The organism is Curtobacterium sp. GC_Cur_3, assembly GCF_026544205.1.
Lineage (GTDB): Bacteria > Actinomycetota > Actinomycetes > Actinomycetales > Microbacteriaceae > Curtobacterium.
Genome location: NZ_JALNUI010000002.1, coordinates 1 through 192,156, shown reverse-complemented (window position 1 = coordinate 192,156; position 192,156 = coordinate 1). Strand labels below are relative to the sequence as shown.

Genomic DNA, 192,156 nt, shown 5'->3' with positions numbered 1-192,156 from the left:
GCCGCGATCGCCCTCGCGCTGACGGCGCCGACGCGACGAGCTCCTCGACGGTGCGCCGCGGGTCGAACGACGAGAGCGGGTCCTGCGACACGGTGGCGATCCGGGGACGGTCCGGCCGCCGGGACCGTTCCGGCAGGTCGGACCACGGCCGGCCCTCGAACAGCACCCGCCCGGACGTCGGCGCCGTCAGCGCGAGGGCGATCGCGGCCGTCGTGGACTTGCCGGACCCGGACTCCCCCACGATCCCGAGGGTCTCCCCGGTCCGCAGCTCGAAGGACACGTCGTCCACGACGGTGCGGACGACCCGATCGGGTCCTCGGTAGCGCTTGCTGACGTGCGACACCGCGAGGACGACGGACCCCGGCGACGGCACGGGTCGCGAGGCAGGACGGGGTGCCAGCGGCGCGGGCGGCGCGTCGGACAGCCGGGCACCGGGTGCGTGCGCCGAGGGGATCGCCGCGAGCAGCCGCTTCGTGTACGCGTGCTGCGGGTCCCCGAGGACGGCCGCGACGGGGCCCTGCTCGACGACGACGCCGTGCTGCATCACCAGGACCTCGTCGGCGAGCTGTTCGACGACGCCGAGGTCGTGGCTGATGAGCACGAGCCCGGTGCCGCCGGCTCGGAGTTCGTCGAGCAGCGCCAGGATCTGCGCCTGCACGGTGGTGTCGAGCGCGGTGGTCGGTTCGTCGGCGATGAGCACCGCGGGGTCGAGGGCGATCGCGGCGGCGATGAGCGCGCGCTGCCGGAGTCCGCCGGACAACTCCGACGGCAGCTGGCGGGCGCGGAGCTCCGGGGACGGGATCCCGACCCGGGACAGCAGCGTGAGCACCTGCCGTTCCCGCTCGGCGCGCGGCCCGATGCCGTGGGCGCGGAGCGCGTCGGCCACGGACGCACCGACCCGCCGCAGCGGGTCGAGCGAGACGAGGGCGTCCTGCAGGACGTACCCGACCTCCTTGCCGCGGACCCGCCGCCAGGCACCGTCGGACAGGTCGCGCAGGTCGCGGCCGTCGAGCGACAGCCTGGAGGCCGTGGTCACCGACGCGGGCCCGTTCAGTCCGAGCAGCGACCGGGCGGTCACGCTCTTGCCCGAGCCGGACTCGCCGACGATGGCGACGCAGCGGCCGGCCTCGAGCGTGAACGAGACGTCGCGCACGACGGTCCGGTCGCCGAAGGCGACGGAGAGGCCCTGGACGTCGACGACCGGACCGGCGGGTCCGACGCGATCGGGGCCCTGGACGGTGGTCGCGTCGGCGGCGACGGGGGTGACGGAGCTCATCGGGGGCCTCCCGGCTGGGTGGTGGTCTGGACGGCGCGACCGACGGCCGTCAGGGACAGGGCGAGCAGCACGATGACCACGCCGGGCCAGAAGTCGAGCCACCAGGCCTGCTGCAGGTAGTTGCGGCCGGCGTTGAGCATCGCGCCCCACTCCGGTGCCGGCGGCTGGACGCCCATGCCGAGGAAGCCGAGCGCGGAGGCCCAGACGATCGCCTGCCCGATGCCGAGCGTGACGAGCACGGTCAGCGGTCGGAACGCGTTCGGCAGCAGTGTGCGGACCAGCACGTGTCCGGCCGAGTGGCCGAGGGCGCGCTCGGCCTGCACGTACGGTGCGTCGCGCACCGCGAGGACCTGTCCGCGCACCATCCGGGCGTACCCGGGGACGGTCGCGATGCCGACGGCGAGGATCTGCGTGCCCGCGCTGTTGCCGAACACGGCGATCAGGATGAGCGCCAGGAGGATGCCGGGGAAGGCGTACAGGACCTCGATCACGCGGGTCACGACGGCGTCGACGGCCCGGCCGCCGAGTCCGCCGAGGACCCCGAGCACGACGGCTCCGGCCAGTCCCAGCGCGGTCGCACCGACGCCGATGAGCACCGACTGGCCGGCACCGTGCACGACGCGCGAGTACACGTCCCGCCCGGACTGGTCGGTGCCGAAGACGTGCTGGGCACTCGGGGCGTCGAAGCTCTTCCCGAGGTCGATCGCGAGGGGGTCCTGGGTCGCCAGCAGCGACGGCCAGAGCGCCGCCACCGCGACGAGCGCGATGAACGTCGCGGCCACCCAGAAGGAGACGCGGCGGAACGGGTGGGAGGCTCGGCGCACCCGGCGTGGGCCGGCTGCGGCCGGGACCGGGGCCGGGCCCAGGGCCGTCGGTTCGGCAGGTGCGATGGTCGCGGTGGTCATGCTGCGGCTCCGGTCGTGTGGCGCAGCCGTGGGTCGACCACGACGTACGCGATGTCGGTGAGGATGTTCGCCACGACGTAGACGAGTGCCACGACGAACGTGATGCCGATGACGAGCGGCAGGTCCTGCGCGCTCACGGCGGTGACGAGCACCTGGCCGATGCCCTGGCGGGCGAAGACGACCTCGGCGATGACGGCGCCGGAGACGAGCGACCCGAGGCCCCAGCCCGAGAGCGTGACGCCGGGGAGCGCCGCGTGCCGGAGCACGTCCCTCGCGCGGATCGTGGCCTCGGACGTGCCACGGCTGCGGGCGGAGAGCACGAACGGCTGCTGCTGCTTGTCCTCGAACTCGTCGCGGGTGACCTGTCCGAGGAACCCGGCGAGCGGGATCGCGAGGGTCAGGGCCGGCAGGACGATGCCGAGCGGACCCGAGCCGATCACCGGGAACCAGTGCAGCTGCACGGCGAACACCAGGAGCAGCACGAGGCCGAGCCAGAACTGCGGCAGGCCCGCGGCGACGGTCTCGAGCACCGAGCCGACCCGCCCGCGCAGACCGGAACGGCCCGCGGTGAGGAGCGTCGACGTGATGGAGAGCAGCCACGCCAGCACGAGTGCCGTCACCGTGAGGGCGAGGGTCGGTCCGATCTGACCGGCGACCACGCTCGTGACGGACTGCTTCAGCGTGTACGACTCCCCGAAGTCGAGGCGGACCAGGCCCGCGAGGAAGTCGCCGTACTGCGCGAGGAGCGGTCGGTCGAAGCCGTACTGCGCGGTGACCGCGGCCACCGCCTCCTTCGTGGGGTGCGACGCGGCGCCGCCGAGGATGGCGACCGCCGGGTCCCCGGGGACCGCGTGCTCGAGGAAGAACACGATGGTGCCGACGGCGAGGAGCAGGACCACCGCCTCGACGACGCGTCGGGTGACTCGGACCAGCATCAGTTGCCTCCGTCGATCAGGTACGCGTCGCTGAGGACGGGTTCGCCCTCGCTGGGTTCGATCCACACGCCGGCGACGCGGTCAGCGATGCCGAGCCGGGTCTGGATCGGGTAGAGCGGCAGGTTCCAGGCCTTCGCGGTGATGCGCGCCTGCGCCCGGCTGTAGAGGTCGGCCTGCTGCGCCGGGTCCGTCGTCGCCGTGCCCGCGACGAGCAGCCGGTCGAGTTCGTCGTCGTACGCGTAGGCCGAGTTCTGCCCGTTGTCGACGTCGTAGGTCGCCTTCGAGTACTTGATGTACATCACGTGCGGGGTGGGGCTGTTCCAGTAGTTCCCGAGCAGGTCGTACGCCGTCGGGTCGCCCCACACCGCGTTCATCGACGAGGAGTCGAGCGCGCGCAGCACGACCTTGATCCCGACGCGCTTCTCCATCGCCTGGACGTCCTGCAGGATCGTCAGGTCGGCGGGCGGGGTCTCGGCGGAGTCGGCGTTGTACGGCAGCCGGACCGTCAGGGTCGTGCCGTCCTTCGTGCGGTACCCGTCGGCGTCACGCCCGGTCCAGCCCGCGGCGTCGAGCAGGTCAGCGGCCTTGCGCGGGTCGTACGGGAAGGGCTCGTGGTACGCCCGGTCGTAGTGCGGGGTGCCGGAGCTGATGGTGTTGCCCTCGTACGGGAACACCCCGTTGTAGGCGCTCTCCACCGCTTCCTTCGCGTCCGAGGCGTGCACGAAGGCCTGCCGGACACGGACGTCGCTGAACACGGGGCTCGTGGTGTTCATGTCGAGGCTGAACGGCGACCCGGAGTGCACGAAGGTCTGCAGGCTGATCGACGGGTCCGCCTTCGCCAGGCCCTCGCTCTCCGGCGGCACGTTGAAGACCACGTCCGCCTCGCCGGAGCTGAGCGCGCCGTACCGGGTCGTGTTGTCCTTGAGGAATTTCCACGTGATGCCGTCGAGGTACGCCGGCCCCTGGTGCTTCGCGTCCTCCGGTGGGCTGGAGTACGACGCGTTCCGGACGAGTTCGACGTCCCGCTCGTGGTTCCAGCGCTGCACGACGAAGGGCCCGGTCCCCACCGGCGACTCGCAGTTCGCCGCGAGCCCCCGCGCCATGGCCTTCGGCGACTCCATGCCGAAGAACGCCTGCGACAGCGCGGCGAGCAGCGGCGAGTACGGCCGCTTCAGGTCGATCCGCACGACGTGGTCGCTGATGGCCGTGGCCTTCTCGAAGTACCCGGTCAGGTAGAGCAGGTCGGTGCTCGACTGCGTCGCCGGGTCGAGGATCTGCGTGAAGTTGTCCACCACCGCCTGCGCGTCGAACGGGGTGCCGTCCGTGAACTCCACGCCCCGCTTCAGCGTGAAGTCGTACTGCGTGCCGTCGTCCGAGATCCGCCAGCTCGTCGCGAGCCACGGCACGACGCTGCCGTCACGCTGCAGGGACACGAGCGAGTCGAGGTACTGCCGGGCGATGTACGTCTGCGGCATGTCCCCGGAGTTGTGCGGGTCGAGGCACGTCGGCTCGCGGTCCGTCGCGTAGACGAGCGTCCCGCCGCGCACCGGACCCGTGTCGCGGGTCGCGGAGACGGCACCGGCCGAGCAGCCGGCCAGGACCACGGAGGCGGTGACGGCGGCGGCCAGTGCGGCGACCACGCGACGGCGGACGGCGCGGCCGGGCCGAGGGGCCGGGGCGCCGGGCTGGACGGTGTCGGATCGGGTCATGTCGAGGACCGTAGGCAGTGCTGCGGGCGCACCGCGAGCCTCCCGACACGCACCGCAACCCGCCGTCACGGGACGTCGTGGAACCGCTCCAGGGACGTCATCCGACGTCATGTCGGACGGGCTGCGACCGGTCCGCGTCACGGTTCGTCACCGGCGTCCCGACCACCCGTCGACGCCCATATCGTGGCGCGCATGGAGCAGCGCACGATGGGCCGGTCGGGTGCGCCCGTCAGCGCGCTGACCCTCGGGACCCGGGCGCTCGCCGGGGTCGCGACGCGGGACCTCGACGGCGCGGCACGGCTGGTCGTCGACGGACTCGACCGGGGCATCACCGCCGTCGACGTCTCCGACGCGCACGGTGGCGGGCTCGCCGAGGTCGCGGTCGGCGCTGCGCTCGCCGACCGGCGCGACGACGTCTTCCTGTCCGTCCGCTTCGGCGACCCGACCGACGGCGACCCCGCCCACCGCGGCGCCGGTCGGCGGTGGATGTTCCGAGCCGTCGAGCGGAGCCTCTCCCGGCTCGGCACCGACGTCATCGACCTCTACCAGCCCGCGCGGCCCGACCCCGCGACGGCGCTCGACGAGACGCTCGACGCGCTCGCGGACCTGGTCGGACAGGGCAAGATCCGGGCGTTCGGGATCCCCGGGTTCCCCGCCGAGGAGCTCGTCGAGGCCCAGTGGCTCCGCTCCGGGGCGAAGCGCGCCACCGCGACGCACGCGCCGTACTCGGTGCTGACCCGGACGGCCGAGCGGACCGTGTTCCCGGTCGCCAGGCGGTTCGGCCTCGGGGTCCTGGCCGGCGCACCGCTCGCGGGCGGGTGGCTCGCCGGTGCCTACCGGATCGGCACCGTGCAGCCGCGGTCGCCACACAGCGTCGCGCGGCCGGCGGAGTACGACATCGGCGCGCCGGCCAACCGTCGGAAGCTCGAGGCCGTCGACCGGCTCGGGCTGCTCGCGGACGAGGCCGGGCTCACCCTGCTCGAACTCGCCGTCGGGTTCGCGCTGACCCACCCGGACGTGGCCTCGGTGGTGGTCGGTCCGCGGACCGTGTCGCACGTGGACGCCTACGCGCAGGCCGCCGAGGTCGTGCTCGACGACGACCTGCTCGACGCGGTCGACGCGGTGGTGGCGCCCGGGACGCACCTGCTCGAGCAGGACACCGGCGTGCTGCTGGCGGCGCTGTCCCGGGAGCGGTTGCGGGGGCGCGTCCGCGTGTGAGGGTGCGCTGGGGGTCGTCCCGCGCGTGGGGTGCGGAATCGCACGTGGTGGGTCGAAACGCGCGTAGGAGGTCGTTCCTTCCGACACGCAACGCGCGGAACGACTTACCATCGCAGACGCGATGGGTCAGAACGTGCGCCGGGACGGACTGGAGGCTCGGTGCCAGCTGGCACCGAGCCTCCAGTCCGTCATGGGTGCGTCAGGAGACGGCGCCGGAGCGCGCACCTGCCCACAGGTCGACGTCGGTGATGCCGACGGAGTGCTCGTCGATGGTCCGGAGCTCCTCGTCGGTGAAGGACAGGTTCGCCAGGGCGGCGACGTTGTCCTCGAGCTGGGAGACGCGTGATGCCCCGATCACGAGCGAGGTGACGCGCTCGTCGCGGAGCGCCCAGGCGAGGGCGAGCTGCGCCAGGGACTGGCCGCGCGCCTCGGCGACGGCGTTCAGCGCGTTGAGGTGCTGGACGACCTCCGGCGTGATCGACGACGGGTCGAGCGTCTTGCCGGCGGCCGCGCGGGAGTCCGCGGGCACACCATCGAGGTAACGGCCGGTCAGCAGGCCCTGGGCCAGCGCGGTGAACCCGATGACCCCGAAGCCGAGCTCGCCAGCCGCGTCGAGGAGCCCCTCGGTCTCGATCCAGCGGTTCAGCATCGAGTACGAGGGCTGGTGGATCAGGAGTGGGGTGCCGAGGTCACGGAGGATCTCGACGGCTTCGCGGCTGCGGGCCGCGTCGTACGAGGAGATGCCGACGTACAGCGCCTTGCCCTGCTGCACGGCGGTGTGCAGTGCGCCCATGGTCTCCTCGAGCGGCGTCGAGGAGTCGAGGCGGTGGGAGTAGAAGACGTCGACGTAGTCGAGTCCCATCCGGGTCAGGGACTGGTCGAGCGAGGCGAGGACGTACTTGCGCGACCCGCCGCCCTGGCCGTACGGGCCGGGCCACATGTCCCAGCCGGCCTTCGTCGAGACGACCATCTCGTCGCGGTACGGGCGGAAGTCCTCGCGCATGAGCCGGCCGAAGTTGACCTCGGCGGCGCCGTAGGGCGGGCCGTAGTTGTTCGCGAGGTCGTGGTGCGTGATGCCGAGGTCGAACGCGCGACGGCTGATCGCCCGCTGGTCCTCGAAGGGCATGTCGTCCCCGAAGTTGTGCCAGTAGCCCAGGGAGAGCAGCGGCAGGTCGAGGCCGGAGCGGCCCGTCCGGCGGTACGTCATCGAGTCGTAGCGGTCGTCGCTGGCGATGTAGGTCATGCTCCGAGCCTGGCACGGGGCACCCGGGTGGGCACCGATCCACCGTACGAGATGTCACACGGAACCGGTACCGTGCTGGCATGACCGCGCTCCGAACGGCCACCCCGTGATCGCTCCCGCCGCCGGGCTCGTCCCCGCGCTGGTCTTCCTGCTGCTCTACGTGCTGTGCCGTCGGCACGACCGGCGGATGCTGCGGAACGGGGTCTTCCTCACCGCCGCCGTCCTGTTCGGTGCGGCCGCGGTGGTGTCGATCCTCACCGCAGCCGTCCCCGGGTTCGGCGTCGTCAGCGGACTCGTGGTGCTGCTCGTCCCGCTCGCCGTCGTCGCCCTCGGGGTCGCCCTCGTCGTGAACGGCGTGCAGATGCTCCGGCGCGAGGGCCGCAGCCTCGGCAACCTGCTCTCGCTCGTCGCCGGCGTGCTCGTGTTCGTGCTGCCGACCGTCGCCGTCGTGGTGTTCACCGTCGCCACCGGGGGTCAGCAGACCGCTGTCGGTTCCGTGGCGGTGTCGGCCGTCGTGCTGCTCGTGTTCCTCTGCGTGTACGTGGCGCTCGCCTTCGTCGCGTTCGCGGTGTACTCCGTCGTCTACGGGCGGATGCGGTTCCGCGAGACGCCGGACGCGATCGTGGTGCTCGGCTCCGGGCTCGTCCGTGGCGACGTCCCGCCGCTGCTTCGGAGCCGTCTCGACCGGGCACTCGCGCTGTACCGCACGGAGCTCGCGGCCGGCCGGCGTCCGGTGCTGATCCCGTCCGGCGGACAGGGCTCCGACGAACCACGGGCCGAGGGGACGGCGATGGCCGAGTACCTGCTCGCGAACGGCGCAGCACCCCGGGGACGTCCTGCCCGAGACCGCGTCGAGGTCCACGCGGGAGAACCTCCGCTTCTCGCGCGCGGTGCAGACCGAGGCGGGACGGGACGGCCACGTCGTCGTCGTGACGAACAACTACCACGTGCTGCGGGCCGCGGTGCTGGCCCGGCAGCTCGACCTGCCGGCGCAGGTGATCGGCTCGCCCACGGCGCCGTACTACGTGCCGAGCGCGTTCCTGCGGGAGTTCATCGCGGTCATCGTCGAGCACCGGTGGTTGAACCTCGTGGCGTTCCTGCCGTTCGTCGCCTTCACCGGGTTCCTGCTCTGGGAGTCGTTCCAGCAGCGGTGACGGGGCTGCGACCGGTGCTCGTGCTGCGGCTGCGGCTGCGGCTGCGGTCACCGCTGCCGCTGCTGACGCCGCTCGGTAGGATCTCCACCATGGTCGAGATCCCTGGGCCGCGTCCGACCGACCTGCTGACGATCGGTGAGGTCGTCGCGCGGACGGGCGTCGCCGCGTCGGCGCTGCACTTCTACGAGCGCAAGGGCCTGATCCGCCCCGAACGGACCGACGGCGGCACGCGCCTGTACCCGCGGCACATGGAGCGGCGGATCGCCATCATCCAGGTCGCCAAGCGGCTCGGCATCCCCCTGAGCGAGGTCGCCGACCAGTTCGCGGCCCTCCCCGAGGACCGGATGCCGTCACTGCGGGACTGGGCCCGGCTGAACGAGCGGTGGCGGGCACGACTCCGCGCCCGCCAGCTCGAGCTCGCGCGGCTGCAGGAGGAGATGACCCGCTGCATCGGCTGCGGGTGCGTCTCCCTCAACGCCTGCCTGGTCGTGAACCCCGGGGACGCGCTCGGCTCCGAGGGGCACGGCGCCCGACGGCTGCTCCCGATCGAGGACGACGAGGGGGCGGTGGGCGCGGAAGGCGTCGAGCACGCCGAGGGTGCCGCCTAGGACCCGGCCGGTCGGAGCCCGTCGTCGAACCGCGTCAGCAGCGCGACGGCGTCGGCCACCCGGCCCGAGTCGTCGGTCGTCGCGTCGCCCAGCGCCGCACGGAGCCTGCCCGCCCAGTGCGCACGCAACACCCGGATGTTCGCGGCCGCCTGCTCGGTGGCGAACAGCTGCACGAGCCGGGCGTCGCGGGGGTCGGCACGTCGGTCGACCATGCCCTTCGCCACGAGCGACCGGAGCGCGGCGCTGAGGTTGCTCCGCTGCAGTGCCGTCGCCTCGGCCGTGGCGCTGGGTGACGTCCCCGGGTGCATGTCGACCCACCGCAGGACGAGGACCTCGGTCCCGGTGAGCGGCACGACGTCGAGGGCCGAGCTGCCGTTCGGGTCGATCTCGCGCGAGACCCGGAGCACGAGGTCCGCGAGGTCGGCGAGCGCCTCGTCGGTCACGGCGGAGTCCATGGGTGCACTGTAGCGCCGATCGTCAACGGTTATGCAATCATAACCAATTGGGTTATGATCACATCATCATGACGACGGACACCGGTACCATCCGCGCGGACATCGCGACACCCACGACCCGGCAGCAGGGCATCACGACCGCCCTGCTGCTCGTGCTCGGCCTGCTCAGCGCCGTGGCACCCTTCGCCACCGACCTGTACCTGCCGGCCTTCCCCGAGATGACGACCCAGCTGCAGACCTCGGCGACCACCGTGCAGCTCACCCTGACCGCGTTCCTGGTCGGTGTGACCGTCGGGCAGCTCGTCTTCGGGCCGCTGTCCGACCGGTTCGGCCGGGTCCCCCCGCTCGTCGCCGGGGCCGTGCTGTGCGTCCTCGCGAGCGCGGCTGCGGTCTTCGCGCCCAGCATCGGCGTGCTCATCGCTGCCCGACTGCTGCAGGGGCTCGGCGGAGCGGCCGGCATGGTCATCAGCCGCGCGGTCATCTCCGACCTGGCCACCGGCAAGCCCGCCGCACGGGCGTTCTCGCTCATGATGATCGTCGGTGGCGTGGCCCCGGTCGTCGCACCGCTGCTCGGCGGACTGCTCACCGGTCCGATCGGCTGGCGCGGGCTGCTCACGATCGTGCTCGGGCTGTCGGTCGTCATGCTCGTCGCAGTGCTGGCCGTGATCCGCGAGACCCACCTGCGCTCCCGCCGTGACGAGGTCCGCGCTGAGCGCCAGGCGACCGGATCGCCGCTGCGGGCCCTCCGCTCGCGCACGTTCCTCGGCTACACGGCGGTGTTCGGCTTCGCGTTCGCGGTGATGATGGCGTACATCTCGGCGTCGCCGTTCCTGTACCAGGAGATGATCGGCTTCGGCACGGTCGAGTACGGGATCGCGTTCGGCATCAACGCCCTGGCGCTGATGGGCGTCAGCATCCTGTCCGCCAAGCTCACCGAGCGCCACTCCGTGCGGGGCGTGCTGTCCCTCGGCATCGTGCTCGTCCTCGCGTCGACGGTGGCCTTCGCCGTGCTCGTCGCGACCAGCGCCCCGGTGATCGCCCTGGCCGTGCCGCTGTTCACCGCGGTCGGCAGCCTCGGCCTGGTGCTCGGCAACGCGACGGCGCTGGCACTCGGAGCCGTGCCGTCCGCTGCCGGCAGTGCGTCGGCGGTGCTCGGCGCGCTGCAGTTCGGCCTCGCTGCGCTGGTGTCGCCGCTGGTGAGCATCGGCGGGTCCACGACGGCCGCTCCCCTGGCGATCGTGATGCTCGCTGCGGCGGTCGTCGCGGTGCTCGCGCTGCTGGCCGCGCGCGGAAGGACCGTGCGCACGGCCTGAGCTGCCGCGAGACACCGGTGTTCGTCAGTCGCACCGCGGACATCCGCGGCGTGAACGAGGAACGCCGGTGTTTTGCCGGCTCGCCCGCGCCCGTGTCAGCGCGCGACGGGCCTCGCCGGACGCAACACCGGCAGCCGCGGCATCAGCCAGTCGACCCACACGAGCCGGGCGGCCGGGGCCACGGCGAGCGCCCACGCCACCGAGGCCAGCGCGTCGGTCGGGTAGTGCACCGCGTCGATCGTCACCGAGAACCACACGACGACGACGGCCACCGTGCCCACGACGACGGCGACCCCGTGCCACCGGGTGTCGCGCAGCACCCAGCACACCGCGATGGTGAACGCCACCATGAACACCGTGTGCCCGCTCGGGTAGCCCGGGTCCGGCTGCACGGGGAACGGGTGCGGCAGCACGCTGACGTCGGGCCGGGCGCGGTGCACGAGCTCCTTGACGATCGCCGACGGCACCCACGTGATCGCGACCACCCCGGCGAAGGCAGCAGCCGGCCGGATGTTCCGCTGCACCGCCCAGATCACCCCGGTGACGACGACGGTGACGATGATCGCCGGCACGGGGCTGATCGCGTGGTAGACGCCGTCGGTGAACGCCCGGAGCGCTCCGGTGTGCAGCTCGTTGAGGGCCTTCGCGAGACCGATGTCGACGGTGCCCAGGAAGAACCCGACGACGGTCAGGACGAGCACCGCGGCGATGCCGATCACGAGCGTCGACAGCGGGTACGCGGACCGGACGAGGATGCCGTTCGCGTCGGGCTCTCGTCGGCGGGGGCGGAGCGGCGGCGCGTCGTCGATCATCCGACCATCGTCCCAGCCCGACGGGCGAAGTCACGGCTCGGTCCGATCAGAGAACACACAGGACGCCAGGACACCGGACGCCAGAGAACACTCAGGACGCCGACACCGACTAGACCGGGAGGAGTCCACCACGAGAGGAACCGCATGCCAACCGTCGCCGAGACCATCGTCGCCACGCTCCGCGAGAACGACGTCCACCGCGTCTACGGTCTCCCCGGGGACTCCCTCAACGGCTTCACCGACGCCATCCGCAAGGACGGCACGATCAGCTGGGAGCACGTCCGCCACGAGGAGGCGGCCGCGTTCGCCGCGGCGGCCGAAGCCGACCTGACCGGGGACCTCGCGGTCTGCGCGGGCAGCTGCGGACCGGGCAACCTGCACCTGATCAACGGCCTCTACGATGCGAACCGATCCCGCGTGCCCGTCCTCGCGATCGCTGCGCACATCCCCACGGCGGAGATCGGCACCGGGTACTTCCAGGAGACCCACCCGCAGGAGCTCTTCCGCGAGTGCTCCGTCTACGTCGAGTACGTCGCCGACCCGGTCCAGATGCCCCGCCTGCTCGAGATCGCGATCCGCGAGGCCGTCGAGAAGCGTGGCGTGGCCGTGCTCGTCATCCCCGGCGACGTCCTGCTCGCCGAGGCGAAGGACGCCCGTGCGGTCCGGATCGACCGCGCAGAGCCGCGCATCATCCCCTCCGACGCCGAGCTCCAGCGCACGGCCGACCTGCTGAACGGCGCCGACAGGATCACGATCCTCGCGGGTGCCGGTGTCGCGGGCGCGCACGACGAGGTCGTCGCCCTCGCGGAACGCCTGCAGGCCCCGATCGTGCACGCGATGCGCGGCAAGGAGCACATCGAGTGGGACAACCCGTACGACGTCGGGATGACCGGGCTGCTCGGGTTCGCGTCGGGCTACCGCGCGATGGAGGACGCCGACGTCGTCCTCATGCTCGGCACCGACTTCCCCTACCCCCAGTTCTTCCCCGCGAAGGCGAAGCACGTGCAGGTCGACATCCGCGGCGAACAGCTCGGCAAGCGGCACCCGGTCGACATCGGCCTGGTCGGCACCGTGAAGGACACCGCTCTCGGACTCCTGCCCCTGCTGACCGCGTCGAAGCCGGCGCACCACCTGGAGGACGCCCGCAAGCACCACCGGAAGACCCGGGAGAAGCTGGACGACCTGGCCGTGCCCGCCGGGAAGCACAAGCCCCTGCACCCGCAGTACGTCGCCAGGGTCCTCGACCAGCTCGCCGCCGACGACGCCGTGTTCATCCCGGACGTCGGCTCCCCCGTCGTCTGGGCGTCGCGCTACCTCACGATGAACGGCAAGCGGCGGCTGATCGGGTCGTTCTGGCACGGATCGATGGCGAACGCGATGCCGCAGGCGATCGGCGCGCAGACCGCGTTCCCCGACCGGCAGGTGATCGCGATGGCGGGCGACGGTGGCCTGACGATGCTCCTCGGTGAGCTCGTCACGATCATGCAGAACAAGCTGCCGGTGAAGATCGTCGTGTTCGACAACTCGTCGCTGAACTTCGTCGAGCTCGAGATGAAGGCCGCCGGCTTCGTGAACTTCGGTACCGAGCTGACGAACCCCGACTTCGCCGCGGTGGCCGAGGCGATCGGGCTGAAGGGCTTCCGGGTCGACGAATCCGACCAGTTGGAGGATGCGCTCGCCGCCGCCCTCGCCCATGACGGGCCGGCCCTGGTCTCCGTCAAGGCGAACCGGCAGGAGCTGTCGATGCCGCCGGCGGTCACGCTGGAGCAGGCGAAGGGCTTCACGCTCTACGCGATCCGCACCGTCCTGAGCGGCCGCGGCGACGAGCTGCTCGACCTGGCGTCGACCAACTTCCGGCAGTTCGTCTGACGCGACGGGAGGCCCGGCGCGCGCTGGTACCGAGCCTCCCGTCCGCCTGACGGTGCAACCGGTCAGCCGAGCGGGCCGTCAGGTGACACGGGTGCGGGCGTCGAGAGTGAACTCGTTGCCCTCAGGTCCATGAGCTCGACGCTGCGGATGCCGAGAGACTCCAGGCCGGGGCGCGCGAACTCCGTGCCGAGGTCGAGGAGCCGGTGGAGCTCATGGCTCACGGCCCGAGCGCTGACTCGATGCGTGCGATCGTCGCCCGCATGGCGAACTCGTCCGCGTACGGCTCCCCGTCGAGCAGCCACAAGTGCACGCGGCCGGAACCGGCGGTGCTCGACGTCAGGCGGACCGCGATCCCCCAGCGACTGGTACTGCCGAGCGGTGTCGGCTCGTCGAACACGTCGAAACCGCTGATCTCCCGTCGTGTCGCGATCAGCGTCCCCTCCTCGCCGGCACGAGTGGGCCAGCTCGTCAGGCCGTTCGTGTCGAAGCCGAGATCACAGGGGAACGCGACCCGGAGGCCCGGACTCCATGCCGCCAGCTCAGCGGCGGTCGAGCCCGTGGAGTGGGCGTTGACGAAGAGGGTGCCCGGGTGCGCTTCGCTCGCCGTCCGGAGGCGATCGCGTCGGCGGCGGTTCACGACCGTGATGAGGAGCGCCGCGCCGAAACCGACCGTGACGATCCCACCCAGGCGGAGCACCTGGAGGACCTCCTCGACGCCTGCGGTACTGACACGGACCGCCAGGACGATCGTCGCGATGCCGAAGACCGCGGTGAGGCAGGTGAGGAGGACCGTCGATGGACGCACACGTCGACCATCCCAGACCACGGGACGAAGGGCGCCTTCCGTCCCCGGGTGTCGGGAGCCGAGCTCCACCCTCGACGTGATCCGCACCGTCCTTGACGGACGCGGCGACGAGCTGCTCGACCTGGCGTCGACGAACTTCCGCCAGTTCATCTGACGCGGGGGGGGGACCCAGCCACGGTCGGACTGGAGGCCCGGTGCCAGCTGGTACCGAGCCTCCAACCCGTCACGCAGTCACGATGCGCGTGCAGTGGCGCGATCGTCAGCGGGGCAGGGTCCAGCGGACGTCGCGGGAGCCCGCTGGCCGTCAGGCGCGCTGGCCCACCGCCGGACGCGTCAGGCGCCCGCACCGCCGTCGACGGGGATCATCGCGCCGGTCACCATCGCGGCACGGTCGCTCAGGAGCCACGCGGCGACCTCGGCGACCTCCTCGGGCTCCGCCATCCGTCCGAGCGGGATCGAGGCGTTGACCTGCTCGATGATGCCCGGGGTCGCCGCCTCCCAGGCGTCGATCATCTCGGTCGCGGTGCCGCCCGGGGTGATCCCGTTCACCCGGATGCGGTCGGACGCCCAGGTCACGGCCGCGGTCTCGGTGATGCTGTTGAGCGCCCGCTTCATGGCGCCGTACGCGGGGAGTGCCGGGTTCGCGCGCCGGCTGCCGATGCTCGAGGTGTTCACGATGGCTCCGGCACCCGTCCGGCGCATCAGGGCAGCCTCAGCGGTCATCGCGACCCAGTGCCCGCGGAAGTTCACGGCGAACTGCGCGTCGATGTCCTCGTCGCTCGTCGTGTCGAGCGGCCCGGGGTGCTGGATCGTCGCGCCGTTGTTGAACGCACCGTCGAGGCGTCCGTGGAGCTCGTCGACGCGCGTGACGGCAGCGCGGATGCTTTCCGGGTCGGCGAGGTCGAGCGGGACGGCGTCGGCGACCCCGCCGGCCGCGCGGACCTGGTCGACGACGGTCTCGAGCGCTGCGGTGTCCCGGGCGGCGAGCACGACGGCCGCACCTTCCCGGGCGAAGAGCCGGGCCGCTGCGGCTCCGATGCCGCGGCTGGCGCCGGTGATGAACACGACCTTGCCGGTGAGCAGGCCGATCGGAGCGGTCGTGGACGTGTCGGGAGTGGACTGGATGCTGTTCTCGGTCATGGCGTCAGCGTCCCCCGGCGTCGATCGGCGCAGCCAGGTACGACCGGTACCACGACGGCAGCGGCGCACCGGGCGCAGACTCCTGGCATGGACAAGCAGGAGTTGGCGGCGTTCCTCCGTTCGCGGCGGGAGCGGTTGCAGCCGTCGGACGTCGGCCTCGTGACGGGCGCGCGACGGCGGACGCCCGGACTGCGGCGTGAAGAGGTGGCCGTCCTGGCCCACATCTCGACCGAGTACTACGTGCGACTCGAGCAGGGCCGCGCGCCCCGGCCGTCCGCCGAGGTGCTCGCCGGCATCGCCGGGTCGCTCCGCCTCTCTGCCGTCGAGTCGGCGCACCTGCACACCCTGGCGGGCACGGCGCCGCTCCACCACGGACGGGTGCGCCGCGACGTCCGGCCGAGCATCATCGCCCTCGTCGAGCGCCTGCCGCAGACGGCGGCGATCGTGCTCTCCGCCACGTTCGAGGTCCTCGCGTGGAACCCGCTCGCGGCCGCGCTCATGGAGGACTTCGGTGCGCGGCTCCCGTCCGAGCGGAACCTCGCCCGGCAGGCGTTCCCGCCCGGGTCGCACCCCGAGGACACGGTGCCGCCCTACGGCATCTCCGACGGTGCCGAGTTCCGCCAGCACGTCGTCCGGCAGCTGCGTGCCGTCCGGGCGGAGTACCCGGAGGACCCGTCCGTCGTCGGGCTCGTCGACGAGCTCCGGGCGGACAACGCGGAGTTCGCGCGGCTGTGGGACCGTCACGACGTCCCGACGACGACTGTGCTGTCCAAGACGTTCGACCACCCCGTGGTCGGCCCGGTGACGGTCGACTGCGACAGCCTCGCCCTGGTCGACCGCGGCCAGTGGCTCGTGCTCTACACGGCACCGACGGGCTCACCGGACGCCGACGCCCTCGCACTCCTCGGTGTGCTGGGAGTCGAGGGCGTCCGCGCCGGGTGACCGGTCGTCGTCACCGTGATGTGGGGTCGTCGTCGACCCCGCATCACGGGTGGTCGATCAGAAGGCGGGGGTCCCGCCCGCGATCGTGATGGTCGAGCCCGACTGGTAGCTCGACTCCGGGCTGACCAGGTGCACGTACGCGGCACCGAGTTCTGCCGGCTGGCCGGGGCGACCGAACGGCGAGTCCCCACCGAACTGCGACACCGTCTCGGCGTCGTCGGAGCCCGGCTGCAGCGGCGTCCACACGGGGCCGGGCGCGACCGAGTTCACCCGGATGCCCTTCGGCGCGAGCTGCTGGGCGACGGCCTCGGTGAAGAGCTTGATGGCACCCTTCGAGACGGCGTAGTCGATCTTGTCCGGCGTCGGCGACGACGCCTGGATCGAGCCGGTCGTGACGATCGTCGAACCGGGCTCGAGGTGCGGCACGGCGGCCTTCGTCAGCCAGAACAGCGAGTAGATGTTCGTCTTGAACGTCGAGTCGAACATCTCGGTGTCGAGCGTGAGGATGTCCTCGTTGCTCTCCATGCGCCCGGCGACCATCACGAGGGTGTCGAGGCCACCGAGCTCGTCGACGGCCTTCTGGACGAGGTCCTTGCAGTACTGCTCGTCGGAGATGTCCCCGGGCACGAGCACCGCACGACGTCCTTCGCCCTCGAGCAGGTCGCGGACCTGCTCGGCGTCCTCCTGCTCGTCGGGGAGGTAGGACAGCACCAGGTCGGCGCCTTCACGCGACAGCGCGATCGCGGCGGCACGGCCGATGCCCGAGTCGGCACCGGTGACGATGCCGCGGTAGCCGGTCAGGCGCTCGCGGCCGACGTAGCTCTCCTCGCCGTGGTCCGGCTTCGGGTCCATCTTCCAGGCGGCTCCGGGGAGCGACTGCTCCTGCTTCGGGAACGGCGGGGCGGGGTAGAGGCTGTTCGGGTCACGCTTGTCGTACTGGCTCATGGACCCAGTGTGCTCAGCGCGCCGGGGCGGCCGTCCAGCCAGCTGGTCGCGACCAGAAGGCGACCGAACGGCGGACTGGAGGCTCGGCGCGGGCTGGCACTGAGCCTCCAGTCCGTCAGGTGGTTCAGATGCCGGCCGTGGAGCGGATCCAGGACGCGGACTGCGAGAGCAGCGCGTAGTTGGAGCCGGCCGACGTGTTCGCGCCGGGGTCAGCGCTGTCGCCGGTCGAGCAGACCGCAACGACCTTGCCGCCGACCAGCAGCGGCCCGCCGGAGTCCCCGTGGTTGGAGGCGCCGCTCACGCCCGTGACGTGCTGCGCGCGACCGCCGAAGGCGTCGGTGCTCGCACCCGTGAGGGAGACGCTCGCCTGGTACAGACCGTCGGACTGGACGGCGTTCGCCCGCAGACCGTAGCCCTGGATCGTGCCCGTGCCGGTCGACTTCGCGGTCGCTGCCAGGTCCAGCGGCGCGTACGAGGACAGGCTGTAGGTGCTCCGCAGGTGCACGAGGGCGATGTCCCCGGTCGGGGCCGCGCTCACCCGGTCGACCGCGACCGGGGTCCCGCGGTTGACCGTGGAGTTGGAGTGGTAGACGTTCATCGCGCCGATGCCGTCGATGCAGTGGCGGGCGGTGAGCACCCACGAGGCGGAGACCTGCTCGCCGGTGCAGGTGCTGACGTACCCGGACGGGATGGAGCCGCCGGAAGCCTGGAGCTGGACGTCCCAGGCGGTGGACGGCGCCTTCTCCCCGCCGACGACCTGGGGGCTGGCGGTCAGGGCCGAGGCGGGGGCGGCGGCGAACACGCCACCGGCGACGACGACGACCGCGGCGAACGCGGCTGCGATGGACTTCTTCATGACGACTCCTCTGTCGGACGAAGCAGGGTCGTTGCAGTGTGCAACTGGTTGCATCCTGACCCTGGTCGGCGGAGCGCACCAGTCCGCACTTCGACGGACGGGAGGTGTCAGCGGGTCGTGTTCAGGCCGGGGTGCCGAGTCGGTAGCCGACGCCGCGGATGGTGGTGATCAGGTCGCGGTCGGTCTTGCGCCGGATGTAGTGCACGTAGGTGTCGACGGTGCCGACCTGCTCGCCGTGCTCGAAGACCGCGGAGAGCAGGTGCTGGCGGGTGAAGGCGCGCGCTGGTGCACTCGCGAGCAGGCGGAGCATCGCGGTCTCCTTCTCCGTCAGCATCACCCTGCCCGTGTACGGGGACGTGATGCTGTGGTCGTCGGGGTGGAAGGCCCATCCGCCGATCTCGATCGTGGCCCCCGTGCCGGAGTAGTCCCGCGTCAGCGCTCGGAGTCGTGCGGTGAGCTCGTCGAAGTCGAACGGCTTCACGAGGTAGTCGTTCGCGCCGGCGTCGAGGCCCGACACCCGGTCCCTGACCGCCCCGAGCGCCGTCAGCATGAGCACCGGCGTGCTGATGCGGCGCTCCCGCAGGGTGGCGATCACCTCGGTGCCGTCGATGCCGGGCAGCCGGCGGTCGACGACCATCACGTCGAAGTACTGCTGGGCGGCGACCTCCAGTGCGCTCTCCCCGTCGGCGCGGAGTGTCACCTCCCATTCGTCACCCAGGACCTCGGCGACCAGGGGGCCGAGTCGTGGGTCGTCCTCGACGAGCAGGAGTCGGAGCGTCACGGGCGGCCCTCCCGGTCGTCGGATGGTCCGCCGGGTCGCACCGGCAGCCGGAGCGCGAACACGGTGCCCTCCGCACCCGTGCGTTCCACGGCGACGTCGCCGCCGGCGCGGACGGCGACGTCGCGCACCAGCGCGAGCCCGATGCCGTACCCGGTGCGCGGAGCGGCAGCGCCCGCCGGCCCCGTCGGCGTGCCGTGGGCGAAGCGGTCGAAGACGCGGGCGGGAGGGATTCCGGTGATGCCGGGTCCGTCGTCCGTGACACGGATCACGGCGGAGGCGCCGCTCGCGCTCGTCGACACCCGGACGTGTCCACCGGCGCGCGTGTGACCCATCGCGTTGTCCGTCAGGGCGACCAGGCACCGGTGCAGCTGCGTCTCCGACACCGCCAGAGTGGCCCCGGCGAGTGCCGCGTCGACCGGCCTGACGTCGAGGTGCACCTCCCGCTCCACCGCGAGGACGGTCATGTCCCGCCGCAGGGTCGCCAGGGCGTCGGCGAGGTCGGCCATTCCGCTCGCTCCGCTGTTCCCCGCAGCAGCGTCCAGGAGGTCGTTGACGATGTCGATCAGCACACGGGTGTCGCCTCGGAGCTCGTCCACGACGGCGTGCCGCGGGTCGTCCGCCGGCGTCATCATGTGCAGCCGTTGTACGCGAGCATGCAGCACCGCCAGCGGCGTCCGGAGTTCGTGGCTGGCATCGGCGACGAACGTGCGCTGGACACGGGCGGCCTCGGCGATGGGACGCACCGCCCGGCGTGCGATCCTCCACGCGGCGATGCCGGCGAGGACGATCGAGAATCCGCCGACCCCGACCACCGCGATGCTCAGGTCGACGGTGTCGAGGGAGATGCGGACGTCGCTCGCCCCCGGAGCCTCGTGCAGCTGTCCCGGGGTGAGCTGCCAGAGGACGTACCCGACCACCAGCGCGATGATCGCGGCGACCAGCGCCGCGGAGACGACGGCGACCTGGAACGCGATGCCGACGACGGACCGGCGGTACGCCAACCGGTCCGGGTCACGCTCCTGTCCGGAACGGAACGACCACGTGACCGCTGCGTCAGCGATCGATGACCACCACGGTGACCTCACCTGTGCTCCCTCCACGGCGCCGGCACCGGGACACGGGGGTGTTCCGACGTCGGTGCGTCGGCACCGATCCTGCCGCACGCCGAGACCGATCTCGTTTCTTGGTGAAGTCTTGGCCCCGCGTTCCTAGCGTCGATGCATCGCCGCTCCCGCATCCGCGGTCCGGTCCGTCCCGACGAGGAGAACGTCATGTCCCACGCGCCTGCAGCCCGGCTGCGGACCCGCGTCCGCTCGAACAAGGTGCCGGACCCGACCGTGTCGTTCTGGGTCATCAAGATCCTCGCCACCACCGTCGGTGAGACCGCGGCGGACCTCCTCAGCGACACGGTCGGGCTCGGCCTGCCGCTGACGACCCTGGTCATGGCCGTCGCGCTCGTCGTGTTCCTGGTCCTGCAGTTCCGGACCCGCGCCTACCGGCCGCCGCTGTACTGGGTCACCGTGGTCCTGATCAGCATCGTCGGCACGTGCATCACGGACAACCTGACGGACGGGCTCGGCGTCCCGCTGGCCCTCAGCACGACCGTCTTCGCCGTGGCGCTGGCAGCCGTCTTCGTCATCTGGTACCGATCCGAGGGGACGATCTCGATCCACAGCATCGACACGATCCGCCGGGAAGCGTTCTACTGGCTGGCGATCCTGTTCACGTTCGCCCTCGGCACCGCCGCCGGTGACCTGATCGCGGAGCAGACCGGGCTCGGGTACTTCCCGTCGCTGCTCCTGTTCGCCGGGGCGATCGCCCTGACCGCGGCCGTCTGGTTCATCGGGCACCGCGGACCGGTCGTGTGCTTCTGGATCGCCTACGTCCTCACCCGCCCGCTCGGCGCCTCCACCGGCGACCTGCTCTCGTCGCCGGTCAAGGACGGTGGCCTGGGCATCGGCACCATCACCACCAGCATCGTGTTCCTGGTCCTCATCGCCGCGGTCATCAGCTGGCTCTCGATCCGTCTGCGTCGCGACACCACCGCTCCGCAGGCGCAGCTGGGTGTCTCATCGTGACCGCCACCGTCCCCCTCGCCGTGCACCTCCTCGACGCAGCATCCGTGCTGCACGCCTTCGGTCCGTACGTCCTCGTGGGCATCGCCGTGCTCATCTTCATCGAGTCCGGGGTGCTGTTCCCGTTCCTGCCCGGCGACTCCCTGCTCGTCACCGCCGCGATCATCAGCAGCGCCCTGGGCGTCACGCCGTGGCAGGTCGCGCTCGTCGCGTCCCTCGCGGCGATCGCCGGTGACCAGGTCGGGTACTGGCTCGGCAAGCGCTTCGGGCGTCGCTGGTTCCGGGACGACGCGCGTCTGCTCACCACCGCTCGGCTCAACGAGGCAGAGGCGTTCTTCACCCGGTGGGGCGGGCTCTCACTCGTCCTCGGCCGGTTCGTCCCCGTCGTCCGGACCTACGTCCCCCTCGCGGCCGGCACCGCCGGGATGCACTACCGCCGGTTCCTGCTGTTCAACCTCATCGGGGCGATCGCATGGGCTGCAGGCCTGACCGCCGTCGGGGTGCTGCTCGGCGGGATCCCGTTCGTGGCACACAACATCGACGTCCTCATGATCGTGATCGTCCTGGTCTCGGTGCTCCCGATCGTGATCGGGGCGCTCCGCCGTCGGACGGGCCGCCGGTCAGGAACGGACGGCGATCCGGCGGACCAGCCCGCCGCGGCCGGTCGGGACCGACGAGGATGACCGTGACGACCCGCATCGCACCGAACCGTGTGCCCGACCCAACGACGTCGTTCTGGGTCATCAAGGTGCTCACCACGGCGATGGGCGAGGCGCTCTCCGACTTCCTCGTCACGCGGTTCGATCCCGTCCCGACGGTCCTGGCCACGGCGGTGCTCTTCGCGGTGGTCCTCGTCGTGCAGCTCGCCGCGACCCGGTACGCGCCCTGGAGGTACTGGGCGGCCGTGTCGATGGTCGGGGTGTTCGGCACGATGATCGCCGACGTCACCCACGTCGCACTCGGCGTCCCCTACCTGGTCTCCGCACCGGTGTTCCTGGTCGGCCTCGTCGCCGTGTTCGTGGTGTGGCGCCGCACCGAGGGAAGCCTCGACGTGCACACCATCACCAGCCGGCGCCGACAGTGCTTCTACTGGGCCGCAGTCATCGCCACGTTCGCGATGGGCACCGCTGCCGGCGACCTGCTCGCCAGCACCTTCCACCTCGGGTACTTCGCCGGTGGGATGGTCTTCGTCGCCGCCATGGCCGTCGTCGTCCTCGGTCGCGTGGGCGGCGTGCTCGGCCCCGTCACGGCGTTCTGGACGGCGTACGTGCTCACCCGGCCGGTGGGGGCGTCCCTCGCGGACTGGGTCGCGGTCCCGCACGCGCGGGGCGGTCTCGCTGTCGGCACGGGGCTGGTCAGTGCCGTCCTGCTGATCGTGATCGCCGTGGCGGTGGCCTGGTCCGCGCAGTTCCGACGGTCCGCGCAGTCGTCGACCGTCGTCGCGCGCTGAGGCACCACGGCGCTGGCGGCGGGCGGCCGCTGCTCACTGGTCGGCAGGAGGCCGATCGTCCGGACTGGTTCCGAGTCCTGTGTCGCCCCTGTGCTCGTGCTCGTGCTCGCGCTCGCGCTCGCGCTCGTCCTCGTGCTCGTGCTCGCGCTCGTCCTCATCGATGACCGCGGGCACGATCACCGGGAAGCCGGGCTCGCCCCGGCCGGCGACGAACGCGAAGTCCACCACGTCCTCAGGCTCGATGTCGTCCGGGCCGCCGTCCCCGTCGGCGTCGTTGTCGTTGTCGTTGTCGCTGTCGCTGTCGCCGTCGCCGTCGCCGCGGGTGCCGAGCAGCTTCCGCGTCAGCGCCGAGCGTGCCGTGAGCAGGGACTCGAGCGCGTCGAGCAGGTCGGTGTCCGAGGGCTCGGCGCCGCGCATGGCGGCACCGAGGACGCTCCGCCGCATGAGCTCCTTTGCGAAGGAGCCCGTCGTGCCCTCGGCGCGCTCGGCCGCCTGCGCGAGGACCTCGTCGGAGAACGGCAGCGCGCCCGCGTAGCGACGGAACAGCCGCGTCCGCTCGGGCAGGCCGGGCAGTGGCACCTCCACGGCGAGGTCCACGCGCCCCGGTCGGTCGGCGAGTGCCCGTTCGAGCACCGACACCCGGTTGGTCGTCATCACGAACGCCACGTCGGCGTCCCCGTCGAGGCCGTCGAGCGCGTCTAGCACCTCGAACAGCAGCGGCTGCGGCGTCATGTCACGCTCCATGGCGACGAGGTCGATGTCCTCGAGCACGACGATGGACGGCTGGAAGGTGCGGGCGACCTCGGCCGCGGCACCGATCGCGGCGATGCTCGAGCCGGTCAGGAGCACCGCGGTGACGCCCTCGGTCCGGTGCAGCAGGTGCCGGATCGTCAGGGTCTTGCCGGTTCCGGGCGGCCCGTAGAGCAGGACCCCGCGCTTCAGGTGCTGCCCCGCGGCGAGCAGTGCCTCGCGCTGTTCGCCGATCCCGACGACGTGCGCGACGACCTCGTCGAGCACCCCGTCGGCCAGCACGACGTCGTCCGCGGTGGTGTCCGGCCGCCGCAGGAACGTCGCGCCGGCGTCGGCGCCGTACTGCGACTGGACGAACGAGAGCACCTGCCCGCGCAGCACGCTCCGCTCGATCATCAGCGCGCGGACCCGGGTCAGGAAGGCCGTCGCGAGGTCCTGGTCGACGGCGAGCACCTCGAGCGTGGCGCTCGACCGGCCGTACTCGGGCTTCGCGCCGCGCTGCAGGACGACGACGGGCGCTCCCTCGAAGGTGATGAGGCGCAGCCCGAAGGACACCACCCGCCGTGTCGTGTCCGGGCCGGTGGCGCGGGCCGCGTAGCTCACGGGACCGAGCGACCAGCGCGTGTGGGCGTGCGCGACGAACTCGCTGATCGAGCTGTGGAAGCGGCCGTCGTCCCCGGCGATGCCGACGAGCGCGTCCGGGTCGGGGCCGGTCAGTTCGTCGAGCGCGATGTCGGCGTCGACCAGCCGGTGGTCGGCGAGTTCCTCGGTGACCACGGGGATGGTCTGCGGGTCGGCGCCGAGGTGGTCACGGAGCCGTTCGCCGATCGGGGTCAGCTGGGCGCGCTGCTCCGTCGCCGCGAGGTCGTTCGCGTGGTCGAGGAAGCGTGCGAAGGCACGCATGAGGTCCCGGTCTGCATCGTCGAGCACGAGTGCATCCTGGCGCTGCCCGCTGACCGTGACCAGGGCCGCTCGACTAGTGCTCGGCGCCCCCGACCAGCACCGCGTCGGGCGCCGGGTCGAGGCTCTCGCGGACGGCGACCTCGAGTGCAGTGACGATGTCGGCCAGCGGCCCGTTGCGCAGCGAGCGGATGACCGCCGCGGTCTTCGAGGGCTGGCAGCACGACACCCACGACGGCGTGCGGTCGCTGATGCTCGCCCCGACCGCGACGGCCGTCGCGGACCTCCACGCCCGCGCACAGGCGTACCGAATCTCCACCGGCGACCTCGACACCCCCCGGTCGGTGAACCTCCGTGACGGTCTCGCCACGCACGTCGGCGACACCATCGTCACCCGCCGCAACGGCTCAGACCTCCGCATCCAGGGCGGCAGCGACCGGGTCAAGATTGGCGACCTGTGGACCGTCACCGGGATCCTCGACGACGGCGCCCTCGACGTGGCCCACGCCGAGCACGGCGCCGTGATCCAGCTCCCCGCCGGGTACGTCAGCCGCCATGTCGCGGTCGGCTACGCCCGCACCATCAGCCGCTCCCAGGGCCTCACCACCGACAACACCCACGTCCTCGGCGACGCCACCATGAGCCGCGAGGACGCCTACACGGCCCTGTCCCGCGGCAAGGAGAGCAACCGCCTGTACCTCGCCCTCGACGACGCCGCGACCGTCCCCGACGCCCTCGAGCAGATCGCGGCCCGCTCGGAGCGGATGCTGTCCGCTCACGAGACGATCCGCGCCGAGCAGGACCGCGTCGAGGACCTCGTCACGCTCATTGACCAGCACGCCGACGTCGCCGCCCGTGCCGACGAGCTCCGTATCGGCGCGATCGTGGAACGCGCCCTCGGCGTCGAGCTTGCGTCCTCGCTTGAGGGGCAGGAGTCGTGGGGTGCCCTCGCGGCATCGCTCCGGCACGCGGAGGACTACGGCCACGACCCGATCGCGACGCTGCAGGACGCCTACCAGCAGCGTGAGCTCGGAACCGCTGACGACGTCCCTGCGGTGCTGCACTGGCGTATCGAGCAGGCCCTCGAGGGGTCGGCCAGCCGACCGTCCTACTCGTGGACCGGGAGCCCGTCGATGGCGTCCCGGCGTGGATCGCCGACGACTGCCGGCACCAGGACGAGCTCCTGCCCGCTGAGTGGCGCGACCACCTCGCGGAACGGCACCACTACATCGGCGTCCGCCTCCGCGAGCGGGGCGCAGACCTCGCCCTCGAGCAGCCGGCGTGGACGCAGGATCTCGGACGCCTCCCGTCGGAGCCGTGGCGGATGTTCGACTGGCACCGCACCGCGGCCGAGGTCGACGTGCTCCGCACGAAGTACCGCATCGACCCGTCCGAGCCGCAGGCGATCCCGGACAAGCTCCGCGGCAACCCCGTCGCGGACCGCCTCCAGGAACGCGTGACCGCGCTCCACAAGGCGGCCGCGCTATCGACTGCACCCGAGGTGGCCGAGTCCACCCGCGAGCACTACGCCGCGCACGCGGCCGAGCAGTCGGCCGCGGCACGGACAGCCCTCGTCTCGGCCGCCCAGGCCGTGCAGCAGGCGACGTCGACGCCGGTGGCCAGGGCCACCGACGTCGTCGCCGAGACCACCACGGAGGCCGCACCCGCGACCACGGGCGGCACCGAGACCACTCCGGGGGCTGCGGCGTCGTCCCCCACCGGACAGGAAGGAATCATCATGAGCGATCCTCTCGACCAGACACTCGAGCACGTTGGCCGCCAGGCAGGCCGGGCAGGGCAGACCATCACCTCGGAGATTGCCCGCCAGGCGCAGCGCGCCGCGGACGAACGTCGCCGGCAGCTGCAGGAGACCCAGCGGAAGGCCGAACGCGAGCGCGATTTCGCCGTCCGCGAGGCCCAGCGCAAGACCGACCGGCAGCGCGAGCAGGCCGAACGGGATGCGCAGCGGGAAGCGGCGCGCGAGCAGGAGCGGAACGACCGTCTGGCGTCGCGGTACCCGAACCCCGAGCAGCGCGACGGCGATGCAGCCGCGCTTGCCGAGGGTGCCGCGCTCGGTGCCGCGGCGGCCGCGGCCGTCGAGAGCCAGACCGACACCGACGTCGCCAGGATCACCTCCGACACCTCCGACAGCCGCGACGAGACGGCGACCGAGACGGCGTCGATCGCCGGCAAGGGCAGACCGACTCCGACGCGATCGCCGCGACCGGGAGAGTCGGCGAGCCGCAGTACGACGAGTTCGAATTGCGAGACCGAGAGATGCTCCGCCAGGCCGGTATCAACCCCGAAAAGATGTCGACGTCGAGCAACGCCGACAGCTCTCTCACGCTGGACCCGTCTCCGGCACCAGACCTGTCACGCGGCGACGACGGCCTCGAGCGGTAACCGACGGGACACGACGGCAACGGGGGAGTCCCCTTGTTGAGCCCTGGCTCTCGATCTCGATCCTGAACCCCATGTGGGGGGTAGACCGGGCCGGGTCTCGACTGCCAACCTGAGCGCAGACTGATCCTGGGGGAAAAATGCGCCTAGCAACTGTTTTGTTGGCTTCGATCACCACCGTAACGCTTGCCGCTGGCGCCATCGGGCTCTCAGCACCCGCGGCAGCGGCAGCATGCTCGGACTACGCGTTTATGGGCGCCCGAGGGTCCGGCGAGCCGCCAGAAGCAGAAGAACCAGACAATTACGGCCTAGGTGCGCCCTTATCTGCTGTCTACTCCGAACTGGTCAGCATCACCGGACGTACAGGCCGAACCATTTCTGCCCAAGGTGTAGATTACCCAGCCGTTAGCATTCAGGGGACCGACAGCATCAATGCGATCGGCAAGCTGCTTCATATAACGAAAACATTCGACAACTCTGTCGCAGCAGGCGGGCAGTCTACTGTTGAAAGTATACGCCAACTCAAGCAACAGTGCCCCAACACCTTAGTCATCCTTGCGGGTTATTCGCAGGGCGCCATGGCTATCCAGGCAGGGATGAAGCTGGCTAACTCTAGTGATCTGACGAATGTCATTGGCGCATTCTTTTTCGGAGACCCGCAGTTCAACTCGGCGTCCGCGGAAGACACTGGCACATATGACGTGAATCACTCTGGCGTGTTTGGCAAGCATGATGATTGGTCTACCGTCGGGGTACAAAACGCCATTTCTGAATGCCATTACGCGGACCCGATCTGTAACTCGGTAGCGACGATGAGAATAGGCAATGTCGAGATACAATATCGGGATATACCCTTCCTGATCAACGCGGCGAAGGAATCCGGCAAAGACTTTTTCTCTCCTCACCTGACGTACGGCGATGAAGCTCGTCGAGCGGCCGCGGCGATTGCGAACGAGGTCGGAATGCCCGGCGTCAATCCCTTCGAAACCCTGCCGTCTGCCGACGTTGGATACTTCGTGAATGTGGCTGACGTTGCGGATGACCTTCCGCTTGCCAAGGAGCAACTCTCCGAATCAATTGACACAATCTTGGCCTCTAACCCTAATGCCTGTTTTTCGCGTAACTTGCTTCTCGGCACCAAAAACTCGCCATACGATCAGCAATATTACGGGCTCCCGCCGATATCCGACGGGGTTAAGTCGGAAGGTGAGACCTGCACAGCCAACCCGTTCGACAACGAGTACGACAACTGGCTGGATCCGGGTTATGGAGCGCCCTACGGATGGGCACTCCCTAGTAGTACCGCCCGTCTTAGCCAAGAAATGATGTCGTATATTCAGGGACATCCGGCGACGGCGAGGCCCATGACGCTCGTGCTGCTGTCAGAACAAGAGCTCGAATCTACGCACCAGACGTCCGAAGAGTACGGTGAAGTACCGTCTCGTGATGAATTGGTCGCGGCAGCAAAAGAGCATCACGTGACCATAGTTTCGGGAACCCTGTCGAACAAGCCCGCCGAAACACAGTCTGCGCGTCTGGCGACCACGCTCGATCCGTATAACGAGGACTTTGCACGACAGACAGGTGGCGACTTCGCAGAGGGCGCCAGCGCCTTAGGGGAGTTGACTTCAAAGGGGGTACGTGGAGGCCAAACTGCGATTGGTCTTCCTGGTGCGGTCGAAGTGGGTCAGGAATTCACCGCCACTGCTTCTTCTGATGTGGCATACGCACCGGGCACCACCTTCGAGTGGTCCGTCGACGGCTCAGCGCTTAGGGATGATGGCCAAACCGTGAAAGCGCAACTGAGCTCCGGAGGAGACCACACTGTCTCAGTAACCGTTCGTCGGCCGGATTCGTTCGCGAGTGTGTCAAACGCACGCATCACGGTGACCGCCGCGAGTAACGGAACATCTCCCAATACGCCAGACGTTGCCGTTGTCGCATCGCGCCATGAAGTGACGGCAACCTGGGCCAAGGTCGCCGGAGCAATCGGTTACCAAGTGGTGAGTTCTGAGGGCGACGTACTCGACAGCTTCGCATCGGACATAAGCGCTGAGGAAATCAGCTGGACGATGAGTGGTATCGAGTATGGCGAGTCGGTATCCTTCGGGGTGCGCTCCTTTAATCACTCCGGAAGTTCGAGCGTTTCGTCTGTTTCGGCTGGACCCGCGGAACCCGACAGCGCAATCATATCGCGCTCCGACCTTGAAACCGGCGATCGGGCGGCACTGCGGCGAAATGCAGATGTACTCGTTGACGGTAAATTCGTTTGTGGGTCGAATGGTCAATATAGTGGCGACATTATCGCAAGCGGCGACGTGATCATCATGCCCGGCTGCAGGATCCAGGGAGACGTCATTGCTGGCGGCAACATTGACGTCTCTTACGACACTTCAATCCAGGGGGTAATTCGTGCAAACGGAGACGTCAAGCTCCACGAGTCTGTCCGAGTCCGTTCCGGTGTCTACGCTGCAGGAACCGCCTGGTCCGTCGACGACTACGGCAATAGTTCGCCATTGACCGGGAATTCGATCCACGTGCATTCACCATCAGTCACGCTGCCCGCGATCCCCGCCCAGACGCCTCGCGCAGTGCCGACCAACGCAGAGCCGTGGTTGCAGGCCTTCGGGACATGCAATGTAAGTACGAATGAGGTTCAGCAGAAACTCAGTGACGAGTCCGACCACGTTTATGATGCGACGGCATGCGACAGCCTCAACCTTCATGATCTCAGCACGGCAATTGGTGGCCACATAACCCTTTTTGTGAAAAATGCAACTCTCTCAAATCTGACCTTCGAGAGGACCACCGACTCTTCCCTGCTTGACATCGTGAGTGTGGACGGAGGGGATTTGGATCTTGCCTGGATGGATTCAGAGGTTCCGCTCTCAATTGACGCTACTACCATCAGCCATCTCGAGGGGGTGAGTGGATCTGTTTCTGTCATCGCTAACACCTTCCCGTCGGGGGCGACTTACTACCTCTACTAGAGGAAAGCGATTCACCATCCAACTCGTATCAGCCTTGGTTTTTGCGGGCGTGGCGCTACCTGCACTGAGCGGGTGTTCCGTAAGTGCGGACACGTACGCGGTAGTGGATGGGGTCGCTCAGCGTCTCAGTTTAAAGACCGACCACAAGGGTCATGTAGTGCTATTTGAGGAGCACTATGGTGCTGACACGGTCGTGGAGGGCCCGGAAGTCACCTACCGCGTTTTGTTGGACGGTGACGTCGTTAGCGAGGTAGAAAAGTCGCTGAAAAAGCAGGGCTTCAGGCCAACCTCGCACGGATGGTTGAGTGCCAATCCGTCCGAGAAAGTACGCGTCACAGTTACTCGTCTAGGTGGCAACTCGGTTCTGCGTCCTGTATCTCGGAAGGCAGTAATTGACTTGCCCTCCCACGGTGGAACCCTGGTTACGCTTCGGCAGGCGTCGTAGCGCGAGAGCTGCGCCGCAACGGGTAGTTCTCACTGCCAGTTGCGGTTCAAAGCTCTCGGAATAGTCACGGAATCGAGGCGGAGAGTCTGCATGACCGCGGCCTCACAGGTTGAGAGCACGGCCGCATGTCGCCCCACCACCGTCACACGGCTCACTCTGACAGATGCTGGCGGCAGGAGCACTGCGGTAGCCCGACCAATTTCACCGATGCGGCAGAGGGCCGGCCGCGGGCACTGCTCCTCGAGCAGGTCCTCGTTTCGGCAGACTGCATCGACATCATCGGCCTTGCAACGGTAGGCGGAGCCATCGATATGGCGCGCCGATAATATGGATTATCTCAGCATGTTCGCGCAAGTCTCAGTACTCCAGCGCTCGCACGACCCTCAGCCGACCAAGGGATCCCCGTCTCGCTCGACCGCATCGAGCTGAACCGCGCGGTTTCCGGGAGCATCCCTTAGGTTGGCTCGCGGCGTCACACGTCGGGTTGACCCTGCGGTTTGCCCCCACGCGGCCAGGGCAGCTTGTCGATTTCGGTCCAGATGTCCGCAGATGTCCGGGACATGAGGACCGACGGATCATTCTGATGCTCGATGACGCGGGCATTGAGGAACATGCTCACGAGCCGGAGGGTGTCGACGTATGCAAGATGGCCATCACATGCCGCTCTCGCGATCGCAGCAATGAACTGTGCCTCAAGAACTGTAATTAGGATCGGCTCACTATCTCCTGGTCGCGGTTCCTTGGTGTCCTGCAACCAGTCACTTGAGGCGATGTGTAGTTCAGCCTCACCGGACAAGCCAGGATCGCCTGGTGAGGAACCGGTGCCGTCGCTCGCAGTCATGCGAGAACTCTAAGGGCGACCGACTTCGCCCGGGGACTCGTTGCCGGTCGCACGGCAGCGCCGTCGTTGGTGGGGCGGTGTCTGCGCTCGACAAGAGCGATGGCCACTCCCGAACGGCGGCAAGGTGTCGAAGAAGTTCTACATGGGAAGATGCGCCGCCCATGCCGGCTGGATCGCTAGCGGAAAGCAGCAATACACCCCCAAGCAGTCACCGGGCTCGGCGGCTCTGCGATGTGGTCACTCAGGTGAACCTTGGGCAGATCTTCTGGCCAACCACGACGAAAGGACCGCGTGAGCGGGATCCCTCGAGGGCCAGTAGTCGAATCCTCGCGAAACCGTGTGCTGTTCCCGAGACCGGAGATCAGTTGATGTTCCGTCCGGGACTCCGGCATGAACGACCTCACCACTGAAGTTTCGTTAACTGAGGCGTTCGACACCCTTGTCGCCTTGATCGGTGAGCGGAACTTCGATCTGTACGAGGGGCTCGACGGCCACGTCAGCAAGGCCTGACCTCGCTTCCTAGCCGGCCGCGGAGCGACTCCCTCCTAGCAACGCTCCGTCCCCCTGCACGGACGCAGCTCGCGCTCCGGAACGGGGAACGATAGAAGGTAAGGCTTCGAGCATCACGGGCTGTCGGTGACGGGCGCCGAAGACGGCAGGTCTGTGGGCTCCGGCGATATAACCTCTACTAGTCCGTTAGGGCCGTACCAGCGCACCTCTCCCGTGCTGAAGGTCACCTCTCCGACGAGGCGAGAGCTGAGCTGCCAGTCGGAAAGGTCGGGCTCATTGCTTCCCGTCGCGGGCTTGTAGCCCCATATCCGGTGCTCCGCACGGCGCACATCGGGCGCGGGGTACGGCGGAGGCATCGGGTCATCCTCGCTGACGGCGCGCAGTGATCGCCGCACGTACTCGCTGTAGTTCAGCAGATCGCTGTAGTCACGTCGCCGGTCGTCATCGGACCGCTCGGGCTGCTTCGAGGTGTTGAAACGGACCAGCCAAACGAGTGCATCCCATCGCTCTCTTACCGGCAAAGGGAGGGAGTGCGCGTAGCTGGCACCAGATTCGAGCAGGGCGGACGCTCGACGGTCGCGATCACGGTGAACATCCTCGGTCGTGCGCACTCGCACGAAGTGGGCAGCAGCCTCGAGGCGGCCCTCGGCGATCGTCAGATAGCTGGCGAGAGCCGCGATCAACTGATCAGCAACGACTGACTGTCGACGTGCGTCTTCCGTCCGCTCGGCCTCACGGCGCTCGGCTGCGGCCATTGCAGTTTCGTGCTTCAGGACCTTGCCCGTCTGCCACGCACTCACTCCAGCGGATAGAAGGCCACCAAGGAGTGCGCCCAACAGCGCCGCTAGCATCTCGGTCATAATGTGCAATCTAGCCAACGACTGCGATCGCGCTTTCTCCTGAATCGGGATTGGCCCCGATTCTTCGAACTTCACAACACCTCGACGTCACCTCCTGGCAGTTCGACGACAATCGCTAGCGGCTTGCCGTCGTTGTCGGCAAGGTGACCAGACTGGTTGCAGGACCTGAACGGCCCCTGCTGCTTGTCGAACAAGACGCGGGCGTGGTGGTCCAAGTGCTGCACCCACCACGCGGACTTCGCGCCCTTGCCCTCGGACATGCGCTCGACCGCTTGCTGGTGTGCCTTCCACGCGACGTACAGCCGCTGCACGACCTCCGGGTGCTTCCACCACTCCGGGCACCACGCCGGCTTCTGCGCTATGGGCTGCTGATACGCCTCGACCTGCCCGATCTGCTCGCTCACCCACTGCAGGAACGCTTCGCGGGGATCCTGCTTCGGCTTCCGTGGCGGTGCGGCCGCGGGGTCCTCTAGTCCAGACGGAACGACCTCATCGGTGCTGGGATCCGCCGACGGTGCGTCCTCGTCATCGACGGGCGGTGGTGCGTCCTCGTCGTCGAACGGCGGGGGCTCGTCCCCTCTTCCCCCGCCGGCTCCGCCGGTGCCACTGGACCCGGGGCCGTAGCCGGCGGGCCAGCGGTCAGGATCAAACGGGCTCGACACGGCCGGTGCCTTCCGCTGTCGACGGCCGTTTTGCGGCCGTCTTCTTCTCCTTGACGATCTTCCCGTTCTTGACTTCTCGGCCCTCGATCATGGTCTTGAGCACGTTGTCCAGGAACCACGGCCGGGTGCGGATCAGCACCGGCCCGACGTCGCTCCCGTCGAACACTGCCCGCCATTTCGGCAGGTGCGCCAGCACGTCGGGCTGAAGGATCGGCTTCGACTTCGACACCCGCGATCGTGTCGACCCGTTGCGGCCTGACGACGTGTTGGTGGTCCACTCGTCGTAGTTGCCGATGCTCTCGGAGAACCGCTTGAGGAACGGCGACTGCGTCGATTCCCCGCCGCCGTAGACACGGATCGACGATGCGCTCCACAGGGTGTCGGCACCCTCGTTGCCGAACACTCGGACGATCTGCCCCCACGACTGGAAGTACATGCAGAGGATCAGGCCCATCGAGCCGTAGAACGAGACCACGTCGGGCAGCTCGGGCCACCGGACGATGTTTGCGACCTCGTCGAGTTCGAACACCACGGGCGTCGTGATGCGGCCACCGTCCGCGGCCGCCGCCCGCTCTCCGGCGCGGGAGATCGACCGCACCAGCGCTGCGACGAACGCGCCGCCCGATCCGGGACCGTTCCGGGAGATCAGCACTGCGGTGTCCGTGCCGCGGACGAACGATTCCGCGTTGAACTTCCGCACTCCGGGCGCACTCGTCCACGTCAGCAGCGTGTCGTTGGCGATCGCGGACGCCATCCGCTGCGCGGTGGCGTAGACGCTGCCCCGCGTCTTGTCCGGCTGTCCCTGCAGGCCAACCAGTGCCGATGCCGGGCCGGTCTGGCCATGCTTCTGCATGATCGCGCGGATCTCCGCGTGCTCCTGCTTCGTGATCCAGCTGTAGACCTGCCCGAGCCCCATCCCGTCGAGCTTCGCGGCGAGGAGGGCGTAGGCGAACAGGTCGCGGCCCTGCGAGTCGAACTGCGCGTCGCTCTTGCTGTCCGCGTCCTTGGTGCTGGCCTCGAAGATCGCCGCGAGCTCTTGCGCCGTGGTGAGGTCCTCGACGTTGTTCGAGGTCATCACGGCTGCGCCGGGCGCTTCGAGCACGTGCCGGACTACGCAATGACGTCCGGCCGTCCTGCGACCGGACGAACGAGAGCATCTGGCCGCGCAGCCCGCTCCGCTCGATCATGAGCGCGCGGGCCCGGATCAGGAAAGCCGTCGCGAGGTCCTGGTCGACGGCGAGCGCCTCGAACGTAGCGCTCGACCGGCCGCACTCCGGCTTCGCGCCCTGCTGCGGCCCGGCGACGGGCGCGCCCGCACGACTAGTGCTCGGCGCCGCCGACCAGCACCGCGTCGGCCGCGGGGTCGAGGCTCTCCCGGACGGCGACCTGGAGCGCCGTGACGATGTCCTCGAGCGGCAGCGTCGGGACGTCCCCGGTCGCCGACTCGGGCGTCGCGGGGACGTGCACGAACCCGGCGCGGAAGGACTCGTTCGCCGCGATCGACATCAGCTCGTAGAAGGCGTGGTTGCAGGTGAACGTGCCCGCCGTGTTCGACACGGACGCGGCGACGCCGGCCTCGGTCGCGGCACGGACGATGCGCTTGATCGGCAGCGTCGTCAGGAACCCGTCCGGTCCGCGCTGGTCGATGGGCTCGTCGATCGGCTGCGCGCCCGAGTTGTCCGGGATGCGGGCGTCGTCGACGTTGACCGCGACGCGCTCGGGGGTGACGGCATCGCGCCCCTCGGCGACACCGGTCGCGATGACCAGGTCGGGGCGGTGCTCGGTGATCGCGGCGACGAGGGCCGCTCGGACCTCGGCGAAGACGACGGGGAGCTGCTCCACGACGACGGTGCCGGGGCCGTCCCACGCCGCGGCGACCGCCTGGACGGCGTCCCACGAGGGGTTCCGCTCGGCACCGCCGAACGGCTCGAACGCGGTCAGGAGGACGACGGGTGCTGCACTGGTGGCCACGTCCCCGATGCTACGGCTGTTCCGACGCAAGACACCGGTGTTCACGGGTCGCGCCGCGGAAGGTCGCGGCGCGACGACGGAACACCGGTGTCTTGCCGAGCAGCGCGACCGGAGCAGCGCGTGCTCGGGATCAACGCGCGCCCGGGACGCGGCCGGATGGGATGATGCACGCATGATGACGGAAGGTCAGGAGGCGCCACACGCGCTCCTCGGCGGGCGCTACCGGCTCCGGACGGTCATCGGCCGAGGCGGGATGTCGGTCGTGTACGACGCACTCGACGAGAGCCTCGACCGGCCCGTCGCCGTGAAGGTCTTCCACCCGGGCCTCGTGGACATCGCGCGACAGGAGGCCGAACAGGGCGTCCTGGCGTCGCTCGACCACCACAACCTGGTCAGCCTGCTCGACGCCGGCGTGGTCGAGGACGAGCACGGGACCCCGCAGCGGTTCATCGTGATGGCGCTCGTGCACGGGCAGGACCTCGAGGAGCGCCTGGGGCTCGGGCCACTGGCCTCGCGGCACATCGCCGAGGTCGGCTACGACATGGCCGAGGCGCTCCACTACATCCACGACCGCGGCGTCGTGCACCGTGACATCAAGCCGTCGAACATCCTGCTCGTGGACTACGGCAACCGGGCGGACCGCGCCCGGGCTCGGCTGACGGACTTCGGCATCGCGCTGGCCGACGGCGTCGAACGGCTCACCGCCGACGGCGTGACGACGGGGACGGCCGCCTACCTCAGCCCGGAGCAGGCCCGCGGTGGCGACGTCGGCCCGGCGAGCGACGTCTACTCCCTCGGCCTGGTGCTGCTGCAGTGCTTCACCCGCCGGCGGGAGTTCCCCGGGTCGCTCGTCGAGTCCGCGGTCGCCCGCCTGTCGCGCGACCCCGTCGTGCCGGACCCGCTGCCGACGCACTGGCAGCGTGCCCTGACTGCGATGACGGCCAGGGACCCGGCGCAGCGACCGATCGGGGAGGCCCTGGTCGGCCTGCTCCGCGACGTCGTCATCGCGGACACCACGGCCGAGGACCGCGTGGTCGACACGGATGCGCCCGGCACTGCGGCCGCCGCGACGGAGACGGACAGGACGCGCAGCACGGGACCGAGCACCGGCACGCGCACCGCCACCGGCCAGCGCCCCGCCACGGGGTCGCACCCGGCAACGCTCGACCTGCTGCCCGAAGAGGCCCTGCAGCGGACGACGGCCATGGCGGCACGCCTGTTCGACGCCCCGATCGCCCTGGTCGAGGTGCTCGACCAGGACCGCGAGTGGTCGCAGTCGTACCTGGCCGAGGGCATCGACGAGTCCGCACGGCACATCAGCTTCCGGAACGGCTTCGCCCCGGTCCCCGTCCCCGTGGTGATCCCCGACGGCTCGACGCACCCGGAGATGCGGAAGAGCCCGCTCGTCACCGGGCCGCTCGGCATCCGGTTCTACGTCAGCGTGCCGCTCGTCCGCCACGACGGCACCGCGATCGGCACCCTCGCCGTGCTCGACACCCGTCCGCGCACGGCGACCGAAGCCGACCTGGCGAACCTGCGCGACCTGGCCGCGCTGGCGGTCTCGCAGCTCGAACTGCGCCAGGAGTCGCTCCGCTCGACGAGCGACGCGATCCCCCTGGCGCCCCCGACCGCCGGCTGACCGCCGGCAGGCCCCGCCGAGTCTCGTCTCGGCGGACAGCACTCGCGACGCCGGCCGCGAGTGGTGTCCGGGACGCCGAGACTCGGCTCGGGCGTGCAAGCCGGCGAGCGGCCGGGCGGCCGGCCGGCCCGCGCGCCTACGCGACCGCCGCCAGCACCCGCGCCCGCACCTGCGCCGCCGCCCCGAGGGCGACCGCGTCGGAGCCGAGCGTCGACGGCTCGACCCGGATCGACGCCCCGCTGACGGGCGGCTCGGCAGCGATGGCCGCCTCGATCGCCGGGGACAGCAGGTCCCAGGCCCGGGCGACCCCGCCCCCGATGACGACCGTCGTCACGTCGAGGATCCCCGCCGTGAGCAGGATGCCCCGGGCGATCCCCCACCCGGCGGTCCGGAAGACCTCGGCCGCGTCCGGGTCCCCGGCCCGTGCGGCGTCGGCGATCGTGTGCACCGGCAGGCGTCGTCCGGTCGCGGCCTCGTAGCGGGCGGCCATGCCCCGCGCCGCCGCGATCGTCTCGAGGTGCCCGTGCTGCCCGCAGGTGCAGAGTCCGTCGCCGAAGCCCGGCACGTGGCCGATCTCCCCCGCGGCTCCGCGGGGTCCGGCGAACAGCGAACCGCCGAGCACGAGTGCCCCGCCGACACCGGTCCCGAGGGTCATCCCGAGCACGTCACGCTCCCCCACGACGGCGCCGGCAGCGACCTCGCCGAGCAGGAACGCGTTCACGTCGTTGTCGAGCGTCGCGGGGACACCGAGCCGCTCGGACACGTGCGCGGTCACGCCGTGCCCGGCCCACCCGGTGAACGAGTTGCCGGTGACGAGCACGGTGCCGGTGGTCGCGTCGACCACGCCGGCCGCGCCCACCCCGACACCCGCCAAGGAGGCTCGGTGCGTCTCGAGCAGGTCCGTCACCACCCCGAGCGCCGCGTCCACGATCGCCCCGCCGCCCGCGTGCGCGGGGGTCGGCAGGTCGCGTCGGTCGATCACCTCGAGCTCGGTGGTCGCCAGGACCACCTTGGTGTTCGTCCCACCGACGTCGATGCCGGCGAGCACCGGGGTCACGAGGTCACCGCCGCGAGGGTGGCGAGCCGCTCGGCCCGACGCTGCCGTTGCAGCACGGGGTCCGGCACGGGGACGGCCGCGAGCAACCGCCTGGTGTAGTCGGTCGTCGGGTGCAGCAGCGTCGTACCGGTGGTGCCCTGCTCCTCGACGACACCGCGGCGCATCACGACGACCCGCTCGGCGAAGTGCTGCACGACGGCGAGGTCGTGCGAGACGAAAAGACACGCGAACCCGAACTCGGCCTGCAGCTCGGTGAGGACGTCGAGCACGGCCTCCTGCACGCTGACGTCGAGCGCCGAGGTGGGTTCGTCGGCGACGAGCAGCCGGGGCTCGAGCACCAGGGCCCGCGCCAGGCTGACGCGCTGCCGCTGCCCACCGGAGAGCTCGCGCGGCGCACGGGACGCCAGCGCCCGGGGCAGCCGCACGGCGTCGAGCACCTCGTCCACGCGCTTCCGCCGGTCCGCGGAGGAGGTCCCCCGGCGGTGCACGGCGAGCGGTTCGGCGATGCACTCGGCCACGGACATCCGGGCGTCGAGCGAGGCCACGGGGTCCTGCAGCACGACGCCGATGCCCGACCGCAGCGACTGTCGGTCGCGACGCGGGATCCGGCGGAGGTCCTGCCCGAAGAGGTGCACGGAACCGCCGGTCGGTCGGATCAGCCCGAGCGCGACGCGCGCCGCCGTGGACTTGCCCGAGCCGGACTCGCCGACCAGGCCGACGGTCTCACCCGCGTGCACGGCGATGTCGATCCCGCTCAGCGCGTGGACCGCCCGTGCCCCGCGCCCGAACGTCACCGAGACGTCCCGCAGGTCGACCACCGGAGCCGTGTCGGGCCTCCCGTCCGGGTCGGACGCCACCACGGGCGCGACGGGAGCCACCGCACGGTCGCGCGCGGCCACGGACTCGGCGGTGTCGAGCCGCGGCACCGCGGCGAGCAGGCGCTTCGTGTACTCGTGCTGCGGGCGGAGCAGGACGTCCTCGACGCTGCCGGTCTCGACGATCTCGCCCTGGAGCATCACGGCGACCCGGTCGGCGAAGTCGGCGACGACGCCCATGTTGTGGGTGACGAGCAGCACGCCGGTGCCGCTGTCGACGGCGAGCGCGCGGAGCAGCTCGAGGATCTCGGCCTGCACCGTGACGTCGAGTGCGGTCGTGGGCTCGTCGGCGATGAGCAGCGCGGGGCTGTTCGCGATGGCCATGGCGATGACGACGCGCTGGCGCTGCCCGCCGGAGAGCTGGAACGGGAACGCCTTCGCGCGCTCGGCCGGGTCGGGGATGCCGACGCGGTCGAGCAGGTCGACGGCTGCTGCCGCGGCTTCGGACGCGGAGACCGAGCGGTGGTTGCGGACGACCTCGGCGATCTGCGCGCCGACCCGGGTGAGGGGGTCGAGCGCGGTCGCGGGCTCCTGGAAGACCATCGAGACGGTCTGTCCCCGCAGCCCGCGCAGGGCGGGTTCGGCGGCGCCGACGACCTCGTGGCCGGCGACGACGGCGCTGCCCGTGGCCGTGGCGTTGCCGGAGAGCAGGCCCATCGCGGCGAGCGCCACCGTGGACTTGCCCGAGCCGGACTCGCCGACGAGCGCGAGCGTCTCGCCGGGGGCGACGGTGAGCGAGACACCGCGGACGGCGTCGACCGTGCCGGACTCGGTGCTGAAGGTGACCCCGAGGTCGGTCATCCGGAGGATCTGGTCGGCGGTCATCCGCGGCCCCGCACGTCGAAGGCGTCCCGCAGTCCGTCGCCCACCGCGTTGAACGCGCAGACGACGAGGATCACGGCGAGACCCGGCGGCACGATCAGCCACCAGCGTCCCGAGTAGGCGGCGGTGAGTCCCGCCGAGAGCATGCCGCCCCAGTCCGTCGCGGGCGGCTGGACACCCAGGCCGAGGTACGAGACGTAGGCGACGAGGAGGATCGCGTCGGCGACCTGGAACGTCGCGGCGACCACGATCGTGGACACCGAGTTCGGCAGCAGGTGCTTGCCGATCGCGCGGGCGTGGGAGCCGCCGATCGCGCGCAGGGTGAGGACGTAGTCGCGGTTCTTCAGCGTCAGGGTCTCGGCGCGGATCAGGCGGGACGGCACCAGCCAGGACACCAGGCCGAGGATCAGGATGAGCCCGGGGACCCCTGGCGTGGTGATCGCGGAGATGACGAGCAGGATGAACAGCGCGGGGATCGCGATGCCGGCGTCGACGATGCGCATCATCACGGCGTCGACCCAGCCGCCGACGTACCCGGCGATCGAGCCCCACAGCGTGCCGACGACGGTCGCCAGGACCCCGGCGGCGATGCCGACGAGGAGCGAGACCTTGCCGCCGTACATCAGGCGGCCGAGGACGTCGTGCCCGACGGCGTCGGTGCCGAGCCAGTGTGAGCCGCTCGGGCGCTGGTTGGCCTGCTCGAGGAGCGTGTGCGTCTGGTCGGTCGGGTACAGGAAGGGGCCGACGAAGCAGAACAGCACGATGACGACGATCACGACGAGGCCGATGACCGCGAGTGTGTTGTGCGAGAACCGGCGGGCGGCCAGGCGGAACCCGGTCGCGGCGACCGGCTCGATGAGCGGGGCGCCAGGGGCTGACGGGGCGAGTTGGGTCATGCGCGGACTCCCATCACTGCTGCCGGACGGTGCTGGTCGATCGAGGACGTGTCGGTCATGCGCGGTCCGCCTTCACACGGGGGTCGATCAAGGACTGTGCGACGTCGGCGAGGAGCGTGCCGATCACCGTCGCGATCGAGATGACGAGGACGCAGCCGAGCAGCGTCGGGTAGTCCGAGGACTGCGCGGCGTTCCAGAAGAGCAGGCCCATGCCGGGGTAGTTGAACAGCTGCTCGGTGACGAGCGCACCGCCGAACAGCACGGGCAGGTAGTACCCGAGCATCGCGACGACGGGCGTCAGCGAGTTCCGGAACACGTGCCGCCGCAGGATGGTCGCGGTGGAGGCCCCGCCGGCTCGGGCGGTGCGGACGTAGTCCTCCTGCAGGTTCTCCAGCGTCGAGGCCCGCATGTACCGGCTGAACACGGCGATCATCGCGAGCGCACCGGTCAGCACCGGGAGCACGAGACCGGCCGGGTCCTGGAAGACCTCGGCGAGGGTGGTGCCGCTCGGCGCCTGGGACGGCAGCCACGGCAGCTGCTGGCTGAACACGACGATGAGCACGAGGCCGAGGAAGAACGCCGGCGTCGAGTAGAAGACGAAGGCGAGCGCCGTGACCGTGTAGTCCACCGCACCGTTGCGGCGGGCGGCCTGCCACATCCCGATCGGGATCGCGACGACGAGCCCGAGGACCGCGGACAGGCCGGTCAGCACGAGGGTCTTCGGGAGCCGCTCCGTGATGAGCTGCGAGACCGGTTCGTTGAGCGTGTACGACGTGCCGAGGTCCCCGGTGAGCAGGCGTCCGAGGAACCGGACGTACTGCACGGGCAGCGGCTGGTCGAGGCCCTGCGCCTGGTTGAACGCCGCGATCTGCACCGGCGTCGCGGAGACGCCGAGGACGCCGCGGGCGGGACCGCCGGGCAGGGCGTGCAGCAGGCAGAACACGACGATCGTGACGATGAGGATCACCACGAGGGCTTGGAGCACCCGCCGGGTGAGGTAGAGGACTGTGGTCATGCGGCTTCCGTTGGTGAGTGGCGTTCGTGAGCCGGGACGGAGGCGCGGTGCGGGTCGGACCCGCACCGCGCCTCCAGGCCGATGGTCGCGTCAGCGACCTACTTGCTCCACTTCCACTGGGACGGGTGGAAGTTGGCCAGCGAGTCCTGCTGGAACCCGGTGAGACCGCTCTTGACGACCGAGATCTGGTAGTCCGGGCTCGGCAGCCAGATCACCGGCAGGTCCTTGGCGACCGCTTCGCTGTAGTCCTGCACCGCGGCCGAGTCGGTCGAGGTCGTGGTCGCGCTGACCAGGTCGTCGACGGACTTGTTGGAGTAGCTGCCGAAGTTCGCCGAGCCGCCGGTGGAGAACAGCGCCTCACCGGTCGGGTACGCCGGGAAGTACCAGCTGCCGGCGGTGCCGAAGAAGGACAGGTCCCACTTGCAGCTGTCCTCGTCGCTGGTGCACGTCGGGGTCTGCGAGAGGACGCTCGACACCGGCGCGGTCTTGATGGTGAAGCCGATGCCGGTCTTGGCGAGCGAGGACTGGATCGCGCTCATCATGTTGTCGGTCACGGACGAGCCGGACTGCGACAGCACCTGCATCGTGAACTTCGTGCCCTTCGCGACGCCCTCGCCGCACTGGCTGTCGCCGCTGCCCGGGTCAGTGCAGACCATCGTGCCGCCCTGCTTCGTCCAGCCGTGGCTCGTGAGCAGTGCCGCGGCCTTCTTCGTGCTGAACGGGTACGGGTTGTCCTTCTGCGCCTCGGAGACGTAGTCCGATGCCTGCGCCTGCGGGACCGGGCCGTAGGTCGGAGTCGCGGTGCCGTTGAAGACGACCTTCGACAGGCTGGCCTGGTCGACCGACATCTGCACGGCCTGGCGGGCGTAGAGCTGCTTGAAGACGGCGCCCATGGTCGGGTTGTTGAAGTTGTACGGCATGTACGTGATCGCCCAGCCGGTCCACGGCTTGACGTCGTAGCCCTTGCCCGTGAACGAGTCCTTCTGGTCCATGTCCGTGGCCTGGATGTAGCCGTAGTCGACCTCGCCGGAGCGGACCGCGTTCGTCTCGGCGTCCGACGTCGTGAACGGCAGCAGGTTGACCGTCTTGATCTGGGCCTTCTGGCCGCCGTCGTACTTCGTGTTGGCGACGAGCTGGACCTTGCCGGCCGTGGTGAACGACTTGACGCCGTACGGGCCGGAGATGGTCTTCCACAGCGGGTCGGAGTCGTAGTCGGCGATCTTGCCGGCAGCGGTGTTGATGTACTTCCACACCTGCTTGGCGCCGGCGGGGGTCTCGTCGGCGTCGGTCACCTTCGCGTCGGCGCCGGTCTTGTCCCAGGCGTGCTGCGGGAGCGGGACGACCAGGCTGAGCTGGTTGGCGAGCATCCAGTCGGAGTTGTAGGCCTTGTCGAACGTGATCGTGAAGTGGGTGTCGTCGACGGTCTTGAAGGACGTCCAGTTGTCCGGGACCTTGCCCTCGGAGTAGGAGCCCCACTGCGCCTTGTCGGCCTTGATGAGGTTGTACCAGAACTCGACGTCGCGGCTGGTGATCGGCTTGCCGTCCGACCACGTGCGGTCGCCCAGGGTCACCGTGACGCTCGTGCCGTCGCTCGCGAAGTCGGCGGCGGTGGCGATCGAGCCCTGCTTGTTCCAGGCGATCTTGCCGGTGGAGCCGTCGTACGCCACCAGGGGCTCGTACAGGGACTGCGCGATGGAGCCGTTGTTCGTGTTGAGGTGCGCGGCGGTGCCGATCGGCAGGATCCAGTTCGGCGTGAAGTTCGCCGGCAGCGCGTAGTTGATTGCGTCGGACTTCGCGTTCGTGGTGGCGGAACCGCCTCCGGAACACCCGGCGAGCAGTGCGCTCACCGCGAGCGCGGCTCCGGTGAGGAGGGCCCAGCGACGGGGCTTGGTCATGCGGACTCCTAGTGCGAGTGGTTCTGGTGGTCGGGGTGGGGCACAGTCAATGGCAAAAGCCGTTGGAAAAACAAACGTTCTCGTGTAAATACTTCGTTTCTGCGGAACGGGCGAAAGGGCTCCGGTCTCGACGAGGCGGCTAGGCTCCCGGAACGACGGCAGTTTCCTGGCCGTCTTCGGCCCATGTGCTGGTCTTCGTGCCGGATTGGAGAAAGTCGTGCCGGACCTCAGTTCGCGGGTGCTGGAACTCGTCGCATCGGGGCAGGCGTCGAGCCGCACCGAGATCGCGCAGCTCCTCGGGGCCGCGCCGTCGACCGTCTCGCACGTCGTCGCCCAGCTGCTCGACCACGGGATCCTCGCCGAGGAGGGCACCGACGTCTCGACGGGCGGTCGCCCCCGCAAGGTGCTCCGGATCGGCGGGGTGGACGAGTACGCGGTCGCCGCGGACGTCGGTGGCGGACACGCGCGGGTCGGCATCGTCCTGGCGGGAGGCTCGCTCGAGTCCGTCTCGAACGTCCCGTTCGCGCTCTCCGACGGTCCGACCGCCGGGCTGGCCCGGCTGGCGGAGCTGCTGGACTCGCTCATCGCGACCCGTGGCGCGGAGGGCCTGCGCGGTGTCGGGCTGAGCCTGCCCGGTCCGGTCGACGTCGAGGCCGGGGTGGTCGACCTGCCCAGCCGCATGCCCGGGTGGAACGGCTTCCCCGTGGCGGCGTGGCTCGAGGAGCACTTCGGCGTCCCCGCGGCCGTCGACAACGACGCGAACTGCATGGCCGCGGGCGAGCAGACCGTGCAGCCGTCGTCGCGCCGGCAGGCGATCACGATCAAGGCCGGTTCGGCGATCGGTGCCGGGATCGTCATCGACGGCCGGCTCTACCGCGGCTCGACCGGGGCCGCGGGCGACATCACGCACGTGCGCATCGACGCGGCCGGGGACACCCCGTGCTCGTGCGGCAACACCGGGTGCCTGGAGACCGTCGCGTCCGGGGCCGCCCTCGTGCGGATCCTCAGCGCGGCCGGGGTGCCGGTGTCCTCGACCGCCGAGGTCGTGCGGCTCGCGTCGGACGCCGACCCCGAGGCCACCAGGGCCGTGCGCCTGGCCGGTCGGTACCTCGGCGAGGTGCTCGCCGCCAACGTGAACTTCTTCAACCCGGACGCCGTCTACCTCGGCGGCATCCTCTCCACCCTCGACCCGTTCGTCGCCGCGGTGCGGAGCCAGCTCTACGAGAGCTGCCACCCGCTCGTGACGCAGCACCTCGTGATCGAGCGCGCGTCGCTCGGTGCCGACGCGGGTCTCGTCGGTGCGGGGCAGTTCGCGCTGCAGCGGGGTCTCGCGGCCTCGTTGCAGGAGCTCTCCACGCCGATCCCCCAGTCGACCACCAGGAACAGGAGTGTCCGTGTCTGACACCGTACCCACGCATCGTCCCGCCCAGTCTCCGGCCGGTTCTCCGGCTCGGCGGCCGGTCATCGCCATCGCCGGGTTGGCCATCGAGACGTCGACGTTCACGCCGACCAGGACCAAGGCCGAGGCGTTCCACCCGGACCGCGGAGACGAGGTCGTGGCCCGCTACGACTTCCTCGCCGGGCTGTCCGACGCCGCCGACTTCCGCGGCGCGCTGATCGGGCACGCGCTGCCCGGCGGGATGGTGACGCGGGAGGCGTACGAGTCGCTCGCGTCCGAGATCGTCTCGCGGCTGCAGTCGCTCGTCGACTCGACCACGGTGGACGGGCTCTGGTACGACATCCACGGCGCGATGGTCGTCGAGGGGCTGGACGACGCCGAGACCGACCTGCTCGGACGCATCCGCGCGGTGATCGGCCCCGACGTCATCGTCTCGGCGTCGATGGACCTGCACGGCAACGTCACGGCGGAGCTGGCCCACCAGGTCGACCTGGTCACCTGCTACCGGATGGCCCCGCACGAGGACGCCATGGAGACGAAGGAGCGCGCCGTCCGGAACCTCGTCGATGTGCTCACCACCCGCCCGGCCGGGTCGCAGCGCCCCGTGAAGGCGTGGGTCCCGATCCCGGTGCTGCTGCCCGGCGAGCAGACCTCGACGCGGCTCGAGCCCGCGGCGTCGCTCTACGCCCAGGTCCCCGCCGTCGAGGCCACGGACGGCGTGCTCGACGCCGCGATCTGGGTCGGGTACGCGTGGGCCGACCAGCCGCGCGACCGTGCCGTCACCGTCGTCACCGGGTGGGACCAGGACGCCGTGGCCGCCGGGGCCGAGCGACTGGCCCGCGCGTTCTGGGACGTGCGCGAGGACTTCGTCTTCGTGGCGCCGACGGGCTCGTTCGCCGAGTGCCTCGACGCCGCGCTCGCTCCCGGCGCCGCCCGGCCGTACTTCGTCTCGGACTCGGGCGACAACCCGACCGCCGGTGGGTCCGGCGACATGACGTGGGGGCTGACCGAGGTGCTCGCACGGCCGGAGTTCCAGTCGGCCGACGGCCCGACCGTCATCTACGCGAGCGTCCCCGGCCCGGACGCCGTCGCCACCGCGGTGGCCGCGGGCGTCGGTGCGACCGTCACCGTGACCGCGGGTGCCGCCGTCGACGACCTCCACGCCGGACCGATCACCATGACCGGGCGGGTGCACGCGGTCAAGCACGGTGACCGCGACGCCGAGACCGAGGTCGTGCTGCAGGTCGGCAGCGTGTTCGCCATCCTCACGACGCTGCGCAAGCCGTACCACCACGAGCACGACTTCACGGACCTCGACCTCGCCCCGCGCCAGGCCGACGTCGTCATCGTGAAGATCGGCTACCTCGAGCCGGAGCTGTTCGACATGGCCGCCGACTGGATGCTCGCGCTGACGCCCGGCGGGGTCGACCAGGACCTCGAGCGCCTCGGCCACCACCGGATCGCACGGCCGATGTTCCCGTACGATCGGGTGTTCCCGTCGGCGCCCGACCTCGGTGCCCGCATCATCCCGCCCTCGAACGAACCGCTCGGAGCCATCGCGTGACCACAGCCCACTCCGACTCCCCGGTCTCCCTCGAGATCGCCGTCACCTCGCCGGCGGGTGCGGTCGTCGCCCGTGACGGCGGCGCCGACCGGGTCGAGCTCTGCGTGGGGCTCGAGCTCGGCGGCCTGACCCCGTCGCAGGGGCTCGTCGAGGCCGCGGTCGCGACGGGCATCCCCGTGCACGCCCTGGTCCGGTGCCGCCCGGGTGGCTTCGTGTACGACGCGGACGAGGTCGAGCTGATGGACCGCGAGCTCGAGGCCGTCGTGCGCTCGGGCGTCGCCGGCGTCGTCGTCGGCGCGCTCGGGGCGGACGGGTCGCTCGACCACGACGTCCTGCGGCGCTTCGTCGGCACCGCCCGCGCGCTCCGCGACGACGTCGAGGTCACCCTGCACCGGGCGATCGACCACGCGGCGGACCCCGTCGCCGCCGTCGCCCTGCTCGCCGACCTCGGGTTCACCCGGGTCCTGACCTCGGGCGCCGCCCCCACCGCCCTCACCGGCGCGGCGACGATCGCCCGCATGGTGTCGGCCGCCGGGCCCGTGCAGGTCATGGCCGGCGCCGGGGTCATCCCCGCGGACGTGCCGGCCCTGGTCGCCACCGGTGCGGCCGCCGTGCACCTCTCCGCCAAGCGCCCGGCCGCCGACAGCGCGCACGCGGGTGTGCCCATGGGCGGGGCCGACGACGGTTCCGCGCACTTCGTCACCGACAGCGACGTGGTGCGGGCGGCGCGGGTAGCACTCAGCGCCACCACCTGAGTGAACCAATAGGGTTCTCCCCATGCAGGCAGCTCCCTCCCGTCCCACCGTCGACGACGTCCACCGCGCCGCCCGCGTGGCCTGAGACCGGGGACCGCACATGTCAGTCGGGTTGCTCGCCGTCGTCGACGACATCCTCTCCGCCGCGCTCAAGGCGAGCGCGAAGACCGCCGGGGTCGTCATCGACGACGCCGCCGTCACCCCGCAGTACGTGCAGGGACTCGCACCCGCCCGGGAGCTCCCCGTCGTCGGGCGGATCGCCCTCGGCAGCCTGTTCAACAAGTTCGTCATCATCATCCCGGTGGCGCTGCTGCTGTCGTCGTTCGCGCCGTGGGTGCTGCCGTGGCTCCTCGTCATCGGTGGCACGTACCTCTGCTTCGAGGGCGCAGAGAAGGTCGCCGAGTGGTTCGGCCACCACCACGTCTCCGCCGAGGACGACTCCCGCGACGAACGCAAGCTCGTGTTCGGCGCCATCCGCACCGACCTGATCCTCAGCACCGAGATCATGCTCATCGCCCTCGCCAGCCTCGACCCCGACATGGGCTTCTGGCTGACCCTCGGTGCGCTGGCCCTCATCGCGCTCGGCATGACCGCGCTGGTCTACGGAGCGGTGGCACTGCTGGTGAAGATCGACGACGTCGGGCTGCGGCTCATGGAACACCCGTCCGAGGGGCTGCGGCGCTTCGGTGACGGCGTGGTGCGCTCGATGCCCGCCGTGTTCCGCACGATCGGCATCGTCGGGACCGTCGCCATGCTCTGGGTTGGTGGGCACCTCGTGATCGCGAACCTCGCCGAGACGTTCTGGCACGGACCGTACGACGTGCTGCACGTGATCACCCACGCGGTGGAGCCCGCCGGGCCCGTCGTGGAGTGGTTCGCGGACACGGCGTCCTCGGCTGTGTTCGGTCTCGTGCTCGGCGCCCTCGTCGTGCTCGTCGTCACCGCCGTCCGCCGCCTGCGTCCCGCCCGCGAGACGCCGGCGTCCCACTGACTCCGGACGCCCCCCGAACGCAAAACACCGGCGTTTTGCCAAGACACCGCGGAAAACCGCGGCGCCTCAGGAAGACACCGGCGCCTCGGGCCCGCACACCTACGTCCGCAGAACTCGCACGCTCAGCATCGAGACACCGGCGTCTCGCTGAAACACCTCCATGCGCCCGAGACACCGCCGAAAACTGCGGCGTCTCGTGAACAACGAGGCGTCTCGCACAGACACCGGCGTCTCGATCCCAGACACCGGCGTCTCACTTCCACACGCAAGCGCCATCACCGAACCCCTCGGTTGACAGTTAGAGGTCAAACACTTAGAGTTCTGATCATGCAGGCACCGCACTTCGACACACCCCTCCAGCTCATGCGCTGGATCGGGTGGGCCCAGCGCAAGGCCGCCGACGAGTGGGTGCGGGAGCGCGAGCTCTCGCACGAGCAGAGCTTCGTGCTCGGCTACCTGCAGCAGAACCCGGGCGCCATCCAGCGCGACATCGCCGCGATGACCCGGACCAGTGCGGCCAGCGTGTCCAGCCTCCTGCAGGGGCTCGAGAAACGGGGCCTCATCGAACGACGAGCGGACGCCGGCAACGCCCGGACGAAGCTCGTCTACGCCACCCCCACCGGCATCGACCTGATCGCCGGGTTCGAGGACGCGATGCTCGCCCTCGACGACCGCCTGCTCGCCCCGCTCAGTCCGGACGAGCGCGCCACGCTCCGCGACCTCCTGCTCAAGGTGACCGCCGAGCTGCCGGAACCCACCCGGTAACTGCAGCAGAGCCTCCCGGCCGTCCGCCGGAGGCGCCAGCCTGCCCACGCGACGGTCCCGCCGACGCGCCCTCATTGATGCCGCGGCGGCTCTGCCGTCGGGGCATCCGCCATGCCGTGCCGACGATCCGTCGGCGCGCGATCCGTGCGCCCGCACGGAAGGGAACGACCATGACCACCACGACCGCCATACCCACCACCGCAGCGGAGAAGAACCGCTGGTACCTCTCCGCCGCCCCGATCGTCAGGGCCCTCGTGCACCTGTGCGTGCCGATGGCCGCGGCGATGGTCGTCAGCGCGCTGTACAACGTCATCAACGCGGGCTTCATCGGCGCGCAGCACGACACCTCGCTGCTGGCCGCGATCACCTTCGGCACACCGCTGCTCGGGCTGGTGATGGCGGTCGGCGGGGTGTTCGGCGTCGGCGGCAGCTCGCTCATGTCGCGGTTGCTCGGCGCCTCGGAGCACGACCCCGCGAAGGCCGGCGAGATCAAGCACGTCGCGTCCTTCGCCGTCTGGGGGTCGGTCATGACGGGCATCGTGCTCGGCGGCCTCGGACTGCTGTTCCTGCGGCCGCTGGTCGGGCTGCTCGGGGCGGACGCCGCAGCGGTGCCCGCGACCAGCGCCTACGTCAGCGTCATGCTCGCCTTCGTGCCGGTGCTCGCCGCGGCGTTCTGTCTGGAGCAGATGATCCGCGCCGAGGGAGCCGCCCGCCAGGCGATGGTCGGGTTGATCCTGTCGACCGTCGGGAACCTGGTGTTCGACGTGCTCTTCATCCTGGTGCTGCACTGGGGCGTCGCCGGGGCCGCGCTCGCGGTGGGGCTCGCCAACCTCGTGAGCATCGTCTACTGGGTGCGCTGGCTCGGCACGCACAGCGAGAACGTCAGCCTGTCGCTGCGCTGGTTCACGCTCCGCCGCTCGGTCCTGAAGCCGGTGTTCGGCATCGGCGTCAGCGAGCTGCTGCAGGCCGGGTTCCTCATCGTCACGACCCTCGTGCTCAACAACCTGGCCGCGCAGTACGGCGACGACCCCCTGGCCGCGATGGGCGTCGCCGTCCGCATCGCCCAGGTACCGGAGTTCCTGGTGATGGGCGTCACGATCGGGGTCCTGCCGCTGCTGGCCTACGCGTACGGCAAGGGCGACCGGGAGCGCCTGCGCTCGGCACTGCGGGCATCGGCGCTGACGGTCGGGGCGATCGTGCTGCTGTTCTCCGGCACGGTGTTCGTCTTCCGGGAGCAGGTCTTCACCGTCTTCTCCTCGGACCACTCGGTGCTGGCGATCGGCCTGACGATCCTGGTCGCGCAGCTCGTCGCGACGGTGGTGAACGGGTTCACGGGGCTGTTCACGTCCCTGTTCCAGGCGGCGGGGCTCGCGACCCCGGCGATCGCGATGTCGCTGGCGCAAGGCGTCCTGTTCATCCCGATCGTCCTGCTCGGCAACCTGTGGTTCGGGCTCGCCGGCATCATCTGGGCGCTGACGATCACCGAGGTCCTGGTCTTCCTCGCCGGCGTCGTCATCTGGCTGGCGGCGCGGGGCCGCATCGACCGCGGGCTCGACGCGGGCAGCGCGGAGCGCGCCGAGGCGGTGCTGGAACAGGCGGCGTGACGGACGGGCAGGCCACCGGACGGGAGGCTCCCCACCGGTCCGGTGGGGAGCCTCCCGTCTGTTCACCCGCGCGTCCACCGCAGGTGGCAGGCTGGTCGGCGGGCATCGCCGCCCGCAGCCCAGCCAGCCGCGAGTGGAGACCGATGCCAGAACCCGACCTGATGGTCGTCACCGACCTCGACGGCACCCTGCTCGACCACCACGACTACACGTTCGACGCGGCGCTGCCGATGCTCGACCGACTGCGGCGAGCGAGCGTCCCCGTGGTGTTCTGCAGCAGCAAGACCGCGGTCGAGATCAGGGCGCTGCAAGCACGGACGGGCCTCGAGGGACAGCCGTTCGTCGCCGAGAACGGCGCGGTCGTCGTGGGCGTCAACGCCCAACAGCTGACCGGGCCCGCGGACGGCGACCTCGATCGACTCCACGCCGCACTCGAGCGGGTCCGACGATCGCTGGCCCTGCACGTCACGACGTTCTCCGGCGCGTCCGACGCGGAGGTCGCCGCCTGGACGGGACTCGACCTCGACGGGGCGAACGCTGCCCGGTGTCGCACCGCCTCCGAGGTGGTGCGCTGGGACGCACGCGACGACGACCGCGCCGAGGCATTCCGGTCTGCCCTGTCCGAGGCGGGCTTCGACCTGGTCCGCGGCGGCCGGTTCTGGCACGTGCTGCCGGCCGGACGCGACAAGGGCGCCGCCGTCCGGACACTCGTCGCCGACCACGAACGACGGGCCGGGTCCGTGCCGCGGACCATCGGCCTCGGCGACGGGCCGAACGACACCGCGATGCTCGACACCGTCGACCTGGCCGTCGTCGTCCGCGGCGTCGGACCGGCACCAGGACCACTCGCCGACGACCGCGCCGAGCGGGTCCACCGCACGACCACCACGGCCCCGCAGGGGTGGGCCGAGGGACTGAACCACTTCCTGAGGGGCGACCGATGAGCGACTTCCACCAGAACGGCGTCATCACGACGTTCCACGACCTGACCCGGCGCAGCACCGCGAGCATCGAGGACGAGCTCCGGGGCTTCGCCGAGAAGCGCCCGATGAGCCTGATCCTGCCGGCGCTGTACTCGGAGCTCGAACGACCGGCGCTCGAGCGCATCGTCGACGAGCTGGCCGAGGCGGACTGGCTCAGCGAGATCGTCATCGGGCTCGACCGGGCCGACCGCGCACAGTTCGAGCACGCCCGGGAGTTCTTCTCGCGTCTGCCGCAGCGGCACCGGATCCTGTGGAACGACGGGCCGCGCCTCCGTGCCCTGGACGCCGAGCTCGACCGCGCCGGCCTGGCACCGGGTGAACCGGGCAAGGGCCGCAACGTCTGGTACTGCACCGGGTACGCCCTGGCGTCGGAGCGGGCCGAGTGCATCGCGCTGCACGACAGCGACATCACGACGTACGAGCGGGGCATGCTCGCGCGGCTGCTGTACCCGCTCGCGAACCCGGCGTTCGACTACGAGTTCTCGAAGGGCTACTACGCCCGCGTCGCCGACGGTCGCATCAACGGACGGGTCGGACGGCTGCTCGTCGGGCCGCTGCTCCGGTCGCTCCGCCAGGTGTACGGGGAGTCCGAGTACCTGGAGTACCTCGCGAGCTTCCGCTACCCACTGTCCGGTGAATTCGCGATGCGCGCGCACGTGCTGAACGGCCTGAAGATCCCGGGCGGCTGGGGGCTCGAGATCGGGATGCTGTCCGAGGTGTACCGCGACTACGCCACGCGCCAGGTCTGTCAGGTCGAGATCGCCCACGACTACGACCACAAGCACCAGCCGCTCGCGGAGGCCGACGGCAGCGGCGGACTCGCACGGATGGGCAACGACATCGTGCAGTCGCTGTTCCGGAAGCTCGCCACGATGGGGGTCCCGCTGACGTCGGACTCCTTCCGGGTGCTCAAGGCGACGTACTACCGGAACGCGCTCGACATCGTCGAGGTCTACCGGCACGAGGCCGTCATGAACGGGCTGGCGTTCGACCAGCACGCCGAGGAGGCAGCGGTCGAGCTCTTCACGCAGGCGGTCCTCGACGCCGGCAGCGCGTTCACCGCGAGGCCGAACGACAAGCCGTTCATCCCGAGCTGGAGCCGGGTGCGGTCGGCGGTGCCGGACGTCCTCGAACGCCTGAGCGCAGCGGTCGAGGCCGACCAGGTCGACTGACCCGCGGCCAGCGCGGCCGGTGCGGGCAGCTGGCTAGCATGGGCAGCACCGTCACCGTCGACCCACCCGCAAGGAGCCCGATGCCCGCGACACCGCTCCGGATCGGCCTCGTCGGGGCCGGTGGCATCGCCCACGCCCACATGCCCGGGCTGCTGCGCCTCGGGCCGGTGGTGGTCTTCGCCCGGGACGGCGCCGAGGACCTCGCGGCGGCCTTCGCGGACACCGCTCTCGCCACCGGGTCCTCGATCACGGTGGTCGACTCGCTCGCGGCCCTGCTCGACGTCGTCGACGTGGTCGACGTCGTGACGCCGACGTTCGCCCACGCGGAGGTCGTCCGCGCAGCCCTCGACGCCGGCAAGGACGTCATCTCCGAGAAGCCGCTCGCGCGGACCGATGCCGACGCGGCGGACCTGGTGCAGCGCGCTCGGGACGCGGGCCGAGCGCTGTACCCGGCCCAGGTGGTGCGCTGGTTCCCCGCGTACGCGCGCCTGCAGGAGGCCGTGGCCACGGGCCTCCTGGGCGATCTGGCGGTCCTGCGGTTCGTGCGGTCCGGGGCCTTCCCGATCCGGACCGCGTGGTTCGCGGACACGGAGCTGTCGGGCGGGATCGTGATGGACCAGATGATCCACGACCTCGACATCGCGCGGTGGATCGCCGGGGAGGTCACGACCGTCTCCGCGATCGCGGTGCACTCCGGGACGGAGACCGAGCCGGTCGCCGCCGCACACGTGCTGCTGACGCACGCGTCGGGCGCGATCAGCCACGTCGCCGGGGTCTGGGGGCCGCAGCACCTGGCGTTCACGACCGAGTACTCGGTGACCGGGACCCTGGGCAGCCTGTCCCACCGGTCCCGCGACGAACTCGACTCCGTCGCGGACCTCGCGGTGCCCGAGGCCGTCGACGGGTTCCTGCCGCAGGTCGACCCGGCCGAGGACCCGTACGGGCTGGAGCTCGCCGACTTCGTGGGGGCGATCGCCGGCACCGGTCCCGCTCCCCGGGTCACCGCAGAGGACGGGGCCGCCGCCGTGCGGATCGCCAACGCCGCGCTGCGCTCGATCGCGAGCGGACAACCGGAGGTGCTGTCGTGACGGCGCTGCGGATCGGGGTGCTGTCCTTCGCACACACCCACGCCGTCGGGTACCTGTCGGCGCTGCGGGCGATGCCGGACGTCGAGGTCATCGGCTCCGACCCCGACGGCGTCAGCACCGGGACGACGACGGACGAACTGCGGGGACGGGAGCTGGCCGAGGCGCTCGGGGTGGAGTACGCGGACTCGTACGACGAGCTGTTCGCGTGGAGGCCGGACGCGGTCGTCGTCACGAGCGAGAACGCCCGCCACCGGGAGCTCGTGGAGCGCGCAGCGGCAGCGGGTGTGCACGTGCTCTGCGAGAAGCCCCTGGCCACCACGTGGGAGGACGGCCTGGCCATCCGCGACGCCGTCGAACGTGCCGGCGTGCTGCTCATGGTCGCGTTCCCCGTGCGGTTCGCCTCGGCGTTCGCGAAGCTCCGGGCCACACACGACGCCGGGGCACTCGGGCAGCTCTTCTCCGTGCGCGGGGCCAACAACGGGATGCTGCCGCTCAGCCGGGACTGGTTCACGGACCCGGCGCTGTCGGGCGGCGGGGCACTGGCCGACCACGTCGTGCACATCGCCGACCTGCTCGAGGCGCTGACGGGCTCGGCGCCGCGGACGGTGACGGCGGTGACGAACCGCGTGCTGCACGCGGAGCGGGCGGGCGGCGGGGCCAGCGCCGAGACCGGCGGGCTCGTCACGATCACGTACGCGAACGGCCTCATCGCGGCGATCGACTGCTCGTGGAGCATGCCGGACACGTCGGCGGTGTGGGGCGGCCTGACGCTCGACGTCGCGGGGACCGGTGGCACGGTGTCGCTCGACGTCTTCGGGCCGGCCGCCCACGGGATCGTGGCCGAGACAGGGCTGCCGATCGAGGCGCGCTACGGGGCGGACCTCGACGCGGTGATGCTCCGCACGTTCCTCGACGCGGTCCGCACCGGCGTGCAGCCCCAGCCCGACGTGCGGGTGGGGCTGCGGACGCTGTCGATCGTGCTGGCAGCGCAGGAGTCGGCGCGGACGGGGCGGACGGTCGCGGTCAGCGCGTGAGCCGGCAACGCAGCGCTGGCGCCGCCGCGTCAGCGCTGCAGCGCCTCGGTGAGCTTGACCCGACCCCCGGTCCGGAGCAGGGCGTTCTCGTAGACCCGGGCGCCGATCACCACGACGAGCGCGGCCGACGCGATGACGACGAGCAGCGACACGATCGGCTCCCACCACTCGGCGGTCCCGAGGAAGATGCGCATCGGCATCCCGATCGGAGCGCTGAACGGCACGTAGGACATGATCCCGAGCACCGTGGGGTCGTCGGCCGCGAAGATGATCAGGAAGTACGGGATCATCACGAGCATCATCACCGGGGTCGTCACGCTGCCGACGTCCTCCTGGCGGGACACCAGCGCTGCCGACGCCGCGAACATCGCCGCGAGGAGCACGAAGCCGATCGCGAAGAACACCACGAACCAGAGCATGCTCGGTCCGAGCAGCGTGAACAGGTTGTCCTGCCCGGTCACGGCGAGGGTCACGGCGGCGGCGATCGTGATCGCGACGATCTGCCCGAGCGCCATCACGCTGTTGCCGAGCACCTTCCCCGCGAGCAGCGCACGGGCGGGGATCGCCGCCATCAGGATCTCGACGACCCTGGTCGACTTCTCCTCCACCACGCTCTGGGCGATGGACTGCCCGAACGTGACCGAGGCGGCGAAGAACACGACGCCGAACGCGACCCCGACGAGCGACACGAGGCCGGGCGGCAGGGCGTCCGGGTCGAGGAGCTCGACGCGCGGCGACACGGCGAGCGCCTGCACGACGTCCGTCGGCGCCTGGTCGAGGCCGACCACGCCGAAGCCGAGCGGGCCCGACTCAGGGACGATCGCGGCGTCGACGTCACCGCTGCGGACCAGTCGCTCGGCAGCGGCACGGTCGTCGACGCGCGTCACGTCGAGGCCGCCGGTGGAGGGCAGCGAGACGCCGTCCACGACCGCGACCGGGGTGGTGTCGTCGGAGCTGGCCTTCCCGACGAGGCCGCCGATGACGATCGAGGCGACGACCATCACGAGCAGGATGGCGGCGGACACGACGAAGGCCTTGCTGCGGAGCCGTGCCTGGATCTCGCGGGCGGAGACGAGCCGGACCGCCTGGCTGAAGCTGTTCACTTGACGACCTCCCGGAAGACCTCGCTGAGACGGGGCACGCGGCGGCCGAACGACCCCACCGTCCCCGTGGTGACCGCGCGCTGGAGCACGCGTTGTGCGACGGCGTCGTCGGCCTCGAACACGGCGTACCCGCCGTCGAACTCGCACACGTGCACGCCGGGCTCGTCGCGGATCCAGGCGGCGTCGCCGTCGACCAGGAGCTCCCACGCCGCCGGGCCGGCGCTGCGGCGCAGTTCCTCCTGTGGGCCCGCTGCCCGGATGCGACCGTCGGCGATGACCACGACGTCGTCACAGAGCCGCTCGACGACGTCCAGCTGGTGGCTGGAGAACAGCACGGGGACGCCGTCGGCCGCGGTCTCGCGGAGCACGCCGAGCACGGTCTCGACGGCCATCGGGTCGAGGCCGGAGAACGGTTCGTCGAGCACGAGCACCTCGGGCCGGTGCGCCAGCGCCGCGGCGACCTGCACGCGCTGCTGGTTGCCGAGGGACAGCTTCTCCACCGGGTCGCTGGCGTGGCCGCCGAGCCCCAGCCGGTCGAGCATCTCCGCGGTTCGGGTGGCTGCAGCCCGGCGCTCCACACCGTGCAGCCGGGCCAGGTACGTGACCTGCTCGGCCACGGGCATCTTCGGGTAGAGGCCACGTTCCTCGGGCATGTACCCGAAGCGCCGACGGTCGGTCGGCCCGACGGTCTGGCCGTCGATCGACACGGTCCCGCTGTCGGCGGCGAGCACCCCGAGCATGATCCGCATGGTGGTCGTCTTGCCGGCACCGTTGCCGCCGACGAACCCGGTGAGCCGTCCTCGGCCGACCGTGAACGTCACGTCGTCGAGCACGCGGCGGTCACCGAACTGCTTCGTGACCCCGTCGACACTGAGCATCGCGTCTTCCCCTCCTGCGGTGGGGTCCCCCACCGCACGTCCGACGCTACGGAGCGGGCCGACCCCGCGCCTCCCTCCCGCGGCGGGTCCTGGCTCTCCCCCGCGCGGATGAGACGCGTCAGCCGCGCGAGCGGAGGAGCCGGGCGTCAGCCGCGCGAGCGGAGGAGCCGGGCGTCAGCCGCGCGAGCGGACCACCCCGTGCTCGTACGCCCACACGACGGCCTGCACCCGGTCGCGGAGCTGGAGCTTCTGCAGCACGTTCGACACGTGCGTCTTCACCGTGGCGTCACCAACGAAGAGCAGTCCGGCGATCTCGGCGTTGCTCAGGCCCCGACCGAGCAGTCGGAGCACCTCGGTCTCGCGCTCGGTCAGCCCCGGCACCACGCACGGCTCGGCGACGTCCGGCGCGGACGCCGCAGACGCCGCAGACGCCGCAGACGACGCGGACGCCGCGGACGCCGCAGCCGCCCCGGCGGTGGACCCAGCACTCGCCCCCGCCGTCGCGCGGCTGATGACCCGCCGCGTGACGTCCGGCGCGAGCAGCGCGTCCCCGGCAGCGACGGTCAGCACGGCGTCGACGAGCTGCTCCGGCGAGGCGTTCTTCAGCAGGAACCCGCTCGCCCCGGCGTCGAGGGCCTGGAACAGCGTGTCGTCGTTGTCGAACGTCGTCAGGACGAGGACGGCTGGCGGGTCCTCCAGCGCGGCGATCCGACGGGCGGCCTCGATCCCGTCGACGCCCGGCATCTGCACGTCGAGGCAGACCACGTCCGGCCGGTGTGCCAGCACGGCCTCGACCGCAGCGGCGCCGTCCGCCGCTTCGCCGACGACCGAGATGCCGGGTTCCGACTCGAGGATGACCCGGAACCCGGCCCGCACCAGGTCCTGGTCGTCGGCCAGGACCACACGGACGTTCACGGTGTCGGCAGCCATGCGCGCACCAGGTACCCTCCCCGGGCGCGCGGCCCGATCTCCACGGTCCCGCCGACCGCGGCCACCCGTTCCCGCATCCCGACGTGGCCGAGTCCGCTGCCTCGGCTGCGGTCGTCCTCGTCCCCTGTCGACGGCCTGGAGGCTCGGCCCCCGATCCCGGTGTCCGTCACCTCGACCTCCACCGCGTCCGGCAGGTAGCGCAGGCGGACGTCGGCGCGAGCGTCGGGTCCGGCGTGCTTGAGCACGTTCGTCACGGCCTCCTGGGCGATGCGGTAGGCCACCGTGGCGACGGTCGGCGGGACCGGCCGTTCCTCCCCGACGACCGAGTACCGCGACGGGTGCCCGGCGGTCGTCGCGGCGTCCACGAGTTCGGCGAGACGGCTGATGCCCTCGGTGCTCGGGGCGTCGTCGAGGGGCGCGCGGGAGGTGTCACCGTCGTTCTCGCGCAGCGTGCCGAGCATCCGCCGGAGCTCCTCCACCGCGGTGCGGGCGTTCTCCTCGACCACGCCGAGCGACACCGCGGCCTGGGCGGGGTCACGGTCCAGCACGCGCCGAGCAGCACCTGCCTGGACGCCCATGAGCGACACGTGGTGCGCGACGACGTCGTGCAGCTCACGCGCGATCCGGACCCGCTCGAGCGTGACGGCCTGCGCCGCGGTTCGCTCGCGTTCGACCGCGAGCTCGACCGTCCGCTGGTCGAGGGCGTCCTTGGCGACCGCCGAGGCCCAGGCGCGGTTGCCGGAGTACCAGGCGGCGCCGAAGTAGACGAGGTTGATGATGATCGTCAGGAGCGAGCTCGCGACGTACGACGGGATCAGGGTGTCGCTGTCCCCGGACGCCGCCGAGGGGACGGACCAGCGGAACACGATCGCCAGGAACACCCATGCGAACATGCCCGCGATGACCGTCCACCGCACAGCCTCGGCTCGCACCCGGTCGGAGCACCACGCGCCGACCGTGTACAGCCCGATGAACAGCGTGAAGTTGATGAACAGCCCCTCGGGCACGTGGAGGAGCTGCGTGCCCGCGAACGCCAACGCGACGAGCACCGCCACCGTCATGGGGTACCGGCGCCGGAACGCGATCGGCCCCGCGTTCGCGACGACCATGAGGGCGCACACCCACCACGGCGCCTGGCCGTCGAACATGCCCGACGAGCCGTACAGCACGGTCGAGATCGCGAGGCCCGCTGCGAGCACGAGGGCGAGGACCACGTCCTGCCGGTGCTCGCGTCGTCCGACGGGCAGGCGCGACCAGTCCTCGCTCGTCGCCCCCGCGCTGGTCATGCCGACAACGGTAGCGGCTGCCCCGTCCCGCCCGCAGGCCCCGGTACGAACAGCCCGCGAGACACCCCCGTCTCGCCCACCCGCACGCCGCACCGCAGCTCGACACCGAGCCGGACCAACAACTCCTGGAGCGCCCGCTGACGCGCGAACCGGCGGACGGGAGGCTCCCTGCCAGCTGGCAGGGAGCCTCCCGTCCGTCACCTGCTCAGTTGGCCGGCGGTGCGTACAGCTGCAGGTCGTTGCCCTCGCTGTCCTTGAAGGGGACGATCTTGCCCCACGGGTGCTCGCTGATCTCGCCCTGGATGTCGGCGCCCTTGTCGCGGAGCGAGGCGACCTCGTCCTCGATCCTGCCGTCGGGCTGGAAGGACACGACCGCGCCGCCGTCCTTCGAGGGGCCGGCGGACTCGCGCGCGTTCAGGCCGATGCGCAGGCCGTTGGCGTCGATCTCGCTCCAGTCCTCGGACTGGTCGGTGACGGTGAGACCGAGGGTGTCGCGGTAGAACGCGACTGCGCGCTCCATGTCGGTGACCGGGACCCAGACTGCTGCAACTCCAGTTGCCATGGTGGTGCTTCCTCTCGTCGGTGGTACGCCCGGAACGGTAGGCAGCGGTGGTGCGTGCTGGCTCAGGAATGCGCCGGGAGCGCTGCGGGCGTATGTTGCGCCCCATGAAACGGGTGACGGTCTCCATGAGCGTCTCGCTCGACGGGTTCATCGTCGGGCCCGACGGCGGCTTCGACTGGGCGCCGCCGGACGCGGAGGAGTTCGGCGCCTTCCTCGAGGAGATCCGCGGCGTCGACGTGCACCTGCTCGGCCGACGGCTGTACGAGACGATGTCGTACTGGGAGGACCCGGACCAGGCCGGCTCGTGGGACGCCGCGGAGCAGGAGTGGGCCGAGCGCTGGAAGCAGCTGCCGAAGGTCGTGTTCTCGCGCACCCTGACGAGCGTGACCGGCACGAACACCCGGTTGGCCACCGGCGGTGTCGCCGAGGAGGTCGCGCGGCTCCGCGACGAGCCCGGCGACGGCGAGATCGCGGTCGGCGGCGCGGACCTGGCGGCCTCGGTGGCGGAGCACGACCTGGTCGACGAGTACCGCCTGCGGGTCTGCCCGGTGCTCGTGGGGGGCGGCCGGCCGTTCTTCCCCCGCGGCGAGCGCCAGGTGGGGCTCGAGCTGCTGTCGACGCGGACGTTCAGCACGGGGGCGGTGGCGCTGCGGTACGCGGTCCGGCGCTGATCCGCAACGGACTGCTCCGAGCCGCGTCCGCCCGAGCCCATGGCCCGAGCGCGGGCGCACGCCCACGCCCCCGGGTCGAATTCGAAACGGGCGCTGACGGATCCGGTCGGAGGAACCCGACGATCGCGAACCAGATCCGTCAGGGCGCGATCGGAACTCCCACGTCCCGGAGAACCGGTCCCGCAGAACACCGCCGACACACGGGAATGGACGAGACGCCCTCGGCTTTGCACTGGCCATGACATCGTCAGCAGAGCGCCGCGGGTGGCTCAGCGTGGTCTCCGTCGCACTCGGGTCCTTCGTCCTGGTGCTCTCCGAGTTCCTGCCCATCGGGCTCCTGCCCGCCATCGCCACCGACCTCGACGTGCCGATCGGCACCGCTGGCCTCATGGTGGTCGCCACCGGACTGGTCGGAGCCGTCGCGGCCCCGGTCGTCACCGTCGCCACCTCGCAGCTCGACCGCCGGGTCGTCCTCGTCGCCCTGACCGTCCTGCTCGTGGTCGCCGACGGCCTTGCGGCCATCGCCCCGTCCTTCGGCATCCTGCTCGTCGCACGCATGCTCCTCGGGGTCGGCATCGGCGGCTTCTGGGCGATCGGCGCCGGCATCGCCGGGAGGCTCGTCAAGCCCTCCGCCACGATCCGCGCGACGTCCTTCATCACCGCCGGCGTCTCCGTCGCCACCGTGGTGAGCCTGCCGCTCGGTGCGTTCGTGTCGTCGATCGGCAGCTGGCGTCTCGGGTTCGTCATCGGTGGCGCGCTCGGCGTCGTGGCCCTCGTACTGCAGCTGGTGATGCTGCCGAGCATCCCGGCCGTGCAGCGGGTGCGCTTCAGCACGCTCGGCGCACTGCTCCGGGTCCCTCGGGCGCGTGTCGGGCTCATCGCCGCCGCGTTCGTCTTCGCCGCGCAGTTCGCCGCCTACACGTACGTCGCGCCGTTCCTCCAGCAGCTCGTCGGGGTCGGCCCGGACACGGTGACCCTCGCGCTGCTGGTGTTCGGTGTGGCCGGGATCGTCGGCAACTTCGCCGCCGGGTTCACCCTGAACCGCAGTGTCCTCGGCACGATCGGGGCGTCGAAGTTCGTCCTCGCCGCCGCCGTCGTCGCGCTCCCGCTCCTGGCGCACTCGGTCGTCGGCGTCTTCGCCCTGCTGGTCGTGTGGGGCCTGGTCTGGGGCGCACTCCCGCTCGGGATGCAGACGTGGATGTCGACGGCCTCCCCCGGCGGCTCCGAGACCGGGCTCGCCCTGTTCGTCACCACGATCCAGCTCGCCATCGCCGCGGGTTCGGTCCTGGGCGGCGTGGCCGTCAGCACCGTCGGCATCGCCGGGGACTTCTGGCTGTCGGCCGGGATCGCCGTGGTCGGCGCTGTCGTGCTGGTCGGGCTGGGGCTGCGGCGCTCGAGTGCCGTGCCGCAGGTCGCGGACGCCGAGGTCGTGGACCCGACGCCGACGGCCTCGACGCCGGTCGCCTAGTCGGCAGCTGACGCCATCGCGCGGTGGCATGCCGTCACCAGGCTGACCGCCACGCGTGCCGCGCGGTCGGAAGCATCGTCGAGGTGGGCCCGGAACTGGTCCCCCGTCGGCGCACAGAGGTCGCTGATGCCGCGAACCGAGACGAACGGGACGTCGTGGACATGGGCGAACTGCGCGATCGCCGCGGACTCCATGTCGACCGCGCCGACGTCCGGGAAGACCTCCCGCAGGGCCCGAGCGCGCTGGTCCGCCACGAACACCTCGCTCGAGCCGATGACGTGCGGTCGGACGCGGAACGGGACCTCGGCGCCGAGGGCGTGGTCCACCAGGTGCGGGTCGGCCGCGTAGCGCTCGGGCATCCCGGGCACCTGCCCGATCCGGTAGCCGAAGACCGTCGCATCCGCGTTGAGGTTCACGTAGTCCCGGCCGACGACGACGTCACCGAGCTCGACGTCCGTCGCGAGCCCGCCGGCGGAACCGATGCTGATCATCGGGACCGCTGACCCGAACAGGTGGAAGCAGCGGGCAGCGGCGATCGTCGCGTTCGTGAACCCGATCCCGCTCCGCACCAGGGCCACGTCCGCTCCGTTCACGGTGACGAACCAGGGTGCGCCGCCGACGGGCTCCGCAGGAGGATCGGTGGCGAAGGCGGCGAACGCTGCGGCTTCCTCGGCCATGGCGGCGATCACCACGACCGACGGGACGGTCGGGCCCGTCGGTCCTGCAGCCGCGTCGTTCTCCCTGGTGCTCACTGATCGATCCTGACACGGATGCCGGGCTGTCCCGTTCAGCGCGCGAGGAGCAGGACGACCAGGGTCGCGACCGCCAGCACGAGCAGCACCGCTGCGGGCTGCAGGTTCTTCTCGTGTGCCCGCACGTGCGCGATGACCGCGCCGGCGAAGTAGACGACCGCGCCGATCGCGGCGGCGATGCCGATCGCGGGGACCCACAGGCCGACGACCAGTCCGATCGTGGCGAGGACCTCGAGCACGCCGAGGACGCGCATCTGCGGCACGGACACGTTGACCACGCGCATGTTCTCGATCATCTGCTTGGTGCCCAGCAGCTTCATCACCCCGGAGCCGAGCATGGCGACAGCGAGCAGGAGGGAGAGGACGACGGCGGCGATGTGCATGGTGACTCCAGTGGGATCGGTGCTGCAGTGAAACGGACGGTACTCCCCGGTTCAAACCGGACACCGCCGTCCGTATTCCCGGTCCGGCGTCGTACACTCCGATCGTGAGCGACACCGCCGGACGACCACCGCGGAAGGACGCCATGCGGAACCGCGCGGCGATCGTGGACGCCGCCCGGACGGCGTTCGCGGAACGCGGTCTCGGCGCACCGCTGGAACCGATCGCGGCGGCGGCGGGGGTCGGCAACGCGACCCTCTACCGACACTTCCCGCGGCGGGCAGCCCTGTGGGAAGCCGTCCTGCGCGAGCCGCTCCAGGAGGTCCTCGACCTGGTGCGCGCCTGCACGGACCTGGCGGCGCGTGAGCCCTGGGACGGCTTCGCGACCTTCGTCCGGCGCACCGCCGACATCGAGGCGCGTCGCGAGGGCTACAGCGAGCTCATGACCACGCGGTTCACCGGCGCCCCGACCCTGCTCGCGCTGCGGGCGGAGATCCAGACCGGCGTCGAGACCCTCTTCCACGCCGCACAGGACGACGGCAGCGTCCGCGCCGACGCTGCACTCGAGGACGTCGCCGTGCTGCAGCTCTCGATGGCCCGGACCATCGAGGCCTTCGGCGACGTGGCACCCGAACTGCATCGACGCTGGGTGGGCCTGCTGCTGGATGGGTTCCGCGCTCCCGAGGGGGTGCGGGACCCGCTCGCCGGGCCGCCGCTCCGGCCGAACCAGATCTGGCGGGCGGTCATGCGGCGCCACTGACCTGGTGGTGCCGACGCGGGCACAGTGGCATGCTGCGAACACGTCGTCCAGGGCGGACGACCGGTGGAGGAGAACTCGATGTCCGGAGTGACGCACGTGGTCCTGGTCCAGTGGAACGCCGACGGGGACCGGTCCGTCGAGGCCGACTCGCTCGCGCGGGAGCACCTGACCAAGATCGAGGGGGTGCTCTCCGTGCAGTCAGGGTCGAGCGTGAGCACCGAGGGGAAAGAGGGCGACTTCGACTGGATGCTCGTGGTCGAGTTCCGCGACCGGGAGTCCCTGGCGGCCTACCTGCCGCACCCGTCGCACCAGCCCGTCGGCCAGTTCATCGGCGCCGGCAGCCAGCACGTGGTCGTGTTCGACATCGACCAGAGCTGACCCGCGCCGACGCCGGCGGGCTCAGCTCGCGAGCTCGAGGTCCCAGACGGGGGCGACGTACTCGCGGGCCCAGCCCTCGCGCAGCCGGGTGACGGCGCGGTCGTAGGCCTCGAGCAGGTCCATGTCCGGCCGCACCATCGACTGCAGCTGCAGTCCTTCGTACGTGGCGAGGAGCTGCTCAGAACCGCGAGCCGGCTCCATCGTGCCGGGCTCCCGGCCGAGCTGGACGTCGCGCTCGAGGGCACGCTGCACGAAGGCGTGGAACCGACGCCACCGCATGTGCAGCATCGGCGCGAGCGGGTGGTCGGGCGCGGCGGCGATGTTCAGCGTCGAGGTCAGGAAGCGCATCAGCGACGGGTCGGCGATGTTCGACGTCACGATGGCGCGCAGGAACCGGATCGTGCCGTGCTGCTCGGCGATGCCCATCAGCGGGCCGGTGCGCTGCTCGTTCCAGTGGTCGATCGTGGCGAGGAGCAGGCCGTCCCAGCTCGGGAACACGGCCTCGACGGTCTCGGGGGTGGTGTCGGCCTCGCGGGCGACGCTCTCGACGGTGACCTCGTGCAGTGGCCGGGTGCGCAGCGACTGCATCATCCCGGCGACGATGCGCGATCGCATCGACTCCGTGTCTCCGGCGGGGGCGTCAAGTTCGTGCGTGTGCATACACCGATCCCACCGCTCGGGACCGCCGACGAGCCAGCCCCAGAAGGAGGGGAACGCGCTTTCCGGCCGTCCGGAGAGGAAGCGTCGGCCCTTGGTAGCGTGCCTCCATGACCACGTTGCCCGCCGATCGACCGTCCTCCGAGGCCGAGGTGCAGGCCGCGCTGCTGGCCCTGGACCACGCGACTGAGCACCCCTTCTCGGTCGTCCTCGAGGACGGGGCCGTCGTCGCCGGCTGGGCAGGAGCGACCGGCCGCGAGCGGTTCACCTACCGGTACGTCGTGCGGCTGCTGCCCGAGACGGGCGAGTACACCCGGCTCACGAAGACGTCGGCCAGGACCTCCGGGAGCGCGTCCGGGTCGTACACGTTCAACTCCCTGTGGATCTCGAAGCCGGTGAACGAGGTGCTCCGCGCCCACGGGTGGCGGCCACGGCGCACCGCGGTCGGGAAGTTCCTCCGGCGGCTGGTCGGACGCACGGACTGACCCATCGGTCTGGCCCCGACACACGGATCGGCCGGCCAGTGACGGCCTGGAGGCTCGTGGCGGGCCCGCCACGAGCCTCCAGGCCGTCATCTGGTCACGGTCGACGCGACCCGGTCAGCGGGCGTCCGCGCTGATCGCCAGGGCGGCGCCGATGGCGCCGGCGTTGTCCCCGAGCACCGCTGCGCGCAGGTCCACGTCGACGCGGTAGTCCTCGGACCGGTCGAGCGTCCGGAGCAGGTCCTCGCGGATGAGGGGCAGGCAGATCGCCGCGCTGCCGCCGAGGACCGTGACCCTCGGCTGCCAGAGCGTGTGCAGGGCGGCGAGTCCGCGGCCGACGGCGACCGCGTAGTCGCGGAAGACCGTTCGCACCCGCTCGTCGTGCTCGGCCGCGGCCATCGCCTCGGCGATCAGGGTGCGATCGGCTGCGACGCCACCCATGGCCTCGCTGAGCCGTCGCTGCAGGGTGCTGCGCGCTGCGGCCTGCTCGAAGCACCCGGTGAGCCCGCAGTAGCAGCGCTCGGGGTCACTGCTGATCGGGATGTGCCCGCCCTCGGGGTGCGCGCCGTCGGCACCGCGGAGCGGTCGGCCGTCGACGAGCATCGCGACACCGACACCGGTTCCGAGGGTCACCATGAGGAGCCGGTCGGTCTGGGTGCCCGCGCCGGCACGGAGTTCGCCGTAGGCCGCCGCGACCGCGTCGTTGTCGATGCCGACGGGCACGCCGAGCCGGGCACGGAGCTGGTCGACGACGGGGAAGCCCGTGAACCAGGGCAGCGTCGCGCTGTTGTGGACGACGCCGGCCGCGACGTCGACGGGGCCGCTCGCCCCGATGCCGACCGCTGCCAGGTCCGCACCGGCGGGGACGACCCGCTCGACGAGCTGTGCGAGCCGGTCGACGCGCTCTGTCTCGGTCCCCGCGCCGAGCTCGGCCGACGGGACGTCGACCGCGGCGACGACCTCGTCGTCCACCATGCCGATCACCCGCGACCCGGTCCCGCCGAGGTCGACGCCGACGCGGCAGACGGCCGGGGCGCTCACAGTGCGGCCGTCACCTTCTGGCCGAAGCGGAAGCGCCCGGCGACCTCGCCGGTGGCCTTCGCGAACGCGAGGGTGAGCAGCTGGGTGCGGACGGACCCGACCGCGAGCCGTGCGAGTGCGCTGTCCCGGTCCGGCGTGGCGAGGAGCTCGGTGCCGTCGTACGCGCGCGGCCCCACGGTGAGGACGGTCGAGCCGGAGCGGACCAGGTCACGGGCGAGCCCGGGCAGGAACGGGTCCTCCGCACCGCCCGGACCGAACAGCACGGCGGTCAGGCCGGGACCGGCGAGCTCGTACGGGCCGTGGCGGAACGCGCCGCCGACGAAGCCCTCGACCGGCACCTTGCTCGACTCCTTCGTGATGAGGGCGCCCGTGAGCGCGGTCGCCGCGTCGTCGCCGATCCCGATGTAGGCGAACCGGGCGCGGGGAGCGTTCCAGGCCTGCTCGGCGAGGGCGTCGGGGACGGGCCACGCGTCGAGCAGCGCGGCGACGTCGTCCGCGATCCGGCGGACCTCCTCGTCGACAGCCTCGACCGAGCCGCCCGTCATCAGGGCGAGGGCGCGGTGCTGGGCGGCCAGGGTGTTGAGGTAGCTCTTCGTGCTGACCGTGGCCTCTGGACCGCTGTGCAGCTCGAGCACGATGTCGGCCATGCCGGCGAGCGGGCTCGTCGTGTCGTCCGTCGTGGCGATGGTGAGCGCGGGCCGGCACGACCCGGTGAGCTGGTCGGCCAGGGCCGCGACCTCGCCGCTCCGCCCCGACTGCGACGTCGCCCACAGGAGCGTGCGGTTCGTGACGCGCTGGGGGACGTCGAGGAGCTGGCCGGCGTCGATCCGGACGACGGGCAGGCCCGCCGCGGCGAGCGCCCGTTCGATCGGGACCGCGGCGTAGTCGGACGAACCCATCCCGGTCAGGACGATGCGGTCGTGGTCACGGAGGTCGACGTCGCGGAGCGCTGCCGGGAGCGGGGCGTCCGCCTGGCGTCGGAGCGCGGCCGGCTGCTCGGTGATGTCGTCGATGTAGGAGGAGGTCTCGGCGGTGCCGTTGGACATGGTGGTTCCCTCGTTGGTTCTGGGACGGGTGGATCTGGGGAGGATGAGCGGACGAGCGCTCAGCGCGGCACGGGCACGCAGCGGAGCACGTCCCCGTAGGCGGCTCGGTCGTCGAGCGCGAGACCGTCGTCGGTGATGACGGCGTCCACGTCGTCGAGCGCGCACACGGTGGCGAGTGAGCGCCGGCCGAGCTTCGAGCTGTCGGCGACCACGGCGACGTGCTGCGCGGCGCCGATCATCGCCCGCTTCAGGGGCAGCTCGACGACGTTGATGTTGGTGATGCCGGCGTCGGGGTCGACGCCCTCGGCGCCGAGGAAGGCCCAGTCGACGTGCAGCCCCTCGACCGCGTGCGTCGCGACCGGTCCGACGAGCGTGAAGACCGTGTCGAGCAGCAGGCCCCCGGTCACGTGGACCTGGTGCACGCGCTGCGCCCGGAGACACATCGCGACCATGAGGTCGTTCGTCACCACGGTGAGGCCGCGGTGGTCGCCGAGCGCCGCCGCCACCTGGTAGGCGGTGGAGCCGTTGTCGATGAGGACGGACTGGCCGTCGGTGACCATGGCCGCCGCGGCGACCCCGATGGCGGTCTTCTCGGCGAGGTGCTGCGAGCGCCGCACCTCGTAGGGGGTGTCGATCGTGTCGGCCGGGTCCGCGGGGAGCGCCCCGCCGTGCATGCGCCGGATCAGGCCCGCCCGCTCGAGGCGTTCCATGTCGCGCCGGATCGTCGACGAGTCCACGTGCAGCGCCGCGCTGAGGTCGACGGCGCGGACGTACCCGGTGTCGCGTACCTGGTCGAGGATCGCCTGACGCCGCTCGGCCGGTGTCTGCGGCATCGGCGACCCCCAGGAGTGGTGTGCAGGTGCCTCGATCGTAGTCATGCGCCGGTACGGACCTGCTCGGCGGTGGCACGCGCGGCGCCGCCGGTGCGGAAGTGCTCCTCGAGCTCCTCGAGCGTCCGGCCCTTCGTCTCCGGCATCTTCAGGCAGAAGCCGACGAACACCAGGCACACGACCGCGAAGATCGACATCGTGGCCGGTGCGCCGATGGAGTCGAGCAGCGGGAGCGAGAAGACGCCGATGACCAGGTTCGTGGCGAAGATCACGAAGGTCGCTGCCGCGGTCGCCTTGGCCCGCACGTGCAGCGGGAAGATCTCCGAGATCACGACGTAGGCGACGAGGCCCGGGCTCACCGCGTACACGACGATGTACACGGCGAGGCAGATGAGCGAGAGCGCTGCGGTGCTGCTGTTCACGGGGAACGCGAGCAGGACGGCGAGGGCCCCGAGGGACACCGTCATCCCGATGGCACCCACGAGCAGCATCGGACGGCGACCGACCCGGTCGACGAGGGCCATGCCGACCCCGGTGAAGACGACGTTGACGACCCCGAGGCCCACGGTCGCGAGCAGCGACGCCGAGGCGCCCATGCCGATCGACTGCAGGATCTGCGGGGCGAAGTACACGATGAGGTTGATGCCGCAGCCGTTCGCGAAGAAGGCGACGAGGATCCCGATGACCACCATCGGACGCACCCAGCCGCGGAACAGGTCACGCCAGCGTCCGCGTTGTGCGGTGGCGTCCTCGCGGTTGACCGCCTCGATCTCCTCGATCTCGTGTGCGACGTCGTTCCGTCCGCGGATGCGACGCAGCACCGTGAGCGCGGCCTCGGGTCGTCCCTGCACGACGAGCCACCGCGGCGACTCGGGGATGAGCAGGACGCCGAGGGCCAGCAGGACGCCGGGCACCGCTGCGAGGCCGAGCGACCAGCGCCAGGCCTCGGTGGACGCCAGCGCGGCGTTGATGCCGTAGCCGGCGAGGATCCCGAGCGTGGTCAGCAGCTGGAACCCGGCGACGAGTGCGCCGCGGAGCCGGGACGGCGCGAGCTCGGCGATGTACACGGGGACCAGGACCGACGCGGCGCCGACGCCCAGCCCGACGACCACGCGGCCGACCATCAGGACGGCCAGGTCCGGCGCGACCGCGGACACCAGGGCGCCGAGGCTGAACAGGACCCCGGAGAACAGCAGCGTCCACCGACGGCCGAACCGGTCGGCGAGGGGGCCACCCGCGAGGGCGCCGATCGCCCCGCCGAGCGTCGATCCGCTGACGACGGCGCCCGTGAGGAAGCTGCCGAGGTGGAAGTCACCGGCGACGAACCCGCCAGCGCCTCCGGAGACCCCGATGTCGTAGCCGAAGAGCAGACCGCCGAGGGTGCTGACGGCGATGGCGATGTACACGTAGCCCGTCATGCGGTCATGAGTGCGTGGCACTCGGGTCGTCGATGTCATGCCGCTCAGTGTTGCTGCGCGGATTCGTGCAGACAAGGGGGCAAGCGTGCGCGTATTCGTGCACGGTTCGGACACACGACGGAAACGCAGACCGGCCTAGGATCGCTGTCCCCGGTGGGCCGGGTCACCGAGCACACCAGCCCGGATGCTGCATGATCTGGTGGGAGACCACGCACGCTGACGGGGATCGGGGGGCTCGTGACGCGACCACGGCTGCTCGTCGCGCGTGCTCGTGCGCGGCTCGCGCTCCTGGTGCCGGTCGCGTCCGTCGTCGCAGCGGCCGTCGCGCTGCCGCTCCTGGCGATCGGGCTCGGTGACGCGGGAGCCGAGTCGGGCGCCGCCACCGTCCTCGCCGCCCAGCCGGCGCGCGCCGCCGCCACCGTCGTCACCGAACAGCTCGGCGACGCGCCCACCGCTCAGGCCCGCCGGGTGCGCGCAGCCATCGCGGACCGGCTGCCCGCCGACAGCGCGGACGTGACCTGGACCGCGTCGGTGACCACGGCCGTCGACGCGGGGAGCGCCGGACAGGAGGCCCGGATCACGGCCGTCCCGAGCCTCCCGTCCGCCGCCCACGTCGTCTCGGGCACGTGGCCGGCCGAGCCCACCACGAGCGGTCCGGTGCCGACCGCCGTCCAGGCGGACGCAGCGCAGCGCCTCGGTCTCCGGGTCGGCGACACGGTCGCCGTCGGCCCCCGCTCGGCCCTGGTGCTCCGCGTCGCGGCGACGTGGCGGGCGCACGACGCCGGCGCTGCGGTCTGGTCGGGTGCCTCGGACGTCGGGTCGGGCACGGACGACGGCGTGGCCGGCCCCTTCGTCGTGCCCGCGCGGTCGATCGCGGACGTCCCGGGCACGGCCACGGCGACCTGGACCACCACGCCGACCACCGACCGGGGGCGACTCGTCGCGCCGGACGGGCTGCGTCGAGGACTGAGCGCGGTCACCGCGGCGACCTCCGGCGACACCGGTGCGCTGGCGGGCGCGGACGTGTCCGGCACCCTCCCCGCGACGTTGGCACGGATCGACGTCGGCATCGCGACCGCCCGCGCCCTCGTCCGGATCGGCGTCGCGGTCGCCGCGGTCCTCGGCGTCGTCGCCGTCAGCGTGCTGTTCGTGCTCCTGCGCGACGCGCGGTCCCGCGAGGACGCGCTCTTCACCGCACGCGGCGCGACCCGCGCCCAGCTCGTCCGCTGGACCTGCCTGGAGACCCTGGTGGTGGCAGGTGCCGGAGCCGTGGTCGGCGCCGTCGTGGCGGTCGTCCTCGCCGGTCTCCTCGGGCACGGAGCCACACCGACCGTGTGGGCCGGCGTCCTGACACCCGTCATCGCGGTCGTCGTCGCGGTGGCCACCGCCGGTGTCGTCGCCGCGCGGCGGACGTCGTCCGTCGGTGCCACCGGCACCTGGGTCGCGGTCGTGCTGACCGTCGCCGTGGTGGCGGCAGCGGCGTTCGCGACCTGGCGGCTCTTCACCGTCGGCGTGCCGGTCTCCCGCGTCCGCGGACAGGTGCAGACCGACCCGATCGCCGCCGTGTCACCGGTCGTGACGGTGTTCGCGAGTGCGCTGGTCACGGTCGTCCTCGTGGGCGTGGTCGCTGCGCTCGTCGCCCGCGCCGTCCCGCGGTGGCGCCGGTTCCTGCCAGGTCTCGTCGTGCGCCGGCTCGCCAGGACCTGGGCGTCGACGGCCCCGGTCGTCGTGCTCGTCGCGATGGCGGTCGCGGTGGGCGGGCTCGCGGCCGGACTCGCGGCGACGACCTCGGCCGTGGACGGCGCGACCGCCTCCGCCGTCGTCGGACCCGCGGTGCGGGTGACCGCCGACGGTGACGACGCCGTGGAGGACGGGGCCACCGTCGTCGCGCCGACGGCAGGGGTCTCCGGGCGGGACACCGTCTCGACGCCCGTGCTCACCGACGAGGTGACCGCGGGTGACCGCCGCGTCCCCCTCGTGGCCATGCCGGCGGCTGCGGCGACGGACGTGCTCGGACGCGCGGGTGCCGCGGCGTTCCAGGGCGTCGCCGTGCCGGGCCGAGCGGGCACCGCGCTGCCCGCCGGCACCCGCCGGGTCGAGGTCACCGTGCGTGTCGGGCAGGCCACGCTCGACGGCACGCCCCGGTCCGACGCACGCGGCGCGGTCCGGTCCGCGCTCTGGGTGGTGGACCAGGACGGGGTGGCCGCCGAGCTGCCGCTCACCGCCGACGACGGCGCCGACGTGGCGCTCGGGGAGACCGGCCGCCTGCACGCGGTGCTCCCCACCGCCGCCGGGGCACGGGGGACGACCTGGCGACTGCTCGCGGTCGACCCCACCCTGACCTTCAGCAGCCGTCCCGCTGACGTCGACGCGGGGATCGCACCCGCGCGGCTCCGGGTGACGGTCGGCGTCGCCGTGGCCGACGTGCCGGCAGCGGCTGGGGACCGCGTGCTCGAAGACCTCGGTGGTCCCACCCGGATCCCCCTCGGAGCGGCGGCGTCGGGGCGGCCGCTGCCCGTCGTGGTCACCACCGCGCTCGCGGCGGAACTCGGACTGCGGCCCGGGTCGCCGCTCGACCTCGACGCGGCGTCGACGGCGCGCACCCTGCACACCCGGGTCGCCGGTGTGGTCGAGCGGGTACCGGGCAGCGCCTCCACGACCGCCGTCGCCGCCGACCTGCCGGCACTCGTCGACGCATCCGTCCTCGGCGGCCCGGCGGTGGACGGCACGGCGGGCGCGGTCCCGCGGGCCGACGAGACGTGGATCGCCGGCCCCGACCCGACGACGCTCGCCGCGCAGGCCGCTCGGCACCTGACGGTGTCCGGGTCCGTGAGCACCCGGGCCGCCGTGTCGTCGACGCCCGTGCTCGCCCCGGCGGTGGGGGCCCTCGCCGGGGTGGCGGCGTTCGGCACCCTGCTGGCGCTCCTGGCGTTCGTCGGAGGTGTCGTCAGCAGTGCCGACCCGCAGCGCTCCGCGACCTCCCGAGCGCTCGGCGTCTCCCCCGCTGCAGCCGGACGGGCCCGCGTCGCGGAGCTCGTCACCCCGGTCGTCGCTGCCACGCTCGGCGGGCTCGTCGGCGGGGGCGTGACGGTCGCGACGGTCGCCGCACCGTTCGCGATCGCCGCCGTCCCCGGTGCGACCGGCCTGGTCACGGCCGATCCCGTCGTGGTCTCCGCCAGCACCTTCCTCGTGCCCGTCGTCGTCCTGGCGGGGGCCGGCCTGCTGGCAGCCGTCGCCGGCCGCCGGACCCGCAGAGCCGTGGCCGAGGGAGGACACCGATGAGCGGCCGGCACACCCGTCGACGTCCCGGCACCCCCCTCGGGAGAGTCGTCGCGGAGCACCGCGCACCCCTCGTGGCCATCGCGGTCGTGACCCTGCTCGCCACACTGCTGGCAGGGTCCGTGCTGTCGGTCCTCGGCGCGCTGGCGACGGCCGGCACCCGAGCCGACCTCGACCGGGCAACCGCGACGGACCGGGACCTGCAGGCGACCTTCGCGGTCGTCGCCGGGGACGCCGAACCACCCGCGACGGCGCAGACCGTGTTCGACGGGCTCGGCGACGACCTCGACGCGGTGCACCGGTCGATGCCCGGACCGCTGCGCGCCGCGACCGGACGAGCGGGCTGGTACGCGGCCACCGGGTACCTCGGGCTCGACGCACTGCCGTCGAAGGTCCCGGCGTCGGTGTCCGTCGCGACCGACCCCGCGTTCGCCGACGTGGTGCGCTTCAGCGAGGGCCGGGCGCCACGACCGGCGCGGGACTCCGCCACGGTCGAGGTCGCCGTCTCCCCCGCCGTCGCCGCGGCCGTCGGGTGGCGGGTGGGCCAGGTCCGGACCGTCGCCGGCGAACTGTCGCTCGAGCTCGTGGGTGTCTACCGGCCGCTCGACCGGCACGACCCGACGTGGGGACACGTGCCCACGACGCTCCGGCCGGCGACCGCGGGGACCGGTGACGGCGGCACGACGGTGTCGGCCACGGCGTTCGCCGCGGCGGGGTCCTTCGGCCACGTCGCCGACGACGGCCGCACCCCCCAGGGCCACGCGTGGTTCCCGGTCCACACGGACACCGTCACCGCGTCCGGACGCCCGGGCCTGGTGGACGCCGTCGGTCGGTTCCTCGCCACCCGACAGCCCCTGCCGAGCACGGCGGCCGGGTCGGTGGCCTTCTCGACGGGCCTGCCGGGGCTGCTCGACGCCTCCGTGGCCCGCGACGCCACGGTCGGCACGCTCGCGGCGGCACTCGGCTCCGGGCCGGCCGGTGCGCTCGTCGCACTCGGTGCACTGCTCGCCCGACTCGTGCTCGACCGTGCCGAGGCCGGCCTGCGGCTGCTGGGAGCGCGCGGCGCCTCCGACCGTGTGGTCCGCTCGGTCGCCGCCGGGCTCGTCGCCGTCGCCGCGGTCCCGGGTGCCGCTGCGGGCGGGGTCCTCGCGGTCCTCGTGCAGCTGACGCCGCTGGGTGGGTCGGCGCCCGCCCCGCTGCAGGCCGTCGTCGCTGCGCTGCTCGCCGCCGTCGTGCCGTGCGCCGCGGCGGCGGTCCTCGCGCCCACGGTGCGGGTCGGAGCACGTCGTCGCGCCGTCCGACCGGTCGTCGAGGCCGCCGTGCTCGTCGCGACCGTGGCGGCGGTCGTCGTCACGACCAGGAGCGGCGTCACGACGAGCGCGCCCGGCGGCTCGGTGGACCCCCTGGCCGCGGTGCTGCCGCTGCTGCTCGCCGGGTCCGGCGTCGTGGTCGTCCTGCACCTGCTGCCCGTCGTGCTCGGACGGCTCGTCGCCGTCGCCCGACGTCGCCGTGGAGTCGCGATGCTCGTCGGGGTCGTGACCGCCGCGCGCTCCGCCGTCGCGCAGGCCGTCCCGCTCGTCGTCGCCGTCATCGGCATCGCCGTGGCCCTGTTCGCGACCGTCGTCGGCAGCACGCTCGAGGACGGGGTCGCCCAGGCGGCCCGCCGGAGCGTCGCGGCGGACGTCGCCGTGTCGTCGGTGGCCCTCGACCCCGACCAGGTCGCCCGCGTCGCCCGCGTCCCCGGCGTCGCTGCCGCGGTCGGTGTCTCCACCACGGACGAGGTGTCCTTCGACACCCCGGACGGCGCCGTCCAGGCCGTGGTCCTCGTCGCCGACGCGGACCGACTCGCCGCCGTGCAGCGGGACGTCCCAGGAGCGCTCCCCGCACCGGCGGCACTCCGCACGACCCGGGGCGAGCGTGTCCCCCTCGTCGCGTCGCGGTCCCTCGCCGAGGCCACCGGGCGGGACTCCAGCGTCCTCGGGACGGACACGCGCGTGGTGGCGACCGCCCCGGACGCGGTCCCGTTCACCCTCGCGAAGCGCTGGGTGCTCGTCGACACCCGCACCGCAGAGGCCCTCACCGAGACCGGCAGCGTCGACCGGGTGCTCGTCCGGACGGCCGACGGCGCATCACCCGACCGCGTCGCCGCGGCCGTGCGACGCCTGGTGCCGTCCGGGGACGTCGACACGGCCGTCGGGGTGGCTCGGTCCATCGACGCCGACCCTCGCGTCCCGGGCACACGTGCGGTCGCGGTCTCGGCAGCAGTGCTCGGTGGTGCGCTCGGCCTCGGCACGCTGGTCGTCGCGGGGGTGACGGCGGGGTCATCGCGTCGGGCTCGGACCCGCCTGCTCGGGGTGTTCGGCACGACCCCGGGTGACGCGCGGGCCGTCGTCGTGGCCGAGACGCTCCCGCTCCTCGTGGCCGCACTGGTCACGGGGACCGCCGTGGCCGTCGGGGTCGTCGCGACCACGCTGCCCTCGGCTGACCTGCGCTCGTTCACCGGAGCCGTCGTCCGACCGGTGGTCTCGGTCGACCCCGGGCTGCTCGCCGGGGTGGCCGGTGGACTGCTCGTGGCGCTCACGGGCGTCCTCGTCCTGACCGTCCGCGCCGGCGCCCCCGCGCACCACCGCCCGACCAGGAGGAACCGATGAGCACCACCCCCGACATCGTCTGCCGCGACCTCGTGCGGATCTACCGGTCCCGCGACGTCGAGGTTCAGGCGCTCCAGGGCCTGACCCTGACGGTCCGAGCGGGCGAGATGGTCGCGCTCGTCGGTGCCTCGGGCAGCGGCAAGTCGACGCTGCTCGGGATCCTCTCCGGGCTCGACGCCCCCTCGGCCGGGCAGGCCGTCGTGGCGGACGTCGACCTCGGGTCACTCGACCGTCGCGGTCGCACCCGCTTCCACCGTCACAGCGTCGGCTTCGTCTGGCAGCAGACCGCGCGGAACCTGGTGCCGTACCTCACGGTCAGCGAGAACGTCGCAGCGGTCCTCACGGTCGCGGGCGTGCGCGGCCGTCAGCGTGACGAGCGGGTCCGCGAGGTGCTCGACCTCGTGGGCATCGGCGACCACGGTCACGAGCTGCCCGGGGCGTTGCCGGGTGGTGTGCAGCAGCTCGCCGCGATCGCCGTGGCCCTGGCCAACCGCCCGCGGGTCCTGCTCGCCGACGAGCCGACGGGTGCGCTCGACCGTGCCGCCGCCCGGGCCGTGCTCGCGACGATGCGGGCGGTGAACGAGCACGAGGGCGTCACCGTCCTCATCGTCACCCACGACCAAACCGTCGCCGAACAGGTGCGACGGACGGTCCGGATCCGGGACGGACGCACCTCGACCGAGACCATCCGCGACGACCTCGGGAACAGCCCGGGAGAGGAGTTCGCCGTGATCGACGAGGCGGGGCGCCTGCAGCTGCCCGAGTCCTTCCAGCTGGCGCTCGGGCTGCGCGACCGCGTCCGGCTCAGCCTGCAGGACGACCACGTCGTCCTGCGCCGCGGCGACGACGAGGTGGACCGGTGAGCGGCACCGTGCTCGAGGCCTCCGGGCTCGGGTGGGACGTGACCACCGCGGCCGGCCCGCTCCGGGTCGTGCACGACGTGGACCTGCGCGCGGACCGCGGCGAACTCGTGGTCGTCCGCGGCGCCTCCGGGTCCGGCAAGACCTCGCTGCTGCGGCTGCTCGCCGGCCTCGAGCGTCCGGACCGCGGCACGGTCGCCGTCGACGGGACAACCCTGGCCGACCGGAGCGAGGACGAGCTCCGCGCACTCCGCCGCGACCGCCTGGCGATCGTCTTCCAGGACTTCTCACTCCTGCCCGTGCTGACCGCGGCCGAGAACGTCGAGGTGCCGCTCCGCATCCGGCGCACCGAGCCGGCCGAGCGGGACGCGATGGTGGCCGAGGCGCTCGCGCTCGTCGGCCTGACCGGACACGAGCACCAGCGCCCCGACGAGCTCTCCGGCGGTCAGCAGCAGCGGGTCGGCATCGCCCGAGCGGTCGTCGTTCGACCGGGACTCCTGCTCGCCGACGAACCGACGGCACAGCTTGACAGCGCGACCGCCGCGGGGATCGTCGACCTGGTCGCCGGCCTCGTGCGTGACACCGGGCTCGCCGCGGTGGTCACCACGTCGGACGACGCGTTCCTCGACCGGGCGACGCGGGTCGTCGACATCGAGCGCTGAGGGCAGCTGCCGTCAGCGCCAGAGGAACAGCAGCACGACGAGCCCGGACATCGTCAACGCCATCGCGCTGCAGATCACCGCGACGACGACGTCGTCCTGCGGCACCTCGTCCGCGTCGACCTCGCCGGCCTGACGACCGCCGTACGGTCCGACCTGGCCGGTCCACCCGTCCCCGTTCACGAGAACCGCGCGACGAGACCGGGCACGACGGCGTGCGGCTGGATCGCGACGAGGCGGTAGGACGCGCCCCCGTCGAACGTCAGCACGACCGTGTGCGGGCCGAACAGGTACGGCGACGCGGTGAGTCGGGGCCGGTTGGCGGTGAACTCGTAGACGACGTCCGTCCTGACGATCCCGGAGCCCGCCTTCTCGTAGATCGACACCTCGTCGGGTGAGGTCGCCGTCGCACCGTCGCAGGTGCTGTCGACGAGCCACTGTGTCGTCCCGATGCCGCGCAGGTCACTCGCGCTGATGACCACGGACCTGACGTCGTCGCCGCAGATCTGCAGCCCCGGGTGGTCGGCGGCGCGGACGGCCGCGGTCAGCCCGGGGACGGTGTCCGTCCACGGGAGCGGGCTCTGCACGCCGGGCCGTGGCGGTTGCCCGGGCGGGAAGACCGCGGGCGACGCCGAGCTCGTGGCCGTTGTCGACGACGACGAGTTCGAGGACGGTGCCGTGCTCGACGACGGCTCCGCGCTCGATGACGGCTCCGCGCTCGGCGAGGCCGTGCGAGACGGCCCCGCGCCACCCGCTCCCGTCTCCGGCTCGGTCTCGACCGGCGACTGCGAACAGCCCGCGAGCAGGCCGGACACGACCAGCACCGCCGCGACGACGGCCCCCGCCGTGGTCCTCGTCCGTTCCATGGGGTCCTCCTCCTGGTGGGGCACGACTGGGTGTCCGCTCCCGATGTCGGCGAACCTACGGAGCCACGGTGTCGACGACGTGACGGTCGTACCGGCAGGATGGCATCGACGGCACGGACGCCCGCGGCCCCGCGCGGCTCACGCTGTCACCGGACTGTCACACGCCTGCCGCGGTCGAGCCACGCCGGCGCTCCAGACTCATGGACATCCGGACCAGGAGGACCCCATGCCGAGACCCGCCAGACTCCCCCGCCGCACCGGGCTCACCGCGACCGCCGCGGCCGTCGCCACCGCGATCGTGACCTGCGTGGCAGCATCGCTGAGCATGAGCGCGCTCGGCGCCCCGCTCCAGGACGGCACGCCCGTGTCGACGACCATGACCGCCACCAGCGCGTACTTCGCCGGCTGTGGGCGCGAGGCCGTCTCCTCGCCGCTCACGATCCCGATCTGGTGCGCGTCGACCGACCAGGTGCTGCAGGACCTCACCTGGTCCTCGTGGGGCGGGCAGACGTCCCGCGGCGTCGGCAGCTTCGTCGACAACCCCTGCGACTGCGCGAGCGGGGAGCTGCACCGGTACGCGGTCGCGGTCGCCTTCCACGACCGGGTCGACGTCGCCGGCACCACCCGGTACGAACGCCTCCGCATCACCTTCGCGAACGGCCGCCCCGCGTGGGCCAGCCGCCCGACGATGTCCTTCCGCTGGAGCGACCAGGGGTTCGTCACCGACCAGGTGCTCTCGTGACGGACCCGGGTGACGGCGGCGCGATGGTGCTCCTCGCCGAGGACGACGACGACGTCCGCGAGACCACGCGCCTGCTGCTCCTCCGACGGGGCTTCCGCGTCCAGGAGGCCCGCGACGGCGTCGTCGCACTCGACCTCGCCCGGGCCGCCCTGCCCGACATCGCCCTGGTCGACGTCGCCATGCCGCGGATGGACGGGATCGCCCTCGCACGGGAACTCGCCGAGCTGGCCGTCCCCGTGGTGTTCCTCACCGCCAGGGACCTGCCCACCGACATCGCCGGCGGGCTGCACGCCGGCGCGGACGACTACGTCACGAAGCCGTTCGACCCCGACGTCCTCGCCGCCCGGCTCACCGCCGTCCTCCGTCGCACCGGCGCACGACCGGCACGGACGGAACGGCTCGGCGCCCTGGTCGTCGAGCACGACGCCAAGCGGGTGCTGCGCGGTGCGACCCCGATCACGCTCAGCGCGACGGAGTTCCGCGTCCTGCAGGCCCTCCTCGCGAACCGCGGTGCCGTGCTGTCCCGCGAGCAGGTGGTCGCGATCGTGTGGGGCTCCACGTGGCAGGACCCGCGGATCGTGGACACGAACGTGCAGCGCCTCCGCCGGAAGCTCGGGGTCGACGTCGTCGAGACGGTCCGCGGCTTCGGCTACCGGGTCGCGGCGGCCGGCCCGTGACGACCTGGAGCTCGACGCCGGGGACGACGGCCCCGCGCCCGGTCATCACCACGCACGTGCCCTGGCACCGCTCGCTCCGGGTCAGGACCGCCGCCGCCATGGCCCTGCTCGCCCTCACCCTCGTCCTCGCCGCCGGGGCGGTCTTCGCGCACACGTCCATCACGGGCGCCCGCGACCAGCTCCGCACGCAGGCCACCGCCCAGCTCCGCGAGATCGCCGCGACCGACGCGTTCGGCGGCGCCCTGCCGTCGCGTGCCACCCGCGACCCCGCCGCACTGCCCGCGGAGCTCCGCGGGGCGTTGGACGCACGTGCCGTCGTGACGTACGACGACGGCACCTCGATGTGGGCCGCCCGGGGCGAGGGCGCCGACCTGCTCGCGACGCGCGTCTCCGGCGCACCGGTCCGACAGCAGTGGGCCGACCTGGTCCGCACCTTCGCGGTGAGCGGCGCCGGTGCCGCGCTGATCGCCGCGCTGGTGTCCTGGTTCGTCGCCGGACGGCTCACCCGACGGCTCCGCGTCACCGCCAGCACCGTCAACGACGCCATCGCGGGTCGGCAGGCGGACCGCCCGACCGCCGAGGACGACGAGGTGGGCGTGCTGTCCCGCGGCATCGCGGACACCGCTGCCGCGCTCGCCGTCCGGCTCGAACAGGAGCGCGCCGTCAGCGCCGACGTCGCCCACGACCTGAAGACCCCCCTCACGGCGCTCAGCAGCGCAGCCGCGCTGCTCGGGAACGACGAGGACGCCGACCGCATCCGACGACTCGTGCGGCGGCTGCGCGATCTGGTCGACGACCTCCTCCGGCTCGCCCGCGCGCAGCACGACGCCCCGGCCTCCGACGTCCGGCCACGGTCCCTCGCGCGGTCCGTCGAACGGGTGCTCGCCGAGTCCCCGTCGAGCCACGTCCCGGTCCGGGTGCTCGCGGACGCCACCGTCGGGCTCGACCCCGACCGACTGGCACGGGCCCTGACGAACCTGGTCGGCAACGCGGAGCGCCACGGCGACGGCGACGTCGAGGTGGTCGTCGACGGCACCGAGGTCCGCGTCACCGACCGCGGGCCGGGGTTCCCCGAGGCGCTCCTCGCGGAGGGACCTCGGCGGTTCGGCGCGCTCGGCACCGCCGGCGGCACCGGGATCGGCCTCGCGATCGCCCTGCACCACGCCGACGCCACGGGAGCGCGGGTCGTGCTCCGCAACACCGACCGGGGCGCGAGCGCGAGCCTGGTCTTCGACCAGGCCCTGTCACCGGACTGACACACGCCTGCCGCAGCCGAGCCACGTCCCGGACGCACGCTGGTCCCATGACCACAGCACGCGTACGGACCATCCTGCCGATCATCGGCGTCACCGCGATGGCGCTCCTGCTGACCGCCTGCTCCGGCGGCGGCACCGGAGCCGCGACCGCCGCCCACCCGTCGACCGGGGCCTCGACCGGCACCTCGACGTCCGCCAGTCCCACCACCGGCCCCACCACCGCTCCGAGCCGGTCCACGCCCGCCGCGACGACGCCGTCCAGCGCTGGCAGCACCGCGGCCCCGGCTCCCTCCCGCGGCTCCGGGACGGCCGCCGCTCCCGCACCCGCCAGCACCACCTCCGGCGGCACGGCGAGCACACGGTGCGCCACCTCCCAGCTCACCGGGTCGGTCGCGGACGGCGGCGGCAGCAGCGCGGGCGCCACGCGGGTCGCGATCATCCTGCGCAACACCGGCGCGCGGTCCTGCACCCTGCAGGGCTGGCCCGGCGTCTCCTTCGTCGGGGGCGGCAACGGAACCCAGATCGGCAACGCGGCGACGCTCGACCGCTCGACGCCGCACCAGACCCTCACCCTCCGACCGTCCGGTGAGGTCCAGGCGGTGGTGACCGTCAGGGACGCCGGCGACTGGGACTCCGCCACGTGCCACCCGCGCGTGACCGACGGCTTCCGCGTGATCCCGCCGGGATCGCGCCAGTCGCTCTTCGTCCCCGCCACCGGGGCGCTGTTCGAGTCCTGCGCTGCGCCGGCGGTCCACCAGCTCAGCACGAGCGCGCTCGCGTCGTTCTGACGCCACCACCCACCGGACGGGAGGCTCACCCCGCGACCGCCACCGAGCCTCCCGTCCGGCAGTGCTGACCACCGCCACCGGCGACGCCGGAGGTGCGCGACGGCCGCAGCAGCCCTAGGGTGGCTGCTGCACCACGCTGTCGGGGATCATCGGGGGGACCATGGCTGGGGAACTACGGGTCGATGCGGGCGGGCTGTCGTCGCTGGTCGGCGACCTGAACGTCCACGGCGGGAGCGCCGGGCAGCAGGCGGCCGCCGCCGACGCCGCGCTGAGCACGGCTGTCGCCGCCGCCACCTCGCCACAGCTGAGCGGTGCCCTCGGACGGCTCGCCGGCCGCTTCCGTGGGCGCAGCGACGACATCGGTGTCCGCATGACGAGCCTCGCGGCGTCGCTCACCACGGCGCACGACGCGATCACCGCGACCGACAGCCACCTCGCTGCCGACGTCAGCGGCATGGGCCGGTGAGCGTCCTCGCCGGCGCGCTGACCGCCGCCGACGTCACGGACGTCACCGACGACGCCGCCGCGCTCCGCTCGGCCGCCCAGCGGTTCGCCGCCGCCACCGACGGCGTCCTGTCCGCCGCGACCGCCGCGTCGCGGTCCTGGTCCGGGCTCCCCGCCGTCTTCACCTCGGACGCCCTGCAGCCGGCGCTGACGCCGCTGATGGACCCGGCGGTGACCAAGGCCAGGCACCTGCAGAGCGCCGGGGACGCGTTCCTCCGGGTCGCGACCCGCGCCGCGAGCCGGACCGAGGAGCTCGCGCAGGAGCACGACGCGCTCGTCCGGCAGATCGACGCCTTCCACGCCTCGGCCCCCGGGCAGGTCGCCGCCGAGGCCGCCAAGGCTGCGTCCACCGGGGACCTCCTCGGCGCGGTCGGGGCCGTCGTCAGCAACTGGCAGCAGGTCCCCGCGCTCGTCACCGAGGAACTCGGGCTGCGCATGCGGGTGCAGGCGCACAACGACCACGTCACCGCGACGCTCGACGCCGTCGCAGCCGAGCTCGACGGGATCACGCCGTCGACGGTCGACGCCCACGCCGTCCACACCGCCGCCTCGGTGTCCAGCACCACGGCCGGAGGCGGCGGCAACTGGTTCGAGGACGCCTGGCACACGGTGAAGACCGTCACGGAGCTCGGCGTCACGATCGCCGGCGCGCAGGCCACCGCCGGACTCCCCTACCTGCAGGACGCCGCAGCGACTGCCGGCAACGTCTTCGCGTCCCTCGGCAACGCGATGGTGAACCACCCGGACGAGGTCCTCGAGCTCCTCGGCGGCCTGGCGACGATGGCCGGCGGCGCCGCCATGGAGGGCGGCGGTGTCGCCCTCGACCTGACCGTCGTCGGTGCACCCGCGGGTGTCGCGCTGAACATCTCCGGCGCGGGCGTCATCGCGGCCGGAGCAGCCCTCGCCGGCACCGGGGCGCTCGGGCTCGGCGTGCACGCGATGACCGACGACCGGAGCACCCCGTACCGGACGGACAACGCCGAACGCGCCAGGAACGCCAAGGAGCCGAACGAGCAGCACCCGGGGCGGAACAACGACGGGACGTACCGGTCGGAGAACAACGACTCGGCCCGCGTCGACGCCGCGCAGAAGGAAGCCGACGGCCTGAAGCAGGTCGAGAAGCAGCTCGGGACCACGGTCGACACCACCAAGGTCAAGGCCACTGTCGACGGCGTCCCGAACGGCCGCATCTACGACGGCCTCGTGCAGAAGGCCGACGGCACCTACATCGGCGTCGAGATCAAGAGCGGCACCGCCGTCCGCTCACCGGCGCAGCGGGAGTTCGACGCGGCCATCAGCCCCGAGAACCCGGCCTACGCCACGCTCAACGGCAAGGTCATCAAGATCACCGAGTTCATCGAGCGGAAAGTACCCTGACACCGATGTTCATCATGACCACCAACGCCGAGTCGAGCATGCCGCTCATCGACAGCATCCGGCCGTTCCGTGACCAGATCCGCTTCAACCTCGGCCAGCTCGACAACGACGAGGACTGGTCCTACCAGCTCTGGTTCGTCCCGGACAGCGCCGGGTGGCCCGACGCGCCGGGCTACGACGACGAGGACTGGAACAGCCGGTACATGCAGGCCGGTGGGAGCGCCGAGCGCATGAGCGTGGAGCTGCAGCGCGTCGAACACGGCGAGCTGCGCCACTGGGTCGTCGGCCGGCCGCACGACCTCACTGAGCCCCTCTCCGAGGCCGTCAACGTCGCGGGCACCGACCACGCCGTGCACCCGGCAGAGGTGTTCGACGCGGACGAGGCGACGGACCTCTTCTTCCACTACTTCACGGACAGCGGCACCGTCCCCGACGGGTACGTCCTGCGGCTCCTCGACCTGTCGTAGCGCTCGGGTCGCCCGCCTCGTGTTCGTCCACACGGTCAACAGCGCCAGCACCTCGAAGCTGTCGAATGAATTCCGCTCCCACCGCGACCAGATCCGGCGCATGCTCGGTCTGCTCGACGGCACGAGTGAGGGCCGCTTCGCCTACCAGCTCTGGTTCGTCCCGGACGAGGCTGGCTGGCCCGACGGTCCCGGCTACTCGAACGAGGACTGGAACAGCCGCTACATCCAGGCCGGCGGGAGCGCCGACCGCATGAGCGTGGAGCTGCAGCGTGTCGAGGGCGGCGAGCTGCGCCACTACGTCGTCGGACGGCCGCACGACCTCGGCGAGCCGCTCTCCGAGACCGTGGACGTCGCGGGCACCGACCACGCGATCCACCCAGCAGAGGTGTTCGACGCGGACGAGGCGACGAACCTCTTCTTCCACTACTTCGGCGACAGCGGCACCGTGCCAGACGGGTACGTCCTGCGGCTCCTCGACCTGTCGTAGGGGTCCGGGACCTGCGCCGATGTGCATCGTCCGCGCAGCGCATCAGGGGCGGTCCTGGTCCTCGCCGTCCCACAGGTCCGCGCACTCGAGGGGCTCGGCGCCGTGCACCCGGAGGTACTCGCCCGCGCCCCGGTCACCGGCGAGCGCGGCGTCGAGCGCGTCCCAGTGCGCCCGACCGATCAGGACCGGATGCCCGGGTCGCCCGCCGTACACGGCACGGCGGAGCGTCTCCGGTCCGACACCGGTCCCGCCGAGCACCCGAGCGACGGCCGACGGCGGCAGCCGCGGGGTGTCGACGAGGGTGACGATCGCGGCATCGACGTCACCACGGGATCGGAGCGCACGGAGCCCGGCACGGAGCGACGCACTCACACCCGCGCGCCAGTCGTCTGCCGTGACGAGCGTGGCTGGCTGGTCGTGGTCCTCCTCGGACCGGAGGAGCTCGCTCGCCTGCGTCCCGGCGGCCCCGAGGACGACGGTGACGTCCGGACAGCCACCGTCCCGCAGCGCCCGCACCGCGATCGACGTCCAGAGCACACCGGCGGAGTCACGGACGAGCCCCTTCGGCTGACCCATCCGCGTCCCCTGTCCCGCGGCCAACACCAGGCCGGCGACGTGGGTCACGGCTGTGCCGGACTCACGACCGTGCCCGACTCACACGAAGCCCGGCAGGGATGCCCAGGCTGCCGGGGCTTCCGGCACACCGTCGCGGATCACCGTGCCGGAGATCAGCCCGTACGGACGGTCGGCCGCGTAGAAGACCTCGTTCGGGTTGTCGAGGCCGAACGGCGTCAGGTCGACCAGGAAGTGGTGCTTGTTCGGCATCGAGAACCGGACCTCGGCGAGCTCGGGGAACGTCTCGATCGCCGTGGCGCCCATCGCGAAGAGCGTCTGCTGCAGCGCGAGCGAGTGCAGTTCGCCGAAGGTGGCGAGCATGCGTTCGAGGACCGCGGCGTGCAGCGTGTTCCAGTCGATGCCCGCGTCCACCGCCTCGGGCAGGTACCGCCAGCGCGCCGTCACCGAGGTCGCCAGGATGCGGTCGTCGGTCTCGCCCAGGGTCGTGTAGCGGTCGCGGGGGAACCCGTGGAACTCGCTGCCGGTCGACTTGAGCACCGTCAGGTCGGTCACGCCGGCCACCACGTGCACGTCGTCGCCGTCGAACTGCACGACAGCGGTGCGCGTGCCGCTGCCCGACCGCACGAACGCGTGGTCGTGTTCCTGGCCGTCGACGGAGATCCGCGACCAGGCGTGCTGGTCGGCGGACAACGTGGCGCCGTCGTACCAGTCGTACGCCGTCGTGAAGTGGCGGCCGAGGCGCAGCAGGAACTCCTCCGGGCTGTGCACGCCGTGTTCCCGCGCGAAGGCGTAGACCGTGTTCTTCTGCGTGTCCGTGGCGACGACGTTCGCGTTGTCGCCCGACGTGTACGAGTCGGCGAGGGCCGCGCCGCGCAGCTGGGTCGATATCGTCAGGTCCTCGATCTCGTGCCGCTCGGTGTCGCGGGTGACGCGCACCAGGCGGACCTCGGCCTTGCCGTACTGGTTCGCGCCGAGACGCACGGTGGAGGTGGGGATGACGGGCTGTTCGGTGGTGTCGGTCATGGCGATCAGTTCCCTCGGTAGGTCGAGTAGGCGAAGGGGTTGAGCAGCAACGGCACGTGGTAGTGCGCCGTGGGTTCGGTGGGGACGGTGATCACGACGTCGACCCGGGGGTGGAAGGCCGTCACGCCCTGCGCCCGCCAGTACTGCCCGGTGGCGAACGAGAGCGTCCAGTCCCCCGGCTCGAGCGCATCGGGCCCGAGTGCGGCGATCCGGCCCGCGGAGTCGGTCGTGCCGGTCGCGACCACGGCGCCGGACGGACCGGTCAGGGTCACGTCGACGCCCACAGCGGGCATGCCACCGGTGGTGTCGAGCACGTGGGTCGTCAGGTGGCTCATGCGACGCTCCGGTCCAGTCGCAGCAGGGCGATCTCGCGCAGCTGGTCGGCGACCTCCGCACGCTCGGTCGTGTCGTCGTTGCCGAGCCGACGGTCCAGCTCGGCGAGGATCTCGGGCGCCGTCCGCCCGGCCGCCCGGATCAGGAAGACCCGGTCGAACCGCTGCTCGTAGGCGGCGTTGCCCGCGCGGATCGCCTGCGCGGTGCTGTCGTCCGCACCAGCCGAGGACGACTGCTCGTGCCGGGATGCCGCTGCTGCCGCGGTCTGCCCCTCCGGCCGGTCGCCGATGCGCGGGTGGTGCGACAGTGCCTCCGTGACCTCGTCGTGCGTCCACGTCGCGGCGAGCGCTGCCGCCCGCGCCCGGAGTCCGGCGACCGAGCCGTAGGGCCGGCCGTCCAGGACGGCGGCGACCCATCGTGGGACCGCAGCCCACGTGCTGACCAGCTCCCGAGCCTCCAGGCTGTCCAGACGGTCGAAGTCCCGGATGTCCATCGGTCCTCCGTTCACGGTGCCGCCACCTCGTCGAGTGCGTCGTAGGCGTCCGCGATCGCGGCGACGCGCGCTCGGCCGGCGGCGCCGCTCGCGGTGTAGACGTCGTTCGCGAGGGCGGCGACGACGGCCGCCGGTGCCGCGAGGCTGTCGAAGGCGGACGGTGAGTCCACCGGGCAGATGACGACCGTCCGCGCCGGAGCCGCGAGCACCGCGCCGGTGGGGTCGGTCAGCACGATGACGTCGGCTCCGGCCTCCGAGCAGCGTGCGACGACCCGCCCGACGACGGCGGCGTGGCGACGGATCGAGACCACGACGACGACGTCCTCGGCGTCGAGGTCCGCCAGCTCCTCGCCCAGGCTCTGTCCGGCGGCTGGTGCGAGCCGGACGTCGGCGCGCACCTGCGCGAGCTGGGCGCGGAGCTGCAGGGCGAGCGGGTGGGCGTTGCGCAGGCCGATCACGGTCACCCGGCGTGCGGCGACGATGCGGCGCGCGAGGCCCGGCCGGTCGGCGCGCGCCAGGGAGGTCAGCGCGGCGTCGAGGTTCCGGCCCTCGACCGTCCGCTCGTCGACGTCCGGGGACCGCGTGGCTGCCCAGGGCAGGCCGGAGCCGCGCGCGACGAGCAGGGACGCACGGACCTCGCCGGCGTCGCGGAACCCGAGCGCGCGCACGAGCCGGCTGACGGTCGCCTTGGACGTGCCGGACTCGGCTGCCGTCTCGGCCGATGTGCGCAGGAGCAGCAGGTCGGGGTCGGTGCGGACGAGGGCGGCCACGCGCCGTTCGGCCGGGGTCAGGTCGTCCCACAGCGCGTCGATCCGCGAGCGCAGGTCGATGGTCACGGCGCGACCCCCGCGTCCGATGCGTCGGACCCGGCGACGCCCGCGGCCACGGCCAGCACCGCTGTGGTCATCGCGTCGATGCCCACGGCGATGTCCTCCGTCGACACGAACTCGTCCGGGTGGTGGCTGATGCCGCCCGGGTTGCGGAGGAACAGCATCGCGACGTCCGTGACCCGGCCGAGCGACATCGCGTCGTGTCCGGCCCGCGAGAAGAGCTCGAGCGGCTGCTCCTGCCCGGTCGCGGTGATCCCGGCGCGCACGGCGTCCATCAGGTGGGGCGCACACAGGACGGCGGGTGCCCGGTGGACCTCGCTCGCCGTGACCTCGAGGCCCCGGCGGTCGGCGATCTCAGCGAACGCCTGCTCGATCGCGTCCCACACCCGGTCCCGGCCTTCGTCGAACTCACCGCGCAGGTCGACCGAGAACCGGGCGTGCCCGGGGACGACGTTCACCGCGCCGGGTTCGACGTGCATCGAGCCGACCGTGCCGATGTGCTGCTCGGCGATGCAGATCCGCTCCACGGCGAGCGCCGCCTCGGCTGCACCGAGCAGCGCATCGTGCCGCATCTCGTACGGGGTGCCGCCCGCGTGCCGGGCCTCGCCGACCACGTCGACGCTGAACCGTCTGGCTGCCGCGATGCTCGTGACGACGCCGAGCGCCTGTCCGGCTCGTTCCAGGTGCGGGCCCTGCTCGATGTGCGCCTCGAGGTACCCGGCCAGGGTCGTCGGGTCGACCGCGGCCTCGTGCACCCGCGCTGGGTCCAGGCCGTGGGCGGTGAACGCGTCGCGGAGGGAGATGCCGTCCTCGTCGGTCAGGTCCCACCACGCGTCGTCCCACACGCCGGCCATCGCCGACGACCCCATGAGCGCCTTGCCGAAGCGGGTGCCCTCCTCGTCGGAGAACGCGACGACCTCGATCGCGACGGGGAGGTCCGCCACCCGGTCTCCGAGCATCTCGACGACGGCGATGCCGGTCAGGACACCGACGATCCCGTCGTAGCGGCCGGCGTCCACGACGGTGTCCAGGTGCGACCCGATGAGCAGGACGGGCCGGGCATCGTCGCCGGCCACGCGGCCGTGCAGGTTGCCGGCGGCGTCCTCCCAGGTGCGCAGTCCGGCCGCCGCCATCCACCCGGCAGCGAGCGCGTCGGCACGGGCGTGCTCCGGCGACAGGTACACGCGGCAGATGCCCTCGGCCGACGAACTGATCCCAGCGAGGTCGTCGCAGCGGTCCGCTACGACCCGCGCGAGGGCGGTGGCCGGACGGGAGGCACGACTCACCGTGACCCCGCCGCCACCGTCACCGGGGTGGTCGCGCTGGACCGAACTGCGTCACGCGTCGCACTCGCGTACACGTCGAGTGCCGCGTCGACGCCGGCGCCCTGCGGCACCGCCGCACCGCCGCGCCGCAGGCACTGCTCGAGCGCCGACAGCGTGGTGACGACGGTGTCCTTCCGGGCGTTGACGCCCATCGTGCCGATCCGCCAGACGCGACCGTGGAGGGGTCCGAACGAGGTCCCGATCTCGATGCCGTGGTCCTCGAGCATCGCGGAGCGCACGGCGTCACCGACGACGGTCTCCGGGATCTCGACGGCGACGACGTTGTGCATCTTGTGGCCGACGTCGCCGAAGACCCGCAGTCCGAGCGCCTGGACGCCCTCGAGCATCGCGCGGCCCGCCGTCTCGTGCCGTGCGCCGACGGCCTCCAGGCCCTCCTCGAGCACCACCCGCGCGCACTCGCGCGCGACGTAGAGCATGGTCGTCGCCTCCGTGTGGTGGTTGAGCCGTCGCGGGCCCCAGTAGTCGAGGACCATGCCGAGGTCGAAGTAGTTCGAGCGGATCGGGTCGTCCTGCACGTCGTCACCCGGCTCGCGGATGCCGGCCTCGATCGAGCTGCGCGAGCGGACGACCTCGGTCGCGCGCTCGGACAGGCTGGTCGGCGAACTGCCGGAAGGACCGGCCAGGCACTTCTGCAGCCCGGCGGTCACGGCGTCGATGCCCCACGCGTCCATCTCGAACGGGTTGCCCACCAGGCTCGCGGTGGTGTCCGTGTAGAGCAGCACCCCGTGCCGGGCACACACGGCGCCGAGGTCCTCCAGCGGCTGGTTCATCGTGGTCGAGGTGTCGCCCTGGACCACGGCCAGGACCTTCGGCTTCGTGGCGATGATCGCCTGCTCGATGACCGACACCGGGAAGACCTGTCCCCAGTCGGTCTCGATCGTGTGGACCTCGGCCTGGGCACGCCCGGCGATCTCGGCGAGCAGGTGCCCGAACCGGCCGAACACGGGGACCAGCACCCGGTCGCCCGGAGCGAGGAGCGACACGAGCGCCGCCTCGATGCCGGCGCGCGAGGTGCCGTCCACCAGGATCGTGGCGTCGTTGCGGGTGCGGAACACCTGGCGGTAGAGCTCCTGGGTCTCGGTCATCGTCGCCGTCATCCAGGGGTCGTACTGCCCGACGAGCGGTGCGGACGCCGCGCGGAGGACCCGCGGGTCGGCGTTGACCGGGCCGGGCCCCATCAGGAGTCGTGCGGGCGGGTCGACTGGCTGCATCGGGTGTTCCTTCCGTTCCAGGATCGATCGTAGGGAACGCGTGTTTCAGCCACGTGACAGCGGTGTTGCGGGCCCGGCCCGAGCCTCCAGGCAATCGTCAGCCGACCAGCGCGACCGCCAGGTCGACCAGCGCCACGTCGGATCCCGGCGCGCCGACCAGGCAGACGCCGACCGGCGCACCGTCGACGGTGAGCGCCGGCGCGGACACCGCGGGCGCGCCCGCGATGCCGGCCACGGCCGTCATCTGCAGGGTCGCGGTGCGGGTCCGGTCCACGGCAGCCGCATCGGCGGTCCGGAGCGGGGCGGGACCAGGGACGGTCGGGAGGCACAGCACCCCTCCGGCGAGCACGTCACGGACCGCGGACCGGAACGTCACGAGCCGCGCGCGGGCGTCCTGCTCGGTGGAGGCCGTCACGACCTCGGCCGCGGCGAACCGGGCGGCGACGTCGGGACCGATCGCACCGGGGTGTGCGGTGACCCACGCGCCGTCGTTCCGCCACGCCTCGGCGGCCTGCACCGTCCGGACGACCTCGGCGAGCTCGTCCAGGGGCGGCAGCTCGACGGTGGTGACGGTGCGACCGGTGCGGGCGAGGAAGGCCTCGAAGGCCGCTCGGGTCGCGGGGTCGACCGTGCGCATGAGCTCGTCGGCGACGAGCAGGTCCGACGAACCTGGTCCGGGGTCCCCCAGGGCCACGACTGCGGCGGCGCGCAGGGTCGCTGCGTCACGAGCCAGCCAGCCGACGGTGTCGAAGGTCTGGGCCAGGGGCAGGAGCCCCTCCCGGGGAACCGCGCCGTGGGTCGTCCGGAGGCCCCACAGCCCCTGGTACGAGGCCGGCACCCGGACGCTGCCGGCGGTGTCGGTGCCGAGGGCCAGGTCCGCCTGTCCCAGTGCCACCGCGGCGGCCGCTCCGGAGGTCGAGCCTCCCGGCATCCGCTCCGGCGCGGCACCGTTCGGCGGGGTCCCGGTGTGGGCGTTCCGCCCGGCGATGCTGTACGCGAACTCGTCGGTCCTGGCGATGCCGGTGACCGACGCGCCGGCGTCCAGCAGCACCTGCACGGCGGGGGCGTTCGCGACGGAGACGGACGCGCCGCGCTCGTACTCGGGGTTGCCGGCGCCGACGACCTGGCCGCGGACGGCGAACAGGTCCTTCACCGCGACGCGGACGCCGGCGAGCGGCGCGTCGGGCCGGGTGGTACCGGGCACGAGCGGGTCGCCGACGACGCGCCACATCGTCCGGTCGACGGCGGCGGCACGGCCGGTGACGTGCGCAGCGGCGATGCGCCAGACGCCCGGTCCGACCTGCGCTCCGGGTCGGTCGGGTCCGTCTGGTCTGTCGCTCCGGCGCCAGAGCTGCGTCTGCAGTCCCTGCCCGCCGCCCGTGAAGTGCGACGTGGCGACGACCAGCACGGTGTCATCGGTGAGGACCCGGAGCTCGGTGCGGCCGATCCGCCGCGCAGCGATGCCGCCGCGGGCGGATCGGAAGGCGCTGATCCGGTCGTGACCGACGAGGAGCCCGGCGGCGTCCCCCCGGATCGTGTCCGGCCCTGGCTCGAACGACGCGTCGAGCACGGCGACGTCGTCGGCCGCCAGGGCGGCCTCGTACCGGTCGAAGGCGGCACGGAGCCCGGCCGGCCAGGTGGGCTCCGGCCGTGTCCGCTCAGCCACGGGGCACCGCCGCGAAGTCGGCCTTGCGGACGGTCGCGTGCACGCCGCAGACCAGGTCGACGACCTGCGAGATCCGGAAGTCGGTCGTCGCGCTGAGGTACGCGTAGGCGATGTGCTCGTCCACGCCCCAGCGCGCCCGCAGCAGCACGATCGCCTGGCGGACACACGTGCGGAGGGCCTCGTCCAGGTCGGCGTCGAGGCCCGTCGGCACGAGGAACTCCGTCGTCTCGCCGAGCGGCCCGGCGAGCTCGCCGAACTCCTGCAGCGCACGGGCCCGCGGGACGACGTCGATCCGGTAGGTGGCGCGGAGGGAGGCCTCCATCGCGGTGAGGGCGACCTCGCCGTCCCCCTGGGCGAAGTGCGGGTCGCCGACGTAGACACCGGCACCGGGCACCTGGACGGGCAGGTGGAGCGTCGAACCGACCGTCAGCAGCGCGATGTCGATGTTGCCGCCGTGGGCCCCGGGCGGGACGGAGTGCGGCCGGGCGGAGTCCGCGACCGTGACGCCGACGATGCCGGCGAAGGGCCGCAGCGGGAACGTGATCAGACCGGGTCCGCCCTCGACGACGGGCAGGCGTCCGTGCAGCTCGCCGTCCTGCTCCACGACGTCGGCGTAGACGCTCACGGCCAGCTCACCCCGGGGCAGCTCGCCGTGCAGCGCTCCGCGGCCGTGCCGGTTCGAGATGATGCCGTACGGCACGCGGGGCAACGCCTCGAGCAGGGTCATCGACACGACGTCGCCGGGCTCCGCACCGTCGACCGCGACCGGGCGGGACACCACGTGCGGGCCGTCCGTCCGCCCGCGTTCCGCCGACCTCGCGATGCCCACGGCGTCGTCGAGCACGAGCTCGCGCGGGACCCCGTGCCGGCCGAAGAACGCCACCGGGTCGCGGCCCTGGTCGTCGAGGACCCCCTCGTGGCTCACGGTGTCGAACGTCACGGTGGACCCAGGGGCCACGGTCAGGACCGGCGCGTCGTCACGTGCGGGGAGGCGACCCCAGAGCACCTCGCCGGGTGCGGACGACACCAGGTGGTCGCCGAGGACCGGGCCGACGCCCGGTTGCAGGACCCCGTGTGGCAGGACCGCAGCGAGGTCCGAGGGCGTGGGACGCCGGGCGCGGGTGACGTCGCCGGCGACGTCACGGTCGACGAGTTCAGACACGACTGAGCAGCCTTCCGTCGGTGGCGGTGACCCCGCCGGTGGCCGTGGCGACCCGGTTGCCGTGCAGCCACGTCTCGAGGACCCGGCCACGCACGGTCGCACCGTCGTAGGCGGAGATCGGGTTGCGGTGCTCGAGCGCCTCGGCGTGCACGGTCTCCGTCGCGTCGGGGTCGAACACGACCAGGTGCGCGAGGGCGCCGGGTGCGATCACGCCGCGGTCACCGAGCCCGACCAGCGCCGCAGGACCCGTGGTGAACGCGGGCAGGAGCCGGTCGAGCGGGAGGCCGCGGCGCACGGCCTCCGTCCACGTCGCCCGGAAGCCGACCTGCAGTCCGGCGATCCCGCCCCACGCCAGCCCGAAGTCGCCGCCGGTGCCGCGCTTCAGGTCCACCGTTGAGGGCGAGTGGTCCGTCACGACCAGGTCGATCGTCCCGTCGAGCAGTCCGTCCCAGAGCGCGTCCTGGTTGCCGGCGTCGCGGATCGGCGGGCAGCACTTGAACTCGGTCGCGCCGTCCGGCACGTGGTCCGCGTCGAGCGTCAGGTAGTGCGGGCAGGTCTCGACCGTGATCGGCAGCCCCTCGGCCTTGGCCGCTCGCAGCATCGGCAGCGCACCGGCGTCCGACAGGTGCAGCACGTGGGCACGGGCGCCGGTCGCGCGGACCCCGTCGATCACCCGGGCGATCGCGTCCTCCTCGGCGACGGGGGGCCGCGAGTCGAGGAACGCGCGGTACCCGGTGCCGAGCGCACCGTTCGCTGCCAGCCGGTCCGGGTCCTCCGCGTGCACGATGAGCAGGCCGTCCAGGGCAGCGACCTCCGCCAGCGCGGCACGGAGCCCGGCGGCGTCGAGGTGACCGAACTCGTCGACCCCCGACGGCGCCAGGAAGCTCTTGAACCCGAAGACCCCGGCCTGCCACAGCGGGCGGAGGGCACCGGCGTTCTCGGGGACCGCGCCGCCCCAGAACCCGACGTCGACGGCGACGCGTCCCTCGGCAGAAGCCCGCTTCACCGCGAGGGCGCCGACCGTCGTGGTCGGCGGGACCGAGTTCAGCGGCATGTCGACGATCGTCGTGACACCGCCCAGGGCGGCAGCGCGCGTGGCCGAGGCGAAGCCCTCCCACTCCGTGCGGCCCGGTTCGTTGACGTGCACGTGCGTGTCGACCAGCCCCGGCAGCAGCACTGCGCCGGTCGGCACCTGCACGACCGCGTCGACCGTGACGTCGGCGTCGACCGGCAGCACCGCCTCGACGCGGCCACCACGGACGACCACGGTGGCGGGCCGGAAGGCGCCGTCCGTCCAGACGCGGTCACCGCGGAACGCCGTGGAGGCCCGGCTCGCCTCCGGCACGTCGGTTCGGGATCCGTTCATGACGCCGAGGATCGCACAGCCGTGTTTCCAGGATGCGTCGGCTGTTCCCGGGCCGTAATGCCCACGAAACACCGGGATCGTACGCTCGTGCTCCACCGAGACTCGGGTCCCCAGGCAGGAGGTCGTCATGCACAGCACGTGTCAGGACCGCCCCGCCAGAGCGTGGAACCGGGGCATGATCGCGCACGGTCGACGGCCGGCGTCCGTCCTGACCCCGTCGTCCCCTGCCTCGATCGGAACCCCTGACCATGGACCTCACCACCGTCCGCTCCGTGCGGACGCCGTCGCACCGCGACGACATCACCCTCGCCCCCGGTGAACACCTGCTCGGTGGCGGCACGTGGCTGTTCTCCGAGGAACAGCCGGACCTGGTCGGCCTCGTCGACCTGACGGCGCTCGGCTGGCCCGACCTCGAGCGCACCGACGACCTGCTGACGATCGCTGCCACGTGCACGATCGCGACGCTCGTCGGGACCACGCCGGACGCGGACTGGTCCGCCTGGCCGCTGGTCGCCCGGTGTGCGAACGCGCTGCTGGCGTCGTTCAAGATCTGGAACACGGCGACCGTCGGCGGGAACGTCGGCGTCGCGCTGCCCGCCGGGGCGATCACGGCGTTGCTGGTCACGCTGGACGCCGTGGCGGTCGTCTGGACGCCGGACGGCGGCGAGCGCCGGGTGCCCGTCGAGCGACTCGTGCTCGGCGTCCGGTCGATCGACCTGGCGCACGGCGAGGTCATCCGCGCGTTCGAGGTCCCGACGCGTGCACTCCGAGGTCGCACCGGGTACCGCCGGACCGCCCTCAGCCCGCACGGCCGCTCCGGGACACTCGTCACCGCACGCCGGGACGACGACGGCTTCGTGCTCGTGGTCACCGCCGCGACGCCTCGGCCGCTCGTCCTCCGCTGGGAGGCAGTGCCGGACGACGCCACGGTCGTCGCCGCGCTGGACGCGCACCGGGACTGGTACGACGACCCGCACGGCTCCCCCGCGTGGCGTCGGGCCGTGAGCACCCGCTTCGCGCAGCAGCTCCGGGCCGAAGCACAGGCACAGGTCGGCGGTGCGGCATGAGGTTCGACGTCGACGGACACCGGCACGACGCCGACCCGCAGCCCGGTCAGGTCCTCCGCACGCTCCTGCGCGAACAGGGCGTCACCGCCGTCAAGAAGGGGTGCGACTCCGGCGACTGCGGTGCCTGTTCCGTGCTGGTCGACGGCGACCCCGTGCACTCGTGCATCTACCCGGCGCACCGCATCGACGGGCGCAGCGTCACCACGGCAGCCGGTCTCGGCACCCCCGACGCCCCGCACCCGGTGCAACGGGCGTTCGCCGACGCCGCCGCGTTCCAGTGCGGCTTCTGCACCGCGGGCATGGTCGTCACCGCCTCCACCTTCGGCCCGGACGACCTGGCCGACCACCACCGCCGGCTCAAGGGCAACCTCTGTCGGTGCACCGGGTACCGCGCGATCGAGGACGCCCTGGCCGGGGTCGTCAACACCGTCTGCGCCGCTCCCGGGGACGCCGTCGGGACGTCGGTCCGAGCTCCGGCGGCCGCGCGCATCGTCTCCGGGCGCGAGGAGTACACGCTCGACGTCCCGCCCGTCGGCGACGTGATGAGCACCGAGACGCTCCTGCACCTGGCCGTGCTCGGCAGTCCGCACGCGCACGCCCGCATCGCCACGATCGACACGTCCGCCGCCGAGGCGCTGCCGGGCGTGCACGCCGTGCTGACCTGGCGCGACGACCCGGGCGTGCTCTTCTCGACCGGTCGGCACGAGTCGCGCCTCGACGACCCCGACGACACGCTGGTGCTCGACCGGGTCCTGCGGTTCCGCGGGCAGCGGGTCGCCGCGGTCGTGGCCGACAGCGTGCGGATCGCCGAGCAAGCCTGCGCGCTCCTCGCCGTCACGTACGAGGTGCTGCCGAGCGTGCACGACACCGACACCGCTCGAGCACCGGGTGCGCCCCTGGTGCACGGCGAGAAGACGACCGCCGAACACCGCATCGCCGAACCCGGGCGCAACGTCGTCGCCGCGCTGCACGGCGAGACCGGCGACGTGGACGGCGCGCTGGCGACCTCGGCCGCGACGGTCGACGGCACCTGGACCACCGGCCGGGTCTCGCACGCGGCGCTCGAGACCCACGCCACCCGCGGTCGGTTCGACGACGACGGCCGCCTGGTCCTGCGCACCGCGACACAGGTCCCGTTCCTGGTCCGTGACGAGATCGCCCGCGTGTTCGGCCTGGAGCCCGACCGCGTGCGGGTCATCGCCAAGCGGGTCGGCGGCGGCTTCGGCGGCAAGCAGGAGCTGCTGACCGAGGACCTCGTGACCCTGGCCGTGCTGCGGACCGGCCGCACCGTGCAGTACGAGTTCAGCCGGCGTGACGAGTTCACGACGGCACCGACCCGACACCCGATGCGAGTCCGGGTGCGCCTGGGCGCGACGGCCGACGGCAGGCTCACCGCGCTGCACGTCGACCAGTCGATGGACACCGGGGCGTACGGCAACCACGGCATCGGCGTGATGTTCCACTCCGTCAGCGAGTCCGTCGCCGTCTACCGGTGCACGAACAAGCGCGTCGACGCCGAGTCCGTCTACACGAACAACCTGCCCTCGGGGGCGTTCCGCGGCTACGGCCTGGGGCAGGTGGTCTTCGCCGTCGAGTCCGCGATGGACGAACTGGCCCGCCGACTCGACATCGACCCGTTCGAGCTGCGGCGCCGCAACGTCGTCGTGCCGGGTGACCCCCTCGTCGTGACGGACCCGGACGAGGAGACCGACCTGCACTTCGACGGCAGCTACGGACTCGACCAGTGCCTGGACCTGGTCGAGCGCGCACTCACGCCGGGCCCCGACACCACTGTCCGTGACGCCCTGCTGCCCAGGATGGACGGCCCCGCGCTCGACGACTCCGCCGACTGGGCGTACGGCACCGGCATGGCGCTCGCGGCCATCGCCACCCTGCCGCCCCGGGGCCACCACGCGCACGTCACCGTCGCGCTCACCGGCGAGGGGCGCTACCGCATCGGCGTCGGCACGGCGGAGTTCGGCAACGGCACCACCACCGTGCACACGCAGCTCGTCGCCACCGCGCTCGGCACCACCCCGGAGAAGATCGAGGTCCACCAGTCGGACACGGACGCCACGCGCTACGACACCGGGGCGTTCGGGTCCGCCGGAGTCGTGGTCGCCGGCAAGGCCCTGTACGCCGCTGCCACCGCGCTCCGCGAGCAGGTCGTCGCACGGGCCCTCACCGTCGTGGCGGACTCGACGCCCCGCACCGCCTCCGGGGTCCTCGGTCCCGCCACCGTCCTCGGTCCCGACGGCGTCCGGATCGGGGACGTCCACGTCCCCACGGACGAGCTGCTCGCCGACGGGCCGCTCATCGCCCACGGTCAGCACGACGGCACGCCCCGCTCGCTGGCCTTCACGGTGCACGGAGTCCGGGTCGCCGTGCACCGGCCGACGGGCGAGGTCCGGGTGCTGCAGAGCGTGCAGGCCGTCGACGCCGGCACCGTGCTCAACCCCGAGCAGCTGCGGGGCCAGGTCGAGGGCGGTGCAGCGCAGGCGATGGGGTCGACGCTGTACGAGGAGGTCGTGCTCGACGGCGCCGGCCGGGTCACGACGGACAGCTTCCGGAACTACCGGGTGCCGAAGATCTCCGACGTCCCGGCGACCGAGGTGCTCTTCGCCGAGACGCACGACCCGCTCGGGCCGCTCGGCGCGAAGTCGATGAGCGAGGCGCCGTACAACCCCGTCGCCCCCGCGGTGGCGAACGCGGTCCGCGACGCCATCGGGGTCCGCCCCCACCGGCTCCCGATGACCCGCGACCGGGTCTGGGCCCTGGCGAACGGAGGGACACGCTGATGTTCGAACTCGCGGACCGGCTGCTGGCCGTGCTCGACACCGGCGGGACGGTCGTCGTCGCCACCGCGGTCGACATCGTGGGCAGCGCCCCGAACGGCACCGGCACCTCGATGGCGGTGCTGCCCGGCGGCCAGGTCGTCGGGACGATCTCCGGCGGGTGCGTCGAGGGGGCGCTCCACACCGTCGCCGAGGAGGTCCTGGAGACAGGCGACGCGGTCCTCGAACGCTTCGGCTTCGCGGACACGGACGCAGACGCAGACGCAGACGCAGACGCAGACGACTCAGCCACGGCGCCCGACGCCGCCTGGGCCGCCCCGGCCCTCCGCTGCGGTGGCCGCGTCGATGTGCTCGTGCACCGCGTGACGCCCGCCGACACCGTCGTCGTCGAGGCCTTGCGCCGTGCCGCCGCCGGCGTCCCGACCTCGCTCGGCCTGTCGCTCGCACCCGCCACGCTCGGCACGCCCGTGACGAACCCCGACGGCTGCGGCGGCCGCGTGTTCACCGAGCACGCGGGCGGTCGTGCACGCTGTCTGGTCGTCGGCGCCGTCGAGTTCGCGGTCGCCGTGACGAACGCCGCCGCGATGCTCGGGTACGCCGTGTCGGTCTACGACCCGAGCCCGGTGTTCCTGACGCCCGAGCGGTTCCCCGCGGCGCAGGAGCTCGTCCTCGGGTGGCCCGCCCGCACCCTCGCCGACACCGCCATCGACGGGAGCACCGTCGTCGTCGTGCTCTCCCACGACGACCGCTTCGACGCCGCCGTGGTCGACATCGCCCTGCGCCGGGGTGCCGCGTACGTCGGCGCGATGGGCTCCCGCGCGACCCACGGACGCCGTCTGGCCGAGCTGCGAGAGCTGGGCACGCCGGACCTCGACCGCCTGCGCTCCCCCATCGGACTCGACATCGGCGCCCAGACCCCGGCCGAGGTCGCCGTCGCGGTCATGGCGGAGGTGATCGCGGTCCGGTCCGGCACCGATGCGCGCCCCCTGGCCCATCGCGAGGGTCCCGTCCACCGCCGCCCGCTCGCGGTCGGCTGACGAGCCTCCAGGCCGACCGGCGAGCCCGATGACCACCGCAGCCGGGGCCGGGCACCGTCCCCGGGACCAGCGCGCCGCCGGTCAGGCGGCCGGCGTCCGGGACAGCCGCTCGCGCAGCCGCGCCGCCACCTCGCGCTCGTCCGCGCCGACCAGCTGCCCGTCGCGGACGACCACGCGACCGCCGACGACCACGTGCCGCGGCCGACGCCCGGGCGACGCCCACAGCAGCCCGGCCACCGGGTCGTCGACCCCGGCATCGGCCACGCCGGAGACGTCCCAGACGCACAGGTCGCCGGCCGTCCCGGCACCCAGGTGCCCGAGCTCCGGGCGGCCCAGGCCGGTCGCGGACCCCTCGGTCGCGGCGCCGAGCAGCTGCCGGGCCGACAGCTGCGGGCCGACCAGCGCTGACACCTGCATGGCCAACCGCGCGTCGGCGAGCAGGTGGCCGGCGTCGTTGCTGCCGCCGCCGCTGGTGCCGAGGCCGACCGGGATGCCGGCGTCCAGCAGCCGCGCCACCGGCGCGATCCCCCAGCCCATCGGCACGTCGCAGCCCGGCGCGTGCGTGGCGCTGACCCCGGCCGCGGCGAGCCGGGCGATCTCGTCGTCCGTGACGTCGCAGAGGTGCGCGAGGGTGACGTCCGGCGCGAGCCAGCCCCACTCCTCGAGCAGGTCGACGGGGCGGCGGCCGTAGCGCTCGAGCGCGATCGCGGTGTCGACCTGTTCGTTGGCCTGGGTCCGCCGTCGGAGTCCGTGCCGTGCGGCGACCTCGCCGAGGGCGCGGAACGTCGCCTCACCGTCCGAGTGCACGCCGGCCGGTCCGACCGCGACCTGCAGGCGGCCGTCCGGGTCGGTGCCGCCCACCGCGTCCGGCGCGAGCAGCGCGCTGACGATCGCGTCGGCGGACGCCGCCGCACGCTGCGGGTCGTCCCGAGCCGAACCGCGCACGAAGACCAGTCGGCCGCCGAGGGCACGGACCGCTCCGGCCGTCGCGCTCGCCAGGGCGACCGTGTCCGCGGGCGGACCGTCCGCGGGCCAGTTCAGGTGGTGGTCGGCGATGGTCGTGACGCCGGACAGGAGGCCCTCGGCGGCCCCGACGGACGCCGCCAGTCCGTAGAGCTCGGGGTCGTGACCGACGCGCGCGTACGCGCCGGCCATGGTCGGCAGCCAGTCCGCCATCGGCACGCCACGTGTCCCCGGCAGCGTCCGGAAGGCCGTCTGCAGCAGGTGGTGGTGCGCGTTCACCAGGCCGGCGGTGACGACGCAGCCGGATGCGTCGAGGACGGAGGCGTCGGGGCTGTCGTCCTCGAGGACCACGTCGCCGACGCGCTCGGTCCGCGGGTCGACGAGGACACGGACGGCGCCGGAGACGGTGAGCATGACGTTCGTTCTAGCAGGGGTGCGTTTCGGGCTCGTGTCGGGGCGACATCTGCCGGTAACACCCACGTGACACGGCCCTCCTAGGGTCGCCGCATGACCAAGACCCTGATCCGCGGCGGTTGGGTCCTGACCGCCGCACCCGCCACCTCGCCGACGCCGGCCGCGATCCGGGACGGTGCCGTCCTGCTCGACGGACCCCGCATCGTGGCGGTGGGGACCTTCGCCGAGCTCGCGGCGGAGCACCCCGACGTGGCCGTCCGGGGCGGCGCGGACGACATCGTGACGCCGGGGTTCGTGAACACGCACGGGCACTTCAGCGAGGGGCTCATCACGGGCATCGGCTCGCAGTACACGCTGTGGGAGTGGCTGCAGGAGCTCATCTCGCACGTCAACCCGGTGATGACGCGCGACAAGGCGTACGCCGGGACCCTGCTGCAGGGCATCCAGATGCTGCGCAGCGGTGTGACGACCGCCAACGACATGTTCTGCTCGGACCCGATCCTCGGCGAGCCCGCGACCCCGGGCGTCGTCCAGGCGCTCGACGAGCTGGGCCTGCGCGGCATCGTCTCGTTCGGGTCGGGCGACGTCGACCGCGGCTTCGGGCCGGCGCCGATCCTGGAGGAGTTCCACGCCCTGCGCGAGGCGGCCGACGCCAGCCGGTACAGCACCTTCCGTGTCGGGATGTCCTCGATCGGCCGGTACACCGACGCGGCGTGGGAGGAGCACATCGGGTACGCGGTCGACGGCGGGCACGGCATCCACGTCCACATCCAGGAGGTCCGCGAAGAGGTCACCGCCGCACGGCAGCGCACCGGCAGGACCGTCGTCGGGCACGCCGAGGCGACGGGCATGTTCGCGGTGCCGGTCATCGCCGCGCACAGCGTGTGGGTCGACCGCGACGACCGCGAGCGCTACGCGGCGAACGGCGTCGGCGTCGCGCACAACCCGGTCGCGAACGGCATCCTGGCCAGCGGCATCGCGCCCGTCGCGGAGATGCGGGCACTGGGGATCCCGGTCGGCATCGGCGTCGACGGCCCCGCCTCGAACGACTCCCAGGACTTCCTGCAGGCGATGAAGACGGCCGCGCTGCTGGCCCGGGTCCGTGACCTGCAGGCCACGGCGATGAGCGCCCGCGAGGCCTTCGAGATGGGGACCATCGGCGGTGCGCAGGCGCTGCGGATGGAGGACGAGATCGGGTCGCTGGAGCCGGGCAAGCGGGCCGACGTCGTCGTGTTCGACGGCAACGGACCCACGCTCGCGAACGTGCACGACCCGTACCAGGCCGTCGTGTTCGTCGCGGGCAGCCGCGAGGTCCGCGACGTCTGGGTGGACGGTGACCTGAGTGTGGAGCAGTTCGAGGTGACGAAGGTCGACGTGGCCGAGGTGGTCGCCCGGTCGCGGCCACTGGCCCGGCAGCTGGTGCGCGAGGCGGGGCTCGAGCGGCTGTCGGCGCTGACGGGCGCCCCGCTGGACGACACCGAACGGCCCTAGCGGGCTGGCCGCCGGGCAGCCCTGCTGGCGCTACAGCTCGAGCACCAGCTTCGGGCACCCGGCGGCGGCCCGCGAGACGCAGATCATCATCGTCCGGTCGTCGGCCTGCTCAGCCGGGCTCAGGACGGTGTCGCGGTGGTCGACCGAGCCCTCCAGCACGGGGGTCTCGCACGTGCCGCAGGTGCCCTCGCGGCAGGACGACAGGACGAACACACCGGCGTCCTCGGCGACGTCGAGCAGGGACCGGTCTGCGGGCACCTCGAGGGTCAGGCCCGACAGTGCCAGCTCCGCCTCGAACGCCGCACCCGGAGCGGTCGCGTCGGCGGCGGCCTCGAAGTGCTCGACCCGGACGCTGCCGGGCGCCCAGTTCGCCGCAGCCGCCTGGACCGCGTCCATCAGCCGGTCCGGCCCGCAGCAGTACACGACGGCGTCGCGCGGTGCCGCGAGGAGCGCCACCAGGTCGAGCCGGGCACCCTCGTCGGCGGCGGCGACCCTGACGTGGTCGGGGTACCGCTCGGCCAGCTCGGCCGCGAACGCCATCCCGCCACGCGTCCGCCCCGCGTAGTGCAGTTCCCACGGCGTCCCCGCGGTCTGCGCCGCGTCGACCATGGCGACGATCGGTGTGATGCCGATGCCGCCCGCGACGAACACGGCCGGCCGCGTCGGATCGAAACCGAAGTGGTTCCGCGGTCCACCGACCCACAGCTGGTCGTCGACGGCGAGCTGGTCGTGGACCGCGATCGAGCCGCCGCGACCCGGGTGCTCCCGCAGGACCGCGATGCGCCAGTGTCCCTGTGGGGTCGTGGCGACGAGCGAGTACTGGCGCTCGACCCCGGGCACGACCTCGACGTCGATGTGCGCGCCCGGCTCCCACGCCGGCAGGGAGCCGCCACCGACCGGAGCGAGCTCCACGGCGACGACGTCGTGCACGACGAGCTCGCGCGCGACGACCCGCACCCGGTACCGCGCGGCCGCCGCGTTGGTGATGCCGGCGTTCATGCCGCACCCCCGCTGCGCGACGGGCTCTCCTTGACGACGACCAGGTGGAACCGCTCGCCGTCCGGGCTGCACCACCGATGGGGCGTCCCACCGCGGTAGTACGCCGAGTCACCCGGTCCGAGCAGCAGGGGCGCGTCGGCGCCGAGGTCCAGCCGGACCGAGCCGCTGAGCACGTAGAGGAACTCGTCCTCACGGTGCTCGTAGAAGTCGCCGGGGTCGGTGTTCGCACCGGTCCACTCGAGCGGCTCGAACGCGTGTCTGCCGGCGTGGACGAGCAGGCGCGCCTCCCCCTGGGAGAACGGTCCGCGTGCTCCCTGGTCGGAGCGCAGGACGTCGGGACGGGTGTCCTCGGGGTCGCGGGGCTGCGGGTCGCCCGCCGCCAGCAGCTCGACCTGGCTGGTCTCGAGCGCGACCGCGATCTTCTCGAGCGACACCATGCTGGCGCGCGAGTGGCCCCGCTCCAGCTGGCTCAGGAACGGGTGTGACAGGCCGGTCCGTTCGGCGAGCTGGACGAGCGTCAGCGACCGGGAACGGCGCAGCGCCCGGATGTGCTCGCCGATGCGGTGGGCTTGCGCGTCGACCACCCGGGGGTTCGGCGGGACGGTCTCGACGAGGTCGGAGGGCATGTCGACTCCTCGGGGTGGGCCGCTCCGCACGAGGGTTCGCGGGGCGGTGTCACGAACGGCAACCGCCGTGAAACAGAGGGGAAACACGACCCTCGTAGCATCGGCGATGTTGATGCGATCAACATTCTCACACACGATCGGAAGGGGTCCCGTGGACCAGCAGCTCCCCCGCCAGATCGCCCTGGTGCGCGACGCACTGCTGCCCGACGGCCGTCGCGTGGACGTCGCGATCGAGGGCGACACGGTCGCCGCGATCGCCCCGAGCGGCACGCTCAGCGCGACCGCCGCAGCTGACGGCAGCGTCCTCGACCTGCACGGATCGCTGCTCCTGACCGCACCGGCGGAACCGCACGCGCACCTCGACAAGGCCCTGAGCTTCGACCGCATCCAGCCGCCGCTCGGTGACCTCGGCTCGGCCATCGACGCCTGGCGGGACCACGCGGTGACGATGACCGTCGACGACATCGCCGACCGCGCGCGGACCCAGGCCCTGACGATGCTCGCCGCCGGCACCACCGCCGTCCGGACGCACGTCGACGTGCTCAGCGGCCACGGTGAGGCGTCCCTCGACGACGCGACCCGCGGTGCCCGTGCGCTGGTCCAGGTCCGCCACGAACTCGCCGGCCTGATGGACATCGAACTCGTCGCCCTCGCTGGCCCGCACGCCCCTGATGCCCACGTCGAGGCCGTGCTCGACCTCGGCGTCGACCTGGTCGGTGGCGCGCCGCACCTGGCGGACGACCCCGACGCCGACGTCGACCGCCTGCTCGCGATCGCGGCACGGCGCGGGCTCGGGGTCGACCTGCACGCCGACGAGAACCTCGACGGACCGGTCACCCTCGACCACTACGCCCGCGCCGTGCGTGACTGGCCGCGTGACCGGCAGTACTCGGCGGGGCACTGCGTGCGACTCGGGACGCTCGCGCCCGACCGGCTCGCCGAGGTCATCGCGGACCTGGTCGCCGCGGACCTCGGGATCATCAGCCTGCCGATCACGAACCTGTACCTGCAGGGCTGGCAGCACCCCGTCGCGACACCGCGCGGCCTCGCACCGCTCCGCGCTCTGCTCGACGCCGGAGTCCGGGTCGCGGCCGGCGCGGACAACGTGCGCGACCCCTTCAACCCGGTCGGCCGGTCGGACGCCTTCGAGACCGCGTCGCTGCTGGTCAGCGCCGGTCACCTGACGCCCGACGAAGCGTGGTCGCTCGTCACCGACGGCGCCCGCAGCGTGATGGGCCTGCCCGTCGCCGGCGTCGCGGTCGGCGCCCGGGCGGACCTGATCGCCGTCGCGGCCACGAACCTGGTCGACGCCGTCGCGAACGCCCCCGCCGAACGGTCCGTGCTCTCCCACGGACGTCTGGTCGCCGTGACCGAGGTCCAGCGGAGCGTCGCCGCCGTCCGTCCCACCGAGCCCGCGGTCGTCTGACCCGGTCCACACTGCTCCGCGGCAGTCCCGTCCCCGTACCCCCACCGAGCACCGCAAGCACCGGAAGAAGAGGTAGCCGTGACCACCACAGCTCCAGCACCCGTCACGACGACGGACACGCTGCTCGACTTCGCGGACGTCGAGATGACGTTCCCGAACGGCACAGTCGCCTTGCAGGGCGTCGACCTGACCGTCGACCGCGGCGAGTTCGTCTCCGTCGTCGGCCCCTCGGGCTGCGGCAAGTCGACGCTCCTCCGGATCGCGTCCGGGCTCGAGACCGCGTCGCACGGCACGGCCGGTGTCGCCGCCGACCGGATCGGCTACGTGTTCCAGGACGCCACGCTCCTGCCGTGGCGCACGGTCCAGGGCAACGTCGAGCTGCTCGCCGAGCTGCAGAAGGTCCCGAAGGCCGAGCGGGCCGCCAAGGCGGAGCGCGCGATCGACCTGGTCGGCCTGAGCGGGTTCGAGACGAACCTGCCGAAGCAGCTCTCCGGCGGCATGCGGATGCGCGTCTCCCTCGCCCGGTCGCTGACCCTCGACCCGCAGCTGTTCCTGTTCGACGAGCCCTTCGGCGCCCTCGACGAGATCACCCGCGAGCGCCTGAACGACGAGCTGCTGCGCTTGTTCGTCGAGCAGCGGTTCGCCGGGCTGTTCATCACCCACTCGGTGTCCGAGGCGGTCTACCTGTCCACGAAGGTGATCGTCATGTCGGGTCGACCCGGCAACGTCGTCGGCCGGTTCGACGTCCCGTTCCCGATGCCCCGTGACCCGGACATCCGCTTCACCCCCGAGTTCGCCGAGCTCGTCGGCGAGGTCTCGCACGCACTCCGGGAAGGACACCGCTGATGGCCACGCTGCAGGAGGTCACCGAGGCCAGGACCGCGCGCGTCGCGGTCCGCCGCAGCCGCCCCCGTCGCCGCGTCATGTGGTGGCAGCCCGTCGTCGTCCTCGCGATCCTGGTCGGCATCTGGTACGCGGCCGCGGCGTACTACGACCACGTCCGGAACCTGGCGTTCCTGGTGCCGTACCCGCACCTCGTGCTCAAGGCCATCGTCGCGCCGACGCTCCCCGACGGCTCGCCGTCGACGTTCGGCAGCGACCTCTGGGCCGCCCTCGGTCGCACCACCGTCGTGTCGCTCACGGGCCTGGCGTTCGCGATCGTCATCGGTGTCGTCTGGGCGATGCTCATGGCCCAGGCGAAGTGGCTCGAGAACTCGCTCTACCCGTACGCCGTCGTCCTGCAGTGCGTGCCGATCCTGGCCCTCGTGCCGCTCATCGGTGCCCTGTTCGGCTACGAGTTCACCAGCCGCGTCATCGTCACCGTGATGATCGCGCTCTTCCCGATGGTCTCGAACACGCTGTTCGGCCTGCAGTCCGCCGACAAGGCGCAACGCGAGCTCTTCCGGCTGCAGCGGGCCGGCCTCGGCGCCGAGCTGGTCAAGCTCCGGATCCCCGCCGCGCTGCCCTCGATCTTCGTCGGCCTGCGGACCTCGGCCGGCCTGAGCGTGATCGGCGCGATCGTCGGCGACCAGTTCTTCCAGCGCGGCAACCCCGGGCTCGGCGTCCTGATCCAGGTCACGGCGTCGCGGCTGATGGGCCCGGAGCTCTACGCGACCATCATCATCGCCTCGCTCTACGGCGTCGCCGTCTTCCTGGTGTTCGGCCTGCTCGGTCGCCTGGCCGTCGGCCGCTGGCACGACTTCGGCTGACCTCCCCACAGATCCCCCCCCCCCGAAAAACTCACGAGCACCTCGAGACCCGCACCACGAACGGAGCCTCCATGCGCACCACCACCCGCCTCGGCGTCGCGACCGCAGCCCTCGCAGCGACCGCGATCGCCCTCACCGGATGCGCCGCCGGCTCGTCCTCCGGCACCACCACGAGCACCGCCACCGCGAAGGCGGCCACCGGACCCGCCGTCGACCTGTCCTCCGTCTGCCCGGCGAAGGTCGTCGTGCAGACCGACTGGAACCCCGAGGGCGAGCACGGACACGTGTACGAGATGCTCGGCCCGAACCCGTCGATCAACGCGTCCGACAAGTCCGTCACCGGTGACCTCTACGCCAACGGCAAGAGCACCGGCGTCAAGCTGGAGATCCGAGCCGGCGGTCCCGCCATCGGGTACTCGAAGGTGTCGTCGCAGATGTACCAGGACAAGTCGATCACCCTCGGCTACGTCTCCACCGACGAGGCCGTGCAGTTCTCCGGCAAGCTGCCCACCACCGCGGTGTTCGCGGAGAACGACCAGTCGCCCTTCGTCATCATGTACGACCCGTCCACCTACAAGGACGTCGACAGCATCAAGGACCTCGGCAAGGCCCTCGAGAAGAACGGCGGTGTCGTCCGCTACTTCAACGGCGCCTCGTACATGAGCTACCTCGAGTCGGCCGGCATCCTGCCGAAGAGCATCCTCGACGGCAGCTACGACGGCACCCCGGCCAAGTTCGTCGCCGCCGGCGGCAAGGACGCGCAGCAGGGCTTCGCGACCGCCGAGCCGTACATCTACCAGAACCAGGTCGCCGCCTGGGGCAAGAAGGTCGACTACAAGCTGGTCTCGAGCACCGGCTGGAACCCGTACCCCGAGACGATGTCCGTCCGCTCCGGCGACCTGTCGAAGCTGTCGCCCTGCTTGAAGGAGCTCGTCCCCGTGATGCAGCAGGCCGACGTCGACTACCTGAAGTCCCCCGGAGCGACGAACGACCTGATCACCAAGCTCGTGCAGCAGTACAACAACGGCTGGACCTACGACTCGAAGGTCGGCGCGTTCGCCGCGTCGCAGATGGTCAAGCTCGGCATCGCGAAGGACACCGACGGCTACATCGGCTCGATGGACGACCAGCGCATGCAGGACTTCCTGAAGAAGGCGGAGCCGATCTTCTCCGGAGCCGGGGACGTCAAGAGCGGCCTGGAGCCGTCCGAGCTCTACACGAACGAGTTCCTCGACAAGTCCATCGGTCTCGGCAAGTGACCCCGGGTGGTCGGCCTGGCCGACCACCCGTCGGCCCAGCCGACCACCCACCGGACTGGAGGCGCGGTGCCCGTCGCGCACCGCGCCTCCAGTCCGTCTCCCCCACCGACCTGCACCCCTCTTCCAGGAGTCCCCATGCCTGCAACCCCCGCCGCCCTCGAGGCGCTGCGCGCCGACCTCGCCGCCCTGCTCGGCGACCGCGGTGTCAGCGACGACCAGCGGACGCGTGAGCGCGCCTCCGTCGACGAGGCGACCATGAGCCCGATCCTCAGCGCGCAGCTGCCCCTCGGGCTCGCCGACCTGGTCGCGTACCCGGCGAGCGCCGACGAGATCGCCGCGACCCTGCGGGCGGCCATGCGGCACGGGGTCCCCGTGACGACCCGCGGCAAGGGCACCGGCAACTACGGCCAGGGCATCCCGCTCGACGCCGGCCTGGTCCTGGACACCAGCCGGGCGCGCGCCGTCGTCGAGGTCGGCGACGGCTGGATCACCGCCGAGGCGGGCACCACGATGGTCGCCCTCGAACAGGCGGCGGCCGCCCAGGGCCAGCAGCTCTGGATGTACCCGTCCACCGCGCAGTCCACCATCGGCGGGTTCCTGTCCGGCGGGTCCGGCGGCACCGGCTCGATCTCGCACGGGTCGAACTGGGAGGGGTTCGTCACCGCCCTCGACATCGCCCTGCCCGGTGCGACCGAGCTCGTGCACGTCGAGGGCGACGCGGCGCAGCCGTTCGTGCACACCTACGGCACCGCGGGCGTCATCGCCCGCGCGACCGTCCGCCTCGAGCCGCTGCAGGACTGGCGTGCGGTCTACGCGTCGTTCCCCACGTTCGAGCACGCACTGACCGCGGTGCGGACGCTCCGCGGACTTGTCCCCGCACCGCGGCTCGTCAGCGCGGACCGGGCCGAGGTCGCCGCGACCCTGCCCAAGGACGACGCGATCGCCACCGGGCGTGCCAGCCTGCGCGGGATCATCGACGACGTCACGCTCGACGAGGCCCGCGCCCTGATCGAGTCGGCTGGCGGTGTCGTCGAGGACGTCCGCGAGGGACTGCAGCAGACCACGAAGGTGTCCATGCTCTCGTACAACCACCCGATCTGGTGGCTCAAGCGGAACACGCCCGACACGGAGTACTTCCACGTCGAGGTCGGCGGCGAGGCCCTGATCGACCGGATCGCCGAGGTCGAGGCCGTCTACCCCGGCGGCATGCTCCACATCGAGGCAGCGCACGTCGGCCCGATCGGCATGCTCACCGCGCCGTACACCGGTGCCGAGGACGTCTACGCCGGCTACCCGGCCCTGCGCGACCTCGGTGTCCGCGTGCACAGCCCGCACCAGTACTACGTCGACCACGGCGTCGAGGAGCTCGTCGCCCTGAAGCACCGCACCGACCCCGACGGGCTGCTCAACCCGGGCCACGTCATCGACCCGTCGCTCGTCGTGTCCGGCGGGTCCACCGCCTCGGCGCAGCCCGTCGTCCCGGGGTTCGGCAAGTGACCGGCCGCCTGCTGACCGAGCTGTCCGGACCCGAGGTCGTCGCCCGGGTCACGAAGGACACCATCGTCGTGCAGCCGACCGGCGCCGTCGAGCACCACGGCCCGCACCTGCCCCTGATCACCGACTTCCTGCTCGCCGACCGCATCGGTGGCGCAGCGGTCGAACGGGCCGCCGCCGAGGGCCTGGACGTGTGGCAGCTCCCGACGCTCGCGTTCACGAAGTCCGACGAGCACAGCTGGGCCCCCGGCACCGTCTGGCTCGACGAGGACACCATGTTCGACACCGTCGTGCAGATCGGCCGGGCCGTCGCGCTCACCGGTGCCGGCAACCTGGTGTTCGCGAACGGCCACGGCGGGAACGTCGCGCTGCTGCAGGTCGCGCTGCGCGAGATCCGGAAGCGCCACGGCCTGAAGACCTTCCTGATGCCGACACTGGCCCGGGTCCCCGGACCGGACGGCGAGGACGCGGACGAACGCGGCTTCGGCATCCACGGCGGTGCGGCCGAGACCTCGATGATCCTGCACCTGCGCCCCGACCTGGTCGACATGTCGAAGGCGGAGCGCTGGGTGCCGGACCACCTGGCGGAGTTCGAGCGGATCCGCTTCAACGGCGGCCCGGTCAGCTTCGGGTGGCTGTCGAACGACTTCGGCACCCCCGGCGTCGTCGGCGACGCGAGCCGTGCGTCCGCCTCGTACGGACAGGCACTGTGGGACGTCTCCCTCGACGAGGCGGTGGCGTCCCTGCACGAGATCGCCCGCTTCGACCCGGCTGGCCGGGGATGACGTGTCCGTGGTCGGGGACGTCGTGACGGAAGGGGACGTCGACCCGGTGGGCACCGGGTCGCCCCTCCCCGACCCCTTCGAGCTCGCCGCACGGTGGCTGCCGGAGCCGGACTCCGGCACGACACCGCTGATGACACTGTCGACCATCGGCCTCGACGGGTACCCCGCGGCGCGCACCGTCCTGCTGTCCCGCTTCGACGGGCGCCGCCTGCACTTCCACACGGACCGTGCGAGCAGCAAGGCCGCCGAGCTCGCGGCGACCCCGCGGGCGGCGGTCACGATCCTGTGGCCGGAGCGGTCACGGCAGCTCGTCGTCACGGGGGACGTGACCACGGTCACCGGACAGGAGGCGCGACTCGCCTACACGGCGCGCACCCGGTACCTGCAGGTGCTCGCCTGGCTCAACGACCACGACCTCGCGGAGCTCGGCCCCGCCGAGCGTCGCGCGCGCTGGGCCGCGTTCACCCAGTCGCACGGCGGCCACGAGCTCGAGCCCCCGCCGGGCTGGGTCGGCTACGCGATCGACCCCGTGCGGCTCGCGTTCTGGAGCGGGGCCACCGACGCCCCGAGCAACCGGCTGCTCTACGAGCGGGCCAGCGACGGTCGGTGGACCGTCCGCCGTCGGGCGGGCTGAGGCCGGTCTGCCAGTCCTGCGGGTCCTGCCGTTCCGCTAGGTCGTGATCGGCTGGTGGAGCACCGCGAACGACGGTTCCCGGTCGCGCTCGATGTGTGCGAACGCCAGGGCCTCGGCCATCCGTTCGTTCCCGACGCCGATCGCCGCGGCGAGCTCGACGTGGTCGTGGAAGGCGTCGTGCACGTCGAGTTCGCTGGTCAGGGTGAAGAGCCACTGCACGCGGCCGGACACCGACCGCATCGACGCCTGCATCAGCGCGTTGCCGGTGGTCTCGACGATGGCCTGGTGGAAGAGCGTGCTCGCCTCGGCGATCTCGTAGGGGTCCCCGGCCTCGACCACGGCGTGCGAGTGCTGGAGCGCCCGTTCGATGGGCTCGACGGGGGCGCCACGGGCGACTGCCCGCGCCGCCAGCCCCGCGGCGCCGACCTCGAGCACCTCGCGCAGGTCGAACAGGTCGTGGATCAGCTCCGACGTCCATGTGGTGACGACGGCCCCGCGCCGCGGTGACGTGACCACGAAGCCCTCCATCTCGAGCATCGGGACCGCTTCGCGGAGCGGGACCCGCGACACCTCCAGCTCGTCGGCGATGCGGACCTCGGCGAGCCGGTGTCCCTGCGGGTACTCGCCCCGCATGATCGCCTCGCGGAGTCGTGCGTGGATCTGGCGCGGGAGCGAGGGCTGTGCCGTCGCGTCGTCACGTCTGGTCGTCGTCATCGTGGCCGTCCTCCCGGGGACCACCGGGTCGGGTGGTCCGGACATGCGACCGGACCACCCGACCCCGCGGGGTCACTTCTTGATGCTGAGCTTGCTGAAGTCAAGCTCATTCGCGCCGATGTTGTGGGCTCCGGGGACCCCGGCGAGCCACTTCTGCGCCAGGACCCAGTCCTTGTTGTACGACAGGTTGTAGTAGCAGCCGGTCGCCGCGTACTCCTTCGCGGCCGACACGTACAGGTCGTCGTCCCCGGTCGCGACGGCCTGGTTCAGCTTCTCGTCCACGCTCGGCACGTCGCAGCCGAAGTAGTTGATCCCGCCGGACTTGTCCCAGAAGACGTGCCCCCACATGTAGGGCGAGCCGCCGTCGGGGCCGTTGTTGCCGTCGAAGAACGCGTCCGGACCCGAGCTCGGGTCGTTGATCCACCCGAACACCTGCGAGGTGGGGTACGACTTGGCGGTCGCCGTGACGCCGAGCGCCTGCAGCTTCGCCGCCTGGATGTTGGCCATCTGCTGCGCGTTCGTGTTGCCGCTCGCGTAGCCGATCGTCATGCTCGTGCCCTTGGACAGCCCGGCGGCGTAGTCCTTCATCACCGAGGGCTTGTAGGTCAGCTCCTGCTCGTCCTTGCCGCCGGGGACCATGCCCTTCGCGTAGAGCGTGGTGGCGGGCTCCGAACGGCTGCCGAGGACCTGCTTGACGAGCGACTTCTGGTCGATGCTCTGCAGGAACGCCAGGCGTGCCTCCTTCGACGCGAAGAACTCCCGCGACGGGTTCAGCGTGACCAGCGCCGACTGCAGCGTGGGCAGCATGTAGCTGGCGTACTTCGTCGAGTCCTCGTACTTCGACAGGCTCGACGACGGCAGCGCGGCGACCACCGCCGACACGTCACCGCGGTCGAACGCCAGCTGCAGTGCGGAGACGTCCGAGTAGATCGGCAGCTTCACCGTCGTGAACGGCGACTTCGTGCCCCAGTACCCGTCGTAGCGCTTCAGGGTCCACGAGGTGCCCGGGTCGGCGGCGCTGATCGCGTAGGCCCCGGTGCCGGCGTCGTGCGTCTGCAGCCAGGTCTGGGCGTCGTCGGAGCCGGCGTGCTCCTGCAACGCGGTCGGCGACTCCATCTTCGGACCGAACGGCGAGGCCAGGTAGTCGAGGAACGCCGAGTTCGGTGCGTCGAGCGTGACCACAGCGGTCAGGTCGTCGGGCGTCTGCACGCTCTTGACGCCCTGCACCATGTAGGCGGCTCCGCCCTTGACCGCGATGCGGCGGTCGAACGCGACCTTCACCGCGGCCGAGGTGAACGGGGTGCCGTCGTGGAAGGTCACGCCCTTCCGCAGGTGGAACGTGTACGTCGTGTTGTCGCTGCTGACGTCCCACGTCGTCGCGAGCCGCGGTGCGATCTTCACCGAGTCGGTGTCGTCGGCGTACTGGACCAGGCCCTCGTACGTGTTGAGCACGATCGCGAGCCCGTTGTTGGCGTAGTAGATGTCCGGGTCCGGCGGCTGGCCGATGTCGCCGAGCAGCCCGACGGTCAGGGTGCCGTTCGTCGGGGCGGGGTTCGCGGTGCTCGCGCTGCCGGCGCCGGAGCACGCGGCGAGGGCGAAGAGGGGCAGGACCGCAGCGGCGGCGAGCGCGATGCGCGTCCGCCTGCGGAGGGTGCTGAGGCTCACGGGGTCTCCTTCGGGTGGGTGGTACCGAGGTGGTGGAGCAGAGGTGGTGTGGAGCAGAGGTGATGTGGAGCAGGGGGTGGGACGAGGTGGGGCGTCTCAGGCGAGACGCGGATCGGCGGCGGTCTGCAGCACGTCGGCCACGGTGTTCACGACGACGTAGACGGCGCCGAGCACGAGCGTGACGGCGGCGATGGCGGGGAAGTCCGACGTGGGGATGCTGTTCGCCAGGTAGTTGCCCATCCCCGGCCAGCTGAAGACCTGCTCGACGACGACGTCGCCGGCGAACATGAAGCCGAGCTGCAGTCCGGCCATCGACAGGGCCGGCCCGATCGCGTTCCGGACCACGTGGTGCGCCAGGATGCCGGCCTCGCCGATGCCCTTCGACCGGGCGGTCCGGATGTGGTCGGCGGCCAGGGTGGTCTCGAGTCCGGCGCGGAGGATCCGCCCGATCGCCAGGGCCGGCGCGATCGCCAGGACCGTCGCGGGGAGCACCAGGTGGGCGATCTCCGCACCGGGTCCGCCGTCACCACGACCGGACGCAGGCAGCCACCCGAGCTGGGCGTAGAACAGGATGATCCCGCCGAGCGCCAGCAGGAACGGCGGTGCGGTCGCTCCGATCAGCAGCACGCCGCGGTACACGCCGGCGAAGGGCCAGGACAGCGCAGCCGAGGCGGCGAACAGGGCGGCCAGGACCAGTGCGATCACGAACGCGGCCAGGACGAGTTCGACCGTCGCAGGCAGGGCCGACGCCAGGTCCGTCGCCACCGCGCGGTGGGTCCGGAACGACGTGCCGAAGTCGCCGTGCAGCGCGTTGCCGATGAACCGGAGGAACTGCACCGGCAGCGGGTCGTCCAGCCCCAGCCGGCTGCGTTCGGCTGCGACGGCCTGGCGCGAGGCGTTCGCGCCGAGGAAGGCGCGGGCTGGGTCACCCGGCGAGACCTGCTGCAGCACGAACACCACGGCGCTGAGGACGAGCAGCACCACGACGAGCGAGCCGAGGCGTCGGAGCAGGAACCTGGTCATGCCGGTCACCTCCTGGTGACGAGGGTTCGGATGCCGTCGCCGGCGAGGTTCGCGACGAGGCTGAGGACGAGGACGGCGACACCGGGGACGACGGGCACCCACCAGGCGCTGAGGAGCAGCTGCGTGTTCGCGGCCGTGTCCGCACCGAGCTCCGGCGCCGGCGACGGCTGCCCGAGTCCCAGGAACGACAGTCCGGCGAGCAGCAGGACGACGTTCCCGATGTCCAGGCTCGCGGTGACGATCGCGGTGGGGACGGCCCCGGGGACGACGTGCCGCAGGACGAGTCGCGCGCGGCTGACACCGGCGACCCGGGCGGCTTCGACGTGCGGGCGCGCGACGATCGAGCGGATCTCGGAGCGGATGATCCGCGCGTAGTACGGCCACCAGACGATCGAGATGCCGACGAGGGTGTTCGTCAGTCCCTGCCCGAGTGCGGCGACGATGGCGATCGCGACCAGGGTCGACGGCAGGGCGAGGAACAGGTCGGTCACGCGCATCAGCACGGTGTCGACCCAGCCCCCGGCGACACCGGCCGTGACACCGACGACACCGCCGACCAGCAGCCCGACCGCGACCACGGCGAGCGCCGAGAACCACGACGTCCGCAGGCCGTACAGCGTGCGGGACAGGACGTCACGGCCGATCGAGTCGGTCCCGAGCAGGTGCCCGGGGGTGCCGATCGGCAGCTGGACCCCGCCGACCGGCTGGATCGGGTCGGCCGGGGCCAGCACATGTGCCAGCAGGGCGACGAGGGTGAGGACGCCGAGCAGGCCGACGAGCACCCACGCGGTCCGGCGTCCAGCGTGCACGCCACCGGTCAGCGCGGCCGGGGAGAACCGTCGTGTGACGGCGACGGCGCTCACCGGGCCACCGCGATCTCGGGCACGGAGGCCACCAGCGTGCGCGTGTAGGGCTCCTGCGGGTCGCGGACGACGGCGTCGGCATCACCGATCTCGACGATCCGACCGTCGTGGACCACGGCGATCCGGTCACCCATCAGCCGGGCCACCGCCAGGTCGTGCGTGACGAACAACACGGTCATGTCGAGCTCCCGCCGCATGTCTCGGATCAGGTTCAGGGTCATCGCGGCGAGGGACGCGTCGAGCGCACTCGTCGGTTCGTCGCAGAGCAGGACCGCCGGACGGACGATGGTCGCCCGGGCCAGCGCGACCCGCTGTCGCTGACCGCCGGACAGATCGGCGGGTCGGAGTCGGGCGACCGACGTCGGCAGGCCGATGCCGTCGAGGGCGGCGGCCACCCGGCGCTCGGTCTCACCGCGGCCGAGCCGCTGGGCCGCGAGTCGCTCGCCGAGGGTCTCGCCGACGCTCATCCACGGGGTGAGCGAGGACCCAGCGTCCTGGAACACCATCTGGGCACCGCCGTCCGCCAGCGTGATCGAGCCCGACGCCGCGGGGACGAGCCCGGCGACGGCGCGGAGCAGCGTGGACTTGCCCGAGCCGCTCTCGCCGACGATGGCCAGCGCCTCGCCGGCACCGACGGTCAGGTCGACCCCCTGGACGGCGTGCACGGTCCGCCGACGACGGCCGTGTCCCGAGGTGTACGAGCAGACCAGCCCGGAGACGACGACCGCGGGTGCGGCGTCGCGGTGCTCGGGCAGGACGTCGGCGACGCGGTCGACGGGCTCGATCGTCGCGGTGGCGTGAGCGCGGACGGTCTCGGCGGACACCAGGCACGCGGCTCCGTGGTCGGGCGCGGGCTGCGAGTCCGCCAGGGTCGGCATCTCGGTCGCACAGCGGTCGAACGCGAGCGGGCACCGGGCGCGGTAGGGGCAGCCGACGACCCGTTCGGCGGCGTCGAGTGTGTCCGCGGGCAGGGTCGGCAGCTGCGCGTGGCGGTCCAGCGACAGCGACAGGCGCGACCGCATCAGGCCCACCGTGTACGGGTGCGCCGGCGCGGTGAGCACGGCGTGCGCCGGACCGACCTCGGCCAGCCGCCCGGCGTACATCACGGCGATGCGGTCGGCGATCTGCGACGCGACACCCAGGTCGTGGGTGATGAGCAGCACGCTGCAGCCGTGCACGTCGCGGAGTTCGCGGAGCAGGTCGAGCAGTTGCGCCTGCACGGTGACGTCGAGCGCGGTGGTCGGCTCGTCGGCCACGACCAGGGCCGGACGTCCGGCGACGGCGATCGCCGCCATCACGCGCTGCCGCAGGCCACCGGAGAGTTCGTGCGGGTAGACGCTGAAGCGCATCGCGGGGTCGGGCACGCCCATCGCGTCGAGCAGGGCGATCGCACCCGCCCGGTCCTGCCCGGTCTCGGTGATCTGCCGACCCACGCGCATGGTCGGGTTGAGCGAGGTCATCGGGTCCTGGAACACCGCGCCCAGGGCGGTTCGCCGGGTCTCGCGCCGTGCGGCCTCGGGTCCGTGGGCCATGTCGGTGCCTGCGACCTCGACGGTGCCGGTGACCTCGGGGTGGGCGGCCTCGGGCAGGAGTCCGAGCAGGCTCATGGCGAGCATGCTCTTGCCCGAGCCGGACTCCCCGACGAGCCCGACGATCTCGCCGGCCTCGATGTCCAGGTCGATCCCGCGCAGCACCTCGGACCGGGCCCCGTCGCGCTCGAGCGAGAGCCGCAGGTCCCGCACGCTCGCCACGGCGGTCATGCCGCGCCGCCCCGGGTGGAGAGGTGTGCGGCGATCGCGCGCGGCTGCGTGAACCAGACCCGGTCGCGCTGCTCGGTCATGTGGCGCAGCGCCCGGTCGAGCGCCCGCAGGCGGAACGGTGCGCCGGAGATGAACGAGTGCACGACGACGCTCATCACGAGCGGCTGCTCCTCGGAGCGTTCGAGCAGCTCGTCGAACTCGTCGACGATCATGTCCGCGAACTCCCGCGCGGATGCCCCGCGTCCGATGATCGTCGTGCTGTCGTTCACCTCGAGGGCGTACGGCAGCGCGGTGATCGCTCCGGACGGTGTCGTGAGGGTGACCGGCCGGTCGTCGATGCGCAGGTCGAGGAGGTACCGGTACCCGGCGTCCACCAGGTTGTCGAGCGTGGACGGCGTCTGCGTCAGCCAGGGGCTGGACCAGCCGCCGGGCGGGGTGCCCTCCTCCGCGGTGATCCGGGCGGCGACGGCGGCCAGGTACGCGGCTTCGTCATGCGTGGACAGCCCGGCCAGCGAGTCGGAGTTCGAGATGCCGTGCCCGACGAACTCGGCACCGAGGCGCCGCGCGGTGGCGACGAGCTCCGGCGCGGAGTCGTAGACCGCGGTGTTCAGCAGGACGGTCGGTGGGATCCCGGCACGGTCGAGCCGCTCGAGCAGCCGGAACGCGCCGACGCGGTTGCCGTAGTCGCGCCACGAGGTGTTCACGAGGTCCGGCACCGGCACGTCCGGCACCACGTCCTCGGTGCGGCCGACGCCGAACCGGTACTCCTCGAGCCCGACGGCGACGTAGACCGCCAGGCGGCGGCCGTCCGGCCAGGCCGGTCCCGCGGGCGCGGTGATCGGGCGGTAGGGCCAGAGCCCGTGCCCCGGTGGGACGGTGTCCTGTGCGGCGGAGGCCACCGTCTCCGGGAGCGTGCTGTCGTGCGTCATGCGGTCCACCTGTTCATGCCGACATCGGTCCGGGCGGCGCGGCGCACGACGGCGTCGTACGCCGGCAGCAGCGCGTCGACCGAGGCCCACGTGCGTTCGAGTGCCGGTCGGCGCGCGGCGTGCAGCTCGCGGGCCTCGGCGAGGAGTGCGGTCTCGTCGACCGAGACGACCTGGCCGCCCTCGGCGACCACGCGCCCGGCAACGAGTGTCATCCGGACGCTGCCGCCGTTCTCGCAGTACACGAGCTGGCCGCGCAGGTCGTTGAAGGGCGTGAACGCCGGGGCGTGCAGGTCGAGGAGCACCAGGTCCGCCTGCGCGCCGACGACGACGCGACCGATCTGACCGGTCCGCCGCATCGCCGCGGCACCGCCCTCCCAGAGCGCGTCGAGGACCTCGGCCGGAGCCGGCCAGTCCTCCGCGTCACGTCCGGAGACGTTGTGCACCAGACCGGCCTGCTTGACGACGCCCCACGTGTTCACGGAGTCGTCGCAGATCGCCTCGTCCACGCCCAGCGCGATCGTGATCCCGCGGTCGCGCATCGCCCGGAACGGCATCACCCCGCTGCCCAGCCGGAGGTTGCTCACCGGGTTGTGCGCGACGACGGCACCCGCGTCGGCGATCAGGTCGAGGTCGTCGTCGTCGACCCACACGGCGTGGATGACGTTGACGCGGTCGTTGAGCAGACCGAGGTCCGCCGTGTACCGGACCAGGCTGCGGCCCGCGAACCGGTCCTGCCCGGTGCCGGGGACGGACAGCGCCCGCTGCGTGCGGGTCTCGAGCATGTGCGCGAACACCGGCAGGTCGTGCGCGCGACTCAGGTCGTCGAGCGCTCCCCAGTACTCCGGGCTCACGCGCTGCGGGGCGGAGACGGAGACCGCGGCGGACAGTCGGCCGTCGGCGGCGCCGTGCCAGGTCCGGACCAGGTGGTCGTACGCGGCGAGGAGCTCCGGTGCGGCGGCGGGTGCCGGCGCCCGGAGCGCAGCGGCGAACGCGTCGTCAGCGCCGTCGAGGAACGGCAGCTTGTCCGCGTCGGGCAGCTCGGGCTGGTCGAGGGCGACGGTCGCGCGGATGCCGCTGTCGGCGTAGGCCTGCATCACCGCGTCGATGATCGCCGGGTCGGGCGTCGGCATCAGGAACGCGTCGTCCTGCACGCTCGTCGTGCCGGTCCGCAGCATCTCGAGCGCACCGAGCATCGTGCGGAGGTAGGCCTCGCGCGGCGTCGGTGCCAGTGCCGGGTCGGCGGGCGATTCGTAGAGCATGAAGGTCTCGAGCGGCCGGCTGCGGAACGCACCCTTCAGGTGGTTCGCCGGCGAGTGGAAGTGCGCGTTCACCAGGCCGGGCACGACGACGTGGTGCCCGGCACCGTCGACGACGCGGACGTCCACCGGGGCTGCGGCACGGGCGCTGGGGCCGATCGCCGCGATGACGTCGCCGTCCACGAGCACGTCGGTGGGCCCGGTCATCCCGGAACGTTCGTCCGGGGCCCACACGAGCACGTCGGTCAGCAGCACGCTCATCGCCAGACCTCGCTCGTCGTCGGGGAGCCCTCGGGAGCGGCCCAGGTGGAGGCGCGCGACGTCGACAGGCCCTGCGCGAGCAGCCCCTCGACCGCCGTCGTGGCCGAGGCGACCCCGTCGACGACCGGCACGCCGAGCGCGGCGGTCAGCGACTCCACGAGTTCGGTGAGGCCCGCGCAGCCCAGCACCACGGCTTCCGCAGCATCCGCTGCCAGCGCGGCACGAGCCTCCAGGACGAAGGCGTCGAACGCCGGGCCGGCGCCCGCCTCGATCTCCGCGACCGACACGTCGACGGCGCGCACCGTGCAGCGGTGCGCGAGTCCGAGCGAGGCGACCACCCGGTCCGTCATCGCGCGGGTGCGCGGCGGCATCGTGATGACCGTGAACCGGTGGGCCAGCAGCGACGCGGTCTGCAGCGCGGCCTCGGTCATGCCGACCACGGGGCCAGCCGCACGTTCACGCGCCGCCGGCAGGCCAGTGTCACCGAAGCAGGCGACCACGTAGCCGTCGACGCCGTCGCGCTCGCCCTGCTCCACCTGGGCCAGGATCCCCGCGGCGCCGAAGACCTCGTCGACGTGCGTCTCGACGGTCGCGGGTGCTCCGGTCGAGTGGCTCGCGCTCACCGTGGTGCCGGGACGGGCGACCGCGCGGGCTGCTGCCAGCACGGCGGCGGTCATCGGCTCGCTGGTGTTCGGGTTGAGGATCCGCACGTGGGTCATCGCTGTCCCCCCGACGCGACGAACGACGTCGTGATGCCGTGTTCGGCCAGCAGTGGGGCGACGCCGTGGCCGCTGATCGCGACGCGAGCCGCCTCCGCACCGTGTCGGGCGGCGTCCTCCGGGTCGGCTCCCGCGACGTGCGCGGCCGCGAAGGCGCCGCAGAACGCGTCGCCAGCACCGGTCGAGTCGACCGGTGCCACGGCGACGGTCGGCACCACGACGGTCCCGCGCGACGTCGCGACGACGCATCCGCGCTCGGCGGTCTTGATGACGACCACGTCGGCGCCCGCGTCGCGGAAGCGCGCGGCGGCGAGCGTCAGGTCGGCGGTGCCGGCGAGCGCGACGGCCTCGACCTCGCTCGGCAGGAACACGTCGCACGTCGGCAGCAGGGCGAGCAGCGCGCGCTCGTTGCCGAGCACGTAGTCCTCCTGCAGGTCGAGGTAGACCACGGTGTGGTCGTGTGCGGTCTGCTCGCGCAGCCACGGGCCCATGGCGAGCTGCGACCGCAGGCTCATCGCGGACACGAGCACGCCGTCGACGTCGAGCGCCTGCGCCGCGACGTCCTCCGGGTACACCGACATCGTGTCGAAGGCGTCCTCGCCGGACAGCAGGTCCCAGACGCGCGACCCGTCCGCCGCGTAGGTGATGCGGTTCCGGATCGTGGCACCGTCACGGGGCCGGGTCGCCTCGATCCGGATGCCGGTCCCGGCGACGGCCTGGAGGAGCGGTGCCGGCAGGTCCGTCCCCACCGGTGCCAGCATCCGGACGTCCGTCAGCACGCGGCGCGCTGCCAGGGCAGCGAAGAGCGCGTCGCCGCCGAGGGCGGTCGTCGTGGTGCCGTCGACGACCAGGTCGTCGATCGTCAGGTTGCCGATGCAGAGCAGCGAGCCGTCGGTCACGGGGTCCGCCCGTCGGCTGCTCCGGTGGTCACCAGGGCGGTTTCGGCGGCTTCGGCTGCTTCGGCTGCGCGGAACTGGGCCATCGCGAGCAGGTAGCCGGTCAGCTGGGCCGGCAGGACGGTGAGCAGTGGGCTCAGCGGTTCGGCGACGGCCGGCAGGGTCAGGACCTCGTCCGCGACGGCGTCGAACGCGTCCACGCCCTCGGTGGTCACGACGACCACGCGGCCGCCGAAGCGCTTGGCCTCGCTCGCCGTGTGCACCGCGCGTGGGACGGAGGGGCCGGCGGGGGCGATGACCCAGATCGGCTCACCGGTCTTCAGGGAGTTGTAGTGGTGGAACTCCTCGACCTGGGTCGCCTCGGCCCGGTCGGGCGTGCACTCCTTCACCTTCGCGGCGCCGATGATCGCGGAGCCCCAGCTCGGGCCGGCGGCCGAGAACAGGAACGTGCCGCTGTCGTGCTCCCGTTCGGCGATGGTGGCGAGCTGCGGTTCGAGTGCGGCGATGACCTCGGCCATGCGGTCGGGGATCTCGGCCAGTTCGGTGCCCAGCGCGGCGGCCTCGGGGTGGTGCCGCAGGACACCGACGCGGGTGCCCAGGTCGAGCAGCAGCGCGAGCGCGGTCGTGGAGGACTGCGTCGGCCACCCGACCCGGGTCGCGCGGAGCAGCAGGGTGCGTTCGCTCTCCTGGTCGAGCGTCGAGCCCGCGGTGTTGGTGATGGCGACCGTCAGGGCACCGGCGTGCTGGGCGATCAGCGCGGCCTCGACCGTGCGGGTGGTCTCCCCCGAGCTCGACAGTGCGATGACCACACTGCGCGGGGTCACCAGCGGGGCGAGGTAGTAGGCCAGGTCGAGGCTCTGCACCGGCTCGCACGGCACCCCGAGCATCGTCTCGAGCAGCTGCCGTGCCGCGATCGCCACCGCGAGCGAGTCGCCCGCACCCGTGACGAACACCCGGTCGACGTCCATGCCCGCGATGACCGATGCCAGCTCGGCCAGTGCCTGGTCGTTCGCCGCGAGCGTCTCGCGGATCCGGTCGGGCTGCGCGATGAGTTCCGGGTACGTGGCCTCGTCACGTGCTCGACGCTTGGGGTCGAGCGGGTGGTCCGTCGGGAGGGCGACGATCGAGGCGTGCTCGGCGGCGGAGACCCGCTCGACGACGGCCTGCTGGCGGGCGTCGAGGGGGCTGCCTGCACCGATGAAGGGGCTGGGCGGGGTGCTGGTCATCGTGTGGCTCCGGTGGTTCGGGTGATCTGGGGGTCAGGACGTGACGGGTGTCAGGACGTGACGGGGGGGGTCAGGACATGACGGGGGTCAGGGCATGACCGGGGCGAGTGCGCCACCGAACTGCGCCGCGACCGCGGGGTCGACCCGGGCGTCCGGCGCGGTCGACTGCTTGATCGCGCTGCCGAGGATCGCCCCGTCGGCACCACGCACCGTGTCCTCGATCGTGGCGAGCGACACCCGGCCGCCGATCACGAACGGGACGTCCGGCACCGACTCGCGCAGCCTGGCGATCACGTCGAGCGCATCGCCGACACCGCTGTCCCGCGTGACGACCAGCACGTCGGCGCGTCCGAAGTCGCGCGAGACGACCGCGGCCCACTCCGGCGTCGACGCGAGCGCCAGGCTCGTGGCCTCGTGCACGTCGGCCCAGACCTCGACGTCGCTGCCGACCAGTCGGCGCATGGCGGCGACCTCGTGCGCACACCCCTCGATCCACCCGGTCGGCCCGATCGAGACGCCCGTCAGCACCTTCACCCGGATGAACGAGGCGCCGATCGCGTGGGCGATCGCCACCGCGCTCGGTCCGTCGTTGTGGCCGACGACCACGCCGACCGGGATGTGGACGGCCGCGGTGACGGCGGCGCCGATGACGGCGAGCGCTGCGACAGTGGGGGCTCCGACCGTCACCGCCTGCGGCATGTCGCTGGCGTCCTGCACCATCACGTGGGTGAAGCCGGCGTCCTGCAGGACGACCGCGTCCTCGGCCGCACGCACCGCGATCTCCTGGACGGAAGCGCCCGCGTAGTTGACCGCGCCGGGCAGGGGCGGGAGGTGGAGGACACCGACGAGGCGGAACGCGTGAGGCATGCGAGAACGGTATACATTCGGGTGTTTCCAGCGAGTCAACGCGCGTTACGACGGTGTTACGAAGCGCTGGAAACACCGATCCCGCCGCGAAATGCCTGATCACAGGCTGGGTGTACCAGGTTCACGCAACCGCTGACCTCTGTCAGTCGACCAGTCTGTATACACAGGGAGGACGAGGTGGACTCGCGACGAGCCGTTCGACGCACGAGGCTGTCTCACGCACGGTACAGACGAACGGAGACGTCGGCGAGCACGATCGCCGCTCGTCCACGTGGGAGCGATGGTGCCGCCCCGGACGCGCAGCTGCCACGCCGATCCCCTAGACTCCTCCTGGTCGCGAAGCTTCTCGAAGCTCCACGACCTTGCGCCCCGACGGTCTCGCCACCGTCGGGGTGCTTCTTCGTCCAACAGGGCGCAATGGCCAGGATGGGCCTCCGAGCCCACTCCGCCACTGGGGCTGAGGCGCGTTCGGGAGCGACTCGCCACGGCGGCGAAGGGCGGTCCTCCCGCGCACAGGACCTCGTCGACCTCGCCCTGATCGCCACCCCTCTGCCCTGCGACGCCGCGCGCTGATCGCTGCGCAACAGTTCAACGGCCGGTGCAGGTGAGGTGTGTCGGCCGTCAGTCACGCCGCACTGCGCTCGAGGGACGCACCGAACATGCGCCACGGCCACTCACAGAAAAACGAAAACCCCCGCGTGAACGGGGGTTTTCTGTGGGGGGCGTTTACGAAACTCGCCGATCCGCGCCAGCGCGCCGATGGACGGCGATCGCGAACAAGCCGCATCCACCGCGGCCGTGATCCCGTCCCACTCTAGGGATAGGACAACGTCCTGACCGGGGGTTTCTGATGACGCAGCATGGAGCACCGGAACGTCGGCGTCCTGTCGCTCAGCTAGTGCTCCAGGCCAACGACGGCCCGTAGCTCAGCAGGCGCTGCTCCTCACGCCGCTCCGGTACTCAGCGCCTCAACGTCATGGTCCTCGCCGCGAGGCGCCCCTAGATCGGGGTCCGCGTCAGCGTCAGCATCAGCATCAGCATCAGCATCAGCATCAGCATCAGCATCAACATCAACATCAGCATCAACATCAACATCAACATCAACATCAACATCAGCATCAACATCAAGGTCGACCGTGTCCAGGAAGTCTCGGTCTAGAGCTTTAGCAAGCAGAAACGCTTCGACGAACTTCTTCTCGGGCTTGTTGAGATGTTGGTAGTCGACGAAGCAATGTGCAGGCGCTACGGATTGACTTGCAGGCCGCGGTACCGCGGAATCATCGACCGCTCGCGTCCCCGCCCTCTCCACCTCACCCACGGAGCATGCCAAGACACCACGCGACTGCCGCGCGTTCTTCGAGTGCCAGTCCCTCGCGTCTTGGGCCGTCGTCAGGAACTCGCGAGCGAAAGAAGGCTTCCGGAGATCAGAGCTACTCATCGGGCCGAAAGCCTGACTTGAAACCTTCCCGTCGTTGAGCATCGGGTCGGTAATCTGGCGGAACATAAGCTCGGCGGCATCGGTCATACGGACCTCCCCTCCGAGAAGCGCTTTGAACGGACTCATCGCGACGTCTCCCTTACGAAGGACTTCGCTTTCGCGAGGTCGTCGGTCTCAACCGATGTCGATGAGAGCGAATCAACAGCAAGATCGAAAAGGTAAAAAGACAAGCCGGGTGATATCTCGATGTTCGTCACGAAATCCGGCGAGGACCATTCCAGCTGAACGCCCCCATCGACCATCGGGAAAATTCCAGGTAGGGATCGCTGGCTCTCCAGGACTGCCTCTAGGATCTCGCGCGCCGCGTCTAGAGCAAGGAAATCAATGGGCTTGCCTTCACCGTCTTCCGACCAGCCTTCCTCCAAGGTGGCCAGCTCAATGAATCTTCTCGACCAGGGCTTACTGTCGAGCGTTAAAGCGTTCACTTCACTCGTCTGAAGCAACCTGGCGAGTTTGGTGCCGTGATACCTGAGCGTCCCCTTCAGACGAACGATGGTGCGCTTCTCAGGGCTGTCCAAGTGCTCTCGGAGTTCGGGCGTGAGGGTATCGCTCTTGTAACGCCCGCTGATCTTGTGCCCGCCGTATCGGAGAGGCACCAGTTTGAAACTACGAGTCTCCGCATCAAGTTGCACAAGATGGCCGGCAACCTCTCCGAACTCGGAGGTTTTCTCGAACGCGATCTCTTGGGCGGCGGGAGTCAAAGCTTCGGCACGCCTCGCAGCAAGCGGTCGAATTCCGCGGTTGCGAAGGGTTGGAGTGATCTCAATCCGACGGCCACGATCGGCCGAGATACTGAACGATGCTGCATCCGATATGGACGAGCCGAGCGCCAGGAATTCGGGCTGGTCGAGAAGGGGCAGGTCTAGCGGCTGCGGCGAAACAGCTTGAGGATTGCTGTCGTCAAGCCACTGCTCAATAACTGCAATCTCGCGTTCAAGCTCGCTTCTACCACGTTCGAAGTAGGGCTCGTATGCCGACTTGCGCGACTCAAGTACTGACGTTGCACTGCCAGGCTTGATATCTTTCAGCACGAGCGAAAACGATTCGTCGAAGTCGCTGGGGAGGCCCTCGCCCGGATGTTCCTTCTCCCACTCCAGCTCTGCTGCCGCGCGGACGAGCTCCTGATATCGCTGAAGCTCAGCCAACGCAGCAACCGGCATGCGGCCGCCTTCAAAATCCCGGCCGTCCATTCGCAGCTCTGCGAAGGGCAGCGCACTATCAGCCTCCGGGTGTTCCGACTCGGGACGTGGATCGCTCACGCTCGCGAGACTACCTCAACCTCACCTCGTCACCGCGCACACCCAAGAGTCCCGGGGCCTAAGTCCAAGCGGCGTACTGCGCCCCCCGTGAGCCGCGATTGCGCTCGCTGCGATGCCTAGCGGCGACTCTCAGCTGGCCGTGCGCCAGTGCGTCGCAGTACGGCTCGCGGCGTCGTCGAGGTTTGAGGTGCAGACCAAAACGGAACGCCCCTCCGCTCAGCGGAGGGGCGTTCCGTTCTTCCTTTACGGCTCGCGGATGAGCGGGCAGGGGACGGTTCCTTCCGGTCGCGCGCTCGGCTTTGGCTTCGCCCGAGTCTGGTCCTTGATGGCGAGCCTGAAGGTCGGTCGGGAGAGGGTGGCGTTGTGCGTCTCCTGTGCGTTGCGGTCTCGGTGGTAGTGCATGGCCCACGAGGCGTTGCCGTACTGGTTGAGTCCTTCGGCGAGTGTGTCGGTGTTGGGGTAGTAGAGGTTTCCCTCGATGCGCGGCTGATTCATGTGCGTGTTCCTGTTCTCTTCGGTTGGGGTTAGTTCCACCATTTGGGCAGTGGTGGTTCGGCCACGGTGCTGCGGCGGGTGATGAATCGCGCGGTGTGGGCGCAGGTCGGGCAGTTGTGGCCGGCGACGTGGCGGTCGGGTCGCTGCTGGAAGTGACCGTGCGTTCGGCAGGTGATGGTGATGTGCGTGTGCTGGTCGACGTACTCCACGGCGTCGTAGCTGTAGCGGCTGCCGTGCGCAGTAATGGCTGCGCTGAGGAATCTGCGGTGCCGGGCTGCGGCGCTGGACCCGCGTCGCGCTGAGCAGTCGGGGCAGGCGGCGCCGCGGCGGTGCTCGTTCGGGGTTTGGTTGAAGATGCCGTGGTCTGAACATCCGATGCTGATGGCGGTGTGGGCGTTCCGGTACTCGTGGGCGACGCGGCTGTAGTCGTACTTGTCGCCGTGGCGTTGACGTGCCGCGAGCAGGAAGGCGTCGGTCCGCGCCTCGAGATTGCCGCTCAAGAGGCACCGCCACTGCACCCCGAGAAACGGCTGTAGGAGTTCGCCCGCCCACGAGGCCTGTCGCCCGGGCTCCGCGGCTCGCGCTGGCGCCACATCAGCTTGAAGCGGAAGTCCTCGAGGGACACGTCCGCGCCGTCCGGGAACAGGGAGAGGATGTCCATGCGGTGCCCGGGCGACGCGACGTCCGCGCGCAGCCATGCGAGGTCGCGTCGGAGACGGTGAATCCCACCGTCGCCGAGGTGGCTGACTTCGGACCAGTGCCGTCTGCGAAGTTCGGCGAGGGTGATGCTGAGCCGCGCGGCCGTACGGAGCTCCTCGGCCTCGTATCGTTTCTCGGCGGAGATGCGCTCCGCGTGAATGTCGTCGTTGGTCTTCGCCGGGCCCGCCCAAGCTACCGTGAGGGCGTAGTCCCGCAGGCCGAGCAGTGGGGGTCGGCGGTGGCGGATTCGGGTGTAGCGGCCGCGGGCGGACGGCTGCTCGTGCAGCTCGATGTACGCGTTCACGCTTCGCGCACCCCATCGAGCGCCGAGCTCCAGAAGTTCGGTTCGCTCTTCCTCGGTGTGCTCGTGAGCCGCGCGGATGTGGCACGTCTCGATGATGGGTACGCCGGGTCTCTGCCCCGGACCGACAATCATGGAGTCGAGCACATCCGGGCTGAAGTTGGAGTTGCTCGTAGTCAAGGCTGGTCCTTTCGGGTGAGGGTGATTCCGAGGTTGGCTTCGGCGAGGGCGTTAGCGGCCTTGAGGCCGAAGGCGAGGAGCGCAGAGCCGGAACCGGGGCTACCCAGGGAGGGCTTGCCGGTTCGTCCGTCGATGAACTTGATGCGGCCAGCGAGGAAGCACAGGGCCGTCGCTCGGGACGCTGCCGCCTGGAACCAGGCGGTGTCGGTCCGGGCGAACACGAGGGCGATGCCGTCGCCGTGGTCGGCGAGCTTCTTCATCCAGGTGCCGGTCTCGCGTCCGTAGGGCGGGTTGCACCAGACTGTGCCGCTCCAGGGCGAGGTGAGTCCGTCGTCGGCGACTGTGTAGTGGCGGTCGGCGGGGATGGACGTCTTGTTTGCGCCGGGTGAGCACACGTCGATGTCGTAGTGGATGCCGATGGCATCGATGAGCCAGCGGGGCGTGTACCACTCGACCGTCTCAGCGCTCTGCGATTCGTGGGTGAAACCGGAGCGGGTCCGCGGAGTCGGTGGGCGGGTCTTCTGATTGGCGTTGTCAGTCACGCCATCCGTATGCGGGATCCCTAACGCCAGCTGTTGAGATCAAGGATCCCGATCCGAGGAGGGCGCCCCTGAGGCGGCCGTGAGCGCTCGCAATCCCCGCCGTTGCTGGGGAGTAGAGCCGTTGGACGATGATTCGCGAGGAGTGATGGGCCTGCTGGAAGCGCGCCTCCTCTCTCTTTCGCAAGTGGGCACTGTTGATTACTATCAGCCTCAGATACTCGGTCCGCAAGAGGAAGCAGGCGCTCGTGAACGACCCAAGGGAGCCCCAGCAGTTCGGCAGCAGTGCACACCAGAGCGAGACGCGCGAGGAGGAGTTACACCGCGTGGCTCGGGTCCCGTTCGCGGACCTACGCGACCAGAGTCCCCCAGACATGCAAGCCCTCTACGCGGAGCTGCAGGAGGGTCAGGCTTTGATCCCTGGCCTGAGAATGGGGCTCGGTGCGCTCACCGTTCAGCGGTGGGACCCGGCGTACGCCGCCGCCGATTGGACGTTGTACGGAGCGGACCTCACCCTCGACATGGGCCACCCGTTCGGGTCGATGTTCTACCGCAACGTCGCCGACGGTCGGGTTTTGCGGGTCGGGGTGAAGTGGCATCCGCCGATGCAGCAGCTCGAGTTCCCTGCCCTGCACCCGTCGAAGCCGGAGCTGACCTCCGACTGCACCGACGACGAAGTCGCTGCGGTGGTATTGGATGCGCGGAGTCGGATAGGGGCTCTTGTCGCGGTCAACGCGCAAATCGGGTCATTCGTCGCCACCGAAGAGTCCGAGAACGCGATCCTCGACGCGTCCGGGCTCGGGCTCGAGCGACTTTCCGAAGACGACGCGAGGCTCGCTGGCCGCAAGGCGTCCCGGCCGGCAAAGCCGGGCGGGGGCGGCGCTGATGGGTGACCGGCAGTGGGTGCAGGACATCCGACACCAGCAGACGATCCTGTCGTTGCCGTTCGGGCTCGGATGGACAATCGACATCACGCAGACGCTGGTGGCATTGGCGGCAGCGGGGATGCCCGCTCGTGTGGAGGCGTTCGATCGGCTCCGGTTTGATGACGGCCGGTCCGGATTCCTGTCCACCCCGAACCCGACCGCGACGATCAACGACGACGGCCCACCCGCTGAACGGACCGAGGACCTCATCGTCATCCCCGGTGGGTCGGAAGGCGGCGTGCTTTCGCTCGCCCGCCGCTACCCGGACTTGGTGGTCGTGAACGGGAAACGGCAACGCGTTTGGGCAGGCGGGCGGCAGGTGTACGGGTCGTCGATGGAGCGTGACGCGACACCAGGGTGGCGGACCGTGTTCGCGATCGCCCGCACCGTCGCTTTGCACGGCGGCGGCACACGCGCTATCGCGGACCGCATCGGCATCTCACTCGACGAGGTGCGCGCCGCGATGCCCCCTCTCGGGACGCACGTGTTTCACACGCCGATTGGATGGGAAGCAGCCGACCAGGCCGCCCTGTGCGACTGGGCCTTGGCGGCGTATCCGGGTTACGGCGGAATCCGCACCTGCTGGCGCCGCGACACCACTATCGACGCGCAGGCCGATCAGCTCATCAGCCTCGGCGGGGTGATGTCGGACCGGTGGGCGGCACAGCAGTCCGGCGTCATCGTCCCACCGAACCGACTGACGGCGTTCTTCGCCCAGCACCCCGACATGACCGCGCTCGGCTACGAGCCCGCCACCGTGAACGAGGCGACAGTGTCGGTCGTCATCCCGCAGGACACCACAATCCTCACCGGTGCTGACGGGTGCTGCACGGATGACTTCATCACCGCGCACCTCCTCTACGAAGACAGCTGGGTTGCCGCGAACACGGACGCGGTCAACGGGCTGCGGCAGCTGCTGCACTTCCGATTCGACCTCGCCCACGACCTCCGCTGGCACCCCGGCAGCGATAAGGGCGGGATGAGCTGATGCTGCAACTGCTGTCGCTGGCCTTGGCCTACGACGACACCCGGTTCTTCGGCTCCGTCATGTTCACCGACCCCGCCCACCCGGACGACAAGCCGGCGACGGTCCTCATCGACCACGCCGATGAACCGCCCTGGTTCCGCCTGACCAACGTCGACCCGACGGCGCAGGACTCGTCGGTCCCGGCGATGGTCGAGGCGGATCGCATCATGCGGTTCCTTCTCCGGTACACGCCTGAGCGCCTCGGCCGCACCCGCGCCGACTTCCCGCAGCCCTGACCCCGCTCTGCTCACACCCATCCCTCTGGAGGTAGTTGCTGATGATGCGTCTGGTGTCCATGCACCTCTCGAACGACCGAATCCTCTGGGGGCACGTGCTCCTCGAGGACACAGAGAACCCGGACGCGCACCTGGCGCAGATCCTCGTCCGCCCCATCGACGTCGAGCCCGGGTACGAGCTCTACGACAGGACAAACACGGTCCTGTCAGACTTGACCGTGCCGGCGGTGCGGGAAGCGAACCGCATCGTGCAGACCCTCCTCATCCCCGCCTCCGAAATCGCGCGCAGGGAGAAAGCCGTCAGGGCGGTCATCCACTCGGGGTACTTGGAAGGGTTCCCGGACGACATGCCGTGGCAGTCGCAGCTGTGGATGTACGCCCGCGGGGAAGTCACCCGCGAACAACTGTCTGCGTACGCCGACGAAGGCGGACAGATCCCCCGCCAACCCGAACACTCCGCGGTCGGTCCGGCGGACGTCCCTGAGGACTGGTGGCAACCACACAAGCCCGCATCCGCCGGAACCTGCTCAACACAACCCTCACCGAGGCGGAAGTCGCTGCGGCCCTGCAGGTCAGCATTGAGGAGGTCGGTGAGCTGTTCGAAGCGAACCGGCTGATGAGCTTCGACCTCGACGGCGAAGAACGCATCCCCGACTGGCAACTCGTGAAGCCCGCGCTCCCCGAGTTCGGCGACCCGTCGTCACTGCTGCCTGGTCTGGACGTCCTCTACGCAGCAGCACCGCAACCGCTCCTTGACGCTGCCGCGATGACGGAGTTCATGACCACACCCCTCGACTTCCTCACAGTCGACGAACGGGTCCTGACCCCGTTGGACTGGATGCGGGAAGGGCGACCGCTGACGACGATCATCGCCCTGTTCCGCGGACGACGGTGGCGACCATGACCAATCGGCCAGACCTGTTCCTCCTCAACGTCGCCTACGACGCCACCGGCGTGCACGGGCACGTGTTCTTCCGCGACCCACCCAGCACCGAGCTGCGGCAGGTCATCATCCGCAGCACCGACACCGGCACCATCTGCGAACCAGCACACGGCGACACCCGCACCGGATGGGAACCATTCCTCGAGGAAACCCGCTGGCTCATCGCCCTCACCCGGCCCGACACACCGGAAGAGCGCAGCTGATGGGGCCCGGGCTTGAGTGGGTTGCCGCCGCGTACGCGGGCCGGCCGCAGATCACGATGCCGTACGGGCTCGGCGACACCACCGACCTCACCAACACCCTCTCAGTCCTGAAAATCGCGGGGCTTCGCGCGATCGTGGAATCGCACGACACGATCCGCCTGCCCGACGGCCGCCGCGCACGCTTCCCAGCCCTCACCCAACGCCCCCGCGGCGAGGACCCGGATGACGCGGAACTGCTGCTCCTTGCTCCGCGGACCGTGACTGCGACGCAGATCGCCCTCGCAGAACAGACGACGACGGTGCTGCTGGTCGACGTCGACCGGCGCCGCGTCTGGATCGACGGCAGACAGACCCTCGGCACGAAGGAACGGTGGAAGGACGCCGCCCCCATCTCCGTCACCTTCGCCATAGCGCGGATGCTTGCCGTCAACGGCGCCACCTTCGACAGGCTCGTCCGGGCCGGGCTGACTGCCGGGCAGGTGGACGACGGGCTCGCACGCCTCGGCAAACGCGTGCACCGCACCGACATCGGGTGGGAGTCGCGACAGGTGGGAGGGCTCGTCGACTTCGCCATCGCCTGCTACCCAGGGCCGGGCGGTGTCAGGACACGGTGGACGTCCGACCTGCCGCTCATGGAACAGGCGGAACGGCTCATCGCAGCGGGCTGCCGAATCTCCGGACGTGCCATCTCCGACCGGCCCGACTACCCCGCCATCAGCAAACACGAGCTGCCCTACCGGGTCGTCGCGTTCACGGAGCATGTAGTCGATATGGTCGCGCTCGGCTTCGAAGCCGACACGATCGGCTTCGCCGGCACAGAACTCATCCGACCGGCCGACCCCACGATCTTCCTCACAGCGGACGCTGCCGGCTACACGGACCGCACCGACGACATCATCACCGCCAACACGCTCCTCCGCGCCGACTACCGCAACGCCGACGACGCGGCCTCACTGCAAGAAGTACGCGACCGGCTGCAGTTCCTCGCTGACACCGGATACGACCTGCGACACAACCTGTTGAGCTGACTCACACGATCACCCTCACGGCGCATGCCGATCATCCGCTGGGCGGCCTGCCGCGCGAGACGGCCCTCATGCCGGAGGACGACGAGGTTCGGTATCAGGACCATGAGTCGAACGCGCGGTGGGAGCGCATCGATAGCCTGCGTGCATTCCGCTGCGCCACACCCACGCCGGTAACTTCAATTCGCCGCGCCCCGCCTCCACCCACATGGCGTCCCGCGTCATGCTTCACACAATCGCATCATCGCGGCGAATCAGTCGGTCCGGAGACTGGAACAACGCGCACACCGGCATCGGCTTCTCGCGCTCACGCACCTCCGCCTCACGAACCTCCACGCCGAGCGAGAACGGATGAGACGGTACCCATCAATCAGAACGACGACGACCCACAAGACGAAGCGTAGGAGCGAACACCGACACGCCAGAGACACGTCCGCAAGAGCGGGCCGTCAAACCTACCGGAGGTTGCCGTCACTCCCCCGGCTCCGACTGATCGAGGGCAGCTTGCCCGAGACCGCTGACCTCTCATCGGATTGGCGGAATGCGGTGGCGATGCCTGTAGAGTCTCCGCACCGGTACTACGATCGGCAATCTGCGCAGGGGGCGCACGGGAGGGCTCAACATGGCAACGAAGCAACAAATTGCACAGGAGAAGTACAATCTTCTCGCATCGGTTGCAAACCCGGAGGCAAGCGAAGGACTTTCGCGGCCCCGTTCCGTCCTCGCGCTATGGTTCCTCAGGAACATTGTAGGATTCGACGACCTCGACGCCTACGAATTTGTCAGTGACGGCACGGACGACCGCGGGGTTGACGCTCTCTACGTCGAAGCGCCTCTCGGCGATGGTGACAATGACACTCTGGTACTTATCCAGTCTAAGTACCCAGAATCGCCGAAGGAGATCGGCGAGCCTGACATCGCGTCGTTTACCGGGTTTGCTAGCCACTTCGCCACACTCGAAGCGCTGGACCAGTTGCTGCAGGACGGACCCATCGAACCGCCGCTTGCAGCGCTAATCAAACGACTCAACATTCGCTCGAAGTTGTCCCAGGGCAAATTGCAGACTCGCTTGATTTTCTTAACCGCCGGAATCCTCGGGAAAAAAGCCACTCAACTCGTCCGGGCTGCGAACCAGGCGCACGGCGCAGACTACCTGACTGCCTATGACCTCAATCGGCTAGCGCCGATATGTGAGGCCTTCCTGGTGCCGCAACCCATTGACCTCGACGTCGACGTCGAGGCACCGGAGTCGCGCCGTTTCCAAGTAGATGTCGATGGCCGCAAGCAAGTGGTCGCGGCAGTGAAGGCCAGCGACATCGTGAAATGGCCTGGCATTGAAGACCGCACTTTGTTCGACCTCAACGTCCGGAAGGAGCTGCGCCCCAATAGGGTCAGTCGTAGCTTCCGAAAAGCCTTGGAGAAGACCGCCGACCACGAGAACTTTCTCGCTTTTCATAACGGCCTCACAGTCGTGTCGCACAAGATTGAAGTCATCGGGGACACTGTGAAACTCTCCGGCGTGTCAGTGGTTAACGGTGCACAAAGCGTTCTAGGACTGAACGACCGTAGTGAGTTCTTGACCGACGATCTACTGCTCGTCGTGAAGTTCGTAGAGATCGGCGAACACAGCCAGGTTGCGCGCGAAGTCGCCTGGAGAAGCAATAGCCAAAACCCCGTCAACGCTCGCAATCTCCGAGCACTCTCCGGAATCCAACTTCGGTTGGAAAAGGAGATGCGTGACACATACCCGGGTTACGTGTATGTGACGCGCCCGGATGCCAGTGCGAAGTACACCGGGACTGTCATTCAAAATGACTCGGCGGCCCAGCTCCTCTGTGCCGTGTACACAAAGCAGCCCTGGCTCGCCGTGAAGCTCCTCGCGCTTTTCGAGGAAGAGAATTACACTCTCATCTTCCGAGACTACATCGGCGCGAGTCACATTGTCTTGGTCCACGAGATTAGCGAGGCCGTAACCCGCATAGAAGAACAGATCCCGAGGATCTATCTTGGCGCTCGGAAACTCACTCAACTCGTCATGGTTTACCTTACAGCGGAACTCATGCGGACCGAGGAGACTTCACTCGGATACCTTGAGGACCCCGCGACAGCATTGGAAAATTTGGAAGACCTTCGGAAAGCTTTGGAGGACCTTGCCCGGCATGCTGCCGGCTCGCTGGCAAGCAGGGCCGAAGACTATGTCGACGATGAGGAACAGTTCGACGACTACAAGGTCGACTTCAAGAACCGGGAAGTTCTGGTGAAGCTGGCGAAGGACGCCCGCAAGCAGTACGCGTACTCTCGGCGGATCGAGAGGCGTCAGAACTGAAGTCCCTGACCGCCGGAGTGCCCAGCCCGCGGACCCCGGCGGTGGGAGAGCACCTTCCACCACCTCAGAGCAGAGTGGTCGAACTGAGGCAGAGGCCCTGCGCTGTAGGGCAGGATGGTGGCCATGAGTGAAGCTTCCGCTATTGGCACCGACACTGCCGAGCTTCGGAAGGCTCGCGGAGCGTTCTTCACACCGCTGAAGGTGACCGAGTTCATCGCCGAGTGGGCGCTCCGCACCGGGACCGAGGAGGTCCTCGAGCCCTCCTGCGGCGAGGCGGCGTTCCTCGTGGCAGCAGCCGACCGGTTCGCACAGCTCGGGTGGAGAGACACGCCGACGCTGCATGGTGTGGAACTCCATGCTGAGTCGGCGAGGACCGCGAAGACGCTGGTCGAGGCGACCGGGACGCACGCAGATGTGATCGTCAGCGATTTCTTCCTCCTTGATCCCGCGCCCCGCTACGACGTGGTTATCGGCAATCCCCCATATGTTAGGTATCAAGACTTCGCTGGGGAGTCGCGCAGCCGGTCTCGTGCCGCCGCGCTCCGGGGCGGCGTGAACCTCACCGCACTCGCGTCGAGCTGGGCCGCGTTCACAGTGCATTCGGCGTTGTTCCTCAAGCCTGGCGGCCGCATGGGCTTGGTGCTGCCTGCTGAGTTGCTGAGCGTGAATTACGCTGCCGAGATTCGCTCTTTCCTTATGCGCTCCTTTGCCGAGGTGCAACTGGTGATGTTTGATGAGCGTGTCTTCCCCGGAGTGTTGGAAGAAGTCGTGCTGCTCCTTGCGGACGGATACCAAAACGGCGCGGCGACCCATATGTCGATCTACCAGGTCTCTTCACCCAACGACCTCACCCCGGACCTCGTCGCCTACCCGTGGACACCGACGACCCCCGGTGGGAAGTGGACACCGTCGCTCCTGGGCCGAGACGCCCTCGCCGCATACAGCTCAGCAGTGCGGTCTGACGCTTTCACGAGACTGGAGGACTGGGGCGACACCACTCTCGGAATGGTGACCGGCAATAACAAATACTTCGCGCTCTCGCCCGAGCGCGTTCGCGAACTTGGGCTTATTGGAAGTGATCTAGTGCGGTTGTCGCCGCCCGGTTCCAAGCACTTGCGCGGCCTTGAGCTCACGAAGGACCGGTTGCGGAACCTCGGTGAGGAGGGCGCGGCAACGTGGTTGTTCAGACCTGCAGGTACTCCGTCCCCAGCTGGGCAGGCATATATCGATGCCGGCCACCGAGCCGGAGTTGATACCGCCTACAAGTGTCGGGTTCGCTCACCGTGGTGGAGGGTGCCGGTGATCCAACCGGCGGACCTATTCCTGACCTACATGAATGCTGACACACCTCGGATCACGACAAACAAGGCTGGCGCACATCACCTCAACAGCGTGCACGGCATCTACTTGCAACCGCATGTGCGTGATATCGGTCTAGAACTGCTGCCCGTCGCATCGTTGAACAGCCTGACGCTGCTCGGCGCGGAGATGGTCGGGCGCGCTTACGGCGGTGGCATGCTGAAGTTGGAGCCGCGCGAAGCTGACGAGTTGCCCGTGCCCTCACCAACGCTCGTGGCCTCGGCTGCAGGCGATCTAGCTCAGATAAAGCCCGCAGTGCGATCACGCCTGCGCGCCGGCGATTTATTGGGCGCTACGGTTCTCGTGGACGAGGTGCTCCTAGCGCATGACATGCACTGCACCGCCACGCAGATCACCGCAATTCGCGCCGCTCGCGCGGCGCTGTACTCTCGTCGCGCTGCCCGTGGCGGCGAACCGCGCACCGAAGCCTGAGCCGCCATGTCATCCCGAAGTGACTCGTTCAGCATCTTTGACAGCATCCTCGCCGCAACTCACGCAACCGACCCGTGGCGACACCAGTACGGGAACGACCCGCTCTACGAGCCCGACTACGCGCTCCTAGAGCAGCTATTGACACTTCCAGTCGCATCGAACAAAACCGCTGCAAGCGGGTCCCTCGCTGGCGGCGTTGACTCGTGGCTTTCCCACGAACTTCGCCGCGCCGGTTTCGGTCCCGATGAGGTCTGGCCGCGCCCCACCCGGCCGCGGATCCTTCCGAGGGACGTGGCAGTGCTCCTTGACAGGCTTCCTGTCGGGCTTGCCGCTGAGGTGCGCCGTCGCTTGGAAAGCCTCCCGGCTGTGGCGCCCTCAGACGCACACTTCCTCGGGCGGGCGTACGAGAAGCAGGTAGACGTCGCGATAGCCCGTTGGGACCGCGGCCCTGAGTTGCTCCTCAGCACCAAGACTCAAGTGTCCTCCTTTGGAAAGAACCTGCCGAATCGATTTGAAGAGGCATATGGAGACGCCGGCAACCTGCGCTCGAGGTACCCATTGGCAGCCGTCGGGTTCTTCTTCGTTCAGCGCGACACAATTCTGACCGAAGAGCCCGCAGCCTTTGAGCGCACGGTCGACATGATGCGTAAGCTGCGCGATCTAGGCGGCACCAACGGGTACACGGCTACCGGACTTGCCCTCGTTCATTACGAGAGCCCGACTGATGGTCCGCCTACTGAACCAGTACGAGTGGTACTTGACCAGGTGCCGGAAGACGTCCGTCCCGAGCAATTCATGGTCAGCATGGTCCATCAAGTACTCACGGCCACACCGATCTCGCAACATGTGAACGTCCGGAGCCTGCTTGAACGCCGCCACATCCCAGTTGCCGAGCAAGACGCGATCACAGAGGCGGAGAGCGACGCTGGTGACGACAGGTTGGTGTAGCACTACTGCGCGCCGCGACCGCAGCCGGAATCATCGGCAGTCCTGCAGCACCGGGGGCGGCTGCGACGACGATAAGAGGTTTTTACTCGTCGTCAATTTCAATTTGGGCACGCCAGCTCGGACCTACGACATCGTTAAGTAGCGGCGACCGCCGCGGGGTCGAAGTGTGCAGACACCTTGATCTGCGAAGCGAGGCCCGCCGGTGCCCCGAATTCGTGGACAATCGCCGCCCGGGCAGCCGATAGCACCTCGGTAAGGCTAGGTCCAAACGCCGCCGTTACCGGTAGCTTCTGCACTGTCGCGATCCAAGTCGAGTCGTCATGCGTGACATCGATCTGGAATTCGACGCTCTGCAGTAGCGCCCAGTTGGCATCGGCGAGCATCGGAGCGAGGTTTTCGCGGACGTGGTCATCATGTCGCCACTCATTCTGATCTAGCCACTCGTTGAGTTCGACGGACGAACCGAAAGAGATACTCCGGTCATTCTCGTAGTCGAATAGCGTGATGCTATCCGCATCACCCTCCCACCCGATGTTGAAGAGCGACGTGCCCAGGGCGCCGAACGACCACAACAACGACGTGCCCGTGTCAGTAATGACGAGCTCGCAGTACCATCCCGGCCGTCCATACAAGGCGTCGCCAAGGGCCGCCCACCAGGCTTCGCAGTAAGGCTCGGAAAATTGGTTTGCGGCGGCGAGATATGCAGGCGAACCCAAATTCAGTTCAATCTTGACCAGCGTGTGCGGGGGGCGTGTGGCGTCGGCCATGGGGTCCTTCGTGCGGTGGGCGGTCCACGAATGCTAGTCGTTTGGCGCTGTTCACCGCGAGGGGTCCCTCCAAATCGGGCCGCTGCGAACCCGCTGCCAAGACGTAACCGGTTCGACGCTCCGCTTTCCACACCGACGCTCACAGTCCTAGACTCAGCTGCATGATCGACTTCGCCGCTGCGACTGACGTTGCGCGACGCGTACTCGAGGTGGCACCGTCGATCCCAGGTCGTTTTACGGACCCAAAGCTCATCTTCCTGCGCAATTTTCCGAGTGGGTCCTGCGACTCGATGGCCTACGCCATCGGCGCCGTGCTCAAGGACGAGGGTTTGGGTGACTGGTGGGTTGTCACGCAGACCGACGGAACTAGCGGCCATGTTTGGCTCGAATGGCGAGGGGAAGATGGCAGCCCCCTCTTCTCGATCGACACAACCGCGCACCAGTTCGCCGGAATCGACGAACCCTACATCGGTGCGGGACCGACCCCTGCTCGTCGCCGCTTCAGCGAACCCGATGCGGCCGTACGCTTCTCGCAACTTCCGTACTACTGGGCGCGTGACTGCGATTTGGCACTCCTCGAGCACGTTCGCAACTATTGGCCCTGACAGCGATCGTCCGCCCTCACCTCGGTTGCTCCGTTTCCGACGGCCAGATCGCCTCGCTGAGCGGTTCCAGAGCGGCCGCAGCTCGCTGGGATGACGCGCGGAGCAGATCGACGTGACGTGGCTGATCGCCGAAGAACCGACAGAGGTCCGTGTTCGTCTCGTGGAGGGTAGCAACAAGTTGTCCGACCATGTCGGCGACAACGTTGCGCGGAGCCCGAAGACCGACGATCAGGCCAGTCTCGTTCGTGGCAACGAATGTGTTGATGCCGATCCGCTGGCCATGCGCGATCGATGACAGCGCTGAGTATCGAAGCCGTCCGTCGGCTGCGCCGGTAGCTGCGTTGAGAAGACCGGCGACCAAGTCGCTGAGATCGATCTTGCTCGGTGCTGGTAGTCCGAGTCTCGTAAACTCTGCCAAGTAGAACCGTCGCTGCTCAGCGGCGTCGAGACGTTCGCCGTTACGGTTCCAGATCGGTTCCTCTAGCAACTCCGAGTATCGCAGATCGGAACGCAGAAAAGACAGCACAGTGTGGAGGAACTGATCCGAGTCCGGTCGCTGCAGTAGGTGCCAAGTGCGCGCGAGCGACTCGAGGGCGCCGCGAGCCACAGTCGCCAGCGCAGTGGACCGCACAGTCGGGGTTCGAAGCAACGCCACGAACCCTCGCACATGATCGAAAGCGGACATGTTCGCGTACTGCATGAGTAGGAAGCCATCGATAGCGAATTGCGGTTCTACGCCCTGCCAGAGCTCGGCAGCTGCAGAACCGGCAGGCGGCTGACGATCCGCAGTTTCATTGGTGATCGTCTCTGCGGCCCGTACAAGTAGCAGTAGCGCCTGGCTGATGGCTTGGATGTCAGCTGCGGTCGGAACGTCGACGTGCAGCCCGGCCTGTAGTTGAACGGGTGGCGACGCGGGGTCAGTTGAGCAGATGGAATGCATGCAAGCAGCCTGACATCTCGCACTGTCATTGTTGGGAACTGCTGCAGGTTCGGTTGACTGCTGACGGGAAGGGGGGCTGTCTCAAAGGGTGCGCCACGACGAAGCTCGTCAACGATCTCCCACAGCTGGTCACTGTCGAAGAGCTACTCAACCCGTACGGTCCTCTGCTCGTTGTGCCGCTTCCGACCGCCCCCGTGAACCTTTACGCACGTCCGCTGATGTAACTTACGCCGGCTACTGGCACCGCTCGCCCGGTCGCAGGGACGCCGCGCGACAGACAAACAAGGTGCAAAACAGACAGTTCGAGACACTTTCGCTTCCCTGTTCACAATCGACAAGCACCGTTTAACGCTCGTCGACGAACCGCGGGAACTAGCATGAAACGCCACCGTGATCGTGCCGAGCACGTACCTCTACCAGCCACCGGCCACCGGCCACCGGTCACTAGGCTGCGCCGCGACATAGCGGCTGTTGCACGCGAAGACGGCGCGGGCGGAGGCGGCACCCGCGCTTCCGCCGTACCCTTGAGTCATGGCTAGAACGGCGCGCGCGACTCCTGCCGAGCTCGCTCCCGCGCCGTGGCCAGATAGGCACTCGTCGGATCCGTCGGCTGAGGTGGCACGCCAGTTCGTGCTGAACCTTCATGACGCGATGGCCGGTCGAACACTGCGGGACGTCGCCGACCAGGTTGGTATTCACCACGTCACCCTGCTGAAAATCCTCCATGGCCGCGCTTGGCCCGATCTCGCAACGGTTTCGCGGCTCGAACTCGGACTGAACGCCGACCTGTACTCCTCCGCCGATGTGCGCGCCGAACTCGCGAAAGCGGCATCACCGTCGACGGCGGAGCCGCGCCCCAAGGGGTCAGTGGCATAGAGCCGAAGGTCCCTTCCTCTACGTCGCGAAGCCTCCCGAGAGGCTGACCCGCCCAGTTCACCGCCCTGGCTTCGACGAGCAGGTCCACAAGGACCATGGTCAAGCGCACCAGCATGGACCCGCGGTGCGAGTTTGTCTGCACCTGCCGGGCACCCGAGCGGAAGTTGACAGAGGCACCGACGATCTCATCACCTCGACGAGCATTGATATCAGCGCGGGGGCCGAAGTCCGCGACTTCAATCTGTACTCCGGGCGGAATGATGAAGCCCCCGAGCCCGGCGAGGTGAACCGAGGAGCCCCCGATCCGAACGATGCGCAGCTCAGCCGATCGTCGAACAGTAATGCTGATTAGTATAAGCACTATGGCTCCCGGAGACGAGCGCGCAGGTGAATCGGCGCACTACTACTACACGCCGCAGATGCCGCCGGAGATGTGGACCCGCATCGGTGGCTTCGTCAGGGAGACGGTCCGCGTAGCGGCGCCGAAGACCGCGTACACGGAGAAGCAGCTCTACCCGGTCACGGCGAAGCTCACGCGATGGGCTGTCGAAACGGCCGGCTACCCGTTGAAGGTGAAGATGCTCTTCCATCCCGCAACGGTGGACCAGTTCAGCCGTCAGGGTCTCGAGGCGTACACGAACGCCGGTCGCGCAACCATGCGGTCCAAGCTTAGGAGCATGGCGACGGCTCTCCTGGGACCGGACCGAGCCCCCGACGCCAAGCCAACGATCACGCGCTCGGGTCCGTCCGCTCCCTACAACGAGCAGGAGGTCGCCTCGCTCCTGTCGTGGGCGTCCGTACAGCGCTCTCCAGAGCGCCGTAGTTCCGCGGCGGCGTTGCTGGCGCTTGGCCTCGGGGCTGGTCTCACGGGCCGCGAAATCTGCGACGTCAAAACCGAGGATGTCAGCCTGAGCACTGACGCGATCGTCCTTCGAGTAGGGGGCGCGAACCCACGTCGAGTTGTGTTGATCCGCGAGTGGGAGGACGCGCTCCGTCGTCGCTGCGACTTCATGGAGGGTGAAGGCTGGCTGTTCCGGGCAGGCCAGGAGGGTGGGAACGCGAATCTCATAACGGACTTCGTGTCCCGCAACCCGGGCGCGTCCACTTACAGGCGCGTCGGATGCGAGCGACATGGATCGTGCGCCACCTCACTTCGGGGACACCGCTACCAGTTCTCATAGCTGCTGCTGGCGTTCAATCCGCGGAGGCGTTTGACCGGCTCCTGCCCTTCGTAACGGAACGTGATTGGGACAGCGACCGACGTTTCCTCCGTGATGCGTAGCGAGGGCCGACACTTATGCGCCGGCCCGCACTCGCGCGTCTACTCGCCCGCGGGGCGACGTCCGCGACGTCGGCCGAGGGCTGTGGGCTGGCCGTTGGTGATACCCGCCGGCAGAGCTGAAGCAGCCTTCGCCGCTTCCTTGGCTGCGTTGCGCTTGTCGACTGTGCGCATGCCCTTGCGGCGCGGGGGCTTGGTTGGGAATCGCTTGTAATCGCTGCGGCCCTCTCGGTCCCGGAGTCGTTCGCGGTGCACGGGTGTGACGACTCCCGCCGCACGGTCGTGCAGGAACTTGTTGATTCGCGTGAAGTTGGCGGCCGTGAGGATGAAAGCGAGGAGGAAGGCTTGTGCTGCCAGGCCGCGCATCCGGCGCTTCGACGCATCACCGAGATTACGGTTGTTCTTCAGGTATGCATTGAAACCTTCCATCGACTGCCGGTCGTGGCCGAACACGCTGAGCCACTCGTCGCTGGCGTAGTGCAGTTCCTGTCGAGTCGTGAGCGCGTCATCCCACTCGACCTTCACCGAGTCCTGGCAGCAGATGAGATCTGGATGCCCCGGTACGAGGTCCTCGTCAATCGGCGGCCGATGAATGTCCGGACTTTTGCTCGCTTGGGCGTGCATCTCGACGAGCGGGCAGGTAACCGTCGGGCTCTTGCCACGGGCAGGGCAGCGAAGGCGAATGGCTCCGTTCCCATCCGGACCGCCCGACCGCGGGCGGGCGAGATACGACTCGCGGGCCTCGACCTTCTTGAAGTACTCGCGCGGAGCGATGCGGCGCTCACGAGCGTCATCAGTCGCGGTGCGCAGGTCCACCGGGGTCGCAGGGCAGTACAGCCCACCCTCAATCTCGAGCAGACCGTGCACGGTCTGCTTCTGCACACCGAGCTGACCGGTCCTGCCGCCCTTGTAGTCGATGACGAGCCCTATGCCACGTTCGGCCATCGGCCGACGGAAACCGTTGACAGAGATGTTCGCGCTGTAACCGCGGTCAGCCGTGAGCCGCTTCACAGTCCAGCCTCGTTCGAGGAGCGAATCAATCCCAGCCACGGTCCGCTCTGCCACGCTGCGGCCCCACTGGTGCAGGCTCGCGGCAACGATGAGCTGCGGGTGCGCGTCGGGCTTCTTCGGGTCGGTGACGCTGAGGAACAGGCTCGCAGCGAACGATTGCTCGTAGTCGGACGCGGGACCGTCAAAGTCCTTGTTCTGTCGGCTCTTGTCGAGCGGGTAGGGAGTCGCGTCTGGCTCGACGACGGGACGGTCGGCCGGTGCCCACTTCATGCGACCGTCGACCTCGACGTAGACCTCGTCCGGGACCTCGGGGCTGCCCGGGAGCTCGTGGTCTCGCTTCCACGGCATCAGCTGGCTGTAGGTCGCGATGGATGTCTGGTCGACGGAAACACCACCTTCCCAAGCGTCCTGGTACTGCTGAGGAACGGCGCGCATGCTCATGTCGAGAAGCGCGTCGATGAAGAGCGACGACCGCGGCGCCTTTACCGCCTGCACCAGTGGGTCGCGCTTCTGCAGCTGACGCTCGCGCTCAGGGAGCAGCATCCCCTCACGCCGGTTATCGACCGGCCACGCGTCCATCAACTCGATGATTACATCCAAGGTCCGCTTGACCCGCATGTACCAGTTCCAGTAGTCCTTCTTGGGATTTCCGGTCTTCTTCACGTTCGCGATACCGAGTTCTTCACGAGCCTTTTTCGTAACTCGAACGTGCAGGGCGCTGGCGATGTCGGAGATGAGCAGCGGAGAGTTCTCCTCGGCCAGGAGCAGCACCACAGTGCACAAGGCATTGAAGCTGAGCACCGGCGGCCTGCCTCCAGCGTGCTTGCCGTGGTTGTCCTCTGCACGCCAACCGGCAACCATCGATTCGACGCGCGCCGCGGTGATGCGCTTTGAGCACCGGCGGATGTCGCGCCGCTTGAGTGGTGTGGTCTGCCGTCCCGCGGCTTCGACCTGCTGTTCGTCGATGAGGCCGATGGCTCGCATCGAGTCCATGATGGCTCGCGCACCTTCATCGAAGCCGCCGTCGAGGATGTCGTCGTCGTTCCTCACTTCGCACCTCCGAGCGCCGCCGGGTCGCGGAGGACCTCGCGCATCTCAACCGGGTCCGGCACAGTGAAGAACGGTTCGTACTGGGCAAGCGACGAGAAGTGCTTCAGGCCCGACGCGTACACGAGCTCCCCGGCCGTCAGAACGGGGCACATCGTGGCAATCCAGCTCGCTCGGAGCCGCTCAGGGTTTGGCATCCGACCGGTCGTGTCTCGATTGTGGCGGAGCTTGAGGTCCTTCCGAGACCGCTCCGTGGTGCGTCCCGCCTTAACGAAAAACTCATCAGGCTTCGCGTCCTTCAGCACCCGCGCGACGTACCGTTCGAAGGACCGGAGAACTGCGACGGAACGCGCGGCGCCACGGCGGATGTGAATCACGTAACCCGTCCCGATGGCTTCGATGTCACTGACGGCGACATCGTGGGCTTCCGCACGTCGCAAGCCAGCGCCGCCACACAGACCCATGAGCGCCAACCCCAGACGCTTCTGCGCCTCGTCCTCCATGGCACCGACCCATGACGACATCTCCGCGAGCTCGCGGCTTGTGAGCGGTGTGACGGGCGTGACCCCAGGACAACCCATCACCCTCGGAGACCTGTCCGCGCCGAGCGCTTCGCCGACGAGCAGAAGCCGCCGCTCGTACTCCCTGCGCTGGAGCGCCTTCTCCTGCGTCGCGGCGAAACGACGGACGGTCGCTGCGTCCAGCAGCACAGACGGTTTGAGCGACAGGCCCTCGCCTCCAGTAGCCCAGAGGGCCAAGCGCGTGAGGGGAAGCATGACCTCGCGGACATCCTTCGCCTTCGCGTAGTCGACACGAAGGGCGCAGTCGACGACGAAGTCCTGCACGAGTCTCCACTTCTGGAGAGGCAGTTGAGGCGTGTAGCCCATGATGGCTTCCCGAACGTCCACGGCGTGTCGTTGCTGATTACTAGCACCAGAGTGTGCTACCGCACGCGTCGGAAGGGAAGAGCGGACTGAGGGGTGGGATCTTGGATCTTGGTTCACGTGATCCGTATGCCGCTGAGCCGATGCCAGCCGCGAAGGGCCAAAACTCGCGTCTCACGGCTTGTTCAACGACACGTAACTATCATAGAGGGTCTCGTTGGTGATTCCAATCAGAAGATTGGAGCGGGCTCAAGCTTCTTCTGGTTCGCCTCAGTCGAGACGCTGCAGGAGCTCGTCGCTCGAGAGGGTGCCGACGTCGAACTCATCGCACATCGTTCGAACCGCACGGTCGTTCGTCACCACCATCCACTCGTATCCGAAGAGCCCTTCCTCTGCTTCCTCGCGCGCGTCGAGCGCGCAAGCGACGAGTAGCGGGTCAGCGCTACCCCGGTTGTTGTAGAGGTCCAGGAGACCGAAGTCGCCGACGCGCACCCGGCTCATCACCTCAACCAAGCGCGCCAACACACGCGCCGATGTCGGGTACTCGAACGTGCGAAGCAACTCGATGTCGGGTAGGAAGCGTGCTTCATGGAGCACCTCTCCGGGCACTCGACAACGCTCCGATACGAATCGCGAACCACGCTGCTCGATGGTCAGCTGTGTCAGCACAGTGTTGTCGAGGAGGTAGCGTCGTCCGATCATCCCAACGCCTCGCGGAACTCGCCGATCTCGCGAGGACTGATTCGGTTGCCACACACGGAGCGACAGAACTCCCGTGGGGAGATTCGACCGGCATCGAGAGCTTCAAGCATCCGATTAGACAGCTCCCTGCCGTTGTACTTGCGAACGCCGTTCACTGGTTTCGGCGTCCGCGCCTGCGAGCGCGGACGAGCGGCGAACTCTCTCTCGAGCTCCCTGAGGTGCGACCGTGTCACGGCGGCAGTAATCAGGCAAAGGTGTTCAGCGCGCACGACCATCGCGCTCGGAGTCACCTTGAAGTAGTCGGCCGCCGCTCGCAAGTCGTCGAGTGAGGCCAGCGGGTGGCGAAGGACTTCCTCCGCCGGCATGAGTACCTCGGCCGTGATCTCGTACTCACGGCCAGCATCGACCGCAGCACTTCGACCGTCGTAGGTCACCGGCGCGAAGATACCTCGCGCGACAAGAACCGTCAGGAGTGTCAGCGTGAAGAGCTGACGTCCCTCCGGCTCCTGCGAATCCCCGTGGTCGCCTCCTGCCAGGAAGATGTAGGGCACCTTCCGATCTCGCACCGTCAGTCCACTGAACTTCACTTTGATGAGCTGCGGCATGAAGCCTTGGACGCTCCGCGCAACGAGCACTTGCTTCGACTCAAGGTGTGCAATCAGCATCTCGAGGGCGCGCCTCTTGGTAGACGCACGGCGGAGCGCCCCTGGTTCGAGCTCCAGCGCCCGCAGGAGTGCAATCGCGTCCTCCGCAACACTGCTGCCTGGCTTGCGGAGGGAGCCGACGATCTCGTTGTCAGTGAGCGTCTCGTCGTGCTTACGGACGAGCATTTGCTTGCGCAACAAGTCTTTGACAATGAGTTCGACGTCACGCAACCTCACGGTTGCTCTCGAGTTCACCGAGAACGTCTCCTTGCTGACACCCTGAAGCAGCTTGGAGGTCTTCACCGCTACCTGCGCGTCGACGACGTCGTGCGTCGCGAAGAAGAGAGTCCAGGGCACCTGCGCAGCTCTTGCGAGGTCCACCAGATCCGCGAAGCGGATCTGGCCATGGTCCAGGGCGTCTCGGTACGGCTTTCGCTCGGCAACGACCGAGTTCTCGATGAGTGCGACGAAGACCAACGGGTCGATCTGCGTTTTCTGCCCCTGCAGAAGTACCGCCATACGTGGCGGCGTCACTTCAAAGGCCCCTCGAAGTTTCCCACGTAACCGAGTATCAGTCAGAGACGCAGAGCGACGCCACTGTGCATCGAAACTTCGCTCTCAAGGAACGCCAGCGCGGCGAACGAGCGCCCGCCCCAGCCGTCGTGAGCGGCCTCCGATGCATCGGTGCGAGCGTCGAGAAGACGCTCCCGCAGGCACGAGCAAACGCACGATGCCGCCAACCGGTTCACCCCAGACCGCTCCCCGCACAACGAAAAGAGGCCCCCAGAGCAATCTGGGGGCCTCTCATCAGGGGTTTTTAGTTTCGTAAGCAGTGACGCTCAGTTCCGTAAACGCCCCCTGTGGCGGTACCGGTGGGATTTGAACCCACGGTGGAGTTGCCCCCACACATGTTTTCGAGACATGATCCTTCGGCCGCTCGGACACGGTACCGGGAGAGAGTTTACACGATCCGGGAGGCCCCCGGCGACACCGCAGGACGCCTCACCCTCCACAGGTGGCTGGCTGCACGGCCTCTCCACAGACCCAGCGTCCCCGCTGATCCGACGAGTCCCGCGGGCGTAGCGTCCTGGACATGAAGACGCGCACCCTCATCGCACTGATCTCCTCCGTCGGCGGTGGCCTCGTGGTCGCCGGTGGTGCAGCCATGGGCGCCCGGGCCGGGGTCAAGGGACAGCGAGCAGCCTCACAACGGGTGGTCGAGATGCTGCCCATCCACGCGGACTGGTGGCGCGAGCGGCTCCACCACGAAGGGCAGATCACGTACCTCGCGATCGGTGACTCCGCGGCGCAGGGCGTCGGTGCGACGGTCCCGTCCCGCGGGTACGTCGGCCTGCTCGCCCGACGGGTCCGGCACCGCTCGCGCATGACCGTCCGGGTCGTCAACCTCAGTGTGTCCGGAGCGACGACCTGGGGTGCGAAGCGTGACCAGCTGCCGAAGCTGCAGCACTTCACGCCCGACGTCTGCACGGTGTCGATCGGCGCGAACGACATCGCCGACTTCCACCCGGACAAGTTCGAGCGCAACATCCGCGCGATCTACGGCGCTGTTCCCTCCCACGCGGTGGTGGCCGAGCTGCCGTGCATGTTCTCGCCGGACCGCGAGCGCAAGGTCGCCGTCGCGAACGAGATCATCCACCGCGTCGCCGACGAACTCGGCCTCACCGTCGCTCCGCTGCACGCCATCACCAAGCGCGTGGGCATCCGTCGCACGTTCTTCAACACCTACGGGGACCTGTTCCACCCGAACGACCGTGGGTACGAGGTCTGGGCCAGCGCTTTCGAGCCCGCGATCGACGCCCGCGTGGACACCGTCGCCGCGATCCGGCACTACCTCTCCGCGAGGGAGGCCGAGGAGCTCGGTCGCGAAGCCGGTGCTGTCGCGAACGCCCGCGCGGAGCAGGACACCGACGGCGCCGACGACCTCGAGCACGCCCACCAGGCCGGTCCCGTCGAGCGCCTCCGACAGCGGATGACCGGGTCGGTCCCCACGCAGCAGGAGCCCGACGAACCGGTCGACAGCGCCTCCGAACAGACTGACGCCGACGCCCCCGACGCCCCGTCCAAGCAGTCGGGTGATGTCGGCGGCCGGGCCTAACCTCGTCGCATGGCCCGCCCCCAGTCCACGTTCCGCTGCTCCGAGTGCGGGTGGACCACGATCAAGTGGGTCGGCCGCTGCGGTGAGTGCCAGTCGTGGGGAACGGTGGAGGACACCTCCGCCACCACGGCCAGCGCCCGCGGCACCAACGCCATCGCCGTCACCGGCACCCGCATCGCGCAGCCCATCACGCAGGCCCGCGTCGGCGCCGTCCCGCGCTGGCAGACCGGCATCGGCGAGTTCGACCGCGTGCTCGGCGGCGGGATCGTCCCCGGCGCCGCCGTCCTGCTGAGCGGGGAGCCGGGGGTCGGCAAGTCGACACTCCTGCTGGAGGTCGCCTCGCGCGCAGCTGCCATGGGCAAGCGCGTCCTCTACGTCAGCGCCGAGGAATCGGTCGACCAGGTCCGCCTCCGTGCTGAGCGCACCGGGGCGATGCACGACGACCTCTACCTCGCGAGCGAGGTCGACCTCGGAGTCATCCTCGGGCAGATCGACCAGGTGCAGCCCGACCTGCTCATCGCCGACTCGGTGCAGACGATCTCGTCGGCCTCGATCGACGGCATCGCGGGTGGCACGTCCCAGGTCCGCGAAGTCGCATCGACGCTGATCCGCGAAGCCAAACAGCGCAACCTGCCGGTCCTCATCGTCGGCCACGTCACGAAGGACGGCAGCATCGCGGGCCCCCGCCTGCTCGAGCACCTCGTCGACGTCGTCTGCCACTTCGAGGGTGACCGGCAGACCGCACTCCGCTTCGTCCGGGCCCTGAAGAACCGTTTCGGCCCCACCGACGAGGTCGGCTGCTTCGACATGGCCGGCGACGGCATCCACGAGGTCCCCGACCCGAGCGGCCTGTTCATGTCCCGCAACGGCGCTCCCGTGTCGGGCACGTGCATCACCGTCGCGATGGAGGGCCGTCGTGCGCTCCCCGTCGAGATCCAGGCCCTCGTCGTCCCGAGTTCGGCGCCGCAACCGCGCCGGGTCGTGAACGGGGTCGACTCGTCTCGCGTGGCCATGCTGCTCGCGGTCCTCGAGCGCCGCGCGGGCATCAAGCTCTCCGATGCCGACGTGTACGTCTCCACCGTAGGTGGCATCAAGATCACCGAGCCGGGCGCCGACCTGGCCATCGTGCTCGCGCTCGCCAGTGCTGCGCGGGACCGCCCCTACCCGCACACCCTCGCGGCCATCGGCGAGATCAGCCTCGCCGGCGAGATCCGACAGGCCACCGGGGCGAAGCAACGCGCCAGCGAGGCCCGGCGCCTTGGCTTCTCGACCGTCCTCGGCGCAGACGCCGAACACCTGCGCGAAGCACTCCGCGTCGCGTTCTCGATGACGAAGTCCGTCCGCGAACGCGAGCTCGACGCCGCGTTCTGACCCGGGTGGGCCGACCTCAGGCGCGCAATGCGGCCAGCAGGTCCACGGGGTCCGACTGCATCGTGTTCGGGCCGGCGATGTCGAAGAAGACGCCCTCGAGCGAGTCGAGGTGGGCGGCGAGGAACTCCTCGAGCCGCTCGGCGTCGTAGACCATGACCTGCCGGACCTTCTCGTCGGGGACCATCGCGGTGTAGGCATCGGCCGACGAGAACAGCAGCAGGATGCGCTTCTCCGAGCTCTCCCGCCCGAAGACACGCACCTGCATGTCCTTCTTGCCGGTGACGAGCCGGGGGACGATCACGATGTCGTTCCGCAGCGCGAACGCGACCGCGGCGACATCCTGCTGTGCGAGGGCTTCCTCGAGCTGTTCGCTCCGGAAGCGCTGTTCCTTGTCTGCCATCACCACCAAGTTCACCAGATTTTGGACGATCACGGCGACTTCGTCTGGTCCTGGCGCTCCAGACGCGCTAGGTTGGTGAAACCGCTTCGGCGGCGCCCAACGTCTGGACGAGGTGCAATGCCCCTCAACCGGACTCACGGGTCACTGGCCTCCGGGTCTGACCCCGAACCCGTCCCGCCGGCACCTGCCCGCGTGGCGCATCACCCTCGTCGACATACGACCAGGCTCCGTCTGCGTGTCATACCGCGATGGAAAGCAAGAACAGTTAAGGAAACGCCATCATGGCAACTGGAACCGTCAAGTGGTTTAACAACGAAAAGGGCTTCGGGTTCATCGCCCCGGACGACCAGAGCGCCGACGTCTTCGCGCACTTCTCGGCGATCTCGGGCAGCGGCTACCGCGGCCTCGAGGAGAACCAGAAGGTGGAGTTCGAGATCACCGAGGGCCGCAAGGGCCCGCAGGCGGAGAACATCACCGTCATCGGCTGAACCCCTGAGGAACGCTGACCGTCATCCGGTCGGCTGACCTCGAACACGACCGCGGTCGGACTCGATCGATACTTCGTCATGACGAAGTTCGATCGGCCGGCCGCGATTGTGTTTTCATGCACAGAACGCTTGCAGCAGTCGCCAGCCTCGCCGTGGTCACCCTCACCCTGACGGGCTGCGCGCAGCTCCACCAGCAGGTCGGCGACGCCTGGGCTGTCACCTACGAAGTCAGTGTCGACGCCCCTGACGCCAGCACCCTGCACGACGTGCGCTACCTCGGTGCCGAGCAGCGCGGCGATGCAGCGACGATCCGCACGATCGCGAAGGCCGCCACCCGCCCCGGCGCTGCCAACGGCGGCACGGCCACCTGGACCCACGAGTCCATCGTCCTCGCGAAGGACCCGGCCTCCGTCCGGGCGACGCCCCCGGCGGCCCGGAGCGCCACCTGCCGCATCCTGCTCGACGGCCAGAAGGTCATCGCCGAGGAGCACGGTCCCGCTGGCAAGCCGGTGCGGTGCCGAGCCGAGACCCCGGCGTTCGGGTAGCCCGAGCCCAGCGCCCCGCGCCCTCAGTTCAGGATGAACTGCTTCGACGCCTTCGCCTGCAGCTCCCCCACCGCGACGTCCAGGTGGTAGCTGGCCCCACCGGCGGTCACGGCCGGGCGTGCGGCGTCGCAGGTGTCCTTCGACGACCGGGTGCGGTCCCACGCGATGGCCGGCGTGGTCAGGGTCTGCCCGGCCTTGATCGTGACGTCCTGGTTCGTCCCGCCGGTCTGGCAGTCCTTCGACGACCAGTACTGCTCCTGGCCGGAGCTGATCGTCAGGACCTGCTGCGCCGAGCCGAGGTCCATGCTGCAGGCGTTCGACCCGGTGTTCTCGATCGACATCGCGATCTTCGGGTCCTCGGTCGGCCCGTAGGTGCTCTTGTCGAGGACGGGCGTCAGCGTGATCTGGTCGTCGGTGCAAGCGGCCCCGTCAGCGGCGGCGCTGGCGGACGGCGCCGGGGTCCCGGCAGCGCCAGACCCGGACGTCCCGGACACGGACCCGGACCCGGAACCGGACCCGGACCCGGACGAAGCAGAAGACGCACCCGCGGACGGCGAACCAGACGCCGACGGACCAGCCGCCGGAGCCCCGGTCCCGCGCCCCACGACGATCAGCACGATGACGACCACCACGATCACGATCGCAGCGATGACCGCCAGACGACGGCGCCAGTAGATGACCGGCTTCTCGGGGCCGACGGGGTGACGGAGCGACGACATGCGCACAGGCTAGACAACCGCGCGCAGCACAGGGCGGAACCCCGCCGGGCGCCGGGAGAACCCGTCAGAGGATCTTCAGCATGCGGGTGTTGCCGAGCGTGTTCGGCTTCACCCGGGCGAGGTCGAGGAACTCCGCGACGCCCTCGTCCGACGACCGCACGAGCTCGGCGTAGACGTCGGGGTCGACGACCTGCTCCCCGATCTCGAGGTACCCGTGCTTCGCGAAGAACTCCACCTCGAACGTCAGGCAGAAGATCCGCGCGACCCCGAGTTCGCGTGCATCGTGCTCGAGCGCCTCGAGCATCCGGTGTCCCACACGCTTGTGGATCCAGTCCCCGTCGAGGGCGAGCGTCCGCACCTCGGCGATGTCGTCCCAGAACACCGCGAGGGCACCGCATCCGATGGGCGTCCCGTCGGGGCCCTCGGCGATCCGGAACTGCTGGATCGAGCCGTACAGGGCGACGTTCTCCTTGCCGAGCAGGATCCGCCGGTCCACGTAGGGGGCGATGAGCCGCTGGATGTGCGGCACGTCCGACGCGAGTGCGGGTCGGACCAGGATGCCGTGGTCGTCTCGGACGTCGAACGCGTGCTTCCCGTGGTCAGTCATCCGCACCACCCTACGGCGGGCCGGCAGGCCGGGCCGACAGCAACGGCACCCGTGCGTCCAGAGCAGCGAGCAGACGGCACGGGTGCGCCCGGGGGACATCATCGAGGCCCGCGTCCAGGCCGTCGGCCTACGTTCGGCAGGGCAAGACGACGAGACAAGAAGCTCAAGGAGTTCCAATGCCCCAGATCATCGAGACCGTCGACGTCAACGTCCCCGTTCGCGCCGCCTACGACCAGTGGACTCGCTTCGAGGAGTTCCCCACCTTCCTCGACGAGGTCGAGAAGATCGTCCAGGTCGACGACACCACCACCGACTGGACCGTCAAGGTCGCGGGCCAGGAGCGTCAGTTCCGCGCGATCATCACCGAGCAGCACCCGGACGAGCGTGTCGCCTGGACCGTGAAGGACGGCGAGACCGACCACGCAGGCGTCGTCACGTTCCACAAGCTCGGGGACGCCGAGACCCGTGTCACCGTGCAGATCGACTGGCAGCCCTCGGGCATCCTCGAGAAGCTCGGCTCCGCGGTCGGCGTCGGCAGCCACGCCGTCAAGAAGGACCTGCAGAACTACAAGGAGCGCGTCGAAGCGGCCCCCACGGCCGACGGCTGGCGCGGTGACGTCCAGGCCTGATCAGGCCGGCTCGCGTCACATGACGTGAGCGCAGACAGACGGGAGGCCCGGTGCCAGCTGGCACCGGGCCTCCCGTCTGTCTGGTGTGGCTCCTAGGACTCGATCTCGCCCTGCGGGGCGGCGTCCGTTCCGGACTCCACTGCAGCGGCACCGGCGAGGACCTCTTCGCGACCCGGCTGGCGCCCGGTCTCGAACTCGAACTTGCCCTCGCGGAAGTCGACCTTCACGTGGTCGCCAGCCGTGAGCTCACCCTGCAGGATGTGCTCGGACAGCTGGTCCTCGACCTCGTGCTGCATGGCGCGACGCAGGGGGCGAGCACCGAGGGCGGGGTCGAACCCGACCTTGATGAGCTGCTCCTTGGCGGGGACCGTCAGCTCGACGGTCATGTCGCGGTCCAGCATGCGGTCCGACAGACGCTTCACGAACAGGTCCACGATCTGCAGCAGCTCGGGCTGCGACAGCTGCGGGAACACGATCGTGTCGTCGACGCGGTTCAGGAACTCCGGCTTGAAGTGCTTCTTCAACTCCTCGTTCACCTTCGAGCGCATGCGGTCGTAGCCGACGCCCGAGTCACCCTCGACCTGGAAGCCCACCGGGCCACCGGCGATGCCCTGCGAACCGAGGTTCGTGGTCATGATGATGACGGTGTTCTTGAAGTCGACCACGCGGCCCTGACCATCGGTCAGACGACCCTCTTCGAGGACCTGCAGCAGCGAGTTGAAGATGTCCGGGTGGGCCTTCTCGATCTCGTCGAAGAGGACCACGGAGAACGGCTTGCGGCGCACCTTCTCGGTGAGCTGGCCACCCTCCTCGAACCCGACGAACCCGGGAGGGGCACCGAACAGGCGGGAGACGGTGTGCTTCTCGCCGAACTCCGACATGTCGAGGGAGATCAGTGCGCCCTCGTCGTCGAACAGGAACTCGGCGAGCGCCTTGGCGAGCTCGGTCTTGCCGACACCCGTGGGGCCGGCGAAGATGAACGAGCCCGAGGGGCGGTTCGGGTCCTTGAGGCCGGCGCGGGTGCGGCGGATGGTCTTGGACAGGGCCGAGATGGCCTCTTCCTGACCGATGACGCGCTGGTGCAGGGCCTTCTCCATGAAGACGAGACGCGAGGTCTCCTCTTCCGTGAGCTTGAACACCGGGATGCCCGTGGCCTGCGCCAGGACCTCGGCGATGATGCCCTCGTCGACGGTGCCGGATGCGGCAACGTCACCGGCACGCCACTGCTTCTCGAGGCGGAGACGCTCGCCGAGGAGCTTCTTCTCCTCGTCGCGGAGCGACGCGGCCTTCTCGAAGTCCTGCTCCTCGATGGCGGCTTCCTTCGACCCGCGGACCGTCGAGATCTTCTCGTCGAACTCGCGGAGCTCCGGCGGCGCCGACAGGATCGACAGACGCAGGCGTGCGCCGGCCTCGTCGATCAGGTCGATGGCCTTGTCGGGCAGGAAGCGGTCCTGCACGTAGCGGTCCGCCAGGTTCGCCGCGGAGACGATCGCCCCGTCGGTGATGGACACCTTGTGGAACGCCTCGTACTTGTCGCGGAGGCCCTTGAGGATGTTGATCGTGTGGGGCAGCGACGGCTCGTTGACCTGCACCGACTGGAAGCGACGCTCGAGTGCTGCGTCCTTCTCGAAGTGCTTGCGGTACTCGTCGAGCGTGGTGGCACCGATGGTCTGGAGCTCGCCACGAGCGAGCAGCGGCTTGAGGATCGACGCGGCGTCGATCGCGCCCTCGGCAGCACCGGCACCGACGAGCGTGTGGATCTCGTCGATGAAGACGATGATGTCGCCGCGGGTGCGGATCTCCTTCGTGACCTTCTTCAGGCGCTCCTCGAAGTCACCGCGGTAGCGGGACCCGGCGATGAGCGAACCGAGGTCGAGCGAGTAGAGCTGCTTGTCCTTCAGCGTCTCGGGCACGTCGCCCTTGACGATCGCCTGGGCGAGGCCCTCGACGACGGCGGTCTTGCCGACGCCGGGCTCACCGATCAGGACGGGGTTGTTCTTGGAGCGACGGGAGAGGATCTGCATGACCCGCTCCATCTCCTTCTCGCGCCCGATGACGGGGTCGAGCTTGCCGTCGCGCGCGGCCTGGGTGAGGTTCCGACCGAACTGGTCGAGGACCTGCGAACCCTGCTGCGCGTTCTGCTGCTGCTCGCCGCCGACGGCGACCGCTTCCTTGCCCTGGTAGCCGGACAGGAGCTGGATGACCTGCTGGCGCACCCGGTTCAGGTCGGCGCCGAGCTTCACGAGGACCTGGGCTGCGACACCCTCGCCCTCGCGGATCAGGCCGAGCAGGATGTGCTCCGTGCCGATGTAGTTGTGGCCGAGCTGCAGCGCCTCGCGCAGGGACAGCTCGAGCACCTTCTTGGCGCGCGGCGTGAACGGGATGTGCCCGGTCGGCTGCTGCTGGCCCTGGCCGATGATGTCCTGGACCTGCTCACGGACGGCATCGAGCGAGATGCCGAGCGACTCGAGCGCCTTGGCAGCGACACCCTCGCCCTCGTGGATCAGGCCGAGGAGGATGTGCTCGGTCCCGATGTAGTTGTGGTTGAGCATCTTCGCTTCTTCTTGAGCGAGGACGACAACACGACGGGCCCGGTCGGTGAATCTCTCGAACATGTGCTCTCCCTTGGCCCCTGCGATCGGAGCCGACAGCTGTGCCGGTCTCGTGTGAGTCCGGCCAAGTACTTCGAGAGTAACCAGCGCTCCCCCTCCGGTTCGCCCCTGTTCGCCGTGGGCGTGACCTGGGTTGGGTGGGTGCGCTCAGCGGTGACGGGCCGACCGCCGGACGTCAGGAGCGGCGCGCTGCCCGGCGGATCGCGCGGCGGAAGCGACGGGGTTCGACCCCGAGGCGCTCCAGCACGTCGTTGGCGGCACCCATCAGCGGGTCGTCGATGCCGTCCAGCACGGCGAGGACCACGTGGTGCGGCCGGACCCGCTCGTCGGGACCGGCGATCTGCGCTGCCCGAGCGAGCACCCGCGCCCCGGCCGGTGTGCACACCACCCGGTCCGGCTCGGACGGGTACGGGACCGAGCCCGCGCCGACGAACACCCGGATGGACTCCCGGACACGCGCCGGCGTGACCCCGTGTGCGGCGAGCACCGGGGCCAGCCGCGGCATGCCCTCGCAGAGGACCACCGCCGCGACCAGGAGGTGCTCCGCGTCGACGAAGCCGAAGCCGGAGTCCTGCGACTCGTGTTCGGCGAGGAGCACGATCTCGCGGCCGTGACGGAGGGTGGGCACGGCGACGGAGAGGGCGGCAGTCTGCATCCATACAGAATATCGCGTTTCGTGTGTGTGTATGGAAGCCGTCCGGACCGGGGCCGCTGACGAGCGCAGGTCCGCCCGGTAGCATCCGGGCCATGGAGCAGCCCGTCGTCGGCCTCGTCGTCCACCCGACCAAGAACGTGCAGGAGTCCGTCACGACCCTGCGGCGCTGGAACTCCTCCGGCCTCGGGCGCCTGGTCGCCCGGCGCATCGACGCCGCCCGCATCGGCGACACGATCGAGGTGGTCGAGGACGACGACTTCACCGCGACCGTCGACCTCGTCGTGGCCCTGGGCGGCGACGGCACCATGCTCGGCGCCATGCGGCTCGTGGCGAAGCGGCCCGTGCCCGTGCTCGGCGTCAACTACGGCAACGTCGGCTTCCTCGTGGAGATCGAGCCGCCGGAGCTCGAGGCGGCCCTGGAACGACTGTCCGCTGGCGAGTACCAGCTCGAACCGCACCACGCCCTCGAAGCCCGGCTGGCCTGGAGCGGCGCCAGGACGGACTACCTGGCGTTCAACGACCTCACGATCGTGCGGCGTCCGGGCTCAGGGCAGGTCTCGGCCGACCTCAGCGTGGGCGGCCTCGGGTACGGGTACTACCGCGCGGACGCCATCGTCGCCGCCACGCCCGCGGGCTCGACCGCCTACAACTACGCAGCGGGTGGACCGGTGCTCTCGCCCGCGCTCTCCGGGTCCGTGGTGACCCCGGTCGCCCCGATGGCCGGGATCGACCGCGCCGTGGTCCTCGCGGCGCGCGAGCGCTACCGCTTCGACATCGCCGAGGGCACCAGGAGCGCAGCGCTCGAGGTCGACGGGCTCGTGGTGGGCGAGGTGGCCACCGGTGCCCAGATCGACATGCGCCTGCGGAAGGACGCTGGCAGCGTGGTGCGGCTCGACGCCGAGCGACACGGGCGCACCGGCCGGGTGAAGCTCAGCCTGCTCGACCTGCCCGTGCGCCCGGACCAGCTCGTGGAGCTCATCCCGAGCGACCTGCGCCAGAAGCTCCGGCGCGAGGTCGAGGACTGACGCCCACCGCGACTCAGGCCAGCAGGCGTGCCCGGAGCGCGTCGATGCCGTCGTCGGGCAGACCGTGCGCCCACAGGTAGCCGGCGGCTGACCCCCACTGGTCGACCACGTGCTCGATCGCTTCGTCCAGGGCCGCACGTGGCGACCGGGTCGCGAGCGCCAGCACCGCGTCGTCGTCGACGGTCATGCCGCTCGCCCGGATCTGTTCGGCCATCGCGAGCGCCGCTGGACCGAACGACGTCGGCAGGAGATGCTCGGTCAGGGCGTAGTCGTCGAGCACGGCGTCCCGACTGACCCCGACCGCGAGCAGGACCAACGCGACCAGCACGCCCGTCCGGTCCTTGCCTGCGGAGCAGTGGAAGAGCACACCGCCCGTCCCCGGCTGCTCGAGGAGGACCTGCACGGCCGTGACGATGCCGGTGCCCTCGTCGTCGAGCAGCCCGAGGTACAGGTCATCGAGCGTGGGGACGGACGCCATCGAGGACAGCGCCCCGGCGAGCAGCGGGACCGCCGTGCACCGAGCCGCAGACCCGATCAGGGCGTCGGGCGCGGCGGAGCGCTCTGCGATCGTCCGGAGATCGACGACCCGGACGACCCCGAGCCGGTCCAGCTCCGTGCGGCCCTGACCGGTCAGGCCGGCGAGGCTGCCCGAGCGCAGGAACCGGCCGGGCGCGATCACCCGACCGTCCACGGTGGCGAGTCCCCCGAGGTCGCGGAGGTTGAAGGTGCCCTCGACGTCACGCACCCGGTCGGTGACGGTCGGGGCGACGGACAGGGATGCAGCAGCAGGCACGGGAACTCCTCGGGACGATGCAGAACACCGTACATCACATGCTGGCAGCACTACCCGTGCCGCAACATGCGAGAGGCCCGCCCGAGCATCGCTCGGACGGGCCGTTCCCGTCACCCCACCGGATCGCCTTCCCACGGAACGACCCGGTTCCCCCCGACCAGCACCGTTCGCGGCACCGGCCGAAGTCCTTGCCCGACCTACTCGGTCAGGTACAGCTGCATGTCCTGCGAGACCGCCTTGGCGAACAGGCGGAGCTTGGCGCGGGACTCGACACGGCTGACCGCCTGGCGGGTCGTGTGCACGATCTTCGAGATCTCGTCGAGCGTCATCGGCTTGTCGTCGTCGAGGCCGTAGCGCATGCGGATCACGTTCGCCTCGTCGCTCGGGAGCTCCGCGACGATCGAGCGGATGTCGCGGTGCAGGAGCGTGGTCTCGGTGAGCTCGTTCGGGGACGCGGCGTCCTCGTCCTCGATGAAGTCGCCCAGCTCGCTGTCGTCCGAGTCACCGACGACGGTGTGGATCGAGACCGGCTCGTGCGAGCGGCCCTTGAGGTCGACGAGTTCCTCGACGCTCATGCTCAGCTCCGCGGCGACCTCGTCCGGCATCGGCGCACGGCCGAGGTCGACGGTCAGGTCACGCTCGGTGCGGGAGATCTTGTTGATCAGCTCGACGGTGTGGACCGGGATGCGGATCGTGCGGGCCTTGTCGGCGAGGCCACGGGAGATCGCCTGGCGGATCCACCAGGTGGCGTACGTGGAGAACTTGTAGCCCTGCGTGAAGTCGAACTTCTCGACCGCACGGACGAGCCCGAGGTTGCCCTCCTGGATGACGTCCATGAACGGCAGGCCGCGCTGGGAGTAGCGCTTGGCGATGCTGACGACGAGGCGCAGGTTCGACGTGATCATCCGCTCCTTGGCGCGCTCACCGTCGCGGACGAGCCACTTGAGCTCGCGCTGCAGCGCCTTCGGCAGGCCCTGCTCGGTGGCGAGCTTCTCGCCGGCGAACAGACCGACCTCGATGCGGCGGGCGATGTCGGCTTCTTCCTCGGCGGTGAGGAGTGCGAGACGCCCGATGTGGCGCAGGTAGTCACCGACCTGGTCGACGGATGCACCACGGACGCCGGCGAGCTGCTCGTCAGCCTCGACCTCGGCTGCTGCTGCGTCGAGCGTCGTGCTCTCGACCTTGGCGGAGTCGGTCTTGGCGGTTGCCTTCTTGGTGCGGCGTGAGGTGGTGCTCGGCGTTGCCGTTGCGATCGTCATGTGACTCTCCCTGCATTCGACGGTGTTGGCCCTCGTCGGGTGAGACCGAGTAAAGCGGTCCGGAGGTGTACCCCACAAACCCGGCGGATCGATTCCCAGGGTTCTCCGTGCTTCGCCATCGGTACCCCATGGGGAGGGGTACACGATGCCGACGGCATTTCCCCTCGACTTCCGCGGAAGTTCGCGGATCGTGCTGTGTTTCCGCCGATGTCGGGATGTGTCAGGCGCGTTTCGTCCGGTGTACCCCGGGGCACAACGCTTCCCGGACAACGAAAAGGGGTACGTCGGTCCGGATCGTCGCGATCCGGCCGCCGTACCCCGAAGAGCAGGTGCGTGGGGGTCACCAGGACGGTTCGAGCCACCCCGCTCGGCGCTTGGACACCTCGAGGTCGGCGTCGCGGTCGTACTCGTCGTACTCGCTCTCGATGTCGCCGACGAGGCTGCGAGAACGGAACATCTGCATGATGGACATGCGGATGATGCTCACACCGGCCGGCAACAGCCATGTGAACGCCGGGTGACCGGAGACGACCGGACCGTGAAGGATCGGCGTCGCGACCCGGCGCAACCGCCGAGCGCCCACAGCAGCGGGTCGGACTACTCCGAGGGCGTGGACGTGGGCGCGGTGGTGCCGTGGACGCGCTCGAAGCGGGCGCGCTCCTCGGCCTCGACCTTGGCGTACGCGGACCGTTCGTTGCGGTCCGCCCGCATGATCGCGCGCATGACGAACCAGAACACGAGGCCGACCACGACGGTCGGCGTCAGGGCGAAGATGATCCCGGTCACGACTCCATGCGGCACGCGGTCATCGTACCTCGCCCTGTCCGGAGGCTCGGTGTGCGTCGGACGCACACCGGGCCTCCTGGCCGGCTACTTGACCAGCGGGAAGAGGATCGTCTCGCGGATGCCGAGGCCGGTGATCGCCATGAGCAGACGGTCGACGCCCATGCCCATGCCGCCGGACGGCGGCATGGCGTGCTCGAGGGCCCGCAGGAACTCCTCGTCGACGCGCATGGCCTCGGGGTCGCCACCCGCGGCGAGCTTGGCCTGCTCGACGAAGCGCTCGCGCTGCACGACGGGGTCGACGAGCTCCGAGTAGGCCGTCGCCAGCTCGAACCCGCGGATGTACAGGTCCCACTTCTCGACGATGCCCGGGCGGGTGCGGTGCTCGCGGGTCAGCGGTGAGGTGTCGACCGGGAAGTTCATCACGAACGTCGGGCGGTCGAGCGAGTCGATGACGAAGTGCTCCCAGAGCTCCTCGACGTACTTGCCGTGCGTGGCGTGCGCGACCTCGACGCCCTCGGCGGCGGCGAGCTCCTGGAGTTCGGCGAGCGGGGTGTCCGGCGTGACCTCGCGCCCGGCGGCCTCGGACAGGGAGCCGTACATGTCGATGCGGGGCCACTCGCCACCGAGGTCGTACGCGGTGCCGTCGGGCAGCGTGACCTCGAGCGAGCCGCCGGTCACCGCGCGGGTCGCGTTCTGCACGAGCTCCTGGGTGAGGTCGGCCATCTGCTCGTAGTTGCCGTACGCCTGGTAGGCCTCGACCATCGCGAACTCGGGCGAGTGCGACGAGTCGGCGCCCTCGTTCCGGAAGTTGCGGTTGATCTCGAAGACGCGGTCGATCCCGCCGACGACGGCCCGCTTCAGGAAGAGCTCCGGCGCGATGCGCAGGTACAGCTCGGTGTCGAACGCGTTCGAGTGCGTGACGAAGGGCCGGGCCGAGGCACCACCGTGCTGGGTCTGCAGCATCGGGGTCTCGACCTCGAGGTACTCGTGGCCGGTGAACGTCTGGCGGAGCGACGCCATCACGGCAGCGCGGGCACGGACGGTCGCGCGGGCCTGGTCACGGACGATGAGGTCGAGGTACCGCTGGCGGACCCGGGTCTCCTCGTTGAGCTCGTTGTGCAGGTTCGGCAGCGGCAGGATCGCCTTCGCCGCGATCGCCCAGTCGTCGACCATGATGCTCAGCTCGCCACGACGCGACGAGATCACGCGACCGTGCACGAACACGTGGTCACCGAGGTCGACGTACTCCTTCCAGCGCGCCAGGGAGTCCTCGCCCACCTCGGCGAGGGACACCATCGCCTGGATGCGCTGGCCGTCGCCCGACTGCAGGGACGCGAAGCAGAGCTTGCCGGTGTTCCGCGAGAACACGATGCGCCCGGCGATCCCGACGACGTCCTGGGTCTCCTCGCCGGTCTCGAGGTGCGTGTACTGCGTCCGGACCGCGGGGATCGTCGTGGTGATCGGGAGCTCGGCGGGGTAGGCCTCGATCCCGGCCTCGAGCAGCCGCGCGCGCTTGTCGAGCCGGACCTGACGCTGCTCGTTGGTCTCCTGTTCGGCCAGGGCGGCGGCGTCGGCGATCGCGGTGTCGGTGGTGGCGGTCTCGTCGGTCATGGGGTGCGGCTCCGGAGGTCGTGGGGGATCGCGTCGATGCTACCGGCCAGCGCCCCGCCGCCCGTCACCGGCGGGACGGGGTCCCGCCGTCGGCGAAGGCACCGGCGGGCGCGCGGCCCTGTGACCGCAGCACGAGGAGGGTCACCGAGGACCCGACGTAGGCCGCCGCGACGAGGAGCATCACGACGGTGCCGACCACGTCGAACCCGCTCGAGACGGTCGGCCGCGCGAGCACCCCGTCGGCGACGAAGTACGCGGCGAGCAGGAACCCGGCGAAGGGCCTGGCGGTCATGCGCCACCACGCACGCGGCGGCGCGACGGGCTCGTCGTCCCCGCGGAACACCCGCACGCCGATGCCGACCATCAGGACGAAGCCGATCGCGGCGAGCAACGGCACGACGACGTCCGGCAGACCGAACGCGAAGAGCAGCAGGGTGAGCAGGATCCCGATGACTGTGGCCGCCACGACGTACCCGACCTTGGCCTGGGCGGTGGTGATGCGGAACGGGCCGTCCTTCACAGCGCCGACTGCCCGTCCGCGGCCGTCAGCGCGTTGTCGACCGCCGAGCGCACGAGCGCCCCGAGCACGCGGCCAGGACGCTCCACCCCGATGGAGGACAGCGTGCCGGCGGACTGGTCCACGATGGCGGTCGAGAAGCTCACGGCGGCGCGCACGGCATCGGCGTACGCGGGCCGGTCCTGCTCGGCGACGACGAAGGGCTCTGCGCCCATCTCGACGACGAGCGCCTGGGCGATGGGGAGCACGGGGCCGGGGGCGGTCACGGCGCAGTAGGCATCGCGCAACCGCGACAGGTCCACGCTGGTCCCGGTGAACGCCATCGCCGGGTGGATCGCGAGCGGGATCGCCCCGGCGGCCATGGCGGGCGCGAGGACGCCGACACCGTGGTCCGGGCTCGTGTGCACGACGAGCTGCCCCGGCTGCCAGATGCCCGCGTCGGCCAGGCCCTGCACGAGCTCCGCGAGCTGGTCGTCCGGCACCGCGAGCAGCACGAGTTCGCTGCGCTCCACCAGCTCCGGGGTCGCGAGGACGGGGACGCCGGGCAGCAGGGCCTCGGCCCGGTCCACGCTCGAGGCCGAGACGGCCGTGATCCCGACGACCGCGTGCTCCGCGTTCGCCAGCGCCGCGCCGAGCACGGGGCCGACCCGTCCGGCGCCGACGACGCCGACTCCCAGCCGTCCCGCCCTCATCGGGCGGCTCCCGTCCCGGGGACGTCCTGCCAGCCGGGAGGCACGGCGAGCCCTGGGCGGGCCACCTGCGGGACCGCAGGGCGCACGTCGGAGGTGATGCGGGCCTCCTGGCTGTCGGCTGCTGCGCGTCCGCGCGACCGCCACCGGTGCGAGGTGTCGGTGGCCGCTGCCGCGACGGCGCGTTCGGCGGTGCCGGACCACAGGAGCTGTGCGTCTCGTGCGTCGAGCGCGCCGACCCGCGCCGCGACCGGACCCGAGACGGTGTGGACGTGGACCGAGGCCAGGCGGAGCAGCCGCTCCAGGGGCCCCTGCTCGACGCGGACGCTCTGGACGCGGGGCAGCGGGACGACGACGAGCGAGCGCCAGACGGCACCGAGGCGGAGCAGCACGGCACCCTCGACGAAGCGGTACCCGTTGCGGCGCGCGGAGAGCGGGCGGAGCCAGCGGCCCCGACGCGGCGAGTGCACGAAGCCGCCGGCGTCCCCGGTCGTGGTGAGGCTGTCGTCGACGACGCTGACGGCTTCGGCGGAGCCCTCGCGGAGGCGGTCCTTCGAGGCCTCCGGTCCGACGACCGCGGACCCGACGAGGGCCGGCAGGATGATCTCGAGCACCTGCCGGACGTCGGCGGCGGTCCCGACGGGGAGAACGATGGACGACACCTGCTGGTTGCTCGACGCCCCGTTGCCGGCGTTGGTCGCGCGGTTGATGCGGACGTCCCACCAGCCGAACGGACGCCAGAGCAGGGGCTGCGCGACGCTCACGGCGTGGATGCGGCCGGGTGGCAGGGTCTCGTTCGTCGTCGAGACCAGGCCGAAGCCGATCCGGATGCCGTCGCGGGTGTCGGCGATCGTGTACTGCAGCGACTTCGAGAACTTGCGGACGTAGTAGCCGCCGCTGCCGATGACGGCGGGGAACAGCGTGACGAGCAGGAAGTACTCCCCCGTCACCGCGATGCTGACGATGATCGCGGCGACCAGCGCCAGGATGACCACCGTCGTGCCGGAGAGCAGCATCGAGGCGATCAGGCGCCCGGGGCGGACCTTCACGACGCGGGTGGCGTGCACGGCGTCGGCGTCGAGCTCGGGCGAGAGGAACTCGTACACGCGGTCGGACACGATGCCGTCCGACGCGTACCGGCGGCCGGTGGCGGTCTCCTCGGGCTCGTCACGGGCGCCGGACGCGAGGACCAGGATGCGCTGCCGGAGGTCGTCGGAGGCCTTCGCCCCGAGGTACGCGAGCTGCACGTTGGCGTCGTTGCCGGCCTGCGCGATCTCGAGCTTCGCCGTGCCGAACAGGCGCGGGATCAGCGGACGGGTGATGTTGATGCCCTGGATCCGGTCGAGCCGGGCCTTGCGGTGGTTGCGGAAGAGCACGCCGGAGCGGACCTCGACGATCTCACCCGTGACGCGGAACTCGTGCATGCGCCAGGACAGGTAGAACAGGCCGATCAGCACGATCAGGAAGACCGCGATCCCGAGCAGCACCCAGCCGAACGCCCCGTGGTCCCAGACGTAGCGGACGGGATCGCCCTGCTCCCGCCCGTCGCCGCCGGGGATGAAGGTCTCGAAGAGGGTGTCGCGGAGGTTGTTCACGACGACGCCGAGCACGACGACGAGGAAGATCCCACCGCGCAGCAGCGGTGTCAGCGGGTGCAGCCGGTGCCACTCACCGTCGGTCAGGGGCGCGGCAGCAGCAGCGTTCCCCCGGCGGTTCGGGGCCGGCGGTGCGGGCGGCGGCGGCCCGGGTCGGAAGGTCACGTCGGCCCCTACAGCCCGGCGCGACGGGACTCGGCGAGCTCGACGAGTCGGTCGCGGAGCTCGTCGGCACGTTCGGCGGGGATGCCCGGGATCCGCACGTTCGTGGACGCCGCGGCGGTCACGAACTTCAGCTCGCTCATGCCGAGCGCGCGGTCGAGCGGACCGCGGTTCACGTCGACGAGCTGCAGGCGGCCGTACGGCACCGCGGTGAACCGTTGCCACATCAGGCCCTTGCGGAGCACGAAGTCGTCGTCACGGAGGGCGTACCCGATCGCTCGGACCCGACGGGGCGTGAGCAGGGCCGTGATCAGCGTGATGATCCCGATCGCGACGCCGATCAGCGTCCACACGAGGCCGGCCGTCTCGCCCGGTCCGCCACTCACGACCCCGATGAGCACGCAGCCGACGGTGACGACCACCCCGGCCAGCACGGTCGTGATGAGCTCGGTCCACACCAGCTTGGTGGACACCCGGGTCCAGGCCACACCGGTCAGGCCGAGGCCGGGCTCGTCGAGTCGTTCGCGCGGCATCGCGGCCTCCTGTGGTGTGGCATGGGTCGGCCGTCGCGCGGTGGTCGAGCGGCAGTCGGTCAGTGCACCGCTGTGCCGCCGCGCGGGTCGTCGTGGTCGTCGTCGTCCGGGGGGACGATGCACATCCGTTCGGCGACGAGGGCGCACACGGTGAGCACGATCCCGCCGCCGACCGCCACGGCGTTCGGCAGGGTCGAGCCTAGCGAAGGCAGGACCGCGCGGGTCAGGAGGTACACGATCAGTCCGAGTGCGAGCGCGCCGAACAGGGCGCCGCAGATGCTCGATGCCTTCGCGAGCACCACCACGCGGGTCGCGTAGTGCGGGTCGACGCGGCGCTCGGCACGCCCGCGGACCTGGCGGCGGATCGGCAGGGCCATGACCACGAGGGCGATGCCGATGAACGCGAGCGTCAGGCCGAGCGGGGCGGAGAGGATGAGCGTCGGGACCTGGCGGGACGCGAGTGCGGTGTCGAGGGCGAACCCGGCCACCGCCGCGACCACCGCGATGCTGATGAGGGTGGAGGCGCGGGTCGGCTTCACGAGGTGGCTCCGCGGGTCGCGTCGGCCGGGGCGGTCGCGTCGGTCGTCGCGGTCGCGTCGGTCGTCGCGGTCGCGTCGGTCGGACGGGAGGCTCGGGTCGGCTCGTCGAAGAGCCGCGGCTCGTCGACGCGTTCCGTGTCGTCGCCGACCGCTGCGAGCAGGTCGGCCACCGGCCCGGCACCGGGCAGCACGGCCGAGGGGTCGGCGTCGTGCCACGGCGCGAGCACGAACGCCCGCTCGTGCGCCCGGGGGTGCGGCACGGTCAGTGTCGCGGTGTCGACGATGACGTCCGTGCCGTCGTCGTCCTGCAGCGCGACGACGTCGAGGTCGAGCGTGCGGTCGCCCCACCGGACCTCGCGGGTGCGGCCGTGGGCGTCCTCGATGCCGTGCAGTGCGTCGAGGAGCTCCTGCGGCCCCAGGTCGGTGTCCACGACGACGACGGCGTTGCGGTAGCGGGGCTTCGCCGTGTCCGGGCCGTCGAGGGTCACGGCGATCGACTCGACCTCGTGGCTGGACGCCACCGGTCGGACGCCGGGGACCGCGGCGACGGCGGCCGCTGCGGCGCGGAGCGTGCTGCCGCGGTCGCCGAGGTTGGCGCCGAGGGCGATGACGGCTCGGATCACGCGTCAGCCCGGTCGACGGCGGTCTGGCCGACGGCGGTCTGGCCGTCGGCGGCCTGGTCGTCGGCGTTCCGCTCACGCCGGATCGTGATCGAGACGTCGGTGAACGGCACCGTGATGGGTGCCTGGGGCTTGTGCACAGTGACCTCGGTCGCCAGGGCGGCACGGTGGGTGAGCACGGCGGCGGCGATCCGCTCGGCGAGGGTCTCGATGAGGTCGACCGGGTCGCGCTCGATCTCGGCGACGACCTGCTCGGCGAGGACTCCGTAGTGCACCGTGCGGTCGAGGTCGTCGGTGCCGGCGGCGGCTCGGGCGTCGACCTCGACCGCGACGTCGACGACGAAGTCCTGGCCGTCGGCGCGCTCGTGGTCGAAGACGCCGTGGTTGCCACGGGCACGGACCCCGACGAGGCGGATGGTGTCGTTCACGATCGAGCTGCCCTCCAGGCTTCCCACACGTCCAGGACGGCGCGGGTCGGTGCGGGGTCGTGCACGCGCACGCCCCAGGCGCCTCGTTCGGCGGCCAACAGGCTGATGGCCGCCGTGGCGAGGTCACGGTCCTTCGGTGGTGCACCCTCGGCGCTGCCGACGCCCTCGAGGAAGCGCTTCCGCGAGGCGGCGACGAGCACGGGCAACCCGATCGAGGCGAAGCGCTCGTACCCGGCGAGGATCTCCCAGTTCTGCGCGCCCTGCTTGGCGAAGCCGAGACCCGGGTCGATGACGACCTGCTCCTGGCGGACGCCGAGCACGATGAGCTCCGCGACGCGCATCTCGACCTCGCGACGGACCTCGTCCACCGCGTGCTCGTAGACGGCGTCGCGGTACATGCGGTCGCTGTGGCCGCGCCAGTGCATGACCACGAACCCGGTGCCCGTCGCGGCGACCACGCGCGCCATGTCCGGGTCGGCGAGGCCGCCGGAGACGTCGTTCACGATCACGGCGCCGAGCTCGACCGCACGTTCCGCGGTGCTGGCGTTCATCGTGTCGATGCTGACCGGGACGCCCTCGGCGACGAGCTGCCGCACGACGGGGAGCACCCGCTCCTGTTCGACGTCCACGGGGACCCGCTCGGCGCCGGGCCGGGTGGACTCCCCGCCGACGTCGACGATGTCGGCGCCGGTCGCGACGAGGTCACGGGCGTGCGCCAGGGCACTGTCGTACGCCTGGTGCAGCCCGCCGTCGGAGAACGAGTCCGGCGTGACGTTGAGGATCCCCATCACGCGGGTTCGTCCTCCGACGGACGGGCGGCCACCTCGGCGGCGGCCCCGTCTCGTCGGCAGGTCCGTCATGCCGGCTACGCGGGTGCGATGCCCGGGTTGCCGAACGGACGGGCCCGACGGTTCTTCGACGCCTCGGTCTCCTGCTCGGCGGCGGTGTTCGCTGCCTTGCCGGGGACGGCGATGGCGGGCAGGTCGCTCACCGGTCGCTTCTCGCTCGAGAGCCACTGCGGGCGCTCGGGGAGCTTGCGGACGTCCTTGAACAGCTCGACGAGCTCCGGTGCGTCCAGCGTCTCCTTCTCGAGGAGCTCACCGGCCAGGCGGTCGAGCAGGTCGCGGTTGTCGTTGAGCACCTGGTAGGCCTCGTCGTGTGCTGCTTCGAGCAGCGCGCGGGTCTCGGCGTCGACGGTCTCGGCGATGTTCTCCGAGTAGTCGCGCCCGGTCCCACCGCTCATGTCGCGACCGACGAACGGCTCACTCGACCCGGAGCCGAGCTTGACGGACCCGACGGCGCGGCTCATGCCGTACTCGGTGACCATCTTGCGGGCGGTGCCGGTGGCCTTCTCGATGTCGTTCGACGCACCCGTGGTCGGGTCGTGGAAGACAATCTCCTCGGCGACGCGGCCACCCATGGCGTAGGTGAGCTGGTCGAGCAGTTCGTTGCGCGTGACGGAGTACTTGTCCTCGAGCGGGAGCACCATGGTGTAGCCGAGGGCACGGCCGCGGGGCAGGATCGTGATCTTCGTGACCGGGTCGGTGTGGCGCATCGCCGCTGCCGCGAGTGCGTGGCCACCCTCGTGGTACGCGGTGATCAGCCGTTCCTGGTCGGACATGATGCGCGTGCGGCGCTGCGGGCCGGCCATCACGCGGTCCACCGCCTCGTCCAGGGCACGGTTGTCGATGAGCTGCGCGTTCGACCGGGCGGTCAGCAGTGCGGCCTCGTTGAGCACGTTCGCCAGGTCGGCACCGGTGAAGCCCGGCGTCTTGCGGGCGAGCAGCTCGAGGTCGACACCGGCGGCGAGGGGCTTGCCCTTCGCGTGGACCTCGAGGATCTGCTTGCGGCCCTGGAGGCCCGGTGCGTCGACGCCGATCTGGCGGTCGAAGCGGCCCGGGCGCAGCAGCGCGGGGTCGAGGACGTCGGGACGGTTCGTCGCGGCGATCAGGATGACGTTCGTCTTGCCGTCGAAGCCGTCCATCTCGACGAGGAGCTGGTTCAGCGTCTGCTCGCGCTCGTCGTTGCCGCCACCGATGCCGGCGCCGCGGTGACGACCGACGGCGTCGATCTCGTCGATGAAGACGATGGCCGGGGAGTTCTGCTTGGCCTGGTCGAAGAGGTCACGGACGCGGCTCGCACCGACACCGACGAACATCTCGACGAAGTCCGACCCGGAGATCGAGTAGAACGGCACGCCCGCCTCGCCGGCGACGGCACGTGCGAGTAGGGTCTTGCCGGTTCCCGGAGGGCCGTACAGCAGCACGCCCTTCGGGATCTTGGCGCCGACGGCCTGGAACTTGGCGGGCTCCTTGAGGAACTCCTTGATCTCGTGGAGCTCCTCGATGGCCTCGTCCGCACCGGCGACGTCGGAGAAGGAGACCTGCGGGTTCTCCTTGTTGTTCATCTTCGCCTTGGACTTGCCGAACTGCATCACCTTCGAGCCACCGCCCTGGGCGTTGGCGAGGAGGAACCAGAACACCGCACCGATGAGCAGGAAGGGCAGGAGCGTCACGAGGAGCGTGACGAACCAGTTCGACTGCTGGACGGTGTCGTTGTAGCCCTTCGGCAGGTCGGCCTGCGCGATCGCGTCGACGACCTCCGGTCCGCGCGGCTCGGAGTAGTAGAACTGCTCCGTCGCGCCGCCGTCCTTGAGGATGAGGTCGACGCGCTGGTCGGTCGAGTTCACGACGGCAGATGAGACCTTGCCGTCAGCGATCTGCTCGAGCCCCTTCTGCGTGTCGATCTGGGAGGTACCGGTCGACGACAGGAGCTGCCACCCGACGATGATCCCCACGAGCGCGAGCAGTACCCAGACGTACGGTCCGCGGAAGATGCGCTTGAAGTCCATGTGATCCGGGCAGAGTGCCCGACACCTTTCTCTGCCGAAGTTGCGTGCAGGTCAGCATACGGCTGCGACTCTGTGGCGAGAATGGGTGTCCTCTGCGGGCGAACTGGACGGTTCGCCAGAGGGACCGGACCGTTCGTCAGGAGTAGACGTGCGGGGCGAGGACCCCGATGCCGCGCAGGTTGCGGTAGCGCTCGTCGTAGTCCAGGCCGAACCCGACGACGAAGGCGTCCGGGATGTCGAAGCCGACGTAGCGGACGTCGACCTCGACCTTGGCGGCCTCGGGCTTGCGCAGCAGTGCGACGATCTCGACGCTCGCGGCCCCGCGGGACGCGAGGTTCTGCTGGAGCCAGGACAGCGTCAGGCCGGAGTCGATGATGTCCTCGACGATGATGACGTCGCGGCCGTGCAGGTCGGTGTCGAGGTCCTTGAGGATCCGCACGACACCGGACGACTTCGTACCGGAGCCGTAGGACGACACGGCCATCCAGTCCATCTTCGCCTGCAGCGTCAGGTGGCGGGAGAAGTCCGCCATCACCATGACCGCGCCCTTGAGCACGCCGACGAGCAGCGGGTCCCGGTCGGCGTAGTCGCGGTCGACCGCCGCGGCCAGTTCGGCGATCTTGTCGTCGATCTGCTCGGGGGTGAAGAGCACTTCGGAGAGGTCGTCCTGCACGTCGGAGAGTTCCACGCGCCAAGCCTAACGGCCCGGATGCGGCTGCCCGGCGCGCAGCAGCAGGCGGTCGCCGTCCCGCGTCGCCTGGACACCGGGCAGGTCGATCGGCCCCTGCCCGGTCCAGTCGGTCACGAGTCGGCACACCTCGAGCGTCTGGACGCGGGACAGCGTCACGCCGAACTCGCTCTCGACCGCCAGGCGCACCAGCCGCTGCCGGAGCGCCGGCGGGTTCGCCTCGAGCTCCCGCACGGACAGCGAGATGCCGGCCTCGGAGTGCTCGGCGAGGTCCTCGGCCATCTCCTCGGCGAAGTGGTCGAGCGCGGCGGAGTCCTCCCGCAGCTGATCGGCCGTGCGCGCCAGTGCCTCGGCCACGTCGGCGCCGAGCTCCCGTTCGAGCGCGGGCAGCAGCGTCGTGCGGACCCGCACCCGCGTGTACGCCGGGTCGTCGTTCTGCGGGTCGTGCCACGGCGCCAGCCCGGCGGCGGCGCAGGCCTGCCGCGTCGTCGGCCGCCGGACGGTCAGGAGCGGTCGGCCGTAGGCCGGTCCGTCCGTCCGCCGCGCGAGCGGCGGCATGCCGGACAGGCTGTCCGGCCCGCTGCCACGCAGCAGGCCGAGCAGGACCGTCTCGGCCTGGTCGTCCAGGGTGTGCCCGAACAGCACCAGCGGCGACCCGGTGGCGGCGGCGACCTCGGCGATCGACGCGTGGCGGGCCTCCCGGGCGGCGCCCTCCGGACCACCGTCGGAGCCGACGGCGACCCTGCGGACCTCGACCGGTGCCAGTCCGAGCTCGGCGGCCTGCCTGGAGGCTCGGCTCGCCACCGCCTCGGAGCCAGCCTGGAGCGCGTGGTCGACGATGACCGCTCCGGCTCGGAGATCCTGCTTCGGGGCCTCGAACGCGGCGGCCGCAGCGAGGGCGAGGGAGTCCGGTCCGCCGCTCAGGGCGACGAGGACCAGGTCGCCGTCGTGGACGATCCCCTCGGTGCGCGCCCGGGCGAGGAGATCGCGGACGCCGCGGCGTGTGCCGGCGACTGCGGGATCCAACCGGGGACGCGGAGAGTTCACCCGGTAACGTTAGCCGCGCTTTCCCGTGCAACCGACAGACCAGGAGCAACCAATGGCCGCGTACGACGTCGTCGTCGAGATCCCCAAGGGCAGCCGCAACAAGTACGAGGTGGACCACGAGACCGGTCGCGTCTACCTCGACCGCGTGCTGTTCACGTCGTTCGTCTACCCGACGGACTACGGCTTCTTCGAGCAGACCCTGGCCGACGACGGTGACCCCGTGGACGCCCTGCTGCTGCTCGAGTACCCGACCTTCCCGGGCGTGGGGGTGAAGGTCCGCCCCGTCGGCGTCTTCAAGATGAGCGACGAGGCCGGCATCGACGCCAAGGTCCTCGTGGTCCCCGCGAAGGACCCGCGCTGGGCGCACATCCAGGACATCTCGGACGTCGACGAGCAGACGAAGGCCGAGATCGCGCACTTCTTCGAGCGCTACAAGGACCTCGAGCCGAACAAGTGGGTCAAGGCCGAGGGCTGGGGCGACGCCGCCGAGGCCGAGGCCATCGTCACGGCCGGCCAGGCCGCGTACGTGCCCGCCGGTCACTGACGCTCGTCTGCTGACGGACGAACGGCCCGGTCCCCTCGTGGGGCCGGGCCGTTCTGCGTCTGCGTGCGGGGGCGCGCGCCCGCTACAGGGAGCCGCTCGGGCGGGCGACGTACGGCAGGAGCGCGCTCGGCGTCCAGACGGCACGCTCGACGACGCCGACACCCGGGCGGGCCGCTTCGACCATCATCCCGCCGCCGGTGTAGATCGAGTCGTGGTAACCACCTGATGCGGTTCCGTTCGACGAGTAGAAGAGGATGTCGCCGGGCTGGCGCTGCGACAGCGGCACGAGCCGCCCGATGCTCGCGAAGTGGTTGTACTGCCACACGACGTTGTGGCCGCCGGTCGTGATGCCCTGCGAGTTGTACGCCATCATGACCAGGCCGGAGCAGTCCCACGTGTTCGGGCCGGCGCCGCCGAGGACGTAGGGCTTGCCCAACTGGCCGCGTGCGTAGGAGATGGCGCCAGCGGCCTTCGACGGGGAGCTCGGTGCGGGTGCCGGAGCCGGCGCCGGCTTGGGGGCGGGAGCCGGAGCGGGTGCTGGCTTGGGAACGGGGGCAGGAGCCGGCGCCGGGGCTGGCGCTGCGGGTGCCGGAGCCGGAGCCGGGGCGGGTGCCGCGGGGGCAGCGGCGCTGCCGGAGCCTCCGCCGGACCCGCTGCCACCGGTGGTGGGCTTCGTGCTGGACGGCTTCGTGCCGGTGGGCTTCGTGCTCGACGGCTTCGAGCTGGACGGCTTCGAGGTCGTCGTCGCGCCGGAGGACGTCGACGTCGTGGTCGACCCGCCGGCGGTGCTGGTGGTCTGCGCGGCGAGCTGCGCCTCGGCCTGCTCTGCCCGCTGCTGCGTGTAGTAGGCGCTCTCGGCGGCGGCCGTCGTGCCCTTGAGGAACGCGAGCTGCTCGAGCACCTCGCCCTGCTGCGCCTGGCTCTTCTCGAGTCGTCCGTTCGCCGAGGCTGCCGCGTCGTTCGCCGCGTCGAGCGCGGACTTCGTGGCATCGGTGGCCTTCGCCAGGGCAGTGGTGGCCTGTGACTTCTGCGCGGCCAGGGCGTCGACGGTCTTCTGGTCCGCCTCAGCGCGGGCGAGGACCGTCGCCGACCGCTCGGACAGGTGCGACATCGTCCCGACCTGGTAGAGCAGGTCCTTCGCGTCACCGTCGTCGAGGAGCAGGCTCGTCGAGAGGTCGCCACCGCCGGAACGGGACAGCTCGACGACGAGCGCTGCGACCTGTGCCGCCGAGTCGTCGGCCTTCGCCTTCGCCCGCTTCGACTGCGCGGTGAGGTCCTCGAGCGTCGACTGCGCCTCCTGCTGCTGCGACGCGGCGAGGGAGTACGTCTGACCCGCCTGCTGCACCACGACACCGGCGGCGTCCGCGGCGTCCTGCAACGAGGACAGCCGCGACGCCAGCTCGTCGACCGTCTGCTGCGTGTCGGCCTGGTCGGCCTTCGCTGCCTGCACGTCCGCCCACGACGGGGCCGTCGGTGCCGCCTCGGCCGGTCCGGCGATCGACACCGACAGCCCGATGCCGATCAGGGTGACGGTGGCGATGCCGCAGGCGAGGGAACGCGCAGGCTTCTTCATGTGGTGTCAGGGCCTCTCGGGCGCGCACACGGTCATACCGAGATCCCCCGCGCAGCCATGAAGGGGACCGGGTCGACGGCAGCACCGTTGACGCGGGTCTCGAAGTGGAGGTGGCAGCCGGTGGACCACCCGGTCGAACCGACCTGGGCGATCTGCTGGCCGGCCTCGACGTGCTGGCCGCTCGCGACCATGATGCCGCCGTCGACGACGTGCCCGTAGGCGGTGGAGATCCCGCCGCCGTTGTCGAGCACGACCTCGTTGCCGTAGCCGCCGCCGTTGCCCGCGAAGACCACGGTGCCGGACGCCGCGGCGTAGATCGGGGAGTAGCAGGCCGGGGCCAGGTCGACACCGGCATGCAGGGCGTGGGCGTGTGTGTACGGGTCGACGCGGTAGCCGAAGGGACTCGTCTGGTACCCGGCGGCGGGCCGGACCCACCCGGACGAGTTCGCGGTGCCGCCGGCGACGACGACGGGCGTGCCGGCCGAGCGCGCTGCGGACGCCGCCGCGGCTGCCGCGGCCGCAGCCGCCTCCGCGCGCTGCTTCGCGAGGGCGGCCTGACGGGCCTTCTCGACCTGGACGCCCTTCTTGTACTTGGCCTCGACGTCGCTCGCGTTGCTGGTCAGCAGGGTGAGCTGCGACTCGAGCCGTTCCTGGTTGGCGTTCTGGGTGTCGACGGCACGCTGAGCGGACTCGGCTGCGGACTGTGCGGCCTGCATCTTCTGCTGCGCCGCCGCGGCCAGCTCACCGAGGGCCTTCTTGGCGACCTCGGACTTGTCCGCGAGGGCCTGGGCGGTGCCACGGTCCTGCGACGCCTGGGAGTAGATGCCGTCTGCCTGCTCGCTGAGCTTCGACATCGCGCCGAGTTCGTAGAGCAGGTCGCCGGACTTCGTCGGGTGCGTGAACAGGTCGGTCGTCACGTTGCTCGAGCTCGCGCGACCGAGCTGAGCGGCCAGCTGACCGGCCTGCTCCTCGGACTGGGCGGCGGTCTTCTCGGCGGCGTCGGCCTGGCCCTGGAGCTTCTGCTGCTTGAGCGTGGCCTCGTCGAAGGCGGTCTGTGCCGTCTGGTACGCCGAACCGGCGGCGGCGGCGGACTTCTGCTTCGCCGAGGCGTCCGACTCCAGCCCGGCGATGAGGCCGCGGATCTCGGTCACCTTGTCCTGCTGCGCGGCGGCAGAGGCCTTGGCGGACTGCACGTCGTCCCAGCTCGGGTACGACACGGCAGAGGCGGCCCCGACCGGACCGACCACGGCGATGGTCCCTGCGGTGAGCACGACAGCGACCGCGGCGGCGACGAGGCGGCGGCGGAAGCGGCGGGACTGCGGGAATGAGGTCGACATGTATCTCGATTTCGTAACAGCGCGGCAAGGCTCACGCACGTAACACTGTTAACAGACGCAACAGTAACAACAGGTGCCAGCCCGATGCAGCCCCTCGGAGGAGGGGCAGGGCCGACGACGATGGTCGCACTCGACCATCGACAGCGCAGAATCGGAGGCATTGCTCCACGGTGAGTGAAGACCGACGGGGGCAGCACGACAGCGCGACACGCCGGGAGGACCGGCTCTGACGGGTCCGATTTGGCATCGGGGCGAGGCATCCGTATGCTTGTCCATCGGTAGCGCGATGCACTGCTTGCGGCCCTATCGTTTAGTGGCCTAGGACACCGCCCTTTCACGGCGGCAGCACGGGTTCGAATCCCGTTGGGGTCACTCTTCGGAGTGAGCAAGTAACGTAGTGCGAAGCAACACCAGGCAAGACGGCAACACCAAGCAAGACAGCAACACCGAGCAAGACAGTACGACCAAGCAATTCCATATGGCCCTGTAGCGCAGCTGGTTAGCGTGCCGCCCTGTCACGGCGGAGGTCGCGGGTTCAAGTCCCGTCAGGGTCGCCACGGCTGGGTAGCTCAGTTGGTAGAGCGTTCGACTGAAAATCGAAAGGTCCGCGGATCGACGCCGCGTCCAGCCACATGGTGAAGAGCCCCTCGCGGAAGCGAGGGGCTCTTCTTCGTTCTGCAGGTCTCAGGCCTCGCGGGTCTTCGGGCTGCTGTCGTTCGTCTTCGCCGGGTCGCTCTCCACGACGGCACCGAGTGCGTCGTCGATGCGGGACATCAGCTCGGCCGGGATCGTGACACCAGCGGCGCCGGCGTTGTCGTGCACCTGCTCCGGTCGCGACGCACCGATGATCGCCGAGGCGACGTTCTCGTTCTGCAGCACCCACGCCACGGCGAGCTGCGCCATCGACAGGTCGAGCTCCTTCGCGATGGGCTCGAGCTCCTGCACGGACTGCAGGACTTCGTCGCGCATGAAGCGCTTGATCATGTCCGCGCCGCCCTTGTCGTCGGTCGCACGGGACCCCTCGGGCAGCGGCTGACCCGGCTTGTACTTGCCGGTGAGGACGCCCTGGGCGATGGGCGACCAGACGATCTGCGAGATGCCGAGTTCCTTCGAGGTCGGGACGACCTCGGCCTCGATCACCCGGTACAGCGCCGAGTACTGCGGCTGGTTCGAGATGAGCTGGAAGCCCAGCTCCTTCGCCAGTGCGGCACCGGCACGGAGCTGGTCGGCGGTCCACTCGGAGACACCAACGTAGAGGACCTTGCCCTGGCGGACGATGTCGGCGAACGCCTGCATGGTCTCTTCGAGCGGGGTCTCGTGGTCGTAGCGGTGCGCCTGGTACAGGTCGACGTAGTCCGTCTGCAGGCGACCGAGCGAGCCGTCGATCGACTCGAGGATGTGCTTGCGCGACAGCCCGGTGTCGTTGTGCTGCTTCGGGCCGGTCGGGCCGAAGACCTTCGTCGCGATCTCGAGCGACTGGCGACGCTCCCCCTTGAGGGCTTCGCCGAGGACGGTCTCGGCGCCGGTGTTCGCGTAGACGTCAGCGGTGTCGAACGTCGAGATGCCGACGTCGAGCGCGGCACGGACGCAGGCGATGGCGGCGTCGTTCTCGACCTGGGACGCGTGGGTCAGCCAGTTGCCGTAGGTGATCTCGGAGACCTTGAGGCCCGAGTTGCCGAGGTAGCGGTACTCCATGTGCGTGTCACTCCTGTCGTGGCCGCGTCGTCGCGGCGTCGTCCCCGACGGTAGTCCTCAGCTCGACACGCGCAGCCCAGCCGAGACCGGAATGGTGATACATGTGTACCGGACGGCAACGTGGGAGGCGGGAAAGACGAAACCCCGGCGATGTGGCTGGGCCAGTGATCGTTCCGGGGTCTTCGGGGTCAGTCTACGAGGAGGACGAATGGGAAGCAACAGGGGCACGACGAGCACTGATGCGCTCCGCACGCTCGTGACTCCGAGCCGTCTGCGCTCGTACGTCGACGCAACTCCTGACCTCCACAGTGCGCTGACGCTCTACGAGTGGAACATGAGGGCGTCGGCCAGCGTGATGGAACTCGTCGGCATCGTCGAGGTCGTCACGAGGAACGCGCTCGATCGCGAGCTGGCCACCTGGGCCAGGCGGAGGCACCCTGACAGCACCTGGTTGGACCAGGTACCCCTGGACCCCCAGGGCAGGAGCGATCTCGTGAAGGCGAGGGGTCGCGCGTCCCGGAACGGACGACGTCCCGAGGTGCACGGCCGTGTGGTGGCCGAACTCACGTTCGGGTTCTGGCGGTACCTCGTGGAGTCGCGCTACCTGACGACCCTCTGGATCCCAGCGCTCCACTCCGCGTTCCCTCACGGCCCCCACGACCTCCTGACCCGCCAGCGCGAGGTGCGGGCGCGTCTGCAGCAGCTGCACTTCGTGCGCAACCGCGCTGCGCACCACGAACCCATCCACGAGCGCGACCTTCGGCGAGACCACGACGACGCGATCGAACTCCTCGGCTGGATCCACCCAGCGGCCGCGGAGTGGGCCCAGGACGTGGCGAGCCTCCGGGCCGTGCTGCGCGCCCGGCCCAGCGCATGAGGTGCAGGATCGGGAACAGTGCAGCGCGCACGACCACCACGACGAAGGAGTCATCAATGACCGGAGCGAGCGTCCTGTTCATCGGCGGGAGCGGCGTCATCAGCGCCGCGTGCGTCACGGAGGCCACCCAGCAGGGGTACGACGTCACGGTCCTGAACCGTGGGACCACCGGAGGCAGGCCGATCCCGGACAGCGTGACGCGCCTCCAGGCCGACGTGTCGGACCGCGCCGCCCTGGCGGAGGTGCTGGGTGACCGCCACTTCGACACGGTCGTGAACTGGATCGCCTTCACGCCGGACCAGGTGCAGGCGGACGTGGAGTTCTTCGCGGGCCGGACTCGGCAGTACGTGTTCATCAGCTCGGCCTCGGCGTACCAGACGCCGGCGACGCACCTGCCGATCACGGAGTCGACGCCGCTGAAGAACCCGTTCTGGCAGTACTCGCGCGACAAGATCGCGTGCGAGGAGCTGCTCATGGAGGCGTACCGGGAGCAGGACTTCCCGGTCACGATCGTCCGGCCGTCGCACACCTACGACGAGACGAAGCTCCCGCTGAGCGGCGGGTGGACGGCCATCGCGCGGATGCGTGCCGGCAAGCCGGTCATCATCACGGGTGACGGCACCTCGCTCTGGACCCTCACGCACAGCCGCGACTTCGCGGTGGGCTTCACGGGGCTGCTCGACAACGCGTCCTCGATCGGTGAGGCCTTCACGATCACGAGCGACGAGGCCCCGACCTGGAACGCGATCGCGGCCGAGCTCGCCGCCGCGGCCGGGGTCGATGACCTGCGGATCGTGCACGTCCCCGCGGACGCCATCGCCGCCGTCGACGAGGACTGGGGCGCGGCGCTGCTCGGCGACAAGGCCAACAGCTCGGTCTTCGACAACAGCAAGATCCGGTCGCTGGTGCCGTGGTACCGGCCGCGCACGACCTACCGGCAGGGCGCTCGCGAGGTCCTCGCCTGGTACGAGGCGCACCCGGAGGAGCAGGTCGTCGACGAGCGGCTCGACGCGCTGATGGACCAGCTCGCGGAGCGCTGGGCGGTCTGACGCGGGACCCGCTGACGCGGGCTGGCCGACGCGGGTTGCGCGCAGAACACCGGTGTTCAGGGGTCACGCCGCGGGAGATCGCGGCGCGGACCCCGAACACCGGTGTTCTGCGAGACAGCAGGACCGCCGGGAGGCTCGGCTCGGGCCCGGAGCGTCAGCTGCGGTCGCGCAGGACCGCGGCCAGGGCACCGATCGCCGTGGCGACCTCGTCGTCGGTGACGACGAGCGGCGGGGCGAAGCGGATCGTCGACCCGTGGGTGTCCTTCAGGAGGACCCCGCGGGCGGCCATGGCCTTCGCGATCTCCTTGCCGGTGCCGATGGCGGGGTCGATGTCGATGCCCGCCCAGAGCCCGGCGACGCGGTGCGACACGACGCCGTGGCCGACGAGGTCGTCGAGCAGGCCGCGCAGGACCGGCTCCCCCGCCAGGGCCCGCTGCTGGAACGTCCCCTCGTCGAGCATCGCGACGACCTCGGCACCCACGGCCGCGGCGAGCGGGTTGCCGCCGAACGTGGAGCCGTGCTCGCCCGGACGCAGGACGCCGAGCACCTCACGCGACCCGACGACCGCGGACACCGGGACGATGCCGCCGCCCAGGGCCTTGCCGAGCGTGATGAGGTCGGGCCGGACGCCGACGCGCGACACCGCGAGGGTGTGCCCGGTGCGACCGAGCCCGGACTGGATCTCGTCGGCGATGAACAGCGCGCCGAACTCGTCGCAGACCTCGCGGACGGCCGGCAGGTAGTCGGCGGGCGGGATGACCACGCCGCCCTCGCCCTGGATCGGCTCGAGCAGCACGGCGACGACGGTCTCGTCCATGGCCTCGCGGAGCGCAGCGGCGTCGCCGTACGGCACGGTGCGGAAGCCCGGCGTGTACGGCCCGAAGTCGTTGCGGGCGTCGGGGTCGTCGGAGAACGAGATGATCGTCGTCGTGCGGCCGTGGAAGTTCCCACCGGCGACGATGATCGTGGCCTGCCCCTGCGGCACGCCCTTCACCCGGTAGCCCCAGGCCCGCGACACCTTGATCGCGGACTCGACGGCCTCGGCGCCGGTGTTCATCGGCAGGACCATGTCTGTGCCGGTGAGTGCGGCGAGGGACTCGGCGAACGGCCCGAGCCGGTCGTTCACGAACGCACGGCTGGTCAGGGTTACGCGGTCGAGCTGCGCACGGGCGGCGTCGAGCAGCCGCGGGTTGCCGTGGCCGAAGTTCACGGCCGAGTACGCGGCCAGGCCGTCCAGGTAGCGCTTCCCGTCGACGTCCGTCACCCAGGCGCCGTCACCGGAGGCGATGACGACCGGCAGCGGGCTGTAGTTGTGGGCGAGGGCACGGTCCTCGACGGCGAGCGCCGCGGCCGTGTTGGTGCCGGTCGCGGTGCCCGGTGCGCTGTCCATCAGGACCGCGCGACGGAGTTGCCGGTGCCGACCGGGTGCAGGTCGAGCGTGCAGCACTTGACGCCGCCACCACCGAGGAGGAGCTCGGACAGGTCGACGCCGATCGGGTTGTAGCCCTTCTCGCGCAGCTGCTCGGCGAACGTGGTCGCGCGGGCGGCGATCACGATGTTGTGGCCGTCGGAGTAGGAGTTCAGGCCGAGGATGGCGGCGTCCTCCTCGGTGGCGATGATGGCGTCCGGGAAGCGCTCGCGGAGGATCGCGAGCGAGGGCTCGTCGAACGCGGACTCGAGGTACGCGATGTTCGAGGTGCCGTCGGCGGTGGGCTCCGGGTCGAGCACGGCGATGGCGGTGTCGAGGTGGTAGAAGCTCGGGTTGATGAGCTTCAGGGTGATGACGTCGCGGCCGTAGACCCGCGCGATCTCCTCGTGCGAGGTGCTGTCCGAGCGGAACCCGGTGCCGGCGAGGATGACGTCGCCGACGAGCAGGAAGTCTCCCTCACCCTCGTTCGTCTCGACGGGCTCGGCGACCTGCAGGCCGGCGGAGCGGAACCAGTCCATGTACGCGGGGCCCTCGGGCTGCCGCTCCGGGTACTGGAACTTCGCGCCGTACGCCACGCCGTCGAGCACGAACCCGCCGTTTGCGGCGTAGACCATGTCCGGCAGGCCGTCGATCGGGTCGATCAGGTGGATCTCGAAGCCGAGCCCCTGGTAGACGTCGTACAGCTCCTGCCACTGGGCGACGGCCTTGGCGGTGTCGGTCGGGTCCTCGGGGTGCATCCACGGGTTGATCCGGTAGCTGACCGTGTAGAAGTCGGGCTTGCACATGAGGATGGTGCGCTTCGTCGCGGTGCGGACCGGAGCGGGCGCGGAGACGGTGCTGGTTTCGGGGTTCGACACTGGAGTCCTCCTGGGACTTCGGGCCCGAGCCTGCCAGGAACCACCACTGGACCAACCTCGGCGAGATGCAGGCTCACTCGCCGGTACCGCGGCGGACCAGGTCGACGCCGAGCATCAGTCTAGGGAGTACGCGTCCGTCCTCACAGCACCGGATCGCGCACGTTTCGTGCGTCCACCCCGGCGTCCTCGCAACGACGACGCGTACGATGGCTGCCGATGGACTCGCTCGACCACCGCATCCTGGATCAGCTCCGGGAGAACGCCCGCGCCGGATACGGCGACATCGGGTCGGTCGTCGGACTCTCGGCCTCGGCCGTCAAGCGCCGCGTGGACCGTCTGGTCGCCGACGGGGTCATCCGCGGGTTCACGATCAAGGTCGACCCCGCGGTCGAGGACCGTGGCACCGAGGCCTGGGTCGAGCTCTACTGCCGCGGCACGGTCTCCCCCGACGAGCTCCGCACGCTGCTCGACTCCGTGCCCGAGGTCGTCGACGCCGGCACCGTCACCGGCAGCGCCGACGCCGTGGTGCACATGCGCTCGAAGGACCTGCCGGCACTCGAGGAAGCGCTCGACCGCGTCCGGCTGGCACCGCAGGTCGACCACACGCGTTCCGCGATCGTGCTGTCCCGCCTGGTCTCCCGCGAGTCCGCGTAGCCCGCCTTGGTCCCCGCGTCCCGCACGGCCAGGAGGCTCGGAGCGGCTCCGGCAGGCCGGGGTCCGGCCCGGCGCCTGGTCACGGCAGCGGCGCTCGCCTACGTCGCGAACTGTGCCTGGGGCACCGCCGTGGCCGTCCGGCTCATCCGCACGAAGCGCCTGCGGGTCGTGCACCACGGGCTGTTCGTGGTGACCGCGACCCTGACGGGCGTGGCCGCCACGACACCGCTCTGGACCCGGTCACGCGCGGCCCTGTTCCTGCTGCCGGCACTCGTCCCGCTGGCCGTTGCTCCACGGACCGACCCCCGCTCCGGAGCACACTGGCAAGTCGCGGTCGCCGCCGCGCCGTCCTACCTGGGGGCGGTGCTCGCCGGGCGACGCTGACGCCAGGGAGGACAGCAGTGGAGCTCATCGAGGCCATCCGACGCCGACGGACGACGAACGGTGCGTTCCTGCCGGACCCCGTGTCCGAGGAGCACCAGCGGCTCCTCGTCGAGCTGGCCGGCCGGGCTCCGTCGCAGCTGAACAGCCAGCCGTGGCGCTTCGTCCTGGTCGAGGAACGGTCGACGATCGACCAGGTCGCGGCGATCAGCGGGCGCGCGATGACCCGCACGATGTCCGAGGGCACCTTCTTCGAGCGCTACCGGCCCTACTTCCGGTTCAGCCAGGCGGAGATGGACGAGCGTCGCGACGGCATGCTGTTCGACAAGCTCCCGAAGCCGCTCCGGCCGTTCACCGGGCAGGTGTTCACAAAGCGTGGGCAGTTCCTGATGAACACGCTCCGGGTGCCGCAGACCCTCGGCGAGGAGAACCGGAAGCTCGTGGCCGGGTCACCGCTGCTGCTCGGCGTGATGCTCGACCGGGACGAGTACCGGAAGGAGGCGCGGAACGCGTTCTACTCGGTGTTCAGCATGGGTGCGGCGATGGAGAACATCTGGCTCGCCACGACCGAGCTCGGCCTCGGCATCCAGTTCGTCTCGTTCCCGATGGAGATCGAGGAGTCGTGGGCCGAGGTCGAACAGCTGCTCGAGGTCCCGCCGGAGCTCGAGCTGATGGCCGTGTACCGGATCGGGTACCTGCCGCCCGAACGACGGCGCCCCGCGATCGACTGGGTGTCGAACGAACGGAAGCGTCCATCGCAGTACGTGTTCCGAGGGACCTGTGCGACGCCGCAGACCGGGTGGGACGATGCTCCCGTGACCCACCTCCGTGACGACCCGAGCGCTCCGTGACCGACACCCGACCTGCGGAGGCCGGGCCGAGCCTCCCGTCCGCTGCCCCCGGCCTGACGGGCCGCCCCTGGATCTCGCAGGACTGGCTCGACGTCGTCTTCGTGCACTGGCGCGTCGACGTGTCCGCCGTCGCGCCCCTGCTGCCCGCCGGCACCCGTCCCGACACGCTGAGCGTCGGCGGCGTGGACGACGGGGTGACCACCTGGGTGGGCCTCATCGGGTTCCGGTTCGAGGACACCCGCTTCCCGCCGCTCGGGCCGCTGGGTCGGACGGGGTCGATCGGGGACTTCGTCGAGGTCAACGTGCGCGTCTACACGGTGGACGAGCGCGGGCAGCACGGGGTGGTGTTCCTGTCGCTCGACGCGGGGAAGCTCCTGCCGACGATCGGCGCCCGCGTGGCCACCGGCCTGCCGTACTGGTGGGCGAACGCCGAGTACCGCTCCGGCGGCGGTCGCGTCGGGTACGCGATGCGTCGGCACGGGTCGCACCTGCGGTCGCTCGTCGAGGTCGAGGTGGGCGAGGTGATCGCGGAACCGAGCACGCTCGAGACCTTCCTGACGGCACGGTGGGGCATGCACGTGCGGCGGGCCGGGGCGACGCGCTACTGGCCGAACGAGCACGAGCCGTGGGCGCTGCACCGCGGGACGCTCGCGACGCTGCGGGACGACCTCATCGGCGCCGCGGGGCTGCCGCTCGCGCTGACGTCGCTCGCGCCGGACTCGGTGCTGTACTCCCCCGGCGTGACGACACGGTTCGGCGCCGGTCGCTGACGACGCTGATCGCTGACGGCGCCGGGTGCGCTCGCTCAGTCGAGCGGTGCGGTCCGGGCGGCACGGAACTGGAGCACGGCGACGACCGTGGCGACCACCGCGACGAGGGCGCCCGGGCCGATCCAGACGGCCTCCCGCGCCTCCGGGACGTCCGGCAGGGTCAGCCCGAGCACCGCGAGGGTCGCTGCACCCACGGCGAGCGCCGTCGCGGAGACGGCCGCGACGAGCCGGTCGAGCCGCGGGACCGAGCGAGCGACGTGGAAGAACTGCACTGCCGTGAGGAGGACGCTCGTCGCCGCCGTCGCGAAGAGACCGCTCGCGAGACCGAGGAGGGCCACGATCGTCCCGGCGCCGAAGCCGACGATGATCCCCACCACGTGGAACCGCCAGGAGGCCGCGCGGGACTGCTCCCGGTAGGCCGCCTGTCCGGTGACGGCCAGCGCCACGGCACCGGCCGCCACGGCGACGCCGGACAGGACACCGACGACGATCGAGACGGGGTCCCCGAACCGCGCGGGGACCACGACGAGCACCACCGCGAGCACCGCGGCGAGCGCCGGCAGGGGCCAGACCTCCCGCCGCCGGGTGGGTGTCCGGAGCACCCAGGAGGGCGGGGCGTCCTCGAGCGGCTCGGCGAGCTCTGCGGGGTCGTCCTGTCGGGGCTGCACGGTGTGAGTCTGCTCCACCGTCGCCGACGCGGGCGCCGTCAGTGTCGTGCGGTGGCGAGCAGCGACCGGACGTGCAGGAGCGACGGGTCCTCGTCCGGTGCCTGCGGGATCGCGCCCAGGGCGAAGGACTCCACCACGTCCGGGCCGAACACCACGCAGACCGTGGAGCCCCCGAACTGGAAGTACCCCAGCTCGTCGCCCTTGGTCATGTGGGCACCGGGTCGCACGCCGTCCCCGATGACACAGGACGAGACGTCGGACATGCCGATGAACACGACGGCGAGCTGCCCCACGGCCGGGTCGTCGGCCTCGATGACGATCACCACCCGTGTCGCCACGTGCGCCATGTACCCCTGCGACAGCGTCGGTTCCTCGGCGTCCGTCCCCTGCGCGTCGGCCTCGGAGTAGTACGTCCCCGGCTGGTGGAACGCGCGGAGCACCGTGCCGGAGACGGGGCTGTGCCAGCGGTGGTAGTCGACGGCGCTCAGGAAGGCCTGGAAGACGGTGCCGCCCTCGAGCCGTGCGGCGACCGGGTCCCCCGCCAGCATGTCGTCGAGCGAGTACGGCTCGCCCTTGATCCAGAAGGCGTCGCGTCGCTGCACGCCAGTGGCGATCCGGTAGGGGGTCGCCTCGCACGGGCTGACGATCACCGCGTCGTCGTCCGGACTCGCGACGGGCCGCTGGCCGTCACGGAAGCGGCGGGTGAAGAAGTCGTTCCACGAGGTGAAGCCCCAGTGCTCGTCCTCCGGGTCGTACCGGTACTGCCCCATGCCGGTCGCCTGTTGCGCCGCCTCGCTCTTCCACCCGGAGTCCGAGTCGTCGAGCACGGACAGGGAGGCCGGGCTCGACAGGTACTCGGACCAGGCGTCGAGGACACCGCGGAGCGCGTCGTTCACGCGGGGGTCGCGGAAGAAGGCGAAGCCCGCCGGGGTCGCCTTCGCCCAGTCGAACACGCCGTCGAGCGGTGTGGAGACCATCTGCTCGCCGAACTCCGGCGCGGAGCGGAGCACGTCGTCGATGAGCAGGTACATCTCGTCGAGGCTCTCGAGGTGGCGTTCCTGGTACGCCCGGCCGGTCGGTTCCTGGTCGATCATCTGGTGCGCGTGCATCCGCAGGACCGGGTCAGCGTCGACCACGTCACGGAAGGCGGCCACCGCCGGGTGCAGGGGCCGGTCCGCTGGGCGCGCCGCTGCGTGCTCGCGGCGGCCGCGCAACCAGGCCTCCAGCCCTCCCTGATCAGCGGGCAGCCACCCGGCTCTGGAGCGGACATCGGTCGATCGGTCGTTCGTCACGATCGCAGAACGTACACACGCTTCGGGGTACGGCGGCTGAGGACGTACAGATCACGCCAGGTACAAGGGGCACATGACACGTGTGGCAGTGGTGACCGGTGGTTCGGCAGGGCTCGGACGAGCGACAGTGCGGGAACTCGCCGCCAAGGGATGGGACGTGGCCGTGATCGCCCGCGGCCAGGAGGGCGTCGACGCCGCGGCCGCCGAGGTGGTGGCCGCCGGGCAGCGTGGACTCGCGCTCTCGGTGGACGTGGCCGACCGCGAGGCCGTCGAGCGGGCTGCCGACCGCATCGAGGTCGAACTCGGACCGATCGACCTGTGGGTCAACGGGGTCATGGTGGGCGTCTTCGGCCGCTTCCTCGACACCGCGCCCGAGGACTTCGAGCGGGCCCTCGACGTGACCTACCTCGGCTTCGTGAACGGCACCCGCGCCGCGCTGACCCGCATGGTCCCGCGCGACCGTGGTCACGTGATCCAGGTCGGTTCAGCGCTCGGCTTCCGGGGCATCCCGCTGCAGGCGGCGTACTGCGGGGCGAAGCACGCGATCGTCGGGTTCACCGAGTCCGTCGTCTCCGAGCTCATCGAGCAGGGCAGCAAGGTCCAGGTGTCCCGCGTCGACATGCCGGCGCTCAACACGATCCAGTTCAACTGGGTCAAGTCGCAGCTGCCGCACCACCCGCAGCCCGTCGCGCCGATCTACCAGCCCGAGGTCGGGGCCCGCGCCATCGCCGCGACCGCCGAGCGTCCCCGCCGTCGCACCTGGGTGGGTGAGTCCACCGTCTACACGATCCTCGGCAACCGGATCAGCGGGCGCTTCGCCGACTGGTACGCCGCGAAGACCCTGGTCTCCGGGCAGCAGATCGCCTCGAAGGACGGCCAGTCGCTGCCGTCGAACCTCTACGAACCCGTCGAGGGCGACCACGGTGCACACGGTGTGTTCGACGAGAACGCGCACGCCTGGTCCCCGCAGACCTGGTGGGTCGAGAACCGTCGCCTCGGCAACGGGATCATCGGTGCCGCGCTCGGCATCGTCGGCGCCGTCGCCGTCGCAGCAGGACGTCGACGATGAGCCGAGAGCGGGCGGTCCGCGCAGGCCTCGTGCAGCGCCAGACCGTCGTCGAGGGCATCCGCGCGGGGCTCGGGGTCCAGCACCTCGTGGCCCGGCGTGCGCCCGACGCCACGAGCGGGACGGCTGCGTTCCACCGGGTCCTCGGCGTGCGCCACCTGGTGCAGTCGGCGCTGCTGCTCCGAGCGGGTTCCGGCAACGCCCACACCCTCGGTGCCGCGATCGACGCCGCGCACGCGGTCACGATGCTCCCGCTGGTGCTGCTCGGCGGCCGATGGGGTCGGATCGGCACGCGGCAGTTCTGGCTGGCGACGGGTCTGGCCGTTGCCGAGGTCGCCCTCGTCGGGACCGGCCGGAAGCGCTGATCCGGAGGCTGTCGAGCAAGGGCGCTCCGGCCCGGGCGCAGGGACGCTCCAGAGGGGCCGGAGCGTCGATGCTTCGTGCGAACCTGCGGCAGTCAGGGGGAACCGCCGATCGGGTGTGGCTCGCTGGAGACGACAGTACCGTGTCCGCAGAAAGGGGGACAGAGCGTCTGTCTCCCCCAGTTCGAGGGACACGGTGGACAGGCCCCCGGGTGCGCACGGCATCCGCGCGTAGCGTCACGATCATGAGTGACAACGAGCAGACCGAACCCGTCATGGACGGCGCCACGGACGCGACCAACCACGAGAAGCTCTCGGGCCTGATCGAGCAGGTGAACCACGACCACGGATCCGAGGGTGCTGCGTCGATGGCCGACCACCTGCGCGACCGGATGGACGAGACCGGCGTCGAGCCCGAGGACGAGGGCGACACCGAGGACTGACCGGTCCTCGTTCGGAAGCCTGACCGATCCGGTCGGCGGAACTCACGTTCTGCCGACCGGATCCGTCATGTCCGGGGAGCAGAACCAGAACCAGAACCGGCCAGGAGGCTGTGGTCACGCCCACGACGGACGCCGACCAGACAGGTCAGATGCGCAGGGCGGCGAAGCGGGGGTCGACCGACCCGAAACGGTGCGTGGTGATCGACACCGACTGCTCGCGGAGGTACGGCAGCATCTCGATGAGGCCGGCCTCGACGACCGGTGCGTCGAAGATCGCCACGTCGATGCTCGCACCCAGCGCCTCCTCGAGCGCCAGTGCGTCCCCGCCGATCAGCCGGATGCGCGCACCCGGGCCGCCGAACGCGGTGTGCTTCGGCTGCTCGCGGGCCTGCGAGAGCACGATGTCGAGCGCGTCCTGCGGCTCGTCGGTCGGGTTCGACCAGTTGTCGCGGAACACGGCGCCCGACTCGGCGCGGGCGAGGAACTCCTCGTCCGACTCGACGAGGTGGTCGACGACGTCGAGCGGCGGCCGGCTCGCGGCGAGCAGCTGCGTGAGCGGACCCGGCAGCGGGCGCGCGGTGCTCAGCAGGACGTGCGCACGCGCGGCCGTGGCTGCGACCAGCGCGCGGACGAAGTCCCCGCTGGAGGCCGCGTCGGACTGCCGCAGGATCACGGACTGGGGACGGTAGCGCAGGACGTTCCGCTCGACGCCGAGCCCCGCGGTGTCCCGTGCGCTGCCGAACCGGGTCTTGCGCGCCCGGACGTCGCTGAGCGCACCCGCCCGGACCTGGTCGAACTCCTCGAACCGCAGTCCGCTGCGGGCGGCCTCGATCACGGCAGCGACCCGCGCCGGCAGCCCGTGCAGCTGGATGCTCTGGTGCGCCGTCCTCGGGACCGGCTCCCACCGGCCGAGCGACGCGACGTACGACGGGCCGCCGGGCTTCGTGCCGGGGCCGACGGCGGAGCGCTTCCAGCCGCCAGGGGGCTGCCGTCGGACGACCGATCCCGTGGTGGGACGGTTGACGACGAGGTTGCCGGCTCGGACACGGTGCATCCAGTCGGCGACCTCGTCGACGTCGAGCGAGTGCAGCCCGGCGGTGAGGCCGAAGTCGGTGTCGTTCTGGATCGCGATCGCGTCCCTGAGCGTCTCGGCGCGCATGATGCCGAGCACCGGCACGCCGTACTCGGTCTGGTGGAAGTCGCTGCCCGCTCGCACGCCGTCGCGGATGCCGGGGGACCAGAGCCGGCCTGAGTCGTCGAGCGCCTCGGGCTGCACGAGCCACGTCTCCCCCGGGCCGAGCTCGGTGAGCGCGCGCAGCGCGGCCCCGGCAGGTTCGTGGACGAGCGGGCCCATCTGCGCCGCTGGGTCGTTGGGCCAGGCCACCCGGAGGGAGCGTGTGGCGTCGACGAGCTGCCGGCGGAAACGCTCGCTCTCGCCGACCGAGCCGACCAGCACCACGAGGGACGCCGCCGTCCGCTGCTGCCCGGCACGGCCGAACGCCGAGCGGACGACGTCCTGCACGGCCAGGTCGAAGTCCGCCGACGGGGTGACCACGATCGCGTTCTTGCCGGTCGTGTCCGCGGTGAGCGGGAGTCCGGCACGCCACCACGTGAAGGACCTGGCCGTCTCGGTGGAGCCCGTGAGCAGGATCCGGTCGACGGCCCGGTGCGCGATCAGCTGGCGGCCGAGGACGTCCTCGTCGAGGTCGATGAGCTGCAGGAGCGAGTGCGGCACCCCGGCGTCCCAGAGCACGTCGGCCAGGACGGCCCCGGTCCGCTTGGCCTCGGGCGCGGGCTTCAGCAGCACCCCGCTGCCCGCGGCGAGCGCGGCGAGCACCCCGCCCGCGGCGGCCGCGATCGGGGAGTCCCACGACGGCGCGACGACGGTCAGGCGCGGGGGCACGAAGGACGCGTCGGTGACGTCCAGCAGCCCACGGGCCTGCTCGGCGGTGATGTACGCGTGGTCGACGGCCTGGCCGACCTCGGCGTCGGCCTCGGTGAGGGTGGCACCGGTCTCGGCGACGGCGGCCTCGACCAGGTCGGCACGCCGGGTCTCGAGCTCGTGCGCGATCAGGTCGAGGAGTTCGGCGCGGTCGACCGGGTCCTGCCGCCCCCAGTTGACGCCGGCCTGGGCGGTGCTGCGGATGATCCGCTCGAGCTTGGTGCGGTCGAGCACCCGGGAGCCGCGGATGGTCTGCGCGCCCGCCTTCGACGCCGGCACGCGACGCAGCACGTCGGCGGCCCAGGCCCGGTTCGCGGGGACCGTCGGGTCGGTGTCCGGTGTGGTCGCCGGGGGTGCCGCCGGCACGGGCTCGCCGAGGGCACGGCGGCGGTCCTGCGTGCGGTGCGTCGCCGCCACGGGTTGGTCGAGCGCGGCGACGGCGGCGAGCCAGCGCTGGTGCTCCCGCTCGAAGGCCGCCTGGTCGTGGTCGATCTCGAACGCACCGGCGGCCGAGCCCTGCGGGTCGGCGTTCTGCTGCAGCCGCCGGGCGAGGTAGCCGATCGCGGAGCGGAACTCGTCGGGGTGGACGACCGGGGTGGACAGCACGATCCGGCCGACGTCGGCACGGACGGCATCGGCGTGCGTCGCGGTCATGCCGAGCTGCATCTCGACCTCGACGGCGTCGGTCACCCCGCACCGCTCGGCGAGGACCCACGCGGTGGCGACGGTGAAGAGGTCCTGCGTGGCGACCCCGACGTGCACGGCGTCCGTGCGCTCCGGGGTGAGTGCGGCGTCGAGCAGCCGCAGGGCCGCGCTGGTGGTCTCGGTCGCGCTGCCCCAGGTGGCGAGCGGTCGGTCGTGCAGCAGCGCGTCGACGCGCTCGGTCGCCAGCGAGGCGCCCTCGGTCAGCCGGACCGTGATCGGCGCTCCGCCGCGGGCACGACGAGCGACGGCCCACTCGGTCAGGGACTCGAGCACGCCGGCGGTGTCGGGCAGCGCGGCCTGCAGCATGACGCCGGCGGGCAGCCCGAGGAACTCGTCGCGGTCGAGCAGCTGCCGGAACGCGGCGACGGTCACGTCGAGGTCGTGGTGGTCCTCGGTGTCGAGGGTGACGAACGTGGTCGGCCGTCCCTCGGTGCCCGGGGTGGACGCCGCGAGCCGGAACAGCGGTTCGAGCCGGTCGGCGATCCGTTCCACGGTCTGGTCGAACGCCCAGAGGGACATCTGCGGCACGACACTGCTGGCCGAGACGGTCACGCGGTCGACGTCGTCGCGCCGGACCATGTCCATCGTGCGCTGCAGCTGCCGGTCGCTCCCCGCCACCCCGAGCACCGTCTCCCCGAGGAGGTGCACGTCGAGCACGGAGCCGCCGTCCGCGACCTTCGCGAGGGCCGGTCCGAGCCGGGACGGTGCGGCGTCGACGACGAGGTGCCCGGCCACGCGGCGCAGGATCCGTCGCGCGGTGGGGACCACGGCCCACGGCGCCATCGTGGCGAACCCACCGCCGAGCGTGACGGCACCGCGGAGGTACCAGGCGAGCTCGTCGGGGACGTCCTGGCTGATCTCCTCGAGCTGGCGGGCCGCGACACGGGGGTCCTCGGGTCGGACGACCCGGTCGACGAACCCGAGCGTGAAGTCGAGGCCCTGCTCGTCCCGCAGGACCGCCGCGAGCCGTGCCGCCCCCGGGTCCGGCTTCACGTCGGCGGACGCAGCGACCCACCGCCGCACGAGGGCGACGACGTCGTCGGTGCAGTCCTGGAGTCGAGCGGTCGCCATGGATCGATCGTATGGGGACCCACCGGCATGACCTCGGAGCACGCCGGACGACGGCGAAGAGTCAGCTGAGCGTCATCCTGGTGGATGATCCTGCCCGCGAGGAGCCGTCCGCATGGATACGCTGACGACATGTCGAAGCAGGGCGACGTGGGCCACGACTGGGCCACGTGGGACGCGTACCACGACGTCTGGCGACGACTGGACCGGGCCCTCGACCACGCCGTGCAGCAGGGCGCCGGGATCTCCACGCCCGAGTTCGAGATCCTCATCGGTCTGCACCGCCAGGTCGACCACCGCCTGCGGGTCCGCGACGTCGCGGCGGGCATCGGCTGGGAGAAGTCCCGCGTCAGCCACCAGGTCACCCGGATGGTCTCCCGCGGACTCGTCGAGCGCACCGACTGCCCCACCGACGGGCGCGGCAGCTGGGTCGTGATGACCCCCGACGGGCGTCGCGCGGTGCTCGCCGGCATCCGCGCGCACACCGCGGCGCTCGAGCAGCTGTTCTGGAGGCCCGTGGCCGGTGACGCGGACACGCTGCGGTCCGTCAGCGCCCGGCTCGAGAGCGCGCTGGGCCCGGCCGACCTGGTCGACTGAGCAGCACGCCACGCGGCCCGAGCACCGTGGTCAGTGGTGGCGGTGGTCCTGGATCGTCATGCGCGGCCCGAACGCCGGCTTCCGGAAGCCGCTGCCGCCGATCAGCCGGACGACCCGGTGCCGGTGCCCACGCCACGGCTCGAGGAGCTCGAGCATGCCGTCGTCGTCCACCGGCCCGCCCGTCAGCGCCCAGCCGACGAGCGCCGGCACGTGGAAGTCCCCGACGCTCGGGGAGTCCGGGTCGCCGTGGGAGCGCTGCGTGGTCTCGGCGGCCGTCCACACCCCGATGCCCGGGATCGACTGCAGCCGCGCGGCCACGACGGCCCCACCGCGACCGAGGGACAGGGTGCGCTCGAGCGACGCCGCGACCTTGACCGCGCGCATCACCGTGGCGCTCCGTCCCGGCTCGATGCCCGCGCGGTGCCACTCCCAGCTCGGGATGCGGGCCCATTCCTCGGCGGACGGTGGGACGACCATGCCGTCGGGCGTCGGCCCAGGAGCCAGGGTGCCGTGGCGCCGCAGCAGGTACCGCCACGCGCCCCAGGCCTGCCGCGAGGTGACCTTCTGCTCCATGATCGCCGGCACGAGCATCGCGACGACGGTGTTCGTGCGGCACAGCCGGAGCCCGGGCTGCCGGTGGTGGGCCTCGGCGAGGAACCGGTGCGCCGTGACGTCGAGGTCGGACCAGTCGTCCCCGCGGCCGAGCAGGTCCGGGGCGTGCTCGAGCGCCCACGCGGCGCCGTCGCCCCACGCCGAGACCGCCACCGCGTCCCCGGTCCGCCGGAGCAGCACGGACGCAGGGCCCACCGGCGTCCGGAGCGCGAGCCACACGTCGGAGCCGACCACCCGGAAGGCCGGGTCGCCGGAGCCGCGCTGCAGGGGCCGGAGGGTCGCTGCCAGGTCCAGTGGGCCTCCTGGACGGTAGACCGTGTCGAGACGCGCGCCGTCCGTGGGACGCGACTCGAGACGGACCTGCTGCATGACAGGGATGGTAAGCGAAACCACCGTCAGCCAAGATGGACCCGTCCCACCCACCCGCCATCGGA

184 protein-coding genes and 4 tRNA genes are annotated in these 192,156 nt (G+C 70.8%); 82 read left to right on the top strand and 106 right to left on the bottom strand.

Translation table 11 applies throughout. The annotated features are described in order from the left end of the window. The 4 genes from OXR63_RS17990 to OXR63_RS01885 all read right to left on the bottom strand — a co-directional run. Positions 1-1,276, bottom strand: a 1,276-nt coding sequence (locus OXR63_RS17990; RefSeq protein WP_276589199.1) for an ATP-binding cassette domain-containing protein, incomplete at its 3' end; no start/stop codon positions are given. Beyond that, positions 1,273-2,181, bottom strand: a complete 909-nt coding sequence (locus OXR63_RS01895; protein WP_267419667.1) for an ABC transporter permease — start codon at positions 2,179-2,181, stop codon at positions 1,273-1,275. The genes OXR63_RS17990 and OXR63_RS01895, both read right to left, overlap by 4 nt. After that, positions 2,178-3,116 (bottom strand): ABC transporter permease, encoded by a 939-nt coding sequence (locus tag OXR63_RS01890; RefSeq protein WP_267419666.1) that lies wholly within the window; start codon positions 3,114-3,116, stop codon positions 2,178-2,180. The genes OXR63_RS01895 and OXR63_RS01890 overlap by 4 nt, the downstream gene beginning before the upstream one ends. Further along, a complete protein-coding gene (locus OXR63_RS01885; protein WP_267419664.1) occupies positions 3,116-4,825 on the bottom strand; it encodes an ABC transporter substrate-binding protein in 1,710 nt (569 codons plus the stop codon). The genes OXR63_RS01890 and OXR63_RS01885 overlap by 1 nt, the downstream gene beginning before the upstream one ends. Positions 4,826-5,017: 192 nt before the next feature. Here OXR63_RS01885 and OXR63_RS01880 point away from each other — a divergent pair, with 192 nt between their 5' ends. After that, entirely contained in the window at positions 5,018-6,043 is a 1,026-nt protein-coding gene (locus OXR63_RS01880) for an aldo/keto reductase (protein WP_267419663.1), read from the top strand. A 199-nt stretch (positions 6,044-6,242) separates the two neighbouring features. Here OXR63_RS01880 and mgrA read toward each other — a convergent pair whose 3' ends face one another. Next, positions 6,243-7,286: an L-glyceraldehyde 3-phosphate reductase gene (gene mgrA, locus OXR63_RS01875; protein ID WP_267419662.1), complete on the bottom strand. Its 1,044-nt coding sequence runs from the start codon at positions 7,284-7,286 to the stop codon at positions 6,243-6,245. Between the two features lie 106 nt (positions 7,287-7,392). On the opposite strand from mgrA, the gene soxR reads away from it, so the two are divergent. Next, positions 7,393-9,048, top strand: a complete 1,656-nt coding sequence (soxR, locus tag OXR63_RS18580) for a redox-sensitive transcriptional activator SoxR (RefSeq protein WP_441315713.1) — start codon at positions 7,393-7,395, stop codon at positions 9,046-9,048. On the opposite strand, the gene OXR63_RS01855 is transcribed toward soxR, so the two are convergent. Continuing rightward, on the bottom strand, positions 9,045-9,503 hold the full coding sequence (locus tag OXR63_RS01855) for a MarR family winged helix-turn-helix transcriptional regulator (RefSeq protein WP_267419661.1): 459 nt from the start codon (positions 9,501-9,503) through the stop codon (positions 9,045-9,047). The two genes, soxR and OXR63_RS01855, sit on opposite strands and share 4 nt — an antisense overlap. 68 nt (positions 9,504-9,571) lie before the next feature. Here OXR63_RS01855 and OXR63_RS01850 point away from each other — a divergent pair, with 68 nt between their 5' ends. Further along, a complete protein-coding gene (locus OXR63_RS01850; RefSeq protein ID WP_267419660.1) occupies positions 9,572-10,816 on the top strand; it encodes a multidrug effflux MFS transporter in 1,245 nt (414 codons plus the stop codon). A gap of 95 nt (positions 10,817-10,911) precedes the next feature. Here OXR63_RS01850 and OXR63_RS01845 read toward each other — a convergent pair whose 3' ends face one another. Next, on the bottom strand, positions 10,912-11,628 hold the full coding sequence (locus OXR63_RS01845; protein ID WP_267419659.1) for a phosphatase PAP2 family protein: 717 nt from the start codon (positions 11,626-11,628) through the stop codon (positions 10,912-10,914). 144 nt (positions 11,629-11,772) lie between these two features. On the opposite strand from OXR63_RS01845, the gene poxB reads away from it, so the two are divergent. Beyond that, on the top strand, positions 11,773-13,497 hold the full coding sequence (gene poxB, locus OXR63_RS01840; RefSeq protein ID WP_267419658.1) for a ubiquinone-dependent pyruvate dehydrogenase: 1,725 nt from the start codon (positions 11,773-11,775) through the stop codon (positions 13,495-13,497). Positions 13,498-13,714: 217 nt separating this feature from the next. On the opposite strand, the gene OXR63_RS01835 is transcribed toward poxB, so the two are convergent. After that, positions 13,715-14,302, bottom strand: a complete 588-nt coding sequence (locus OXR63_RS01835; protein WP_267419657.1) for a hypothetical protein — start codon at positions 14,300-14,302, stop codon at positions 13,715-13,717. A 333-nt stretch (positions 14,303-14,635) separates the two neighbouring features. Continuing rightward, positions 14,636-15,442 carry an SDR family NAD(P)-dependent oxidoreductase gene (locus OXR63_RS01830; protein ID WP_267419656.1) on the bottom strand — a complete coding sequence of 269 codons (807 nt, stop codon included), beginning with the start codon at positions 15,440-15,442 and terminating at the stop codon, positions 14,636-14,638. Positions 15,443-15,529: 87 nt separating this feature from the next. Here OXR63_RS01830 and OXR63_RS01825 point away from each other — a divergent pair, with 87 nt between their 5' ends. Next, positions 15,530-16,384: a helix-turn-helix transcriptional regulator gene (locus OXR63_RS01825; protein WP_267419655.1), complete on the top strand. Its 855-nt coding sequence runs from the start codon at positions 15,530-15,532 to the stop codon at positions 16,382-16,384. A gap of 57 nt (positions 16,385-16,441) precedes the next feature. Here the strand turns inward: OXR63_RS01825 and OXR63_RS01820 are convergent, their stop codons facing one another. From OXR63_RS01820 to OXR63_RS01805, 4 genes are all read right to left on the bottom strand, one after another. Beyond that, on the bottom strand, positions 16,442-17,329 hold the full coding sequence (locus tag OXR63_RS01820; RefSeq protein ID WP_267419654.1) for an SDR family oxidoreductase: 888 nt from the start codon (positions 17,327-17,329) through the stop codon (positions 16,442-16,444). A 124-nt stretch (positions 17,330-17,453) separates the two neighbouring features. Then, positions 17,454-18,185, bottom strand: coding sequence for a S1 family peptidase (locus tag OXR63_RS01815; RefSeq protein WP_267419653.1), 732 nt, complete (start codon positions 18,183-18,185; stop codon positions 17,454-17,456). A gap of 121 nt (positions 18,186-18,306) precedes the next feature. Next, the gene (locus tag OXR63_RS01810) at positions 18,307-18,966 is read right to left on the bottom strand and encodes a response regulator transcription factor (protein WP_267419652.1); all 660 of its coding nucleotides are present in this window, start codon (positions 18,964-18,966) and stop codon (positions 18,307-18,309) included. Beyond that, on the bottom strand, positions 18,963-20,051 hold the full coding sequence (locus OXR63_RS01805) for a sensor histidine kinase (RefSeq protein ID WP_267419651.1): 1,089 nt from the start codon (positions 20,049-20,051) through the stop codon (positions 18,963-18,965). Before OXR63_RS01805 ends, OXR63_RS01810 begins: the two co-directional genes overlap by 4 nt. 186 nt (positions 20,052-20,237) lie before the next feature. On the opposite strand from OXR63_RS01805, the gene OXR63_RS01800 reads away from it, so the two are divergent. The 3 genes from OXR63_RS01800 to OXR63_RS01790 are packed head-to-tail and all read left to right on the top strand — an operon-like array spanning position 20,238 to position 22,491. Continuing rightward, positions 20,238-21,044, top strand: a complete 807-nt coding sequence (locus tag OXR63_RS01800) for a COG4705 family protein (protein ID WP_267419650.1) — start codon at positions 20,238-20,240, stop codon at positions 21,042-21,044. Beyond that, entirely contained in the window at positions 21,041-21,724 is a 684-nt protein-coding gene (locus tag OXR63_RS01795; RefSeq protein WP_267419648.1) for a DedA family protein, read from the top strand. The genes OXR63_RS01800 and OXR63_RS01795 overlap by 4 nt, the downstream gene beginning before the upstream one ends. Positions 21,725-21,726: 2 nt before the next feature. Continuing rightward, entirely contained in the window at positions 21,727-22,491 is a 765-nt protein-coding gene (locus tag OXR63_RS01790) for a COG4705 family protein (protein ID WP_267419647.1), read from the top strand. Positions 22,492-22,524: 33 nt separating this feature from the next. Here the strand turns inward: OXR63_RS01790 and OXR63_RS01785 are convergent, their stop codons facing one another. Continuing rightward, positions 22,525-24,171 (bottom strand): AAA family ATPase, encoded by a 1,647-nt coding sequence (locus OXR63_RS01785; RefSeq protein WP_267419646.1) that lies wholly within the window; start codon positions 24,169-24,171, stop codon positions 22,525-22,527. Positions 24,172-24,217: 46 nt separating this feature from the next. Continuing rightward, positions 24,218-24,460, bottom strand: a complete 243-nt coding sequence (locus OXR63_RS01780; RefSeq protein ID WP_267419644.1) for a hypothetical protein — start codon at positions 24,458-24,460, stop codon at positions 24,218-24,220. Between the two features lie 1,005 nt (positions 24,461-25,465). On the opposite strand from OXR63_RS01780, the gene OXR63_RS01775 reads away from it, so the two are divergent. Both OXR63_RS01775 and OXR63_RS01770 read left to right on the top strand, forming a co-directional pair. Beyond that, entirely contained in the window at positions 25,466-26,584 is a 1,119-nt protein-coding gene (locus OXR63_RS01775) for a hypothetical protein (protein WP_267419642.1), read from the top strand. A gap of 118 nt (positions 26,585-26,702) precedes the next feature. Beyond that, a complete protein-coding gene (locus OXR63_RS01770; protein WP_267419641.1) occupies positions 26,703-29,531 on the top strand; it encodes a cutinase family protein in 2,829 nt (942 codons plus the stop codon). 917 nt (positions 29,532-30,448) lie between these two features. Here OXR63_RS01770 and OXR63_RS01765 read toward each other — a convergent pair. From OXR63_RS01765 to pcp, 5 genes are all read right to left on the bottom strand, one after another. Further along, the gene (locus tag OXR63_RS01765) at positions 30,449-30,817 is read right to left on the bottom strand and encodes a hypothetical protein (RefSeq protein WP_267419640.1); all 369 of its coding nucleotides are present in this window, start codon (positions 30,815-30,817) and stop codon (positions 30,449-30,451) included. 623 nt (positions 30,818-31,440) lie between these two features. Continuing rightward, on the bottom strand, positions 31,441-32,187 hold the full coding sequence (locus tag OXR63_RS01760) for a hypothetical protein (RefSeq protein ID WP_267419639.1): 747 nt from the start codon (positions 32,185-32,187) through the stop codon (positions 31,441-31,443). 71 nt (positions 32,188-32,258) lie between these two features. Then, positions 32,259-32,591 (bottom strand): DUF4913 domain-containing protein, encoded by a 333-nt coding sequence (locus OXR63_RS01755; RefSeq protein WP_267419637.1) that lies wholly within the window; start codon positions 32,589-32,591, stop codon positions 32,259-32,261. 241 nt (positions 32,592-32,832) lie between these two features. Further along, positions 32,833-33,951 (bottom strand): type IV secretory system conjugative DNA transfer family protein, encoded by a 1,119-nt coding sequence (locus OXR63_RS01750; protein WP_267419635.1) that lies wholly within the window; start codon positions 33,949-33,951, stop codon positions 32,833-32,835. 218 nt (positions 33,952-34,169) lie between these two features. Next, positions 34,170-34,820 carry a pyroglutamyl-peptidase I gene (gene pcp / locus OXR63_RS01745; protein WP_267419633.1) on the bottom strand — a complete coding sequence of 217 codons (651 nt, stop codon included), beginning with the start codon at positions 34,818-34,820 and terminating at the stop codon, positions 34,170-34,172. A 172-nt stretch (positions 34,821-34,992) separates the two neighbouring features. On the opposite strand from pcp, the gene OXR63_RS01740 reads away from it, so the two are divergent. Then, complete coding sequence (locus tag OXR63_RS01740; protein ID WP_267419631.1) at positions 34,993-36,459, top strand: GAF domain-containing serine/threonine-protein kinase; 1,467 nt, start codon at positions 34,993-34,995, stop codon at positions 36,457-36,459. A 136-nt stretch (positions 36,460-36,595) separates the two neighbouring features. On the opposite strand, the gene OXR63_RS01735 is transcribed toward OXR63_RS01740, so the two are convergent. From OXR63_RS01735 to OXR63_RS01715, 5 genes are all read right to left on the bottom strand, one after another. After that, positions 36,596-37,516, bottom strand: coding sequence for an ROK family protein (locus OXR63_RS01735; RefSeq protein WP_267419629.1), 921 nt, complete (start codon positions 37,514-37,516; stop codon positions 36,596-36,598). Next, positions 37,513-39,216 (bottom strand): dipeptide ABC transporter ATP-binding protein, encoded by a 1,704-nt coding sequence (locus tag OXR63_RS01730; RefSeq protein WP_267419628.1) that lies wholly within the window; start codon positions 39,214-39,216, stop codon positions 37,513-37,515. Before OXR63_RS01730 ends, OXR63_RS01735 begins: the two co-directional genes overlap by 4 nt. Further along, entirely contained in the window at positions 39,213-40,109 is an 897-nt protein-coding gene (locus OXR63_RS01725) for an ABC transporter permease (RefSeq protein WP_267419627.1), read from the bottom strand. Before OXR63_RS01725 ends, OXR63_RS01730 begins: the two co-directional genes overlap by 4 nt. Before the next feature lie 55 nt (positions 40,110-40,164). Further along, complete coding sequence (locus tag OXR63_RS01720) at positions 40,165-41,124, bottom strand: ABC transporter permease (protein ID WP_267419626.1); 960 nt, start codon at positions 41,122-41,124, stop codon at positions 40,165-40,167. Positions 41,125-41,222: 98 nt separating this feature from the next. Further along, entirely contained in the window at positions 41,223-43,019 is a 1,797-nt protein-coding gene (locus tag OXR63_RS01715) for a peptide ABC transporter substrate-binding protein (protein ID WP_267419625.1), read from the bottom strand. A gap of 217 nt (positions 43,020-43,236) precedes the next feature. Between OXR63_RS01715 and OXR63_RS01710 the strand changes: the two genes are divergently transcribed. The 10 genes from OXR63_RS01710 (at position 43,237) to OXR63_RS01665 (ending at position 54,374) form a co-directional block, all read left to right on the top strand. Beyond that, positions 43,237-44,421: an ROK family protein gene (locus OXR63_RS01710; RefSeq protein ID WP_267419624.1), complete on the top strand. Its 1,185-nt coding sequence runs from the start codon at positions 43,237-43,239 to the stop codon at positions 44,419-44,421. Beyond that, on the top strand, positions 44,414-45,982 hold the full coding sequence (locus OXR63_RS01705) for a M81 family metallopeptidase (RefSeq protein WP_267419623.1): 1,569 nt from the start codon (positions 44,414-44,416) through the stop codon (positions 45,980-45,982). The genes OXR63_RS01710 and OXR63_RS01705 overlap by 8 nt, the downstream gene beginning before the upstream one ends. Beyond that, positions 45,979-46,737 (top strand): copper homeostasis protein CutC, encoded by a 759-nt coding sequence (locus OXR63_RS01700; protein WP_267419622.1) that lies wholly within the window; start codon positions 45,979-45,981, stop codon positions 46,735-46,737. The genes OXR63_RS01705 and OXR63_RS01700 overlap by 4 nt, the downstream gene beginning before the upstream one ends. A gap of 100 nt (positions 46,738-46,837) precedes the next feature. After that, complete coding sequence (locus tag OXR63_RS01695) at positions 46,838-47,728, top strand: DUF808 domain-containing protein (RefSeq protein ID WP_267419621.1); 891 nt, start codon at positions 46,838-46,840, stop codon at positions 47,726-47,728. Between the two features lie 327 nt (positions 47,729-48,055). Beyond that, positions 48,056-48,493, top strand: coding sequence for a MarR family winged helix-turn-helix transcriptional regulator (locus OXR63_RS01690; RefSeq protein ID WP_267419620.1), 438 nt, complete (start codon positions 48,056-48,058; stop codon positions 48,491-48,493). A 170-nt stretch (positions 48,494-48,663) separates the two neighbouring features. Continuing rightward, positions 48,664-50,097: an MATE family efflux transporter gene (locus OXR63_RS01685; RefSeq protein WP_267419618.1), complete on the top strand. Its 1,434-nt coding sequence runs from the start codon at positions 48,664-48,666 to the stop codon at positions 50,095-50,097. 143 nt (positions 50,098-50,240) lie between these two features. After that, on the top strand, positions 50,241-51,041 hold the full coding sequence (locus OXR63_RS01680; RefSeq protein WP_267419617.1) for an HAD-IIB family hydrolase: 801 nt from the start codon (positions 50,241-50,243) through the stop codon (positions 51,039-51,041). Beyond that, positions 51,038-52,252 (top strand): hypothetical protein, encoded by a 1,215-nt coding sequence (locus OXR63_RS01675; RefSeq protein WP_267419616.1) that lies wholly within the window; start codon positions 51,038-51,040, stop codon positions 52,250-52,252. The genes OXR63_RS01680 and OXR63_RS01675 overlap by 4 nt, the downstream gene beginning before the upstream one ends. Before the next feature lie 80 nt (positions 52,253-52,332). After that, entirely contained in the window at positions 52,333-53,340 is a 1,008-nt protein-coding gene (locus tag OXR63_RS01670) for a Gfo/Idh/MocA family protein (protein WP_267419615.1), read from the top strand. After that, positions 53,337-54,374 (top strand): Gfo/Idh/MocA family protein, encoded by a 1,038-nt coding sequence (locus tag OXR63_RS01665; RefSeq protein WP_267419613.1) that lies wholly within the window; start codon positions 53,337-53,339, stop codon positions 54,372-54,374. The genes OXR63_RS01670 and OXR63_RS01665 overlap by 4 nt, the downstream gene beginning before the upstream one ends. Positions 54,375-54,403: 29 nt before the next feature. Here the strand turns inward: OXR63_RS01665 and OXR63_RS01660 are convergent, their stop codons facing one another. From OXR63_RS01660 to OXR63_RS01640, 5 genes are all read right to left on the bottom strand, one after another. After that, positions 54,404-55,477 (bottom strand): ABC transporter permease, encoded by a 1,074-nt coding sequence (locus OXR63_RS01660; RefSeq protein ID WP_267419612.1) that lies wholly within the window; start codon positions 55,475-55,477, stop codon positions 54,404-54,406. Further along, entirely contained in the window at positions 55,474-56,355 is an 882-nt protein-coding gene (locus OXR63_RS01655; RefSeq protein WP_267419611.1) for an ABC transporter ATP-binding protein, read from the bottom strand. The genes OXR63_RS01660 and OXR63_RS01655 overlap by 4 nt, the downstream gene beginning before the upstream one ends. A 174-nt stretch (positions 56,356-56,529) precedes the next feature. Then, entirely contained in the window at positions 56,530-57,285 is a 756-nt protein-coding gene (locus OXR63_RS01650; protein ID WP_267419610.1) for a response regulator transcription factor, read from the bottom strand. Continuing rightward, the gene (locus tag OXR63_RS01645; RefSeq protein WP_267419609.1) at positions 57,267-58,571 is read right to left on the bottom strand and encodes a sensor histidine kinase; all 1,305 of its coding nucleotides are present in this window, start codon (positions 58,569-58,571) and stop codon (positions 57,267-57,269) included. The genes OXR63_RS01650 and OXR63_RS01645 overlap by 19 nt, the downstream gene beginning before the upstream one ends. A gap of 205 nt (positions 58,572-58,776) precedes the next feature. Next, positions 58,777-59,133, bottom strand: a complete 357-nt coding sequence (locus OXR63_RS01640; RefSeq protein WP_267419608.1) for a VOC family protein — start codon at positions 59,131-59,133, stop codon at positions 58,777-58,779. A 104-nt stretch (positions 59,134-59,237) separates the two neighbouring features. Here OXR63_RS01640 and OXR63_RS01635 point away from each other — a divergent pair, with 104 nt between their 5' ends. Continuing rightward, on the top strand, positions 59,238-59,804 hold the full coding sequence (locus OXR63_RS01635) for a dihydrofolate reductase family protein (RefSeq protein ID WP_267419607.1): 567 nt from the start codon (positions 59,238-59,240) through the stop codon (positions 59,802-59,804). A gap of 238 nt (positions 59,805-60,042) precedes the next feature. Continuing rightward, a complete protein-coding gene (locus OXR63_RS01630; RefSeq protein WP_267419606.1) occupies positions 60,043-61,272 on the top strand; it encodes an MFS transporter in 1,230 nt (409 codons plus the stop codon). Here the strand turns inward: OXR63_RS01630 and mtnN are convergent. Continuing rightward, positions 61,269-62,024: a 5'-methylthioadenosine/S-adenosylhomocysteine nucleosidase gene (mtnN, locus tag OXR63_RS01625; RefSeq protein WP_267419604.1), complete on the bottom strand. Its 756-nt coding sequence runs from the start codon at positions 62,022-62,024 to the stop codon at positions 61,269-61,271. The two genes, OXR63_RS01630 and mtnN, sit on opposite strands and share 4 nt — an antisense overlap. Positions 62,025-62,059: 35 nt before the next feature. Then, the gene (locus tag OXR63_RS01620; protein ID WP_267419603.1) at positions 62,060-62,407 is read right to left on the bottom strand and encodes a DoxX family protein; all 348 of its coding nucleotides are present in this window, start codon (positions 62,405-62,407) and stop codon (positions 62,060-62,062) included. A 104-nt stretch (positions 62,408-62,511) separates the two neighbouring features. On the opposite strand from OXR63_RS01620, the gene OXR63_RS01615 reads away from it, so the two are divergent. Together OXR63_RS01615 and OXR63_RS01610 are read left to right on the top strand one after the other, a co-directional pair. Continuing rightward, positions 62,512-63,165, top strand: coding sequence for a TetR/AcrR family transcriptional regulator (locus OXR63_RS01615; RefSeq protein WP_267419601.1), 654 nt, complete (start codon positions 62,512-62,514; stop codon positions 63,163-63,165). A 78-nt stretch (positions 63,166-63,243) separates the two neighbouring features. Next, on the top strand, positions 63,244-63,543 hold the full coding sequence (locus tag OXR63_RS01610) for a Dabb family protein (protein WP_267419600.1): 300 nt from the start codon (positions 63,244-63,246) through the stop codon (positions 63,541-63,543). Between the two features lie 21 nt (positions 63,544-63,564). On the opposite strand, the gene OXR63_RS01605 is transcribed toward OXR63_RS01610, so the two are convergent. Then, complete coding sequence (locus OXR63_RS01605; RefSeq protein WP_267419598.1) at positions 63,565-64,203, bottom strand: TetR/AcrR family transcriptional regulator; 639 nt, start codon at positions 64,201-64,203, stop codon at positions 63,565-63,567. 107 nt (positions 64,204-64,310) lie between these two features. Here OXR63_RS01605 and OXR63_RS01600 point away from each other — a divergent pair, with 107 nt between their 5' ends. Next, complete coding sequence (locus OXR63_RS01600) at positions 64,311-64,685, top strand: hypothetical protein (RefSeq protein ID WP_267419595.1); 375 nt, start codon at positions 64,311-64,313, stop codon at positions 64,683-64,685. A gap of 114 nt (positions 64,686-64,799) precedes the next feature. Here the strand turns inward: OXR63_RS01600 and OXR63_RS01595 are convergent, their stop codons facing one another. From OXR63_RS01595 to OXR63_RS01580, 4 genes are read right to left on the bottom strand one after another with little or no spacing between them, the layout of a single operon-like run. After that, the gene (locus tag OXR63_RS01595) at positions 64,800-65,723 is read right to left on the bottom strand and encodes an ROK family protein (RefSeq protein ID WP_267419594.1); all 924 of its coding nucleotides are present in this window, start codon (positions 65,721-65,723) and stop codon (positions 64,800-64,802) included. After that, positions 65,720-66,769: an SIS domain-containing protein gene (locus OXR63_RS01590; RefSeq protein ID WP_267419593.1), complete on the bottom strand. Its 1,050-nt coding sequence runs from the start codon at positions 66,767-66,769 to the stop codon at positions 65,720-65,722. The genes OXR63_RS01595 and OXR63_RS01590 overlap by 4 nt, the downstream gene beginning before the upstream one ends. A 59-nt stretch (positions 66,770-66,828) precedes the next feature. Then, a complete protein-coding gene (locus OXR63_RS01585; protein WP_267419592.1) occupies positions 66,829-67,602 on the bottom strand; it encodes a DeoR/GlpR family DNA-binding transcription regulator in 774 nt (257 codons plus the stop codon). A 41-nt stretch (positions 67,603-67,643) separates the two neighbouring features. After that, the gene (locus OXR63_RS01580; RefSeq protein WP_267419591.1) at positions 67,644-69,131 is read right to left on the bottom strand and encodes a sugar porter family MFS transporter; all 1,488 of its coding nucleotides are present in this window, start codon (positions 69,129-69,131) and stop codon (positions 67,644-67,646) included. Between the two features lie 123 nt (positions 69,132-69,254). Here OXR63_RS01580 and OXR63_RS01575 point away from each other — a divergent pair, with 123 nt between their 5' ends. The 4 genes from OXR63_RS01575 to OXR63_RS01560 are packed head-to-tail and all read left to right on the top strand — an operon-like array spanning position 69,255 to position 76,469. Beyond that, on the top strand, positions 69,255-72,299 hold the full coding sequence (locus OXR63_RS01575; protein WP_267419589.1) for an FtsX-like permease family protein: 3,045 nt from the start codon (positions 69,255-69,257) through the stop codon (positions 72,297-72,299). Further along, complete coding sequence (locus tag OXR63_RS01570) at positions 72,296-74,947, top strand: hypothetical protein (RefSeq protein WP_267419588.1); 2,652 nt, start codon at positions 72,296-72,298, stop codon at positions 74,945-74,947. Before OXR63_RS01575 ends, OXR63_RS01570 begins: the two co-directional genes overlap by 4 nt. Further along, positions 74,944-75,810, top strand: coding sequence for an ABC transporter ATP-binding protein (locus tag OXR63_RS01565; RefSeq protein WP_194659752.1), 867 nt, complete (start codon positions 74,944-74,946; stop codon positions 75,808-75,810). The genes OXR63_RS01570 and OXR63_RS01565 overlap by 4 nt, the downstream gene beginning before the upstream one ends. Next, positions 75,807-76,469: an ABC transporter ATP-binding protein gene (locus tag OXR63_RS01560; RefSeq protein WP_267419587.1), complete on the top strand. Its 663-nt coding sequence runs from the start codon at positions 75,807-75,809 to the stop codon at positions 76,467-76,469. The genes OXR63_RS01565 and OXR63_RS01560 overlap by 4 nt, the downstream gene beginning before the upstream one ends. Before the next feature lie 12 nt (positions 76,470-76,481). Here OXR63_RS01560 and OXR63_RS01555 read toward each other — a convergent pair whose 3' ends face one another. Both OXR63_RS01555 and OXR63_RS01550 read right to left on the bottom strand, forming a co-directional pair. Continuing rightward, positions 76,482-76,649: a hypothetical protein gene (locus OXR63_RS01555; protein WP_267419586.1), complete on the bottom strand. Its 168-nt coding sequence runs from the start codon at positions 76,647-76,649 to the stop codon at positions 76,482-76,484. Further along, positions 76,646-77,332 (bottom strand): hypothetical protein, encoded by a 687-nt coding sequence (locus OXR63_RS01550; RefSeq protein WP_267419585.1) that lies wholly within the window; start codon positions 77,330-77,332, stop codon positions 76,646-76,648. Before OXR63_RS01550 ends, OXR63_RS01555 begins: the two co-directional genes overlap by 4 nt. A 226-nt stretch (positions 77,333-77,558) precedes the next feature. Here OXR63_RS01550 and OXR63_RS01545 point away from each other — a divergent pair, with 226 nt between their 5' ends. The 8 genes from OXR63_RS01545 (at position 77,559) to OXR63_RS01510 (ending at position 83,630) form a co-directional block, all read left to right on the top strand. Further along, positions 77,559-78,074: a hypothetical protein gene (locus OXR63_RS01545; protein ID WP_267419584.1), complete on the top strand. Its 516-nt coding sequence runs from the start codon at positions 77,559-77,561 to the stop codon at positions 78,072-78,074. Continuing rightward, the gene (locus OXR63_RS01540; protein WP_267419583.1) at positions 78,071-78,751 is read left to right on the top strand and encodes a response regulator transcription factor; all 681 of its coding nucleotides are present in this window, start codon (positions 78,071-78,073) and stop codon (positions 78,749-78,751) included. The genes OXR63_RS01545 and OXR63_RS01540 overlap by 4 nt, the downstream gene beginning before the upstream one ends. After that, positions 78,748-80,007, top strand: coding sequence for a sensor histidine kinase (locus OXR63_RS01535; protein WP_267419582.1), 1,260 nt, complete (start codon positions 78,748-78,750; stop codon positions 80,005-80,007). The genes OXR63_RS01540 and OXR63_RS01535 overlap by 4 nt, the downstream gene beginning before the upstream one ends. A gap of 47 nt (positions 80,008-80,054) precedes the next feature. Continuing rightward, a complete protein-coding gene (locus tag OXR63_RS01530; RefSeq protein ID WP_267419581.1) occupies positions 80,055-80,795 on the top strand; it encodes a DUF4232 domain-containing protein in 741 nt (246 codons plus the stop codon). Positions 80,796-80,955: 160 nt separating this feature from the next. Continuing rightward, the gene (locus OXR63_RS01525) at positions 80,956-81,261 is read left to right on the top strand and encodes a hypothetical protein (RefSeq protein ID WP_267419579.1); all 306 of its coding nucleotides are present in this window, start codon (positions 80,956-80,958) and stop codon (positions 81,259-81,261) included. Further along, positions 81,258-82,676, top strand: coding sequence for a hypothetical protein (locus OXR63_RS01520; protein WP_267419577.1), 1,419 nt, complete (start codon positions 81,258-81,260; stop codon positions 82,674-82,676). Before OXR63_RS01525 ends, OXR63_RS01520 begins: the two co-directional genes overlap by 4 nt. A 5-nt stretch (positions 82,677-82,681) precedes the next feature. After that, the gene (locus OXR63_RS01515; protein WP_267419575.1) at positions 82,682-83,143 is read left to right on the top strand and encodes a hypothetical protein; all 462 of its coding nucleotides are present in this window, start codon (positions 82,682-82,684) and stop codon (positions 83,141-83,143) included. A gap of 19 nt (positions 83,144-83,162) precedes the next feature. After that, on the top strand, positions 83,163-83,630 hold the full coding sequence (locus tag OXR63_RS01510) for a hypothetical protein (protein ID WP_267419574.1): 468 nt from the start codon (positions 83,163-83,165) through the stop codon (positions 83,628-83,630). 42 nt (positions 83,631-83,672) lie between these two features. Here the strand turns inward: OXR63_RS01510 and OXR63_RS01505 are convergent, their stop codons facing one another. From OXR63_RS01505 to allB, 10 genes are all read right to left on the bottom strand, one after another. Continuing rightward, positions 83,673-84,233, bottom strand: a complete 561-nt coding sequence (locus tag OXR63_RS01505; RefSeq protein WP_267419670.1) for a nucleotidyltransferase family protein — start codon at positions 84,231-84,233, stop codon at positions 83,673-83,675. A gap of 51 nt (positions 84,234-84,284) precedes the next feature. Continuing rightward, on the bottom strand, positions 84,285-85,229 hold the full coding sequence (gene pucL, locus OXR63_RS01500; RefSeq protein ID WP_267419573.1) for a factor-independent urate hydroxylase: 945 nt from the start codon (positions 85,227-85,229) through the stop codon (positions 84,285-84,287). Positions 85,230-85,234: 5 nt separating this feature from the next. Further along, positions 85,235-85,564 (bottom strand): hydroxyisourate hydrolase, encoded by a 330-nt coding sequence (gene uraH / locus OXR63_RS01495; RefSeq protein WP_267419572.1) that lies wholly within the window; start codon positions 85,562-85,564, stop codon positions 85,235-85,237. Next, a complete protein-coding gene (gene uraD, locus OXR63_RS01490; RefSeq protein ID WP_267419570.1) occupies positions 85,561-86,055 on the bottom strand; it encodes a 2-oxo-4-hydroxy-4-carboxy-5-ureidoimidazoline decarboxylase in 495 nt (164 codons plus the stop codon). Before uraD ends, uraH begins: the two co-directional genes overlap by 4 nt. Before the next feature lie 11 nt (positions 86,056-86,066). After that, positions 86,067-86,891, bottom strand: coding sequence for a MurR/RpiR family transcriptional regulator (locus OXR63_RS01485; protein WP_267419569.1), 825 nt, complete (start codon positions 86,889-86,891; stop codon positions 86,067-86,069). Further along, complete coding sequence (locus OXR63_RS01480) at positions 86,888-88,171, bottom strand: allantoate amidohydrolase (protein WP_267419567.1); 1,284 nt, start codon at positions 88,169-88,171, stop codon at positions 86,888-86,890. Before OXR63_RS01480 ends, OXR63_RS01485 begins: the two co-directional genes overlap by 4 nt. Continuing rightward, positions 88,168-89,442, bottom strand: a complete 1,275-nt coding sequence (locus OXR63_RS01475; protein ID WP_267419565.1) for a pyridoxal-phosphate-dependent aminotransferase family protein — start codon at positions 89,440-89,442, stop codon at positions 88,168-88,170. Before OXR63_RS01475 ends, OXR63_RS01480 begins: the two co-directional genes overlap by 4 nt. 97 nt (positions 89,443-89,539) lie before the next feature. After that, a complete protein-coding gene (locus OXR63_RS01470) occupies positions 89,540-91,108 on the bottom strand; it encodes an AtzH-like domain-containing protein (RefSeq protein ID WP_267419563.1) in 1,569 nt (522 codons plus the stop codon). Further along, the gene (locus OXR63_RS01465; protein ID WP_374116047.1) at positions 91,101-92,189 is read right to left on the bottom strand and encodes an acetamidase/formamidase family protein; all 1,089 of its coding nucleotides are present in this window, start codon (positions 92,187-92,189) and stop codon (positions 91,101-91,103) included. Before OXR63_RS01465 ends, OXR63_RS01470 begins: the two co-directional genes overlap by 8 nt. Positions 92,190-92,262: 73 nt before the next feature. Next, entirely contained in the window at positions 92,263-93,636 is a 1,374-nt protein-coding gene (gene allB, locus OXR63_RS01460) for an allantoinase AllB (RefSeq protein ID WP_267419561.1), read from the bottom strand. A 248-nt stretch (positions 93,637-93,884) separates the two neighbouring features. On the opposite strand from allB, the gene OXR63_RS01455 reads away from it, so the two are divergent. The 3 genes from OXR63_RS01455 to OXR63_RS01445 are packed head-to-tail and all read left to right on the top strand — an operon-like array spanning position 93,885 to position 98,535. Next, entirely contained in the window at positions 93,885-94,703 is an 819-nt protein-coding gene (locus OXR63_RS01455; RefSeq protein ID WP_267419560.1) for an FAD binding domain-containing protein, read from the top strand. Further along, positions 94,700-97,501, top strand: a complete 2,802-nt coding sequence (locus OXR63_RS01450; RefSeq protein ID WP_267419559.1) for a molybdopterin-dependent oxidoreductase — start codon at positions 94,700-94,702, stop codon at positions 97,499-97,501. The genes OXR63_RS01455 and OXR63_RS01450 overlap by 4 nt, the downstream gene beginning before the upstream one ends. Next, entirely contained in the window at positions 97,501-98,535 is a 1,035-nt protein-coding gene (locus OXR63_RS01445) for an XdhC family protein (RefSeq protein ID WP_267419558.1), read from the top strand. The genes OXR63_RS01450 and OXR63_RS01445 overlap by 1 nt, the downstream gene beginning before the upstream one ends. An 81-nt stretch (positions 98,536-98,616) precedes the next feature. On the opposite strand, the gene OXR63_RS01440 is transcribed toward OXR63_RS01445, so the two are convergent. Beyond that, positions 98,617-99,912, bottom strand: coding sequence for an amidohydrolase family protein (locus OXR63_RS01440; RefSeq protein ID WP_267419557.1), 1,296 nt, complete (start codon positions 99,910-99,912; stop codon positions 98,617-98,619). 93 nt (positions 99,913-100,005) lie between these two features. Between OXR63_RS01440 and OXR63_RS01435 the strand changes: the two genes are divergently transcribed. Continuing rightward, positions 100,006-101,403 (top strand): amidohydrolase family protein, encoded by a 1,398-nt coding sequence (locus OXR63_RS01435; protein WP_267419556.1) that lies wholly within the window; start codon positions 100,006-100,008, stop codon positions 101,401-101,403. A 30-nt stretch (positions 101,404-101,433) separates the two neighbouring features. Here OXR63_RS01435 and OXR63_RS01430 read toward each other — a convergent pair whose 3' ends face one another. Together OXR63_RS01430 and OXR63_RS01425 are read right to left on the bottom strand one after the other, a co-directional pair. Then, positions 101,434-102,402, bottom strand: coding sequence for a PDR/VanB family oxidoreductase (locus OXR63_RS01430; RefSeq protein WP_267419555.1), 969 nt, complete (start codon positions 102,400-102,402; stop codon positions 101,434-101,436). Next, complete coding sequence (locus OXR63_RS01425) at positions 102,399-103,028, bottom strand: helix-turn-helix domain-containing protein (RefSeq protein WP_267419554.1); 630 nt, start codon at positions 103,026-103,028, stop codon at positions 102,399-102,401. Before OXR63_RS01425 ends, OXR63_RS01430 begins: the two co-directional genes overlap by 4 nt. A gap of 151 nt (positions 103,029-103,179) precedes the next feature. Between OXR63_RS01425 and OXR63_RS01420 the strand changes: the two genes are divergently transcribed. The 7 genes from OXR63_RS01420 to OXR63_RS01390 all read left to right on the top strand — a co-directional run bounded on the left by OXR63_RS01420 (position 103,180) and on the right by OXR63_RS01390 (position 110,335). Continuing rightward, positions 103,180-104,454, top strand: coding sequence for an amidohydrolase family protein (locus tag OXR63_RS01420; protein WP_267419552.1), 1,275 nt, complete (start codon positions 103,180-103,182; stop codon positions 104,452-104,454). 78 nt (positions 104,455-104,532) lie between these two features. After that, entirely contained in the window at positions 104,533-105,300 is a 768-nt protein-coding gene (locus OXR63_RS01415) for an ABC transporter ATP-binding protein (protein WP_267419550.1), read from the top strand. After that, positions 105,300-106,163 carry an ABC transporter permease gene (locus tag OXR63_RS01410; RefSeq protein WP_267419547.1) on the top strand — a complete coding sequence of 288 codons (864 nt, stop codon included), beginning with the start codon at positions 105,300-105,302 and terminating at the stop codon, positions 106,161-106,163. The genes OXR63_RS01415 and OXR63_RS01410 overlap by 1 nt, the downstream gene beginning before the upstream one ends. 71 nt (positions 106,164-106,234) lie before the next feature. Further along, entirely contained in the window at positions 106,235-107,422 is a 1,188-nt protein-coding gene (locus tag OXR63_RS01405; RefSeq protein ID WP_267419545.1) for an ABC transporter substrate-binding protein, read from the top strand. A 135-nt stretch (positions 107,423-107,557) separates the two neighbouring features. Continuing rightward, on the top strand, positions 107,558-108,919 hold the full coding sequence (locus OXR63_RS01400; protein WP_267419544.1) for an FAD-binding oxidoreductase: 1,362 nt from the start codon (positions 107,558-107,560) through the stop codon (positions 108,917-108,919). Next, positions 108,916-109,701, top strand: coding sequence for a creatininase family protein (locus OXR63_RS01395; protein WP_267419543.1), 786 nt, complete (start codon positions 108,916-108,918; stop codon positions 109,699-109,701). The genes OXR63_RS01400 and OXR63_RS01395 overlap by 4 nt, the downstream gene beginning before the upstream one ends. A 7-nt stretch (positions 109,702-109,708) precedes the next feature. Continuing rightward, positions 109,709-110,335 carry a pyridoxine/pyridoxamine 5'-phosphate oxidase gene (locus OXR63_RS01390; protein ID WP_267419542.1) on the top strand — a complete coding sequence of 209 codons (627 nt, stop codon included), beginning with the start codon at positions 109,709-109,711 and terminating at the stop codon, positions 110,333-110,335. Between the two features lie 36 nt (positions 110,336-110,371). On the opposite strand, the gene OXR63_RS01385 is transcribed toward OXR63_RS01390, so the two are convergent. From OXR63_RS01385 to OXR63_RS01305, 17 genes are all read right to left on the bottom strand, one after another. Continuing rightward, positions 110,372-111,049 carry a GntR family transcriptional regulator gene (locus tag OXR63_RS01385; protein WP_267419541.1) on the bottom strand — a complete coding sequence of 226 codons (678 nt, stop codon included), beginning with the start codon at positions 111,047-111,049 and terminating at the stop codon, positions 110,372-110,374. A gap of 72 nt (positions 111,050-111,121) precedes the next feature. Continuing rightward, positions 111,122-112,714: an ABC transporter substrate-binding protein gene (locus OXR63_RS01380; RefSeq protein WP_267419540.1), complete on the bottom strand. Its 1,593-nt coding sequence runs from the start codon at positions 112,712-112,714 to the stop codon at positions 111,122-111,124. Positions 112,715-112,810: 96 nt separating this feature from the next. Next, positions 112,811-113,737 carry an ABC transporter permease gene (locus OXR63_RS01375; protein WP_267419539.1) on the bottom strand — a complete coding sequence of 309 codons (927 nt, stop codon included), beginning with the start codon at positions 113,735-113,737 and terminating at the stop codon, positions 112,811-112,813. Positions 113,738-113,742: 5 nt separating this feature from the next. Beyond that, entirely contained in the window at positions 113,743-114,600 is an 858-nt protein-coding gene (locus OXR63_RS18290) for an ABC transporter permease (protein WP_267419538.1), read from the bottom strand. Continuing rightward, a complete protein-coding gene (locus OXR63_RS01365; RefSeq protein ID WP_267419537.1) occupies positions 114,597-116,360 on the bottom strand; it encodes an oligopeptide/dipeptide ABC transporter ATP-binding protein in 1,764 nt (587 codons plus the stop codon). Before OXR63_RS01365 ends, OXR63_RS18290 begins: the two co-directional genes overlap by 4 nt. Next, complete coding sequence (locus tag OXR63_RS01360) at positions 116,357-117,289, bottom strand: hypothetical protein (protein ID WP_267419536.1); 933 nt, start codon at positions 117,287-117,289, stop codon at positions 116,357-116,359. The genes OXR63_RS01365 and OXR63_RS01360 overlap by 4 nt, the downstream gene beginning before the upstream one ends. Continuing rightward, positions 117,286-118,806, bottom strand: coding sequence for an amidohydrolase family protein (locus OXR63_RS01355; RefSeq protein ID WP_267419535.1), 1,521 nt, complete (start codon positions 118,804-118,806; stop codon positions 117,286-117,288). The genes OXR63_RS01360 and OXR63_RS01355 overlap by 4 nt, the downstream gene beginning before the upstream one ends. Continuing rightward, positions 118,803-119,525, bottom strand: a complete 723-nt coding sequence (locus OXR63_RS01350) for an aspartate/glutamate racemase family protein (RefSeq protein ID WP_267419534.1) — start codon at positions 119,523-119,525, stop codon at positions 118,803-118,805. The genes OXR63_RS01355 and OXR63_RS01350 overlap by 4 nt, the downstream gene beginning before the upstream one ends. Next, positions 119,522-120,424: a carbohydrate kinase family protein gene (locus tag OXR63_RS01345; RefSeq protein WP_267419533.1), complete on the bottom strand. Its 903-nt coding sequence runs from the start codon at positions 120,422-120,424 to the stop codon at positions 119,522-119,524. Before OXR63_RS01345 ends, OXR63_RS01350 begins: the two co-directional genes overlap by 4 nt. Then, positions 120,421-121,647: an SIS domain-containing protein gene (locus OXR63_RS01340; protein ID WP_267419532.1), complete on the bottom strand. Its 1,227-nt coding sequence runs from the start codon at positions 121,645-121,647 to the stop codon at positions 120,421-120,423. The genes OXR63_RS01345 and OXR63_RS01340 overlap by 4 nt, the downstream gene beginning before the upstream one ends. Before the next feature lie 87 nt (positions 121,648-121,734). Next, positions 121,735-122,514, bottom strand: coding sequence for a BtpA/SgcQ family protein (locus OXR63_RS01335; protein ID WP_267419531.1), 780 nt, complete (start codon positions 122,512-122,514; stop codon positions 121,735-121,737). A 943-nt stretch (positions 122,515-123,457) separates the two neighbouring features. Beyond that, the gene (locus tag OXR63_RS01330) at positions 123,458-124,039 is read right to left on the bottom strand and encodes a hypothetical protein (RefSeq protein ID WP_267419530.1); all 582 of its coding nucleotides are present in this window, start codon (positions 124,037-124,039) and stop codon (positions 123,458-123,460) included. 35 nt (positions 124,040-124,074) lie between these two features. After that, a complete protein-coding gene (locus tag OXR63_RS01325; protein WP_267419529.1) occupies positions 124,075-125,271 on the bottom strand; it encodes a hypothetical protein in 1,197 nt (398 codons plus the stop codon). Positions 125,272-125,514: 243 nt separating this feature from the next. After that, a complete protein-coding gene (locus OXR63_RS01320) occupies positions 125,515-125,766 on the bottom strand; it encodes a hypothetical protein (protein ID WP_267419528.1) in 252 nt (83 codons plus the stop codon). A 29-nt stretch (positions 125,767-125,795) separates the two neighbouring features. Further along, the gene (locus tag OXR63_RS01315; protein ID WP_267419527.1) at positions 125,796-126,266 is read right to left on the bottom strand and encodes a hypothetical protein; all 471 of its coding nucleotides are present in this window, start codon (positions 126,264-126,266) and stop codon (positions 125,796-125,798) included. Then, complete coding sequence (locus OXR63_RS01310; RefSeq protein ID WP_267419526.1) at positions 126,263-126,946, bottom strand: hypothetical protein; 684 nt, start codon at positions 126,944-126,946, stop codon at positions 126,263-126,265. The genes OXR63_RS01315 and OXR63_RS01310 overlap by 4 nt, the downstream gene beginning before the upstream one ends. Further along, positions 126,943-127,488: a DNA N-6-adenine-methyltransferase gene (locus OXR63_RS01305; RefSeq protein ID WP_267419525.1), complete on the bottom strand. Its 546-nt coding sequence runs from the start codon at positions 127,486-127,488 to the stop codon at positions 126,943-126,945. The genes OXR63_RS01310 and OXR63_RS01305 overlap by 4 nt, the downstream gene beginning before the upstream one ends. A gap of 194 nt (positions 127,489-127,682) precedes the next feature. Here OXR63_RS01305 and OXR63_RS01300 point away from each other — a divergent pair, with 194 nt between their 5' ends. From OXR63_RS01300 to OXR63_RS01255, 10 genes are all read left to right on the top strand, one after another. After that, positions 127,683-128,378, top strand: a complete 696-nt coding sequence (locus OXR63_RS01300) for a hypothetical protein (protein WP_267419524.1) — start codon at positions 127,683-127,685, stop codon at positions 128,376-128,378. After that, complete coding sequence (locus tag OXR63_RS01295) at positions 128,371-129,399, top strand: hypothetical protein (protein ID WP_267419523.1); 1,029 nt, start codon at positions 128,371-128,373, stop codon at positions 129,397-129,399. Before OXR63_RS01300 ends, OXR63_RS01295 begins: the two co-directional genes overlap by 8 nt. Beyond that, the gene (locus tag OXR63_RS01290) at positions 129,399-129,674 is read left to right on the top strand and encodes a hypothetical protein (RefSeq protein WP_267419522.1); all 276 of its coding nucleotides are present in this window, start codon (positions 129,399-129,401) and stop codon (positions 129,672-129,674) included. Before OXR63_RS01295 ends, OXR63_RS01290 begins: the two co-directional genes overlap by 1 nt. A 53-nt stretch (positions 129,675-129,727) precedes the next feature. Then, positions 129,728-130,291, top strand: coding sequence for an antitoxin VbhA family protein (locus OXR63_RS01285; RefSeq protein ID WP_267419521.1), 564 nt, complete (start codon positions 129,728-129,730; stop codon positions 130,289-130,291). Continuing rightward, positions 130,291-130,578 carry a hypothetical protein gene (locus OXR63_RS01280; RefSeq protein ID WP_267419520.1) on the top strand — a complete coding sequence of 96 codons (288 nt, stop codon included), beginning with the start codon at positions 130,291-130,293 and terminating at the stop codon, positions 130,576-130,578. Before OXR63_RS01285 ends, OXR63_RS01280 begins: the two co-directional genes overlap by 1 nt. Further along, positions 130,575-130,820, top strand: a complete 246-nt coding sequence (locus tag OXR63_RS01275) for a hypothetical protein (RefSeq protein WP_267419518.1) — start codon at positions 130,575-130,577, stop codon at positions 130,818-130,820. The genes OXR63_RS01280 and OXR63_RS01275 overlap by 4 nt, the downstream gene beginning before the upstream one ends. Next, complete coding sequence (locus OXR63_RS01270; RefSeq protein WP_267419516.1) at positions 130,745-131,848, top strand: hypothetical protein; 1,104 nt, start codon at positions 130,745-130,747, stop codon at positions 131,846-131,848. The genes OXR63_RS01275 and OXR63_RS01270 overlap by 76 nt, the downstream gene beginning before the upstream one ends. A gap of 619 nt (positions 131,849-132,467) precedes the next feature. Then, positions 132,468-134,171 (top strand): AIPR family protein, encoded by a 1,704-nt coding sequence (locus OXR63_RS01265; protein WP_267419515.1) that lies wholly within the window; start codon positions 132,468-132,470, stop codon positions 134,169-134,171. Positions 134,172-134,294: 123 nt separating this feature from the next. Continuing rightward, positions 134,295-135,962 (top strand): HsdM family class I SAM-dependent methyltransferase, encoded by a 1,668-nt coding sequence (locus OXR63_RS01260; RefSeq protein WP_267419514.1) that lies wholly within the window; start codon positions 134,295-134,297, stop codon positions 135,960-135,962. 6 nt (positions 135,963-135,968) lie between these two features. Next, complete coding sequence (locus OXR63_RS01255) at positions 135,969-136,910, top strand: hypothetical protein (RefSeq protein WP_267419513.1); 942 nt, start codon at positions 135,969-135,971, stop codon at positions 136,908-136,910. A 134-nt stretch (positions 136,911-137,044) separates the two neighbouring features. On the opposite strand, the gene OXR63_RS01250 is transcribed toward OXR63_RS01255, so the two are convergent. Continuing rightward, positions 137,045-137,677 (bottom strand): hypothetical protein, encoded by a 633-nt coding sequence (locus OXR63_RS01250; protein WP_267419512.1) that lies wholly within the window; start codon positions 137,675-137,677, stop codon positions 137,045-137,047. A 161-nt stretch (positions 137,678-137,838) separates the two neighbouring features. On the opposite strand from OXR63_RS01250, the gene OXR63_RS01245 reads away from it, so the two are divergent. Further along, entirely contained in the window at positions 137,839-138,282 is a 444-nt protein-coding gene (locus tag OXR63_RS01245; RefSeq protein WP_267419511.1) for a hypothetical protein, read from the top strand. Positions 138,283-138,298: 16 nt separating this feature from the next. Here the strand turns inward: OXR63_RS01245 and OXR63_RS01240 are convergent, their stop codons facing one another. Next, positions 138,299-139,222: a hypothetical protein gene (locus OXR63_RS01240; protein ID WP_267419510.1), complete on the bottom strand. Its 924-nt coding sequence runs from the start codon at positions 139,220-139,222 to the stop codon at positions 138,299-138,301. A 615-nt stretch (positions 139,223-139,837) separates the two neighbouring features. Between OXR63_RS01240 and OXR63_RS01235 the strand changes: the two genes are divergently transcribed. Both OXR63_RS01235 and OXR63_RS01230 read left to right on the top strand, forming a co-directional pair. Further along, positions 139,838-140,098, top strand: coding sequence for a helix-turn-helix domain-containing protein (locus tag OXR63_RS01235; RefSeq protein ID WP_267419509.1), 261 nt, complete (start codon positions 139,838-139,840; stop codon positions 140,096-140,098). A gap of 362 nt (positions 140,099-140,460) precedes the next feature. After that, positions 140,461-141,279 carry a hypothetical protein gene (locus tag OXR63_RS01230; protein WP_267419508.1) on the top strand — a complete coding sequence of 273 codons (819 nt, stop codon included), beginning with the start codon at positions 140,461-140,463 and terminating at the stop codon, positions 141,277-141,279. A 140-nt stretch (positions 141,280-141,419) separates the two neighbouring features. Here OXR63_RS01230 and OXR63_RS01225 read toward each other — a convergent pair whose 3' ends face one another. The 5 genes from OXR63_RS01225 to OXR63_RS01205 form a co-directional block, all read right to left on the bottom strand. Continuing rightward, positions 141,420-143,438: a hypothetical protein gene (locus OXR63_RS01225; protein WP_267419507.1), complete on the bottom strand. Its 2,019-nt coding sequence runs from the start codon at positions 143,436-143,438 to the stop codon at positions 141,420-141,422. Continuing rightward, complete coding sequence (locus OXR63_RS01220) at positions 143,435-144,343, bottom strand: hypothetical protein (protein WP_267419505.1); 909 nt, start codon at positions 144,341-144,343, stop codon at positions 143,435-143,437. The genes OXR63_RS01225 and OXR63_RS01220 overlap by 4 nt, the downstream gene beginning before the upstream one ends. A gap of 246 nt (positions 144,344-144,589) precedes the next feature. Further along, positions 144,590-145,021, bottom strand: a complete 432-nt coding sequence (locus OXR63_RS01215; RefSeq protein ID WP_267419503.1) for a hypothetical protein — start codon at positions 145,019-145,021, stop codon at positions 144,590-144,592. Continuing rightward, the gene (locus tag OXR63_RS01210) at positions 145,018-146,184 is read right to left on the bottom strand and encodes a hypothetical protein (protein WP_267419502.1); all 1,167 of its coding nucleotides are present in this window, start codon (positions 146,182-146,184) and stop codon (positions 145,018-145,020) included. The genes OXR63_RS01215 and OXR63_RS01210 overlap by 4 nt, the downstream gene beginning before the upstream one ends. Before the next feature lie 342 nt (positions 146,185-146,526). Further along, positions 146,527-146,616 (bottom strand) — tRNA-Ser (locus OXR63_RS01205). A 142-nt stretch (positions 146,617-146,758) separates the two neighbouring features. On the opposite strand from OXR63_RS01205, the gene OXR63_RS01200 reads away from it, so the two are divergent. Together OXR63_RS01200 and radA are read left to right on the top strand one after the other, a co-directional pair. Further along, positions 146,759-147,781, top strand: coding sequence for an SGNH/GDSL hydrolase family protein (locus OXR63_RS01200; RefSeq protein ID WP_267419501.1), 1,023 nt, complete (start codon positions 146,759-146,761; stop codon positions 147,779-147,781). A 9-nt stretch (positions 147,782-147,790) separates the two neighbouring features. After that, positions 147,791-149,152 carry a DNA repair protein RadA gene (radA, locus tag OXR63_RS01195; protein ID WP_267419500.1) on the top strand — a complete coding sequence of 454 codons (1,362 nt, stop codon included), beginning with the start codon at positions 147,791-147,793 and terminating at the stop codon, positions 149,150-149,152. Between the two features lie 16 nt (positions 149,153-149,168). Here the strand turns inward: radA and OXR63_RS01190 are convergent, their stop codons facing one another. Next, the gene (locus tag OXR63_RS01190) at positions 149,169-149,552 is read right to left on the bottom strand and encodes an SseB family protein (RefSeq protein WP_267419499.1); all 384 of its coding nucleotides are present in this window, start codon (positions 149,550-149,552) and stop codon (positions 149,169-149,171) included. A gap of 281 nt (positions 149,553-149,833) precedes the next feature. Here OXR63_RS01190 and OXR63_RS01185 point away from each other — a divergent pair, with 281 nt between their 5' ends. After that, positions 149,834-150,040, top strand: coding sequence for a cold-shock protein (locus OXR63_RS01185; RefSeq protein ID WP_071278847.1), 207 nt, complete (start codon positions 149,834-149,836; stop codon positions 150,038-150,040). Between the two features lie 116 nt (positions 150,041-150,156). Further along, on the top strand, positions 150,157-150,585 hold the full coding sequence (locus OXR63_RS01180) for a hypothetical protein (RefSeq protein WP_267419497.1): 429 nt from the start codon (positions 150,157-150,159) through the stop codon (positions 150,583-150,585). Positions 150,586-150,608: 23 nt separating this feature from the next. Here the strand turns inward: OXR63_RS01180 and OXR63_RS01175 are convergent, their stop codons facing one another. Together OXR63_RS01175 and OXR63_RS01170 are read right to left on the bottom strand one after the other, a co-directional pair. Beyond that, positions 150,609-151,304, bottom strand: a complete 696-nt coding sequence (locus OXR63_RS01175) for a hypothetical protein (RefSeq protein WP_267419495.1) — start codon at positions 151,302-151,304, stop codon at positions 150,609-150,611. 64 nt (positions 151,305-151,368) lie between these two features. Next, a complete protein-coding gene (locus OXR63_RS01170; RefSeq protein ID WP_267419493.1) occupies positions 151,369-151,911 on the bottom strand; it encodes an amino-acid N-acetyltransferase in 543 nt (180 codons plus the stop codon). Between the two features lie 176 nt (positions 151,912-152,087). On the opposite strand from OXR63_RS01170, the gene OXR63_RS01165 reads away from it, so the two are divergent. Next, on the top strand, positions 152,088-152,540 hold the full coding sequence (locus OXR63_RS01165) for an SRPBCC family protein (protein ID WP_267419492.1): 453 nt from the start codon (positions 152,088-152,090) through the stop codon (positions 152,538-152,540). Between the two features lie 92 nt (positions 152,541-152,632). Here OXR63_RS01165 and OXR63_RS01160 read toward each other — a convergent pair whose 3' ends face one another. Then, complete coding sequence (locus OXR63_RS01160; protein ID WP_267419490.1) at positions 152,633-155,155, bottom strand: ATP-dependent Clp protease ATP-binding subunit; 2,523 nt, start codon at positions 155,153-155,155, stop codon at positions 152,633-152,635. Between the two features lie 172 nt (positions 155,156-155,327). Further along, a complete protein-coding gene (locus OXR63_RS01155) occupies positions 155,328-155,807 on the bottom strand; it encodes a Clp protease N-terminal domain-containing protein (protein ID WP_267419489.1) in 480 nt (159 codons plus the stop codon). 92 nt (positions 155,808-155,899) lie between these two features. Here OXR63_RS01155 and OXR63_RS01150 point away from each other — a divergent pair, with 92 nt between their 5' ends. Beyond that, positions 155,900-156,832 carry an NAD(+)/NADH kinase gene (locus OXR63_RS01150; protein ID WP_194626987.1) on the top strand — a complete coding sequence of 311 codons (933 nt, stop codon included), beginning with the start codon at positions 155,900-155,902 and terminating at the stop codon, positions 156,830-156,832. Positions 156,833-156,845: 13 nt separating this feature from the next. Here the strand turns inward: OXR63_RS01150 and OXR63_RS01145 are convergent, their stop codons facing one another. From OXR63_RS01145 to tilS, 16 genes are all read right to left on the bottom strand, one after another. Then, positions 156,846-157,625, bottom strand: a complete 780-nt coding sequence (locus OXR63_RS01145) for a tyrosine-protein phosphatase (protein WP_267419488.1) — start codon at positions 157,623-157,625, stop codon at positions 156,846-156,848. A gap of 197 nt (positions 157,626-157,822) precedes the next feature. Next, positions 157,823-158,884 (bottom strand): sigma-70 family RNA polymerase sigma factor, encoded by a 1,062-nt coding sequence (locus OXR63_RS01140; RefSeq protein ID WP_071278831.1) that lies wholly within the window; start codon positions 158,882-158,884, stop codon positions 157,823-157,825. Between the two features lie 340 nt (positions 158,885-159,224). Continuing rightward, complete coding sequence (locus tag OXR63_RS01135; protein WP_267238438.1) at positions 159,225-159,356, bottom strand: hypothetical protein; 132 nt, start codon at positions 159,354-159,356, stop codon at positions 159,225-159,227. A 125-nt stretch (positions 159,357-159,481) separates the two neighbouring features. Then, entirely contained in the window at positions 159,482-159,685 is a 204-nt protein-coding gene (locus OXR63_RS01130; protein WP_194626982.1) for a hypothetical protein, read from the bottom strand. Positions 159,686-159,754: 69 nt separating this feature from the next. Further along, a complete protein-coding gene (lysS, locus tag OXR63_RS01125; protein WP_267419486.1) occupies positions 159,755-161,281 on the bottom strand; it encodes a lysine--tRNA ligase in 1,527 nt (508 codons plus the stop codon). A 64-nt stretch (positions 161,282-161,345) separates the two neighbouring features. Then, the gene (locus OXR63_RS01120; RefSeq protein WP_267419485.1) at positions 161,346-161,801 is read right to left on the bottom strand and encodes a hypothetical protein; all 456 of its coding nucleotides are present in this window, start codon (positions 161,799-161,801) and stop codon (positions 161,346-161,348) included. Next, positions 161,798-162,490, bottom strand: coding sequence for a Rossmann-like and DUF2520 domain-containing protein (locus tag OXR63_RS01115; protein WP_267419484.1), 693 nt, complete (start codon positions 162,488-162,490; stop codon positions 161,798-161,800). The genes OXR63_RS01120 and OXR63_RS01115 overlap by 4 nt, the downstream gene beginning before the upstream one ends. Beyond that, positions 162,487-164,247, bottom strand: a complete 1,761-nt coding sequence (locus OXR63_RS01110; protein WP_267419483.1) for a PH domain-containing protein — start codon at positions 164,245-164,247, stop codon at positions 162,487-162,489. Before OXR63_RS01110 ends, OXR63_RS01115 begins: the two co-directional genes overlap by 4 nt. An 8-nt stretch (positions 164,248-164,255) precedes the next feature. Continuing rightward, positions 164,256-164,777 (bottom strand): PH domain-containing protein, encoded by a 522-nt coding sequence (locus tag OXR63_RS01105; protein ID WP_267419481.1) that lies wholly within the window; start codon positions 164,775-164,777, stop codon positions 164,256-164,258. A gap of 59 nt (positions 164,778-164,836) precedes the next feature. After that, entirely contained in the window at positions 164,837-165,316 is a 480-nt protein-coding gene (locus OXR63_RS01100; protein WP_267419479.1) for a DUF3180 domain-containing protein, read from the bottom strand. Continuing rightward, complete coding sequence (folK, locus tag OXR63_RS01095; protein ID WP_267419477.1) at positions 165,313-165,939, bottom strand: 2-amino-4-hydroxy-6-hydroxymethyldihydropteridine diphosphokinase; 627 nt, start codon at positions 165,937-165,939, stop codon at positions 165,313-165,315. Before folK ends, OXR63_RS01100 begins: the two co-directional genes overlap by 4 nt. Then, entirely contained in the window at positions 165,936-166,364 is a 429-nt protein-coding gene (gene folB / locus OXR63_RS01090) for a dihydroneopterin aldolase (RefSeq protein ID WP_267419475.1), read from the bottom strand. Before folB ends, folK begins: the two co-directional genes overlap by 4 nt. After that, the gene (folP, locus tag OXR63_RS01085; protein ID WP_267419473.1) at positions 166,361-167,152 is read right to left on the bottom strand and encodes a dihydropteroate synthase; all 792 of its coding nucleotides are present in this window, start codon (positions 167,150-167,152) and stop codon (positions 166,361-166,363) included. Before folP ends, folB begins: the two co-directional genes overlap by 4 nt. A 77-nt stretch (positions 167,153-167,229) precedes the next feature. After that, positions 167,230-169,215 carry an ATP-dependent zinc metalloprotease FtsH gene (gene ftsH, locus OXR63_RS01080; protein ID WP_267419471.1) on the bottom strand — a complete coding sequence of 662 codons (1,986 nt, stop codon included), beginning with the start codon at positions 169,213-169,215 and terminating at the stop codon, positions 167,230-167,232. A 136-nt stretch (positions 169,216-169,351) separates the two neighbouring features. Beyond that, complete coding sequence (gene hpt, locus OXR63_RS01075) at positions 169,352-169,903, bottom strand: hypoxanthine phosphoribosyltransferase (protein WP_267419469.1); 552 nt, start codon at positions 169,901-169,903, stop codon at positions 169,352-169,354. A 9-nt stretch (positions 169,904-169,912) separates the two neighbouring features. Further along, positions 169,913-170,950, bottom strand: a complete 1,038-nt coding sequence (gene tilS, locus OXR63_RS01070) for a tRNA lysidine(34) synthetase TilS (protein WP_267419467.1) — start codon at positions 170,948-170,950, stop codon at positions 169,913-169,915. Between the two features lie 52 nt (positions 170,951-171,002). On the opposite strand from tilS, the gene OXR63_RS01065 reads away from it, so the two are divergent. Next, the gene (locus tag OXR63_RS01065) at positions 171,003-171,494 is read left to right on the top strand and encodes an inorganic diphosphatase (protein WP_071278809.1); all 492 of its coding nucleotides are present in this window, start codon (positions 171,003-171,005) and stop codon (positions 171,492-171,494) included. A gap of 82 nt (positions 171,495-171,576) precedes the next feature. On the opposite strand, the gene OXR63_RS01060 is transcribed toward OXR63_RS01065, so the two are convergent. After that, complete coding sequence (locus OXR63_RS01060) at positions 171,577-173,067, bottom strand: C40 family peptidase (RefSeq protein WP_267419465.1); 1,491 nt, start codon at positions 173,065-173,067, stop codon at positions 171,577-171,579. A 32-nt stretch (positions 173,068-173,099) separates the two neighbouring features. Then, the gene (locus OXR63_RS01055; protein ID WP_267419463.1) at positions 173,100-174,404 is read right to left on the bottom strand and encodes a M23 family metallopeptidase; all 1,305 of its coding nucleotides are present in this window, start codon (positions 174,402-174,404) and stop codon (positions 173,100-173,102) included. A gap of 299 nt (positions 174,405-174,703) precedes the next feature. Between OXR63_RS01055 and OXR63_RS01050 the strand changes: the two genes are divergently transcribed. From OXR63_RS01050 to OXR63_RS01040, 3 genes are all read left to right on the top strand, one after another. Then, positions 174,704-174,776 (top strand) — tRNA-Glu (locus OXR63_RS01050). Positions 174,777-174,884: 108 nt separating this feature from the next. Next, positions 174,885-174,961 (top strand) — tRNA-Asp (locus OXR63_RS01045). 1 nt (position 174,962) lies between these two features. Next, positions 174,963-175,035: transfer RNA gene (locus OXR63_RS01040), tRNA-Phe, on the top strand. Between the two features lie 53 nt (positions 175,036-175,088). Here the strand turns inward: OXR63_RS01040 and OXR63_RS01035 are convergent. Then, positions 175,089-176,099, bottom strand: coding sequence for an aldo/keto reductase family protein (locus tag OXR63_RS01035; protein ID WP_267419461.1), 1,011 nt, complete (start codon positions 176,097-176,099; stop codon positions 175,089-175,091). Between the two features lie 208 nt (positions 176,100-176,307). Between OXR63_RS01035 and OXR63_RS01030 the strand changes: the two genes are divergently transcribed. Beyond that, positions 176,308-176,976 carry a hypothetical protein gene (locus OXR63_RS01030; RefSeq protein WP_267419460.1) on the top strand — a complete coding sequence of 223 codons (669 nt, stop codon included), beginning with the start codon at positions 176,308-176,310 and terminating at the stop codon, positions 176,974-176,976. 56 nt (positions 176,977-177,032) lie between these two features. Continuing rightward, entirely contained in the window at positions 177,033-178,025 is a 993-nt protein-coding gene (locus OXR63_RS01025; RefSeq protein WP_267419459.1) for an NAD-dependent epimerase/dehydratase family protein, read from the top strand. 154 nt (positions 178,026-178,179) lie between these two features. Here the strand turns inward: OXR63_RS01025 and rocD are convergent, their stop codons facing one another. Both rocD and ddaH read right to left on the bottom strand, forming a co-directional pair. After that, positions 178,180-179,415 carry an ornithine--oxo-acid transaminase gene (gene rocD / locus OXR63_RS01020; protein ID WP_267419457.1) on the bottom strand — a complete coding sequence of 412 codons (1,236 nt, stop codon included), beginning with the start codon at positions 179,413-179,415 and terminating at the stop codon, positions 178,180-178,182. After that, the gene (gene ddaH / locus OXR63_RS01015; protein WP_374116044.1) at positions 179,415-180,311 is read right to left on the bottom strand and encodes a dimethylargininase; all 897 of its coding nucleotides are present in this window, start codon (positions 180,309-180,311) and stop codon (positions 179,415-179,417) included. Before ddaH ends, rocD begins: the two co-directional genes overlap by 1 nt. Positions 180,312-180,527: 216 nt before the next feature. Between ddaH and OXR63_RS01010 the strand changes: the two genes are divergently transcribed. From OXR63_RS01010 to OXR63_RS00995, 4 genes are read left to right on the top strand one after another with little or no spacing between them, the layout of a single operon-like run. Beyond that, positions 180,528-180,965 carry an Lrp/AsnC family transcriptional regulator gene (locus OXR63_RS01010; protein ID WP_194626951.1) on the top strand — a complete coding sequence of 146 codons (438 nt, stop codon included), beginning with the start codon at positions 180,528-180,530 and terminating at the stop codon, positions 180,963-180,965. 6 nt (positions 180,966-180,971) lie between these two features. Continuing rightward, entirely contained in the window at positions 180,972-181,349 is a 378-nt protein-coding gene (locus OXR63_RS01005; protein ID WP_267419454.1) for a hypothetical protein, read from the top strand. 17 nt (positions 181,350-181,366) lie between these two features. Beyond that, entirely contained in the window at positions 181,367-182,197 is an 831-nt protein-coding gene (locus tag OXR63_RS01000) for a nitroreductase family protein (protein ID WP_267419452.1), read from the top strand. Continuing rightward, complete coding sequence (locus OXR63_RS00995) at positions 182,194-182,967, top strand: YqjF family protein (protein ID WP_267419451.1); 774 nt, start codon at positions 182,194-182,196, stop codon at positions 182,965-182,967. Before OXR63_RS01000 ends, OXR63_RS00995 begins: the two co-directional genes overlap by 4 nt. A 35-nt stretch (positions 182,968-183,002) precedes the next feature. Here OXR63_RS00995 and OXR63_RS00990 read toward each other — a convergent pair whose 3' ends face one another. Beyond that, positions 183,003-183,635, bottom strand: coding sequence for a hypothetical protein (locus tag OXR63_RS00990; protein WP_267419450.1), 633 nt, complete (start codon positions 183,633-183,635; stop codon positions 183,003-183,005). A 38-nt stretch (positions 183,636-183,673) separates the two neighbouring features. Continuing rightward, positions 183,674-184,927 (bottom strand): phosphatidylserine decarboxylase family protein, encoded by a 1,254-nt coding sequence (locus OXR63_RS00985; RefSeq protein ID WP_267419449.1) that lies wholly within the window; start codon positions 184,925-184,927, stop codon positions 183,674-183,676. 73 nt (positions 184,928-185,000) lie between these two features. Between OXR63_RS00985 and OXR63_RS00980 the strand changes: the two genes are divergently transcribed. The 3 genes from OXR63_RS00980 (at position 185,001) to OXR63_RS00970 (ending at position 186,798) form a co-directional block, all read left to right on the top strand. Continuing rightward, positions 185,001-185,996 (top strand): SDR family oxidoreductase, encoded by a 996-nt coding sequence (locus tag OXR63_RS00980; protein WP_267419448.1) that lies wholly within the window; start codon positions 185,001-185,003, stop codon positions 185,994-185,996. Further along, positions 185,993-186,358 (top strand): hypothetical protein, encoded by a 366-nt coding sequence (locus OXR63_RS00975; RefSeq protein ID WP_267419447.1) that lies wholly within the window; start codon positions 185,993-185,995, stop codon positions 186,356-186,358. Before OXR63_RS00980 ends, OXR63_RS00975 begins: the two co-directional genes overlap by 4 nt. Positions 186,359-186,600: 242 nt before the next feature. After that, positions 186,601-186,798 carry a hypothetical protein gene (locus OXR63_RS00970; protein ID WP_267419446.1) on the top strand — a complete coding sequence of 66 codons (198 nt, stop codon included), beginning with the start codon at positions 186,601-186,603 and terminating at the stop codon, positions 186,796-186,798. Between the two features lie 145 nt (positions 186,799-186,943). Here OXR63_RS00970 and OXR63_RS00965 read toward each other — a convergent pair whose 3' ends face one another. Next, on the bottom strand, positions 186,944-190,516 hold the full coding sequence (locus tag OXR63_RS00965; protein WP_267419445.1) for a proline dehydrogenase family protein: 3,573 nt from the start codon (positions 190,514-190,516) through the stop codon (positions 186,944-186,946). Positions 190,517-190,645: 129 nt separating this feature from the next. Here OXR63_RS00965 and OXR63_RS00960 point away from each other — a divergent pair, with 129 nt between their 5' ends. Further along, on the top strand, positions 190,646-191,110 hold the full coding sequence (locus OXR63_RS00960) for a MarR family winged helix-turn-helix transcriptional regulator (RefSeq protein ID WP_267419444.1): 465 nt from the start codon (positions 190,646-190,648) through the stop codon (positions 191,108-191,110). A 30-nt stretch (positions 191,111-191,140) separates the two neighbouring features. On the opposite strand, the gene OXR63_RS00955 is transcribed toward OXR63_RS00960, so the two are convergent. Then, positions 191,141-192,091: a DNA-3-methyladenine glycosylase family protein gene (locus OXR63_RS00955; RefSeq protein WP_267419442.1), complete on the bottom strand. Its 951-nt coding sequence runs from the start codon at positions 192,089-192,091 to the stop codon at positions 191,141-191,143. Between the last annotated feature and the right edge of the window lie 65 nt (positions 192,092-192,156).

What these genes read in the sequence shown, in the direction of transcription:
- OXR63_RS01895 (WP_267419667.1), bottom strand. Translation starts at nt 2,181, where the DNA reads ATGACCACCGCGACCATCGCACCTGCCGAACCGACGGCCCTGGGCCCG.
- OXR63_RS01890 (WP_267419666.1), bottom strand. Translation starts at nt 3,116, where the DNA reads ATGCTGGTCCGAGTCACCCGACGCGTCGTCGAGGCGGTGGTCCTGCTC.
- OXR63_RS01885 (WP_267419664.1), bottom strand. Translation starts at nt 4,825, where the DNA reads ATGACCCGATCCGACACCGTCCAGCCCGGCGCCCCGGCCCCTCGGCCC.
- OXR63_RS01880 (WP_267419663.1), top strand. Translation starts at nt 5,018, where the DNA reads ATGGAGCAGCGCACGATGGGCCGGTCGGGTGCGCCCGTCAGCGCGCTG.
- mgrA (WP_267419662.1), bottom strand. Translation starts at nt 7,286, where the DNA reads ATGACCTACATCGCCAGCGACGACCGCTACGACTCGATGACGTACCGC.
- OXR63_RS01855 (WP_267419661.1), bottom strand. Translation starts at nt 9,503, where the DNA reads ATGGACTCCGCCGTGACCGACGAGGCGCTCGCCGACCTCGCGGACCTC.
- OXR63_RS01850 (WP_267419660.1), top strand. Translation starts at nt 9,572, where the DNA reads ATGACGACGGACACCGGTACCATCCGCGCGGACATCGCGACACCCACG.
- OXR63_RS01845 (WP_267419659.1), bottom strand. Translation starts at nt 11,628, where the DNA reads ATGATCGACGACGCGCCGCCGCTCCGCCCCCGCCGACGAGAGCCCGAC.
- poxB (WP_267419658.1), top strand. Translation starts at nt 11,773, where the DNA reads ATGCCAACCGTCGCCGAGACCATCGTCGCCACGCTCCGCGAGAACGAC.
- OXR63_RS01830 (WP_267419656.1), bottom strand. Translation starts at nt 15,442, where the DNA reads ATGACCGAGAACAGCATCCAGTCCACTCCCGACACGTCCACGACCGCT.
- OXR63_RS01825 (WP_267419655.1), top strand. Translation starts at nt 15,530, where the DNA reads ATGGACAAGCAGGAGTTGGCGGCGTTCCTCCGTTCGCGGCGGGAGCGG.
- OXR63_RS01820 (WP_267419654.1), bottom strand. Translation starts at nt 17,329, where the DNA reads ATGAGCCAGTACGACAAGCGTGACCCGAACAGCCTCTACCCCGCCCCG.
- OXR63_RS01815 (WP_267419653.1), bottom strand. Translation starts at nt 18,185, where the DNA reads ATGAAGAAGTCCATCGCAGCCGCGTTCGCCGCGGTCGTCGTCGTCGCC.
- OXR63_RS01800 (WP_267419650.1), top strand. Translation starts at nt 20,238, where the DNA reads ATGTCCCACGCGCCTGCAGCCCGGCTGCGGACCCGCGTCCGCTCGAAC.
- OXR63_RS01775 (WP_267419642.1), top strand. Translation starts at nt 25,466, where the DNA reads ATGTTCGACTGGCACCGCACCGCGGCCGAGGTCGACGTGCTCCGCACG.
- OXR63_RS01765 (WP_267419640.1), bottom strand. Translation starts at nt 30,817, where the DNA reads ATGACTGCGAGCGACGGCACCGGTTCCTCACCAGGCGATCCTGGCTTG.
- OXR63_RS01760 (WP_267419639.1), bottom strand. Translation starts at nt 32,187, where the DNA reads ATGACCGAGATGCTAGCGGCGCTGTTGGGCGCACTCCTTGGTGGCCTT.
- OXR63_RS01740 (WP_267419631.1), top strand. Translation starts at nt 34,993, where the DNA reads ATGATGACGGAAGGTCAGGAGGCGCCACACGCGCTCCTCGGCGGGCGC.
- OXR63_RS01730 (WP_267419628.1), bottom strand. Translation starts at nt 39,216, where the DNA reads ATGACCGCCGACCAGATCCTCCGGATGACCGACCTCGGGGTCACCTTC.
- OXR63_RS01725 (WP_267419627.1), bottom strand. Translation starts at nt 40,109, where the DNA reads ATGACCCAACTCGCCCCGTCAGCCCCTGGCGCCCCGCTCATCGAGCCG.
- OXR63_RS01720 (WP_267419626.1), bottom strand. Translation starts at nt 41,124, where the DNA reads ATGACCACAGTCCTCTACCTCACCCGGCGGGTGCTCCAAGCCCTCGTG.
- OXR63_RS01715 (WP_267419625.1), bottom strand. Translation starts at nt 43,019, where the DNA reads ATGACCAAGCCCCGTCGCTGGGCCCTCCTCACCGGAGCCGCGCTCGCG.
- OXR63_RS01695 (WP_267419621.1), top strand. Translation starts at nt 46,838, where the DNA reads ATGTCAGTCGGGTTGCTCGCCGTCGTCGACGACATCCTCTCCGCCGCG.
- OXR63_RS01690 (WP_267419620.1), top strand. Translation starts at nt 48,056, where the DNA reads ATGCAGGCACCGCACTTCGACACACCCCTCCAGCTCATGCGCTGGATC.
- OXR63_RS01685 (WP_267419618.1), top strand. Translation starts at nt 48,664, where the DNA reads ATGACCACCACGACCGCCATACCCACCACCGCAGCGGAGAAGAACCGC.
- OXR63_RS01680 (WP_267419617.1), top strand. Translation starts at nt 50,241, where the DNA reads ATGCCAGAACCCGACCTGATGGTCGTCACCGACCTCGACGGCACCCTG.
- OXR63_RS01675 (WP_267419616.1), top strand. Translation starts at nt 51,038, where the DNA reads ATGAGCGACTTCCACCAGAACGGCGTCATCACGACGTTCCACGACCTG.
- OXR63_RS01670 (WP_267419615.1), top strand. Translation starts at nt 52,333, where the DNA reads ATGCCCGCGACACCGCTCCGGATCGGCCTCGTCGGGGCCGGTGGCATC.
- OXR63_RS01655 (WP_267419611.1), bottom strand. Translation starts at nt 56,355, where the DNA reads ATGCTCAGTGTCGACGGGGTCACGAAGCAGTTCGGTGACCGCCGCGTG.
- OXR63_RS01650 (WP_267419610.1), bottom strand. Translation starts at nt 57,285, where the DNA reads ATGGCTGCCGACACCGTGAACGTCCGTGTGGTCCTGGCCGACGACCAG.
- OXR63_RS01645 (WP_267419609.1), bottom strand. Translation starts at nt 58,571, where the DNA reads ATGACCAGCGCGGGGGCGACGAGCGAGGACTGGTCGCGCCTGCCCGTC.
- OXR63_RS01640 (WP_267419608.1), bottom strand. Translation starts at nt 59,133, where the DNA reads ATGGCAACTGGAGTTGCAGCAGTCTGGGTCCCGGTCACCGACATGGAG.
- OXR63_RS01635 (WP_267419607.1), top strand. Translation starts at nt 59,238, where the DNA reads ATGAAACGGGTGACGGTCTCCATGAGCGTCTCGCTCGACGGGTTCATC.
- OXR63_RS01630 (WP_267419606.1), top strand. Translation starts at nt 60,043, where the DNA reads ATGACATCGTCAGCAGAGCGCCGCGGGTGGCTCAGCGTGGTCTCCGTC.
- OXR63_RS01620 (WP_267419603.1), bottom strand. Translation starts at nt 62,407, where the DNA reads ATGCACATCGCCGCCGTCGTCCTCTCCCTCCTGCTCGCTGTCGCCATG.
- OXR63_RS01610 (WP_267419600.1), top strand. Translation starts at nt 63,244, where the DNA reads ATGTCCGGAGTGACGCACGTGGTCCTGGTCCAGTGGAACGCCGACGGG.
- OXR63_RS01605 (WP_267419598.1), bottom strand. Translation starts at nt 64,203, where the DNA reads ATGCACACGCACGAACTTGACGCCCCCGCCGGAGACACGGAGTCGATG.
- OXR63_RS01600 (WP_267419595.1), top strand. Translation starts at nt 64,311, where the DNA reads ATGACCACGTTGCCCGCCGATCGACCGTCCTCCGAGGCCGAGGTGCAG.
- OXR63_RS01590 (WP_267419593.1), bottom strand. Translation starts at nt 66,769, where the DNA reads ATGTCCAACGGCACCGCCGAGACCTCCTCCTACATCGACGACATCACC.
- OXR63_RS01585 (WP_267419592.1), bottom strand. Translation starts at nt 67,602, where the DNA reads ATGCCGCAGACACCGGCCGAGCGGCGTCAGGCGATCCTCGACCAGGTA.
- OXR63_RS01570 (WP_267419588.1), top strand. Translation starts at nt 72,296, where the DNA reads ATGAGCGGCCGGCACACCCGTCGACGTCCCGGCACCCCCCTCGGGAGA.
- OXR63_RS01565 (WP_194659752.1), top strand. Translation starts at nt 74,944, where the DNA reads ATGAGCACCACCCCCGACATCGTCTGCCGCGACCTCGTGCGGATCTAC.
- OXR63_RS01550 (WP_267419585.1), bottom strand. Translation starts at nt 77,332, where the DNA reads ATGGAACGGACGAGGACCACGGCGGGGGCCGTCGTCGCGGCGGTGCTG.
- OXR63_RS01545 (WP_267419584.1), top strand. Translation starts at nt 77,559, where the DNA reads ATGCCGAGACCCGCCAGACTCCCCCGCCGCACCGGGCTCACCGCGACC.
- OXR63_RS01530 (WP_267419581.1), top strand. Translation starts at nt 80,055, where the DNA reads ATGACCACAGCACGCGTACGGACCATCCTGCCGATCATCGGCGTCACC.
- OXR63_RS01525 (WP_267419579.1), top strand. Translation starts at nt 80,956, where the DNA reads ATGGCTGGGGAACTACGGGTCGATGCGGGCGGGCTGTCGTCGCTGGTC.
- OXR63_RS01515 (WP_267419575.1), top strand. Translation starts at nt 82,682, where the DNA reads ATGTTCATCATGACCACCAACGCCGAGTCGAGCATGCCGCTCATCGAC.
- pucL (WP_267419573.1), bottom strand. Translation starts at nt 85,229, where the DNA reads ATGACCGACACCACCGAACAGCCCGTCATCCCCACCTCCACCGTGCGT.
- uraH (WP_267419572.1), bottom strand. Translation starts at nt 85,564, where the DNA reads ATGAGCCACCTGACGACCCACGTGCTCGACACCACCGGTGGCATGCCC.
- uraD (WP_267419570.1), bottom strand. Translation starts at nt 86,055, where the DNA reads ATGGACATCCGGGACTTCGACCGTCTGGACAGCCTGGAGGCTCGGGAG.
- OXR63_RS01475 (WP_267419565.1), bottom strand. Translation starts at nt 89,442, where the DNA reads ATGCAGCCAGTCGACCCGCCCGCACGACTCCTGATGGGGCCCGGCCCG.
- allB (WP_267419561.1), bottom strand. Translation starts at nt 93,636, where the DNA reads ATGAACGGATCCCGAACCGACGTGCCGGAGGCGAGCCGGGCCTCCACG.
- OXR63_RS01455 (WP_267419560.1), top strand. Translation starts at nt 93,885, where the DNA reads ATGGACCTCACCACCGTCCGCTCCGTGCGGACGCCGTCGCACCGCGAC.
- OXR63_RS01450 (WP_267419559.1), top strand. Translation starts at nt 94,700, where the DNA reads ATGAGGTTCGACGTCGACGGACACCGGCACGACGCCGACCCGCAGCCC.
- OXR63_RS01445 (WP_267419558.1), top strand. Translation starts at nt 97,501, where the DNA reads ATGTTCGAACTCGCGGACCGGCTGCTGGCCGTGCTCGACACCGGCGGG.
- OXR63_RS01440 (WP_267419557.1), bottom strand. Translation starts at nt 99,912, where the DNA reads ATGCTCACCGTCTCCGGCGCCGTCCGTGTCCTCGTCGACCCGCGGACC.
- OXR63_RS01435 (WP_267419556.1), top strand. Translation starts at nt 100,006, where the DNA reads ATGACCAAGACCCTGATCCGCGGCGGTTGGGTCCTGACCGCCGCACCC.
- OXR63_RS01430 (WP_267419555.1), bottom strand. Translation starts at nt 102,402, where the DNA reads ATGAACGCCGGCATCACCAACGCGGCGGCCGCGCGGTACCGGGTGCGG.
- OXR63_RS01425 (WP_267419554.1), bottom strand. Translation starts at nt 103,028, where the DNA reads ATGCCCTCCGACCTCGTCGAGACCGTCCCGCCGAACCCCCGGGTGGTC.
- OXR63_RS01410 (WP_267419547.1), top strand. Translation starts at nt 105,300, where the DNA reads ATGGCCACGCTGCAGGAGGTCACCGAGGCCAGGACCGCGCGCGTCGCG.
- OXR63_RS01405 (WP_267419545.1), top strand. Translation starts at nt 106,235, where the DNA reads ATGCGCACCACCACCCGCCTCGGCGTCGCGACCGCAGCCCTCGCAGCG.
- OXR63_RS01400 (WP_267419544.1), top strand. Translation starts at nt 107,558, where the DNA reads ATGCCTGCAACCCCCGCCGCCCTCGAGGCGCTGCGCGCCGACCTCGCC.
- OXR63_RS01385 (WP_267419541.1), bottom strand. Translation starts at nt 111,049, where the DNA reads ATGACGACGACCAGACGTGACGACGCGACGGCACAGCCCTCGCTCCCG.
- OXR63_RS01375 (WP_267419539.1), bottom strand. Translation starts at nt 113,737, where the DNA reads ATGACCAGGTTCCTGCTCCGACGCCTCGGCTCGCTCGTCGTGGTGCTG.
- OXR63_RS01365 (WP_267419537.1), bottom strand. Translation starts at nt 116,360, where the DNA reads ATGACCGCCGTGGCGAGCGTGCGGGACCTGCGGCTCTCGCTCGAGCGC.
- OXR63_RS01360 (WP_267419536.1), bottom strand. Translation starts at nt 117,289, where the DNA reads ATGACGCACGACAGCACGCTCCCGGAGACGGTGGCCTCCGCCGCACAG.
- OXR63_RS01355 (WP_267419535.1), bottom strand. Translation starts at nt 118,806, where the DNA reads ATGAGCGTGCTGCTGACCGACGTGCTCGTGTGGGCCCCGGACGAACGT.
- OXR63_RS01350 (WP_267419534.1), bottom strand. Translation starts at nt 119,525, where the DNA reads ATGACCCACGTGCGGATCCTCAACCCGAACACCAGCGAGCCGATGACC.
- OXR63_RS01340 (WP_267419532.1), bottom strand. Translation starts at nt 121,647, where the DNA reads ATGACCAGCACCCCGCCCAGCCCCTTCATCGGTGCAGGCAGCCCCCTC.
- OXR63_RS01335 (WP_267419531.1), bottom strand. Translation starts at nt 122,514, where the DNA reads ATGCCTCACGCGTTCCGCCTCGTCGGTGTCCTCCACCTCCCGCCCCTG.
- OXR63_RS01330 (WP_267419530.1), bottom strand. Translation starts at nt 124,039, where the DNA reads ATGACCGATGCCGCCGAGCTTATGTTCCGCCAGATTACCGACCCGATG.
- OXR63_RS01320 (WP_267419528.1), bottom strand. Translation starts at nt 125,766, where the DNA reads ATGAATCAGCCGCGCATCGAGGGAAACCTCTACTACCCCAACACCGAC.
- OXR63_RS01295 (WP_267419523.1), top strand. Translation starts at nt 128,371, where the DNA reads ATGGGTGACCGGCAGTGGGTGCAGGACATCCGACACCAGCAGACGATC.
- OXR63_RS01290 (WP_267419522.1), top strand. Translation starts at nt 129,399, where the DNA reads ATGCTGCAACTGCTGTCGCTGGCCTTGGCCTACGACGACACCCGGTTC.
- OXR63_RS01280 (WP_267419520.1), top strand. Translation starts at nt 130,291, where the DNA reads ATGAGCTTCGACCTCGACGGCGAAGAACGCATCCCCGACTGGCAACTC.
- OXR63_RS01275 (WP_267419518.1), top strand. Translation starts at nt 130,575, where the DNA reads ATGACCAATCGGCCAGACCTGTTCCTCCTCAACGTCGCCTACGACGCC.
- OXR63_RS01270 (WP_267419516.1), top strand. Translation starts at nt 130,745, where the DNA reads ATGGGAACCATTCCTCGAGGAAACCCGCTGGCTCATCGCCCTCACCCG.
- OXR63_RS01265 (WP_267419515.1), top strand. Translation starts at nt 132,468, where the DNA reads ATGGCAACGAAGCAACAAATTGCACAGGAGAAGTACAATCTTCTCGCA.
- OXR63_RS01260 (WP_267419514.1), top strand. Translation starts at nt 134,295, where the DNA reads ATGAGTGAAGCTTCCGCTATTGGCACCGACACTGCCGAGCTTCGGAAG.
- OXR63_RS01255 (WP_267419513.1), top strand. Translation starts at nt 135,969, where the DNA reads ATGTCATCCCGAAGTGACTCGTTCAGCATCTTTGACAGCATCCTCGCC.
- OXR63_RS01250 (WP_267419512.1), bottom strand. Translation starts at nt 137,677, where the DNA reads ATGGCCGACGCCACACGCCCCCCGCACACGCTGGTCAAGATTGAACTG.
- OXR63_RS01245 (WP_267419511.1), top strand. Translation starts at nt 137,839, where the DNA reads ATGATCGACTTCGCCGCTGCGACTGACGTTGCGCGACGCGTACTCGAG.
- OXR63_RS01240 (WP_267419510.1), bottom strand. Translation starts at nt 139,222, where the DNA reads ATGCATTCCATCTGCTCAACTGACCCCGCGTCGCCACCCGTTCAACTA.
- OXR63_RS01230 (WP_267419508.1), top strand. Translation starts at nt 140,461, where the DNA reads ATGGCTCCCGGAGACGAGCGCGCAGGTGAATCGGCGCACTACTACTAC.
- OXR63_RS01215 (WP_267419503.1), bottom strand. Translation starts at nt 145,021, where the DNA reads ATGATCGGACGACGCTACCTCCTCGACAACACTGTGCTGACACAGCTG.
- OXR63_RS01210 (WP_267419502.1), bottom strand. Translation starts at nt 146,184, where the DNA reads ATGGCGGTACTTCTGCAGGGGCAGAAAACGCAGATCGACCCGTTGGTC.
- OXR63_RS01200 (WP_267419501.1), top strand. Translation starts at nt 146,759, where the DNA reads ATGAAGACGCGCACCCTCATCGCACTGATCTCCTCCGTCGGCGGTGGC.
- radA (WP_267419500.1), top strand. Translation starts at nt 147,791, where the DNA reads ATGGCCCGCCCCCAGTCCACGTTCCGCTGCTCCGAGTGCGGGTGGACC.
- OXR63_RS01190 (WP_267419499.1), bottom strand. Translation starts at nt 149,552, where the DNA reads ATGGCAGACAAGGAACAGCGCTTCCGGAGCGAACAGCTCGAGGAAGCC.
- OXR63_RS01185 (WP_071278847.1), top strand. Translation starts at nt 149,834, where the DNA reads ATGGCAACTGGAACCGTCAAGTGGTTTAACAACGAAAAGGGCTTCGGG.
- OXR63_RS01180 (WP_267419497.1), top strand. Translation starts at nt 150,157, where the DNA reads ATGCACAGAACGCTTGCAGCAGTCGCCAGCCTCGCCGTGGTCACCCTC.
- OXR63_RS01175 (WP_267419495.1), bottom strand. Translation starts at nt 151,304, where the DNA reads ATGTCGTCGCTCCGTCACCCCGTCGGCCCCGAGAAGCCGGTCATCTAC.
- OXR63_RS01170 (WP_267419493.1), bottom strand. Translation starts at nt 151,911, where the DNA reads ATGACTGACCACGGGAAGCACGCGTTCGACGTCCGAGACGACCACGGC.
- OXR63_RS01165 (WP_267419492.1), top strand. Translation starts at nt 152,088, where the DNA reads ATGCCCCAGATCATCGAGACCGTCGACGTCAACGTCCCCGTTCGCGCC.
- OXR63_RS01160 (WP_267419490.1), bottom strand. Translation starts at nt 155,155, where the DNA reads ATGTTCGAGAGATTCACCGACCGGGCCCGTCGTGTTGTCGTCCTCGCT.
- OXR63_RS01155 (WP_267419489.1), bottom strand. Translation starts at nt 155,807, where the DNA reads ATGCAGACTGCCGCCCTCTCCGTCGCCGTGCCCACCCTCCGTCACGGC.
- OXR63_RS01150 (WP_194626987.1), top strand. Translation starts at nt 155,900, where the DNA reads ATGGAGCAGCCCGTCGTCGGCCTCGTCGTCCACCCGACCAAGAACGTG.
- OXR63_RS01140 (WP_071278831.1), bottom strand. Translation starts at nt 158,884, where the DNA reads ATGACGATCGCAACGGCAACGCCGAGCACCACCTCACGCCGCACCAAG.
- OXR63_RS01135 (WP_267238438.1), bottom strand. Translation starts at nt 159,356, where the DNA reads ATGTCCATCATGCAGATGTTCCGTTCTCGCAGCCTCGTCGGCGACATC.
- lysS (WP_267419486.1), bottom strand. Translation starts at nt 161,281, where the DNA reads ATGACCGACGAGACCGCCACCACCGACACCGCGATCGCCGACGCCGCC.
- OXR63_RS01115 (WP_267419484.1), bottom strand. Translation starts at nt 162,490, where the DNA reads ATGAGGGCGGGACGGCTGGGAGTCGGCGTCGTCGGCGCCGGACGGGTC.
- OXR63_RS01105 (WP_267419481.1), bottom strand. Translation starts at nt 164,777, where the DNA reads ATGCCGCGCGAACGACTCGACGAGCCCGGCCTCGGCCTGACCGGTGTG.
- folP (WP_267419473.1), bottom strand. Translation starts at nt 167,152, where the DNA reads ATGGGGATCCTCAACGTCACGCCGGACTCGTTCTCCGACGGCGGGCTG.
- ftsH (WP_267419471.1), bottom strand. Translation starts at nt 169,215, where the DNA reads ATGGACTTCAAGCGCATCTTCCGCGGACCGTACGTCTGGGTACTGCTC.
- OXR63_RS01065 (WP_071278809.1), top strand. Translation starts at nt 171,003, where the DNA reads ATGGCCGCGTACGACGTCGTCGTCGAGATCCCCAAGGGCAGCCGCAAC.
- OXR63_RS01060 (WP_267419465.1), bottom strand. Translation starts at nt 173,067, where the DNA reads ATGAAGAAGCCTGCGCGTTCCCTCGCCTGCGGCATCGCCACCGTCACC.
- OXR63_RS01055 (WP_267419463.1), bottom strand. Translation starts at nt 174,404, where the DNA reads ATGTCGACCTCATTCCCGCAGTCCCGCCGCTTCCGCCGCCGCCTCGTC.
- OXR63_RS01035 (WP_267419461.1), bottom strand. Translation starts at nt 176,099, where the DNA reads ATGGAGTACCGCTACCTCGGCAACTCGGGCCTCAAGGTCTCCGAGATC.
- OXR63_RS01030 (WP_267419460.1), top strand. Translation starts at nt 176,308, where the DNA reads ATGGGAAGCAACAGGGGCACGACGAGCACTGATGCGCTCCGCACGCTC.
- OXR63_RS01025 (WP_267419459.1), top strand. Translation starts at nt 177,033, where the DNA reads ATGACCGGAGCGAGCGTCCTGTTCATCGGCGGGAGCGGCGTCATCAGC.
- rocD (WP_267419457.1), bottom strand. Translation starts at nt 179,415, where the DNA reads ATGGACAGCGCACCGGGCACCGCGACCGGCACCAACACGGCCGCGGCG.
- OXR63_RS01010 (WP_194626951.1), top strand. Translation starts at nt 180,528, where the DNA reads ATGGACTCGCTCGACCACCGCATCCTGGATCAGCTCCGGGAGAACGCC.
- OXR63_RS00980 (WP_267419448.1), top strand. Translation starts at nt 185,001, where the DNA reads ATGACACGTGTGGCAGTGGTGACCGGTGGTTCGGCAGGGCTCGGACGA.
- OXR63_RS00975 (WP_267419447.1), top strand. Translation starts at nt 185,993, where the DNA reads ATGAGCCGAGAGCGGGCGGTCCGCGCAGGCCTCGTGCAGCGCCAGACC.
- OXR63_RS00970 (WP_267419446.1), top strand. Translation starts at nt 186,601, where the DNA reads ATGAGTGACAACGAGCAGACCGAACCCGTCATGGACGGCGCCACGGAC.
- OXR63_RS00965 (WP_267419445.1), bottom strand. Translation starts at nt 190,516, where the DNA reads ATGGCGACCGCTCGACTCCAGGACTGCACCGACGACGTCGTCGCCCTC.
- OXR63_RS00960 (WP_267419444.1), top strand. Translation starts at nt 190,646, where the DNA reads ATGTCGAAGCAGGGCGACGTGGGCCACGACTGGGCCACGTGGGACGCG.
- OXR63_RS00955 (WP_267419442.1), bottom strand. Translation starts at nt 192,091, where the DNA reads ATGCAGCAGGTCCGTCTCGAGTCGCGTCCCACGGACGGCGCGCGTCTC.